The organism is Clostridioides sp. ES-S-0010-02, assembly GCA_020641055.1.
In the GTDB taxonomy this organism is placed as follows: Bacteria; Bacillota; Clostridia; order Peptostreptococcales; family Peptostreptococcaceae; genus Clostridioides.
On the sequence record CP067345.1, the window covers coordinates 255343 to 486028 of the forward strand.

Here is a 230686-nt window from a genome sequence, read left to right on the forward strand (position 1 = left end):
AACGATAAAGATGAGTTTATAGCAATAGCAAAAGATATGAAAGAGTTAGGATACACTTTTGTTGCTACAGAAGGTACAGCTAAGAGTCTAAGAGAAAATGGAATAGAAGCTGATATAGTAAATAGAGTGGAAGAATCTAGACCAAACATACTAGATGCTATAAGAAATAAACAAGTTGATATAGTAATAAATACACCTACTAAAGGTAATGACTCAACAAGAGACGGATTTAAAATGAGAAGAACAGCTATTGAATTTTCTACTGAAATAATGACATCTTTAGATACACTAAAAGCTCTAGTAGAGGTTAAGAAAAAACACCTAAACAAAGATAAGTTAAAAGTTTACAATATAGCTGAATAGAAATTAAGTTGATTGTATAGTTTAAGAATTTAATCATTAAATTAAAAAGAAGAAGTTATTTTTTCTATGAGTTTTTACTTTTGAGATAACTTCTTTTTTTTAAGAAATTTGTAGTATAATAGAAAAAGATAAAAAATAAATGTAAATAAGTATAAAACTAGAATGTAAAAGTGAAAAATAGATATAGATATTTAAAAGATTATATTTAGTTAATGTTCTTTAGTTTGCCTAAAGAGAATTATAGGAGGTACTGTAATATGAAAGCAAGGTTAATATTAGAAGATGGGACAGTTTTTATAGGAAAAGCATTTGGATATTTAGAAGAAAGTGTAGGAGAAGTAGTATTTAACACTTCGATGATAGGATATGGTGAAGTTTTAACAGACCCTTCTTACTATGGTCAAATAGTTACTATGACTTATCCTCTTATAGGAAATTATGGTATAAATTTATCATCAGCAGAATCTGAAAAAGTGCAAGTGAAAGGATTTATAGTAAGAGAAAAAAGTGATTCTCCAAGTAATTTTAGATGTGAGATTGATATAGACCAATATTTAAAGCAAAATAAAGTGATAGGACTAGAAGGAATAGATACAAGAGCTTTAACTAAGATACTTAGAAATAATGGGACAATGAAAGGTATAATTACATTAGAAGATAGCAAGTTAGAAGATGTTAAACATAAATTAGATAAGTTTTCAAATACAGAAGCAGTTAGAACGGTTACAAGAAAAGAAGTAGAGCATATAGAAGGAAATGGACCAAAAGTAGCTGTTATGGATTTTGGAGTTAAAAGAAATATCTTAAGATCATTTATAGCTCGTGGATGTGATATAACAATATTCCCAGCTACAACATCTCCAGAAGATGTATTAAGTATAAACCCTGATTTAATATTTTTATCAAATGGGCCTGGAGACCCAGAGGATTTAGAAGATGTTATAGAAAATATAAAAGCTCTAATTGGTAAAAAGCCTATAGTTGGAATATGCTTAGGGCATCAGCTTTTAGCCCTAGCTCTTGGAGGAAAAACTGCTAAACTTAAATTTGGACATAGAGGTGGAAATCATCCAGTTAAAGATTTAGAAGAGGGAAAAGTATTTATAACTTCTCAAAATCATGGATATTATGTTTCAGAAGTTCCTGAACAAATGAAAGTGACACATATAAATTTAAATGATAATACTGTTGAGGGAATGAGACATGAGAAGCTAGATGTATACAGTGTTCAATACCACCCTGAAGCTTGTCCAGGGCCAAAAGATAATGACTATATTTTCGATAAGTTTTTAGAGTTCGTAAAATAAATAATATCAATATATATAATATATAACTAAAAATAAGACTAACTTAAATCAAAAAAATATTGGTTTAATTAATATAGATATAATAAATAATCTCAAATTTAATATGGAATAAAATAATTAAAATTGATTGTATAGATTATGAAGATAGAAACTGTGAAAATTGTTTAGATAAGGAGAAAGAGTTATGCCTAAATTAGATAGTATAAAGAAAACTTTAGTATTAGGGTCAGGGCCAATAATAATAGGTCAAGCAGCAGAGTTTGACTACTCAGGAACACAGGCCTGCCAAGCATTAAAAGAAGAGGGAATAGAAGTTGTATTAGTAAATAGTAATCCAGCGACGATAATGACTGATAAAGAAATTGCAGATAAAATATATATAGAACCATTAACAATAGAATTTATAGAAAAAATAATAGAAAAAGAAAGACCAGATAGCTTACTTGCAGGTATGGGTGGTCAAACAGGACTAAACTTGGCTGTAGAATTACATGATGCTGGTATACTAGATAAATATAATGTAAAAGTTATAGGTACATCTATAGAGTCTATAAAAAAGGGTGAGGATAGAGATTTATTTAGAGAAGTAATGAAAGAAATAAATCAACCTGTAATAGTTAGTGATATAGTTACAAACCTAGAAGCAGGTCTTGAATTTGCAAGTAAAATAGGATATCCAGTGGTTGTAAGACCAGCATATACACTAGGTGGAACTGGCGGAGGTATAGCTGATACTGAGGAAGAATTAAGAGAGGTACTTTCACATGGATTGCAATTAAGTCCAGTAGGTCAAGTTCTTCTTGAAAAGAGTATAAAAGGTTGGAAAGAAATAGAATATGAAGTAATGAGAGATGGGAATGGAAACTGTATAACTGTATGTAACATGGAAAATGTAGACCCAGTTGGAGTTCATACAGGAGATAGTATAGTTGTTGCTCCAAGTCAAACTTTAAGTGATGAAGAATACCAACTACTTAGAAAAGCATCAATAGATATAATAAATGCAATAGAAGTTCAAGGTGGATGTAATGTTCAAATAGCTTTAAATCCACATAGTTTAGAATATGCAATAATAGAAATAAATCCAAGAGTTAGTAGATCATCAGCGCTAGCATCAAAAGCTACAGGATATCCAATAGCAAAAGTGGCAGCTAAGATAGCCTTAGGATATACTTTGGATGAAATAGAAAATGCAGTAACTAAAAAAACTTATGCTTGTTTTGAGCCAACTTTAGATTATGTAGTAGTAAAAATACCAAAATGGCCATTTGATAAATTTAAAAAGGCAAATAGAAAATTAGGAACTAAGATGATGGCAACTGGTGAAATAATGAGTATAGGAAGCAACTTTGAAGCTGCTATTCTTAAGGGAATAAGATCACTAGAAACAGGAAAATATTCATTAGTTCATGCTCCATCAGAAGGTAGAACGTTAGAAGAGCTAAAGAAAAGAGTTGTAGTACCTGATGATGAAAGATTGTTTGATTTAGCTGAAATGATAAGAAGAGGCTATAAAGTAGAAATGATAGAAGAAATCACTGGTGTTGATAAGTGGTTTATAAATAAATTTAAATGGATAGTTGAGCAAGAAGAAAAATTAAAAGGTCTTAAAATAGAAGATTTAGATAAGGAATACTTACATGAATTAAAGAAAAAAGGATTCTCTGATAAAGGTATATCTGACTTAATGAAGATAAGCCCAGAAAAATTATACGAATTAAGAAGTCTATATAATATACAACCAGTTTATAAAATGGTTGATACATGTGGAGGAGAATTTGAAGCTCTATCTCCATATTACTACTCAACTTATGAGCAATATGATGAAGTAGTTGTAAGTGATAAGAGAAAAGTTGTAGTATTAGGTTCTGGACCAATAAGAATAGGTCAAGGTATAGAATTTGACTATTGTTCAGTTCACTGTGTAAAATCTTTAAGAAAAATGGGTATAGAAACTATAATTGTAAACAATAACCCTGAAACAGTAAGTACAGATTTTGATACATCAGATAAACTATATTTTGAACCATTAACAGAAGAAGAAGTTTTAAACATAATTGAAAAAGAAAAACCAGAAGGTGTAATACTACAATTTGGAGGACAAACAGCTATAAAACTAGCTAAGTTCTTACATGAGAAAAAAATACCTATATTGGGAACTGATTTTGATGATATAGATGCAGCAGAAGATAGAGAAAAATTTGACGACTTATTAGAGAGATTAGATATAAATAGACCAAAAGGAAAAGGTGTGTGGACAACTAATGAAGGTATTGAAGTTGCTAATGAATTAGGTTATCCAGTATTAGTTAGACCATCTTATGTACTTGGTGGTCAAGGTATGGAAATAACTTATAACGAGGAAAAATTAACTCAGTATTTAGATGATGCTTTTGCCAGAGACCATAAGAATCCAGTACTTATAGATAAATATCTAACTGGTAGAGAAATAGAAGTAGATGCTATATGTGATAAAGAAGATATATTAATACCTGGAATAATGGAACATTTAGAAAGAGCTGGAGTTCACTCTGGAGATAGTACGACAATGTATCCAAGCCAAAATATATCTGATAAGATAAAAGAAAAGATAGTAGAATACACTAAAAAAATAGCTTTAGACCTTAATGTACTTGGTATGGTTAATATACAATTTATAGAATTCCAGAATGAATTATATATAATAGAGGTTAATCCTAGAGCCAGTAGAACAGTACCATATATAAGTAAAGTGAGTGGGGTACCAATAGTTGACTTAGCTACTAAATGTATGTTAGGAGCTAAATTAAAGGATTTAGGATATGGTACAGGAGTTTATAAAGAGCCTAAACTAGTATCAGTAAAAGTGCCAGTATTCTCAATGTCTAAATTAGCTAAAGTTGAAGTAAGTCTTGGACCTGAAATGAAATCTACAGGAGAAGTTTTAGGTGTAGGAGAAAACCTAGAAGAAGCTCTATATAAAGGATTCTTGGCTGCAGGTAGACATATGTCTGACGAAAGAGGAGTAGTACTTGCTACTGTTAATAATAACGATAAAGATGAGTTTATAGAAATAGCAAAAGATATGAAAGAGTTAGGATATACTTTTGTTGCTACAGAAGGTACAGCTAAGAGTCTAAGAGAGAATGGAATAGAAGCTGATATAGTAAATAGAGTTGAAGAGCCTAGACCAAACATACTAGATGCTATAAGAAATAAACAAGTTGATATAGTAATAAATACACCTACTAAAGGTAATGACTCAACAAGAGACGGATTTAAAATGAGAAGAACAGCTATTGAATTTTCTACTGAAATAATGACATCTTTAGATACATTAAAAGCTTTAGTAGAAGTTAAGAAAAAGCATATAAATAAAGATAAATTAAAAGTTTATAATATAGCAGAATAAAAAACAAACTGATATTTAGATTAATTAAAGGCGTTAGTTCCTAGGAGCTTTCGCCTTTAATTAATACTCTATAATTATTTTCTTATGTGAACTAAAATAAATATCAATCTTGATACTATCAGTTTTTTCTTTAATCATTAGATAGAGGATAAGAGTGGTAGTCATGAATTTCTTCATGTATAAGATTTTCATATTTATCATAATAGTATTTAATTGTAACAACTATTTTATCTCCTTTAGATACATTTCTATAGAGTTTTTTATTTTTAATAGAGTAGACCTCATCTTTATATATGGCATTAACTATAAAAATTTCTGACTCATAATCAAATGTTCCCATTACTGGATTATAGTGTTTTGAATCTTCTTTATAGCAGAAGCTTTCAACAGTCATTATATAAGTTCCAAATGAAATCCATTTGGTACCTTTAAATAAATTTACTTTCTCATTAATATATGAAACGCCTGGCGTATCAAGAATTTTTTCTAATAATATTTTTTTCTCCATATACAAAAACTCCTTTCATAGTACCTATTAATATCGTAGTACTTACTCGTATAAATAAAACAAAACTATATTTATTAATGTGACTACATAACATAATCATTTTCTATTTCTTTCTTTAATCTATTAATTATAATGCTTAAAATTATCAATATAACTACTACAATTATCAAAGCTATAATCAACCAAGGTGGAACTATGTGACCAAAACCTCTATTGGCTGTAAATGCAGCAGCTGCAACAAGCCATCCAAATAAATTTAAAAATAAGAGCCTTGAATTTGATAATCTTCGCAATAAAACTTTTTTAGGTTCTATTTTTTGTTTAAACATTGAGCGTAATTCTACTGACATCTCACCATCACCATCAAATCTTTCAATTGCCTTATTTTGTGCTTCATCTATTTTATATCCATTTTCAATAAATTCATTTGCAGATGTTGTTAGATGTTCTCTTAGCTCTTCTTTTAAATCTTGAATTTCTTTGTTATTTTCACTCTTATATAGTGTTTCTAAATACTCTTCTATTATTTTCATAAATCTAATCCCCCTTCTTTAGAAACTTGTTCATAATATCTTGTATAAAGTACCACTCTTGCATTTTTACTTCTAAGCTGTCCTTTCCATCATCTGTTATATTGTAATACTTTCTCCTGCTTCCTACGCCTTGGTCATTTCCCCAATAAGATTTTATCAAGCCCTTAGATTCTAATCTTTTAAGAGACACATAGAGTGTACTTTCTTTTAATTCAAATGTAGTTTCATCTCTAACTACTTTTGCTATTTCATATCCATATGAATCTCCTTTGCTTAGTATTGATAATATTAAAGTATCAATATGACCTTTAAGCACTTCTTTGTTTAAGTCCATAAATTCACCTACTTTATTTTATCATATACCTCGTAATATAAGGTATATAGATATATAATAAAACATTTCATATTATTTTCCAAGTCTAAACTATAAAATTTTAATTATTATTTAAAAAGGGCATTCCATTTATGATTTAAAAATCATTTGGAAACGCCCTTTTTATAATACCTGATTATACTAGACATCTTAAATCAATTTCTCTCTTTTTAACCTGTATCTGAATTTCGGTTAGAAGTTCATCTTCATTGTTTGTAGATAGAGGGTCTATTATAGGTATCTCATATATATAATTTTCAATAGGTATCCTTTTATAATCAACATAATCAACTAACTTTTTAAAAGCAGTATAATTTTCTCTGTAAGAGCCTTTATATGTCATACAAATAAAATCACCAGCTGAAATTTCAGATATATATTTTTGAGACTTAGCATCAAATAAATCTCTTTCAACATTTACAAAGCTATTTTCATAGATGACTTTATCTTCCTTTAAGAATTTATCTATAGATACAAGACCACTTACTCCACCATAAAACACAGAGATATTATCTTCTAGTATATTTGCTATTTGTCTTCTGGAAAGCTCCATAGTTTCTTCATTACTTAAACCTTCTTCATATTCTATGGATAAAATACTTCTTCTTGGAATATGTTTTCTTACTATTTTACCTACTTCATCTACTCTCATACCTTTTTCCATTGTTTCTTTTTTTGTACTTAATACTTTTTTTATAAGTTCTAATTCTTTAATTTTTTCATCTACGATATTAATCTTATTGGTTAATAATTTTAGAATTTCTTCATTGTTTTCATCTAATTTTTCTTTGATTTCTTTTAATGGCATACCTAGATACTTTAAGTATTTTATAATATCCAATTGTGAAAATTGGTCAATTGAGTAATATCTGTAATTGCTTTCTTGGTCAACATGAACAGGTTTAAATAAATCTATTTGGTCATAGTATCTTAGCGTTTGTATGCTTATTTTGTGAAGTTTTGACATTTCGCCTATTGAAAACTTTTTACTCATATAATCACCTCATTTGAGATTTAGAATATATTCCATGGATATTTATCAGGTGGAGTACATATAAATTCCATTTTTTCTTTTGTTGTTGGATGGCAAATTTCTATTTTATTAGACCAAAGAGAAATCTGTTGTCCAATTTTATTTACTTCTTGGCCATATCTTTGGTCACCATATAATGGGTGTTTTCTAGTTGCAAATTGAACTCTTATCTGATGAGAACGACCAGTTTTTAAGTTTACTTGAACTAAGCTTAGATTTTCTTTAAAACCCAAAACTTTGTAACTAAGTTCAGCTTCTTTAGCATCCTTATGGTTTTTTTTCACAACACTCACCATATTTGTTTTTTTATTTTTATATAAAAAATCTTTTAATATGTCTGAATCGGATTTCATTTTACCATGAACAACTGCCATATAGGTTTTTTTGAATGTCTTATTTCTTACTTGTTCAGACAATCTTGAGGCAGCTTTTGATGTTTTGGCAAAAACCATGACTCCACCCACTGGTCTATCCAGTCTATGTACCAAACCAATATATACATTTCCAGGTTTATTGTACTTTGTTTTGATATAGTCTTTTAAAAGATTTACCATGTCCTTATCATTGGTATCATCTCCTTGAGATAATACATTTACAGGTTTATCTACAACTAATAAATGGTTATCTTCATATATGACTTTTATCATTATTTTTTCTCCCATCTTCCAAATATACCACAAGGAAGTATTTTACCATCCCTAGAAGCTGGTATTCCTAATTCTCCACCATAGATTTCGCCATTGTTTGCCTTTTTACCTATTGTTGTAGACAGTACATTTTCTAGAACTATTGGAGAAAATCCTGTTGTATAAGAATTAATTAGAAAGAATAAAGGATTATCAGATAAAACACCCATACATAAATCCACAAAGCTATATAATTTTTCTTCTATTTGCCATACTTCTCCTTTAGGTCCTCTCCCATAAGAAGGAGGGTCCATTATTATTGCATCATATTTCTTACCTCTTCTTATTTCCCTTTCAACAAACTTTACAACATCATCTACTATAAATCTTACTGTTTGATTTTTAAGTCCTGATAACTCTATATTTTCTTTTGCCCAGTTGACCATACCTTTTGCAGCATCAACATGACATACTTCTGCACCAGCGGATGCACATGCTACTGTAGCTCCTCCTGTATATGCAAAAAGATTTAATACTTTTATAGGTCTGTCAGCTTTTTTGATTTTATCCATCATCCAGTCCCAATTGGCTGCTTGTTCTGGGAATAATCCAGTATGTTTAAATCCAGTTGGTTTAATGTGAAATTTTAAGTTTTTGTAATTTATAGTCCATTGTTCTGGATATCTTTTTTTGTGTTCCCACTGACCTCCACCTTTATTACTTCTATGATAATGTCCGTGAGGGTTTTTCCATAGAGCCCATTCAGACTCCATTGGCCATACAACCTGTGGGTCTGGTCTTCTAAGTACATACTTACCCCAACGCTCTAATTTTTCTCCATTTCCCATATCTATAAGTTCATAATCTTTCCATTTATCTGCTAATAATAACATATCTTTCCTCCTATAAAATAACTCTCAATCCTATGTATTATACCACAAAATCAGTCATTTTTTGCTGTTTTAGATACTTTCTATTCTTTACATTTATTGTTAACATTATTACTCTTTTAAACATATTATATAGTATCTGATTTTTTTAATAAGAGGAGGAGAGTTTTAATGGAAAATTATCAAGCTACAAATACTTGTACATATAACATATTATATGTGCAGTTTAACGAAGACTTTGGCAGAAGCAAATACTTTTCATATGATGTAAAATATCCTATTCTGTACAATATTAGAAATCAATCCACCTATGTAAATCCGCCTATTTTAAACAACATAAATTCTGCTGTAAAGATGACTGTAAATAATTTTAAGCTTGGGTTGCAAGAAGAAGAACAAGAATATAATAATGCAGCTTCTCAAAATTCACTTCCAAAACAAAGTTACTGGGTTTCTACTAATTATGCAGTTACTTTCAGTAAAAACTATGTACTAAGTATGATATTAAATCTTATGGGATTTGCTAGTAGTTCTGGACCTAAGTACAATACATTAAATAATTACAATATAGACTTAACAAATGGAAAAGAACTTTTACTAGGTGATATTTTTAGAGATGGAGTTGACTATATAAACATAATAACTGATTATATAAAAGCTGAAATTAATGAAAACAGAGAAATGTATTACTCTAATGTAGAGTTAGTTATACCTGAAGATCAGGCATTTTATATTACAGATGATGGGATTGTTATCTATTTTGGTGTAGATGAGATAGCACCTGAAAGCTTTGGAATCCCTAAATTCAAGATAAGATTTTCTGATTTTGGAAATTTTATAAATCAACGTTTCTATTGTATCTCTCCAGACATATATGTTCAATCAAGAGGAAGAACTAAGCATTTTATGGTATAAAAATATAGATAATTCTGAGCCCTATTTTAGTATATCAAGATTTATGCTGGAGTAGGGTTAAGATTTATCTATCTTAAAAACATAATTTAAACAGTACTATTTGTATATGTTAGTTATATAGACTCAGACCTACTGATAAACATTTATATAGTACAATTAATTTGTATTAAAAGTTTTAACTTTTGACTCAACAAGAAGATTATATTATTATATATATTTAAGTTGTTATTTTTTTTTATACATTTGCTGATAAGCAGAATTTTTATTGATTACTTCTACCTTTAAATTGGGATTACTTACTACTTCATACAAAAAAAGTTTTCCTAATTTTAACCTGATGTTCATCTCCAACCTGTTCCATTCATAGCCTTTGAACAATTCTTTTAATAAAAAAACTTCTCCGCAATGGATGTTTTTTAACTCATCTATTGCATCATTTAACAGACTATTCATATTATTTCCTCCAATTTGTATAATTTCATTAACTTCATTATATTGTTAATTTTTGACATAGTCAAACAAATTATAAAGGAATTATAATGGTGTCAAAAGTTAACAGTATTGACACTAAAAATTCGTTTTAGTAAAATGTATAAAGACAAGTAGATACAGATATCTACAAATTCCTGCATTAAATATTTACGTTAGGAAGTGATTATTATTATATATGGATATTGCCGTGTCAGTACAAAGAACCAGACAGATAACAATAGTTTGTATCAACAACAGCAAGAGATATTAAGCAAGTATAACAATGCTAAAATAATAAAAGAAACTTATACAGGGACTACCACAAATAGACCTAAATTTGAAAAAATTATATCTTCTTTAAAGAAGGGAGATTTACTTGTTGCGACTAAACTTGATAGGCTAGCTAGAAGTACATCAGATGGGATACAACTGATAGAGGGTTTATTTGCTAAAGAAGTTAGTGTCCATATTTTAAATATAGGTCTCCTAGAAAATACTTCAATGGGGAAATTCTTTTTAACTACATTACTTGCAGTTGCAGAACTTGAAAGAAATATGATAATAGAACGAACTCAGTTGGGAAAAGAATTTGCTAGAAAGAAAAAAGATTTTAAGGATGGTAGACCAAAGAAATATAGTAATCAGCAGATACAATACGCATTGGGATTATTAAATTCTAAGCCTTATAGAGAGGTTGTGAAGATGACTGGTATCTCTAAAAGCACACTTATTCGTGCGAAGAAATCAATTTAATGAGATTTTACTTATAAAAAATTAGAGGTATAAATAAATTGGATTATTTGAATATATTTATGCCTCTAATTAATTTTATTTACAGATGTTAAATTATAGTAATGTATAATTACTATAGACTTTTGATGAGAAAATGACAATAAAAGAATTTATACAGAGAACAAAAAATTGATGCTTTATGTATTGAATCAAATTTAATATAAAAAGAGATATGTCTTAAAACAAGCTTATTTTAAGACATATCTCTTTTTATGTTAAATTTTTTAAACATTGTAAAAAAAATATCAAAAACATATTGACTCTATAGTTACTATAGAGTTTATAATTAAAACTATAAAAAAGCAAAATAAGTGTCAGATTTTTAGAAATTATAACAAATATAAAAGTATACTTAAAAAGTTTGTATTAATTAAAGTTGAATTGGTGAAATTTGGTAGGGAAAACGTTGTATAAATAGGTCAAAATAGGAGGAATTAAAATGAGTAATAATATTAATCAAGATTTGGAGACAAAAATAATACATTGGGGACATAGTGCAGATCCAACAACAGGTGCATTAGCTACTCCAATATGTCAAACAGCAACATTTGCTGCAAAGACAGTAGAGCATTTTGAAGAGTTATGTATGACATGGGGGTATGTATATACAAGAGAGTGTAATCCGACACTTACAGAGCTAGAGGCTAAATTAGCTATGCTTGAAAATGCAGAAAGTGCTATTTCTAGTACATCAGGTATGGGAGCAATAACATCTACTATATTAGCATTAGTAAAAAGTGGAGACCATATAGTTAGTTCTGATGGAATATTCTCACATACTAAATTATTTATGTCTGAGTTGTTAGCCAAATTTGGAGTTGAAGTTACATTTGTAGATGCAGTAAACCCACAAAATGTAAAAGATGCAATGAAATCAAATACTAAGATAGTTTATATAGAAAGTCCATTAAATCCATCATTAGATTTAGTAGATATAAAAACAATAGCAGAAATTGCTCACGAAAATAAGAGTTTAGCTATTGTTGACAGCACTTTTGGTACTCCAATTATACAAAGGCCAATAGACTTAGGCGCAGACTTAGTAATACATAGTCTTACTAAGTTTATAAATGGACATGGAGATACTTTAGGGGGAGCAGTAGCAGGTTCAAAGGAATTAATAGATTTAGTTAGATGGCCAAGTTTATGTTGTTTTACAGGAGCATCTTTACCACCAATGAGTGCATGGATGATTTTAAGAGGTATGAAAACGTTAGACATGAGAATGAAAAAACACTGTGAAAATGGATTGGCAGTAGCAGAGTTTTTAGAGCAAGAAGAAAATGTAGAACTGGTAAAATATCCAGCACTAAAAACTCATCCTCAGTATGAACTTTGTAAAACTCAAATGAATGGTTTAGGTGGAGGAGTAGTTTCATTTAAACTTAAAGACGGAATAAATGGATTAACAAGAGACCAAGCTAGTAGAAAATTAATGAACTCTTTAGAACTTGCAACAATAGCAACAAGTTTAGGAGAAGAACATACATTAGTTCAAATGAATGGAGAAAATCTAATAAGAATAGCAGTAGGATTAGAGTCTGCAAATGATATAATAAATGACTTTAAACAAGCTATAGAAAAATTAAAATAAAGTTATATAAATAAAACTAGAAAATTATAAAATCTTAAGGAGACAAAATCATGGAAAACAAAAGTAATGTTAAGAGATTTTTGGTAATATTCATATTGGCATTTGGAACAACAGCTATGTATAGTTTACCATATATGAAGTCATCATTTTATGATCCAATGCAACAAGCATTAGCATTGAGTCATACGCAAATAGGGAACTTATTGAGTTTATATGGATTAGTAGGAATGGTATCTTATTTTATAGGTGGATGGTTTGCTGATAGATTTTCAGTTAGAAAACTGATAACTTTTTCTTTAATTGCTTCAGGAGCATTAGGGTTTTACTTCTCAACATTTCCATCATACAACATGATTCTTTTAATATTTGTATTATGGGGATTTACAACAATATTAACATTCTTCTCAGCTTCTGTTAAGGTTGTTAGAATGCAAGGTAGTGAATCAGAGCAAGGAAGAATATTTGGATTTTATGAAGGTTTATCAGGGGTATCAGGTACATTAATTTCTTTTATAGGTCTTTACTTCTTTGGAAAGTTTGCTGAAATAACTATTGGATTTAAGTATGTAGTATGGTTATATTCTGCAGCATCTATAATATGTGGTATACTTTTATTCTTCTTAGTAGAAGAAAAGAAAGATACTGGAGCATCAGATGAAGGATTAAGCATTAAATCATTACTAAAAGTAGTTACAATGCCAAAAGCTTGGCTGATTGGTCTTATAATATTTTCAACTTACTTAGTATTTTCAAGTTTAACTTATTTAAGCCCATACTTATCAGAAGTTTATGTAATGCCAATGACTTTAGTTTCAGCTTTATCAATAATTAGAACTTATGTTATAAAAATGGGAGCATCTCCTATTGCAGGTGTTATAACAGATAAAGTTGGTTCATCTATAAGAGTAATGTTTGTAGGATTTATATTAATGACAATAAGTACAGCAGCTTACTTAGTAATCCCTAAGAGTGCAGCACTTATATGGATAGCTGTAATAAATATGATAATACTAAGTGTAATCTTATTTGGATTTAGAGGTATATACTTTGCATCTGTTTCAGAGTCTAATATATCTTTAGAAACTACAGGAGCAGTAGTTGGATTCGCTTCATTTATAGGATTTTCTCCAGATGCATTTTACTATACAGTTGCAGGTAACTGGTTAGATAAATATGGACAAACAGGATATACGTATATATTTATTCTATCTGTAGTGTGTGCAGTTATAGGTATATTTGCCACTTATGCTTTAAATAAAATAAATAAAAAAGAAAATAAAAACTTGAATAATAAAATCGCTTAAATACTTATAATTATTTATATAACTCTACCTATTTTTTTAAAATGGGTAGAGTTGTTCATGTTTAAAATAATAATAGTTTTAGTTTAGAGATTTCATGATTGTAAAATAAATTTATAACATGTGGTATAAAGTAAGTTTAATTAAAAAATAACAGTAACTATTTAAATGTTAAAATAGAAAATTAAGACAATAATAAGAATATGGAGAGTAGATATGTTAGCATTATGGGAAAATGGAATTATAATTATATTTGCATTTCTATTGTTAGGGATAGGCTATTATTTTTCTAGAAATGTAAAAGATATGGAAAGTTATTACCTAGGAAATCGAAGTTTACCATGGTCTTTGATAGTAGGTACTTTGGTTGCCTCTTGGTATGGTGGAGTTGGTACAGTTGGCAGTGTAGAGTATGCAGCTATATATGGGATATCTGCATGGGCAGTATGGTCAATAGCTGCACATATTGGAAGAATGCCTTTAGCATTGTTGGTTGGACCAAGAATTCATATAAGAACTAATATAACAGTTCCTGATTTATTAGAAAGTTTTTATGGAAAGCAAGTTGCTATAATTGGAGCAGTTTTAATGTTTATATATTGTGCACAACTTGGAGAAATAACAGCTATGGGAACTATAGGTAATGTAGCTTGGGGAATTGATAAACAGCTAATAGGGTTTATAATGGTAGTGGTAGTAGTTATATTGACAGTTCTTGGTGGTCTTATGGGAGTTGCCATTACAGATATGGTATTGTTTTTCTGCATGGTATTTGGTCTAACTATGGTTATGCCAGGTCAATTTGACCAAATAGGTGGTTTTCAAGGTCTTACAGAAGCACTTAAAGATGCACCTCAGTTAATGCATCCTACAAAAGGTATGTCAGCAATGAAAGCATTGATGTTAATAGTATATTCATTTGGAGCTTATTCAGACCCAACGTTTTACCAAAGATTTTCAGCAGCAGATTCTCCAAAAGTTGGGAGAAGAGCTTTATTGACTTGTTTTTCTCTATGGATATGTTTTGACATGGTATTAACTATGACAGGTCTTATAGTTAGAGCCACTTATCCAGAAATGGCTCCAGCAGCTGGGTATATAACTTTAGTTTTAAATACATTGCCAGAAGGTATAAGAGTTATATTTATAATCGGAATTTTAGGTTCAATAATATCAACACTAGATAGTTATTATCTAGCAGCAGGAGCTACCTTAGCAAATGATATATATGGAAGAATTACTAAAAAAGAATTATCTCAAAAGCAATTAGTTAAATTTACTAGAATAGGTGTATGTTTAGCGGCAGTTATGGGACTTAGTGTGGCGTTTAGATTTGAAAATGTATATGATGCATGTATATTTGTAGGAAGTATTTGGATGGGTTCAGCATTTGTACCTATAGTAGGAGGTCTTCTTGGTAATGGAAGAAGAACATCTATGGGTGGTATTTTGGGAATGATTGTAGGCGGAGTAACTTTTGGTTATTTTAAAATGTTTCCAGTTCAAAGTTTTGAATTAGAACCTCTTGTTATAGCCATCCCTCTTTCATTTATTGCATGGACAATAGGAAATAGAATAGGTAAAAATTTAAATACACAAAATAATCTATAAAAAGGGAGTAGTTATTATGTCTAAATTGGTATCTAAAGTAAAAAAAGATTTGGAAATAAAATGGCTTGGTATAGATGGTTTTTTAGTACTATTATACTTTTTAATAACAGGATTTATATTTTATGGTATAGTAACTAGAAATGATATTATAGTTGGAAAGATAATCCCATATGGAGTCATGATAGCAGTAGTTATAATATTTTTTGATTATCTATATAGAGTATTTAAAATGACAGGAAAAAAAGAGGAAAGGGAATGATTTTATGGATATAAGAGCATTGCCTATAAAAATTACAAAAGATGAAGCTATAGATATAGCAAAAAGTGGAAATAATTCATTACTAAGTAGACTGATATTAAAAAATAAAGAAGTTCATGAAGTTAGACTTCATTATATAGAGTTTAAAGTCGTTACACTTAAAATTCATCAAAATAAATCTATTTTCATGAAAAAAAAACAAGCTGGTAATACAAATGAATTAAATATTTTAGTAAATGGTTCTACGGGTGCTGGCAGTATAGTACAAGAACTACCAGTGTCTGAAATTGTAAAAAATGTAGATAATGACATCATACAATATAGTGATAAGGATGAAAGGAGAGTAAAATCAAAGGCAAATAAAATGGCTATAAGATTAAGTCACAGGTTTATGGGGGGTATACCAGAGATAGAGATAGTTAAAATTAAAAGTATCTTTAGACCATACTGGGTAGTATTCTTTGGAAAAGTGGAATTAAATACAAGAGTAAGTTACTTGCCAATTGAAGCAGATGGTTTTGTTATAGGAATGTAGGATATTTTATATAAATATATTTTACACTTATTGTATAATACATATTGAGAGAAGATATAATAGCTAGTTATATACAAGTATCTTTTATACTAGATAACCTAATTTATGATAAGTGAGTTTAAGGTGTATAGGTTATAATTATGGAGGAAATTAATTCTTATGATAAACTATAAATATACAGGATTTTATATAGAAAAGCCAGTAGGAAATAATGTATTTTCATATGAAGAGAGAAAAAATAAGAGTATATATGTTCCAAAACTAATAAGTGGAACATTGGATGATGTGAAATTAGGAAACAAAGTCGTATTTAATGAAATTGATGAAAATAAAGAGATAAAAGCAACAGGATTGGAAAATATGGTCGAATATGTCCTGGGAAATAAAAGAATATATGTTTTTGATAATCATAACCATGCATTTTATTTTTGGATAAAATCTATGATGGCAAATGAATTCACAAGAGGATGTAAACTAGTACATGTAGATCAACATAAGGATACTAGAGAGCCTAAAAACTACAATGTAGATATAAATAATCTGGAGGACGTATTTAGGTATACAAATGAGGTTTTAAATGTAGGAAGTTTTATAAAACCAGCATTAAAACATAATATATTTTCAGAATTAATAATAATAGATAGCTCATATGGCTTTGATTTAGATATAGAGCCAGAGTTTGTTCTTGACATAGATTTAGATATATTTTCAGAGGATATGGACTATATACCATTTGATTTTAAACTAGAAAAGATAAAAAATCTAATTAAAAAGGCTAAAGTTGTAACAATTGCTACAAGTCCTTACTTTATAAACCAAGAGTATGCTATAAAAGTATTAAAAGAATTGTTTAATTATGATATAATGTAAGAGTTAACTTTAAATAGAATATGGTATAATCAAAAAGAAGAAACTTCCAATCTAACTAAAAGATTTTATACTATAAAAAAACTAAAAAAATATAGATATACTTAGGAGGAAAAAAGTATGAGTTTATATACTGAATGGAGAAATTTAAGTGATAACCACGAAAGTCAAGAAACAGAGGTAAAATTCTGGGAAGAATATTTAAAAGTTGAAGCTGGAATATACAATGAAATATTAAATAGTAAAATGGATGTTGTTGAAGGTAAAGTAAGTGAATTAGCTGAGAAATTTGGAACTACTAATGAATTTTTCATGGGATTCATAGATGGAATAAGTGAAAGTTTAAAAGAAGATATAGTTTTAGAAGATGTAGAAGCTGATAAAGAAGTTTCTATAAAAATAGATTGGGAAAAATTATATAACAATATGGTAACTGTTGAGGCTCATTGGCTATATAATTTACAAGGTTGGGAAGAAATATTACCAGCAGACCAAAGAAAAGAAATAATAAAAGCATACAAAAAATCTAAAACAGTAGTTAAAGAAGCAAAAATAGGAAGAAATGATTCATGCCCATGTGGAAGTGGTAAAAAATATAAGAAATGTTGTGGAAAGTAAGGTAATCTTATGTTTATTTTAAGATTTGCAGATGATGATGACAACTTATCAGTTAAAGATTTTACATCTTTAACTGATTTAAAAAAATATATTAGTGAAAATAGTATAGATAAAACATGGCATCAAATTGAAGAAGTTAAGAAAGTAATACCTAACCTAAAAGAGGAATAAAATTAAGTAACATTAAAAAGAATATTAAAAAATAGTTGTCAATAGTTGTCTATAAGGACAACTATTTCTATTTTTAGATATAAATATAAAATATACAGGGGGTATAAATATGAAATTTATTGATTTGCATTGTGATACTATAGCAAAATTAATGGAGAATGTAGAAACAAGTGAACTTAAAACTAACAAATATTCTGTTGATATAGACAGGCTGAAAAAAGGGGATTCATTGGCTCAAACATTTGCTCTTTTCGTTGATACTGAAGAAGTAAAACATCCTTTTGATTACTGTATGAGTATGGCAGATAAATTTCATAAAGAAATGAAAAAAAATAGTGATGTAATAGCTCTAGCTACTAACTATGAAGAAATTATGAAAAATCAATCAGAGAATAAGCTTACAGCGCTTTTATCTATAGAGGAAGGAGCAGTGCTTGAAGGTAGAATAGAAAACTTAAAGAAGTTTTATGATTTAGGCGTTAGAATGATGACAATAAGTTGGAATCATGTGAATGAGTTAAGCTTTCCTCATAATAATATAGAGTATAGAGAAAAAGGTCTTACAGATTTTGGTAGAGAAGTTGTACATAAGATGAATGAGCTAGGTATGCTAGTTGATGTTTCTCATATTTCAGATGGTGGATTTTATGAAATTGCAAAAATATCCTCTAAACCAATAATAGCTACACATTCAAATTCAAGAGCAATGATGAATCATACTAGAAACCTAACTGATGATATGATTAAAGTGTTGGCTAATAAAGGTGGGGTTACAGGAATTAACTTCTTCCACTTATTTTTAGGCGATAAAAGCGAAAGTAAGCTTGAAGATATGGTTAGACATATAAAACATATTGTAAATGTTGGAGGAATTGATGTTGTAGCTCTAGGCTCAGATTTCGATGGAATAGATTCAAAAGTTGAGATTGAGGATATATCTCAAATGGGTAAATTATACGAGCCTCTAAAAAAAGAAGGATTTAGTGAAGATGAAATAGAAAAAATATACTATAAAAACGCTTTAAGAGTAATAAAAGAAGTGTTATAAGAAATGTTTTTTTGACATTAGGAAACAAAGTTTTATATCGAACATAGTATAAACTAAGATAAAAATTTATTGGAGGTTTAACTATGAAGGTAGGAGACATTGTAGCTAGAAAGTCACATAACAAAGATATTGTATTTAAAATAGTCTCTTTTGGTGTAGATGAAAATAATGAAAAAATAGCTATACTAAAAGGAATTGCATTTAGAGTAATAGCAGATGCTTATATTGATGACCTTGAATTAGTAAAAGCACCTGATATAAAAGATATATTAATAGATAAAAATGTAGAAAATTTATTATATAAGTCAGTAAGAAAGGCTAAAGAGAGACAGAAAAAGATGACAAGGGCAGTTCCAAAACTTCAATTAAATTCTAACACATATGGAATGCCTGGAAAAGTATTACAAATAGATGGAGATAAAGAGTATTTAAAAATTTGTTTGGATGTATATGCTCAACTTGGAATACCTGCAGTAGGAGTAGCAGTTTCAGAGCAAAACCAGCATAAAGAAGTAAGAGCATTACTAGAAAAATATAATCCGGATATACTAGTAATTACAGGACATGATGCAATGACAGTAAAAAGAGGGGATATAGAAGATATGAATAACTATAGAAACTCTTTAAATTTTATGAAAACAGTTAGAGAAGCACGTAAATGGCAACCAAATTTGGATAATCTTGTAATATTTGCAGGAGCATGTCAGTCGAATTATGAAAAAATAATAAATGCAGGAGCGAATTATGCAAGTTCCCCTGGTAGAATAATGATACATGCTTTAGACCCTGTTTTTGTAGTAGAAAAAATTGCATGCTCAAGAATTGATGTAGTAGTACCTATTGATGAGGTTATAGAGCAGACTATCACAGGTGTTAAGGGTATTGGTGGCTCTGAAACAAGAGGGAAATTTAGATGGGCAATGCCAAAAACAATATTGCACTAACAAAAATTAACATAATTATACTGTATATATTCAAAAATAGTATTGACATTTTTGCAAAAAATATATAAAATAATTAGTTTAAACGTTTGACAAAAATGTTTATATGTGATATTATGTAAACATATAAACGTTAAAGAAGGTGATATTGTGGCTACTGTTCAAACTCTAGATAAGATAAGAGTAAGCTTAGAAAGACATATAGGAAAGAAAATATTGTTGAAAGCTAATAAAGGAAGAAAGCAGATTATTACAAAAGAGGGTATACTAGAAAAAGTTTATCCAAGCGTGTTTGTTATAAAATTAGATGATGAAAGTAATGGATATCCTAGGGTATCTTATAGTTACTCAGATTTATTAACATCTAATGTAAAGTTGCAAGTTTTTAGAGATCAAGATAAATTACAAATAAGTTAAAATTATACCTATTAAAAATAGGTGTAATTTTTTTTTTGTTCCTTAAATATAAATATAGTGTGATATTTTTATAATACTTAAGGAGGTAAACTATGGAATTAATTAAAGATGTAATTAAAATTGACAATAGAATAGACTTTGGGAAATTTCAAACATTTATTGAGGCGGAAGCAGTAGTGCCAGACAAGAAGCTAGATGTATATGAGATTGTAAAGACTGAGGGTTACATATCACTTAAAAAAATTGAGATAGCAGATGGAAAGATACTTTGTAGAGGAAGTTTTAATTACAACGTAATTTACATCGCAGACGATAAAAATACTGTTTCTAATGTAGATGGAAAAGTAGATATAAACGAAGTAATAGAAAAAGATAATGTTATGCAAGATATGGAATACATGTTATTTTCAGAGGTAGAGCATATGGACTGCACTATAATGAATGAGAGAAAGATTAAAGTAGGAGCTCTTATGAATATAAGAGGAAGTTTATTTGAAAAACAGAGATTAGATATTGTAAAGGATGTAGCGCAAGTAGAAGGCATACAAAAGCATAGAAAGGAAATTTGTTTTCAAGATATAGTGGGAATAGAAAAAGCAGAAAGTTCTATAAGAGACACTATAACTATAAATACAGAAGAAATTCAATCTATAATAAGCTTAAATCCTTGTGTTAAAGTAAAAGAAAGTAGAGTAACTGATAATAAGGTTATTATTGGTGGAGTATTAGAAATAAATCCATTGGCTTGTACATATGAGGGTGAACTTGTAGAGTTAGATAGAGTGGGTATAGAGTTCACTCAGTTTGTAGAAGTTCCTGGAGTGAGTGATGGTATGACAGAGGAAGTATTATTGTCCATGTCAGACTTTAATCATATTTTTAAACAAAATAGTGAAAGTAATACAGGTCTATTAGAAATAGATTGTATGGCTTGTTGCAAGGTAAAAGTTACAGATGAAGTAACAAGAGAGGTATTACAAGATGCATACTCTCCTCAAAAGATAATAAAATTTGACCATAAACCTATTCAATTAAATAAGACTTTAAGAAATAGTGAAGAAACATTTATGGTTAGAGAAGGAATAAGAAATGATAATGATGATATACAAATAAAAGATATTGTAAGCGTTTGTCCAACTATGTCTATAGAAAATAGCTACATTGAAGGAAATAAAAGTATTATACAAGGGATTATAAAAGTTGAAATTTTATTTATTCCAGTTGAAGGGCTAAAATTAGTTTATAAAATTAGTGAAGAAATTCCATTTGAACATGATATAGAGATGGATAACTTAACTGATACAGCATCAGTATTTAATACGGCATGTATTGATAAAATTGAGGTTGATTTGAATAGAGACCAAATAGATTTGGTTATAAAAATCAAAAGATTTACTGAAGCATTAGATAAAAAGGCAGAAAGCTTTATTGTTAAAGGTGAAGATCAAGGTGTGTATGATTTATCTAAAGCCCCAAGTATAATTGTATATATATGTAAAGAAGGAGATACTTTCTGGAATATTGCAAAAAAATACAATACAACAGAAAATGAAATTGCAGAACTCAATGATATAAAACTTGACGAAGCAATTAAGCCTGGCAAGTGTCTTATTTTAGAAAAAAAAGTCGTATTAGTAGATTAATATTAAAAAATTTAAAGTAATTAAGTATAATAGGGTATTATAATACCCTATTATTTTATTTTTTGTAGTATAATATTATTGTTAGTGATGCATTATTCTTTAAACAAGGAGGATAGAATGGATTTTATAAAACTAAAGAGCAGGGCAAAAATAAATTTATCCATTGATGTCTTAGGAAAAAGGCAAGACGGTTATCATTTTGTTGAAATGATAATGCAAACGATAGATTTATACGATATAGTAAAAATAAAGGGATTAGATAAAGATGAAATAGAGATAAAAAGCACTAGTTTAGATATCCCTTTAGATGAAGATAATATTGTTTATAAAGCTGCCAAAATACTTAAGAATAGATTTAATATAAAAAAAGGCGTAGAAGTATTCATAGAAAAAAATATTCCTGTAGCAGCAGGTATGGCTGGAGGAAGTTCCAATGCCGCCGCAGTATTAGTAGGATTAAATGAATTATGGAAACTTGAGTTATCTGAAGATGAATTAAAAGACATCGGATTTAACTTGGGAGCAGATGTTCCATTTTGTATATCAGGAAGGCCTGCTTTAGCTCAAGGTGTTGGAGAAAAACTAACAGATATTAAAGGTTTACCATGTGATATAAGTATTTTAATATGTAAACCAGAATTATTTGTTTCTACAAAAGAAGTTTATCAAGGGTTAGATTTGAATAATATTAAAAAAAGACCTAATAATAAATATTTGATGGAGTGTTTAAATTCAGAAGACATAAAAGCTGTATCAGAAAATATGGTAAATGTTCTTGAAAATGTTACTATAAGTAAATATGAAGAGATAAATAATATAAAGCAAGTTATGATGAAAAATAATGCTTTAGGTTCTATGATGAGTGGAAGTGGTCCTACAGTTTTTGGATTATTTGAAAGTAAAGAAGATGCTCTAATTGGAAAAAAAGAATTATTAAAAAAATATAAACAGGTATATGTTGTTAACAGCAGTCAAAAAGGGGTTGAAATTTGTGGAGAATTTAACTAAACTGAACTTGGATAATTACAAGCCATTAAGAGATGTAGTCTTCGAAAATTTAAGAGAGGCAATCTTAGAAGGGAAATTAAAGCCTGGTCAAAGGCTGATGGAAGTACAACTAGCAGAACAATTAGGAGTAAGTAGAACTCCAGTAAGAGAGGCAATAAGAAAGCTTGAATTAGAAGGTTTAGTTGTTATGTTGCCTAGAAAAGGTGCATATGTAGCAAATATGTCATTAAAGGATCTTCTAGATGTATTAGAGGTAAGAGCAAGCTTAGAAGGTCTAGCAGCGTCTCTTGCTGCTGAAAGAATTGGTGATGATGATATAAAAAAACTTAAGGATATATCAGAAGCGTTAAAAAAAAGCATTTTGGAATCAGATTTAGATGCACTATTGAAACAAGATGTAGAATTTCATGAATGTATATTTAAAGCAACAAACAATAAAAAGTTAATCCAATTGATAAACTCCTTATGGGAACAAGTGTATAGGTTTAGAGTTACTTATATGTCTGATTACGACTCATCGCTTAATATTGTTGAAGAACATAGATTTTTACTTGATGCCATAATAAAAGGTGATAGTGAGTTGTCTAAGAAATATGCTACAGAGCATATAGAAAAAGCAGAACAATTTATGATAGATAAGGCTATGATGAATAAAGACTTATAAAATTTAAAAAACTACTTTGAAATGTTTATAAACATTTCAAAGTAGTTTTTTTATTGATATTGAAAATATTATGAATAAATTAAATTTAAATGGACATAATTGATGATATAAATTTATCTTGAGGGGGATTTTTCAATGAGAAAAATTAAAGTTAGGTTGGGAATATTAATATTAAGTCTTATATCAGTCATATCAATAATGACGATAGTAATAAATGGTGAAGTAAAAAAAATTGATAATATATCAAAAGACTATAAAGATAAATTAATAAGATTTCATGTCATAGCAAATAGTAATACAGATGAAGATCAAGAACTTAAATTAAAAGTTAGGGATGAAGTAGTAAAATATTTACAACCAAAACTACAAAACTCAAAAAGTATAGAGGAAAGTGAAGCTATTATAAAAAAAGAATATAGTACTCTGGAAGAAATAAGTAAAAATATTATTCTTGAAAATGGATATAATTACAGTGTAAAGGTAGGTATACAATATAGTAACTTTCCTACAAAACAATATTCTAATATAGTTCTTCCAGCAGGTGAATATAAAGCATTAAAAATTATAATTGGAAAAGGTGAAGGAAAAAACTGGTGGTGTGTTATGTTTCCTCCATTATGTTTTGTTGATGAGTCTAATGGAGTTATAGACAAATCTACAGATGATAAGTTAAAAGAAGTTTTAACTGACAAGGAATATAAGCTAATAAAACAAGACACACCAAAGAAAACAAGCAGAGTAAAAATCAAGTTTAAAGTAATTGAAGTAGTAAAGGATTTAGAAGAAAAATTTTAAAAAAATAAAATTATAAGGAGTGGTTTTAATCATGGACAGGTGGAGTAAACTGATAGCTATATTACTAGCTTTAACCTATATATTTATGCCTATTAAAGAGGTATATGCAGATGAGCCAACAGAGACAGCTAAGAAAGTAAACAAACAAGAAAAAAATGTAGCAAAAAAGGAAGTAATAAATTTATCTGATAATGATTTAATGTTACTGTCTAAATTGGTTGCAGGTGAAGCTAGAGGAGAAAGCTATGAGGGACAGGTTGCTGTAGCAGCTGTAGTAATAAACAGAGTATTGGACCCTAGATTTCCAGATTCAATAGAGGAAGTTATATATCAGAAGAATGCTTTCTCAGTTGTGCTTGATGGTTCAATAAACAAGACACCAACAGATTCAGCATGTAAAGCAGCTAAAGAAGCTCTTTATGGAACTGACCCAACAAATAAAGCAGTATATTTCTGGAACCCAGAAATAGCCACTTGCAAATGGATAAATAGACTAAATCCATATCTGAGAATAGGGAATCATGTGTTTGCAAAATAAATTTAAATTTTTGAGTACTGAGAGGAGTTGTCTTTTTCTAGAAATTATTTTCTAATTTGAGATAGCTCCTTTATTTTTTGTTTAAAATAAACTATAATAATCATTTAGGTAATAATATATTAACTGTGAATATAAAAATAAATTTTAGCGATAAATAAGATGTTGTTAAACACAAAAATGTAAAGTAGGTGTTGTATAAAAATGAGCAATAGACCAATAGGAGTTTTTGATTCGGGATTAGGCGGATTGACGGTTTTGAAAGAAATAATGAAGATATTACCAAATGAGGATATAATATATTTTGGAGATACTGCTAGAATACCATATGGTTCGAGATCTAAGGAGACTATAATTAAATATACTTTTCAAGCTATAAATTTTCTAAAAACTAAGGATGTAAAAGCTATAGTTATAGCTTGTAATACTGCTACTGCGAGAAGTTTAAAAGAGGCTCAAGAAAAATATGATATACCAATAATAGGAGTTATAGAAGCCGGTGCTAGGACAGCTGTAAGTTCCACTAAAAACAAGACTGTAGGTATAATTGGAACAGAAGGAACTATAAGTTCAAAGGCATATAATTTAGAAATATCTAAAATAGATAAAAATATAGAAATTGTTAATAAAGCATGTCCTTTATTTGTACCAATTGTTGAAGAAGGATGGGCTAACACAGAAGTAGCTAAGTTAACAGCAAAGATATATCTACAAGAATTAAAAGATAAGAATATAGACTCTTTGGTATTAGGATGTACTCATTATCCTATTTTAAAGAGAACAATAGGTGAAGAGGTTGGAGAACACATAAAATTGGTTAATCCAGCTAAAGAGACAGCTAAAGATTTAAAAAAGATTTTAGAAGAAAGAAACATTATAAATAGCAAAGAAGCTCATGGAATTTATCAATATTATGTATCAGACATACATGAAAAATTTTCAGATATAGCGAAAGAATTTTTAAAGAAAAAAATTGATAAAATTCAAAAAGTGGAGATACAAAAATATTAGTTTATATGAAGAAGTCTATGGAGGAAAAATCGTTGAGTGTAAAAATAAGCATAAATACTAGACAATATGATGAAAAAGGTAATATGGACACCATAGAGATGACTACTTTTGGTAAAATTTTTTATAAAAATGATGGAATATATGTTATTTACAAGGAAAAAGAAGACAATATAGAAATAACTAATACTATAAAAATACTTAAAAATGAAGTTAGTATTAAAAAGTTTGGTTCTATTAATTCAACTATGATGTTTAAATGTGGAGAAAGCAGTACTACAAAATATGTAACCCCACAAGGTACCTTATTAATTGATATTGACACAAGAGAATTGGATATAAATATACAAGAAGGGGAACACATAAAATTGAAAATAGACTATAATATAAAGATACAAGATTTATTTTTAGGTAGAAACAAAATAGATATATACATAGATATTAAATAATAACTATAGCTATTTTCCAGAAATTTTATAAAGGTAGTGAAAAAACTACCTTTTATTTAATTTATTTGGTATTATTATATTTATATTAAACTTTAATTTCTTAAAATTGATACAAGGGTTTAGCGTTTTTTTATAGAAAGTATACTTAAAAGTGAATAAAACTAAGTGTAAGAGGGATAAATATGATATTTGATAAGGTACTAAGTACTATAAATAAACATAATTTAATACAAAAAGGCGATAAAATAGTTTTGGGTCTTTCTGGAGGACCTGATTCAGTTTGTTTATTGCATGTACTAAATAGATTAAAAAAAGATTTTAATATAGAAATATATGCAGCACATTTAAATCATCAAATAAGAGGAATAGAAGCTCAAAAAGATGCATTATATGTATCTAAGCTTTGTGAGGATATGGGAATTGTATTCTTTGTAAAGTCTATTAATGTACCAAAATATTGTGAAAATGAGGGGTTATCATTAGAAGAAGGAGCAAGGAAGCTAAGATATGAAATGTTTTATGAAATTAAGGATAAGATTAAAGCTAACAAAATAGCTATAGGCCATAATCTCAATGACCAAGCTGAGACTGTCATGATGCGTATTATGAGAGGAACAGGTCTTAAAGGGTTAAAAGGAATTGATTATATTAGAGATAACTGTATAATTAGACCAATCTTGGATGTAGAGAGAATAGATATAGAGGAATATTGTAAGGCTCATAATTTAAATCCTAGAATAGATAAAACAAATTTAGAAAACATATACACTAGAAATAAAATAAGGTTAGACCTTTTACCATATATGAAGGATAATTTTAATTCAAATGTAATAGAATCTATAGTGAGGATGAGCAATAGCTTAAAAAGTGACAACGATTATATTGAGAAAGAGGCAGAAGCTAAATTTAGAGAAGTTTCAAATATAAAAGAAAAGAGCTTTGTAGAGATAAATTTAGAAGATTTTATTTGCTTACATGATGCTATCAAAGTTAGGGTTCTTAGAAATTCTATAAAACATATACTAGGAGATACTAATTTTGTTGATCAAAAACATATAGAGGACATAATGTCTTTAGAAAGTGATTCAAAAGTAAATAAAATGATAACTCTTCCGAGAAATATATTTGTTTATAGAAAAAAAGACAGTATAATATTAACCAATGAGGAAATTGTTAGTGAGGAAATTGAATTTTATTACAATATACCTAGTAATGGGTTTATAAAAATAAAAGAATTAAAACAAATTATTGAGACCCAAGTAATGAGTATAGATAGGTATAAGAGTATGAAATTAGACAATTCATCTAAAGGGTTTGATTTTAATAAGGTAAAAGGGGGTATAGTAATAAGGAGCAGAAGGCAAGGTGATAAGATAAAACTTGCTATGGGAAGTAAAAAAGTGAAGGATTTATTCATAGATTTAAAAATCCCAAGAGAAGAAAGATGTAAAATTCCTATAATCACAGATAGTGAAGGAATAATATGTGTTGGAGATTATAAAATCAGTGAGAATTATAAAATTGATGAAAGCACAAAAGAAGTATTAAAAATTAATTTTAACAAATTATAGGGCAAAGCAATGTATGAAAGGAGGGCTTCTATATTGAATAAGTTGCTAAAAGGGGCAGGTTTTTATCTACTTGTTTTTATAATTATAGTAGGTATAGTTCAATTCTCAGGTAAGCCTACAGAAAAAATAAAAGATTTAAAATTTTCCCAAGTATATAGGGAATTAACAGATGAGAATATATCAAGATTGTACTTTGTAAATCAAACTTCTGTAGAAGGTACTATAAAAGATACAAATACAAAGTTTAAATCATATGTTCCAACAGAAATAATGGGAGATAAACTTGCAGATGAAGTGTTAGATCAAGCTAAGGCTGGAAAATTAACATTTGGTGGTGAAGCTAAACCATCTACACCTTGGTTTGTTGAGATGCTACCTACATTACTGTTAATATTCTTTATGGTAATTCTTTGGTTTGTATTTATGAATCAGTCTCAAGGTGGAGGCGGAAAGGTTATGAGCTTTGGTAAGTCAAAGGCTAAGGTTCATAAGGATGATGAAAAAACTAGAGTTACGTTTAAAGATGTAGCTGGATTGGATGAAGAAAAAGAAGATTTACAAGAAGTAGTAGACTTCTTGAAGAATCCTAAGAAATATATTGAATTAGGGGCAAGGATACCAAAAGGAATGCTTATGGTAGGACCTCCTGGAACTGGTAAAACATATCTATCAAGAGCAGTTGCTGGAGAAGCAGGAGTGCCATTTTTCAGTATAAGTGGTTCTGATTTCGTTGAGATGTTTGTTGGGGTTGGGGCTTCAAGAGTAAGAGATTTATTTGAGCAAGCTAAAAAAAGCGCTCCAGCTATAATATTTATAGATGAAATCGATGCAGTTGGTAGAAAGAGAGGAGCAGGTCTTGGTGGAGGTCATGATGAAAGAGAACAAACTCTTAATCAACTTCTAGTTGAGATGGATGGATTTGGAGTAAACCAAGGTATAATAATCATGGCAGCAACAAATAGACCAGATATACTTGACCCAGCTTTACTTAGACCAGGAAGATTTGACAGACAAGTAGTTGTTGGTACACCAGATGTAAAAGGTAGAGAAGCTATATTTAAAGTTCACTCAAGAAATAAACCGCTAAATGATGATGTTAAAATGGATGTATTAGCTAGAAGAACACCAGGATTTACTCCTGCTGATATAGAAAACTTAATGAATGAAGCTGCAATACTAACAGCTAGAAAAAGAGAAAAGAAAATTAAGATGGAAACTATAGAAGAAGCTATAACAAAGGTTATAGCAGGTGTAGCTAAGAAATCGAGAGTAATAAGTGAAAAAGAAAGAAGACTTACAGCATATCATGAAGGCGGGCATGCAGTTTGTGCTCATATACTTGAGGAAGTAAGTCCTGTTCATCAAGTTACAATAGTACCAAGAGGAAGAGCAGGAGGATTTACAATGCAGCTTCCTGTTGAAGATAAGTTCTATGCTACTAAAAATGAGATGAAAGAAAACATAGTAGTTTTACTTGGAGGTAGAGTAGCAGAAGAGTTAGTGCTAAAAGATGTGTCTACAGGAGCATCAAATGACTTAGAAAGAGTTACAGCTACTGCAAGAAGTATGGTAACAAAATATGGAATGAGTTCTAAACTTGGTCCAATGTCATTTGACAGTGATGATGAAGTATTTTTAGGTAATAGTTTTTCAAGTAAGAGAAACTATTCTGAAGAGGTTGCTTTTGAGATAGACCAAGAAACAAAACGTATAGTTGATGGTGCATATGATAAGACAAGAAGTATATTACAAGAAAACATGGATAGACTGGAGTATGTAGCACAAGCCTTACTTATCTATGAAACTTTAGATGCAGATCAATTTATAAAAGCATTTAATAAAGAATTACCATTAAATGATATTGAAAATGCAATTACAGAGGAAAATTCTCCTAAAGAAAATGAAGAGCAATTAACTATAAATCTAGAAAAAGATAGAGAAGAAAGAAACAATGTTGTTGATATAAATAAAAATCAAGAAAATAAATCTGATGAAGATAAATAATTTTAAAATATTGATTATTTTAAGAGTATTATCTATTAAGGATTAAATATTAAGACTGAAAGTATAATGTTAAATTGATAAACAAAGTATATTTGCATATATCAATCTAATTAATACTTTCAGTTTTTTTTGTGATTTTAGCAAAGATTAGGCAAAATATTAAGCTATGGGAATTAATGGTATGGGTATATAAGTTTACTTATGATAATATATTAAAAAGGAATTTTAAAATTAGTAGTATTAAAAATATATTAATAATGTATAATTACTTATTAGAAGAAAAGAAGTCATGAAATCATATCATATTAGAGGTGAAGTATGCGAGAGAAGATAATAGAAATTATATTAAATAATAAATCTGAGTTTATTTCGGGTGAAGAGTTGTCAAAGCAATTAGGTGTGTCACGTGCAGCTATATGGAAACATATGAAAGCTCTAAAAGAAGAGGGATATAATATAGAATCTGTAAATAAGAAAGGTTATAGATTAGCAGAAAATCCAACTGATTTATTAAGTCCACAGAATATCTACTATAAATTAAATACAGAGTTTATTGGTAAGAATATTGAGCATCTTGATACTATAGATTCAACCAATGAATACGCAAAAAGAGTGGCTGTGAATAGTATAGATGGAACTGTGATTTTAAGTGAACATCAAAATATGGGAAAAGGACGATTAGGAAGAACTTGGGATTCCAAACCCCATGAAGGAATTTGGATGAGTATTATTCTAAAACCAGATATGGAACCGTTTAAAGCACCATTTATAACTTTAATAGCAGGAGCAAGTGTAACACAAGCTTTAAATAATCTAGGGGCAAAGACTTTGATAAAATGGCCAAATGATGTTATTTTAAATGGGAAAAAAATATGTGGTATACTAACAGAATTGTCTGCTGAGATTGAAAGAACAAATTATGTTGTTCTTGGTATTGGAATAAATGTTAAAATAATGGACTTTGATTCAGAAATAGCTGAGAAAGCTACCTCATTGTATAAAGAAGGATACAAATTGTCTAGAGTAGATATTGTCAGAAATGTATTGGCTGAATTTGAAAAGTTATATTTAGATTATATTGCAAATAACTCAAAAGAAGAAACTTTAAAAATATGTAGAGATTATTCTGCTATTATAGATAAGAATATATATGTACTAAAAGGAAATGATAAAGAATTAGTTAAATGCTTAGATATAAATGAAGATGGTAACTTAGTAGTTCAGGGTAGTGATGGAAGTGTAAAAGAAATTGTTTCGGGTGAAGTTTCTATAAGAGGAGAAAATGGATATGTATGATAATATTTTAGATATAGAAGGTTTAAAGGTTGGGCAAGTTGAGGATAGAATAGGGCTGACTGGATGTACAGTAGTGATTTGTGAAGAAGGTGCAGTTTGTGGTGTTGATGTAAGAGGGTCGGCTCCAGGAACCAGAGAAACCGATTTATTAGACCCTGTAAATATGGTTCAAAAAGTTCATGCTATAGTTTTAGCAGGAGGTTCTGCATATGGTCTTGAATCTACTTGTGGAGTAAGTAGATACTTAGAAGAAAGAGGAATTGGTTTTGATGTTGGAGTTGGAAAAGTTCCTATAGTTGTTGGAGCAGTTTTATTTGATTTAGGAGTAGGAGATTTTAAGTGTAGACCAGATATACAAATGGGTTATAAAGCTTGTGAGGTGGCAAATACAACTGTTTTAAATCAAGGTAATTATGGAGCAGGATGTGGAGCTACTGTTGGAAAGATAAGAGGGCAAGAATATGCTATGAAAGGTGGAATAGGAAGTTATTCTATAAAACTAGATAATGGATTGATTGTATCTGCATTAATTGCTGTAAATGCTCTTGGAGATGTTTATGAGGATGGTAAGGTTATAGCAGGCGCCTTAAATGATAAAAAAACAGAAACAATTGATACATATAAATTGATGAAACAAGGTGCAAGTAAAGGTGGATTTAGTATAGATAATACTACAATTGGAGTTATAGCTACGAATGCTAAACTGACTAAAGCTGAATGTAAAAAAATATCTCAAATGGGTCATGATGGGTATGCAAAAGCTATTTTTCCTATCCATACACCTCATGATGGAGATACAATATTCACAATGTCAAAAGGTGAAATAGAAGCAGATATAACGTTATTAGGTTCATTGGCTGTAGAGGCTGTGGAAAAAAGTATAATAAATGCAGTAAAAAAAGCTGATAGTGTAGAAAATATAATAGCATATAAAGACATAGTAAAAAAATGAGAAATATGATGAAATTAGCATATTTTTCTTGTCAAATTGTTGACAATGACAACTCATCTTGATAAAATTATTCTTGTTAGAGCAGGCATCCTGAAAGTAGTAGCCTGACTCATAATGATAAGAAACAAGAGTAAGAAAAATCAAAAAATTAAGTAGTCCGGCATCGTTAGTGAGCTGGAACGGAGGTGTATTTTTTATGATGAACACAAGTGCATCAGTAAGAAAAGTAAATGTAAGAAAGATGACTATAATAGGGGTACTATCAGCTATTTCTATTATGCTATCTATGACTCCATTGGGATTTATTCCAGTTGGACCTACAAAAGCAACTATAATGCATATACCAGTTATTATTGGAGCTATTATGGAAGGACCAATAGTTGGGGCAGCAATAGGCTTTATATTTGGAGTATCAAGTCTTTTAAACGCTATAGTAAACCCAACGGTAACATCTTTTGTTTTTATAAATCCATTAGTTTCAATATTGCCAAGAGTTATGATAGGTATATTGGCCTATTATGTATATCAACTAATAATCAATGCTACAAGTAAGGTATACATATCTGGATTAATTACAGGAGCTGTAGGTTCTTTGTTAAATACAGCTGGTGTTTTAGGAATGATATATGTCTTATATGCTGACAAGTATCTTCAAGCAATGGGTCAAAATGGTTCAGCAGGAAAGGTTATAATGGCTCTTGCCGCAGCAAATGGAGTACCAGAAGCAATAGTAGGAGCTTTAGTAGTAGCTGCCGTTGCTGCTGTACTTAAGAAAAGCAAAAAATAGAAAGAAGGTTAATGACATATGCTTCTAGTATTTGATGTTGGAAATACTAATATGGTTTTAGGTATATATAAAGGTGACAAGTTAGTTAATTATTGGAGAATTAAAACAGATAAGGAAAAAACATCTGATGAATATGGAATTCTAATAAGTAGCTTATTTAAGTATGATGATGTGGATATAAATGCTATTGATGATGTAATAATATCATCTGTAGTTCCAAACGTTATGCATTCTCTTGAAAATTTTTGTATAAAATACTGTAAAAAGCATCCATTGATAGTAGGTCCAGGCATAAAAACAGGTCTAAATATAAAATATGATAATCCAAAACAAGTTGGAGCAGACAGGATAGTTAATGCTGTAGCAGGCATAGAAAAATATGGGGCACCAAGTATACTTGTAGATTTTGGAACAGCAACTACATTTTGTGCTATTTCTGAAAAAGGTGAATATCTAGGGGGTACAATAGCACCAGGAATAAAGATATCTAGTGAGGCATTATTCCAAAGTGCATCTAAATTGCCTAGAGTAGAATTAGCAAAACCAGGTATGACTATTTGTAAAAGTACTGTATCAGCTATGCAATCTGGCATAATTTATGGATATGTAGGTTTAGTTGATAAAATAATAAATATGATGAAAAAAGAATTAAATTGTGATGATGTTAAAGTTATAGCTACAGGTGGGCTAGCTAAACTAATTGCTTCAGAAACAAAAAGTATAGATTATGTAGATGGTTTTTTAACGCTAGAAGGATTAAGAATAATATATGAAAAAAACCAAGAATAATTAATACAGGGAATTGGATTATATATCCAGTTCCCTTTTTATGATAGTTTTTTAGTGTTATGTGGTATATTATAATGAGGAAATGCAGATTTAGAAATAAAATCACAAAAACAAAGGAAAAAAATAGGAGAAAAACGATGAAAATAGGAAATTTAGAATTAAAAAATAAAGTTTTTCTGTCACCTATGGCAGGGGTAACAGACCTTCCATTTAGATTAATTTGTAAAGAACAAGAATGTGGACTTTTATATACAGAAATGATAAATGGTAAGGCACTTTGCTATGATGATGAAAATACTAAAAAAATGCTTAAGATAGAAAAAGAAGAACATCCTGTAGCTGTTCAGATATTTGGTTCTGAGCCAGATTTTATGGGAAGAGCAGCAGAAATAATGAACGAATATCCAAATGAAATCCTTGATATAAATATGGGATGTCCAGCTCCAAAAGTAGTTAAAAATGGGGATGGTTCAGCACTTATGAAAAATCCTAAACTTGCAGAGCAGGTATTAAAGGCAGTAGTGAAGAATTCAAAGAAACCAGTTACTTTAAAAATAAGAAAAGGATGGGATGATAATAGTATAAATGCTGTTGAGATAGCAAAGATAGCAGAAGCTTGTGGAATAAGTGCTTTAGCAATACATGGAAGAACGAGAGAGCAATATTATACAGGTAAAGCAGACTGGAATATAATTGCAGATATTAAGAAAAATTTAAATATACCTGTTATAGGAAATGGTGATGTATTTACAATAGAAGATTCAATAAATATGTTAGACAAAACGGGTTGTGATGCTATAATGATAGGTAGGGGTGCTCAGGGTAACCCATGGATATTTAAAAGAATAAACCATTATATGAATACAGGCGAGATTTTGCCAGAGCCAACTCTTAACGAAAAGATAAGTACTGCCATTAAACATTTAAAGCTTGCAGTAGAAGAACATGGAGAGTATGTAGCTGTAAGGGAAATGAGAAAACACATCGCTTGGTATTTAAAAGGTCTTAGAAACTCTGCAAGATTAAGAGATGAAATTAATAAAATAGAAGACTATCAAGAAGTTGTGTCGAAATTGGAGTACTATATGGAAGACTCCTTGACATAAAAATAATAGTGACTTATAATATAGCGCATAAATTAAAAAAAGATTATAAAAATTTTAAAATATAATTAGGAAAATTCCTAAGAAATTTGTGAAGGAGTTGTATTTATAATGGAAGAGAATAAAGAGTTTTTATTGACACAAGAGGGATACGATAAATTAGAAGAAGAATTAGAGAATTTAAAGGTTGTAAAGAGAAAAGAAGTTGCAGAGAGAATAAAGGTTGCTATATCTTTTGGTGATTTATCTGAAAATGCTGAGTATGATGAAGCTAAAAAGGAACAGGCACAGGTTGAAGAAAGAATCTTAAAATTAGAAAATATGGTTAGAAAAGCTGTTATCATAGATGAAAGCAAAATAGACCTTAATGTTGTTACAATAGGTTCAATAGTTAAAGTTAAAGATTTAGAATTTGATGAAGATGTTGAATATACTATAGTTGGTTCAACAGAAGCAGACCCATATGATGGCAAAATATCAAACGAATCTCCTGTAGGAAAAGCGCTTTTAGGAAGAGCTGTTAAAGAGGTTGTAGAGGTGCAAGTTCCTGATGGAGTTGCTAAGTTTGAAATATTAGAAATAAGAAGATAATCTGGAGGAAAAAAATGAAAAATAATCAACAAAGCAATGAAGAAGCACAAATTCAAGAAGACCTTAGTGAAGTACTTCAAGTAAGAAGAGATAAACTAAAAAAATTACAAGAATCAGGTAGAGACCCTTTCAAAGAAAGTAGATATGATAGAACTCATTATTCTATGGAAATAAAAGATAACTTTGAAACTCTTGAAGGTCAAACTACAAAAATAGCAGGACGTATCATGAGCAAGAGAATACAAGGTAAAGCTGGTTTTATAGATATTCAAGACCAAGAAGGAAGAATTCAATCTTATGTAAGATTAGATGCTATAGGGGAAGAAGAATATAGTGTATTTTCAACATATGATATTGGAGACATAGTTGGTATTGAAGGGGAAATATTTAGAACTAAAAGGGGCGAAATATCTGTAAAGGCTAAATCTGTAGTATTATTATGCAAATCTTTACAAGTTTTACCAGAAAAATATCATGGATTAAAAGATCAAGAATTAAGATATAGACAAAGATATGTTGATTTAATAGTGAACCCAGAAGTAAAAAATGCTTTTTTAATTAGAACGAAAGCATTAAAGGCATTGAGAGCGTATTTAGATGACAGAGGATTTTTAGAAGTTGAGACTCCAATATTAAATACTATAGCTGGTGGAGCGAATGCTAGACCTTTTATAACTAACCATAACACTTTACATATACCAATGTATTTAAGAATAGCAAACGAATTATACTTAAAGAGACTTATTGTTGGTGGATTTGATAAAGTTTATGAAATGGGAAGAATGTTTAGAAATGAAGGTATGGATTTAAAACATAATCCTGAATATACTGCTATAGAATTATATCAAGCATATGCAGACTACACTGATATGATGGAGATAACAGAAAATGTTGTTGCACATATGGCTGAAGTTGCTACAGGAAGCATGATAATCAACTATCAAGGAACAGAAATAAACTTTACACCTCCTTGGAAGAGAATGACTATGGAAGATTGTGTGAAGGAATATTCTGGTGTAGATTTTTCTGCAATAAATACAGATGAAGAAGCATTAGAAGTTGCTAGAGAAAAAGGAATAGAAATAAAGCCTGGAATGAGAAGAGGGGAAGTAATAAATGCTTTCTTTGAAGAGTTTGGAGAAGATAAATTAATCCAACCAACATTTATAACACATCATCCAGTTGAAGTATCTCCATTATCTAAGAGAAATACTGAAGACCCAAGAAGAACTGATAGATTTGAAGCTTTTGCTAATAAATGGGAGTTAGCTAATGCATTTTCTGAGCTTAATGACCCAATTGACCAAAAAGGAAGATTTATGGACCAATTGAGAAAAAGAGAATTAGGTGATGATGAAGCTTTTGAGATGGATGATGATTTCTTAAAAGCATTAGAAGTAGGTTTACCTCCTACAGGTGGACTAGGAATAGGTATAGATAGAGTTATTATGCTATTAACTAATTCTCCATCTATAAGAGATGTATTATTATTCCCTACTATGAAACCTATTGATAATAATCAAAATAAAGAAGAAGAAGAAAAATAAAAAATACAAGCATTCTACTAAGTTTTAAATAAAATAGAGCTATTAAATTATCAATAAATAGCTTTATTTTATTTAAAATGTCAATGTAGAATGCTTTTTATATGTTCTAAAGAAGTTTTCATGTATTTAATTTATAAATTACCAACAAACGTTACAAATTGATATTAGTTTTTGTTGATTGGAACTTTATATTTAGAAAATATGATTGAAAGTAATTTATTATGAAAATATTTAAAGTAATTTTTGGGAAGGAAAAAGGAATAATTTTTGAGAATACTATATATAAAAAATTATTGGGGGAATGTGTGATGTTTCAAGTAATTGATTTTTTATGTTTAGTTTGTATTGGATTTTTAGTTCTTGATGTTATGGTATATTTTTGTAAGGATGCAATGGATATATTTGAAAGTACAACTAAGGTTAATAAAGTTAAGAGTATAAATGTTTGGGCAGATAGAGTCAGAGCCAACTCATATTCTTACGAAAATAAAATTGCAAAATAGGAAAAACTGTATATGCATGTGTTACTTGTAATATCAAGGGTTATATCTGTTAGTTTTAGTTAAAAGTATTAAAAAAAACAAAGAGTTATAACCTTTTTTAAAATAAAAAACAAAAAAAGTATTGACGAATTATTTTTAAGGTGATATAGTATTACTTGTCCCCAAGAAAAGGGCAAACATGAAAAATGAACTTTGAAAATTAAACAGTAGGTTAATTTATAAAAACAAGAAACAAACCATAAAGCCAGATATTTAGATAACAATAGTATCTGAGCCTGATAAACTTTTATTTGAGAGTTTGATCCTGGCTCAGGATGAACGCTGGCGGCGTGCCTAACACATGCAAGTTGAGCGATTTACTTCGGTAAAGAGCGGCGGACGGGTGAGTAACGCGTGGGTAACCTACCCTGTACACACGGATAACATACCGAAAGGTATGCTAATACGGGATAACATATTTGAGAGGCATCTCTTGAATATCAAAGGTGAGCCAGTACAGGATGGACCCGCGTCTGATTAGCTAGTTGGTAAGGTAACGGCTTACCAAGGCGACGATCAGTAGCCGACCTGAGAGGGTGATCGGCCACATTGGAACTGAGACACGGTCCAAACTCCTACGGGAGGCAGCAGTGGGGAATATTGCACAATGGGCGAAAGCCTGATGCAGCAACGCCGCGTGAGTGATGAAGGCCTTCGGGTCGTAAAACTCTGTCCTCAAGGAAGATAATGACGGTACTTGAGGAGGAAGCCCCGGCTAACTACGTGCCAGCAGCCGCGGTAATACGTAGGGGGCTAGCGTTATCCGGATTTACTGGGCGTAAAGGGTGCGTAGGCGGTCTTTCAAGTCAGGAGTGAAAGGCTACGGCTCAACCGTAGTAAGCTCTTGAAACTGGGAGACTTGAGTGCAGGAGAGGAGAGTGGAATTCCTAGTGTAGCGGTGAAATGCGTAGATATTAGGAGGAACACCAGTTGCGAAGGCGGCTCTCTGGACTGTAACTGACGCTGAGGCACGAAAGCGTGGGGAGCAAACAGGATTAGATACCCTGGTAGTCCACGCTGTAAACGATGAGTACTAGGTGTCGGGGGTTACCCCCCTCGGTGCCGCAGCTAACGCATTAAGTACTCCGCCTGGGAAGTACGCTCGCAAGAGTGAAACTCAAAGGAATTGACGGGGACCCGCACAAGTAGCGGAGCATGTGGTTTAATTCGAAGCAACGCGAAGAACCTTACCTAAGCTTGACATCCCAATGACATCTCCTTAATCGGAGAGTTCCCTTCGGGGACATTGGTGACAGGTGGTGCATGGTTGTCGTCAGCTCGTGTCGTGAGATGTTGGGTTAAGTCCCGCAACGAGCGCAACCCTTGTCTTTAGTTGCCATCATTAAGTTGGGCACTCTAGAGAGACTGCCAGGGATAACCTGGAGGAAGGTGGGGATGACGTCAAATCATCATGCCCCTTATGCTTAGGGCTACACACGTGCTACAATGGGTAGTACAGAGGGTTGCCAAGCCGTAAGGTGGAGCTAATCCCTTAAAGCTACTCTCAGTTCGGATTGTAGGCTGAAACTCGCCTACATGAAGCTGGAGTTACTAGTAATCGCAGATCAGAATGCTGCGGTGAATGCGTTCCCGGGTCTTGTACACACCGCCCGTCACACCACGGGAGTTGGAGACGCCCGAAGCCGATTATCTAACCTTTTGGAAGAAGTCGTCGAAGGTGGAATCAATAACTGGGGTGAAGTCGTAACAAGGTAGCCGTATCGGAAGGTGCGGCTGGATCACCTCCTTTCTAAGGAGAATTGCCTACTGTTTAATTTTGAGGGTTCGTTTTTACGAATACTCAATTAGCACTTTGAGCAACAGTATAAACTGAACGCATGTGAAGTTTGTTTGTTGGCCTTGTGTGTTAGCACTTTAAGCAACAGGATTTATCTGTTGGCGCTGTGCGTTAGCACTTTGAAAACTGCATATATATATTTAGTGATATGACATCTAATTTGTAATATATAAAGTTGATAACTTTTAAAAATTATCGAAGTTGATAGCTTCTAATCTATCAAACCTTTTTAACTGGTCAAGTTATTAAGGGTGCAGGGCGGATGCCTTGGCACTAGGAGCCGATGAAGGACGCGATAAGCTGCGATAAGCTTCGGGGAGTTGCACGTAAACTTTGATCCGAAGATTTCCGAATGAGGAAACTCACTTAGAGTAATGTCTAAGTATCATTAAGTGAATACATAGCTTAATGAGGGGAACTCAGGGAACTGAAACATCTAAGTACCTGAAGGAAGAGAAAGAAATTCGATTCCGTAAGTAGCGGCGAGCGAACGCGGAATAGCCCAAACCAATAAAGTTTTCTTTATTGGGGTTGCGGACATATCTTAAACGAAGAGGTATCGTAATTGAAGAGGTTTGGAAAGACCCACCACAGAAGGTAATAGTCCTGTATGTCAAACGAGAAAACTTCAGATATGATCCAGAGTACCACGGGACACGTGAAACCCTGTGGGAAGCAGGAGGGACCACCCTCCAAGGCTAAATACTACCTAGTGACCGATAGCGTATAGTACCGTGAGGGAAAGGTGAAAAGAACCCCGGGAGGGGAGTGAAATAGAACCTGAAACCCTGCACTTACAAGCTGTGGAAGCACATTTCTTGTGTGACCGCGTACTTTTTGTAGAACGGGCCAACGAGTTACGTTAAGTAGCAAGGTTAAGCACTTAAGGTGTGGAGCCGTAGCGAAAGCGAGTTTTAACTGAGCGTTCAGTTACTTGACGTAGACCCGAAACCGGGCGACCTACCCATGAGCAGGATGAAGCGAAAGTAAAATTTCGTGGAGGTCCGAACCCACGAGCGTTGAAAAGCTCGGGGATGACTTGTGGGTAGCGGTGAAATTCCAATCGAGCCCGGAGATAGCTGGTTCTCCCCGAAATAGCTTTAGGGCTAGCCTCAAGGTGAGAGATACGGAGGTAGAGCACTGAATGTCCTAGGGGGTATTGCACCTACCGAAGACTATCAAACTCCGAATGCCGTCATCTTATACTTGGGAGTCAGACTGTGGGTGATAAGATTCATAGTCGAAAGGGCAACAGCCCAGATCGTCAGCTAAGGTCCCTAAATGTAAGTTAAGTGGTAAAGGATGTGGGATTGCACAGACAACCAGGATGTTGGCTTAGAAGCAGCCACTCATTCAAAGAGTGCGTAATAGCTCACTGGTCGAGTGATCCTGCGCCGAAGATTTCCGGGGCTAAAACTTACTACCGAAGCTACGGCATCAGTAATGATGGGTAGGGAGCTTCCCATACGGGTTGAAGCATGACCGTAAGGACATGTGGACAGTATGGGAGTGAGAATGTTGGCATGAGTAGCGAGATGTGGGTGAGAATCCCACAGGCCGTAAACCCAAGGTTTCCAGGGGAAGGTTCGTCCGCCCTGGGTTAGTCGGGACCTAAGCTGAGGCCGAAAGGCGTAGGTGATGGACAACAGGTTGATATTCCTGTACTACCGATAACCGTTTGAGAGATGGGATGACACAGTAGGATAAGCTAAGCACACTGTTGGTTATGTGTGCCCAAGCATTGAGGCAGTCAGAGTAGGTAAATCCGCTTTGATAATGCTGGGATGTGATGGGGAGCGAAATTTAGTAGCGAAGTAGCTGATTTCACACTGTCAAGAAAAGTCTCTATCGAGGTTAAAGGTACCCGTACCGCAAACCGACACAGGTGGGTGAGGAGAGTATCCTAAGGCCCGCGAGAGAACTGTTGTTAAGGAACTCGGCAAAATGACCCCGTAACTTAGGGATAAGGGGTGCCACCATACGGTGGCCGCAGAGAATAGGCCCAAGCGACTGTTTACCAAAAACATAGGTTTCTGCTAAGTCGCAAGACGATGTATAGGAGCTGACGCCTGCCCGGTGCTGGAAGGTTAAGGGGATCTGTTAGAGTAATCGAAGCAGTGAACTTAAGCCCCAGTAAACGGCGGCCGTAACTATAACGGTCCTAAGGTAGCGAAATTCCTTGTCGGGTAAGTTCCGACCCGCACGAAAGGCGTAACGATTTGGGCACTGTCTCAACAACAGACTCGGTGAAATTGTAATTCCGGTGAAGATGCCGGATACCTGCGACAGGACGGAAAGACCCCATGGAGCTTTACTGTAGCTTGACATTGGGTCTTGGTACTACATGTACAGGATAGGTGGGAGGCTTTGAAACCAGGACGCCAGTTTTGGCGGAGCCATCCTTGGGATACCACCCTTGTAGTACTGGGACTCTAACCATAGGCCATGAATCTGGTCTTGGGACACTGTCAGGTGGGCAGTTTGACTGGGGCGGTCGCCTCCCAAAAGGTAACGGAGGCGCTCAAAGGTTCTCTCAGTACGGTCGGAAATCGTACGTAGAGTGTAAAGGCAAAAGAGAGCTTGATTGCAAGACATACAGGTCGAGCAAGGATGAAAATCGGACTTAGTGATCCGGTGGTTCTGCGTGGAAGGGCCATCGCTCAACGGATAAAAGCTACCCTGGGGATAACAGGCTTATCTCCCCAAGAGTCCACATCGACGGGGAGGTTTGGCACCTCGATGTCGGCTCATCACATCCTGGGGCTGTAGTAGGTCCCAAGGGTTGGGCTGTTCGCCCATTAAAGTGGTACGCGAGCTGGGTTCAGAACGTCGTGAGACAGTTCGGTCCCTATCCGTCGCAGGCGTAGGAAATTTGAGGAGACCTGTCCTTAGTACGAGAGGACCGGGATGGACGTACCTCTGGTGTACCAGTTGTTCTGCCAAGGGCATGGCTGGGTAGCTATGTACGGAATGGATAAGCGCTGAAAGCATCTAAGCGCGAAGCCAACTTCAAGATAAGATTTCCCACCGCAAGGGTAAGACCCCAGAAAGACTATCTGGTTGATAGGTCGAAGGTGTAAGTGCAGCAATGTATTTAGCTTATCGATACTAATAGGTCGAGGACTTGACCAATATTTATTTGATGTTCATTGATTAAAATATATATGTAGTTTTTAGAGTGCTAACTCTAAAGAATCTAGTTTACTAGCTTCAAAAACTTAATAGTAATATTAAGCATAAAGATTATGTGGTTACAATAGCAGAGAGGATACACCTGTTCCCATTCCGAACACAGAAGTTAAGCTCTCTAGCGCTGATGGTACTTGGTGGGAAACTGCCTGGGAGAGTAGGACGTAGCCACGTAATTTTTTTTATTTTTGTCAAAAAAAACAAAAAAATTACGTATTTCTTTTTTCATTTTGGGAAAACTAAACACAGGAATTATGGATTATCATAAAAATTTAATTCTTAAGGAGTGATATGAATGAAGAAAGTTGCTTTAGTTTTAGCTATAATTGGTGCACTTAACTGGGGAGCAATTGGTATTCTAGGAACAGATTTAATAGGTAGCATTTTCGGTGGAACATATGAAATGATAAGTAGAATAATATACTTTGTTGTGGGTCTAGCTGGATTGTATTTAATACCAAGTTTAATGTCTGATGACAGAGAATAATTCAATTTTTACTTTTTTATATTAAATACCTCATTCTAAATATTTAGAATGAGGTATTTTATTTTATAAAAATATTAATTTGTATCTTTTTTAATGGTAAAATAGATAGGAATCGAAGTTTTCAAACAAGTGGTAACAATAGGGAAAAAGGAGTAATATATGTTTATAATTAATGAACTGAGTGAAATTGTAAATAAAGAAGTGATATCTTTTCATATGCCTGGACATAAAAAGGGAAAAATATATGAAAAATTAGGATATATAAATGTATTAGAAAATTTGTATAAAATGGATACAACTGAGATAATAGGGACAGATAATTTACATTCCCCAGAAGGAATTATAAAAGTCTCTCAAGAAAATACTGCAATGGTATTTAAAAGTGATTATACATATTATTTAATAAATGGAAGCAGTTGTGGCATCCAATCTGCAATAATGTCAGTGTGTAATCCTAAAAGTAAAATAATTGTGAATAGAGACTGTCACCAATCTATTATAAACGGATGTATTTTGGGTGATGTAGATATAGAATATATTCCTTGCGAAATATGCAAAAATACTAATATTTTAAAAGGTGTGAATGTAATAAATGTAATTGATATAATAGATAAAAACTTAGATGCAAAAGCAATATTGCTTACATATCCTACATACTATGGAATGACATATGATTTGGAATATATCTGTAATTACGCACATAGCAAAAATATGGTAGTAATAGTAGATGAAGCACATGGTGCACATTTAGGACTTAGTGAGAAACTTCCTAAAACAGCTCTTGAGCAAGGTGCAGACGTGGTTATACAAAGTACTCATAAAACACTTCCATCTTTTACTCAATCATCAATGATACATGTACAGGAAGATAGAGTTGACTTAGATAAAATTTCAAACATGTTAAGAATTACTGAATCTTCAAGTCCTTCTTACTTATTATTATCTTCACTAGAATTAGCTGTAGATATATATGAAAATAAAGGCAAGGAATTAATGGAAGAACTTTTAGATAATATCCAAAATTTCAAAAATAATGTTAATAAAAATCTTGAAATATATAGTACAAATGATAAAACAAAAGTATTCATATCTGCTAAAAATATAGGATTAACAGGATATGAATTAGAAAATATCTTAAGAAAAAAATATAATATACAGGTAGAGTTGTCTAATTATTATGGCGTTCTATTAATCTGTACAATAGGAAATAGTACTCAAGATTTCATTAGTTTAGAAACGGCATTAGATGATATTGTAATAAAAGAATTTAAATCTACAAAACTAGATAACATAAAATATCCTGTTGATATTCCACAGAAAATATTAACACCTAGAGAAGCATTTTATAAAACTAAAAAAAGTGTTAAAATATATGACAGCATAGGTAAAGTATGTGGAGAATCTATAGTACCATATCCACCAGGGATAAATATAATATCCCCTGGCGAAATAATAAGTAAAGAAATAATAGATTATTTAAAGTTTTGTAGTTCTAAAGGTATGGTTATAAGTGGACTTAAAGATATGACTTTAAATTTTATAGAAATAATAGATTTAGAACATATATAAAGTAGGATTACTATGAAGAATCTATAGAATATTTATATATAAATTTATTTGAATAATATACTAAAATAGGCAAAATGTTTAGATGGAGGATATTAAAATGAGAGGTAAGTTAATAATTATAGAGAGTGGTTCAGATGCGAGTGGAAAGGCAACTCAAACAAAAAAATTATATGAAAGACTAAAAAAAGAAGGCTATATGATTAAGAAGGTAGAATATCCAAACTATGAGTCTCAATCATCTGCTTTGGTAAAAATGTATTTGAGAGGGGATTTTGGTAAAAATGCCTCAGATGTAGACCCATATATAGCATCAACTTTTTTTACAGCGGATAGATATGCATCATTTAAAACCGATTGGGAGGAATTTTATAATAAAGGTGGAATAATTATCGCTGATAGATATACAACCTCTAATATGGTGCACCAAGCTTCTAAAATGGACATTGCTGATAGAGAGGAATATCTTAACTGGCTGGCTGATTATGAATTTAATTTATTTAAAATACCTCAACCTGATTGTGTTGTATTTTTAGATGTTCCTATTGAGTTTAGTGAAAAACTTATGGAGAATAGAAAAAACAAAATTACAGGAGAAAAAGAGAAAGATATTCATGAAAGTGATATAGAGTATTTAAAGAAATCTTATAATAATGCTCTATATATAGCAGATAAATATGATTGGAAAAAAATAAATTGTGTTTCAAATAATAAATTAAGAAGTATTGAAAGTATACATAATGAAGTTTATGAAATAGTTCTTGATTCAATAAAATCTATGGAGAGATAAATATGTATTTTGAAAATATTATAGGACAAGATTTTGTAAAAAAATATTTAATAAATTCTATAAATAAAAATAAACTTAATAATGCGTATATGTTTGAAGGAATAGATGGAATAGGAAAAAAGAAATTTGCTGATGAGCTATCAAAATTGTTACTTGACTATGTAAATCTAGAAAATAGTCCAGACTATGTACTTATAAATCCAGATGGAAATAGTATAAAAATAGCTCAGATTAGAAACTTACAATCAGATATAGTAGTACGACCTCATAAAGACTATAAAATATATATAATAAATAATGCTGAAAAGATGACGGTAGAAGCTCAAAATGCCCTTTTAAAGACATTAGAGGAGCCTCCAAGTTACGCTATAATAATTTTAGTCACAAATAATAAAGAATCATTATTAGAAACGATAAAATCTAGATGTGACATAATAAAGTTTTCGCCTATACCAATAGCAGATTTAAAAACTTATTTAATAAATAAGGGCATAGAAGAAGAAAGAGCCCAAATATTGGCCACTTTTTCAAGAGGTAGTATTGAAAATGCTTTAGACTTATCTCAGTCGGCTGAGTTTTCAGTAATGAGGGACGATATACAACAATATATCCAAATAATGCTAGATAAAAATATAGTAGAGATTCTAAATATACCAAATAACATGGAGAAATATAGAAATCAGATTATAAGTTTATTGGATATTATGATAAACTATTTTAGAGACATTATTTTATTAAAAGAAAATGTAAATAGAGATATGTTAATAAATATAGATAAGCTAGTTTTTATCCAAAACATGAGTGGAAAAATTAGTTATTCTCAATTATCTAAAATTATTGATATAATAGAAGGTACAAAGACTAAAATTAAAAGTAATTGTAATTTCAATATAAGCATACAAGTTATGTCTTTAAATATATACGAGGTGATTAAATGATAAAAATAGTAGGAATTAGGTTTAAAAGTGCGGGGAAAATATATTATTTTGACCCTGTTGATTTTAATATAGAGCAAGATATGGATGTAGTTGTAGAAACTGCAAGAGGTTTAGAGTATGGTAAAGTAGTGGTTGGGCCAAAAGAAATGGACGAGAGCGAATTAGTTTCTCCTTTAAAGCCAATTATAAGAATAGCTACAGAAGAAGATAAGAAAATATATTTAGAAAATAAGGAAAAAGCAAAAGAGACTTTTGAATTATGTCAACAAAAGATAAAAGAACATGAGTTAACAATGTTTTTAATAGATTGCGAATATACATTTGATAGAAATAAATTGATTTTTTACTTTACAGCAGAAGGTAGAATAGATTTTAGAGAATTAGTAAAAGATTTAGCTGCCATATTTAAGACTAGAATAGAACTTAGACAAATCGGTGTTAGAGATGAGGCAAAGTCTATAGGAGGTCTAGGACCTTGTGGTAGAAAGCTTTGCTGTTCTTCTTGGTTAGGTGATTTTCAACCAGTTTCAATAAAAATGGCAAAAGACCAAAGCTTATCTTTAAATCCAACAAAGATATCTGGTATATGTGGAAGATTATTCTGTTGCTTAAAATATGAACATGATGTATATAGTGAAGCAATAGAAAAAATGCCTGTTGTGGGTGCATTGGTGCAATCAGATGATGGAAAAGGAAAAGTTGTAGAGGTAAATCCTTTGCTAGAACAAATCAAAGTGGAATTCCAAGACAAAACAGTAAAAATATATACAAGAGAAGATATAAAAATACTTAAAGAGCCTAAAAAGTGTGAGGGCTGTGGTGGTAAATGCAAGGGCAATGATGGATTAGATGAAGCTACACTAAAGGAGTTAAAGAAATTAGAAGATTAAATTTAAGGTAGGGCTTCTCCTACCTTTTTTAAAGCAATTAATGCTTAGAGCTACTAATATTTGAGGAGAGTTATATATGGGCATACAATTAAAAGATTCAGAGAGAATCGACGATTTACAATTAAAAGGTCTTAAAATTATACAAGATACTAATGGGTTTTGTTTTGGTATAGACGCTGTTTTATTAGCTAATTTTGCAAAAGTAAAAAAAGATGCTAAAGTTGTTGATTTAGGCACTGGTACAGGAATTATACCAGTTCTAATTGCAGGTAAAAGTGAAGCTAAGAAAATTATTGGTGTAGAAATACAAGATGATGTATATGAAATGGCAACTCGTTCTATAAAACTAAATAATTTGGAAGAAAGAGTTGAGATTATAAATGGAGATATAAAATCAATAGACAAAGTTTTGGAAGTTAATGGATATCATGTAGTTACATCAAATCCTCCATATATGCATATTGATGGTATAAAAAATCCAAATGATAAAAAAGCAATATCAAGGCATGAAGTAAAATGTAATCTAGAGGATGTAATAAAGACCGCATCTAGATTAGTTATGCCTAGAGGTAAATTTTTCATGATACATAGACCAACAAGATTGGTTGATATAATAACTTTAGGGAGAAAATACAGATTAGAGCCAAAAGTTATTCAGTTTGTTCATCCAAGACCTAAAAAAGCACCTAATTTGGTTTTGGTTCAATTTGTAAAAGATGGCAGACCAGAGCTTAAGATATTAGACCCACTATATGTCTATGGAGAAGATGGTAATTATACAGAAGAATTAAAATCAATATATAATAATGAAGATATAGGAGAGTTATAGATGAGTGGAAAATTGTACATATGTCCAACACCAATTGGAAATTTAGAGGATATAACGTATAGGACTTTAAGAATCTTAAAAGAAGTAGATTTAATTGCGGCAGAAGATACAAGACACAGTATAAAGCTTTTAAATCATTTTGAAATCTCAAAACCTTTGACTAGCTATCATGAGCACAATAAAGATTCAAAAGGCGATTATTTAATCAATAAATTAATTGATGGAGAAAACATAGCTTTAATAAGTGACGCAGGTATGCCTGGTATATCTGACCCAGGAGAAGAGATAATAAGACAGTCCATACAAAATAATATAGAGATAGAAGTATTACCAGGAGCAACAGCATTTGTAACAGCGTTGGTTGGCTCTGGTATGGATACACATAAATTTGTTTTTGAAGGTTTTTTGGATAGAGATAAAAAAGTTAGAAGACAACAGCTAGAAGAAATAAAAGAGGAAAGCAGAACTATAATTTTTTATGAATCACCACATAGATTGAAGGATACACTAAAAGATATGCTTAAAATTCTTGGAAATAGAAAAATTTCTGTAAATAGAGAGCTCACAAAAAAATATCAAGAGATAATAAGAGAAGATATAGAAACTGTTATAAAAATATTTGAAGAAAACGAAGTAAGAGGAGAGTTTGTATTAATAGTAGAAGGTTTCTATGGTGAAAAATCAGAAAAAAGAGATTATGATGCTCTTACAGATAGAGAATATGTTTTAAAGTTAATTGAAAGTGGTATGAACAAAAAAGATGCAATAAAAGTAGTTTGTAAAGATAGAAAATTAAAAAAGGATATTGTTTATAAACAAGTTCTGGATTTATAAAACCTGAATCTGAGGTGATTTTATGGAAATAGGAAAAATTATAATAGAGAGTTTAAAAAGGAAAGATACACATAAAACGTTTATAGAGTTGGATAAAAAGAATGAACTAGAAAAAGCAATCCCTAAAGTAAAAGCAATGAAATCTGTAGGAGAATGTAAATATCATATTGTTAACTGTTTTGAACATTCTATAAATGCATTAAAAGAATTAGAAGTAGTGCTAAATGACAAAGAATTTTTTCCAAATCATTTGAGAGAACATGTGTCAAATTATTTGAATTTATATATTGATGATGAAATAAATAAGTCACAAGCATTAAAGTTAGGAATCTTTTTACATGATATAGGAAAGCCAGATAGTGTAACTTTAGATGAAACAGGTAGAGTTCATTTTACAAATCATGAAAAAATAGGTGCACAAATAGTAAATAATATGGGTACAAATTTAGAGTTATCAATACAGACATATAAACTTATAAGTAAATATGTAAGATATCATATGACACTTTTATCTTTATATAAGAAAAATGATTTGAGTAAAAAAGAGTTAGCTAATGTATTTAATTTAGTAGATGAAGATACTATAGGTATAATATTACTTGGATATGCAGATATAGTATCTACTATAAAATTATTAGGCAAGGATGAAGAAGTAGGTGTATTAAAGACCTATATGGAATATATTCTAACAAATTACTTATATAAGAGTAATTATACAAATGTATAAAGTTAGTTAATATAATTTAAGACTTATACAATTGATTTAAATTTAAAATATACAAATTTTAAAAACCTAAAAGAAGTTGTCTTTAATAGAATTAAAAAAGACAACTTTTTTTACATCAAAACTTAAAATTTTATTAAAAATATTTAATGGTGTATTAGCGAATAAACCATTAATGTTCAATTTATCTTACAATATTGATTTTGCTTGTATCGGTGTTGATAATATAACAGATGTCTTGGTAGAACCTATTTTCTTTATAGTATCAATCACGTTTTCTAATTCATACATATCTTTTACAATAACTTTTAAAAGTAAGCAATCATCACCTGTTATGTGGTGACATTCTACAATTCTAGGGTCCTTTCCAGCAGACTCAATGAATTCTGTATATCCATTACTTGGAAGAGATATGTGAATAAACGCTTTTATAACTCTACCTAATGAATCTGGATTAACAATTGCTTTATATCCTTCTATAACACCAGATTCTTCTAATCTCTTGACTCTTTCTGAAACTGCAGGAGAAGTTAAACCAACTATTTTTCCTAAGTCCTTCATAGAAATTCTCCCATCATCCTGTAAAATTTCTATGATTCTGTAATCTGTAACATCCATAAATAAACAGTCCCCCTTAAATAAAAATAATTAATGCCTATAAAACTTTTTTAGAATCTATCATTTTTGTTTTTAAATACCAAAGATCTCTAGATAAATCAACCTTGTAAATGTGTGGATTCGAAAGTCTTTTGTATTGTTCCCAGATAGTACTTAATTCATATTGTACATGATTTCTTATTTCAAGAACAGGTTTTTTATTATATTTGCATATTCCTTTTATATACAATGGCTTAAGAAGCTCTTTAACTTTATAATTTGTAAACGTCTTCGTTTTCCATGTATATGTAGGATGGAAGATTTCTAAAGGTTTAGATTCATCTATAACTTCATCATGTAACATAATTAAATCTGCCTCTGCTTTATTGTCCTCGTTATATATTCTTATAACTTTCTTGTAACCAGGATTATTTATTTTTTCTGGATTTTCAGAAATCTTTATCTTAGGCTCAAGCGTTCCTTTTTCACAAGATGCAGCTAATTTGTAAACTCCTCCAAGAGAAGGTGAATCGAAAGATGTAATGAGTTTCGTACCTACTCCCCATGAATTTATAGTAGCTCCTTCTGCCTTAAGTGATGTTATAGTGTATTCATCAAGGTCATTAGATGCAGTTATACTAATATCTGAAAAACCAGCACTATCGAGTTGTTTCTTTGCTTCTTTAGATAGATAAGCTAAATCTCCAGAGTCTAGTCTTATACCCATAGGTTTGTATCCTTTTTCAGAAATATTTTTGAAGACTTTTATTGCGTTAGGTACACCACTATTTAATACATCATAAGTATCCACAAGTAGTAGGCATTTATCTGGATAAACATCAGCATATGCTTGGAATGCTTCAAGCTCAGTATCAAATTTTTGTACCCAACTATGAGCATGTGTACCAATTATAGGAACATCAAACATCTTTCCAGCTAATACGTTTGCAGTTCCAGAACAGCCACCAATTACAGCAGCTCTAGCTCCATATATACCTGCATCTGGACCTTGTGCACGACGTAATCCAAATTCAAGTACAGTATCTCCTTGAGCTGCAAAGCAAACTCTAGATGCTTTCGTAGCAATAAGAGATTGAAAATTGACTATTGTCAACAATGCTGTTTCAATAAGTTGAGCTTGATACAAGGGTGCTTTAACAGTAATCAATGGCTCATTAGGGAACATTATAGTCCCTTCTTCAACAGCATAAATATCTCCTGTAAACTTAAACTCTTTCAAAAATTTTAAAAACTTGTCAGAAAATAAATTTAAGCTTTTTAAGTACTCCAAATCTTCATCTGAAAAATGAAGGTTATCTATGTATTCAACAACCTGATCAATACCACAAACTATAGTATACCCTCCATCACAAGCGTTTTTTCTAAAAAACATATCGAATACAACAATGTCTTCGTGAATATTTTTTTCAAAATAGCCATTTAACATAGTAAGCTGATATAAATCAGTAAGAAGTGTTAGATTTCTCATTATTTCTCTCCTTAATTATTATTAAATATTAAAAATTATAAAAACTCCCACACTTATACTAAAACATAATATAGTACAACTTTCAAGTATAAAGTATTACCTAACTATCATAAAATTATTTAAAGAGGAGGTTGATTATAATAGGAAAAATATGGTTTTACATGGTATCAATAGGAATAATAGGAAGTTTGATTTCTAAAAATATGGGAGAATTAAATAAAGTTATATTGAGTGAAACATCAAAAGGTATAGAATTTGCAATAAGTCTAGCTGGTATTATGGCACTCTGGATGGGTATAATGAATATTGCAAAAGAGTCAGGCTTGATTGAAAAAATAGGTCAGAAATTAAATCCTATAATGAGAAGATTGTTTCCTTCTATTCCAAAAGGTCACAAAGCAATGTCTTATATAGTTATGAATATTGCCTTGAACATGTTGGGTGCTGGTAATGGTGCAACAGCATTTGGCTTAAAAGCAATGAGTGAGCTTCAGACTTTAAATAACAAAAAAGATACAGCTACCAATGATATGATTATGTTTATGGTAATAAACATATCATCTATACAGATAATTCCATTTACTATAATTAAATTAAGAATGGATATGGGAGCTCAAAACCCAAGTGAAATAATTTTTACAACTTTATTTGCAACCATAATATCTACAGCAATAGCAATAATAACATGTAAATTTTTTCAAAGAAGATATAGATAAAGGGGATGTAGATATATGGAAGTATTTTCAAACTTACTTATACCAGTAATAATTTTGTACATAGTAGTTTATGGTAAATATAAAAAAATAGATGTATATGATAGTTTTGTAAAAGGAGCAATTGATGGTTTAAAGGCTGCATGGGATATTTTACCTTATATAATAGGTATATTTTTAGCAATAGGAATATTTAAAACTGGTAAAGGCCTTGATATGTTAGAATGGTTATTTACACCAATAGCAAATATGATGAGTATACCAAAAGAATTAATAGGTTTAATAAGTGTAAAACCTTTATCTGGAAGTGGTGCCTTGGGAATGTATAGCGAACTTGCACATAGAGTTGGAATAGGCAGTTTAGTAGAAAAAATGGGTGCTACAATTGTAGGCTCTTCTGAGACTATTTTTTATACAATGGCAATCTATTATGGGAGTTTAAAGATAAAAAATACTAGACATACATTGTCATGCGCTATGATTAGTCATGTTGCAGGAGTTATAGCAGCAGTTTTTATTTGCTATGTAATATTTGTATAATTTGTTGACAATGTGGGAAAAATTTTATAATATAGTGATTATATAGAAATAAATTGTAATATGAATTATAAGCTATGAAAAGAAGAGTAGATAAGGATTTTTTCTATCAGAGAGCTAGGTTAGGTGAAAGCTAGTGTAAAAAGATTTATTGAAGATGGTCTTGGAGCTTTTTATCTGAGCATATATGCTAGGGTAAAACGGTTGGGCACGTTATAGTCTACTAAGGTATCTATAAAGTTAATTTCTACATTTCATGTGAAACATAATCGTTATAGATGAATTAGGGTGGTACCGTGAATAATCTCGCCCCTATGTTAAATCATAGGAGGCGATTTTTTATTATTTTAAATGAAATATATATAATTATGAACGATAAAAAATTAGGAGGTAAGTAATATGAGCAAACCGAGTTTTTATGTAACAACACCAATATACTATCCAAGTGGAGGATTACACATAGGTCATACTTACTCAACAGTAGCTGCAGATACAATAGCTAGATTTAAACGTTTCTGTGGATATGATGTAAAGTTTTTGACAGGAACAGATGAACATGGTGAAAAAATACAAAAGAAAGCAATAGAACAAGGAATGTCAGAAATAGAATACCTTGATGGAATGATAAAAGATATAAAAGCATTATGGAATACTATGGATATATCTTATGACGATTTTATAAGAACAACAGAAAAAAGACATACAGATATAATACAAAAAATATTTACTAAGTTATATGAACAAGGTGATATATACAAAGGAGAGTATGAAGGTAGATATTGTACTCCTTGTGAGAGTTTCTGGACAGAATCACAGCTATTAGAAGGAAACAAATGTCCTGATTGTGGAAGAGAAACATACTTAGTAAAAGAAGAATCTTATTTCTTTAGACTATCTAAATATGAAGATAGATTAAAAGAGTTATTTAAAGACGATAGTTTCTGTTTCCCAGCTGCTAGAAAAAATGAAATGGTGGCAAATTTCTTAGATAAAGGGCTAGAAGATTTAAGTGTAACAAGAACAACTTTTGACTGGGGAATAAAAGTTCCTTTTGATGAAAAGCATGTAATTTATGTATGGGTAGATGCTTTATGTAACTATATAACAGCATTAGGATATATGACAGATAATGATGAAGAATTTAAAAAATATTGGCCTGCAAATGTTCAAATAGTAGGTAAAGAGATAGTGAGATTCCATACAATAATATGGCCAGCACTTTTAATGGCTTTAGGTTTAGAAGTTCCAAAACAAGTATTTGGTCATGGATGGATATTGTTTGCTGATGATAAAATGAGTAAATCAAAGGGTAATGTTGTTTATCCAGAGCCAATAATAGAAAGATATGGAATAGATACTCTTAAATATTTCTTATTAAGAGAGTTTGCATTTGGTCAAGATGGAAGTTATACTCATAGAAATTTTGTAACAAGAATAAATTATGACCTAGCAAATGATTTAGGAAACTTAGTAAGTAGAACTGTAGCAATGGTTGAAAAATACAACGGTGGTATAATACCAACAGTAAAAACTTCAACTGATTTTGATGCTGATTTAAAAGAGCAAGCTGTATCAACTAGAGAAAATTTTGAGGCTGAAATGGATAAAATGCAATTCCATGAAGCATTAGAGAGTGTATGGAAACTAGTTAGAAGAACTAATAAATATATAGATGAGACTATGCCTTGGGTACTTGCTAAAGATGAAAGTAAAAAAGATGAATTAGATACAGTTTTATATAATTTATGTGAATCTATAAGAATAATTGCAACACTAATAAATCCTATAATGAATGAAACTGCTAATAAGATATATGCACATATAGGAATAAAAGGTAAAGATGATATAACTACATGGGAAAGCACAAAGACATTTGGTCTTATTGGAGAAAATGTAAAAGTGTTTAAAGGCGAACCTTTATTCCCAAGACTAGATGTAGAAAAAGAAATAGAAGAATTAACTAAAATGTTTTCTGGGAAACCTCCAGTAGAAGAAAAACCTTTAGAGCATAAAGAAGAAATTACTATTGATGATTTGGATAAAATAGAGCTTAGAGTAGGAAAAATAATAAGTTGTGAAAAGCATCCAAAAGCAAATAAATTATTAGTATCACAAGTTAAGATTGGACCAGAAACAAGACAAATAGTGTCTGGAATAGCTGAATACTATAAACCAGAAGATTTAGTTGGTAAAGAGGTTACAGTGGTATGTAACTTAAAACCAGTTAAGTTAAGAGGTGTAGAATCTCAAGGGATGATATTAGCAGCAGGATATGATGGTGACCCTTATGTTCTACCATTTACACAAGGTGCCAAGGATGGATGCGAGGTTCGCTAATAGGCAATTAAACAGTAAGGAGATAAAAAATGTTATTTGACTCACATGCACATTTAAATGATGAAAGTTTTGATGAAGATAGAGATGAACTTATTGGTTCATTAAAAGAAAAAGGTGTAGATCTGGTTGTAAATCCAGGAGCAGATATAGAAACTTCTATAACAGCAATTGAACTATCAAAAAAATATGACTTTATATATTCGGCAGTTGGGGTACATCCACATGATGTATCAAAACTAGATGATACAGCAATAGACACTCTAAGAAGACTTGCAACTGAAAATGAAAAGGTTGTGGCTATAGGAGAGATTGGGTTAGATTATTATTATGATTATTCTCCAAGAGAAGAGCAAAAAGAGTGGTTTAAGAAACAAATTGAACTAGCTAATGAGTTAAAGCTTCCAATAATAATACATGATAGAGATGCACATGCGGATACTTTTGAGATAATAAAAAACACTAAGAGTCCTGAAATAGGTTGTGTGCTTCATTGTTATAGTGGTAATGTGGAATTAGCTAGAGAATATGTTAAAATGGGATGCTATATATCAATTCCAGGAACAGTTACTTTTAAAAATAATAAAAAAACTAGAGAAGTTGTAAGAGAGATACCTCTAGAAAGACTGTTTATAGAAACTGATTCACCATATATGTCACCAGAACCACATAGAGGAAAGAGAAATAATCCTTCTCAAGTAGCTTTTGTTGCAGATAAAATAGCTCAAGAAAAAGGAATATCTTATGAGGAAGTGTGTAAAATTACTAAAGAAAATGCGAAGAAGTTCTTTAATATAAAATAAGTAAATTAAAAATAAAATTTACAATTATACAAAAATAATAGTTATAAATATAGAAAAAGCATACCATTCAGTTTGAATGGTATGCTTTTTTTATTTGTAATATTATAATTTTTTATTAGTTTTACAACATACTTCTTAACATTGTTAAAAAAGAATTTACAAGATATTCACTAGAATTAACTCAAACATAATATCCATTTAACTTAGATTGTATATTATATTCTTAGAAATAAGTAAATAAAGGAAAGATTAAGGAGGCAAAATTTTGCATACAGTTGATAGTACTAAGATATTGATAAATATGAACTATGAGAAATTAGAGCAAATATATTTAATGATAAAAAATACATCAAGCATTTCTATAATTAAAGCCCCTAGCTTAGCTACAGTGATGGTGAGAGCCAACGAAAGTGTAAAAAATACTACATTTAATTTAGGAGAAATACTAGTTACAGAGTGTAGTGTTAAGGTAGATGAAAGCTTAGGTTATGGTATAGTTGCAGAAAATAATGAAAAAAAAGTTATTTGCTTGGCAACTATAGATGCAGTTTTACATAGCAATAATAATAAATTTGATGAATTAAAGAACTACATAAATAAAAGTATCTGTGAAGAAAGTTTAAGATATGAGCAAGAACTTATTAATGAATTTAGTTTAATTAATAAAACAAAAGTCCAATTCAATACTATGGATTAAGTAGGAGGAGAATCATGGTAAGTTACACGCAAGAAATATATAGAAAGTTGCTAGATAGTGCTTCATTTCCTGGGAAATTAAATAACATCAATAATATAAATATAGAAAATAATACAAAATTATCAAATGGAGCAATTGGTATAGCAATTACTTTATTAGACCAAGAAGTTACCTTCTATATAGAAAACTGTACTAAAGAAGATATAAAAAATATAAGAGCGCTGACAATGTCAAACCAAGTAAATTACAATAAATCAGATTATCTGTTTTTAGATATTAATTCAGAATTAGATATACTACAAATTAAAATAGGTTCTTTTGAATATCCTGATGAAAGTACAACTATAATACACCAAGTAAATGAACTATCAACAGATTATAAAGATAAATTCATAAGACTTTATTTAAGTGGTCCTGGTATAAAATCTAAAAAGAATTTATATATAGATGGAGTTAAACAAGAATTCTTAGAAAGATTACTTATGATAAATAAAGACTATCCGACAGGGTCAGATTTGATTTTAATAGATAACAAAGGAGAACTTGCATTTATACCAAGGTCATCAAAATTAAGTTGGGAGGTATTATAATAATGGCTTATGTGGCAGTTAAAGGTGGAGAAGAAGCTATATTACAGGCTAAAAATATACTTGAATTTTATAGAATAAAAGGAGAAAGCCTACCAATAGATGTAAAACAAATTAAAGAGCAAATGTCTTATGCTGTGGACAAAGTGATTTCTGAAGGAAGTCTATACAATAAGGAATTATCTGCATTAGCTATAAAACAGGCTCAAGGTGATATATTAGAAGCATCTTTCTATATAAGAGCATTAAGGTCAACAATGCCTAGAGTAACCTATTCAGAACCTATAAATACAGAAGAAATGAGAATAGGTAGAAGAATATCAGCTACATTTAAAGATATACCAGGAGGGCAGTATCTTGGAGCAACTAGAGATTATGAAAATAGAATACTAAATGTAGAGTTGCTTAAAGAAGATGAAGAAAAAAATAGAGATTTTAAAGCTAACTATATAAATGACTTAGAAAAAGTGAATGAAATACCTAAATTCACAAAAGTATCTAATATATTTAGAAAAGAGAATTTGTTGGAAGAGGATACTTATGAAGATAAATTAGAAGAAGTAATAGATGATATTACAAGAAACAGCCTAAGATTTCCAGTTTCTAGGTCAGCTAAATTGCAGGCACTTACTAGAGGTGAAAGTGGAGCCGTATCAGGGTTTGCTTATTCTATTGTAAGAGGTTTTGGTGATGAACATCCATATATAAGTGAACTTAGGACAGGAGATGTATATATAAAAATAAAACATCCTATTTATGAAGATGAGCAAATAACAATCGGAGAAATGTTAGTTACTGAGTGTGAAATAGTATCAAAAGCATCACAAAGTAAGTCTGAAAATTCTAAAAATAAATCGGGAGATATAAATAAAATGTCTTTAGGATATGGTCTTTGTATGGGAAATAATGAAAATAAGGCTATATCTATGGCTATACTAGATAAATCTTTGGAACCAAATAGTGAAAAATTAGCCCAAGATGAAGAATTTGTATTACTTCATATAGATGGTATAGATTCATTAGGGTTTATATCTCACTTTAAGCTTCCTCACTATGTAGATTTTAAAGCAGATGTAGAAAGAATAAAATAGGATATGGAGGGAAATTAAGTGATATATAACTATGGTTTTTTAGATGAAAATACAAAAAAAGAAATCCGAAGAAAAATACTAAAAGCAGTTTCAATACCTGGTTATCAAGTACCTTTTGGTTCAAGAGAATTACCTATTGCTAAGGGATGGGGGACTGGAGGACTACAACTAACCCTATCATTGCTTGGTGAAAGTGATGTAGTAAAAGTGATTGACCAAGGAAGTGATGATTCTACAAATGCTTGTAATATAAGAAATTTTATTTCAAGTGTAAGTAATGTAGAAACTACAAAAGATACATTAAAATCTACATTGATTCAAACAAGACATAGAATACCAGAAGAAAAATTAATGTCTAATCAAATACTGATATTTCAAGTGCCAATACCAGAGACACTTAGAATAGTAGAGCCTAGTGAAGTAGAGACAAGAAGAATGCATTCAGAAGAAGATTATAGTAGGATGTGGGTATATCTGTATGAAGATATAGTTAAATTTGATGATATATCAATAGCAGCAGAGTATCCATGTAAAGTAAATGATAGATATTTAATGAATCCATCGCCAATACCAAGATTTGATATAAAGAAATTAAACATGTCAGATAACTTATTTTTATTTGGTGCAGGTAGAGAAAAGAGAATATACGCTATACCTCCATACACAAAGGTAGAACCTTTAGAATTTGATGACTATAAATTTGAAGAGGAAAAATTTGAAGGAAAACATTGTAGTTTATGTAAAAGTTCAAATACATTTCTAGATGAAGTATATGATGGTGATACTAATGAAAAGTACTATAGCTGTTCTGATACAAGTTATTGTGAAAAAGTTAGGTTAAGAAATGATGGCGTAGATGTGGCAATTGGAGGTGCTTGGAATGAGTAGTGCAAAACTAGGCGAAGACAAAAAAATAGAAAATATAGATAAACAAGTGTTAATAGGAAAAAATATTAATCTTATTTATGGAGATGGATGTGAAAATTGTTTTGAGAGTACAGGATATGAAAGTAATAATATATGTAAATATTGTGGTTCTATAGTTGCATGTAATAATGTAAATCTTGAACTTTATGAAGGAGAAGTTCTTGGTATTGTTGGAGAATCTGGTTCAGGAAAAAGTACATTGTTAAAGATTTTGTTTTTTCAAGAGAATGCAAATAGTGGAGAAGTGTACATGTCAAATTATGACAAGTGTACAAATATATTAGAACTCTCAGACCAAAAAAAGAGGTACATAAAGAATCATTTTATGGGTATTGTATATCAAAATCCCCACCTTGGTTTAAATTTGAATTTTAGTAGTGGTGGGAATATAGCAGAGAAATTATTAATGGCTAATATATATAATGTTGAGAAAATAAGAGATAGGGCTAAAGAGCTTCTAGTAAAGACTAATATACCTGTAGAAAGAATAGACCACAAACCGAAATATTTTAGTGGGGGAATGCAACAAAGAGTTCAAATAGCAAAAGCACTTTCTAATAATCCTCCAATACTTTTATTAGACGAAGTTACAACAGGACTGGATGTTTCTGTACAAGCTGAGGTATTAGATTTAATAAGGGAAATACAAAGAGAGCTTAAAATCTCTATGATAGTAGTATCTCATGACTTTGATGTTATAAAAATGCTTGCTGATAGGACAATTGTTATGAAAAATGGAAGTGTAATCGAATCTGGTTTAACAGACCAAATAATGGAAGACCCACAGCATCCATATACTCAGCAACTTATAAATTCACTACTATAAATAATATTTGTAAATAAGTAAAATGGGGGTTTTAAATAAAATGGAAGAAATTATACTTGAAGTAAATAATTTTAGCAAAGATTTTGAATTACATGCATTAAATAAAACTATAAAAGCGTGTAGTGAAATAAATTTTACAATTTCCAAAGGTGAATTTTTAGGAATAATAGGAAAATCTGGAGCGGGAAAGTCTACTATATTAAAAAGTATTTATAAAACATATATCCCAACGACTGGAGAAATAATATTTAACTCAGAAATATATGGAAAGATAGATTTATCTACAATTGGTGACAGAGAAATGATAAATCTTAGAAAAAAGGAAATAGGATATGTATCACAGTTTTTAAAAACACTTCCACGAATAACGGCTATTGAGCTAGTAGTACATTCTTTAATTGAGAGTGGATTTGAAAAAGATTGTGCATATGATATGGCAAAAGATATACTAACTCAGTTTGAAATAAAGGAAAACTTGTGGGATGCTTATCCGAATAATTTTTCTGGCGGAGAAAAATTAAGATTAAATCTAGCACAAGCTATGGTCAAAAAACCTAGGCTTTTGTTACTTGATGAACCAACTGCATCACTTGATAATCAATCTAAAATATACGTAAAAGAAAAAATGTTGGAACTTAAAAATCAAGGAACTACAATGATAGGGATATTTCATGATATAGAATTTATGGAGACTGTTATAGATAAAACATTTACTATGACAAAAGGCACTATAAGTGAAAGTGGGGTAGCTTAGATGGTAAAATTAATTCATAATGCAAATATTGTATTGGAAGATAAAATATTAGAAAATGGCCATTTAATTATAGAAGGAGATACAATAAAGAAAGTCTCAAATGATAAGATTGATTATTTACTAGATTTCAACGAGATAGATGAAATAATAGATGCAAAAAACTTATATGTTATACCTGGTATCATAGATATTCATAGTGATGCTATTGAAAAGGAAATAGAGCCAAGACCAAGTACATTATTACCATTTAATATGGCATTTTATGAACTAGATAAAAAACTACCTGCAAATGGAATAACAACAGTTTATCATTCTATATCTTTGGGTGATGGAGTAGGAGTTAGAAGTATTGATAATTCTTTGGAAATGATTGAAAATATCGATTCGTACAAAAATATAAATAGTAAGAATATAAATCATAAAGTTCACTTAAGGTATGAAGTGTTATACCATGAAGGTTTAGAGAATGTGTCAGAGTTGTTAGAAGAAGATAAAATAGACTATTTATCTATAATGGACCATTCTCCAGGACAAGGTCAGTATACAAATCCAAAGTTCTATAGAGAGTATGCTACTAAGGTATGGGGAGTAACAGAAAATTATGTAGATACATGGTTAGATGACTTAGTAGATTTACATGATAATTTAGATTGGAATAAAATAGCCAGTGTTATCGGAGTGGCAAAAACTAAAAATATAAATGTTGCATCACATGATGATGATACGTTAGAAAAAATGGATTTTATAAAAAATATAGGAGTTAATGTATCTGAATTTCCTATAACTCTTGAAGTTGCAAAATATTCAAAGAAATTGGGTGTTTTAACTTGTCTAGGTGCCCCAAATATTGTAAGAGGGAAATCTCATAATAACAACTTAAAGGCAATGGATGCTATATTGGAAGACTGTTGTGATATTGTTTGTTCAGACTATCTTCCATCAGCAATGATAAAGTCCATGTGCATAGTTGCACAAGAAACTAACAATCTAAATAAAGCAGTTAACCTATTTACTTCAAATCCAGCTAAAGCAGTTGGTATATATGGTGAAAGAGGTAGCATAAAAGAAAATAAAAAAGCGGATTTAGTTTTATTGGATATTGATAGTGAGTATCCAAGAGTTGTAAATACTATTGTAAATGGAAAAACAGTTTATAAAAGGGAGGTATAAAGATTGTTAACAGATTTACATTGTCATACAAGCATATCAGATAATAACTTCACTACAGAAGAAATAATTAAGAGAGCATCAGAAAATAATATAAGTGTTTTAGCAATAACAAATCATGATACATTGTCTGGATTAGATGAAGCTATCATATTGGGAGAAAATTATGGAATAACTATAATACCAGGTATAGAAATATCAGCATACGATTATAAAAACAGAAAAAGAGTTCATATCTTGGGCTATAACATAGATTTAAATAGTCAAGAAATAAAAAATTTATGTAATCCAATGGTTTGTGATAGACATAAAGCATCTGTTAAGATGGTAAATAAAATTATAGATTTAGGATATAAAATATCTCTAGAAGATGTAAAGAAATATTCATCAAAGACTGGAATATTTAAACAACATATAATGAAAGCACTTATAGATAAAGGATACACAGATAAAATATATTCAAGTTTATATAAAGAGTTGTTTCATAGAGGAAATGGTAAGGCGTATGTATCTTTAAAATATGTAGATTATAAAGATGCAATAAGAGCTATAAAAAGTTCTGGTGGAATTTGCGTACTAGCTCATCCTGGGCAAATGGACAATTTTAATGCTATTGAAGATATGGTGAATGTTGGATTAGATGGGATAGAAGTGTATCATCCATCTCACAATAAAGACTTAGAAAAAGAGTCACTTTCTTATGCTAAGAAATACAACTTAGTTGTTACAGGAGGCTCAGATTATCATGGGCTTTACTCTCAGCATGAGTGTGATCTAGGAAGTAAAAGCTTAAATAGAGAAGATTTATTTAAGTTTAGGTTAGCCTTAGGAGGGGTTTTATAAATGTCTTTTTTACAAGTTAAAGATGTAAGTAAAAGTTATGGACAAGCTAAAGTGCTAAAAGACATATCTATTGATATTGAAAAAGGAGAGTTTATTTGTTTATTGGGACCAAGTGGATGTGGGAAAAGTACATTGCTTAGGATAATTGCAGGGCTTGAAGACAAACATGATGGAAAAATAATAATAAATGATAAGGATATGACAAACTCACCACCTGAAAGTAGAAATTTTGGTATAGTTTTTCAGTCATATGCACTATTTCCAAATATGACTGTTTACAAAAACATAGCTTTTGGCTTAGAAAATAAAAATATAAATAAATCTAATATTGATAAGAAAGTTAATGAAGTTTTAGAGGTAGTAGAATTAAGTGGATATGAGAAAAAGTATCCCTCTCAATTATCAGGAGGGCAACAACAGAGAGTCGCACTAGCTCGTGCAATTGCTCTAGAGCCAGATTTTTTACTTCTTGATGAACCATTATCTGCATTGGATGCAAAAGTAAGATTGAAACTTAGGGAACAGATTAGAAGCTTACATAGAAAACTGGGTATTACTACTATAATGGTAACTCACGACCAAGAAGAGGCACTTTGCTTGGCGGATAAAATGGTTGTTATGAATAGTGGAGAAATAATACAGGTTGGGACTCCAAAAGAAATATATAAAAATCCAGAGACCCCTTTTGTAGCTGATTTTATAGGGACAATAAACTTTATAGATGATGGTATTAATAAGATAGCTATCAGACCAGAAGATATAAAAGTAGAATTTAATAGAGATTCTAAAGACAATGATATCAAAGTTGGAGAGATTTTAGATATTGAATTTAGAGGATTTAACTATAGAATTACAGTTGAGTATTGTTCTAAGAAAATAAAATTAGATATAGTTTCAAAAGTTGCAGAACAAATGAAACTATGTATAGGGTCTAAAATAAATTTTAAAATTCCCAAAGAAGGAATTGTAGAATATAAATCAGAGGGATGTGCTTAATAGCTAGGGGTGAATAAATGATAACAACAAAAAACAAAAGAAGGATAAGTGATAGTACAATACAAAAATGTTTTTTAATTTTTTCGCTAATTATACTAATAGTATTTATATTGTTTCCTTTAGTATCACTATTAAAAAATGCATTTTTAGATACAAGTGGAAACTTCATAGGTATTTCAAATTTTAGTAAATATGCTGAAAATCCAAGTCTTATAGCATCATTTAAAAATTCAATTTTTGTATCTACAGTTTCATCTTTAATATCACTATGTTTAGCATTTATCTATTCATATGCAATAACAAGAACAAATATAAAATTTAAGAATTTTTTTAAAACTATGGGAATGTTTCCCCTTTTTGCACCAACTATGTTATATGGTATTTCACTTATATACCTGTTTGGAAATAAAGGAATATTTACAACAATGGGATTTGAGATACCATTATATGGACCATTAGGAATAATTGTCTCTCAAATACTGTTTACATTTCCACAAGCTTTTTTAATACTATCCGTTGCTCTTTCAATGGCAGATTATAGACTTTATGAAGCCGCCGATAGTTTAGGGGCTAGTGATTTTAAAAAGTTTTTTAAAATTACAATTCCAGGCATAAAGTACTCACTAGTAAGCTCCTTCTTTGTATCCTTTATACTTGCATTTACAGACTTTGGAGCAGCAAAAGTAGTCGGAGGAAACTATAATGTGTTAGCTACAGATATATATAAGCAAGTAGTGGGGCAGTTTAACATACCAATGGGAGCAACTGTTTCTATGGTAATGTTGATTCCTGTACTAATAGCTTTTACATTAGACAAGGTGGCAAGTAAAAAACAAGGAATGACTATAACAGCAAAATCTATGCCTTATAAAATTAAAGAAAACAAATTTAGAGATAGCGTATTTTTAATAGCATGTAGTTTTATAACTTTATTAATCTTCATTTTGATATTTGTTTCAGTTATAGGTTCAGTCATAAAATTATGGCCATATAACCTAAGTTTTACAATGGAACATTATACATTTAAAGGTATTTTAGGAAGCGGATTAAAAACCTATTTAAGCAGTTTAAAAATATCAACATTAACAGCTATATTTGGAACTATATTTGTGTTTTTTAGTGCATACATGATAGAAAAAGTAGATAAGTTTCCACGATTAAGACAAACAGCTTACTTTTTATCTATGATACCAATGGCATTACCAGGTCTAGTGCTAGGAATATCATATATAACTTTTTTTAACTCAGCAAGTAATCCACTAAATTTCCTATATGGTGGTACAGCTATACTTGTCATAGTAAATATAGTACATTTTTACTCTGTTTGCTTTATAACTTCAAATTCGTCACTAAAAATGTTGGATAGAGAGTATGAGTTAGTTGCAAAATCTATAAATATTCCCTTTTATAAAGTGTTTTTCAACATCACAGTACCAATGTCTATAACATCAATACTTGAGATAGTAGTATATTATTTTGTAAATTCAATGGTTACTGTTTCAGCATTAATATTTTTATATACTCCTCAGACTCAGACTGCATCAATATCCATATTGAAGTTAGATGAGATAGGATATATAGGACCATCAGCAGCTATGGCAGTATTAGTGCTTTTAACAAATATAATAGTAAGACTTTGCTATGAATTCGTAACAAAAAAATTAAAAAATAATACACAAAAATGGCAACAAAAAGATGTTGCATAGGGGAGGTAAAGATGAAATTTAAGAAGCTAGTTTCTTTAGGAGTATTATCAACACTTTTATTGAGTGTAATAACAGGATGTAGTACTGCTTCATCAGGTGGAGATTCAAAGTCTGATAGTAAAACAAAAGGTGATTTAACAGTTTACACAGCAATCGAAGAAGACAGTATAGACCCATATTTAGCTACATTTAAAGAAAAATACCCAGATATTAAATTAAATGTTGTTAGAGCATCAACAGGAGATATAACAGCAAGACTATTAGCAGAAAAAGATAATCCTCAAGCAGATATTGTATGGGGGATTGCTGCCACAAGCTTGCTAGTTGCAGATGACCAAGGAATGTTAGAACCATACGCTCCAGAAGGGTCTGATAAGATAGACCCTGCATTTAAAGATGATAAAGAAGTACCTTCATGGGTTGGAATAGATGCTTGGATGACAGGTATAACAGTAAATACTAAAGAATTAAAAGATAAAAATATACCAGTTCCTAGTTCTTATGAAGATTTGATAAAGCCAGAATATAAAGGTCTTATATCTATGCCTAATCCATCTTCTTCTGGTACAGGATATTTAACGGTATCAGCGCTTATACAAATTATGGGAGAAGAAAAAGCATGGCAGTATATGGATAAGTTACATGAAAATATTGGTGTATATACTCAATCAGGTTCAGCTCCAGCTACATCAGCAGCTTCAGGAGAGTATCCTATAGGGATATCTTTTGGATACAGAGGCATAAAATTAAAAGAAGAAGGTTATCCAGTAGAAGTAGTATTTCCAAAAGAAGGTTCTGGATGGGATATAGAAGCAAATGCTCTTGTAAAAAAAGATAATATAAAAGAAGCTTCTAAGGTATTTTTAGATTGGGCAATAAGTAAAGATGCAATGAATGAGTATTCTAAGAACTATGCAGTTACTACAGTTGATACAGGAAATCCAATCCCAGAAGGATTCCCTAAAAAGCCATTAGAACAAATGATAGATAATGATTTAAAATCAGCAGCAAAAAATAGAGAAACTATATTAAATAAATGGATATCAAAATATGATGGAAAGACAGAAAAGGAAAGTTAAATTCATTAATAAAATCCAATAAAAAAGAGCCTAGAATATAAAATTTATATCTAGGCTCTTTTAATGTATATTTGTCCTGAGTTCTACATCTTTTTCTATAAATCATTAATATTAAAAAAGAAAATTGTATGGATGATATAATATTAATACAGGTAATGCTACATGGGACTTATTGTTGCTTATAGGTGATTCAATAGAATATAATAGTGAATATATTTATCTAGTAGGAATAAATTTTTCTTAAACTATAGATTTCTAAATAAAAATAAATAGGTTAGTGCCTTGATTAAATTAAATAAAAACCTTAAAATAAAGAGATGTAAACAAAAACTAAAAACAAATAAAAGGTGAATTTATATGATAAAAGAGATAATAGTAGTAGAGGGAAGAGATGATGTTACAGCTGTTAAGAGAGCAATAGATGCAGAACTTATAACCACAGGTGGATTTGGATTTCCAAAAGGAGTAATGGAGCGTATAAAATCAGCTAATGAAAGACGAGGAGTTATAATATTTACAGACCCAGATTTTGCAGGTGAAAAAATAAGAAAAAAAATAGCATCAGAAGTTCCAGGATGTAAACATGCGTTTTTACCAAGAGAAGAAGCTAAAAAGGATGGAGATATAGGTATAGAAAATGCTACTCCTAAAAGTATAATAGCAGCTTTAAATAAAGTTAGAACTGAAAGTACAGAGAAAAGAGATGAATTTAAACAAGTTGATTTGATTAGAAATGGTCTTATAGGAAATGAAGATGCATCATCTAGGAGAGATGCACTTGGTAAAATACTTGGGATTGGTTATGGAAATGCAAAGCAATTTTTAAATAGATTAAATAATTATGGTGTTGAAAGAGAAGAATTTATAAGTGCATTAAAACAAATTTAAATGTAAGCATGTATGATATGAAAAAAATATATAAAAAATAAATATAAAATTATGAAGTAATTTAAAATAAATTATCTTTAATAAATATTTTGCTTTAAACACATGTAAATAAGTATAATTAATAGGATAAAATCTTAAAATAAGTTAAAAAGGAGTAAACGATGGATAGACTATCTTCACACAGTGCAACGAAAGAAGTAGTACAAAAACATAATTTTAAATTTTCAAAGTCTTTAGGTCAGAATTTTTTAATAGATAGTAATATAATAGATAAAATATTGGATGGAGCTAGAGTTACAGAAGGAGATAACATAATAGAAGTAGGTCCTGGGATAGGTACACTTACTCGTGAAATGGGTAAGGTAGCAGAGAAAGTGGTAGCTATAGAAATTGATAGAAACTTAATTCCTATATTGAAAGATACCTTATCAGATTTAGAGAATATAGAAGTTATAAACCAAGATATATTAAAAGTAGATATACAAGAACTAGTAAAAGATAAATTAAATGGTGGACCAGTTAAGCTTGTAGCAAATCTTCCATATTATATAACTACACCAATAGTTATGAAATTTTTAGAAGAGGATATACCTGTAACGGATATAGTAGTTATGGTTCAAAAAGAAGTTGCAGATAGAATGAATGCTGTTCCAAGTACAAAGGATTATGGAGCATTGTCCATAGCTGTTCAGTACTATTGTGAAACAGAAATTGTAGCAAAGGCTCCAAGACATATGTTTATACCACAACCCAATGTAGATTCAACGGTTATAGGTTTACATGTCAGAGCTGAAAAGAAATATGATGTTCATAATGAAGAACTATTTTTCAAGACAGTAAAAGCATCTTTTGGACAAAGAAGGAAGACTTTACTTAATTCATTGGGAGGCCTTGGTTTTCTTAATAAGGACGAAATAAGAGAAATATTAAAAGAAGCTAATATAGATGAAAAAAGACGTGGTGAAACTCTTAGTATAGAAGAGTTTGCAGTTCTTTCAAATATAGTAAATACAAAAGTATCTTCTAAATAGGAGGTACTTTTTTTTATTTTATTAACATATATTGTTTAGAGAAACTGTGTTAAGGGGGGATTGCAGTGGGTTCTAAAAGAAAGTTTAAAAGAGACTATATAATACTAGAAGCTAAAGACATAAACTTTAGATACAAAGAACGAGTACTGCCAAAAGCTTTTGCAAAAGTCGAAGTAAATGATGAAAAATCAATCATTGCATTATATGTAGAAAATCTAAAATATGTTAAAGATGGGTATAAAGCAGTAGCAATAAAAGGTGACCATGGATTAATAGACTTAGGAAATATAATTTTAAATGAACAAGGAAGAGGTGAATTTGTTTTAGATTTAGAGGATTATGATGAAGAAATAAAAGGAATTGCCTTATTGTATGAAAGAAATATTCCTCTAGTTGGGTTTAAGGGAAATAAGATTGAAAATTATGAGGACATATTATTCCAAGATGTAGAAGATGAAGAGTTAGCTGAAAGTGAAGAAGAGTATTTAGAAGAAGATATAGAGGTTGAAAGAGAAGAAGAGTACTTAGAAGAAGATGCTGATAATGAAGAAAACAGTGATAGTGACGAAGAATATATTATAGAAGAATATGATGAAGATGAATATGAAGATTATTGGGAAGATGATGAAACCGAAGAGGGAGAATTAAAGATAAGAGCAGATGTAGAAGATTCTAGTGATGATGAAATTGAAGAATTTAATAACTATAAGGAAATAGAAAATTATAACAAGGCTAAAGAAAATGAATTCTATGACGATATAGAATATGAAGATGAATATGATGAGGATGAAGAAGATTTTGAAATAAGACATGAAGAAAAGGTAGTTGCTTCTCAAAAAACTACTAAGTCAAAGAAAACTCAAAAAGAACAAAATAATGTTGAAAAAGTAAAAAGAGCCAATGGAATAAATCAAATAGATAGTGGGAATAAGCAAGCTGGAACATTACTTATGCCTAGACAAATAAAGAAAGGGTTAAAGCTATTTAGAGAAGTTAAGCCTTTTACAGCAGATTATATAGACAATACAAGATGGTGGAAAATAGAGGTAAACCCTACAACATTGTGTGGATATTCAATGCCTTATTTAGGATATTTAAATGTATTGAATTATACAATGTATAGTGATGCAGTTTTACATTCATATAAATATAGACATTACTTATTCGGAGTACAATATGATGAATATAATAAGAGAAAGCATTATATTTATGCTATTCCAGGTAATAGAAATGAACAACCAGATAATGGAAGTACAGGATTTTTGAGATATCAAGCTTGTGACCACAGAACCAATAGTTTAGGCTACTGGTTATGCTTTATAGATTCTAGACAGAGAAGTATAGTTAGATAAAACAATAAGAATGAAAGAATTTAACTTTAACTTTCATTTTAGTAAAGAAACTTAACTAAAATGATATAAAAGTTTAAAAACTATTGATAATATTTAAATATTACACTACAATATATGTTGAAATACCTATTATATTATGGAGGAAGATTATGATAAACGAGCAAAGAATTTTAAATGAGTTCCTTGAATTAATACAGATAGACAGTTTATCTTTAAAAGAGGGGAACGTAGCCAAAGTATTAGTTGAAAAGTTAGAAGAAATAGGTTGTTCAGTTGTAGTAGATAATGCTGGTGAAAAAGCAAATGGAGAAACAGGCAATATAATAGCTACTTTAAAAGGAAATAAAGAAGGAAAGAAAATATTATTTAGTTCACATATGGATACAGTAACTCCAGGAATAGGGGTAAAACCTATAGTGGATGAAGTAAATGGAATAATAAAAAGTGATGGGACTACAATATTAGGATCTGATGATAAAGCAGGTATAGCAGCTATATTAGAGGGATTAAGACAAGTAAAAGAAAATAATATAGAACATACTGATATTCAAGTTGTATTCTCTATATGTGAAGAATGTGGATTAGTTGGAGCTAAAAATTTAGACTATGCAAAAATAGATTCTAAATATGCCTTTGTATTAGATAGTGGTGGTTCTCCAGGAGAGATAATAGTAAAAGCTCCTGCACAAGATGTAATAAATGTTAAGATATTAGGAAAGACAGCTCATGCAGGTCTTGAGCCTGAAGCTGGTATAAGTGCTATAATGGTAGCTGCTAGAGCAATAGATAATATGAATTTACTTAGAATAGATGAAGAAACAACTGCTAACATAGGAATTATAAATGGTGGAACAGCTACAAATATAGTAACAGGAGAAGTTAACATAGTTGCAGAAGCTAGAAGTCTAAAAGAAGATAAATTAGATGTTCAAACTAAACATATGGTAGAAACTTTTGAAAAAGCTGCTAAGGATTTTGGAGCTAAAATTGAAATAGATGTAAATAGAGCATATACTCCAATAGATGTTAATGAAGATTCAGAAATAATACAACTTGCAAAAAAAGCATTTTCAAATTTAGGAATAGAAGGTCATACTGAATCTACAGGAGGAGGTAGCGATACTAATATATTAAGTAAAAATGGTATTGAAGCTATAACTCTAGGAATAGGTATGAAAAATGCGCATACATTAGATGAACATATAGCTATAAAGGATTTATATGATTCTGCCAAAATGGTAATAGAGATAATAAAAGAAGCATAAATTTAAATAATAGTGTATAATATATATATCGCCTAGCTCAAGCTAGGTGATTTTTCATTTTATAGAAGATTGATAATCTCTATTGAAAGTAAAAGATATACATTTGAATATAATAATAAATTTAATTTATGTTTAAGTATATGTTTTTAATAATATTTAGATTTGGTTTGTTAGGAGGAATAACAATGGAAACAAGGTATGAGGAAGCAAATAAAATAACAATACAATCAATAATTTGGAATATAGTCTTAACAATAATTAAGGTGATAGCTGGTATTATTGGTAATTCGAGTGCTATGATTGCAGATGGATTACATTCAGCCTCAGATATTATAAGTTCTATAGGTGTACTGATAGGTAATTATGTATCTTCTAGACCAGGAGATAAGGAACATAATTATGGTCACGAAAAGGCAGAGACATTGGTATCATTCGTATTATCAATATTACTTATATTTGTTTCTATAACAATAGGTATAGGGGCTATTAAATCATTATTTAACTTAGATGCATTGAGTGTTCCATCAATACTTCCGTTAATAGTGTCAGTCATCTCAATTTTGATAAAAGAGTATCAATATAGAATAACAATCAAAGTTGCTAAAAAGATAAATTCACCAGCTTTAAAAGCAGATGCTTGGCATCATAGGTCAGATGCTCTATCTTCAGTGGCTGCATTTATAGGTATAGGAGGTTCTATTTTAGGATTTAAACCATTAGACCCAATTGCGTCAGTTGTAGTGGCAGTATTTGTGGCTAAGGTAGGAATCGATATACTTAGAAGTTCTGTAAATGAATTGATGGATGTTTCAGTTGATGAAGAAGAAAGAAGAGAATTAAAGTTTATTGTAGCAGATACAGAAGGTGTTAAAAATCTAGGAGATATAAAGACTAGAAAGCATGGAGCTATGGCATATGTGGACTTGACTATATGTGTTGATGAAAATCTCACAGTAAAACAGGGGCACGATATTGCTACTAAGTTGGAAAAACATATAATAAAACATATGGAATTTGTAAAAGGGATAACAGTTCATGTTGAACCATGCACTAATTGCCAAGGAAATAAGTGTATAAAATAATTATAGCTTAAAAAAAAGTGTAAAAAGTTATATAATTGTTTTATGACTATAAACTCTAGGGGTGGTTAAATGAGTAAGAAAAGAAAACTAAAGAAAAAAGCTGCAATATTAATAGGAGTAGTTGTTTTCTTTATAATATACTTTATATCCTTTAAAATAGGTCTAAACATGGAGAAGGATAAGAGTGAGGTTCCAAAGAAAGTAGAAACAGAGACAGAAGATAATAGGTCTTTAATGACTCAAATAAAAGAGAAAAAGAAAATTTATGTATCAGATAAAAATGTAGAAAACATAAAAATCGAAGAAGATATGTGGAACGAGATAAAGTTCTTTTTCTCAGAATTTAAGAAGGTAAGAAATACTACTTCTTATGAAGCAATTTATGAAGGGTATTCTGATGATGGAATTAAATTTTCTACAGACCTTAATTTTTTTAGAGTCTATACTGTAAATAAAGAGGAATATTATAAAGTTCCAATTGATTCCAAAAATTCTTTTAAGAAACTTTTAGATGAGAGTATATATACTTCATTTGACCTTTTGAGTCACTATAAAGACTGGAAAGAGGTTACTATAACTTATGGAAAAGAAACTAAGAAGGTTCATAAATGGAAGTTTGATGATTTAGCACATAAGATGATTTCAAAAAGAGTTGTAGGAAAGGTTCAGCCAGAAAAAAGCAAGGAAAGAAGTGATTATAATTTCAGTATAAATATAAAAGGTGAAAATTTTGCTGTGAAAGTAGATACAATGGGCAAGGATTATGTAAAAGTTACTTCTAAAAAAACTGTCTCTTACTACGAGGTTCATACAAGTTTATTTGATTATCTTAAAAATGAAATATTTGAGATTGGAAAGAAATAAAATATTAAGAAGGCTATCAAGCGATTATATCATTTGATAGCCTACATTAATTTTTATATGTTATTTTTAGTTACATACTATTTTTCAACTAGTAAGTCTGCAACCTTATATATTGGACCAGCACCAGCAGTTATTACTAAATCATTATCATTAACATTTTCACGTAAATATTTTACTATATCTTCAAATTCTTTTATGTAGATAGCATCTACGTTGTTTTGATATAATTTTTCAACTAAATCTTTAGAGTGTATATCTCCTGGATCATCTTCTCTTGCAGCATATATGTCTGTTATGATAACTTTATCAGCAGCATAGAAAGCTTCTGAAAATTCTCCTAAAAGAGATTTTGTTCTAGTGTAAGTATGTGGCTGGAAGATGCACCATAAAGTTGATTTTTTTAACTTTTTAGCAGCAGCTAAAGTAGCCTTTAATTCAGTTGGATGATGTGCATAATCATCTATTACTAAGGCATTTTTGTAGTATCCTTTAGATTCAAATCGTCTTCCTACACCTTTATATATTTTTAAATTTTTTCTTATAGTCTCTAAATCAATACCAGAAACAAGAGCTGCCATTATAGCAGAAGAAGCATTGTATATATTATGAAGACCATATACAGAAAGCTCGAATTCTCCCAAATCTTTTCCTTGATACTCTATTTTAAATATCCCATGACCACTATTATCAAAATGTATGTCTTTTATTACAGCATCATTGTCAGAATCTCTACCATATTTTATAATAGTAGCTTTGACATCATATAATATGTCATCTACATTTTCATCATCACCATTTATTATGAAATATCCATCTGGAGGTAAAAGTTTACCAAATTTATTAAAAGAAGCTTTGATTTCGTCTATACCTGAGAAATAATCAAGATGGTCTTCCTCAACATTTAAAACTATAGATATCTTAGGATTAAAATTAAGGAAACTATCTACATATTCACATGCTTCAGTTATAAAATGGTTAGAATTACCTATCTTAACATTACCACCTATCATGCTTAAGTTACCACCAACTAGTATAGTTGGGTCTAAGTCTGCATATTCAAAAATTGTAGACAACATAGATGTTGTAGAAGTCTTTCCATGTGTACCAGAAACTGCTATAGAGTTTTTATATTCTCTCATAATCTGGCCTAAAAAAGTAGCTCTGTTCATTATTAATTTATTCTTTTCTCGAGCAGCTATAAGTTCTTCATTATCTGGGTGAACTGCTGCAGTATAAACAACCATATTTACATCATCTGATATATTTTCTTTTTTTTGACCGATATAGATGTTTGCCCCTTGATCCCTAAGTTTGTCTAATAGATATGATTCGTTTGAATCCGAACCTGAAACCTGATAACCCTTATTGATACATATTTCGGCTAATGCACTCATGCTGATACCGCCAATTCCTATAAAGTGTATATTCATAATAAAACCACCTTTCTTTTTAATTAAGTCCTACAATATGAACTATTTTTGTGGTATAATAATATAATGTTCAATATTTTATAATTAATATGCATATAATATTATATGTATTTTATTTTTGAATATAATAAAACATAAGTAATATTATACCACAATACGAATTGTTATGCATTATTTAGTTTAACGTTATATAAAGGTATTTGTAGGAGGAAATAGTAATGAAATTTAAAAGAACAGAGAGAATTGGAGCAATAGTTAAAATACTATCTGATAATCCAAATAAAATATATACATTAAGTTATTTTACAAATCAATTTAATGCAGCAAAATCCACAATAAGTGAAGATTTATTAGTTGTAAAAAATGTATTTGAAAAACTACATTTAGGGAAAGTTATAACTATCTCAGGTGCAGCAGGAGGAGTAAAATATATACCTAAAACTTCTATAGCAGAAAATGCAGAGTTTTTAATGGAATTATGTGAGAAAATATGTGACACATCTAGAATACTATCTGGTGGTTTTTTATACTTAATTGATTTAATTTATGACCCTACAATAGCTGCTAAGATAGGAAAAATATTTGCTTCAAACATTGAATATGTAGATGCAGATTATGTTGTAACAATGGAAACAAAAGGTATACCTATGGCACTTATGACTGCAAAGGCTATGAATTTGCCTTTAGTTATAATAAGGAAAGACATAAAAGTATCAGAAGGTCCTACCCTTAGTATGACATATGTAAGTGGAAATAATTCGAAGGTTGAGAGTATGAGTTTACCAAGAAGGGCTCTTAAACCAGATAGTAAAGTTATAATTATAGATGATTTCATGAGGGGTGGAGGTACTATAAAAGGAATGGTAGACCTTATGAATGAATTTGGAGCAGAGGTTATAGGTACTGGAGTATTTATATCTACAACAAATCCTTCAGAAAAAATGGTAAAAGATTATATATCACTAATTCAGTTAGATGTTACTGGAGATAAAATAGTAGTTGAACCAAATTTAAAAACTTTTAAAGATGAATATAGAAATGAAGAATTAGATGAAGAAAATGATTCAGAATTTGAATTTGAAATAGATGAAGATTAATAAAAAAAATATTTAGAAAAATATGTAAAAATAAAAAGAGGATATCCCTAGTTGTCCATAGAATTACTTAAAAAACAGTTTATATTAATTTATTCCAACAATAATAATTTTAATATAAATTAATTTCTGTCAAAATCAAAGGGGGATATATTGGTATGAAGATAACTGACGTAAGAGTAAGAAAATTAACAGAAGAAGGCAAGATGAAATGTATAGTTTCAATAACTTTTGATAATTTGTTTGTAGTGCATGATATAAAAGTTATAGAAGGCCACAATGGGTTATTTATAGCAATGCCTAGCAGAAAAGTAGGCGAAGGAAATTTCAGAGACATAGCTCATCCAATAAATGCAGAAATGAGACAAGTTTTAGAAGATGCAGTTTTACAAGCGTATCATGAAGCATTAGTTCAATGGGAAGTAGCTGCTGAATAACAATAAATATAAAATGGAGAGAGCCCGAACATTTAGGCTCTTTTTAAATGTAGAATTTGCATTAAAATATGTACTTTTTAGTAAAAAAGTGCTATATTATTAGTGATAATGTATATGTTGTATACAAATTGTTAAATAAATGTATTATAATGTATATTGATTGAGATAATAATACGAATAAAATTAAATTAGATTGAATGGAGTGTATCAATGAACTTTAAAGCTATAATCCTTGCCGCTGGCAAAGGAACAAGAATGAAGTCTAAATACCCAAAAGTTATACATAAAGTATGCGGAAAAGAAATGGTCAACCATATTATAGATGTTTCAAAAAAATCAGGTGTAAAGGATACTGTTGTAATTTTGGGGCATGAAGCGGATGTAGTAAAAGAAAAACTTGCAGAAGAAACTATGATAGCTATGCAAACAGAACAGCTTGGAACAGGACATGCTGTAAAAATGGCTAAAGAATATATAAATGATGACGATATAATAGTTGTACTTTGTGGAGATACTCCACTTATAAAGGAAGAAACATTAAAGAAATTATTTGATTTCCATATAGAAAATAAATATCATGCCACAGTTCTTACAACAAAAGTTGGAAATCCAACAGGTTATGGTAGAATAATAAGAGATAAGAAGGGTGACCTTCTTAAAATAGTGGAACAAAAAGATGCAAATTCAGAAGAAAAAATGATAAGTGAGATAAATTCTGGGATATACTGTTTTAATGGAAAGAGTCTTAGAGAAGCATTAGATTTGTTAAATAATAACAATGCACAAGGTGAATATTATTTAACTGATACTGCTAAAATAATGAGAGACAAGGGCTTAAAAGTTGGTGCATTTGCAGGTTCAACTATTGAAGAACTTATGGGTGTTAACTCAAGAGTGGAATTATCAAAGGCAGAAGAAATTATGAGAAGAAGAATAAATGAATCTCATATGGTAAATGGAGTGACTATAATAAACACTAACTCTACCTACATAGAATCTGATGTTGAGATAGGTAATGATACTATAATATATCCAGGGGTTATGTTACAAGGAAAAACAAAGATAGGTTCAGATTGTATAATTGGAATGAACTCATCTATAACAAACTCAGAAATAGGAAATGGTACAGAAATAAAAAATTCAACGATACTTGATAGTAAAGTTGGAGATAATACTACTGTTGGACCATATGCATATTTAAGACCGAAAACTAACTTAGGAAACAATGTAAAAATAGGTGATTTTGTAGAGGTAAAAAATGCTGTTATAGAAGATGGTTCAAAAGCATCTCATCTTTCTTATATAGGAGATGCGCATGTTGGAAAAAATGTAAATATTGGATGTGGAGTAGTATTTGTAAACTATGATGGTAAAAATAAATTTAAGTCAATAGTTAAAGATGATGCGTTTATAGGTTCAAATTCTAATTTAGTTGCACCAGTAGTTGTAGAAGAAAAAGGATATATAGCAACAGGTTCAACAATAACACATGATGTCCCAGATGGAGCTTTAGCAATAGCAAGACAAAGACAAGTTGTTAAAGAAGGATGGGTAGAAAAGAAGAATCAAAAAGATAATCAAGGTAAGTAGTTATTTAGTTTATTATTTTGGCTAATAAAATTAGCTCGAAATTATTATAAATTATATTCATTAGGATTTTAAAATTTTCAGGAGGGTTACATAAATGAATACTAGCGGAAGCGAGATTAAAATTATTGCAGGTAATTCATCGAAAGAGTTAGCACAAAAAATAGCTGACTATATAGGTGTATCAGTGCTAGACTGTGAAGTAGGTACATTTAGTGATGGTGAAATATGTGTAAACATGAATGAGACAGTAAGAGGTTGTGATGTGTTTGTAGTACAATCTACTAATAGTCCAGTAAATGATAACTTAATGGAGTTATTAATCTTAATTGATGCATTAAAGAGAGCATCAGCAGGAAGAATAACAGCAGTTATTCCTTACTATGGATATGCAAGACAAGATAGAAAAGCTAAGGCAAGAGATCCAATCACTGCTAAATTAGTTGCAAACTTAATAACTGCTGCTGGGGCAGACAGAGTATTAACAATGGATTTACATGCAGCTCAAATACAAGGATACTTTGATATACCACTAGACCACTTATTAGGTGGAACAATATTAGCAGATTACTTCAATGAAAAGAAAATAGAAGATTTAGTAGTAGTATCTCCAGATTTAGGAAGTGTTACTAGATCAAGAAAGTTTGCTAATACTTTAAATGGAGAAGTTCCAATAGCGATAATAGATAAGAGAAGACCAAAAGCTAATGTATGTGAAGTTATGAACTTAATAGGTGATGTTAAAGGTAAAAATGTTATACTATTAGATGATATGATAGATACAGCTGGAACAATCGTTAATGCGGCAAATGCACTTAAAGAGTTTGGAGCAAAAGATGTTTATGCTTGTTGTACTCATGGTGTATTATCAGGACCAGCTATTGAAAGAATTTCTAATTCAGAAATAAGTGAGTTAATAGTTCTTGATACTATACAACTTCCTGAAGAAAAAAGAATAGATAAGATAAAAATAAAAACAGTAGCTCCTTTATTTGGAGATGCTATAAGAATGATATTCTCTAATGAATCAGTAAGTAAATTATTTTAATTAATTAGATTTATAAGAGTTGCTTAAAGTAAGTTTTTAAGCAACTCTTTTTTAATATCTAATTTATGTATTATTATAATTTATTGGAGTTGTATGTGTGTATATAAAAGTAAATGTTTCTTGTAAAACATGTGGATAAGTAATTAAAAACTAAATGCAATAAAAGATATAAAATTATGAATATTACGAATATAAAAAATATTTGCAAAAAAGTATTGAAAAAATTTGAATTATGTAGTATTATGTAAATATAAATTAAAGAAAGAGGTGTTTCCAATGGGAATGATTGAAGATGAACCCCTAATAATTAATTGATTCAGTCACAATCTAAAGTAAATATAAAAATCTATTGAAAGTTTATTTATAAGAATTGAAAATAGTATCTATTCTATATCTTTAGTGTTTGTGAGAGGGTTCTGGATTATATAAAGTTACTGTAAAGAAAGTAATTTTGTACGATAAGCATATATATAGATGAAGAGTTTCATTTATATAGTGATTGTGGCTGAATCATAACTGCAAGAATATAGAATGTTTATATATAGATGTTTTTAATAAAATACTATATTGTAATAGCTTTTAGCTTTCAAATAAATATTAGCAAAGGATGGAAATGACAATGATAAAACTAAATGATAATTTATAAATATCTCCTTACGATATATGGTAATTGTAGGGAGATGTTTCTTTTTTTGTATAGTATAATCACTTTCGGAAATTATGTTTGAATATGTTAAAGTTTGGTATATATAAATAATATAAACTGTATTGCTAAAATGTGGTAACTATTATATAATATAAGTGGATATGTATCTCTATTATGAGTTATATATCATTCTAAATTTAATAAAATAGAAACGTTGATGTATGTTCTGTGATGTGGGCACCTTGGAACATATTGAGTTAGTGGTGCAACCGGCTATGAAATTGTATTTATGATACTTTTATTTTCATAGTTTTTTTTGTTCAAAAAAATGGTTATATGCTAGAAATAAATCTGGTTAGTACGTGTAAATAATTTTACTTAGATTTTTAACCAGATATATTATAATTAAGTATTAATTAAAAAAATTGAGGGGGTATAAAAATGAAGTTAAGAAAAAATAAAAAAGGTTTCACTTTAGTGGAATTATTGGTAGTAATTGCAATTATAGGTATATTAGCAGTAGTGGCAGTTCCAGCTTTATTTAGTAATATAAACAAAGCTAAGGTAGCAAGTGTTGAGTCTGATTATAGTTCAGTTAAAAGTGCAGCATTGTCTTATTATGCAGATACTAACACATTACCTACAGATATAAAAACGCACTTAAAATCATACTTGGAATCTGATATAGAAAATTCTGATATTGGTGGAACTTATGATTTAGTTAAAGTTAGTAATAATAAAAAATTAGCATTATTGATAGATGGCGCAACAATAACAAAAGAACAAGCGAACAAACTAGTATCTGATATAGGGGAAGATAAGGTTTATACAGATGAAAATCTTTCTAGTAAGTTAACTAGTGCTTTAGATAAAGGTGATATATACATCATTCTTATAGATAATTTAGAGGATAATGGTAGTAGTGGTAATTAATAGTAAATAATATATTTATTATTTGATTATATTTAAGTTTAATTATAAATTTAATGAAAAAGGCAGGAAGAAAATCTTCCTGTCTTTTATACTATTTTCTTTAATGTCCAATCACAAATGATGATATAATTGAGATAGTAAAGGAGTGAAATCTGTGGCTAAAAAAGTTAGAATAGGAGACAAACTGGTCGAAAAAGGATACATAACAGAAGACCAGCTTAAATGGGCATTATCAGAGCAAAAAAACAGTGGAAAAAGACTAGGAGAATTTCTAGTACAAGAAGGTCTTATAGATAGTAACTTATTAATAAGTGTATTAAAAGAACTTTTAGATATAGAAAGTGTATTTTTAGAAGGAACAGAAATAGACACATTAGCTACAAAGATGGTTCCAGAAAATATATGCAAAAGATATGCTGTATTTCCATTCAAAATCGATGGAAATAAAATATGTCTAGCCATGTCAGACCCACAAGACAGAGAAGCAGTTCAAGATGTAAGACGTATGTCAGGTAAAGATGTCGAAATATTTATATCAAGTGCAGAAGATATAAACAAAGCAATAGGTCATGCTTATGCACATTCAGAAATAAATAAAGCAATGACTGAATACAACAAAAACAAGACTGGTGGAATTAGAGAAACAGTAATCCTTGAAGAGGATGTAAATGCTGCTCCAATAGTAAGACTAGTAAATAATATACTAGAAAATGCTGTTAGAATGGAGGCCAGTGATATACATATAGAACAAAGCGAAAATTACATGCGTGTTAGATTTAGAATAGATGGAATGTTAAGAGAATATATGAGAATGAACTCTGCTCCATACAAAGCGGTAATAAGTCGTATAAAAATAATGTCAGATATAAATATATCTGAAAAGCGGATTCCACAAGATGGTAGAATATATTTAAAAGTAGATAATAAACCTATAGATTTTAGGGTTTCTACAATGCCTACTAATAGGGATGAAAAAATAGCAATGAGAGTACTTGATAAGAGTAATTTTATGGTAAGTAAAGAAGTACTAGGAATAGATGAACATGGCTCTAAGATATATGATGAGTTAATAAATACCCCTTATGGGCTTATATTGGTAGTTGGACCTACTGGAAGTGGAAAAACTACTACATTATATTCAATGCTAAATCAATTGAATACGGAAAATAGAAATTTATTAACGATAGAAGACCCTATAGAGTATGAACTACCTGGTGTAAATCAATCTCAAATAAATGAGAAGGCAGGACTTACTTTTGCCAGTGGGCTTAGAGCCTTTATGCGTCAAGACCCAGATATAATAATGGTTGGAGAGATAAGAGATACAGAAACTGCTGAAATAGCAATTAGAGCTTCTCTTACAGGACATTTAGTTTTAAGTACATTACATGCAAATACAGCAGTCGGAGCGATTTCACGTCTTTTAGATATGGATGTGGAAAGTTTTTTGATAACTTCATCTCTTTTAGGGGTAATATCTCAAAGGCTGACACGAAAAATATGTGAACATTGCAGAATTTCATATGAGGCAGACACTGGAGAAAAAAAGGCTCTTGGAATTGATGTAAACGAATCAGTGACTATCTATAAAGGACAGGGATGTGAAAGATGTAATAATACTGGATATAAGGGACGTCTAGGTATATTTGAAATGCTTGAAATTACACCAGAAATAAAAGAGCTAATAGATTCATCTGCAAATCAAAGAGAAATTTTAAAGTTAGCTAAAAAACAAGGTATGGTTAGTCTAAAAGAGGATATAGTTAAAAAGGTTTTAGGTGGAAAGACAACAGTAGAAGAAATGATTAGAATAATTTTGATGACTGATTAAAGGATGATATTATGAAAAGTTTTAAGTATACAATAATAAAAGAGGATGGGAAAAAGCAAACTGATGTAATTGAAGCTAATGATTTTAATGAAGCTAAAAGTCTTCTTAGAAAAAGAAATCTTAGAGTTCTTGAAATCAAAGAAAGTAAAAGTAAAAATATAAATATATCTTCTAGAAAGAGAAAAAAAGACTTAGGGGCTGACCAAATAAGCCATTTTTGCAGACAGTTTGCTATTATAGTATCTTCTGGTATAAATAGTATTTCTGGATTAGAAACATTAGCAGGAAGGTCAACTAATGTTACATTAAGAGAAGAAATAAATCGTATAGTAGCAGAGATAAAAATAGGTTCTACTATTGCTGACTCAATGCTTGCACCAAAGTCTAAGTTTCCAAAGTTACTTGGTGCTATGGTGGCTACAGGTGAGGCTACAGGTAAACTAGATGAAGTATTAAAAAGTATGGCTTCATTTTATTCCAGTGAGCATAGAGTTAAGCAAAAGCTTAGAAATGCAGCTACATACCCATTAATAGTTTTGATTTCTTCATTTATAATGATTTTTATATTTACAGCATTTATGGTACCTAAGATGATTAATTCAATCACAACAGTAGGTGCCACTCTTCCACTTGTAACAAGGATTGTTATGGGATTTGGTACATTTATGAAGACATTTTGGCCAATAGTACTTTTAGTTATTATACTGTCTATTTACCAATTTAAGAAGTATCTAAAAACACCAGTGGGTAGAGCTCAAAAGGATAGAGTTATAAATAAAATTCCTGTATTGGGAAAAGGTATAAACTGTATGGTGGCTACACGATTTTCAAGAGCATTGTATCTATTTGTATCAACTGGGTATCCATTAGTTCAAGGGCTCGATTATATTATAGATAGTGTAAATAATACTATGGCAGAAAAGATTTTAACATCAGCAAAAGATGGAATAACAAGAGGTGAAAGTCTAGCAGAAAACTTAGAAAGATATACGTATTTTGATTCAGTTTTAGTGCAGATGATAGCTATAGGGGAACAGACAGGGGAATTAGAGAACATAAGTAGACAGATGGCTGAATTCTATGAATATGAATCCGAAATTTATCTAAATAGAATGGCATCAATGATAGAACCTGTTTTAATAATTGCAGTTGGTATTATAGTTGCGGTACTGGTTGTATCAATATTCATGCCAATGCTTAGTATATATGATGCTATGTAGGAGGGAAAACAACAAATGAATAAGGTTTATGTATCATATTATGGTGATTCTATATCCATAGTTGAAGGCAGATACAAACATGATAAAGATAAATTTTATATAAAAAACTTTAATGTATTTTCAATAGAGGATATTGCTCAAGATTTTTCTAAAGAAAAGTATGCTCTATTGAGATATGCATTAGAAAATGTAAAGTTAAAATCAAAACATATAGTGTTTTGTTTGAATACGAGAGATGTAATTCTAAAACCTCAAAAGTTGCCTAAGATGGATAAAAAAGATTTAGATGGATTTATGAAGCTAGAAATGGATGAAATGATGGCTCTGGAATCAGATGAGTATGTATTTTCATATGAAGTATCTAGTGAGATATCTGATAGGTCAGAAGGTGAAGAGGCTAGTTTAAATCTGATTATTGGGGCTATAAAGAAAGAAGAAGTAAATGCAATTGTAGATATAATACATGAATTTGATTTGGTATTGGATAGAATAGATACATTATCAACAGCTTATTTAAGAATTCTCAAGAATTTAGATTACAATGATATAATGGTGACAAATATAAGCGATAATAGCACAATTATAAACATATATAAAAAAGATACTTTATTTATTAGTGATAATATACCAATAAGAATAACTGCTAAAGATATGGAAATGCAATTATTAAATGTGGTCGAAGAGTCAAAAGGACTTATGAATTACTATTCGTCAAGAAACTTTGGTAAGGTAACAGACACTATATTGATATTGGGGAAAAGGTACTCTAATAAATTAATTTATGAGGCTTTTAGTTCTGCATTTTCAAACTATGTTTCTCAAGGTCTTACAGAGATAATGGATATAGCTGATATGGTATCTGGTGATATAGATGAAGATGATATAAATTCAATTGTAGAACTTTTAGGTTGTATGATAGAGCCTAAAGACAAAAAAGATTTTGAAAATATAAATTTTCTACCAATAGATATACTTAGAAAACAAATGAAAGCTAAACAAATAAAAAGTGTAATGAAAATGGCACCTGTGGTTATTTTAGTGATTTCTATTCCATATTTATGTTTAATTTTTTCAAACAGTTTAGCTAATAAAGAACTTGAAAATGTAAATGATGAAATAAGAAATATTGAGTCTGCTTACTATCAAATTGGAAATATAGAAAAAATGATACAAAGTAAAACAGAAGAAATAAAGGTATATGATATGTTAATTGGGAAAAAGGTAAAATGGGAAAATCTATTGGATGATATAGATAAAAATACTCCAAGTAGAGTTGAACTAATGAGTTTATCAACGACTTATCAAAATCTTGGAACTACTAATAAAACTGAGAACTCAAATAACAATAAAACTACCACAAATAAATCAAGTAGTAATGAAACAAAATCAAATACAAAAAGTAGTAGTGATGGAGATAAAGCCAGCAGTGATTTAAATGAAGATAAGACTACAAATGTGTCAGAAGCATTAACTGGAGATAGTGGAACTGATAGTGATGATACAGATAAAGATGATAAAACACCATTATATGATAAGATACCAAATGTTATAAACATAGAAGGAAATGCTAAAGATTCTTCTTATGTAGGTCAGTTTTTATATAAATTAAAGGGCTTGTATTATTTTGAAGATGTTAAACTGCATAGCATAAAAAGCAATGAAGAGAATTCCAACTATACATTTAATATGACATTATACCTGAAAGAAGGTGTATTAACTAATGAATAAGGACATATTTAAAAAAGATATAAAAGATATATTTAAAATGGAAGTTAGTCTAAAGGGAATCATTATAAAAGTCGTAATTTTACTTGCTATTTTATCCTATGGATATTTTGGACTTTATCCACAATACGAGAAATATGTTTCTACAAAAAATTCTGTAAAACAAGCTACACAAAAATTAAATACATACAAAGAGAAAACAGCTCTTATGCCAAAATATGAAAAACAACTTAAAAATATTGAAACTGAATTAAATGAAAAAAGTAAAAACCTATTATATGATATGCAAGATGGTCTGTTTCTAATTGGTTTAGACAAGAAAATGAAAACATATAATATTGACTTAACTAGCTATGATGTTGGAAATATTAGAGAATATGAACATTTTTATGGAATATCAACAACAATAAGTGTTAGAGGGGATTATAGAAATGTTAAAAAATTGATGGCTTATTTAGAAGAGCAAAAAAATGTTACTCAGATATTAGACTATACTATGACTTCATATATAGAGCCAGAAAAAGAAGAACAAGAGACAACAAGTAATAAAGACTTAATTAAAAATGTGAACATAAATAAAGATACAAAAATATATTGGGTAGAAGGCGAAGATAAATGGCATTTATATAATGACTGTCCATTGATAAAAGAAGGAGAAATTCTTAAGAATGACAAACTTTTAGATAGGTCAACAAGTTATCTATGTAACACTTGTGTACTTAGAGCTGCAACAGAAAAAGAAACAAAAAAAGAAGTAGTAACTCCACAAGCAGAAGGTGTAGTAGAGGCTACATTTAAATTTATAATGTATACTAAAGAAAATACTACAATGGTACTTGATACAGATAATCCATCTTCATGGAGACCAGGAAAATATAATCCATTTAAATCTAGTGCAAAATAAAACCAAATAGGTTTTAAAGATAGGTGATGAGCTTGTACAAAAACAATGAAAGAGGTCTTACTTTATTAGAAATAATAGTAGCTGTATTTATATTGACTATAGTTTTAAGTATTTCTTATAAAGTATTTAATGGTATAACATCAGCAGTAAAAAAACAACAAATCATTACAGATGCTCAAGTAAATATTAATTTAATTAATAAATATTTAAATAGAGACTTAGAAAACTGTAAGGATGTAACAAAGAACAGTTCAGGTAGTGGTTATGAATACAATATAGAAACTCCAGAGAATACAGTAAAGTATGAAGTATCTATAGATACAAAAAACAATACAGGAGTATACTCTGTAACAAGAATTCAAGAAAATACCACTAATACTGAAGATGCACTTAGAGAAGAAATAATTTCTAATCAACCATTAGTTCAAAACAATAAAGAAATGAAGGAAATGCCATTTAAAATAGAAAAACAAGCTGATAAATCTATTTATACAGTAAGTGTATATTATAATGAATCAGCTCAAGAAGGCCAGAAAAGCAGTGATTTAAATAATAAGACTTATACATTTGATGTTATGTCAAGAATTGGGTAAATGGGAATTTATTTAAAAAATAAGTAGGTTGATAAAATATGAGTAAAAAGAGTAATGAAAAAGGATTTTCTTTAATTGAAGTATTAGTAGCTATGGCGATTATGGGAATTATATTATTTGCATTTTTTAATATTATCAATACTAATGAAAAGGCCAACACTAAAAATGAAGCAGATATAAGTTCCTTAAATTATGTTCAAAGTGAAATAGAGAACTTAAGAGAGAAAATAAAAAGTGGAACATTTGATTTTGACAGTCTGGATAAGCGAGAAGATGGAACAGTGGAATATGAAAAATTAATAGATAAATCAAACAAAGTCGTATATGATAAAGTACTTAACAAGGATGATGTGAGTTTATATGATACTCCATATAAAGAGATTACAACAGTAGAAGATAAAGACGGAAATATAATTGACAAGGAAAGTATTACAAACAAAGTAAAGGTTATTGTAGATGATAAAAGTGGTCAAATATACAAAATAACTGCAACGGGGAAAAGCATGAATGACTATTCAAGTAAAAAAGAAGTTAAAATTGTAACTGAAATATTTAAAGATAAATAATTTTACTTGGGGGTGAGATTTTGAGGAAGTATAATAAGATAAAAAACGAAAGAGGGGCGGCGTTAGTTTTAGTTTTGGTTGTAGTAGCATTGCTTTCTATTGTTGGATTGACATTTTCAAATCAGATAGCTAATGGAATAAAATCTACAAAGACTACTAATGAGGGTATACAGGCCAAGTATCTAGCAGATACATGTGTGGAAAATAGTGTTGATAAAGCATATGAAAAATTGTATGATGAGCTTGAAAAAATAGATAATGAACTTAAAAGTGAAAATCAAGAAAAATCAATATCAAGGTCAGCATTAAGAAATATATCAAGTTTGGAACTTAATAATCAAGATGAGGAAAATCTTCCAGTGGAGAGACTTGGGTATATGAATAATATAAAGTTCTATTTAAATAAAGCTGCTCCAGATTTAGAAAAAGCTAGTATAGAGTTAAAAAAATTACAGGGTTTAAATATATTTGAGGATAGGGATATTGAAGATATAGCTGAAACTATTCTTTCACATAGAGATTCTACATTAAGAATTTGTAAGACTTATACTTCTGGAGATATCAGTAAAATAAATGAAAGTATTTTGGTTGGAGATATAGATTCAACTACATTACTTCAGGCAAAGTTAGTAAATAATGATATTCTTTTAAAAATGTTTTTAGAAGGAAATAAAGTTGAAAATGAACATTTAAATGGGACATTTTCATACACTTATAAAGCTTTAGATAGTATTTCTTTGGCAATGCAAAATATGATTGAATACAGACATACATTTCATATTGATGAACCAAAAGTAGAAATATCTGATGGAATTCCAGATTCTCAACAATATTATGACTTAATACAAAATCCTATAATAAATGGGAAGAGATATGGTTGGAATAGTAACTGGGATACATTAGAAAACTTGTTAAAACTCTTACCAAATCAAACTGAAGGATTTAATGCTTTGAGGGTTCACTTGAGAAATAATGTAAGGAAATTTGAAAAATTAAGTGAGAATATATATAGTGGAAATAAAAATACAGCAGAAGATTTTTTGGAATATAAAGAGTTACTATATGAGATATCAGACCAATGTAATCAGTTAAAAAGTATGTCTTATGAGAAAATACCTGTTAAATATGATAATATGACTTTGATAACAACTTTTGATTATATACAAAATGAGCTTTTAGCGGAGATAAAATGTAGACTGAAGGAATTAAAACCTCAAGAAGTTGATAAAACAGAAGACGCTACTATAAAAATACCTTTTTATAAAGCTGACTACGACATGACAAAAGAAAGCTGGCCAGAATTAAAAGAAAATGGCTCAGGGGCAGAGTTAAGTTTAGTAGTAACTGGTGATAAAGATGGAATAAAAGAGGTAGAAGTTAAAGATGGACAAAAAAATATTCTTGGATTAGGTGTTGAAGAAAATTCAAATTCAAAATATGAAGTTGAAGCTAAAGTTAAATTTAATATAAATGTAGATTCAAATATATTAGATAATTATGACATAAAAGATAAAATTTCAATTAGTCATGACATAAGTTCGTACAAAAAAGTAAACTAAACACAAAACTATAACTTAGTATAAACTAATAAGTAATAAAATGACTTTGTATGTTTATTACTAAAAAAGTAAGTAAATTAATAAAAGATATGGAGAATAAATATTATGTATATTTATGATTTATTAGAGCAAGCAATAAGTTTAAAGGCATCAGATATACACATAACAGTTGGTACAAATCCTGTAGCTAGAGTAAAAGGTGGATTTGTAAAGCTAAGTGAACAAATCTTGACACCAGAGATAACGATGCAAATGGCAAAAGACATAGCAGGGGAATCTATGTTTAAAGTAATAGAAGAACATGGAGAAGCTGATTTTTCAGCTTCTCTAAAAACTGGAGAAAGATTTAGGGTAAACTCCTATAGACAAAAAGGAAATTATGCAATAGCAATAAGAACTATAACAGCAGAAATACCAACTTTTGAGAAACTAGGACTTCCAGAAAACATAAAATCTTTTACTGAAAGACATAAAGGATTGGTTTTAGTTACAGGACCTACAGGAAGTGGTAAAAGTACAACACTTGCAAGTATGATAAATATAATAAATGAAACGCAACAAAAACATATAATTACACTAGAAGACCCAATAGAGTATGTCCATCACCATAAACAAAGTTTAGTAAACCAAAGAGAAGTAGGAACTGATACAGAAAGTTTTCACTCAGCTCTTAGAGCTATTTTACGTCAAGACCCAGATGTAATACTAATAGGGGAAATGAGAGACCCTGAGACTGTGTCAATAGCGTTAACAGCCGCAGAAACAGGACATCTAGTATTTTCAACACTACATACAGTTGGTGCTGCTAAGACAATAGACAGAATAGTGGACATGTTCCAGCCAGCCCAACAACAACAAATAAAAACTCAATTGTCTACAGTGTGTGAAGGGGTAGTATCACAACAATTACTTCCTACATCAGATGGGAAGGGTAGGATAGCTGCAATTGAATTGATGTTTGCAACACCAGCAATAAAAAACCTAATAAGAGAAGGAAAAACATATCAAATTCCAAATATGATACAAACTGGAGTTAAAGCAGGTATGAAAACTATGGATCAAGATTTAATGGAACTTTATAAAAATGGAAAGATTACAAAAGATATGGCACTTAGTAGATGTACTGACCAAGAATTTATGACTAGAATGATAGGTGGAGTAAGTTATAATGGAAATTATAGTCGTTAATTTATATGTATTTGTAGTTGGGCTAGTATTTGGAAGTTTCTTTAATGTTTGTATTTTTAGGATTCCAGAAGGTATATCTATCTCTAGTCCCCCATCTCATTGTATGAGTTGCAATACTAGATTAAAGACTATGGACTTAATACCAGTTTTTAGCTATTTAATGAGTGGGAGAAAATGCAGATATTGTGGTGAGAAAATTTCTAGTAGATATGCTATAGTAGAGTTAATTACAGGAATTTTATTTTTAACAGTATTTATGGTTTATGGAATATCCATATCGACTATTTATTATTTGGTTCTTGTATCTTTATTAATTGTAATAACATTTATAGATATTGACCACTTTATAATACCAGATAGGATACTAGTTTTTGGGGCTATATTTGCTATAATTTTTAATCTTCTACTAAAAGAAGTTTCAATTAAAGATTCTATTATAGGTGCTTTTGTATGTGGAGGAAGCGTTTGGCTTATAGTAGTTCTAATTGAATTCATAATAAAAAAAGAATGCATGGGTGGAGGAGATATTAAACTATTCGCAATGTTAGGCTTATATATGGGTGCTAAAAATGGTCTTTTAACAGCTTTACTGAGTGTTTATGTAGGGGCAGTATATGGAATTTGTGTGATAGTTTTGAGCAAGATAAAGGGAAAGAAATACAATTCTGTTATACCTTATGGGCCATTTATATCAATTGGAGCATTAATAACAATTTTATTTGGAAGACAATTACTTGAATTTTACTTTTCTATACTTATGTAGAGGATAGTTAAATTTAATGTAATTTTAATTTTTATAAAAGTGAATTAAAGTAATCAATAAGGACAATATTATTATTAACCCTACTACAGAGTACTGTAGACTATGGAGTATATAATAATAATTTCCTTATTTTTTGCATATTTGATAAATAAATCCTTATATATTTTTTGTGATGGATTAAAGAAAAGTTCGTATAATATGCTTTTTATTTACATAGTAACTGTAGTTTTATCTGTATTAATATATCTAAAATTTGGGATTAGTACAGAATGTGTACAATATATAGTATTGATTCCATTTTTAATAATTATATCTATTATAGACTACTACACAATATATGTATATGATATAACAATAGTTAGTGGTATAATAGTTCAAGGTGTAATTTTTTTAATCTTTTGCAATATAGTGCAAATTGACTATATAAGTCATATATTTGGACTGGCAATAGGTTTTATTATACCTTATATTATTGCTAAATTTACAAAAGGATTAGGCTATGGAGATGTAGGTCTCTATAGCTTATGTTGCTTTGCATTGGGAAATAACTATGGATTTTATGTGATAATTTTATCATTTGTTTTAGCATTTTTATTTTTTGTTATTTTATATGTAATTAAAATTTTTAAAAATATAAATATCAAAAAACAAATTCCTTTTACACCATTTATTTCTCTAGCGACAATTATAATAATATTTACAGAGTATAATATATTTGATTTTTATTATAGTTTGTTATATAAATTTCTATAACAGGAGGTAAAAAATGTACGTAGTAGTAGGGTTAGGAAATCCAGGAAAAAAATACGAAAAGACTAGACATAACGTTGGATTTGATGTCATAGATATTCTTGCAAAAGAATACAACATTAGTGTTACTAAAATAAAACACAAAGCTTTAATTGGCGAAGGTAGAGTAGGTACTGAAAAAGTATTACTAGTAAAACCACAAACTTATATGAATTTAAGTGGAGAAACATTAATAGATATATATAAATATTATAAGGTAGATTTAAATAATATAGTAGTAGTGTATGATGATATAGATTTAGATGTTGGAAAGATACGCATAAGAAAAAAAGGAAGTGGTGGTACTCATAATGGAATGAAATCTATAACGAAGTGTTTAGGTTCAAATGATTTCCCAAGAGTAAGAGTAGGTGTATCTAAGCCAGAAGTTGGCCAAGACTTAGCAGATTTTGTACTTTCTAGATTTAGAAAAGAAGAATCTGATAATATAAATGAAGCACTAGAAAAAGCGGCGTGTGCTGTTGACTCAATAATAAGAGAAAATATAGACATGTCTATGAACAAATACAATGGATAGTGAGAGGGAGATTTAAATGAATGATGTTTTTTTATATCCTTTGCAGAACTCAAAAGAGTATAAAGATATAATAAACTGCATAAAAAATACAAAAGGCTCATTATTGGTTAATGGACTTTTACCAGTACAAAAACCTCATATATCATATTCTATGTTTAATGATTTGTCACGACAAATGATTTTTATCACAAGTAGTGATTTAGAAGCAAAAAAAGTATATGAAGATTTAAATTTTTATGTTGGGGATAAGGTCGAATATTTAGGGTTTCAAGATATTTACTTTTATCATTTAGATGCAAAGGACAGAAACGAAGAAGCAAAAAAATTAAAGGTGTTGTTAAAACTAGCAAAGAAAGAAAAAATAATTTTAGTGACTTCTATTGAAGCCGTTTTAAGAAAATATATACCAAAACAAGTTTTACTTGATAGTGTGTCTCATTACAAAGTGGGGGATAGTTTAGATTTAGAAAAATTAACTGAGAAGTTAGTTTCCTTAGGATATGAAAGAGTTTCAAAAATAGAGGGGTTTGGTCAATTTAGTATAAGAGGTGGAATTATTGATGTGTTCTCGCTTGAGTATACAAATCCGATTCGTATGGAATTATTTGATGATGAGATAGATTCCATACGAACTTTTGACGTATTTTCTCAAAAATCAATTGATAAATTACAACAATTCTCTATAACCCCTTCAAGAGAATTTATTTATCCAGAAAAAACTACAGATGCATTAGTTAGATTAAAAAAAGAAACAACTAAAAATACTGATGAAGGAACCTTTCAAAATATAGAATATATATCAAGTAAGACCTATTTTGAAGGTGTAGAAAACTATATAGATTATATCTATCCAGAAGAAAACAAAAGTATATTTACTTATCTAGCAGATGATGCAATAGTATTTATCAATGATATAACAAGACTTAAGGAAAGGTGTGAAAATTACTTAAATGAGTTTAGAGAAAATTACAAATTAAACCTTGAAAGAGGTTTAGCTATCAAAAGTCAAGGAAAACTATTATACCACTATACAGATTTAGAGTACCTAGTAAAAGACAAGTCTGTAGTCTTAAATTCACTATTACCAAAGTCTATAAATAACTTTTCTGTAAAATCCATAATAAATTTTGAAAGTAGAGAAGTACCTACATTTAATGGAAAAGTAGACTTACTTGTAGAAGAATTAAATCGGCTGAAATACAATGGCTATAAAATAATTTTGGCTACAAATACATTGGAAAGAGCAAATAAATTAGGAAAAGATTTATTGGATAAAGGCTTAGAAACAACTGTTTCTAAAGATAGAGATATTGAAATTAAATCTTCTCAAATTGTAATTGTACCTGCACATATAAATAGTGGTTTTCAGTATAAATCCATAAAATTTGTTGTTATAACAGATAATGAAATGATAGGGGTCTATAAGAGAGCCTCTAAGACTAGTAATAAAAAAGCCAAAAAAGGAAAGAAGATAGAGTCATTTTTAGATTTAAGCGTTGGAGATTATGTAGTACATGAAAATAGTGGTGTAGGTAGATACACAGGAATTGAACAGATTACAGTTAACGCCATCAAAAAAGATTACATGAAAATAGTTTACCAAGGTGGAGATAATTTATATGTACCAATAGATCAGATGGATAAAGTACAAAAATATATTGGTGCAGAGGTAGAAAAAGTTAAGTTAAATAAGCTTGGAACAAATGAGTGGACAAAGGCAAAGGCAAAAGTCAAAAAAGAAATTGAAGATATGACAAAAGACTTAATTGAACTCTATGCAAAACGTGAAAAGATACAAGGGTATAAGTTTTCAAAAGATACACCTTGGCAGGCAGAGTTTGAATCCTTGTTTCCATATCAAGAAACAGAAGACCAATTAAAAGCAATAGAGGAAACTAAACATGATATGGAATCAAGTAAAGTAATGGATAGACTTGTTTGTGGAGATGTTGGCTATGGAAAAACAGAAGTAGCAATTAGAAGTATTTTTAAGGCATGTATGGACCAAAAGCAGGTTGCAGTATTAGTACCAACAACGATACTGGCTCAACAGCATTACAATACATTTAAAGAAAGGTTTGAAAATTATCCTTTGAGAGTGGAAGTTTTGAGTAGATTCAAGACTCCAAAGCAACAAAAGCAGATTATTGAAGATGCTAAAAAAGGGTTAGTAGATATTTTAATTGGTACTCATAGAATAATATCTAAAGATATAAATTTACCAAACTTGGGTCTTGTAGTTATTGATGAGGAACAAAGATTTGGTGTAAAACACAAAGAAGCTTTAAAGAAAATTAAATCTACAGTAGATGTTCTTACACTTTCAGCAACTCCTATACCAAGAACTCTACATATGTCTTTAAGTGGGATAAGAGATATGAGTGTTATAGAAGAACCCCCGCAAGAAAGACATCCTGTAATAACGTATGTTACTGAGAGTAAGGAAAGCGTAATTCAAGATGAAATAGAAAGAGAATTAAGCAGAGGTGGACAGGTATTCTTCGTATACAATCGAGTTGAACATATTGAAGAAATGGCAAGTATGATTCAAAAGCTTGTGCCAGATGCTAGAGTAGCTGTTGCACATGGAAGAATGACTTCTAAATCACTAGAAAATATAATCTTAGGATTTTTAAATAAAGACTATGATGTGCTAGTGTGTACTACAATAATAGAAACAGGTATGGATATATCCAATGCAAATACCATGATTATATACGATGCAGATAAAATGGGATTAGCTCAGTTATATCAGTTAAGAGGTAGGGTTGGAAGAAGTTCCAGACAAGGATATGCATATCTCATGTATGAAAAAGATAAGACTTTAAGTGAAATAGCAGAAAAAAGATTAAAGGCTATTAGGGAATTTACAGAATTTGGATCAGGCTTTAAAATAGCTATGAGAGACCTTGAAATCAGAGGGGCTGGAAATATTTTAGGTTCTCAACAACATGGTCATATGGCAGTCATAGGTTATGATTTATATGTCAAAATGCTTAATGATGCAATTAAAAAGGTTAAAGGTGAGCCTATTGTTGAGGAAATTGATGTTGAAATAGATTTAAGTGTAAATGCATATATTCCAGACAATTATATTAAGGATGAATTGATTAAGATTGAAATGTATAAGAAGATTGCTTCTATTGAAAATAGGGAAGATATGTTGGATATACAAGAAGAACTTGAAGATAGATTCTCTGATATACCTAAACCAGTACAAACACTACTTACAATAGCTTATATAAAATCATTGTGTAAGATATTAAAAATAGAAAAAATTAGACAAGTGAAAGATGAAATATTATTAGTTCCAATAACAAAGTATAGAACTAAACAAAAAATAGGTTATAATATAGTTACAGAATTAGAAGAACTGTTAGAAAAAATGTGCAAGGTAAAATAACTTGTAAATTTAAGAAGGGATGTTTTAAATTTGAAAAAAGTAATAACGTTAGTAATAGCTATGATAGTTGTAGTATCAATAACAGCTTGTAGCGCAAGCACAGATGGAACTGTAGCAACAGTAAATGGTACAAAAATATCATCAGATGAATTTAAAAAAACTATAGCTCTTTATAAAGATTCTATGGAACAAACTTATGGAAAAGACATTTGGGACAAAGAAGTTGAAAAAGGAGTAAAGTATAAGGACAAGTTTAAAGACTTAATTCTTGAACAACTTATAACTACAGAAGTCATATATTCACAAGCTAAAAAAGATAACTTACTTCCTAAAAAAGAAGATGTTGAAAAAAGTTTTAAAGATTTAAAAGACGCTATGAGTAAAGATGAAAATTATAAAAAACAACTTGAAAAATTAGGTATAGATGATACATTTTTAAAAGACCAACAAGAAAAAGATTTAGCTATGCAAAACTATCAAGCTAATTTTACTAAAGAAACCAAAATATCAGATGAAGAAATGAAAAAATACTATGATACACATAAAGATGAATTCAAAAAAGATGAAGTAGAAGCTTCTCATATTTTATTAAAAACAGTAGATGATAACAATAAGCCACTTTCAGAAGCGAAGAAGGCAGAAGCCAAGAAAAAAGCTGAAGAAGCCCTTAAAGAAGTTAAATCAGGTGAAGATTTTGCAAAGGTTGCAAAGAAATATTCACAAGATGCTTCAGCAAGTGATGGTGGTAAATTAGGATTCTTCTCAAGAGGTCAAATGGTAGCTGAATTTGAAGAAGCAGCGTTTTCTATGAAAAAGGGTGAAATATCTAACTTAGTTGAAACTCAATATGGATACCATATAATTAAAGTAACAGACAAAGTAAATGAACAAACACCATTTGAAGATTCTAAAGAAACTATAAAAGAACAATTATTAAAAAATAAATATCAAGAGAAAATAGAAAAATTAACTAAAGAAGCTAAAGTAGAAAAAGATGAAAAAGTAATAAATACAATCACAATATAAAAACTAAAAAAATAGTAATATGCTTAAAAAAGCTATATCTGGAGAAGATATAGCTTTTTTTGTATATTTTTCTTAACAATGGTAAAAATAAACTTAAAGTAATTTATGGAGGGATTAAAAAATATGAAAGCAACAGGTATAGTTAGAAGAATAGATGATCTTGGAAGGGTAGTTATCCCAAAGGAGATAAGAAAGACATTAAGAATTAGAGAAGGAGATCCTTTAGAGATATTCACAGCAAAAGATGGAGAAGTCATACTTAAAAAATACTCTCCAATAGGAGAATTAAATGAATTCTCTCAGGAATATGCTGAAACATTAGCAGAAGTACTAGGATATGGTGTATTAATAACAGATTTAGATTCTATAATAGCTGTATCTAAACTTCCTAAAAAAGATTATAAAGAAAAAAGTATAAGTGATGAGTTAGAAGCAATAATAAGTGAAAGAACAGTAAAATACTCAAAAGATAAAAATATTTTACCTTTATTTAAAGAAGACCAAAAGGAATATATTAGTCAAGTTATTATGCCTATAATTAGTGCATCTGGTGACTGTATAGGTTCGATTGTAGTTGTTTCAAAAGATAAAGATACAATTGCAGAAAGTGAAGAAAAATCTTTAAAAATAGCTGCTAACTTTTTAGGAAAACAAGTTCAATAATTTTATCATAAAGACCTTTTACGTGAAGGTCTTTTGAAGTTTTTGTTTAAAATATTGAATATAGCATTAAAAATATGGTATATTAAAGTTTGTTATATAAACAGTATGGAGGTTATGTTATGAACAATAACAAAAACAAAGACTCCTTTTTAAAAGGAGCCCTTATACTTGGGCTAGCAGGTGTAATTGTAAAAATAATGGGTGGATTTTTTAGAATTCCCCTTGGAAACATGATTGGTTCAGAAGGAATGGGATACTATCAGGCTGCTTATCCTGTGTACACTCTATTTTTAACATTAGCTACTGCTGGATTCCCAACAGCTGTGGCAAAGTTGGTTTCGGAAAAAGTTGCCATTGGAAATTATAAAGGTGCAAATAAGATATTTAAAGTATCACATACAGTTTTATTTATAACTGGTATAATATCATTTTGTATATTGTTTTTTGGAGCCGACTACATAGTAACAAACATAATGAAAAATCCTGGTGCATTGTACTCTATGAAAGCTATTGCTCCAGCTTTATTATTTGTTCCAGCAATGTCAGCATATAGAGGATATTTCCAAGGGAGACAAGACATGACTAAGATTGCTGTGTCTCAAGTTGCAGAGCAATTTTTTAGAGTTGTATTAGGTCTTACTTTGGCTTACCTACTTATGAAAAGCTTTGGGCAAACTTTAGGAGCAGCGGGTGCTATATCAGGAGCTACAATAGGTTCAGTAGCATCTATGGTTTATCTGATGTTTGCTTATATGTTAGGAAGAAGAGAACGTAGAGCTGAGATAGATGCGAGTCAAAGGTTTAAGGATGAACAAGTTTCTTATATCTTTAAAAAGCTTTTAACAGTTGCTATTCCGATAACAATAGGTGCATCAGTAATGCCACTTGTAAATATGATAGATAATGTTATTGTAATAAGAAGACTTATGGAAGCAGGCTTTACATATAAAGTAGCAAATTCAATGTTTGGTCAATTGACAGGTATGGCAATGGCAACAATAAATTTACCAGCCGTTATAACAACTGCAATGAGTATGAGCTTAGTTCCAGCTATTTCTAAAGCATATGCATTAGGTAATAAATCAAAGGCTAGAAAAGATACTAAAAGTGCTGTTAAGGTGACTTTACTTATAGTATTACCTTGTGCGTTTGGTATGGCATCATTAGCGATACCAATAATGGGTCTTTTATTTCCACATGAGCCATCATCTGTAGGAACTATCTTGTTTACTCTTACTCCATGTGTACTGTTCTTAGGATTAATACAAACATTGACTGGTATAATTCAAGGAATGGGAAAACCAATAGTTCCTGTAATTGCTTTATGTGTGGGTATGTTATGTAAGATTGTTATAAGTTATACATTGACAGGTATTCCAGATATTAATGTATTAGGTTCAGCTTTTGGAACAGTTACAGCATACTTTGTGGCAGCTATGATTAACTTATTATATGTTAAGAAATATATGAATGTAAAATTTCCTAAGAAGGAATTTATAATAAAACCATTTATAACAGTTATGACAATGTTTATAATGGTTAAATTGAGTTATGGTGCTTTAGTTGGATTATTGGGTAATAGTATATCTACAATAATCGCAATAGGTGTTGGTGGTATTGTATATGTAGTAGTTATACTTGGAATAGGCGGAATTAAAAAAGAAGAGATACTAACTATGCCAAAAGGTGATAAATTATATAAATTGTTAAAAAAAGTTAAACTTATAAGATAATATAGGAATATATATGCAAATAAAGGAAATACTATACAAATAGTAAAGCTCCTTATTTGTATAACAATACAAAAATAAAGTGAAATTTGCTAATGGGAGTGATGTTATGGGTAAGATAAGTATTGTAGGGCTTGGACCAGGAGACTATTCTCTTATAAGTCAAGGTGTACTGGAATCTTTAAAAAATAGCCCTAGAGTCTTTTTTAGAACAGAGAAACATCCGATAATTGATAAGCTTAAAGAAACTATACAATACACTTCTTTAGATTACTTTTATGAAAATGAGGAAAACTTTGAGAGTGTTTACTTAAAAATATCTGAATTTATTATAGAAGAATCTACAAAAGGTGACTTAGTATATGCGGTTCCTGGTCATCCAAGGGTCGCAGAAAAGACTGTAAGTATAATAGAGAGACTTGCCAATGAAAAGCACATAAAAGTGGAGATAGTACCTTCTATGAGCTTTGTAGACGCTATGTTTAACTATTTAGCTATAGACCCATCTGATGGATTTAAATTGATAGATGCTTTTGAGATAGAAAACTCATATATAGATTTAGATACAAGTATGATAATAACTCAAGTGTATGATAAATTTATAGCATCAAATGTAAAGTTAAAACTTATGGAATATTATGATTATAATCAAGAAATATGTATAGTAAATGGAGCAGGTGTCAAAGATTTAGAAAGTAAAAAGTTTATAAAATTATGTGAATTAGACAGAAATGAAAACTTTTTTGACTATTTAACTAGCTTATATATACCCAAAAGTTCTAAAAAGATGTATAATACAGTACATGACTTAGAAATAATAGTTAATACATTAAGAAGCCCATCTGGATGTGAATGGGATAAAAAACAAACACATCAATCATTAAAAAATTCTGTTATAGAGGAAGCATATGAACTTTGTAATGCAATTGATAATAATGATATAGATGAAATGGTAGAAGAGCTAGGAGACGTTCTTTTACAAGTTATATTCCATTGTCAGATAGGTAATGAGGAGGGCTACTTCGATTTAAAAGAAGTGGTAAATGGTATATGCAAAAAATTAATTCATAGACATCCTCATATATTTAATGGTGTAAAATTAGATATGTCTAAGTTTGAAAAAACTTGGGAAGAGTTAAAGAAAGAAGAAAAAGGCGAAAGCACTGTAACAGATGGCCTTAGAAGAATACCAAAACATTTACCAGCTCTTATGAAGGCTAGTAAAGTTCAACATAAAGCAGCTCTTGTTGGCTTTGATTGGGACAATGTAGAAGATGTATTTAAAAAAATTGAAGAAGAATATCAGGAATTACTTGACGAACACAGGGTCGGGAATATAAAATACATAAAGGAAGAACTAGGCGATTTATTATTTTCGATAGTAAATCTAGCTAGATTTTTAGACATAGACTCAGGAGAAGCCTTGAACTGTACTACAGATAAATTCATAAATAGATTTGAGTTTGTAGAAAAAAGTGCAATGAATTTAAATAGGAAATTAGAAGACATGACACTTGAAGAGATGGATGAATTTTGGAATCAGGCTAAAAAACAATAAAATTGTGGAAGGAAATTTGTCAAAAATCTAGAACTTTTATCAGAAAGATAGGAGTCTATATTATAAACATTTTTAGGAGGTAAATATCGTGAATAAAGCTGAATTAGTATCAAAGATGGCAGAAAAAAGTGGATTAACAAAGAAGGAAGCAGAGGCTGCGTTAAACGCATTTATGAGTTCTGTTCAAGATGCACTAGTAAATAATGAAAAAGTTCAATTAGTTGGATTTGGAACATTTGAGACAAGAGAAAGAGCTGCTAGACAAGGAAGAAATCCAAGAGATCCAGAGCAAATTATAGATATACCAGCTTCTAAAGCACCAGTTTTCAAAGCTGGAAAAGGATTAAAGGATACAATAAATGGATAATTAGAAATCTTGTGAAAAAGTGTGGATAAATTTACCACACTTTTTCTATAGAGCTAAGGAAGGTGATAATTATGAGATTAGATAAGTTTTTAAAAGTATCTAGGATTATAAAGAGAAGAACTGTTGCTAAAGATGCATGTGATAAAGGAATTGTCACTATAAATGGAAAAGTCGCTAAATCTTCTTCAGAAGTGAATATTGGAGATACATTAGAAATACAATTTGGAGAGAAGAAGATGAAGTTTAAGATAAATGAAGTAAGAGAGCATGTATTAAAAAATGATGCGAAAGAAATGTACGAAATTTTAGAATAAAATTAATAGTCCTCTAGTATATTAATAGTAGTATTAGTGAAATATTTACTGGGGGGATATTATGGAACAGAACATAACTTTGAAAGATAGATCAAAGCTGGTTATTTCAGGAGTTGAGCACATATATTCTTTTAATGATAAAAGAGTAGAGCTTAAAACTTCTGTTGGTGAGATGGTAATTGAAGGCGAAAACCTAGATATGAGCAAGCTAAGTATAGACGAAAATATAATTAGCATAGATGGAACTATAAATTCTATGGTATATGCAAAGCCTAAAAAGCCACAAGAAAGTTTTTTGAAAAAGGTATTTAGATAGATGATACCTTTTACTCAAGATGTAAGTATTTTCTACGCTACTATTTATGGTGGAATACTCATAGGAGTGTTGTTTGATTTTTATAGAAGCCTGAGAGGGAGTTTTAAATTCATCAATTATTTTGCAATAATTTTTGATGTATTATTTTGGTTTCTAGCAACCATTATAATATTTATAACAATAAACCTTACAGAGTTTTTTAATTTAAGATATTACCATTTTGTGGCTTTGTTTATTGGTTTTATTTTATACTATAACACCATAAGTAAAATTGTTTTATCAATTATCAATAAAATAATTCGTTTTGTGAGGAATTCTTTTAAAAAAGTTACATACTACATAGTCAGTTTTTTAAACAATTTGTATTACGTTATAATCTATTCACTACACCTACTATTTGATATTATATTTTATATACCAAATATATTTATAGCAACAAAAAAAAGTATAAAGAGAAAATCAAATAAAAAATCAAAAAACAAGAAAAAATCAAAATCTAAGAAAAAAACTAAAACTAAAAAAAGGGTGTAGGAAAAATGAACTTAAGAAAAAAATTTTCAGGACAAATTATTGTTATCAGTTTATTTTTAGGAATATCAATTTTTAGTATAATGACAGGATTTGTATTTGAGTACGAAAAAGCTAAAGAATATAAAACAGAAATAGCAAGTCTAAATAAACAATTAAAAAAGACTGAAATACAAATAAACAGCTTAAAGAAAGATGAAAAATCATATGAAGGAGACTTAGAAGAAATAGCTAGAAAAAGGTTAAACATGGTAAAGCCTAATGAAACCGTTTATGTAGATATAAATCGTTGATTAAAAGTTGCCAATAAGTCTACGAGTATTGATTTTAAAATTTAAGATTGAATAAAAAAGTCATTCAGTTTAAGGATGACTTTTTTATTTTGATTTAAGGAGGAATTTTATAATGAAAATAGGAGCTATTGATATTGGAACAAACTCAATGAGATTGTTGATAGTAGATTATGTGGATGGAAAACTTATAAATAGAAAAAAATTTGTTAACACAACTAGAATTGGGCAAGGTGTAGATAGCAAGGGATATATAAAGGAAGATGCGATTCAAAGAAATATAGAAGCATTAAAAGAATTCTCTGACAAGTGTAATGATGAAAAATGTGAAAATATTTATTGTATGGGGACATCTGCTCTTAGAGATAGTAAAAATGGAGATTATTTTGTTAAACTAGCAAAAGAAGAGGCTGGTATTGATGTTGACATAGTTACAGGTATAGAAGAATCAAATTTGGGCTTTAAAGGTGTTTTAGAAGGCATACAAGAAGAGAATGATATTATTGTTATAGATATTGGAGGAGGCTCAACAGAATTTATTATAGGTGATTCAGATGGAATTAAATTTAATAAAAGTAAAAATGTAGGAGCTCTTAGAATGACAGAAAAATTTTTAAAACACGATATCATTGAAAATGAAGAGTTTGAAGCTATGAGTTCATTTATATATAACGAAATCAGTGAGACTTTAAATTACATAAAAGAAAAGGGATTAAAAACTCTTATAGGTATAGGAGGTACAATCACATCATTGTCAGCAATTAATCAAGAATTAGAAATTTACTCTATGGAAAAAATACATAATAGTAAGATATGCAAAAAAGAAATAGAAGAAATTCTACAAAAATTAATAAAGATGACATTAAGTGATAAAAAGAACTTAAAAGGGCTACAAGAAAAACGTGCGGATATTATAACTGCTGGTGTAAAAATATTGAATATAATAATGGAAAAATTAGAAATAGAAGAAATAACCGTAAGTGAATACGATAATTTGGAAGGCTTAATATGTCAAAAGTCAAAAAAAATGTATTAATATTTTTTGATATTTGGAACCGATTATGACAAAAAAAATTACTCCTCTTTGTTACAATTCTTAATATAAACAAAAGAGGAGGTTTTTTTATGCAAAGAAGTGTAGCAGTTGTAAAGAACAAAACTGTAAAACCAAATGTCATAAAATTAATAAGCGGATATATTGATTTTACTACAGTGTCATTCGCTGTAATGGGATTTTTACTTAGTAGGTCTATCATAGTAGACTCTGTAGCTCCTTTAGGGATTGCCTTTTTTATATGTGCATCAAAGATTGATAAGTACAAGATACCTGTATTTATATCAGCATTAATAGGGATATTGTTATCATTCAATGATTTTGGAAATGTAGCAAAATATGCTGTGTGCCTTACAATATTTATGGCATTAAATAAGAAACTAAAACTATTAGATTCAATTGCCAAAGTGGCGTTTATAGGTGCAATGGTATTACTTCCAATTTCCATGGGACAAGCGTTCTTTTCTGATAGGTGTGTGTATAATCTGCTTGTTGCAGGTGTAGAAGCAATAATAATGTTTATATCTATATATGTATTTTCTTATGGTATAGGTTTAATGGCCAATGTAAACAATAGGATGTCTGTACGGACAGAAGAAGCCATATCAATAAGTTTACTGCTAACCTTTAGTATAATGGGGATAGGAGATATATCTTTATTTGGAATATCGATAAGGACCATTTTGTCAACAGTATTGATATTACTGACCTCAATAGTAGGTGGAGCTACCATGGGAGCATCTAGTGGTGTAATTATTGGAGTGGCATCTATTTTAAATAATATGACATCAGCTATTTATATGGGTATATATTCTTTTTCAGGATTAATAAGTGGTGCATTTAATAAAATAAATAAATATTTCTGTATATTAGGATATATTCTAAGTTGGACAATAATATACCTATATACTTCTGGTATTACTTCAAATATGATGCAACTAAGAGATATATTGTTAGGATGCTTGATAGTGATTGTGTTGCCTGAAAGGTTATTCAATAAGATTGAAAAATTAATAAAAAGTAATGTAGCTTCAAATGAAATTGTATACGATTATATTATGAGAAGCAAAAACTTAACGAATAGCCGATTAAACAGTATCTATAAAACCTATGATGACCTTGCAGATACATTTGACAAGATAAGGGAAAAGGATAAGGTGCTAGACCAAAGAGACATAGCTAATGTAATAGATATGATTCATAATGATGAATGTAAAAGTTGTAGTATGAGAAGAATGTGTTGGGAATCAAGATTTAATCATACATACACTATGATATATAATATTCTTGAAAAAATTGAAGAGAAAGGAGAATTAAGTGTAAACGATATACCTAAAAACTTTAGAAAGGAATGTATGAAGCCAGAGTCAATAGTGAAAATATCAAATCACTATTATAAAATGTTTGTATTAGATTATGATTGGAGTGTGAAGTTTTCAGAAAGTAGAAAATTAATAGCAAATCAGATAAGGAGTATTTCAAAATCAATTAAATCGCTGTCTCAGGATTTAGAGGGCGATATAATGTTAGATATAGAGAAAGAAAAAAATATATATGAACAATTAGAGAGATATGATATAACTGTTGATAAAGTAAGTTACTTAACAAAGAGTAACAGCGAGTTTGAAATATCAATAGAAAAGAAAACTTGCAATGATGGTTGCATGTGTGAAAATAAAATTGTAGATATAATTTCAGACCTAGTAGGAGAGAATATGTCTGTTAGAAAAATAGGATGTCACTGTTTAGGAGGTAAATGTAAAGCAACATTTGTTAAGTCTCAAAAATATAAGGCTGTTACAGAAGTTTCAGCAATGTCAAGGGATGGACATATCCTTTGTGGAGATAATTACACATATATGGAGATAAATGATGGCAAATATATGATGGCTATAAGCGATGGTATGGGAAAAGGTAAAAAAGCTTATGAAGAGTCTTCTGCTACTATTGATATACTAGAAAAAATGATAGATGCAAAGATTAAAGATGAAATAGTCATAGATACTATAAATAATATGTTGTTATTAAAGTCTTCAGAAGAAATGTTTTCAACTCTCGACTTAGGTATTTTAGATTTAAAACGAGGGTGTTTAGAAACTATAAAGATGGGAGCATGTTCTACCTATATAAAAAGAGAGGATGGAGAAGTTGATTTAATATCATCATCATCTTTACCTGTGGGTATATTGTCAGATGTAAAGATTGATAGAAAAAATGTAAAAGTTAAGGAAGGGGACTATGTTATAATGGTTTCTGATGGAATTGTAGATGCAGGAAGAAATAACAATTTAGGTGATAATTGGTTAATATATTTCTTAAAAAACATAGAAACTACTAATCCAAAAGAAATTTCAAATTTAATATTAGATAGAGCATTGGAGTTACAAGCGTTACAAATCGAAGATGACATGACTGTTCTAGTTACAAAAATATGTACAAAATAAACTTTATAAATTTCTGTGTATAATATGTGGATAACTTGTGTATAATGTGTTAATAGACTTTTGAAAAAAGTAAAGTTATTAACAAAAAAAACGTATAAATCAACAAAATTTGTTGATAAGTATGGCATAAATGTTAATAAAATGTAAAAAAAGAAAAAACAAAAGCTATTATCAAAAGAGATTCATGTTGAAATAACTAAATTTCTAAGCAAGTAAAGCCTGTGAATATGTTGATTATTATGTGGATAACTATTAATTCGATATTTATTTATATAGTATGAATAATTGAATAATATATCTAAAAAAAGCCATCCTATTATTAAGTAAACTTATTGAAAGGATGGCTTTTTATGAATAGGAAATTGTGCAAAGCAATAATACCTTTATTTATCTCTATTTTTTGCATGTTAATAATAAGTATAAAAGCTGACCAAGGATATCAAAAAAATAATGATAGAGCAATTACTGTCATGAATAATGATACTGAAGATGATGCTGAAAAAAAACAAGAAATAGATTATGAAAAAACATGTTGGAATTTACAGTCTCTATTTAAAAGTGATGACCAATGGAAAAAAGAACTTAAGAGTTTTAATAAAGATACAAAAGAACTTAAAAATTACATAGGTAAAGTTACAAAGTCACCAACGCATTTGTCTTTTGCGTTAGATATCAAAGAGAAACTTGATATAAGATTAAATAAACTTTCTGCTTATGTAAAATTAAAACAAGATACTAATAAAAATTCATATAAATATTTAGATATGAGTGATAGTATGGGTAAATCTTATGGAGACTATATGGGGATTTGCTCAGATTTAGAGTTAGAGATATTAAAATTATCAAATAGAGATTATAAGAAGATTATTTCAAATAAAAATATAAATAGAAAATATGGTGTGTATTTAAGAGATATAAGAAGAAATAAAGTACATTATTTGGACGATAAATCAGAAGATATTCTAAGTAAAGTGTCTTCAATAAGTAGTCTTCCAAGTCAAGTGTATGAGTTATTTAGAAATATGGATAGAAAAACTAATTTGACACCAGCTCAATATGCAAGTGAACTGGAATCGCCAGATAGAGAAAATAGAAAAAAAGCTTATCAAGATGAACTCATTACTTATAATGATAATATAAATACAATTGCGGGCTTGATTACTGGCCAAGTTAAAAAGAATATATTTTATTCTCAAGAAAGAGGTTATGAGTCGTCTTTAGAAATGTATTTAGAATCTGATAATGTAGATGAAAAAGTATACAATAATTTAATAAGAACTGTAAACAGTAATATGGATAGTTTACACAAATATATAGATTTAAGAAAAAAAGTCTTAAAGTTGGATAAGGTTCATTCATATGATATGTCTGTACCTATAGTTAAGGCTGTTGATAGTAATATTAACTATGAAAAAGCTCAGAGTATAGTATATTCAGCATTATCACCTTTGGGAAAAGAATACAATGATGTAGTATACAAAGCGTTTAATGAAAAATGGATAGATGTTTATTCACATGAAAATAAAGTGAGTGGTGGATATTGCCTATCTGTCTATGAAAATCATCCATATATACTTTTAAATTATAATAATTCGCTAGGCTCAGTTTCAACTTTATCACATGAGTTAGGTCATGCTGTATATGAATATCTAAGTTCTAAGAACCAAAATTATTTTAATTCAAGTCCATCTATATTTACTCATGAAGTTGCGTCTACTACTAATGAGGCATTACTTTATGAGATGCTTATAAGAGAATCTAAAAGTAATGGTGAGAAAGCTTATTATATAACACAATATCTAGATTTAATAAAGGATACTCTTTATACACAAACTATGTATGCTGAATTTGAAAAAACTATACATGAATTAGTAGAAAAAGGAAAAAGTGTAAATGCATTAGTGTTAAATGATGTTTGGGGACAACTTCTCAAGAAGTATTATGGGCAAAACTATGAATTAGACCAATTATCTAAGGTCGGATGGGCAAGAATCCCACATTTTTATAATAGTTTTTATGTCTATAAATATGCTACAGGCTGTAGTGCAGGAGTCAGTTTCGCCCAAGATATACTAAAAAATGGCTCAGATAATTATATAAATTTTCTTAAAAAAGGAAGCTCAGATTATCCAATAGACTTATTAAAAGGAAGTGGGATAAATTTAACTAATACAAAACCTATAGAAAATACAATCAAAAAATTTGACAGCTTAGTAGCAGAACTTGAAAAGCTATTATAAAAGATTTATTATAATCCACATGGAAAATATATCGAATTAATGTTAAAATATACTAAAAGTTTAAAGTCCTATTTATAAATAGGGCTTTTTATCTATTAATTAGTGGGAGATGATTCTATGCAAGTTAAAGTTAAGAAAGCTGTAATACCAGCAGCAGGTTTAGGCACTAGATTTTTGCCAGCTACAAAGGCACAGCCAAAAGAAATGTTACCAATAGTTGATAAGCCAACACTACAATACATAATAGAAGAGGCTGTAGCTTCAGGAATAGAGGAAATATTAATAATAACAGGTAGAAATAAAAAATCTATTGAAGACCATTTTGATAAATCTGTAGAATTAGAACTTGACTTAGAAAAAAAAGGTAAAAAAGAGTTATTAGAAATAGTACAAAACATATCTAATATGATTAATATACATTATATAAGACAGAAAGAACCAAAAGGACTGGGAGATGCGATTTATTGTGCTAGACATTTTATAGGTGATGAGCCTTTTGCTGTAATGTTAGGAGATGACATTGTAGACAATGATGTACCTTGTTTAAAACAATTAACAGACGCATATGAAGAGTATAGAACTACAATATTAGGTGTGCAAAAAGTGAATCCAGAAGATACTAATAAATATGGTATAATAGAAGCTAAAAATATAGAGGGTAGGGTTTATAAAGTAAAAGATATGGTGGAAAAACCAGAATCAGGGAAGGCACCTTCAAATATAGCTATTTTAGGTAGGTATATAATAACTCCTGAGATATTTGACATCCTCAAGGATTTACCACCAGGCAAAGGTGGAGAAGTACAACTTACAGATGCTTTAAAAGTATTATCTAAAAAGGAAGCCATGTATGCATATAACTTTGAGGGTAAGAGATATGATGTAGGTGATAAATTAGGATTTTTAGAAGCGACTGTCGATTTTGCTCTAAAGAAAGAAGACCTTAAGGAAGATTTTATTAAATATCTAAGACATGTCTGTAATGAATTTGATAAAGATGACAATGTGTTATACAATAGTACAAATGAAGGAATAGATTCAGATAAGATTTGCGAGATTAAAGAACTCGAAGTTCAAAAATAATTAGGAAAGGTGATGTAGTGTGGCAAAATCAAGTCAAAAAAAGATTAATAGAATAATAGCTGTTGGGATTGTAGGTGTTCTTGTATTAACAAGTATAACAGCTGTTTTAAGCATGATTGCAACTATGTTGTAGAAATAAATAACTACTGTAGTATACATAAATATAAAAACCATATATAACTTGATGTAGTTAAAAATTTACAGAATTCTAGTTATGTATGGTTTTTAGAATTTATAAAGATAAAAAATAATTTTTATAATAGTTGCATATTTTAAGGGAAAATATTATTATAAGATATAAATATAGTGATAAATTTATAAAAACGTGCTAAGATTGGACTTGAGATATAATAAATAAATGGATAATATGGATAATAATGTTTTAAATTTTATTTATTGACCATAATGTATAAATAGTGATATTATTAGACTTAACTGTTTGAATAAAACTTTTCTTTTTCATGCCTTCAATTTCCAAAAAAAAAGTATGTATATAAATGAATATATAGATGAGGAGGATTTTTTTGATTTTAGATGATAAAGTATTAGAAGGATTGGGTAGTAAAACATTAGTTGAACTACGAGAAATAGCAAAAGAATTAAAAATAAAATCAATTACTACATATAAGAAAAATGAGCTAATTGAGATTATAAATTCTAAGAGCAAGAACGAAGTAAAAACAAGTGATATTAAAGTGAGTGAAGAAATTAAAGATAAAAATGAAAATATAAAAGAAGACATAAAAAATAGAAAAGAAAATATAGAGAGCGAAAGCATAGAAAAAGAAGTTGAATATAAGAGCCCTGCCAAATCATATAACAAAAAAGATATGGATAATCAAAATATTTCCCAAAGCCAAGATAACAGAAACCAAAAAAATGATTATAATAAGACATCAAATACAAATGATTACAATAAGGCGTCAAATACATGTAATAGAATGGTCAGAAATAATAATAAAAACTATTATATGCCTAAACAAGTTGATGAATCTAAGATAGTAGATGAATTTAACACATCAAAGGAAGATGAAGTGGTCGGTGTACTTGAGATTTTACCAGATGGATTTGGTTTTTTAAGAGGCTCAAATTATTTATCTACTGAAGGCGATGTATATGTTTCGCCATCTCAAATAAGAAGATTTAATATGAAAACAGGAGATAAGATTAAGGGTATAACTAGACATCCAAAAAGTGGAGAAAAGTTTAGAGCACTTTTATATGTTCAAAAGATAAATGATGAAAATCCTGATACAGCTATACAAAGAAATGCATTTGAGACATTGACACCAATATTTCCAGAAGAACGACTTACACTGGAAACAAATAGAAATGAGATAGCCACAAGAATTATAGATTTAATTTCTCCTATAGGTAAAGGACAAAGAGGATTGATAGTCGCACCTCCAAAAGCTGGGAAAACAGTTCTTTTAAAAAGTGTCGCAAACAGTATAGCTAAAAACCATCCAAATGTTGAACTTATAGTACTTCTTATAGATGAAAGACCAGAGGAAGTTACTGATATGAAGGAATCTATTGAAGGAGATGTTATATATTCTACTTTTGACCAAGTATCAAGTCATCATGTTAAGGTTGCAGAAATGGTATTAAATAGAGCTCAAAGACTAGTTGAACACGGTAAAGATGTAGTAATATTACTAGACAGTATAACTAGACTTGCAAGAGCATATAACCTTACAATATCTCCTACAGGTAGAACTTTATCTGGAGGTATTGACCCTGGGGCACTTCATGGACCTAAAAAATTCTTTGGAGCTGCTAGAAATATAAGACAAGGTGGTTCCCTGACAATACTAGGAACAGCATTAGTTGAAACTGGTTCTAGAATGGATGATGTAATTTTCGAGGAATTTAAAGGTACAGGAAATATGGAATTACATTTAGATAGAAAATTAGCTGAAAAAAGGATATTCCCTGCAATTGATATTTATAAGTCTGGGACAAGAAGAGATGACCTATTGCTTGATGATGAAGAAAAAACAGCTCTTTGGAGATTAAGAAGAGAAATGAGTAATAATTCAGTGATGGAAATCACAGATAAAGTCATTGAACTTATAAAAAGAACCAAAGACAATAAAGAATTTGTAAAATCGATAAAGAGTTTGTAAAATCAAGGAATAATTGTAAAAATAGATTATATAAAGTAATAGAAAAATCACTTGAATGGCATAATAAGTTATGCTATAATAATGTAGTTGATAATGTAAAAAGAAAGTTAATATAATTAATTTTTTTAAATAAAGAGAAGAGGTGACTATAATGCAAAAGGAAATACAACCAAAATATAATCCAGTTGAAGTGCGTTGTGCTTGTGGGAACACATTTGTTGCTGGTTCAACTAAGGACGAAATAAAAGTTGAAATATGTTCAGAGTGCCATCCATTCTATACAGGAAAACAAAAGAACATAGAAAAAGGTGGAAGAATCGACAAATTCAAAAAAAGATTCAAAATGGACTAATTTTTATAAAAGTGGAGTTGGAGGAAGCCAACTCCTATTTTATTACAAAAAAAGGTTCATATTCTACTTTAAATTGTCTTTTTGTATTATAATAATAAATATGTTAAATTAAGTATTTAAAATGCAATTGAATGAGGTGAGTGGATGGGAAAGCAATCTGTAGGTGGTCAAGCTGTTATTGAAGGCGTAATGATGCAATCAAAAGATAAAAGAGCTGTAGCTGTTAGAAAAAGTGACGGAGAAATAGCCTTAAAAGAAGATAGAATAAAAAGTTGGGTAAGAGATAAGAATATAGACAAGATACCTTTTATTAGAGGTTCTTTTGTTATGATAGATACAATGATTCAAGGAATAAAGAGCTTGAACTTTTCTTCAGAGTTTTTTATGGAAGAAGCTGAAGAGGACAAATTTGACTTATTTATGAAGAAGATTTTTAAAGATAAGGCAAATGATATACTTATAGTATTTTCCTTGGTTATAGCCATGATACTTTCAGCTGGTTTATTTATTTTTATACCTACACTAGTAGGAGGGGCTTTTTCTAAGGTAATACCTAGTGATTTTATGCTCAATTTAATAGAAGGTATTATAAGGATAGTTATATTATTTGCATATATAGTATTGATTTCTAGAAGTAAGGATATAGAAAGAGTATTTCAATATCATGGCGCAGAGCATAAATCCATATATTGTTATGAAAATAATTTGGAACTTACAGTAGAAAACGCTAGAAAATTTAAAAGACTTCACCCTAGATGTGGTACAAATTTTTTGTTTATAGTTATGGCTGTATCAATAATACTATTTGCATTTTTTGGTTGGCCAAATCCAATACTTAGGATATTTATGAGAATCATATGCGTTCCTATAGTAGCAGGATTATCTTATGAAGTAATTAGAATTCTTGGAAAATACGACAATGGATTTACTAAGATTATTGCATATCCAGGTATGATGTTGCAATACTTTACGACTAAAGAGCCTGATGATGAGCAGTTAGAAGTAGCTTTAGAAGCATTAAAGGCAGTAGTAGATTAAAGAAAAGGGTATTTATTATGACGATAAAAGATATAATTATTAAATATTCAGAGGAATTTAAAGGTATAAGTGATACTCCAAGACTAGATACAGAATTATTGTTACAAAAAGCATTAGGTGACGTTGATAGATTGTATATTCACTTAAATCTAAGTAAAGAATTAACTGAAGAACAGAAAACAGAATTTATAGGTTTTGCAGAAGAAAGAATAAATGGAAGACCAATAGCATATATAGTTGAAAATAGGGAGTTTATGGGACTAGATTTCTTTGTTAAGGAAGGAGTATTAATCCCAAGACCAGATACAGAAACTTTGGTAGAAGAAATAATTGAAATATGTAAAGGTAGAAAGAATGTAAGCATACTAGATATAGGTACTGGTTCAGGTGCGATTACAGTTAGCTTAGCAAAATATATTGAAAATTCTAAATTGATGTCTTTTGATATATCAGAAACAGCCTTAGAAATAGGAAAGAAAAATGCTATTATAAATGAAGTTGATGAAAAAATAGAGTACATTAAATCAGATTTATTTACAGTATTGAATAATAGTGATATAAAATTTGATATTATAGTTTCAAATCCACCATATATAAAAAAACAAGACATAGAAACACTACACACACAAGTTAAAGATTATGAGCCATATAATGCACTTGAGGGTGGAGAAGATGGATTGGATTTTTATAGAAAAATAACAGAGCAAGGTAAGAAATATTTAAATCAATGTGGAATATTAGCATATGAAGTTGGTCACAATCAAGCTGAAGATGTAATTAATATTATGAAAAGTAATGGATATAAAAAAATATATACAAAGAAGGATATACAAGGCATTGATAGAGTTGTTATAGGATACAATATATGATATAATCAACAATTGATATGTTACATTTAATCGAGGTGAAAGTATGTTAAAAAAATTAGAGGTATTGGAAGATACATATAAAGACTTAAGTGAAAAAATAGGTGATCCTGATGTAATAAATGATCAAAAAGTTTGGCAAAAGTATATAAAAGAACATGCTGACTTAGAGCCTATTGTTATGAAATACAGAGAGTACAAAAGCGTTTTAGATAGCATAAAGGAATCAAAAGAAATTTTACAAGAAGAGTCAGATGAAGAGTTAAGAGAATTAGCTAAAATGGAACTATCTGAAATGGAAGAAAAAGTAGCTCCAATAGAAGAAGAAATAAAAATACTACTATTACCTAAAGACCCTAATGATGACAAGAACGTTATAGTTGAAATTAGAGGTGGAGCTGGAGGAGATGAAGCAGCTCTATTTGCAGGTGATTTATTTAGAATGTATTCGAGATATGCTGAGAGAAGAAGATGGAAAATAGAATTATTAAGTGCTAGTGATACTGGAGTGGGTGGATATAAAGAAGTATCTTTTATGATAAAAGGTAAAGGAGCTTACTCAAGATTAAAGTATGAATCTGGAGTTCATAGAGTTCAAAGGATACCATCAACTGAATCTGGTGGAAGAATACACACATCAACTTCTACTGTTGCAGTATTACCAGAGGTTGAAGATGTAGAAGTTGACATAAATCCAAATGATTTAAGAATAGACGTTTTCCGTTCTTCAGGTAATGGAGGGCAAAGTGTCAATACTACTGACTCTGCTGTTAGGGTAACACACATACCTACAGGTGAAGTAGTATCTTGTCAAGATGGAAAATCACAATTAAAAAATAAAGAGCAAGCTTTAAAAATATTAAAAGCGAGACTTTACGATAAAGCATTGGCAGAACAACACAAAGATATAGCAGCAGAAAGAAAAAGCCAAGTCGGAACTGGTGACAGATCAGAAAGAATAAGAACATATAATTTCCCTCAAGGTAGAATAAGTGACCATAGAATAAATTTAACTTTATATAAGCTAGATGCATTCTTAGATGGGGATATAGATGAAATGATAGACGCTTTAATTACTGTTGACCAAACAGAAAAAATGACTGCAATATAAGGAATGTTTTAAAAGAGCTGTTTCTTTCTAGAAATTATTTTCTATTTTGAAACAGCTATTTTGCATTTTAGGTCATGTTATCATATTCTACTGTATATAATTGTTATATACAAGTACAGGAGGGTTATATGATACTAAAAGTAACAATAATTGGACTTTTGGCAGGTGTTATAGGGACAGGATTAGGAGGAGTTATATCAGCTATCTTCAAAAGAGAAGTTGATAAATACCTAAATTTCTTTATGGGATTGTCTGGCGGAATAATGTTGGCTGTAGTAGTATTTGATTTGATGAAAGAATCCATGGATAAAATGGGAGTAATCAATACAGTTATATTTACATTTGTTGGAGCTCTCATAACTATGTACATAAAAACAAGATTGGATGTATCTGGAAGTATGGCATCTGGATATCTTATATTCATAAGTATATTACTACATAATTTACCAGAAGGATTGGCTATTGGTTCTTCTTTTATGTCAACAGAAAGCTTAGGTATCACTCTTGCTATAGTAATAGGTCTACATAACATACCAGAAGGATTAGCTATGGCATTGGGTCTGATATGTAATAAAATGAGGATGAGTAAAGTTATTTTATTTACAATAATAGCTGGATTGCCTATGGGTCTAGGAAGTTTTTTAGGTGTTTATTTTGGAGGAGTGTTTACTTCTCTTATAGGTGTATTTCTTGCTACAGCAGGAGGTACAATGATGTATGTTGTATTGGAAGAAATTTTTCCGCATTCAAAAAGTGTGTATTGTATAGTTGGTTTTTTGTTAGGTACAATAATTGTAAACTATATCTAAAATTAAAATGAAAGCAGGCATACGAAAGATGAAGACTATTATAAGTAATATTGATATAAATAATATTGATTATGAGGAAATAAAAATACAAGCAAAACTTCTTAGAGAAGGTAAGACGGTTATTTTTCCAACTGAGACAGTATATGGATTAGGTGCAAATGCATTAGATGAAAATGCAGTAAAGAAGATTTATGAAGCTAAAGGTAGACCTAGTGATAATCCACTTATAGTCCATATTTATGAAAAAGAAGAAGTTTATGATTTAGCTAAAGATATAAGTGATAAAGCTAAACTTGTTATGGAAAAACTTTGGCCAGGGCCTATAACCATAATACTAAATAAAAAAGATATAATTCCATATAGAACTAGTGGAGGACTTGATACAGTTGCAATAAGAATGCCTTCTCATATTATTGCCAGGGCAATAATAAAAGAAGCAGGCATACCTATTGCAGCTCCTTCTGCAAATATATCAGGGAGACCATCCCCAACAAAAGCGAAACATGTATATGAAGAAATGAATGGAAGAGTTGATGGAATAGTTTTAGGAGGAGATAGTAACTTTGGACTAGAATCAACTGTATTAGACCTTACAGAAGAGATTCCTATGATATTAAGACCTGGAAGTATAACTAAAGAAGTCTTAGAAGAAATTCTTGGTGAAGTAAGTCTTGACCCATCATTAAGTAAAAAGAAGATAATCAAAAAGCCAAGGCTCCAGGAATGAAATATAAACATTATTCACCAAATGCAGACGTATATATTATATCTGGCAAAAGGGAGAATGTAGCAACAAAGATTAATGATATGATAAAATCTAATAAAGAAAAAGGTCTAAAAACAGGTGTAATGTGCATTAGTAGAAATAAAGAGTTTTATAATGGAGAAGTAATAGATTTGGGGAGTACTCTTGAGGAAGTAGCAAGTAATTTGTTTGATGCTCTCATAGAAATGGATAAAAAAGGTATGGATGTTATATATTCTGAGGAATTTCCTAAGAGCGGTGTCGGACAAGCAATTATGAATAGATTACTTAAGTCAGCAGGATATAAAGTAATAAAAGCTTAAAAAGGAGTTGTGAAATATGAATATACTTATTGTATGTACAGGAAATACTTGTAGAAGTCCTATGGCTGAAGTTATATTAAAGAAAGCTATTGAGGAGTCTGGAAAAAATATTGAAGAATATTGCATATCCTCAGCAGGTATATCTACAGCAAATGGTATGGATGCTTCTAATAATTCTATAGAAGCTTTAAAAGAGCTTGGAATAGATTTATCAAATCATAAAAGTAGAGTAATTACTAAGGATTTATTAGATAAATCAGATATCATACTAACAATGACTAAATCTCATAAAGAAATTTTAGTCCAAGCAGTTCCAAAATGCAAAGAAAAAGTGTATACTTTTAAAGGGTTCGCAAATCAGGATGAGTCAGATATATCTGACCCATTTGGTGGAAGCTTGGATACTTATAGAGATACTATGAAAGAAATAATATATTCTGTCAACCAAATAGTAAAAAATATATAAAACGGAGGATAAAGAAATGAAAATAGGATTAGGCTGTGACCATGGAGGATATAATTTAAAAAAAGAAATAATAAACTATTTAGAAGGAAAAGGGATTGAATGTGTAGATTATGGAACTAAGAATGCTACAGATTCTGTTGATTATCCTGCGTATGGAGAAATAGTTGCAAATGCAGTTATAGATAAAGATGTAGATTATGGAATATTATGCTGTGGTACAGGGATAGGAATATCTTTAGCTGCCAATAAAGTTCCTGGAATAAGATGTGCAGTTGTATCAGATGTATTTTCTGCAAAAATGTCAAAAGCACACAATGATGCAAATATGTTGTCATTAGGTGAAAGAGTTTTAGGTAAAGGTTTAGCACTTGAAATAGTTGAGGCTTGGATTAGTACAGATTTTGAAGGTGATAGACATGCTAGAAGAGTAAATATGATTAAATCAATAGAAGAAAAACACAATAAATAATAAAAATTACAGTTTTATCAGGAGGAATTATCAAAATGAGCAAAGTGGTAGAGACAAACCATCCATTAATACAACATAAACTAACTTTAATGAGAGATAAAAATACTGGTTCTAAAGATTTCAGAGAACTTTTAACTGAAATTGCAATGCTAATGGGATACGAAATAACAAAAGATATACCATTAAAAGATGTAGAAATAGAGACTCCTATTCAAAAAACATCATCTAAAGTTGTTGCAGGTAAAAAACTAGCTATAATTCCAATTTTAAGAGCAGGGCTTGGAATGGTAGATGGTTTAGTAAGTTTAATGCCTGCAGCAAAAGTTGGTCATGTAGGATTATATAGAGACCCAGAAACATTAAAACCAGTTGAATATTATTGTAAACTTCCTCAAGACATAGGAGAAAGAGATATAATAGTAGTTGACCCTATGCTTGCTACAGGAGGTTCTGCTGTTGCAGCAATAGATTTACTTAAATCTAAAGGAGCTAAAAGTATAAAATTAGCTAATTTAGTAGCTGCACCTGAAGGAATACAAGAAGTACAAAAATATCATGATGATGTTGATATATATGTTGCATCAATTGATGAGAAATTAAATGAACATGGATATATAATTCCTGGTCTTGGTGATGCAGGAGACAGATTATTTGGAACTAAATAAAAATTAATAACTATAAATATTTATTGGGAACTTTCTTATATAGTAAAAATTATTTAATATAAGGAGGTTCCTTTTTATATGTATTTTCTCATAATAAGAATTCTTGAATTGATAAATTTCTCGAATTGAGAATAAAAAGCTTTTACCAATTAATAAAGAATGGCTATTTTACTTGAGTTTACAAATTATGAGCAATTTTAAATATGGCATGTTAGTTGCTTACGATTAAATTGATATATATTAATTGAGTTTAAATTAAAATATTAATGATATTATTGGGAGTGATAATACATGAAAAAATGTATAGTAGTAAGAGGAGCTGGAGATTTAGCAACAGCAGTTATACATAAGTTACACAATAGTGGTTTTAAAGTGGTTGCATTAGAAATAGAAGAGCCTTTAGCAATAAGAAGACAGGTCTCTTTTTGTGAGGCTGTATATGAAAAGGAAGTTACTATTGAAGGTATAAAGTGTAAACTTTGTAAAAATAAAGACGAAATCGAAAAAACGTTATCTCAAGATAAAGTAGCACTTATTGTAGACCCAAAAGGAGAAAAACTATCTGAGATAAATCCAGTTGTTTTGATTGATGGAATATTAGCCAAAAAAAATTTGGGTACAACTAAGGATATGGCTCCACTTACAATAGCTTTAGGACCTGGATTTTGTGCAGGAGAAGATGTTGATGTGGTCATAGAGACAATGAGAGGTCATAATCTAGGAAGAATAATAACCAGTGGTAGAGCTGAAAAAAATACAGGAATACCAGGTGCAATAAAAGGGATTTCTAAAGAAAGAGTAATACACTCAGAACATAGCGGAATAATGGAAAATGTATGTAAGATAGGCGATATAGTTGAAAAGGGTGATTTACTTTGTTATATTAATGATTATGGACAAAAATATGAAGTTAGAGCAACAATATCTGGAGTTCTTAGAGGATTACTAAAAGAGGGAGCAAAAGTAAATAAAAATTTAAAAATATTAGACATAGACCCTAGAAAAGAGGAAGTTAAGAATGCTTTTACCATATCAGATAAAGCTAGATGTATAGCTGGAGGGGTTTTAGAAGCCATATTAAAAAATGGAATCTATCCAATAAATTAATTTATGATAAATAAGACTATTAATATTTCATTAAGGTGATATAATAAATTTAATAGATTAAGGAGAGCATATAAAGGGTATTTAAAATTTAAATGGTAAAAATGCTCTTTTTTTATTGGACATTCAATTGACATGTGTATATAATATAAAAATAAGTATTTATTTAGGAAGAAATCTAATAAATATATATGAGACCAGTACATAAACAAAGAGGAGAAAAGTAAATTATGAGACCATCATGGGATGAATACTTTATGGAAATTGCAGAAGTGGTAAAAAAGCGTTCAACTTGTATTAGGAGACAAGTAGGAGCTGTTATTGTAAGAGATAAACAAATTCTAACAACTGGATATAATGGTTCCCCAAGAAATCTTGAACATTGTGAAAATATTGGGTGCAAAAGACAGGAACTAAATATTCCTTCAGGAGAAAGACATGAACTGTGTAGGGCATTGCATGCTGAGCAAAATGCTATAATACAGGCTGCCCATAATGGTATTAGTGTAGCTGGAGCAACTTTATATGTTACTACAAGACCTTGTGTTTTGTGTGCAAAAATGTGCATAAATGCAGGGATATTGAAAATTGTTTATGAAGGCGATTATCCAGATGATATGTCTACAGAATTGTTAGAAGAAGCAGGAATAGAACTTATAAAATTCTAGTAGATAAATTTTTAGTGAATAATTTTAGAATGACAATAAACGATAAAATTTGACACTGAAATACATGCTCATGAAATGATTAAAAGAAAGTGTTTGAAAAATAATCAGATTAGTAGTAAGATATATTTTATAATTAAATAAATTTATGATATAGATTAATTACATGTTATTTATTTTGTAATAATGAGGGATACTATTTATGAGTAAAAAAAATACACATATGGAAATTGCAAAGCTGTTTAGTTTAATAAGTCAAATAGGATTGATGATTGTAATATCAATATTAGGATGTACTTTCTTAGGAAAATTTTTAGATAGTAAATTAAATACAAGTCCAGTTCTAACAATAATATTTTTACTGTTAGGGGTTGGAGGTGCTTTTAGTGGTGTTTATAAAACTCTGATAGTATATACACGAAGGAAGTGATATATTGGATATAAAATTACTTAACCAAGTAAGGTCAGTAACAAAGGGTATAGTAATATTTGATGTAATTTTAATTGTGCTAATGTTGATAACATCAACATTAAGTAAGCCAGTATTTTTAGGACTTATATTTGGCTCTATAATAGCTATGTTAAATTTTAGATTATTAGCAATCTCACTAGAAAAAACAGTGTCATTGCCAGCTGGAAAAGCACAAGCTTATGCATCAGCACAATATACCATTAGGCTATTTATAATGGCAGTTGTTCTATTTGCTTCAGCTAAGGTTCCACATTTAAATATAATCGGAACAGCACTAGGATTATTGAGTACAAAGTTTGTCATATTATCAAAAAACTTTATAAATAAATTAAAGAGGAAGGAGGCGTAAGTATGAGTCAAGCGCATTATTATCTCATAGGAAACTTTAAAATTAGTGAAACAATACTAGTGAGTTGGGGAATAATGGCCTTTTTAGCGATAGCATCTTATTTTTTAACTAGAAATTTGAAAAAAGTTCCAACCAGTAAAGTTCAAATATTTTTGGAATTTGCAATAGGTGGTCTTGCTAAAATGGTTACAAATGTTATGGGTAAAAACACAGTAAAAAGAATGCCATATATGATACCATACATAGGAAGTTTGTTTTTATTTTTCGCGTGCTCAAATTTAAGCCCATTACTTGGATTAAGATCACCAACAACCGACCTAGATACAACTGCTGCATGGGCAATGATTACATTTTTTATGATTTATTTTGCAGGAGTTAAATTTAAAGGAGTATCATACTTTAAAGAATTGGCTCAACCACTTGCCATAATGTTACCAATTAACATTATAGGTGAGTTAGCTAGACCAATATCATTAAGTTTCCGTCCATTTGGAAATATCTTAGGTGGAACAATTATAATGGGTCTATTTTATCAACTTTTAGGTTTTATATCTAGTCTAATACCAGGATTATCAATACCAATTGGACAGATACTAATACCAGTACCATTACACTTGTACTTCGATTTATTTGCAGGATTGTTACAAGCATATATATTTATAATGTTAACAATGGTGTTTATATCAAGTGCAGGGGAATTAGATTAAGAAATCAACTTATATTAAGATAAAAAATAAAAAACAATTTAAATTTTTAAATTTTAAGGAGGAAATAATTATGGAAACAGCAATAGTAGCGGCAGCATCAGCAATAGGAGCAGGAATAGCAGTTGCAACAGGTATAGGTGCAGGAATTGGTCAAGGTGTAGCAGCAGGTAAGGCAGCAGAAGCAGTAGGAAATCAACCAGAAGCTAAAGGTGATATAACTTCAACTTTATTACTAGGTGTTGCTATAGCAGAGTCTTCAGCAATATATGGCTTGGTTGTATCAATAATACTTCTATTCGTAAATCCATTCTTCAAATACTTAGGAATGTAGATTTAGTCCTTAAATATTTTGAGATAGGTTTTATAGATAAATCATCTCAAACTTATAATCATGAGATGAATTTTATCATCTCGTGATTATAAGTAGTTATGATTTATGGAAAGGAGGATAATTATGGAGAAAGCACTAGTAGGTATAACATGGGAATTTGTATTCCAAATTGTTAATACTTTTATAATATTTTTACTTCTAAGAAAGCTTTTATTTAAGCCAGTTTTAAATATAATCCAATCAAGAGAAAATGATATTAAAAATGACTTAGCAGAAGGCGAAAAAGCAAAAAACGAAGGATTGGCACTAAAAAAAGAATATGAGTCAAAAATCAATTTTGCTAAAGACGAAGGTCAAGAAATCATAAAACAAGCAACTATAAGAGCAGAGAAAAAATCAGATGACATAATAAGTACTGCAAAACAAGATGCTCTTAATATAAAAGATAAAGCAAGCAAAGATATAGAACAAGAAAAACAAAAGGTTATGAATGAAATTAAGAGTGATATATCAAATATAGCACTACTTGCAGCATCTAAAGTTATTGAAAAAGATTTAGATAAATCTAAACATGAAGAATTGATAGAAAACTTTATAAAAGAGGTAGGGGAGGCTAAATGATAAACGTAGTAGCAAATAGATATGCCGAAGCCCTGTTTCAATTAGGAGAAGAAGAAAATTCAACTGATATATTATTTAAAGAATTAGAAAAAGTAGTAGATATGATGACTAAAGTTAGCAAAGATTTCTACAAAGTTTTAAAATCACCATTAGTTTCAAAATCAGAAAAGAAAAACTTGGTAGAAATCATTTTTGATAAGGAAGTAAGCTCTAACATAAAAAATTTCTTAAAAGTTTTGGTAGATAAAGATAGAATAGCGTTTTTGGAAGACATAGAGTTAGCTTATAAAGACTTATTAAATAAGAAAAATAATATAATTGATGGTGTCGCAATAAGTGCGATTCCAATGAGTGAAACAGATATTAAAGAACTTGAAGTTAAACTTTCAAACAAATACAACAAAAATGTTACTATAGAAAATGTAGTTGACAAGACTATACTAGGGGGAGTTCTAGTTAGACTTGGAAATGAGCAGATAGATGGCACTGTAAAAACTCGTCTAGATAAGATGAAAGAAAAGCTATCTGAAGTAATATCTTAAGAATGGCGGTGAACCCATGAACTTAAAACCTGAAGAAATAAGTTCTATAATTAAACAGCAAATAAAGAATTATGAGAATAAAGTTGAATTGACAGATACAGGTAGTGTTTTAACCGTTGGGGATGGTATAGCTAGTGTATATGGATTAGAAAAAGCTATGTCTGGTGAGTTACTAGAGTTCCCAGGTGAAGTATATGGTATGGCACTTAACTTAGAAGAAGAAGTAGTTGGAGCTGTTATACTTGGAGATGACAGTGGAATAAAAGAAGGCGATATAGTTAAGAGAACTGGAAGAATAGTTGAAGTTCCAGTTGGAGAAGCCTTAATAGGTAGAGTTGTAAATTCTCTAGGTCAGCCAATAGATGGAAAAGGACCTATAGCTTGTACAAAAACTAGACCAGTTGAATCTGAAGCACCTGGTATAATAGATAGAAGATCTGTTTATGAGCCATTACAAACAGGTATAAAATCAATAGATTCAATGATACCAATTGGTAGAGGTCAGAGAGAGTTAATAATAGGTGACAGACAAACTGGTAAAACATCTATAGTTGTCGACACTATATTAAATCAAAAAGGAAAAGATGTTATCTGTATATATGTAGCAATTGGGCAAAAACGTTCTACTATAGCTCAATTAGTTAGCTCATTAGAAAAAGGTGGAGCTTTAGACTATACAATAGTAGTTTCAGCAACAGCATCTGAATCAGCGCCACTTCAATATATAGCACCATACGCTGGAGCAGCTATGGGTGAAGAATTTATGTACAATGGAAAACATGTGCTTATAGTATATGATGATTTAAGTAAACAAGCCGTTGCATATAGAGAAATGTCATTATTACTTAGAAGACCACCAGGACGTGAGGCATATCCTGGAGATGTATTCTACTTACATTCAAGATTACTTGAAAGAGCAGCTAAGTTATCTGATGAATTAGGAGGAGGCTCAATGACTGCCTTACCTATAATAGAAACTCAAGCTGGAGACGTTTCTGCGTATATACCAACAAATGTTATATCTATAACAGACGGTCAAATATACTTACAACCAGAATTATTCTATTCAGGTGTAAGACCAGCAGTTGACCCTGGTATATCAGTATCGAGGGTTGGTGGTTCTGCGCAAATTAAGGCAATGAAAAAAGTTGCAGGTACATTGAAACTTGCATATTCACAATATAGAGAGCTTGCAGCATTCTCACAATTTGGTTCTGACTTAGATGAAGATACTAAAAAGAGACTTGCTCAAGGTGAAAGAATCGTTGAGATATTAAAACAAGGTGAGCATCAACCAATAAAAGTTGAAAATCAAGTTATGATAATATACGCTGTTATAAATAATCACTTGGAAGATATTCCAATAGATAATATAGCTAGATTTGAATCAGAATTGTATGCATTTGTAGATAATAATTATCCAGAAATATCAAGAAAAATATTAGATGGAGAAGACTTCACTCATGATTTAACAGATGCAATAAATGAATTTAAAGAAAAGTTTGTTGTTGAAGTATAATCCTTTTTAAAAAAGGAGGTAAATTAATTGGCAGGAGCTGGAATTAAAGCGATTAAAACACGTATGGGGAGTGTTGAAAGTACAAAACAAATAACTAAAGCAATGGAACTTGTTGCATCTTCTAAGCTTAGAAAAGCAAAAGAAAAAGCTGAAGATTCAAGAGAATACTTTAATACTTTGTACGATACAGTAAAAGATATTGCCCAAACAACACGTGGAGTTAGAAATGAATTTTTAAAAGTAAGAGAAGTAAAAAATAAATGCTATATAGTGGTAGCTGGAGATAGAGGTCTTGCAGGTGGATACAATTCCAATGTATTAAAGGAATCTGTATCTCACATGGAAGGAAAAAAAGAAACAGTTATCACAGTAGGAAAGAAGGCACACGAGTTTTTTTCTAAGAGAAATTACAATATAGCAAAAGATATAAATAGTGTTGAAGCTTGTGGATATGAAGAAGCGATAGAAATTTCACAAACTGTTATTGACCTGTATAAAAAAGGTGAAGTAGATGAAGTTTATATAGCTTATACAAAGTTTAAATCAGCGTTATTACAAGAAGTTGAAGTTTTAAAATTGCTTCCATTGGTGTTTGAAAAAGATACAGATGACCATGGAATTGTAATAAAAGAAGAAAAACAAAATAAATCGAAAGTACAATATATACCATCAGCAGAAGCAGTCTTAAGTTATATTGTGCCTCAGTTTGTATCAGGTACAATATATGGTGGGATTTTAGAATCTTTTGCATCAGAGCAAGGAGCTAGAAGAACTGCGATGGAATCAGCCACAGATAATGCGAATGAAATGCTATCTAATTTAGAGTTAAGTTATAACAGAGCAAGACAGTCAGCTGTAACTCAAGAAATAACAGAGATAGTTGGTGGAGTTGAAGCTCTAAAATAGGGAGGTTAGGAAATGGCAAATGTAGGTGAAATAGTACAGATTGTAGGAGCTGTACTAGATGTTAAGTTTGATAATGAACAAAGCCTACCTAACTTATTAAATGCGTTAGTAATAAAGTTAGGAGATAAAGAAATAGTTGCAGAAGTTGCTCAACATATAGGTGATGATACAGTAAGATGTATCTCTATGAGTGCAACAGATGGACTTGTAAGAGGTATGGAAGTTGTAGATACAGGAGGACCAATAAGTGTTCCTGTTGGAGATGAAACTTTAGGTAGAATATTCAATGTTCTTGGAAAACCAGTTGATGGAAAACCAGCTCCAAAGTCTGCGCCTAAGTTACCTATACATAGACCAGCACCAGCATATGACGAACTAGAAACTACAGCTGAAATACTAGAAACAGGTATTAAGGTAGTTGATTTGCTGGCACCATATCTGAAAGGTGGAAAAATAGGTCTATTTGGAGGAGCAGGAGTAGGAAAAACAGTTTTAATACAAGAACTTATAAACAATATTGCTAAGCAACATGGTGGTATTTCTGTATTCTCAGGAGTAGGAGAAAGAACAAGAGAAGGTAATGACCTTTATGGAGAAATGAGTGAGTCTGGAGTTATAAATAAGACAGCTCTAGTATTTGGTCAGATGAACGAGCCACCTGGAGCAAGAATGAGAGTTGCTTTAACTGGACTTACAATGGCAGAACATTTTAGAGATGAGCAAGGACAAGACGTCTTACTTTTCGTTGATAATATATTCCGTTTCACACAAGCTGGTTCAGAAGTTTCAGCACTTCTAGGACGTATGCCATCAGCTGTTGGTTACCAACCAACATTAGCTACTGAAATGGGTGCACTTCAAGAGAGGATAACGTCAACTAAGAAAGGTTCAATAACATCTGTTCAAGCAGTATATGTACCAGCAGATGACTTAACTGACCCAGCACCAGCTACAACATTCTCTCACTTAGATGCAAAAACAGTTTTATCTAGACAAATATCATCACTTGGTATATATCCAGCGGTTGACCCTCTTGAATCTACATCAAGAATTCTTGACCCTAGTATAGTAGGAAAAGAACATTATGAAGTAGCCAGAGGAGTTCAATCAATACTTCAAAGATATAAAGAACTACAAGATATAATTGCCATACTTGGTATGGATGAATTGTCTGATGAAGATAAGTTAATAGTTGCACGTGCTAGAAAAATACAAAGATTCTTATCTCAATCGTTTACAGTTGCAGAGCAATTTACAGGAAATCCAGGTCAATATGTTCCTGTTAAAGAAACTGTAAGAGGATTCAAAGAGATACTTGAAGGTAAACATGATGACTTACCAGAGTCAGCATTCCTGTTTGTAGGTACAATAGAAGATGCTGTTAAAAAAGCGAAGGGAAGTATGTAGTCATGGCTAGTGAATTTTCATTGAAAGTTGTAACTCCAAATGATACATTTTATGATGGAGAAGTTGAAATGATAGTAGTTAGAACTACAAAGGGAGACAAAGGGGTATTGAAAGGTCATATACCATTTGTTTCAGGCATACCTGTAGGGACTTTGAAGATAAAAAAAGATGGAAATTTTAAAGAAGCAAAAATATCAGAAGGATTTGTTAATGTAGATCAAAATAAAACCGTTATATTGACAGAATCTGCTGAATGGATTTAATAACTTAATATAAAACATGAAAAGTCATTTTTACTAAAAATATTTTTGGTCAAAGTGACTTTTTTATGTTTTGGTGTTAATAAAATAATAACAAATAGAGTGTAAAGTATGCAGAAAATGTACTGATAATAAATTCACAAAATGTTTGAATTTACTGCAAAATTATGTTGTAATTAATAAGATAAAGAAAGTTTAGATAGATTATATAGAAGTGAAAAAATATTCATATAAGGAATCTATATAAAATTTTTATAAAATTTAAAAAATTTGCTTAGTTGTGTAGTATAATAAATAATATAATAGATTTACATAGGTTATTTATTATAAATAATTTTAAAAGTTACAATTTTATTATAATGATTATTAAATTGGGATAAGTAACATAAACTAAACAATAATAGGTATTATCAATAGTAAATTTATAAATTCATTATTAAATGGAAAGAGCTATTATAAATTTTCTGGAGGAAAAATGGATATATTTGATATTGGAGTAGACATAGTTGAAATTGACAGAATAAAAAAAGCTGTAGAAAAAAATAATCGGTTTTTAGAGAAAATGTTTACAGATAAAGAAATTGAATATTTTAATTCTAAAAATTTTAAGGCAGAAAGTATAGCCGGTAATTTTGCGGCTAAGGAAGCTATAAGTAAATCTATGGGTACAGGAATCAGAATGTTTAACTTTAAAGATATAGAGGTTCTCAGAAATGAAATGGGAAAACCAATAGTAAAAACTTATAATAATCTGGCAAAAATGTGCATAGATTATAATGTTTTAGAAATAAAAGTTTCAATATCACATTCAAAAGATTATGCTATAGCAAATGCGATAACTATAATTAAGGACTAAGGAGTGATTACACTATGATGGATAAAACAGCAAAAGAAATAATGACAACAGATGTAATAGTAGCAAAACAAGATGATAGTATAGCAGATGTAGCTAATATGCTAATTGCAGAGAAAATAGGAGGATTGCCAGTTGTAGATTCAGAAAATAAAGTTGTTGGAATAATTTCTGAGACAGACATTCTTAAAAAGGAAAAATATATAGAAGCACCTCTCTATATAAATTTATTACAAGGGCTGATTTTTTTAGATGATTTAAAAAAGGTAGAAAAAGACATAAAGCAAGTAGCAGCGTATAAAGTCGGAGAACTGATGTCTAAAGACATAATAAAAGTTCATGAAGATGATAAGTTCGATGATGTGGCTAATATAATGATTAAAAAATCAATAAACAGAGTTCCTGTAGTAGATGATGACAATAAAATTAAAGGTATAATCTGTAGATATGATATAATAAAAGCTTTATATAATGAATAAACTGAAGTAGGAGGTGTGATGTGAGAAAAAAGTGGACTATAGTATGTATTATGTTCTTGGCACTGGTTATAATTGTAATAGGATGCCAAAAACGACAGTCCACAAAAGAAGAAGTATACAAAGACTTTCAAAAGCAGATTTCTGATATGAATTCTTACAGTTGTAAAGCTGAAGTAGAAGTAGTTGGAAATAAGAGCCCGCACAATTATGTTTTAATTCATACTTATAAAAAAACTGATAACTATAAATTAGAAGTAATTTCCCCAAAACACTTAAAGGGAAAAAGTATAGAGTATCAAGGTGATAAAATATTAGTTAAAAATCCAAATATCAGTGATATAGTGGAATTGCCTAATACAGGAAAAAATAATCAATATCTTTTTATAGGAGACTTTATAAAAAATTATCTTCAAAACGAAGAGATGAAAATAAAGTTATCCAAAGGAAATTTGGTTTTAGAGACTTTTATTCCTGGGGATAATAAATATTTTAATAAGCAAGTATTATATGTAAATACTGACACAAAGAACCCTGAAAAGATGGAAGTGTTGGATAATGAAGGAGTGCCAAGATTTACAGTAAAATACAGAGATTTTGAATACAGAAACTAAGGGGGACTAAAGAAATGCAAAAAATAACAGTGCCTACATGGGCAGAGATAAATCTAGATAACTTAAGATTTAACTTAAAAAATATTAAAAATTTATTAGAAGAAGATATTAAGGTTTGTGGAGTAATAAAAGCTGATGCATATGGACATGGTGCAGTAGAAGTTGCAAAATTATTACAAGAGGAAAAAGTAGATTATTTAGCAGTAGCAAGAACTGCTGAAGGAATTGAACTTAGACAAAATGGTATAACACTTCCTATTTTGAACTTAGGATATACTCCAGATGAAGCTTTTGAAGATTCTATAAAAAATAAAATAACTATGACAGTTTATTCTTTAGAAACAGCACAAAAGATAAACGAAATTGCAAAATCTTTAGGAGAAAAAGCCTGTGTTCACATTAAAATAGACTCAGGAATGACTAGAATAGGTTTCCAACCTAATGAAGAGTCAGTTCAGGATATAGTAAAATTAAATAAATTAGAATATATAAATTTAGAAGGTATGTTTACTCATTTTGCTACAGCTGATGAAGTAAGTAAAGAGTACACTTATAAACAAGCTAATAATTATAAATTTATGTCTGATAAGTTAGATGAAGCTGGTGTAGAAATAGCTATAAAGCATGTATCAAATAGTGCAGCTATTATGGATTGCCCTGATTTAAGATTAAATATGGTAAGAGCAGGAATAATATTATATGGTCATTATCCATCTGATGATGTATTTAAAGAAAGACTAGAACTAAAACCAGCCATGAAATTAAAATCAAAAATCGGACATATAAAACAAGTTGAACCAGGTATAGGAATAAGTTATGGACTAAAATATACAACTACTAGTATGGAAACAATAGCTACAATTCCAATAGGATATGCAGATGGATTTACTAGAATTCAAAAGAATCCAAAAGTTATTATTAAAGGAGAAGTATTTGATGTAGTTGGTAGAATTTGTATGGATCAAATAATGGTTAGAATTGACAAAGATGTAGACATAAAAGTTGGAGATGAGGTTATACTATTTGGAGAAGGTGAAGTTACAGCTGAACGTATAGCCAAAGACTTAGGAACTATAAACTATGAAGTGTTATGCATGATATCAAGAAGAGTTGACCGTGTTTATATGGAAAATAATGAGCTTGTACAAATAAACAGTTATTTGCTAAAATAAAACCATGATATTATAATCTGGGAGGCGATTTTGTGTACGATAAGAGTAAAGAAAAAATAGAAGTTACTTTACCAGACTCTCTGATTTCTGAAGTTGATAGTATTGTTCAGATGGAGAACAGTAACAGAGAAGATTTTGCAAAAGCTGCTTTTCAGTTCTATATAACTCAGAAAAAGAGAATTCATATTAAAGAATCTATGAAAACGGGTTATAGAGAAATGGGTCAAATTAATCTGTCATTAGCTGAACTAGGTATGACAGTTGACGAAGTATCTTCTGATGATAAAAATGAAGGGAAGATTGCCCAAGGTGAGTACTAATTGTGAAATAAAGCGTGGTGATTTATATTACGCTGATTTAAGTCCAGTTGTTGGTTCAGAACAGGGAGGAGTTAGGCCTGTTCTGATAATACAAAATGATGTAGGTAATAAATATAGTCCTACAGTTATAGTATCAGCTATAACATCTCAGATTAATAAAGCCAAATTACCTACTCATGTAGAGATAAGTTCCAATGAATATGGGCTTAATAAAGACTCAGTGATTCTTTTAGAACAAATCAGAACTATTGATAAAAAGAGGCTGAGGGAAAAAATTGGTTGTCTAGATGAAAATATGATGATAAAAGTAGATGATGGACTTCAAATAAGTTTAGGATTGTTTACTTTTTAAAGAGGGATTTGTCTTTTGTTAGACAATCCCTTTTTTCTTTAAAAATATTTCATAGAGTTTAATTTTAGTGCCTAAGCTAATAAAATCAAAAATAACGAAAAAAAATAGCATAAAAGTGATATAATAATATGGAATTGATATAAAAATTACAAACTCAAGGGAGGTAATTACATGAGAGACCATAAAGGATTAAATGAGATTGCGCGTATCATAAGAAGAGATATAGTTTCTATGATACATAGAGCCAAATCTGGACATCCAGGAGGGTCATTATCAGTAGTTGAAATACTTACTGCGTTATACTTTGATGAAATGAATGTGGATTCTTCAAATCCTAAAATGGAGGATAGAGATAGATTTGTATTATCAAAAGGACATGCTGCACCAGCATTATATGCAACATTGGCTGAAAAAGGTTATTTTGATAAGGAAGAATTAAATGGGCTGAGGAAAATAGGAAGAATGTTACAAGGCCATCCAGATATGAAAGGAACACCTGGTGTGGAGATATCTACAGGTTCCTTAGGTCAAGGTTTCTCGGCTGCATGTGGGATGGCTATGGCATCAAAATTAGATAATGCACCATGGAATGTGTACACTTTACTTGGTGATGGAGAAGTTCAAGAAGGTATTGTTTGGGAAGCTGCTATGAGTGCAGCACATTATAAACTTGATAATTTAATTGCTTTTTTAGACAATAATGGACTTCAGATAGATGGAAACATAGAAAGTGTAATGAACTTAGGTTCAATAGTTGATAAATTTAAGGCTTTTGGATGGAATGTAATTGAAATAGATGGTCATGATTTTGACCAAATATTTGCTGCTCTTGATATAGCTAAATCAACAGTTAAAAAGCCTACAATGATAGTTGCAAAGACTATAAAAGGTAAAGGAATATCTTTTATGGAAAATCAAGCAGGATGGCATGGGACAGCTCCAAATGATGCAGAACTAGAACAAGCCTTACTTGAATTAGGAGGTGCTGACAATGAATAAAATGGCAACAAGAGAAGCATATGGTAAAGCCTTGGTAAAATTAGGACAAATAAATGACAATGTTGTAGTATTAGATGCAGATTTATCAAAGTCTACAAAGACACATGATTTTTATGAAGCATTTCCAGATAGATTTTTTAATATGGGTATAGCCGAACAAAATCTAATAGGTGCTGCTTGTGGGTTATCAACTGCTGGAAAAATACCTTTTGCTAGTACTTTTGCTATGTTTGCTACAGGAAGAGCATTTGAGATTATAAGAAATTCAGTTTGTTATCCAAAATTAAATGTAAAAATTTGTGCTACTCATGCAGGACTTACTGTTGGAGAAGATGGAGCATCTCATGAAAGTGTAGAGGATATTGCAATAATGAGAGCTATACCAAATATGACAGTTCTTGTTCCAGCTGATGGAGTAGAGACGGAGAAGATGATTTTTGAAATAGCTAAATACAATGGACCTGTTTATGTTAGACTAGGAAGAAGTTCAGTTCCAGTTTTATTTGATGAGGATTATCACTTTGAAATAGGAAAAGGTGTAGTACTAAGAGATGGCAATGATGTCACGATTATAGCTTGTGGGATTATGGTGAATGATGCTATATTAGCACAAGAAAAATTGCAAGAAGAAGGTATTAGTGCTAGAGTCATAAATATGTCCACAATAAAACCTATAGATAAGGATTTAATATTAAAATCAGCAAAAGAAACTAATGCCATTGTAACTGTAGAAGAACATAGTATAATTGGAGGATTAGGTTCTGCTGTAAGTGAGACAGTTGGAGAATCTTATCCAACTATTGTAAAAAAAGTTGGGATTAAGGATTCTTTTGGAGAATCTGGTGCTCCAAACGAATTGTTAAAAAAATATGAATTAACTTGTGATGACATAGTAAAAGCTGTAAAAGAAGCTATTCTTGCAAAAAGAATGTAAGAAATATAAATTATGCATGTTTGTTAACAATATAATATGTGTAAAAGAGAGATATAAAGCATTATATGAATTTGTATCTCTCTTTTTTATACACTATATCAATTTATCAAAAACCTAACCGAATATTCAAATTTTTACAAAAATAGAGAAAATATTCAAATATATATTGACTATTCAGAAAAATATGACTAATATATAGTTTATAGGGAAATTAGTTTTATACATATAATAACTACTTAGATAAAAAGAATTTAAAGAATTGTATGAAGGGAGGTATACTGTATAAAAAATATGCTATAAGTTTTAAGTTATTATACAAAATACAAAAAGTTTTAAAACAGTTATCATGGATTTTATGTTAAAGGAAATTGTAAGTAGTTTATCGAAGTAATTAAGCAGATGAAAAAATTTCACGTGGGGAGGTAACTGAGATATGTCAGAAAAAGTAAATGTTAAAACGGTCATCAGTTTCGCAGGAGCTTATGTAGCAACAGTAATCGGTTCTGGATTTGCAACAGGACAAGAAATAATGCAATTCTTCACTTTTTATGGGTTTGCAGGTATTATTGGTGGGATAATTTCAATGGTATTATTCTCATGGATGGGTGCTTCAGTAATGTCAAAAGGTAAAGAACTTCAACTTAAGGAACCTATCAAAATTTATCGTGTTTATTGTGGTAAGTATTTAGGAATATTCTTTGAGTGGTTTGGACCTTTATTCTTATTTGGTGTTTTCGTAGTAATGATTTCAGGAGCAGGAGCAACTTTAACTGAATACTATGGATTAAATCCATTTGTAGGTAGAATAGGTATGGCAGTAGTAGCATTATTAACTGTTTCATTAGGTCTTGATAAATTATCAAAGATACTAGGTGGAATAGGACCTATAATAATAATCTTTACACTTTTAGTTGGAGCTATAAGTTTGAGCAGTAATATAGGTAACTTATCTCAAGCAGGAGAGATTCTTAGTACTGTAGAGGTAACTAAGCCAGTTCCAAACGCATACCTATCTGGTGTAATATATACTACTTATAATACAATCGTTGTCATGGCGTTCTTAACAGGATTAGGAGCAAGTGCTGCTAATAAAAAAGAAGCTGTTTGTGGTGGTATACTAGGTGGTGTAGCACTTATGGCAGCAGCTATAATGATGAACTTAGCAATGCTTTCTGATATAGGAAACTTATATTCAAAAGCAATACCTTCATTATTCTTAGCTGATAAGATTTCACCAATAGTTGGAGTTTTATTCTCAGTAGTTCTTATATTAGGAATATATACAACAGCTGTACCTTTATTATGGTCAGTAACTAATAGATTTGTAGATGATAATCATCCTAAATTCAAATTAATAACATTAATAACAGCTATATTAGGTCTTATAGGTGGATTCTTACCATTTGATAAGCTGGTTGGTATCTTATATCCATATACCGGATATATGGGCGTCATAATACTGGTTTGTGTTCTTTATAGACAGATTACAAAAACATCTGGCTATCAAGAAGGAGTTAATGGTAAATAAGTAATTTGGAATTGTAAAATAAAGAGTTATATAAAAACAATTTAATTGTTTTTATATAACTCTTTTTTATTTTATAATTTATTTGTCATAAAATCCCTTTTTTAATTGTTTTATACTTGAAGACAATTATTAATAAACATTTTATTATTGATGATTTAAAGTCTAAGACAAAATTATAAATCATATATTTAAATAGATGGGAGGAGTGATAAAATTGAATGTAAAGTTTAATATTAAAGGTATAATTTATGGAGTTATAGCTCTTATATTTGTAATAGGAGGATTTATATTCATACCAAGTATGTTTATAGAAAAAACTAAACCAATAGATTATACAGTATTGCAAAGGAATTCAATACCAGAAAAGATACTTGACGTTATGGACAAATACACGAATGAAGAAAGGGCATTAGCAGCTAAAATTGATAATAAAATATACATCATAGTAACTAGGGGAAATAATAAATATGGTATTGAGATGGATAACATAGAAAGTGTAAGTGAAGAAGGAAAAGAAGTTTTGAGAGTTAAGATAAAGTATAAGGATAAGGAGGATTCCCTTCCATACATAGTGGTTGAAACAAATATGAGTGAACTTCCAGATAGAATAGAATTAAATTCTACTAAATAAAAATATATTTGTAATTAGATAACTATTTATTTGTATAGTAAAATAAAGTCATGGTTTTTATTAATGTAAATAAATCATTTCGAGGCTTTATTGATGTAAAAGCCATGACTTAAAATATTCATTGAATGAGATAAAAATTAAATATTAAACAGAGTGTTATATTAATAGTATTGAGAGTGTTAATTATTTGGTGTAAGAATTCTAGTTTCAGTAACTATATAGTTTAATTGAGCATCATGAGTTTCTTTTGGAATAGAATCGAATACCTGAAAGTCAAATGCTATTCCTATAGTTATTGCGTCTTTTCTTAAGTTCTCTAAAAATCTATCATAAAATCCTCCGCCATATCCCAATCTATAGCAATGTATGTCATATGCAACAGCTGGAACAATTACAACATCTAAAGCTTTAATATCAATTTTAGGCGATTTTTCGTTAGGTTCTCTTATTCCATATGCACCAATTTTTAGTCCGTTATCTAAATCTGTTATTTGAGTAGGAATTAATGTATGATTTTCTTTTATTGTAATAGGACTTGAGACTATTTTCTTTAGAGATAAAAGTTTTTTGATTAAATTATCTGTGTTAACTTCGTTATTAAAATCTAGATAAAGCATTATGTTAGTTGCGTTTCTTATATCCTCCATTTGAAGTAATTTTTCTGTTATCAAATTTGAATTATTTAGTATAAAATCAGCACCTTTATTTTTTCTATGCTCAATAACTTTTTTCCTAAATTCTTTTTTCATAAAATATTCCTCCCTTAATATGTTATAATGTGAACAGAATTTATATTCTAATATAAATTTTAGTATAGTTTATTGTAATAAGGCAATATATTTGGGTAAATGTAATAAAAATAACAGCTAGTCATATAATATATAATAGTTTATGTAAAAGGAGATGTATCTTGTGATTTCAAAAAAGAAAGCTATTTTTTTAGGGGTGATTTTAGTAATTATAACAGCTATGGCCACATCGGCATTTCAGCTTACATTAGGGAACAAAGTTGTAATATCAAAAGAACTCTATGAAGGCTATAAAAAATATGATAAGTTGTTAGGATTAGAATCTATTATAAAACAAGATTTTTATAAAAAAGTCTCTGATAAAGATTTAGTGGATGGAGCATCAAAGGGGTTATTCCTAGGAACAAATGATAAATATTCTGGTTATTACACTGAAGATGAAATGAAAAAGCTAATAGAAGATAGTGAGGGCTCTTATGTTGGTGTAGGGATGTATATAGGAGCATCAAAAGATGGAGGTCTTGTAGTAGTTCCTATGAAAGATTCTCCAGCAGAAAAAGCAGGAGTAAAAGCAGGAGATAAATTAATAAAAGTCAATGGAAAATCTGTATCATATAAAAATTCAGATGAAGCTGTAAGTATGATGAAAGGTAAAAAAGGCAAAAAAGTAAAGCTAGTAGTATTGAGAGAAGATAAACAACTAAGCTTTGAGCTGAAAACAGAACAGATAGTTGAGAAAAGTATAGAAAGTAAAGTAATTGATAATGATTTAGGATATATAGAAATTACCCAGTTTATATCAAGTACATATACTGATTTTGACAAAGCTTTAAAAGGGTTGAAAGAAAAGAATATTAAGGGATTAGTAATAGACCTTAGAAACAATCCTGGAGGAATGTTGGATATATGTAAAGAAGTTGCTGATGAATTAATTGGTGAAGGAACTATAGTATATACTAAAGACAATAAAGGTAATACAGAATACTTAAAATCTGATAAAGAAAAATTGGGACTTCCAATAGTAGTTTTAACTAATGGAGAAAGCGCCTCTGCTGCTGAGATATTAACAGCTGCAATTGTTGATAATAAAGAAGGTATTTCTGTAGGTACTACGACTTATGGTAAAGGGCTGGTACAGTCAGTTGTAAGATTGAAAGATGGAACAGGATACAAGCTAACTACTGCTCAATACTTTACACCTAATGGAGATTATATCAATGAAAAAGGGATAAAACCTACCATTGAAGAAAAAGATGAGAAAAAGCAACTGGATGTAGCAACTGAATGGCTTAGAGAGCAGGTTAATAAATAGAATTTAAAGTTTGTAGATATAAAAATATTACTGGAAATTTATCATTCCAGTAATATTTTTTTGATTTAAGAAATATTAATATTAATAACACTATTTTCTAATACTATACATACTCTTATTTAAAAGTACTCTCATTTCAGTAATATAGAAACTTATTTGTTTTATACTGATTATAAGAATATTTAAGGTATTTTCTATTTTGAATTACATTAATATTTTGTAAAAACACATACATGTAAATTAAATTTTTTATCTAATGTATGTCTATACTATAAGAAGTTGTAAAAATTTTTCCTTTACCTAATTTGTTTATAAATTTCTTATCTTTATAAATTTTATTAGAATGTATACTATCAGCAAGACCATACCAAGGTTCTATACATAAAAATGGAGCAGTAGAATTAGACTCACTATAATAAGGAGTCCAAATACCAACTAGAGGGAAATCTAACATAGATAGAGTTATATATTTGCTACCATCATTATTACATATAGATACTTCATCTATATTGGTGTATATCAAGGCATCATTCTTGAACAGTTCCGGATTTAACTGTAAGTTTTTTAAATCACCAATAAATGTTATATCATCAGTAAAAGAACCATTTAAATTGATTTTTTCTACATCATTTCTTCTTTTAAATTCAAGGTGATATTTAGAAAAACCATTTTGTTCAAAAAAAGGAATATTAAATGCAGGATGTCCACCTATAGAAAAGAATATATCTTTAGAGTCAGTATTTTTTACAATCCATTCTATATTTGTGCTATTGTCATTTAATGTATAATTTATAAGCAGTTCAAAAGAGTAGGGATATTTTTTTAGAGTAGATTCGTTGGATTTTAAACTATAAGATATGAATGTATCACTTTTATTTGTAATTTCAAAATCCATATCTCTAGCAAATCCATGTTGAGTCATATTGTATAAATTTTCTTCTATTATGGTTTCATTATCAAGCAGTTTACCAACTATAGGGAATAATATAGGTGATTGTCTACCCCAATGCTTTTTATTACCATCCCAAAGAATATTTCTGTTATGTTTTTTAGAAAATATCCTAGTAAGCTCAGCACCAGAGCTACTTGATTCAATAATTAAGTTTTCATTTTGTAATATATTCATTTAAAATCTCCTTTATTATACTTTGTTAGTATATTATACTATAAAGTATAATGAGTTTTAAATTGTATTTGATATTATATTTGAAAGGTAGATTTTAGTATATTTTGAAAATTTTGTTTTGAAAATTTGGGATTATTTAAGAAATTTTGTATTATAAATAGAAGGAAATAGATAAATTGTATAGAATTAAATATATTAAGATAAGTTAATAATGTTAAATGGGAAGTGAGTTTATGGAAAAACCAAATACAAAAGTTGTTAACTTTCAAGAGTATAAAGACAGAAAAAAACAAAGAGAAGTAAACCGAGACGAACTTTTAAAGCTTATTAAAAAAATTGTGACTTCAAAATAGGGAGTTGTTAAACTCCCTATTTTAATGGGTTCCTAAAGAATTAAGACATTCTAAGTCCATCTATATAATCTTTAAATTGTGAAAAATCTGATTCACTACTTAACTCTACAGTTTCTGTACCTTCCGTATAAAAATTCTTAAGATAGATAGTATAATTATTATCAACACAATTATGATAAATACATCTATATCCATCTTCATATAAATTTTTTAATTTAGAAAAATCATCCACAATATCAACTCCTTAAAGTTCTTTTAATTATATTTTTACAAAAAGTATGTGATTGTATGCAAATTAGAAATGTAAAATAAAGGAAATTAAGATAAAATGTAGAATAATCTCTATATGTATGTAAAAATAAAAAGAAAAAGTTGAAATTTTTAGAAAATAAGAGTATCTTTTATCTAAAAAGATAATTAAAAAATAATATTGGGAGGATAGAAAATGAGTTTATTAGAAAGTATATCAAGGAATATATATTCTCTAGATAAGTCTTCTATTGAAAAAGCAAAACAGAGGTTGGACAGGCTTATACATCCAACTGGAAGTTTAGGAAAGATAGAAGATATTTGCATGCAATTAGCAGGGATATTTGGTAATGAAAATTTTGATACAACTAAAAAAGTTATAATTGCTTTTGCTGGAGACCATGGAGTATATGAAGAAGGAGTTGCACCTGACCCTCAAGACATAACAAAGTTACAATTTCCAAATTTCTCAAAAGGGCTATGTGGAGTTGGGGTAATAAGTAAATTTGTAGGAGCAGATGTTGTAGCTGTAGATGTAGGAATAAATTGTGATGAAAAATTAGATGGAGTATTAGATTATAAGATAAGAAAAGGTACTTCAAATATGGCAAAGGGACCAGCCATGAGTAAACAAGAGGCTATAAGATGCTTAGAAATAGGAATTGAAATAGCAGAGCAATGTATAGAAAGAGATTATAAAGTAATTGGTATTGGAGAGATGGGAATAGCAAATACTACTCCAAGTACTGCAATAATATCTGTAATCTCAGGATGTGACCCATCAGAAGTGACAGGAATAGGTGCAGGTCTTAAAAAAGAAAGATTAAAACATAAAGCTGATGTAATTAGAAAAGCTATTGAAATTAACAATCCAAATCCAACTGATGGTGTAGATATTTTATCTAAAGTAGGTGGATTTGAAATAGGTTCAATGGCAGGTGTTATATTAGGATGTAGTGCTAATAGAATCCCAGTTGTTATAGATGGGTTTATTTCTTATGCTGCTGCTTTAATTGCTTATAAAATAAATCCAAAAACTAGAGAATATATGATAGCATCACATTTATCAGCAGAATCAGGAACTAAAAGAGCATTAGATATATTGAAATTAGACCCTATACTAAATATGGATATGAGATTAGGTGAAGGAAGTGGAGCTGCTTTGGCATTCAATATAGTGGAAGCTTCAAATTATACTTACAAAAATATGGCGACTTTTGATGAGATAGATATGGGTCGATAAAAAATTTAATATATTTAGGAGTGTTTTGATGAGTCAAATTATTCTGGTAACAGGAGGAGCTAGGTCAGGAAAGAGTAATTTTGCAGAAAAATTGTGTTTAGATAGGAATAATAATACAGCCTACATAGCGACATCTATTCCATTTGATGATGAGATGAAAGATAGAGTAAGAAAGCATCAAGAGAGTAGACCTAAAAGTTGGAAGACATATGAAATATATGAAGATATATATTCTATAATTAAAAATATATGTGGAGAACATGAGACTGTTATACTAGACTGTGTCACACTATTAGTAAATAATTTAATGTTTTCACATAATTTAAACATAGAAGAATCTACTCAAGAAGAAATAAATAAATTGGAAGAGTACATAAAAGAGCAAATTAGTAAACTGATTAAAGAAATAGAAAAAACAAATCTATATTTTGTATTTGTGACAAATGAATTAGGTATGGGAATTGTTCCTGGAAATAAACTTAGTAGAATATATACTGATATTGTAGGTCGTATAAATCAATATATAGCATCAAAAAGCAATGAAGTTTATTTTGTAGTTAGTGGAATACCTATGAAAATAAAGGAGTAGTATGTGACTATGAAAAGATTTATTTTGATACTACAGTTTTTGACAAGGATACCTATAAAATTAGATGTAGGATTTGATGATGAATTTTACAAATCCATAGTATATTTCCCACTTGTAGGTCTTGTTATTGGTATATTAACTTATTTAATAGGATGGGTTTCTATACTTTTGTTTCAGCCATTTATATGTGCGATTATAATAACACTTGCTGGTGTTTTGATTACTGGGGGGCTTCATATAGATGGATTAGGGGATACATTTGATGCAATATACAGTTATAGAGACAAAGAGAAAATGCTTGAAATAATGAAAGACTCTCGATTAGGTACAAATTCGCTTTTAGCAATTATGTTTGTACTTTTATTAAAGATTGGATTTGTATATAGTATTATAAGCAATAATTCACTATGGGTTATAATATTCATGCCAATGATTGCAAGGTTAGGAGTAATGTTATTGACATATAAAACGGTAACACCAAGAGCAAAAGGAATGGGGAATTTATTTATAGGAAAATTGACTACAAGTATGTTAATAACAGCTATAATATATACATTATTGATAGTTAGTATTATTGCTAAATTAATATTTTTAGTGCCTAATATAGTATTGATTAAAGTATTATGCTCAGCTATAGCAGTTTTTATATTTATAACATTGTTTAAAAATCATATTTATAAAAAAATTGATGGAGTAACAGGAGATATATTAGGTTGTGGAATAGAACTTTCAGAACTTGTATATTTGATTTATATATATTTGTTAATTTTTATGTTTATTTAAAACTAAAAAGTGGTGATAATGTGATAAGATTAATATTAATAAGACATGCATTGACAATTGATAATGAAAAAGGAAGATTATCAGGTCATATAAATAGTTATATAAGTGAAGAAGGTAAATTGCAAATAAATAAAATTACAAAATATATGAGTAGTGAAAGTATAGATAAGATTTATACAACTCCATCTTCACGTACTAAAGATACAGTAGAGAAAATATCAAAGCTGAAATCAATAGAAATAGAAGAAAGAGAAAATCTAAGAGAAATTAGCTTTGGAGACTTTGAAGGAATAACTTTTGAAGAAATAAAAGTTAAGCATCCAAAAGAATTTGAAAAAATGATAGAAGAAGATAGCAATTATAGATACCCAAATGGAGAAAGTTTGATAGATTCATATGAAAGAGTAGCAAAAGATATTGACAATATAATTTTAGAAAATGATGATTATTTAAATAGAAAAGCAATACTTATATGTTCTCATGCAGGTACAATAAGAAACATAATAACACATTTGATTTCTGGTAGCTATAAATATCATTGGAACTTTAAAATTGATAATGCATCTATTACAATTTTGGAAGTTGATAATGGATTTACTGTAATAAATAAAATGAATTTTACTGATTTTATATAAATTAAACATTAAACGATATGTGCTTATAAAATTACTAACAAAAATAGAATATTAGATTAAAATTAGGTTCTCAATTAGATGTAAAAAGGGAAAAAGGTTAGATGCCTTTGCAGCCCCCGCTACTGTGAAACCAACGAAACTATAAATACCACTGTCAATTTGATGGGAAGGTTATAGGAGTAGGATGAAGTTAAGCCAGGATACCTGCCTAATTTAATTTAAAACATGAGGTCTTCGGGGTGAAAGATTTTTAATTGATATATATATAAAAGTCCTAGCTTTAGAAGCATTAGGACTTTTTTTATTTTATTTGTAGGTAAAATTTAACTTTAAGGAGGGGGAGAAAGTGGGTAAAAAAGTAATGTTACAGGGAACTGCATCAAATGTAGGTAAGAGCATTTTATCAGCAGGATTGTGTAGAATATTTAAACAAGATGGTCATACTGTTGCTCCTTTTAAGTCACAAAATATGGCTTTAAATTCTTTTATAACTAAAGAAGGATTGGAAATGGGGAGAGCACAAGTATTTCAAGCAGAAGCGTCAAAAATAGAGCCAATAGCAGATATGAATCCAGTCTTATTAAAACCTTCTGGAAATCATAAAAGTCAAGTGATTGTAAGGGGAAAAGTTGTAGGAGAAATGCATTCATCTGAATATCATGATTATAAGCTAGAATTGGTAGATGTATTAAAGGAAACCTTTAATAATTTAAGTTCAATGTATGACATTGTGGTTATGGAAGGTGCAGGGAGTACTGCAGAGATAAATTTAAAAGATAGAGATATATCTAATATGGGTATGGCAAAAATAGCAGATGCACCAGTAATAATAGTTGGGGATATTGATAGAGGAGGAGTATTTGCATCATTAGCAGGTACAATGCTTTTATTAGATGATGATGAGAGAAAAAGAGTCAAAGGAGTAATAATCAATAAATTTAGAGGGAAAAAGGAACTCCTACAAGATGGTTTAAAGATGCTTGAAGATATTATAAAAGTACCAGTTTTAGGTGTGGTTCCTTATATGGATATAAAAATAGAAGATGAAGATAGTGTAACAACTAGATTTAAGAAAAAAATGGATAAAAATGATATACATATAGAAATAATTAGAACTCCACATATGTCAAATTTTACAGATTTTAATATATTTGAAACACAAGAAGATGTAAGCCTTAGATATGTAGACTATGGAGAAGCTATAGGAAATCCAGATATATTGATAATACCTGGAACTAAAAGTACTATAGATGATTTAAAGTACATAAGAGAAAGTGGTCTTGAGTCACAAATTAAAAATTTACATAGTCAGGGTAAATTGATATTTGGAATATGTGGTGGGTATCAAATGCTAGGTAAAAAATTAAAAGACCCTTATCATGTTGAAAGTGAAATTGAAGAAGTAGATGGCATTGGTCTTTTAGATACAGAAACAATATTTGAAGAGGAAAAGACTACAACTCAAGTAGAAGCCACCATTATTGAATGTACTGGCGAATATATGAACAACCTTAAAGGTAAGAAAGTAAAAGGCTATGAAATACATATGGGAATTACAAATCGCAGTAATAAAGTAAGTAGCTTAGACTTAATAACAAAAAAACTAGATAAAGAAGTCAATTATACTGAAGGAAGTGTAAATAAAGAAGGTAATGTAATTGGTACTTATCTTCATGGAATATTTGATGAAATAGATTTTACAAGAGCAATTTTAAATAATATAAGAAAGAAAAAGGGATTAAAAGAATTAGAAAGTACTGTAAGTTCTTTTGATGAGTTTAAAGATAAAGAGTATGATAAATTGGCAGATTTCTTGAGAGAACATTTAGATATAGAGCAGATATATGAAATTATGAAATAAGAATGACTTTATATTTATACTTTAGGTAGGAGGTGTATTATGAAAAAGATTCTGATTGCAGGTACTAGCAGTGGAGTTGGGAAGACTACAATATCATTAGGCATAATGCAGGCTTTAGTTAAGAGAAATATGAAAGTACAGCCGTATAAAGTAGGGCCAGACTATATAGACCCTTCATATCACACATTTATAACTGGAAGACATTCTAGGAATTTGGATTCTTATATGTTAGATGATGAAAAGATAAAGCATATAGTAAATAAATCTTCAAAGGATGCAGATATTTCAGTAGTAGAAGGAGTTATGGGATTATATGATGGTTTTGGGATAGATTTAGATAATTGCACAAGTTCACATACTTCTAAGGTATTAAAAGCCCCAGTTATACTAGTTATAAATGGAAAATCTATGGCTGCATCTAGTGCTGCTATGGTACTAGGATATAAGGAACTAGATAAAGCTGTGGATATAAAAGGTGTTATAGTAAATAATGTAAAAACTAAGAGCCATTATCAAATAATTAAGAGTTCTATAGAGAAATATTGTAATATCGAAGTGTTGGGATACTTTCCTCCAAATAATAAATTTTCATTAGAATCCAGACATCTAGGTCTAGTTCCTAGTGTTGAGATGAAATCTTTAAGAGAAAAGTTTTATACTTTAGCTGATGAGATTGAAAACTACATAAATATTGATAGAATAATCGAAATCTCAGAAAGTGATGAATTTGAGAGTAGTTTTGATTTTCAAAATCTAATAGAAAATAATAAGATAAAAGAGCATGTTAAGGATAAATCAATAGCCATAGCATATGATAAAGCCTTCAATTTTTATTATAGGGAAAACATAGAACTTTTAGAAGAGCTTGGATTAGAAGTAAACTATTTTAGTCCTCTTGAAGATACATCAGTGCCAAATTCAGACTATATTTATATTGGAGGCGGTTTTCCAGAGATATTTGGGAAAGAACTAGAAGCAAATGAATCAATGAGAGCCTCTATACTAGAAGCACATAATAATAATATTCCTATTTATGCAGAATGTGGTGGATTAATGTACTTAGGTGAGAAGTTACTTAATCAAGAGGAACAAGAATTTAATATGGTTGGCATATTTAATGGAACTAGTAAGATGACACCTTCTCTAAAGAGGTTTGGATATTGCCTTGGTATAGCTAAAGAAAATACAATTTTATCTAAAACAGGTGAAATTATTAAAGGGCATGAGTTTCATCATTCAATATTTGAAAGTGATGAGAAATGTGCATATTCAATGAAAAAAGAAAGAGAAGGAAATTTAATAGAAGAATGGGATGGAGGTTATAGCAAAGGAAATACACTGGCAACATACCTTCATACACATTTTTATAATAACTTAAATTGCATAGAAAATTTTTTGGAAAAGGGAAATGAGTAAATGAATATTTTATCTATTTATATAGGGTATATAACAGATTTAATTGTAGGAGACCCATATTCTTTCCCTCATCCAGTAAGGTTTATTGGAAAACTTATAAATCTTATCCAAGGGATAATAAGGAAGGCCTCTAAAAATGAAAAACAGTTAAAAATTGGTGGCTTTATATTATGGTTTGTAACTGTTGGAATAACTTACTTAGCAACTTATGTTATAGTGAAGCTATGTAGTTTTAATGTATTATTAAGCACTGTAGTAAATGGGTTTATAATTTATACGACATTAGCAACAAAGTGTTTAAAAGATGAAGCTGTAAAAATTTATGATGTATTAAAGACTGGAGACATAGAGAAATCTAGAATTCAATTATCTTATATAGTGGGTAGAGATACAACTAATTTAAGTGAACCTGAAATAATAAGAGCAACTGTGGAAACTGTGGCAGAAAATACTGTAGATGGTATAATTGCACCTATGCTTTATGCATTTATTGGGGGAGCACCACTTGCTATGGCATATAAAGCCATAAACACTCTTGATTCAACTGTCGGATATAAGAATGAAAAATACAAAGATATTGGTTTTGCTTCTGCTAAAATTGATGATATAGCTAATTATATACCAGCAAGAATATCTGTTATTCTTATGACAGTAGGGAGCTTTTTTCTTGGTTATAGCTATAAGAATTGTTTTAAAATTTCTATTAGAGATAGAAAAAATCATAAAAGTCCAAATTGTGCTTTTTCAGAAGGTGCAGTATCAGGAGCCTTAGGAATTCAACTAGGAGGAACCAATGTTTATTTTGGGAAAAAAGTAGATAAGCCAACGATAGGAGATAAAATTAGAGAGATAGATATAGAAGATATAATTAAAACAAATAAAATTATGTATGCTTCTTCATTGACCTCTATATTAGTATTTACGCTGGTATCTGTGGTATGTAGGATGATTTTAATTATATAAATTAATTGTGTATTGATTTAAGGGGGATGTAGATGAAGGATTTGGGGCATGGTGCTAATGTAGACGAAATGGCAAAATTGTATGGGAAAGACCCAAAAGAAATAATAGACTTTAGTTCAAATATAAATCCAAAAGTTTTACCAAATTTAGAAAAATATATTTTAAGAGGGTTAGATGAATGTAGGAATTATCCAGATATAAATTATACAAACTTGAGAAAAAATATATCAAAATATATAAATATAAATTCAAACTTTATAATACCTGGAAATGGAGCAACAGAGATAATTTATTTGCTTATGAAGAGTATTAAAAAAAGATTGGCTATAATAAACCCCACTTTTTCAGAGTATAGAAGAAGTGCCAAACTAAATAATATAGATATTATAGATTTAGAATTAGATTCAAATAATAATTTTAAACTTGATATAGATATAGTAAAAAATAACATTGAAAAATTTGATTGTTTATTTATATGTAATCCAAATAATCCTAGTGGGAATGTTCAAGATTTAAAGGAACTTGTTTGTTTATTAAATGAAAACAATAAGATGCTAATAATTGATGAAACTTTTATGGAATTTATCGAAAATGAAAATAAATATAGTTTAGTTAAATATATAGAGTCAAATAAAAATATATTTATAATTAAAGCTGTGACTAAATTTTTTGGAATGCCTGGTTTAAGATTAGGGTATGGCCTTACAAGTAATAGCAACATTATGGATAAAATTTATGAGTATAAAGAACCATGGACTATAAATTCTTTTGCTGATATGCTATCCAATTTTGTTTTTGAAGATAAAGATTATATTAGAAATAGTAAAGAGTACTACATAAAAGAAAGAAAATACATGTTACAAGAGTTAAAAAACATAAGAAATATAAAAGTTTATGATACAGATGCTAATTTTATCCTAATAAAAGTTTATAAAAAGACAGCTGATGAGTTAAAAAAAGATTTGTTTAAGCACGGAAATATATTGGTTAGAGATGCATCTAACTTTATAGGATTGGACGACAGTTTTATAAGGATAGCTATAAAATCTCATGAAGATAATAAAATTCTTATAGAAAATATAAAAAATTTATTAGGTGATTAAAATGAAATCTTATGGAATATGCCCAGCATCATGTGGAGAGTTTGTTCAAGGGATAATAGATGATGAAGAATATCTATGTTCATATGCTATAAATATGTACTCTAAGGTATGTATTGAAGAGAAATTAAAAGATATAAATTTAGGTAGACATAAATCAAGAATAGCTATAGAAAAGGTATTTGAAAAATTTAATTTGCCTAAAAAAGATACCAAAAACATTTCTTTAAATATAAACAGCAAAATACCTGTTGGAAAAGGAATGGCAAGTTCGACAGCTGATATAGGGGCTACTATAAAAGCAACATTATCGTTAATAGATAAAGATTTAAATAGTGAAGAAATATCGAAATTGGCAGCAGAAATAGAACCAACAGACTCTATATTTATAAATAAAAATAGTATATTTAATCCATTAAATGGTACTGTTATAAAATACTTGGGAAATATAACTAATGCAAAAGTTATAATTCTTGAACCTAATAAAGTATTAGATACGATGAAAATTAGAATGAGGAAAGATTATAGTAAGCTAAAAATCGAAAATAAGGAAATTATAAAAAAGTCATTTACTCTTTTAGAAGAAGGTCTGAAGAAAGATGATTTATCCTTAGTTGGAGAGGCTTGTACATTAAGTAGTTTAGCAAACGAAAATATAGAAAAAAAAGAATACTTAAATGAAATAATAAAAATATCTAAGCTATATGGAGCCTATGGAGTAAATATTGCCCATAGTGGTACAGTAATAGGGATTTTAATTGATAAGCTTATGAATGATAAGAAATTAATAGATGTATTATGTGAGTCTAATATAAATTCTGTTTATAATAAAATCTATACCTTGGATATAATAGATGGTGGAATTAAGGGGGAAGTAGAATGGAATACATAAAGAATCCTATGAAAATAGAAGAAAGAAGTTTTGAATTAATACAAGGAATAATAGATGAAATCAGACCAGATTATAAATTTAAAAATGAGATTGAAGAAAAAATAATAAAAAGAGCTATACATACTACTGCTGATTTTGATTACTTGGATATATTAAAAATATCAGAAAAGGCAGTTGATAGTATAATAGATGCGCTAAAAAATAATGCAAGTATTTATACAGATACAAATATGGCTCTGAGTGGAATAAATAAGAAGAAGTTGGAAGCATTGGGATGCAAATATAAATGTTTAGTAGCGAATGATGAAACTGCAAAAGTAGCTAAAGAAAAAGGTATTACCCGCTCTATGGCAGCTGTAGAAATTGCATCAAAAGAAGAAGGAAGAAAGATATTTGTACTTGGGAATGCACCAACAGCTTTATATAAAGTTATGGAAATGAAATCAGAAGGGAAATTGGATGTAGATGCAGTTATAGGAGTTCCTGTAGGTTTTGTAGGAGCACAGGAGTCAAAAGATGAAGTTGAAAAGACAGATATACCATATATAATTTCTAAAGGTAGAAAAGGTGGTAGTAATTTAGCAGCAGCAATAGTGAATGCTATCTTATATGCCATGTAGGTATCTATATGGAAGAATATGTATATATAGATGGGAAAAAGTATCGAAGAGGATATACTACAGGTTCTTGTGCTACAGGTGCATCTAAGGCTGCTGTGTATATGATGATTACAAAAAATAAAATTGATACAATAAACATAGATACTCCTAAGGGAATACCACTATCATTAAATATTGATAATGTAAACATTTCTGATGATTTTGTGGAATGTTCTGTAAAAAAAGATGGTGGAGATGATATAGATGCAACACATACTATGGATATCTATGCAAGAGTTGAAATTATATCTAAAACTGATGATAGCAATAGTTATCTTACCTTAGAAAATATTGATAACATAAATATTAGTGAAGAATGTCAAAGTGAACTCTATAAATTTATTAGGGTCTATGGTGGAACTGGTATTGGAGTAGTAACTAAAAAAGGATTAAGTGTAGGTGTTGGTAAACCTGCCATAAATCCAACTCCATTAAGAATGATAAATCAAGAAATAATAAAGCTTATAGAAAGTGATTTTGAATCTATGCTTGGGCATGATAAAGTTTTAAAAATAACAATCTTTGCTCCACAAGGAGAAAAAATAGCAAAAAAAACATTTAATCCAAGGTTAGGGATAGTTGGAGGAATATCTATAATAGGAACAACTGGGATAGTTGAGCCAATGAGCGATGAGGGCTGGAAAAAATCTTTATCTATAGAACTCCAAATGAAAAAAGAACAAGGTTTAGACAAGATAATATTAGTTCCAGGAAATCATGGAGAACAATTTATAAGAGAGAAACTGAACTTAGATATTAAGTATGTAGTAAGAACCAGTAATTTTATTGGTTATATGATTAAAGAGGCTCAAAGAATAGGATATAAAAAAATATTGATGGCTGGGCATATAGGTAAATTTATAAAAGTATCAGCTGGGATTTTTAATACTCATAGTAAAGTAGCAGATGCTAGAAGTGAGATATTAGTGGCAAATCTAGCTTTAATGGGAGCTACACATGAATTTTTACATAAAATAAATCAGTGTTTAACTGCTGAAGAAGCTGTAGAGTTAATAAATAATAGCGAATATAAACAGGTTTATAATATATTGAGTAATAAATGTAGAGATAGAGTAAAGCAATATTTAAATGAAGATGTAGATGATATTGATGTAGAAGTAATAATTTTTTCAATGGATAAGTCTTTGTTAGGAAAATCAGATAATACAGATGATTTATTGGAGGTTTTTATATGATAAATATAATAGGTTTAGGGCCTGGTAACTTAGACTATATAACAAAAAAAGGTGAAAATTTAATTTCTACTTCAGATGTATTAATTGGTGGCAGAAGGAATTTAGAATCTGTAAAAAACTTTGAAGGAGAAAAAATAATATTAGATTCTAATTTAAGAGAAATTGTAGAGTATATAAATAACAATAGTGAAAAGCAAATATCAATAATAGCTTCAGGTGACCCACTGATATATGGTATAGGTAAGTATTTATCTAAAAATATTGATAATAAGATGTTAAATATGGTTTCTGGAATTAGTTCTTTACAATATATATTTTCAAGGATATATGTTGATATGAATGATTTATATATTACCAGTAGCCATGGTAAAATACCAGATTTCGATTATATACTATCACATAAAAAAGTATGTATGGTTACAGATTCTAAGATAGGACCAAAGCAAATAAGTAAAGAAATAATAGATAGGAATTTAAATAAAATTATTGTTGTAGGTGAGAATTTATCATATGACAATGAAAAAATAACAATAGCAAAGCCAGATGAAATAATAAGAATGGACAATTTCGGAATGAATGTTGTGGTGATTTTAGATGAGGAATAGTGAATTTATAACAGGTAAGGTTCCAATTACTAAAGAAGAAGTTAGAGCAATATCAATAAGCAAACTAGATTTAGTAAATGCTGAGAGTTTTATAGATATAGGTGCTGGTACAGGAAGTGTAAGCATTGAAGCTGCATATAACTATCCCAACCTAGAGGTTATATCTATAGAGAAAAATGATGCTGCTGTAGAACTTATAGAAAAAAATATTAAAAAGTTTAATTTGAAAAATGTAGAAGTAATAAAAGGCTATGCACCGATAAAGATAAGCTTAAATACTAAAGTTGATTCTATTTTTCTTGGGGGTACTGGAAATAACTTAGAAGAAATAATAGCATGGTCTAAAAAAACTTTAATTACAGGAGGAAGACTTGTAGCTAATTTTATAATCATAGAAACATTTAACCAAACTCTAAAGTTACTTAGAAAATATGGGTTTAAAGAAATAGATGTATGTGTTTTAAATGTTTCTAAACTAGAGAAACTGGGAAAAGGTGAATATTTTAAACCACTAAATCCTATATATATAATATCTTGTGAAAAAGGGGAAGATGATGATGAATAAAGTACATTTTGTAGGAGCAGGACCTGGAGACAAAGAGCTAATAACTTTGAAAGGGTATAAACTATTAAGTAATGCAGACGTAGTAATATATGCTGGGTCACTTGTCAATCCTGAACTTTTAGAATATTGTAAAGAAGATTGTCAAATACATAATAGTGCACATATGGATTTACAAGAAATAATAGATGTTATGAGAGACGGTATAGAAAATAACAAGTCTGTTGTGAGATTACAAACAGGAGATTTTTCTATATATGGTTCAATTAGAGAACAAGTGGAAGATTTAAATAAATTGAATATAGACTATGATTGTACACCAGGAGTGAGTTCTTTTTTAGGGGCAGCTTCATCTCTAGGAGTGGAATATACAGTTCCTGAAATTTCTCAAAGTGTTATTATAACGAGAATGGAAGGAAGGACTCCAGTTCCTGAAAAGGAATCAATACAATCTTATGCTAAGCATCAGACATCTATGGTAATATTTTTATCAGTTCAAGAGATTGAGAAGGTTGTATCTAAATTATTAGAAGGCGGTTATCCAAAGGACACTCCTATAGCGGTTATATATAAAGCTACATGGGCAGATGAAAAAATAGTTAAAGGAACTTTAAATGATATAGCTGTAAAAGTTAAAGAAAATAACATAAATAAAACTGCTTTAATAATGGTAGGTAGATTTTTAGGAGAAGAATATAATAACTCAAAGTTATATGATAAGGATTTTAAACATGAGTATAGAGGGTAATATCGCTATAATTTGTATTACTGAAAACGGAAAAAACTTAGCTAGAAAGATAGAATCTTTAGTGGACAATTGTGTTGTATATCAAATAAAAAATAAAAAAGGTACTTTAGATATTAGTCAGGAAGATTCTGTACAAATAATACAAAAAAAACTAAGTGATTTTGTAGGAGAGGTATTTAATAAATTTGAGTACATAATATTTATAATGGCGACAGGGATAGTTGTACGAAGTATAGCACCATATATAACAAGCAAGTTTAGTGACCCTGCAATTCTAGTGATAGATGAGAAAGGACAAAATGTAATAAGTTTATTGAGTGGACATATTGGAGGAGCAAATAGTTTAACGCATTATATAAGTAGTCTTATCAATGCGAATCCAGTAATAACAACAGCTACTGATGTAAACCAAAAAGCTTCTTTAGATATGATAGCAAAAAAATTAAATGCTTATATTGATAACTTTAGAGAAAATGTAAAAGAAGTAAATTCTATGTTAGTAAATGGTAAATGTGTTGGTTTGTATGTTGAGGAAGGTTATCAAGTTGACACTAGAGGATTTAAGCTTATAAAAAGTAGTAAAGGATTAAAAGATAGTTTTTTAAATAAAGATATAGAAAAGATAGTTATAGTAAGCAACAAGATAAATTTTACTAAAGATATAGAAAGTTTAGATGTGGATAATAACTTTACACATAATTATTACAGAGAAAAAATAATAAAAGTGATTCCAAAAGATATAGTTATAGGGATTGGGTGTAGAAGATACACAGATAGTAAGTTGATGTTTGATTCTTTACTAGAATTTTTTGAGGTACAAAATATAGATATTAAAGCTGTAAAAATCATTGGAAGTATAGACCTAAAAAAAGATGAAAAGGCAATCATTGATTTAGCAAAAAAGCTAAAAGCGCCATTTAAGACATTTTCAATAGATGAAATATCCAAAGTTGATGATATGTTTGATAAATCCGATTTTGTGAAAAAAAATGTAGGTGTATATTCAGTAGCAGAACCTGTAGCATATCTTTTAAGTAAAGGAAACTTAATAGTTGAAAAACACAAATATAAAGGAATAACTTTTTCGGTAGGGAGAATAAAAATATGATATATGTTGTAGGAATTGGACCAGGAAATAAAGATACTATGACTTTAGAGGCGATAAAAGCGATAGAGGACTCTGAGGCTATTGTTGGGTATAAGACTTATATAAATTTAATAGAAGAATTTATAAGTGATAAAGAAATAATTCAAAATGGTATGAGACAAGAAGTTGACAGATGTAAACAAGCAGTAGAAGAAGCGAAAAAAGGGAAAAAAGTAGCAGTTATAAGTAGTGGAGATGCTGGTATATACGGAATGGCAGGACTTATTTTAGAATTAATATCTAAGGAAAGTGAAGACATAAGAGTTAAAGTAATTCCAGGTGTTACTGCTAGTATTGGTGCAGCAGCTATACTTGGAGCACCTATTATGCATGATTTCTGTCATATAAGTTTAAGTGATTTAATGACTCCATGGGAAGTAATTGAAAAAAGATTAAAGTTAGCTGCAGAAGCTGATTTTGTAATATGCCTGTATAATCCAAGAAGTAAGGGAAGAAGTGAACATCTAAGTAAAGCATTTAAAATAATGGGAGAGTTTAAATATGGAAATACACCTGTTGGAGTGGTCAAAGATGTAGGTAGAGAAAAAGAAACTAAGTTTATATGTACTTTTGAGAATATGGATTTTGAAAAAGTTGATATGACTACTATGGTTATAATCGGAAATAAATCTACTTATATTGATGGTGAACTGATGATAACTCCAAGAGGTTATACAGTATGATTTTGATTCTAGGAGGAACTTCAGATAGTTTAGCTATATGTGATATGATAAATGAATTGGAAAATCAGTCCTATGTACTTTCAGTAACTACAGAATATGGAAAAGAACTTGCACAAAAACATACAAATAATATAGTTTTAGGTAAGCTTGGAAAAGAAGAAATGCTAAGGTTTATAAAGGATAATCATATAGCTAGAATAATAGATGCTACTCATCCTTATGCAGTTGAAGTATCTAAAAATGCTATTATTTGTGCAAAGTTATCAAACATAGAGTATATAAGATTTGAAAGAAAATCGTTAATAGAAGAAATAAATTATGACAATAAGTTTATAGTAGATACAATTGAAGAAGCTTGTAAAATTGCAAATAAAATAGGAAAAAATATATTTATAGGAACAGGAAGTAAAAACTTAAACAGATTTGTAGAAGGAATAAGTAATAAAAATTTAGTGGTTAGAGTTCTTCCGACAAGTGAAGTTATCTTAAGTTGTGAAAAATTAGGTTTAAATGCAGACAATATAGTAGCAATGAAAGGTCCGTTTAGCCAGTGTATAAACGAGGAAACATATAAACATTATGATGTAGATTTAGTTATAACAAAAGAAAGTGGGGTAGCAGGAGGTTTTTTAGAAAAAGTAAATGCATGTAAAAATCTCAATATACCAGTAGTAATTATTAAACGAGAATCGATTAACTACGAAAATGTAATTAATGACATAAATAAAATTAAAGACATAATTGTGTGATTTTTAGGAGGAGAAGATATGAAGAAAGCCTTATTAGTAGTAAGTTTTGGGACAAGCTACCATGAAACAAGAGAAAAGACAATAGATGTGTGTGAAAATAAAATAAAGAATTCGTTAAAAAACTATGATTTTTTTAGAGCGTATACATCAAATATGATAATAAATAAAATAAAAAAAAGAGATGGCATAGAAATAGACAACCCTATACAAGCTTTAGATAAAATATATGAGCAAGGGTATGACGAAGTAATAATTCAAACGCTTCATATTATATGTGGAGAAGAATTTAATAAGCTAAAAGAACAAGTAGAAAGCTATTCCTCTAAATTTAAAAAACTTATATTAGGTAGACCTTTACTTACTCACATAGAGGATTATCAAGAATCAGTAGAGGCAATTAAACATCAAATTCCTCATATGGAAAGTGATGAAGCAGTAGTATTTATGGGTCATGGAACAGTTCATGAGTCTCATTCAGCATATCCAGCCTTAGAATATATGCTTAGAGATAATGGAGTAAATGCTTATGTTGGTACGGTTGAAGGTTATCCAGAAATAGAACATGTAATGAGAAGATTAAAAGAAGGAAATATAAAAACTATAAATTTAATGCCATTTATGTTAGTTGCAGGTGACCATGCCATAAATGATATGGCAGGAGATGAAGAGGATTCTTGGAAGACAATACTTGAAGATAATGGATTTAATGTGAAAATTCATTTAAAAGGGCTAGGAGAAAATCCTTATATACAAGATAAATTTGTTCGTCATACTCTTAAATGTGCAGAAACTGCTAAGTTTTATGGTATAGGAACAGGACCAGGAGATAGTTCTTTACTTACAATAAAAGCAGTTAATACTCTAAAAAAACTAGATGTTTTATACACTCCAGAGTCAAAAAGGGGTGGAGAAAGCTTGGCATTATCAATAGTTAATGAATATTTACCAGAATCACTAGAGATAAAATCTAGACATTTCCCAATGAGTTTTGATGGAAACGAAAAAGAACTAGCTTGGGACAATGTAGCAGAGGAAATTATATCAGATGTTAATAATGGTAAAAATGTAGGATTTGTAACATTGGGTGACCCTATGCTTTATAGTACATATGTGTATATAATGAACAGAATAGTAGATGAGATAGAAGTAGAAACTATACCAGGAATTTCTTCGTTTTCTAATATAGCATCTAATCAAAATTTTCCATTAGTTATGGATAGAGAAGCATTAGTAGTAGTTCCTTGTACTATGGAAGATGATAAGATAGAGAATGCTCTACAAAATTATAATTCTATAGTGTTAATGAAAGTGTATAAGAATTTTAAAGAAATAATAAAAAAATTAGAAAAATATAATCTGATAGAACATGCTATTTTAGTTAGTAATTCGTCTCAAGATAGTGAAACTGTATTTAAGGATTTAAGAGAAGCACATCTTGAAGATAAGATATCTTATTTTTCTACGATACTAGTAAATAAAGAGAACAAAATAAAATAGACGAATGTAATATTTAAAGGAGATTTAATATGAATATCGTGGTTGGAACTAGGGGTAGTAATCTAGCACTTATACAAACTGAATGGGTAATAAATGAGCTAAAAAAGAAATATCCTTATATTAATTTTGAAATCAAAATTATAAAAACAAAAGGAGATATAATTCAAAATGTTTCATTAGATAAAATAGGTGATAAAGGATTATTTGTAAAAGAAATAGAGCAACAATTATTGGATGGACAGATAGATATAGCAGTACATAGTATGAAAGATATGCCTTCTTATTTGGCAGATGGACTAAAATTTGCTCATACACCTAAAAGAGAAGACCCAAGAGATGTGTTAATACTTAGAGATGAATATAAAAGCCTAGATGATTTACCTCATGGAGCAGTAATAGGAACAGGGAGTAAAAGGAGAAAATTTCAATTATTAAAGCAAAGACCTGATTTAAACATAGTTCAAGTTAGGGGAAATGTAGAGACTAGAATACGAAAAATCAAAGATGAAAATCTACATGGAATTGTATTAGCTGCATCAGGAATAATAAGGGCTAATTTACAAGATAAAATAAGTTCTTATTTACCTGTTGATGTTGTCATTCCAGCACCTGCTCAAGGGGCTTTAGCTATAGAGATAAGAAGTAATGATAGTGATGTTGAGGAGATAGTGAACTCACTAAAAGATAATGATACAGAAATCCAAATATTAGCTGAAAGAGGATTTTTAGATGGTGTGAATGGAAGTTGTCATATTCCAATGGCAGCTTATTGTGAAATAAATCAAGATAAAATACATCTTACTGGTTTATATGGAGATTCAGAAGGAGATAAAATAGTAATTAAGTCCATAGAAGGAGATATCTCTTCTCCTAGAGAGTTAGGTTTAAAGTTAGCTAAACTTGTATTGAAGGAGTATGAAAGTTATGAAGGGTAAGGTTTACTTAGTAGGTGCAGGACCAGGAGATTATAAACTCATGACTCTGAAAGGCTTAGAGTGTATAAGAAAATCGGATGTAATAGTATATGATAGATTAGCAAATAGTAGTTACTTAAGAGAAGCTAAAACAGATTGTGAATTTATATATGTAGGAAAGGCATCAAGCAATCATATTTTGCCACAAGAAGATATAAATAGAGTTATAGCAGAAAAAGCTAAAGAAGGAAAACTTGTGACTCGTTTAAAAGGTGGAGACCCTTATGTATTTGGTAGAGGTGGAGAGGAAGCAGAGACTCTAGTGGATGAAGGTATAGAGTTTGAAGTAGTTCCAGGGATAACTTCTGCAATAGGAGGTTTATGCTATGCGGGTATTCCTATAACACACAGAGACCATGCTTCATCATTTCATGTAATAACAGGTCATCTGAAAGGTGATGATAGTGGGGAATTAAATTGGAATGCTCTTGCAAACAATAAAGGCACTCTTGTGTTTTTGATGGGGATTTCTAACTTGAAGAAAATAAGTGGAAACTTGATGAAAGAGGGAAAGAGTAAAGATACACCAGTTGCTCTTATAAGTTGGGCAACTAGATATAATCAAAGGGTTGTTACATCTACACTTGAAAATGTCTATGAAGTTGCTATCAAAGAAGAAGTAAAACCACCAACTCTTATAGTAGTTGGAAGTGTTGTAGGACTTAGAGAAAAACTGAATTTCTTTGAGGGGAAACCTTTGTTTGGAAAAAGTATAGCTGTGACTAGGTCTAGAAATCAAAATAGTGTCTTAGTAGAAAAGATAATGGATTTAGGTGGGAATCCAATAGAGATACCTACTATTAAGATAGAAAAAATACAGAATAATACTAAATTGGAAAATGAAATAAAAAATATAAATGAATATAACTATCTAATACTAACCAGTAAAAATGCAGTAGAAATATTTTTTGAGAAGATTTATGAAGTGAATTTTGATTCAAGAATATTATCTAACCTAAAGATATGTGCAATAGGCTCAGCAACGTCAAGTGAATTGAAGAAAAGAGGAATTACAGCAGATATAGTACCAAAAAAATTTGTAGCAGAATCATTATATGAAGAGCTATCACCAATTTTAACTGAAAATGATAAGATACTTATACCTAGAGCAGAAAATGCTAGAGACTATTTAGTTGATAAGCTTAAGGAAATTTGTGAAGTAACAGAAATACATACATATAGAACCGTGATAGATGAAGATAAAAGAAATGAAATATTAGATATTTTAAATTCGAATGAGATAGATTATATAACATTCACAAGTTCATCAACAGTAAATAATCTTATTGAGATTATAGGAAAAGAAAATATTAAAATTTTAGATAAAATAAAAGTATTGTCTATAGGGCCTATAACTACAGAGGCAATAAATAATTTAGGAATAAATTTATATAAAGAGGCTACAACATCTACAATAAATGGATTAGTAGATTTAATTATAGAAAATTAATTTTGGAGGATTGAGATGTTAAGAAGACCAAGAAGACTAAGAGCAAGTAAAGCAATAAGAAATTTGGTAAGAGAAACTAAAGTAAATGTAGAAGATTTAATATATCCTTTATTTGTAGTAGAAGGGGAGAATGTAAAAGAAGAAATTAAATCTTTACCAGATGTTTATCACTTATCAATAGACATGTTAGAAGAAGAAATAAAAGAAATAAGAGATTTAGGAATTGAACATATAATGTTATTTGGTGTACCAGATGAAAAAGACGAATGTGCATCACAAGCATTTAATGAGAATGGAATAGTACAAAAAGCGATTAGAAAGATAAAGGAAATAGATTCAAATATAAATGTAATAACAGATGTCTGTATGTGTCAGTACACAAGTCATGGACATTGTGGAATTTTAACAGATACTGGTTATGTTGATAATGATAAATCATTAGAATATTTAGCTAAGATATCTGTAAGTCATGCTAAAGCAGGAGCAGATATGGTTGCTCCATCTGACATGATGGATGGAAGAATACAAGCAATAAGAGAAGCTTTAGATGAAAATGGTTTGGAAAATATCGGTATAATGGCTTACAGTGTCAAATACGCTTCAAATTTTTATGGACCTTTTAGAGAAGCAGCTCATTCAGCACCATCATTTGGAGATAGAAAGACATACCAGATGGACCCTGCAAATAGCAATGAAGCTATGATAGAAACAGAACTTGATGTATTAGAAGGTGCAGATATACTTATGGTTAAACCTGCATTATCATATTTAGATGTTATAAGAAGAGTTAAAGATAATTTTGATTTGCCTTTAGCTGCTTATAATGTAAGTGGAGAATACTCTATGCTTAAGTTAGCTGTTAAAGAAGGATTATTAAATGAAGATGTAATTCTTGAAGCAATCACATCTATAAAGAGAGCAGGAGCAGATATAATAATAACTTACTTTGCTAAAGATATTGCTAAATTATTAAGAAAATAAGCTATTAAAATATAAAGTATTATGAAAAGTATAGAAATTGTAATTTGTTATTTTAAAATATTTTCATCTACAAGTTTAGTAATCTATAATCTTAGTAAATGAAAATATAAGTGACTTTACAATTTCTATATTTGTTTATGTATTTAATAAAAATTTTGGAGGGTAAAAAATGCTATATCCTATTAACTTAAAATTAGATGACTTAGATGTAGTCATAATAGGAGGAGGAGAGGTTGCATATAGGAAATGTAAAAACTTTTTAGATTTTAATAAGAGTGTTACTGTAGTTTCTAAACATATTTTAAATAAGTTTCATGATTTAGAAGGTAACATAAATATAATAAAAGACGATTATAAAGAAGAATATATAGAAAGTAGCTCTGTGATAATTGCTGCTACAGATAATAGGGAGCTGAATTTAGAAATAGGATTATATTGTAGAAAAAATAAAAAACTAGTAAATGTTGTTGATAATGTAGAAATATCAAATTTTACTGTTCCATCATATGTAAAAAGAGGTGATTTGCTTATAAGTGTATCCACAGGGGGTAAAAGTCCATCTTTGTCTTCAAAAATAAAAAAGGAGCTAGAAGAAAAATATACTGAGGATTATGAGGAATATTTGAACGTGTTAGGCGAGATTAGAAAAGAAGTTATAAAAAAATATCAAGATAAAAATAAAAGAAAAAGTATACTTAATATGTTGATAGTACTTGATTTAGATGAATTAAAAAAGTTTAATGTATAAAGTTTTTTAAAAAAAATATAAAAAAGCTGTTGACGAATTATTTTTAAGGTGATATAGTATTACTTGTCCTTAAGAAAAGGGCAAACATGAAAAATGAACTTTGAAAATTAAACAGTAGGTTAATTTATAAAACAAGAAACAAACCATAAAGCCAGATATTTAGATAACAATAGTATCTGAGCCTGATAAACTTTTATTTGAGAGTTTGATCCTGGCTCAGGATGAACGCTGGCGGCGTGCCTAACACATGCAAGTTGAGCGATTTACTTCGGTAAAGAGCGGCGGACGGGTGAGTAACGCGTGGGTAACCTACCCTGTACACACGGATAACATACCGAAAGGTATGCTAATACGGGATAACATATTTGAGAGGCATCTCTTGAATATCAAAGGTGAGCCAGTACAGGATGGACCCGCGTCTGATTAGCTAGTTGGTAAGGTAACGGCTTACCAAGGCGACGATCAGTAGCCGACCTGAGAGGGTGATCGGCCACATTGGAACTGAGACACGGTCCAAACTCCTACGGGAGGCAGCAGTGGGGAATATTGCACAATGGGCGAAAGCCTGATGCAGCAACGCCGCGTGAGTGATGAAGGCCTTCGGGTCGTAAAACTCTGTCCTCAAGGAAGATAATGACGGTACTTGAGGAGGAAGCCCCGGCTAACTACGTGCCAGCAGCCGCGGTAATACGTAGGGGGCTAGCGTTATCCGGATTTACTGGGCGTAAAGGGTGCGTAGGCGGTCTTTCAAGTCAGGAGGAAAGGCTACGGCTCAACCGTAGTAAGCTCTTGAAACTGGGAGACTTGAGTGCAGGAGAGGAGAGTGGAATTCCTAGTGTAGCGGTGAAATGCGTAGATATTAGGAGGAACACCAGTTGCGAAGGCGGCTCTCTGGACTGTAACTGACGCTGAGGCACGAAAGCGTGGGGAGCAAACAGGATTAGATACCCTGGTAGTCCACGCTGTAAACGATGAGTACTAGGTGTCGGGGTTACCCCCTCGGTGCCGCAGCTAACGCATTAAGTACTCCGCCTGGGAAGTACGCTCGCAAGAGTGAAACTCAAAGGAATTGACGGGGACCCGCACAAGTAGCGGAGCATGTGGTTTAATTCGAAGCAACGCGAAGAACCTTACCTAAGCTTGACATCCTAATGACATCTCCTTAATCGGAGAGTTCCCTTCGGGGACATTGGTGACAGGTGGTGCATGGTTGTCGTCAGCTCGTGTCGTGAGATGTTGGGTTAAGTCCCGCAACGAGCGCAACCCTTGTCTTTAGTTGCCATCATTAAGTTGGGCACTCTAGAGAGACTGCCAGGGATAACCTGGAGGAAGGTGGGGATGACGTCAAATCATCATGCCCCTTATGCTTAGGGCTACACACGTGCTACAATGGGTAGTACAGAGGGTTGCCAAGCCGTAAGGTGGAGCTAATCCCTTAAAGCTACTCTCAGTTCGGATTGTAGGCTGAAACTCGCCTACATGAAGCTGGAGTTACTAGTAATCGCAGATCAGAATGCTGCGGTGAATGCGTTCCCGGGTCTTGTACACACCGCCCGTCACACCACGGGAGTTGGAGACGCCCGAAGCCGATTATCTAACCTTTTGGAAGAAGTCGTCGAAGGTGGAATCAATAACTGGGGTGAAGTCGTAACAAGGTAGCCGTATCGGAAGGTGCGGCTGGATCACCTCCTTTCTAAGGAGAATTGCCTACTGTTTAATTTTGAGGGTTCGTTTTTACGAATACTCAATTAGCACTTTGAGCAACAGAATAAACTGAACGCATGTGAAGTTTGTTTGTTGGCGCTGTGCGTTAGCACTTTAAGCAACGGAATTTATCTGTTGGTGCTGTGCGTTAGCACTTTGAAAACTGCATATATATTTAGTGATATGACATCTAATTTGTAATATATAAAGCTGATAACTTTTAAAAATTATCGAAGTTGATAGCTTCTAATCTATCAAACCTTTTTAACTGGTCAAGTTATTAAGGGTGCAGGGCGGATGCCTTGGCACTAGGAGCCGATGAAGGACGCGATAAGCTGCGATAAGCTTCGGGGAGTTGCACGTAAACTTTGATCCGAAGATTTCCGAATGAGGAAACTCACTTAGAGTAATGTCTAAGTATCATTAAGTGAATACATAGCTTAATGAGGGGAACTCAGGGAACTGAAACATCTAAGTACCTGAAGGAAGAGAAAGAAATTCGATTCCGTAAGTAGCGGCGAGCGAACGCGGAATAGCCCAAACCAATAAAGTTTTCTTTATTGGGGTTGCGGACATATCTTAAACGAAGAGGTATCGTAATTGAAGAGGTTTGGAAAGACCCACCACAGAAGGTAATAGTCCTGTATGTCAAACGAGAAAACTTCAGATATGATCCAGAGTACCACGGGACACGTGAAACCCTGTGGGAAGCAGGAGGGACCACCCTCCAAGGCTAAATACTACCTAGTGACCGATAGCGTATAGTACCGTGAGGGAAAGGTGAAAAGAACCCCGGGAGGGGAGTGAAATAGAACCTGAAACCCTGCACTTACAAGCTGTGGAAGCACATTTCTTGTGTGACCGCGTACTTTTTGTAGAACGGGCCAACGAGTTACGTTAAGTAGCAAGGTTAAGCACTTAAGGTGTGGAGCCGTAGCGAAAGCGAGTTTTAACTGAGCGTTCAGTTACTTGACGTAGACCCGAAACCGGGCGACCTACCCATGAGCAGGATGAAGCGAAAGTAAAATTTCGTGGAGGTCCGAACCCACGAGCGTTGAAAAGCTCGGGGATGACTTGTGGGTAGCGGTGAAATTCCAATCGAGCCCGGAGATAGCTGGTTCTCCCCGAAATAGCTTTAGGGCTAGCCTCAAGGTGAGAGATACGGAGGTAGAGCACTGAATGTCCTAGGGGGTATTGCACCTACCGAAGACTATCAAACTCCGAATGCCGTCATCTTATACTTGGGAGTCAGACTGTGGGTGATAAGATTCATAGTCGAAAGGGCAACAGCCCAGATCGTCAGCTAAGGTCCCTAAATGTAAGTTAAGTGGTAAAGGATGTGGGATTGCACAGACAACCAGGATGTTGGCTTAGAAGCAGCCACTCATTCAAAGAGTGCGTAATAGCTCACTGGTCGAGTGATCCTGCGCCGAAGATTTCCGGGGCTAAAACTTACTACCGAAGCTACGGCATCAGTAATGATGGGTAGGGGAGCTTCCCATACGGGTTGAAGCATGACCGTAAGGACATGTGGACAGTATGGGAGTGAGAATGTTGGCATGAGTAGCGAGATGTGGGTGAGAATCCCACAGGCCGTAAACCCAAGGTTTCCAGGGAAGGTTCGTCCGCCCTGGGTTAGTCGGGACCTAAGCTGAGGCCGAAAGGCGTAGGTGATGGACAACAGGTTGATATTCCTGTACTACCGATAACCGTTTGAGAGATGGGATGACACAGTAGGATAAGCTAAGCACACTGTTGGTTATGTGTGCCCAAGCATTGAGGCAGTCAGAGTAGGTAAATCCGCTTTGATAATGCTGGGATGTGATGGGGAGCGAAATTTAGTAGCGAAGTAGCTGATTTCACACTGTCAAGAAAAGTCTCTATCGAGGTTAAAGGTACCCGTACCGCAAACCGACACAGGTGGGTGAGGAGAGTATCCTAAGGCCCGCGAGAGAACTGTTGTTAAGGAACTCGGCAAAATGACCCCGTAACTTAGGGATAAGGGGTGCCACCATACGGTGGCCGCAGAGAATAGGCCCAAGCGACTGTTTACCAAAAACATAGGTTTCTGCTAAGTCGCAAGACGATGTATAGGAGCTGACGCCTGCCCGGTGCTGGAAGGTTAAGGGGATCTGTTAGAGTAATCGAAGCAGTGAACTTAAGCCCCAGTAAACGGCGGCCGTAACTATAACGGTCCTAAGGTAGCGAAATTCCTTGTCGGGTAAGTTCCGACCCGCACGAAAGGCGTAACGATTTGGGCACTGTCTCAACAACAGACTCGGTGAAATTGTAATTCCGGTGAAGATGCCGGATACCTGCGACAGGACGGAAAGACCCCATGGAGCTTTACTGTAGCTTGACATTGGGTCTTGGTACTACATGTACAGGATAGGTGGGAGGCTTTGAAACCAGGACGCCAGTTTTGGCGGAGCCATCCTTGGGATACCACCCTTGTAGTACTGGGACTCTAACCATAGGCCATGAATCTGGTCTTGGGACACTGTCAGGTGGGCAGTTTGACTGGGGCGGTCGCCTCCCAAAAGGTAACGGAGGCGCTCAAAGGTTCTCTCAGTACGGTCGGAAATCGTACGTAGAGTGTAAAGGCAAAAGAGAGCTTGATTGCAAGACATACAGGTCGAGCAAGGATGAAAATCGGACTTAGTGATCCGGTGGTTCTGCGTGGAAGGGCCATCGCTCAACGGATAAAAGCTACCCTGGGGATAACAGGCTTATCTCCCCAAGAGTCCACATCGACGGGGAGGTTTGGCACCTCGATGTCGGCTCATCACATCCTGGGGCTGTAGTAGGTCCCAAGGGTTGGGCTGTTCGCCCATTAAAGTGGTACGCGAGCTGGGTTCAGAACGTCGTGAGACAGTTCGGTCCCTATCCGTCGCAGGCGTAGGAAATTTGAGGAGACCTGTCCTTAGTACGAGAGGACCGGGATGGACGTACCTCTGGTGTACCAGTTGTTCTGCCAAGGGCATGGCTGGGTAGCTATGTACGGAATGGATAAGCGCTGAAAGCATCTAAGCGCGAAGCCAACTTCAAGATAAGATTTCCCACCGCAAGGGTAAGACCCCAGAAAGACTATCTGGTTGATAGGTCGAAGGTGTAAGTGCAGCAATGTATTTAGCTTATCGATACTAATAGGTCGAGGACTTGACCAATATTTATTTGATGTTCATTGATTAAAATATATATGTAGTTTTTAGAGTGCTAACTCTAAAGAATCTAGTTTTACTAGTCTCAATAACTTAATAGTAATATTAAGCATAAAGATTATGTGGTTACAATAGCAGAGAGGATACACCTGTTCCCATTCCGAACACAGAAGTTAAGCTCTCTAGCGCTGATGGTACTTGGTGGGAAACTGCCTGGGAGAGTAGGACGTAGCCACGTAATTTTTTTTGAGTAAATTTATAAAAAATAAAAAATTTTTATTTTTTGTGTTTAGACATGGCAAATTTGGGACATAATATAATTGTAAAACTTAATAGCAAAAATAAATTACTCAATCTCCCCCACTTAAAGGCCTCTATCCCCCATAGAGGTCTTTTTTATTATGTCTAATTTGCTATATCAGTTATTTTATTTATTTTAATTCTATCTTATTAGTCAGTATATTTATTTAAGTTTAGTATAATTTAACAGAAAATATATGTGATTTAACATCTATTTTAATAAATTTACTATATGTTCACTTTGTCTTAATATGTCCTTTACAAATAAAGAGTATTATTAATTTATAAGTAAATCGTATGACTAAACAAAGTATTTTGAGGAGGATAAAAAATGGCAGATATAAAACTAGAAAATGTCACAAAATCTTATGATAAAAAGAACACTGTTATAGAGAACTTGAACCTTACTATAGAAGATGGTTCTTTTACGGTATTGGTAGGCCCAAGTGGTTGTGGAAAATCTACTACACTAAGAATGATTGCTGGGCTTGAAGATATAACTTCAGGTAATTTAAAAATTGAAGAAAATGATGTAACAAGAACTGATGCAAGTAAGAGGGATATAGCTATGGTATTTCAGAATTATGCATTATATCCACATATGACTGTAAAAGAAAATATAGAATTTGGTTTAAAGAATAAAAAAGTTCCAAAAGAAAAAAGAGAAGAACTTATAACAGAGGTTATTGATATAGTTGGATTACAAGAATATTTAAATGTAAAGCCAGGAAATTTGTCTGGAGGACAAAGACAGAGAGTAGCATTAGCTAGAGCAATGGTTAAAAATCCAAAGGTATTTTTAATGGATGAACCATTATCAAATTTAGATGCAAAACTGAGAAATCAAATGAGGACAGAATTAATACAGTTACATCAAAAATTAAAATCTACATTTGTTTATGTAACTCATGACCAAGTCGAAGCAATGTCAATGGCGGATAAAATAGTTATAATGAACAAAGGAGAGATAATGCAAATAGGTTCTCCAAAAAAAATATATCAAGACCCTAAAAATTTGTTTGTGGCACAATTTATCGGAAATCCTTGTATGAACATATTAAATATGAAGGATAATATCAAACTTGGATTTAGGCCTGAAAAAGCTGTATTAGAAAGTATAAATATAGATATAAAAAATGATGATACTTTTAATTTACTTGGAAAGGTTATAACTAAAGAGGTATTAGGAAACGAAACTATATACTGTTTATCTGTTCTTGACAGTGAAGTAAGGGTTAAAACAGAAAACGATATATTTGATATAGGGAAAACTTTGAAAGTAAATGTATTAGAAAAGGATTTATATTATTTTAATAAAGATGGGCAAAGAATAAATGATATAAAAGAATGTAAGAATATGTATTCTAAAATCAAAGGAGATATTTATGAAAAAGCAATTTAATAAAGCATATTTGTACATAACACCTGCAATTATAGGAACTTTACTGTTTATAGTATATCCAATAATTAAGACAATATCGCTGAGTTTCAAATCAGGAAGTCTTCTTAGTTCAACTTTCGAAAATGTAGGATTAAATAATTACACAGAGCTTTTAAAAAATCCAGAGTTTATACAAACTATAACGAATACTGCAATTTATACTTTTTTTATGGTAATTATATCTATATCACTAGCTATAGTACTTGCTGTTTGGTTAAATAAAAACTCTATAATACACAATTTGACACAAAGTATAATCTTTACACCACATGTAATTTCACTAGTATCTGTAGCTGTATTGTGGCTTTGGATTATGGAGCCACAATATGGCTTTTTAAACTGGATACTGTCAACATTGCATTTACCAACATCAAAATGGCTTTCAAGTGAAAGTTCAGCTTTAATGTCATTGATTCTAATAGGAATATGGAAAACTCTTGGATACAATATTTTAATCGTGTTATCAGGTCTTAAATCGATACCAAACTATATATATGAGGCTTCTAAACTAGACAATGCAAACAAGATAACGAATTTCTTTAAGGTAACATTGCCATTATTATCGCCAACAATATTTTTTCTCATGATAACAACAACAACAGCATCATTTCAAGTATTTGACGAAATAAGCATAATGACACAAGGTGGTCCATTAGGTTCAACTAACATGTTATCTTATTATATATATGAGTCTGGATTTATATATTACGATATAGGGCAAGCAAGTGCAGCAAGTATGTTTTTATTAGCCATAGTTATGATTGCTACATATGCTAATTTCAGACTATTATCAAAAAAAGTTCATTATCAATAAATAAAAAATATATATTATAAGGCGTGTTAAAAAGGAGGACAAAATGGACATTATAAGACCTATTAAAAAAGATAAAGCTGATATAAAGAAAATAGTATCAAAATCAATAGAAGTATTAATTCTACTACTTTTATCTGCAATATTTATATTCCCTTTTATATGGATGCTGTCAACATCTTTTAAAAACCCACAAGAAATGATGCAACTACCACCTACAATAATACCAAACGATATAGTACTAGGAAATTATACTACAGCATGGAATTCAGGACCATTTTTTAGATATTTATTAAATAGTATCTTTGTGACAGGTAGTATTTTAATCGTACAGTTTTTAGTGATGGTTCCTGCAGCTTATGCATTTTCTAAGATTAAATTTAGAGGTGAGAAGGTATTGTTTGGACTATTACTCATAGGACTTATGATTCCTCCACAAGTAACTTTTTTACCTGTATATATGATGATGAGTAAATTTGGATTTATAAATACATATGTGCCACTTATAATTCCATTTATGACATCTTCATTTGGTATATTTCTGCTTAGACAAAATTTTATGCAGATATCAGATGAGATTATTGAAGCAGCTAAATTAGACAATACTTCGGACTTAAAAATAATGTTTAAAATAATGGTTCCTATGGCAAAACCAGCAGTAATAACATTTATATTATTTAATTTTATATATCATTGGAATAACTATTTCTGGCCTTTAGTAATGACAAATACAGATGCAATAAGGACTTTACCAATCGGAGTAGCTCTTCTTAAATCTTCAGAAGGAATTACTGCATGGAATGTAATAATGGCAGGAAATATAATTTTAATTTTACCAATAATTCTTGTTTATATATTTGCAAATAAAAAAGTAAAAGAAGCTTTTATGTATTCAGGAATAAAATAAAAAGTCAAAAACTAAATTTGGAGGATGGAAATGAAGCTTAAAAGAAAATTAGCAACAGGATTAGCAATAACATTATTATTAGGTTCTTTAGTTGGGTGTTCAAATTCTAATGACTCAAATACATCTAAAGGAGAAAAGACAGATAGCAATATTACAAAGATAGATTTCTGGGCACCTTTGGGTGGAACTAATGGTGAAACTGCACAAAAAATGGTTGACCAGTTTAATAGTGAACATAAAGACATACAAGTAAATATGCTAAAACAAAAAGATTACTATGAAAATGCAACAAAATTACAAGCTGCATTAACTTCTAAAGACCAACCAGATGTAACATTATTAGAAATAACTCAAACAGGTACATTTGCATCAGCAGGAGCTTTAGTAGATATGAGTAAATACTTTGATAAGGCATACCAAGAAAGATTTTTTTCTGGTCTTCTAACAAATTCATATTATGAAAATAAGTTTGTTGGTATGCCATTTAATAGAAGTACACCAATACTATACATAAATAAGGATATGGCAGTTAAAGCAGGCCTTGACCCTTCAGGACCAAAGTCATGGGAAGAACTTAAAACATATGCTAGTAAAATGACAAACAAATCAGAAGATACGTATGGATTTGAAACTCCAATAGATATTTGGTTCTATGAAGCTATGGTAATGCAAAGTGGAGGAGAAATAACTGATGGAAAAAAAGTAGCATTCAATAATGAAGCAGGTCAAGCACCAGTTAAATTCTGGCAAGATATGATGAAATCTGGAATAATGAAAATGCCACCTGGTGAAGATTATAATGCTTGGGATGTAGCAAAGCAAGATTTTGTAAATGGTAAAGTTGGTATGATATTTACATCAACAGCAGATTTAGCAGGTCTTATGCAACAAACAGACGGTAAGTTTGAAATATCAACAGCATTTTTACCAAAAAATCAAAAATATGCAACGCCTACAGGGGGAGCAAACTTAGTTATGCTTGAAGGTGGAACAGACAAAGAAAAAGATGCAAGTGCAGAATTTATGGAATGGATGACTCAAACAGATAAAATAGTTCAATTTAGTTCATCAACAGGATATCTGCCAACAACTGAAGATGCAACTAAATCAGAAAAATTACAAACATTGTATAAAGAAAAGCCACAATATAAAGTTGCAACTGACCAATTACAATATGCTGTTGCCCTTCCAATGTTAAATGGATATAAAGAAGCAACTGATAAGTTAATGGATGAAATTAAAAAAGGTCTTACTGATTTAAATGTGGCGCCAAAAGATGCAGTAAGCAAAGGAACTTCTGCAATGCAAGCAGTAATAGACAAGACTAATAAATAATTATAGACAGGTATGAAATGTTGATGAAATATCACCTGTAACATATATAGATTATAGATTGATTGAATGTATCCAATAATATATGAATGAAGAGGTAATGTAAATGACAAAAGTTATAGTATTATCAGTAGATTCTTTATTTGAAAAAGATTTAGAATTTGTAAAGAATCTACCAAATTTTAAATCTATCTTAGAAAATTGTTCTATGGTGAAAAATATAAATTGTGTATATCCAACTTTAACATATCCTTGTCATACAAGTATGGTTACAGGAGTATATCCTAAAAAACATGGAATATATCATAATGAAAAATTTGACCCCAATAAAGAAAATAAAGATTGGTATTGGTATTCAAAAGATATAAAAGTAAAGACAATTATAGATGTAGCAAAGGACAATAATCTGACTACTTCTAGTATCTTATGGCCTGTAATGGGTGCAAATCCAAATATAGATTATAATATTGCAGAGATATGGGCTCCTAATAGAGAAGATGACCCAAGAGAAATTTTTGAAAAAAGTTCAAGTAAGGTTATAATGGATAGTATTTATGATAGACATTGTCACTATATTGATTGGAAATTAGAGCCTAATATGGATTTGTTTGGAGTAAATTGTGCTATAGATGTAATAAAAGAATATAATCCAGATTTAATGTTAATACATCTAGCAACTTTGGACCATACACGACATAACCATGGTTTGTTTAATGAAAAAGTAAATGAAGCCTTGAAAATGAATGATAAATGGTTAGGAGATATAATTCAAGCTACAAAGGATGCAGGTACATATGAAGATACAAATTTTATAATACTTGGAGACCATGGTCATCTTAGAGTTGATAAAGTTGTAAATCCAAATGTTTTACTTAAATCACATGGATTTATAACAGTAGAAAATGGAGTAGTTAAGAATTTTGATGCCTATGTAAATTCGTCAGGTATATCAGCACAGATAATAGTAAATAACCAAAATAGATTAGAAGAGTTGAGAGTATTGCTTGAAGAGTTTAAAGAAGAATTATTTATAGAGAATATATTTACCAGAGAAGAAGCATCCAATCTTGGACTTGAAGGCGACTTTGAAATGGTAATTGAAGGAATTGAAGGAATTTCATTTGGAAATGATTTAGAAGGAAATATTATAAAGGATTCTGATATAAAAGATTACAAGTTTGCTGTTGCTACACATGGTCATTTACCTACTAAGGGGAATAGACCTCCGTTTATAGCTTTTGGACCTAAAATAAAAACAGGCGTAGTAGAGGAAGAAGGCGACTTAAGAGCTCATGCAGCAACTATATTAAGACTATTCGATTTGAAGCTAGACGGAGTTGAAAAAGAAGCATTTGATTTCATTATATAAACTGGATAAAGTATTTATTTTCCATTACTTATAGACTTCTATTATAAAGATAGAAGTCTTTTTTTATATTTTAGATTTAAGTAAAATTTAAATGGGTAAAATATTTAAAATAACTGAAACAATTCTAGAAAGGTATGATATAATAATACATGTTAGGAACTAATGTTCGAAAAGAAGGAGTGATACTATGGATTTTAAAATAAAGTCAGACTTCAAACCAACAGGTGACCAACCAGAAGCTATTAAATCAATAGTGGATTCTATAAATAGAAATGAAAAATTTTCGACATTGTTAGGTGTAACAGGTTCAGGAAAAACATTCACAATGGCAAATATAATACAACAAGTTAAAAAACCTACCCTAATAATGGCTCATAATAAAACACTAGCAGCACAACTTTATAGTGAGTTTAAAGAATTTTTCCCAGACAATGCAGTTGAATATTTTGTAAGTTACTATGATTACTATCAACCAGAGGCATATGTAGCTCACAGTGACACTTATATAGAAAAAGATGCAAGTATAAATGACGAAATAGATAAACTTCGACATTCTGCTACAGCATCTATTTTAGAAAGAAGAGATACTATAATAATATCTTCAGTATCTTGTATATATGGTTTGGGGGACCCAAAAGATTATAAAGAACTTATGTTATCTATAAGACCTGGTATGCAGAAGGATAGAGATGATGTAATAAAAAGGTTAATAGAGATACAATATGAAAGAAATGATATAAATTTTACAAGAGGGACTTTTAGAGTTAGAGGAGATATATTAGAAATATTTCCAGCTAGCAATGATGAAAAAGCAATAAGAATAGAGTTCTTTGGTGATGAAATAGATAGAATAACAGAAATTGATTATGTAACAGGAAAGATTGTTGGGACAAGAAATCATGTTGTTATCTTCCCCGCATCTCACTATGTAACAACACCAGAAAGAATTGAAAATGCAATTGTTCAAATTGAAGATGAACTTCAACAACAAATTGAGACTTTTAAAGAAAATGATAGGCTTTTAGAAGCACAACGGATTGAGCAAAGAACGAAGTATGACATAGAAATGTTAAAGGAGATAGGGTTTTGTCAGGGGATAGAAAACTACTCAAGGCATATTACTGGAAGAGACGAAGGAGAAAGACCATATACATTAATGGATTTCTTTCCAGATGATTATTTGATAATTGTAGATGAGGCACATGTTACTATTCCGCAAGTAAGAGGAATGTACGCAGGAGATAGATCAAGAAAAACATCTCTTATAGAAAATGGATTTAGATTACCTTCTGCACTTGATAATAGACCGTTAAATTTTCAAGAATTTGAAGGAAACATAAATCAAATATTGTTTGTAAGTGCTACACCAGGTCCTTATGAAATTCAACATTCTGAGACTATAGCTGAACAGATAATAAGACCAACAGGTCTTTTAGACCCAATTGTAGAAGTAAGACCTATAAATAATCAGATAGATAATTTAGTAGGGGAAATAACTAAAACAATAGAAAAAAATGAAAGAGTGCTTATAACCACTTTAACTAAAAAAATGAGTGAAGATTTAACTAATTACCTTAAAGAAATAGGCATAAAAGTTAAATATCTACATTCAGATATAGTTACATTAGAAAGAACAGAGATAATAAGAGACTTAAGACTGGGAAAATTTGATGTACTTGTAGGAATAAATTTACTTAGAGAAGGTCTAGATATACCAGAAGTTTCACTTATAGCAATTTTAGATGCAGACAAAGAAGGTTTCTTACGTTCCGAAACAGCATTAATACAAACTATTGGACGTGCAGCTAGAAATGAAAATGGAAGAGTTATTATGTATGCTGATAGGATAACTGATTCAATGCAAAATGCTATTGATGAGACAAAAAGAAGAAGAGCTATACAGAATTTATATAATGAAGAACACAACATAACTCCTAAGACTATACAAAAAAGTGTAAGAGATAGTATAGAAGCAACTAAGGTTGCAGAGGAAGAAGTTGTCTATGGAATAACTGATACAGATGATAAAGAAGAGATAAAAGATAATATAGAAAAATTAAAATCAGAGATGATGGAAGCTGCTCAAAACTTACAATTTGAGAGAGCGGCAGAATTAAGAGATAAGGTAAAACAGTTGGAAGAAAAATTGGAAAAATAGAAAGGTAAAAACAAGGTTATGGAAGATAAAATTATAATAAGAGGAGCAAAAGAGCATAATTTAAAAAATGTAGATTTAGAGTTACCAAGAGATAAGTTTATAGTTTTTACAGGATTGTCTGGTTCTGGAAAGTCATCTTTGGCATTTGATACGATATATGCAGAAGGCCAAAGAAGATATGTAGAGAGTTTGTCTGCTTATGCTAGACAGTTTTTAGGGCAAATGGAAAAGCCAAATGTAGAATATATTGAAGGTCTATCACCAGCTATTTCAATAGATCAGAAGACTACTTCAAAGAATCCACGTTCTACAGTTGGAACAGTAACAGAAATATATGACTATTTGAGATTGTTATTTGCAAGAGTAGGCGATGTATATTGTCCTACATGTGGTGAAAAAATAAGTCAAATGACTATTCAAGAAATAGTTGATAAAATGCTAGATTTTCCAGATAGAACTAAGTTGCAAATACTTTCGCCAATTGTTAGAGGTCAAAAAGGTACACATAAAAAGGTCTTAGATAATATTAAAAAAGAAGGATTTGTAAGAGTTAGAGTTGATGGGGAAAACTATGAAGTAAGTGATGATATTGTTTTAACTAAAAACCAAAAACACAGTATAGAAGTAGTAGTGGATAGAATAGTAGTCAAAGATGGAATAGAATCTAGACTTGCAGATTCAATTGAAACTGCGGTTAAACTATCAGATGGTCTTGTAATAGCTCAAATAATAGATGGAGAAGAGATTCTTTTCTCAACTAAATTTGCATGTCCAGAACATGGAATTGGGATAGAAGAATTATCTCCAAGAATGTTTTCATTTAATGCTCCTTTTGGAGCTTGTGATGTTTGTAATGGTCTTGGGGAAAGTAAAGAAGTTGACCCAGAACTAGTTGTACCAAATAAAGATTTATCAATAAAACAAGGTGCAGTGGCTGCTTGGGGTTCAACAGGTGTCAACGACGATACTTATTATAGCAAAATGATAAAAAGTTTAGCTGAGCATTTTAAGGTATCTTTGACAACTCCATTTAAAGATTTACCAGAAGATTTTGTTCAAGAGTTACTTTATGGTAAGGATAATATAATGGTAGAGTTTGTTTATGAATCAAAATTTGGAGGAACTAGAAATTATAAATCATATTTTGAAGGAGTAGTAGTAAACTTAGAGAGAAGATACAAAGAAACTAACTCAGAGTATATGAGAGACAAAATTGAAGAATATATGGCAGAAAGACCTTGTCCAAAATGTAAGGGATTGAGACTTAAAAAAGAGGTTTTATCTGTTTTAGTTGATGGAAAAAATATAATGGAAGTAACAAACTTATCTGTTAACGAATTGATAGATTTTATGGAAAATGTAACTCTTACAGAAAAGCAAAGATTTATAGCTCATGAGATTATAAAAGAGATAAAGGGAAGAGCTAAGTTTTTAAGAGATGTTGGTCTTGATTATTTGAATTTATCAAGAAAAGCTGGAACACTTTCAGGAGGAGAAGCGCAACGTATAAGATTAGCAACTCAAATCGGTTCAGCATTAGTTGGAGTGTTATATGTGCTTGATGAGCCAAGTATAGGTCTTCATCAAAGAGATAATGACAGACTTATAGGAACTCTTAGACATCTAACAGATTTAGGAAATACTTTAATTGTCGTAGAACATGATGAAGATACAATGAGAGAAGCTGATTATGTTATAGACATTGGACCTGGTGCAGGTATACATGGTGGTGAGATAGTTGCACAAGGAACTTTAGATGAAATAATAGAAAATGAAAACTCAATAACAGGTCAGTACTTAAGTGGAAAAAAACAAATATTAGTTCCTGAGACTACTAGAGAAGGAAATGGAAGTTTTATAGAAGTAATCAAAGCATCAGAAAATAACCTAAAAAATATTGATGTAAAATTGCCATTAGGTAAGTTTACATGTATAACAGGTGTTTCAGGTTCTGGGAAAAGTACACTAATAAATGACATACTTTATAAAGGTGTTGCAAGTAAAGTGAATAGACTAAAACAAAGAGCTGGTAAGCACAAAGAAATAAAAGGAATTGAAAATATAGATAAGGTTATAAATATTGACCAAAGTCCAATTGGAAGAACACCTCGTTCAAATCCAGCTACTTATACAGGGGTATTTGATTTTATAAGGGATATTTTTGCTGCTACTAATGAAGCTAAAGCAAGAGGATATAAAAAGGGAAGATTTAGTTTTAATGTAAAAGGTGGTAGATGTGAAGCTTGTAAAGGTGATGGAATAATAAAAATAGAGATGCACTTTCTACCAGATGTATATGTTCCTTGTGAGGTTTGTAAGGGTGAAAGATACAATAGGGAAACATTACAAGTAAAATACAAAGATAAAACTATATCTGATATACTAGATATGAATGTAGAAGAAGCTGTTGAGTTTTTTGAAAATATACCAAACATAAAAAGAAAGCTGGATACATTGATGGATGTAGGTCTTTCATACATTAAATTAGGACAGCCTTCAACTCAATTGTCTGGAGGAGAAGCACAACGTATAAAATTAGCATCAGAACTTAGTAAAAGACCAACAGGAAAGACTTTATATATATTAGATGAACCTACTACAGGACTTCATATGGCAGATGTAGATAAGTTAATTCACGTATTACAAAGATTAGCAGATACAGGAAATACAATTATAGTTATAGAACATAATCTAGATGTTATAAAGACTTGTGATTATGTAATAGACCTAGGCCCAGAGGGTGGAGATAAAGGTGGAACTATAGTTGCAACTGGAACACCAGAAGAAGTATCTAAAGTTGAAGGGTCTTATACAGGTCAATTCTTAAGTAAATATTTCTCTTAGGTTATATAAACTGTGTAAAATTTTAACTGTAAATATATAAAAATAAGTTGAAAATATTAGAAGTAAGTAAATTAAAAATAAATTGTAGATAATTACCAAACATAAAGTCCATATTGTTCTTCGTATTTGAGATTGCTTTTAAATCAATTATAGAAGATGATATGGACTTTAACTTGTGTACAATGCTGGAAATTGAATAACTTTTTAATTTTCACATTTTAGGGTATAATTTTAATATAAAACTTAATGTTTTGGAGGGCGATATGTTTGATATACAAGACCACTTAAAAAAATTACCTTCTGAGCCTGGTGTATATTTAATGAAGGATAAATACGACCATATAATATATGTGGGAAAAGCCATATCTCTAAAAAATAGAGTAAGGCAGTATTTTCAATCTTCAAAAAACCATACATCTAAAGTAAAATCTATGGTTAAGAATATATATAAATTTGAATACATTATAACAGATTCAGAGTTGGAAGCATTAATACTTGAATGTAATTTAATAAAAAGATATAGACCAAAGTATAATGTGTTACTTAGAGATGATAAAACTTACCCATATATTAAGGTGACTACAAATGAAGATTATCCAAGGATTTTAAAGGTTAGAAGGGTTCTTAAAGATAAAGCAAAGTATTTTGGACCATATACTAATATAACTGCGGTAAATGATACTTTAGACCTTATAAACAGTACCTATCCAATAAGAAGTTGTAAAATTGACATAGAAAAAGCGATAAAAAATAAAACAAGACCTTGTTTAAACTTACACATAAATAAGTGCTTAGGACCTTGTACAGGAAATGTATCCAAAGAAGAATATGGAAAGATGATAGAAGAAATTATAATGTGTCTATCGGGGAAAGAAGAAAAGTTGATGGAGCTCTTAAAAGAAAAGATGAATGAGAGTTCTATGAATTTTAGATTTGAAGAAGCAGCTATATATAGAGATAAAATAAAGAGTCTTGAAGAAATGATACAAAAACAAAAAATAGATGCTACTGTAACCGATTTAAATCAGGATGTAGTTGCGATGGCAAGAGCTCATAATGAAGCTTGTGTACAAGTATTTTTTATTAGAAATGGTAAGATTGTTGGGAGAGAACACTTTATACTAGAAGGGGTAATGGATAGCCCAAGAGCTTCTATATTGAGTTCATTTGTAAAACAATTTTACAATGAGCAAGAATATATACCTAAAGAACTAATTATAGAAGATGAGATAGAAGACAGTTGTATATTAGAAGAATGGCTATCGTCTAAAAAAGGGCAAAAAGTAACAATAAGAGTACCACAAAAAGGAGAGAAAAAAAGCCTAGTTGAAATGGTGAGAAAAAATGCAGTAGAGTACCTTGAAAAATTTTCTGATATGAACAAAAGGAAATATGAAAAAAGTATTGGAGCATTAGAAGAATTAAAACGATTGTTAAACTTAGAAAAATTGCCAATAAGAATAGAGTCTTTTGATATATCAAATATACAAGGAGTAGATTCAATTGGCTCTATGGTAGTCTATACAAATGCTAAAAAAGATAAAAAAGAGTATAGAAGATATAAAATAAAAACAGTCATTGGACCTAATGATTATGATTCCATGGCTGAAATTGTAGATAGAAGATTGAAACATGGAAATTTACCTGACCTTATATTGTTGGATGGAGGAAAGGGACAGGTTAGCGCTGTAAAAAAAGTATTAGAACTTAATGATGTAGACATACCACTTTGGGGAATGTACAAAGACGATAAGCATAGGACTAAAGGGTTAATATGTAAAGAAAAAGAAATCGAGTTGGATAAGACAACTAGTTTATATAGATTTATTGCTAGTATACAAGAAGAAGTTCATAATTATGCAATAACATATCATAGAAGTCTAAGAAATAAAGCTTTGACAAAATCTATCTTAGATGATATACAAGGGATAGGTGAAAAAAGAAAAAAAGCACTGATGAGTCATTTTAAAGATGTAGAAGCCATAAAAGAAGCTACTTTTGAAGAACTTTTAGAAGTAGAAGGAATGAATAAAAGCATTGCAGAGAATGTTTATAATTTTTTTAGGAAGGAAGAAAATTGATGGAAACTAGCAATAAAGTATCAATAAGAGAAATAATAAAAGATTTAAAACTTAAAGTAGTATACATGCCTGATGATGTAGATTATTATGTATACTCTCAAGATATAAATAGACCAGGTTTACAATTTGCAGGATATTTTGATTACTTTGCATATGAGAGAATACAAATAGTTGGAAAAACAGAATATAATTTCTTTGGATTGATGGATAATGAAATTCGAGAAGAGGTACTAAATAGATTTTTCTCATATGAAATACCAGCTTTAATAATTTCTAGAGATTTAGAAATAAAACCAGATGTGATTGAAAAGGCTAAAAAGTATAAGAGAATACTTTTAAGTACAAACAGAAACACAACTAGACTTATAAATAGATTATCAAACTACTTAGATAATAAGTTAGCACCACATACAACGATTCATGGAGTTTTAGTTGATATTTATGGTATAGGTGTTTTGATAAAGGGAGAGAGTAGTATAGGAAAGTCAGAAACAGCATTAGAACTAATTCAGAGAGGTAATAGATTAGTTGCAGATGATGCTGTAGAAATAAGAAAATTAGATGAAAGTATGTTGATGGGTCAGTCTCCTGAATTAATAAGACATTTCCTAGAGATAAGAGGAATAGGTATAATAGACGTCAGAAGTCTATATGGTGTAGGAGCTATCAAAAATTCTAAAATGATAGATTTAGTAGTACATTTAGAAGCTTGGGATGAAAATAAGTATTATGATAGACTTGGATTAGATAAAGAATATGAAGAAATACTTGGTGTTAATGTAGAGAAGTTAGTTGTTCCTGTAAAGCCTGGAAGAAATACTGCTATGATACTAGAAGTAGCAGCAATGAACTTTAGACAAAGAGGAATGGGGTATGATGCAGCTCAAGAATTTACTAAGAAACTATCAAAACTTATTGATACTAAGTAATAGAGAGTGCATATAAAATAAAATTGTATAGAATAGTTATAAAATATATATTATATAATTGGAGTTTAAATTAGCTTTTAAGGTTATTAGTTTAAATTTAATACTATATTTAAATTTATTATATGATAAGGAAGTTGGAGTCTTTATGGGAATGAACTATTTTAGTAAGCTTTTAGAAAGTACTACTGAAAAAGAACTGCTCTTAAATAAAAAATCAAATAATATAAGTACAGCTAGATTAATATCTTTTTTAATATTGATAGCGGGATTTGCTATTGGATTTTACAATAAAAATATAGTAGGTATTTTTGTTGGAATTGTAGCATTGATTCTATTTATTTCACTTTTAGTTATTCATAATAAAATAAAAGAGGAAGAATCGTATTTTAAGAGTAAGTGTGAAGTGCTGGATAAGTATGTTAAGAGATTTGGTGATGAGTGGAAAGAATTCAAAATAGATGGAAAAGAATATATACAAGAAGAAAATTCACAAGCAAAAGATTTAGACTTATTTGGAAGAGCATCACTATATCAGTATATTTGTATAGCTAATACATCCTATGGAAAGAAGTCTTTAGCTAAGTCCTTATGGAATGAAAATCCAAACGATAATATAATCCTAGAAAGACAAACAGCAGTAAAAGAGCTATTATCAAAACAGGATTTTTCTATCCATATTCAGACCTTGAGTAATATAATTGGTAAGGAACAAAAAACCAACTCTGATGGAAGTATAGAGTCATTTATAGAGTATGGAGAAGATAAAAAAGTATATATACCTAAGTGGATGCATGTTTTTACTTGGGGTTTGCCTACTGCAACAATACTATCTTTTATATTTTTTATATTAGGGTTTTTGCCTATGCTACCTGTTTTTTTACTTTTTGTACTTCAGCTAGGATTTGGTGGGTTTGGGAATACAAAGCTTATGCAGACTTTATCCCCATTATTCTCATTTAGTAGAAGTATACAAGTATATGAAAAGATGTTTGAAGTTTTAGAGAAAGAGACATTTGAAAGCCCATATTTAAAAGAATTACAAGCAAAACTTTCTAAAGGTAATGGTGTTTCAAAAGGTATTAAACAGCTGAACTCAATAGGTAATGCAGTAAACTTAAGATATAATCAAATAGTTTATATACTTGCTTGTGGTGTTCTTATGTGGAATTATCACTGTGCAGAATCTCTAGAAAGATGGAAAAGTGTATATGGAAATCAAATTAGAGGATGGCTTGAATCTATTGGAGAGTTTGAAGCTTTGATAAGTTTAACTATTATTGGTCAAGTAAAAGAAAATACATGTTTTCCAATAATAAAAAGCGAAAGTATTCCAAAGTTAGAAGTTGAAGAAGTATACCATCCATTAATAGCAGAGAAAAGTGTTGTAGCAAATTCAATAAAATTAAATTCTCAAACCTGTATCATTACAGGTTCAAATATGTCAGGTAAGACGACATTTTTAAGAAGTATTGGTGTAAATTTAGTATTGGCGTATGCAGGTGCTCCAGTATGTGCTAAAAATTTTGATGCCACATGTATGTATATATTTACATCTATGAGAATACAAGATGATGTAAGCCAAGGTATATCAACTTTTTATGCTGAAATTCTCAGAATAAAATCAATGATTCAATATAGTATAAAAGAATTACCGATGTTAGTTTTAGTTGATGAGATTTTTAAAGGAACTAACTCTGCTGATAGAATTATTGGAGCAAGTGAGGCAGTAAAGAAACTATCAAAGCCATGGATTATAAGTATGGTTACAACACATGATTTTGAGTTATGTGACCTTTCAAGTGGTGGAGATGTAGAGATTGTAAACTACCATTTTTCAGAGTACTATGTTGATGATAAAATCTATTTTGACTATGCCATAAAAGATGGAAGATGTAAGACTACAAATGCAAAACAGCTTATGAAAATGGCAGGGATACTTTAAGAAAGATAAGCGTAGAAATGTAGCTTATTATGATTAAAATAGAAAGGATTGTATAAAGTACTTAAAAGCACTTTATACAATCCTTTTATTTGAGAATATTTTAGTTTTTCAATTTGTTAAAATTTATTTAGCTTCTTCACAAGCACATTCTTTTGGACATTCTTCATAAATACAACTCTTATCAAAGTAATGAGTATGAAGGTATTTATGAGCTACATCGCTATTTGGATCTCCAAAGAAGTCTTTATAAATAGCTTGTAAGTCAGGATTTTCATGAGACTTACGAATAGCCTTATTTCTATCTATCTCATACAATGCATTAGCACGTCTATCAATTATATCAGTATTACCATGATGGTAAGGTTGACCAGCTCCTCCAACACATCCACCAGGGCATGCCATAACTTCTATGATATGGTATTTACATTCTCCACTTCTAACTTTATCCATCATTTTTCTAGCATTTTTAAGTGTATTTACAATACATACATTGACTGTAGTTCCATCAACATCTATACTTGCTTCTCTGATTCCCTTAAGCCCTCTAACATTAGTAAAGTTTACATTATCTAAAGTTTTGTTAGTTATCTTTTCATATGAAGTACGTAGAGCAGCTTCTAAAACTCCACCACTCGCTCCAAATATAGACGCAGCACCAGTAGATTTTCCTAATGGATTATCAAAATCCTGGTCTTGAAGATTAGGTAAATCAATAGCAGCTTCTTTTATCATCTTAGCTAACTCTCTAGTAGTTATAGAAAGGTCAACATCTAATATTCCAGATTCACTTAATTCTTCTCTTGAAGCTTCATACTTCTTAGCTACACAAGGCATTACAGATACAACATAAAGGTCATCTGGATTAATTCCTAGTATTTTAGGTGCATAGTAATTCTTAGCTATAGAACCAAACATACCTTGAGGAGATTTACAGCTAGATGCTAGATTTAATTGGTCTGGATAATTGTGTTCTAAGAAGTTTACCCATGCAGGGCAACAGCTTGTTAATATAGGTAGATTTTCACCTTTTTGAATTCTTTCTATAAATTCAGTAGCTTCTTCCATTATAGTGAAGTCTGCACCAAAGTTTGTATCGAATACATGCTCAAACCCAAGTGCTTTTAAAGCAGCAACCATTTTTCCTGTAGATATTGAACCTGGTTCTAATCCAAACTCTTCACCAATAGCAACTCTTACAGCAGGGGCAACTTGCACTACTATAGTTTTTTCTTTTTTATTTAAAACATCCCATAGTTTAGGAACATTATCTACTTCTGTTAACGCTCCAGTTGGACAGACAGAAATACATTGGCCACAGAATGTACACTCTGTTTCAACCATATCAGCATTAAAAAATGTACTAACTAAAGTATTAAATCCACGATTAACTCCAGATAATGCTCCAACTGTTTGGATATCATTACATACAGTTTCACATCTTCTGCATAATATACATTTAGAATGGTCTTTAACTAAAGATTTAGTAGAGGTATCTTTACCTGCAAAAGACTTAGAACCTTGATATCTTATCTTTCTTACTCCTAAATCAGCAGCTATAGTTTGTAATTCACAGTCTCCATTTTTTTCACATATAAAACAATCTTGTGGATGGTCTGATAATAGTAACTCAACAATAGTTCTACGAGCATTTAATGCTTTAGCACTATTAGTTTGAACTCTCATACCTTCCTTTATAACTGTTCCACAAGCTGGAACTAAACCTCTCTCTGTCTCAACCATACAAACACGACAAGAAGCACAAGTATCAAGCTTATCTATCTCATTCATATGTAAATGACAAAGGTTATGTATTTTTATATTTATTAGTTTTGCAGCATCTAAGATAGAAGTTCCACTAGGTGCTGAAACATGTTTGCCATTGATAGTTAAATTAACTAAACTCATTGTTATTCCTCCTCCAAATAAGTTATTTCTTGATTATAGCATTAAATGTACAATTATCTATACAAGCACCACATTTTAGACACTTAGAAGTATCTATTGTATGTTGTTCTTTAACAGAACCTGTTATACAACCAGCAGGACACACTCTAGAACATTTTGTACAACCCTTACAAGCATCTGTTATGAAGTAAGAAAGTAAGTTTTGACATTTGCCAGCAGGACATTTCTTATCTACAACATGTGCTATATACTCATCTTTGAAATATTGAAGAGTACTTAAAACAGGGTTTGGAGCAGCTTTACCAAGACCACATAATGAAGCAGTTTGTATAGTTTCAGCAAGGTTTTCTAGGTCGTCTAAATCTTGTAGAGTACCATTACCTTCTGTAATTTTAGTTAATATTTCTAATAATCTCGTAGTACCTATACGACAAGGTGTACATTTACCACAAGATTCTTCAACAGTAAACTCAAGGAAGAATTTGGCTATATCTACCATACAGTCAGATTCATCAAGAACAAGCATACCACCAGAACCCATCATTGAGCCTATAGAGCTTAATGAACCAAAATCTATAGGTATATCTAAATGTTCAGTTGGTATACATCCACCAGACGGTCCACCTGTTTGAACTGCCTTGAAGTTTTTGCCTTCAGGAATTCCTCCACCAATTTCAAATACAATATCTCTTAAAGTAGTACCCATTGCAACTTCAACAAGACCTACATTTTCTACTTTTCCACCAAGAGCAAAAACTTTAGTACCACTAGAATCATCAGTACCTAAGTTAGCAAACCAGTCTCCACCCTTAAGTATGATTGCTGGAATATTAGCAAAAGTTTCAACATTGTTTAAGCAAGTAGGAGATTTCCATAATCCACTTTTAGAAGAACTATAAGTCTTCATTCTAGGTTCACCACGTCTACCTTCAATTGAATGCATTAAAGCTGTACCTTCACCACAAACGAAAGCTCCTGCACCGTATTTTAATTCTAATTTGAAGTTAAATCCAGTACCTAAGATATTTTCACCAAGTAAGCCATGTGCTTCAGCTTGAGCTATAGCTACTTTTAGTCTTTCTATAGATTTTGGATATTCAGCTCTTATATATATGTACCCTGTATCAGAACCTATAGCATATCCACATATTGCCATAGCTTCTAGTACACTATGAGGGTCTCCTTCAAGTACAGATCTATCCATGAATGCACCAGGGTCTCCTTCATCAGCATTACAGACAACGAATTTTTTATCAGTTGGGCCAGCAGGATTCTTTGAAGCAGCTTCCCATTTAGAACCTGTAGGGAATCCAGCTCCTCCTCTACCACGAAGACCAGAAGTCTTTACTTCTGCAATAACTTCTTGAGGAGTAAGAGTCGTTAAACATTTACCTAGAGCTAAATAACCATCATTAGCAATATAATCCTCTAAACTATCTGGGTCTATAAGCCCACAATTCTTTAGAGCTATACGTAATTGTTTTTTGTAGAAAGACATTTCTTCTTGTGCTTCTACTTTTTTATTTAAAGATTCTTCTTCATATAATAATTCCTCAACAACTGTATTTCTAATTAAGTGATTTTGAACTATCTTTTCAGCATCAGATGGTTCAACTTTCACATAGAAAACGTTATCAGGATAAACTTTTACGATAGGACCTTGAGCACAGAAACCAAAACAACCTGTTAAACGAACATCAACCTTGTCTTGTATTCCTGATTTTTTTATTTCATTTTCTAACTCACTAACTATTTCCATACTGTTTGAAGATGTACATCCAGTATCACAACAAACAAGTAATTCTCTTCTTAATACATTTTCCTTAGAATAATTTTTTCTTAGGCTAAGACTAGGTTTTAGCTCATCAGCTAAAACTTTTAATTCATCAAATGAATTTACTTTACGCATTATTTATTCACCCCTCTTAACAATTCAATTCTAATTCTCTATAAGTATCCAATATTTCGCTTACTTGATCTGGTTTTACTTTACCATAAACTTTACCATTTACAGTAACAACTGGAGCTAAACCACATGCCCCCAAACATCTTAAACCTTCTAAAGAAAATTTAAAATCACTAGTAGTTTCTCCAACTTTTATACCAAGCTGTTTTTCAAAAGCACTTAATATCTTATCAGCACCTTTTACAAAACATACAGTACCTAGACAGACACTTATTTTATACTTACCTACAGGTTCTGTAGTGAAATAAGAATAGAATGTAACAACCCCATATACCTTTGCAGGAGCTACTCCAAGTCTTTTAGCAACATGAAGTTGTACTTCTTTTGGAAGATATCCAAATATACCTTGAGCTTCATGTAGAACTTGTATCAAAGCACCTTCCTTTGTTGCAAGAGAGTCAATAAATATATCTAATTCGTCAAATAACTGCTTGTTGTGTGAAATAAAATCGCACATAACAAATCCCCCTTTTCTTTTTAAAGTTATTATTTTTCATAAAATAATTAACCATGAGTTGACACCAATATTATGTTGGTGAACAAAACCAAAACAATAAAGAAAGAATAATATACAACAATTTCTTTATTCATAAAAACAATGCAAAAAAGTTACCTATTAAAAAAAAACTATACTAGTCTATTATAATATAAAATAATTCAGAATAGTTAAAAAAAATAAAAAAAATGGACTGAATCCAATAAAAAAAAAATAATATATATAAAAAACTTTAAAAAATAAACCAAAAGGTAAAATTTTTATAAAATAAAAGATTTATAAAACTGATGATAATAGTCTAGAAATTGATTCCTTGATTTTTATATAAGTAGACCTAGAATTATATACATCTAATGTTATTTCTTTTGAATCTAAAATATCATTTTCAAATATAACTCTTTGCTCTAGTGCTTTTTTTGAAGAGTACATAAATGCATTTACTTCAAAATTAAGCTCAAAGCTTCTTATATCCATATTAGCTGTTCCTATAGAACATATAGAGTCATCTATAACTATTGTCTTAGCATGTAAAAATGCATTTTCACCATAAGTGTAGATTTTAGCTCCAAATTTTAAAAGTTCTCCAGCATATGAATATGATGCCCAGTATACAAAAGGATGGTCAGGTTTAGAAGGAATCATAATTCTTACATCAACACCAGATAAACAAGCTATTTTTAAAGTATCTATAAATGTTGAGTCAAGTATTAAATAAGGACTCTGTATGTATATATACTTTCTAGCTTTCTGAATCATTTTAAGGTAACCATATTTAATTTCATCAAGTTCTAATATATCTGGACCACTTGATACTATCTGAATCCCAATATTTTCAGAAGGACAATCAGAAGGTGTTTCACTTTCTACGAAGTACTTTTCTAAATCTAAATCTTCTTTAGTTGTATATCTCCAATCAAGGATAAACCTCATATTTAGGTCAATTACACAATCACCAGTAAGTTTAGTATGTGTATCTCTCCATAGACCAAATTTTGGATTTCTACCTAGATATTCGTCTCCAACATTGTATCCACCTACAAATCCTACTTTTCCATCAATGACAACTATTTTTCGGTGGTTTCTGTAGTTTAAGTTAAAGTTTACAATTTTTAAGAATGATGGAAAGAAACTTCCAACTTTAACACCACTTTCTTTTAATCTAGAAAGTGTACTATTTTTTAGTGTTCTACCACCAACGGCGTCAAATAAAAGTCTTACTTCTACACCTTCTTTGGCTTTATCTACTAGAATGTCAATTATTTCAGTTCCGATTTTGTCATCTTTGAAAATGTAAAACTGTATGTTTATATATTTCTTTGCTTTCTTAAGTTCTTCAAGAAGAGTGTTAAAAAATTGACTAGACTCAGCGTAAATCCACACATCGTTATTATTGGTATAATGAGCATTATTTGAATTAGCTAATGCATAAATCATATCCTTATGTTGATGTATCTCTGAATTAATTTCAGATGTAGATTGTAATTTAACTTGAGTATCTAGTATATTGCTTTTGATTATCTTATCATCCTTTTCTTTTAATCTAAACATATTGTTTTTTGAAATATTTCTGCCAAAAGCTATATAAAGTATAAATCCAAGAGCTGGTATTAATACTAATATAAGAAGCCATGTTAGAGTTGTATTTATATTTCTCTTTTCTCTAAAAATGAGATTTAGTATAACCATGAAATTAATTATATATATTGTAGTAACTGCTATTTCATATATTGACATTTCGAAAAATGATATATCAAACATAAAATTTCCTCCTTTAAATATTTATTAAAATAAGTAATTATATATAATAACACAAACATATATCTATTATATATAATACCTCAACAATAAAAAAGTAAAATAAATATTCGAAAGGTAAATTTTTCAAATTCAATATAAATTATTTCGAAATTAACAAAGTTGGTATATAATAAATAATATAATTATATGAGACAAGTATATATAAACATATAGTATATTTTTTATATTAATAAAATTTATTATATATCATATTGTTATTATATAATTATTGCCATAAAAAGACAAGGAAAAGTATAATTTTTAAGGGGGAAGGATTTATGAGTAAAGGATTCTTGACACCTGGGGAAACTGCACAAGCAACTATAAGTGCAGGCATTAAAAAAGCGAATATTTCAACACAAAATGCAATTTTATTAGGTTTACTTGGAGGAGCATTTATAGGTTTTGGGGCATTGGGTAGTATAATAATTAGTCAGACTTTTGGTAAGATAGACCCAGGAATAGCTAGTTTTTTAAGTGCTATGGTCTTTCCAGTAGGTCTTATGCTTGTAGTGGTAGCAGGGGCAGAATTATTCACTGGAAATACCTTAATGTTTATTCCACTTATGGATAAAAAAATAACATTAGGGAAAATGCTAAGAAACTGGGGATTAGTTTATTTTGCAAATCTAGTAGGTTCACTACTTTTAGTGGCACTTTTATATTATTCTTCTACATTAACAGGGGATGTAGCTACAAAAGCCATAGCTGTAGCAGAAGCTAAAGTTAATTCAACGATAGTTTCAATGTTTTTAAAAGCAATACTTTGTAACATTTTAGTAGTTTTAGCTGTATGGATGGCTACAGCATCTCAAGACATAGTATCTAAGTTAGCCTCATGTTGGACAGTAATAATGTTATTTGTGTTATGTGGATTCCAACATAGTGTTGCAAATATGTTTTTTATACCAATGGGAATGGCATTAGGAGCAGATATTACTATGGTTCAATTAATAACTAATTTGGTATTTGTAACGCTTGGAAATGTAGTTGGAGGTTCTATAATAGTTGGGGGAATTTATTATCTTTGCTATGTGAAAAATAGTTAGATAAATAATACGAATTAAATAGCCTTTTAAAGCATTGATATCAGCGATATTGATGCTTTTTTTAAATTATTTATGTTCTTTTATATGTTGTTATTTTTTTTTTTTTACTTTATTATATATTTATTGAATATAGTTTGGAATTAAAAAACTTAAAAATATGAAATCTGTATGATAAGCAAAATCATATATTATTGAATATAGTTAATACTATATATTAATATAATTTAGATAATAATGACAACTGAAGTTTAGTATAATTTGGGAGGAAATACAATGAATAATCAAGATATACATGAAAATTTATTAAATATATTAAGCAAAGATGATATAAAAATAGATGAACCTATGAAAAAACATATCTCATTTAGAGTTGGAGGGCCAGCCGATATATTGGTTAGACCTAGAACTGAAGAGCAGTTAAAAAATGTACTTCAATTAGTGAAAAAAGAGTCTATTCCATATTTAATAATTGGAAATGGCTCAAATATTCTAATTAAAGATGGTGGAATAAGAGGCATAGTAATAGAACTTGCAGACAACTTTAATTCTTATGAGATAAAGGGCACTAAAATAATTGCTCAGTCAGGAGCTTTATTATCTGTTTTAGGTAAAGCTCTTCAAAAACAAGAATTAAAAGGATTTGAGTTTGCCTCAGGTATACCTGGAACATTGGGTGGAGCATTAGCCATGAATGCAGGAGCATATGGTGGTGAAATGAAAGATATAGTAAAATCGGTAAGATTAATAGATATGGAAGGAAATATCTTTGAACTGTCAAATGAACAGATGGAATTTGGGTATAGAAAAAGTATAATAACGAAAAATGGGTATATAGCTTTATCAGCAGAAATAGATTTACAAAAAGGAAATTATGATGAAATAAAAAGTTTAATGGATGATTTAACAACAAGAAGAACAACTAAGCAACCATTAAATTTTGCTAGTGCAGGAAGTACATTTAAAAGACCAACAGGATATTTTGCAGGGAAGTTAATAGAAGAAACTGGACTAAGAGGACTTACTTTAAGAGGTGCTCAAGTATCTGAGAAGCATTGTGGATTTGTGATTAATTTAGGAGAAGCAAGTGCTAAAGATATTTTAGATTTAATATATGTTATAAAAAGTGCTGTATATGCCAAGTTTGGGGTTATGTTGGAAGAAGAAGTCAAAATACTTGGAGAGGATTAACAAATGAAAATATTGGCTGATTATCATACACATACATTATATAGTCATGGTAAGGGAACTATTGAAGATAATGTAAAGGTGGCCATTGCTAAAGGGATAAAGACAATCGGAATATCAGACCATAGTTATAAACATATTGCATATGGTGTAAAGAGGAAAGATATTCATAAAATGAGAGAAGAAATAAATTCTTTGAATGATAAATATAGTGATATAAATATACTTTTGGGTATGGAGTGTAACATATTAGATGATAAAGGTAATATAGACATGGATGAAAAATTTATAAAAGAACTTGACTATATCATGGCTGGATACCATTTTGGTTCTACTCCTACATCATTTGGAAGTTTATTAAATCATTGTAATAACTATATTTTTAAAACTGAAAAAGCAAAAGAGTATAATACAAAAGCCGTAATAAATGCTATGAATAATAATGATATTTTTGTAATTACACATCCTGGTGATAAAGGTGATGTATATATAGAAGAAATAGCGAAGGTAGCAAAAAAGACAGATACAAGGCTTGAAATAAATAGTAGTCATTCTTTTTTAAATGTAAAACAAATAAACGAAATAAAAGAAATAGGAAATAAATTTATAATAGGGTCAGATGCACATTGCCCAGAAAGAGTGGGTGATTTTAAACGAGCTATGAAAGCTGTATATGATTCAAATATGGATATATCATTAGTAGAAAATATTATAGTGTGATAATCGAAAGATAAAAGTGTAATAAACAGAAGATAAAAAGGAGGAGTTAGCAATGAAATTTGTTATAGTTACAGGTCTTTCAGGGTCTGGAAAAAGTGAAACAATGAGAGCTTTAGAGGATATGGGATTTTATTGTGTAGATAATCTACCTCCTGCTTTAATAACTAAATTTGCAGAATTATGTTATCAACCAAATTCAAGTATTGATAAAGTTGCTCTAGGTATAGATATAAGAGGAAGAAAGTTTTTTGAAGCTCTTCATGAAAGTTTAAACTATCTAGAAAAAGAAAATTATGAATATGAAATGGTGTATCTAGATTGTAATGATGATGTATTGTTAAAGAGATATAAAATGACAAGAAGAAATCACCCATTGGCGAAAGACATGCAAATTCCAGAAGGTATAAAAATGGAAAGAAAAATAATGGAGCCTTTAAAGGGATTTTCTACATGCATAATTGACACAACTAATATGAAACCAAAAGACCTTAAAGAAGAAATAAAGAAAATATATTCTTCTGGTGAAGATAATCCTAATTTAACTATATCTGTAGTATCTTTTGGATTTAAACATGGTATACTTGCGGATGCAGATTTAGTATTTGATGTAAGATTTCTTCCTAATCCATATTATGTTGAAGAATTGAGATCTAAAACTGGTGACGATAAAGAAGTTAGAGATTATGTTATGAATTCTAAAATTAGTGAGGAATTTTATGTAAAACTTTTGGATATGATTCATTTCTTAGTACCTCAATATATAGAAGAAGGAAAACAACATCTAGTAATTGGTGTTGGATGTACAGGTGGAAGACATAGGTCAGTTACTATAACAAATCTTATAGCGGAGGATTTATCTAATAAAGGATATAGAGTTGTAAAAAAACACAGAGACTCTATGTTACGATAATGGAGGCAAACATGGCTAAATTACTTATTATTGTAGGAATTTTAGGTTGGATTGCATTAATTGTATCGTTATTTATATATAAGAAAGCAAAGAATGAAAAAGTAAGGTTATTTCAGAGGTCTGTTATTGAAAATAGAGACCCTAATGTAGTAGTAATAGGTGGAGGAACTGGTCAATCAGTGTTTCTGAGGGGGCTTAAACACTCTACGCAGAATATAACTGCGATTGTTACTGTTGCTGATGATGGTGGAGGTTCAGGAGTATTAAGAGAAGACTTAGGAATGCTTCCACCAGGAGATATAAGAAATTGCCTGTTAGCACTTGCAAATATAGAACCAACTATGAATGAAGTTATGCAATATAGGTTTACAGAGGGACTTTTAAAAGGTCAAAGTTTTGGGAATCTATTTTTAGCTGCTATGAATGGATTATATGGAAACTTTGAAAAAGCTGTGTATAAATTAAGTGAGATTTTTGCTATAACAGGTAGGGTTTTGCCAGTAACACTAGAAGATGTAAACTTAGTTGCCAAATTAAAAAATGGTGAAATAGTAAATGGCGAATCTAGTATACCTGAAGAATCAAAAAATCAAAAAAGTTCTATTGATGAGATTTTTTTAAATCCTAAAGATGTTAAACCATTAGGAGATGTTATTGCATCTATTTATGATGCTGATATTATAATTATGGGTCCTGGAAGTTTATATACTAGTATAATACCAAACTTACTTGTAGATGGTGTTGTAGACGCCATTAAAGCCTCTCTAGCGCCAAAAGTGTATATATCAAATATAATGACTCAACCAGGGGAAACAGAAGGATATAATGTATTAGAACATATTAATGCGATAATAAAGCATACTGACAATAATTTGATAGATTATGTGATAGCAAATAACGAAATATTGCCAGAAGGAATGCTTGATTTATATAAACAAGATGGAGCAGAACAGGTTTTACTAGATAAAAAACAAAAAGATAAGTTAAAAGAGATGGGTATAAAAACCGTAGAAAAAAATTTGATTGAAATAAAAAATAATTATATAAGACATGATGCAAAATATATATCTAACATAGTTATTGAGTTAGCCCTAAATCATAATTACAACAAAAGTTAGTAAAAAAGGATTTTAAAAAAAAGTGTAGAAATCCTTATCATTATGTTAGTTTTAAGGAGTGAACATCGATGAGAGAAGAGGTTAGTGCTGGTGGTGTAGTCCTGTTTGGCAATACGATTCTTTTACTAAGGAAGTTCAATGGAGATTGGGTGCTACCCAAAGGAAAAGTAGAAGAAGGGGAAAATAACCAAGAGGCAGCATTACGTGAAGTAAGCGAAGAAACTGGAGTAAAAGCAGATATATTGAAATATTTAGGTGAAATACACTATACATTCAAAGAAAACTGGGATGAAAATAGAGCAGTTCATAAAACAGTTTTTTGGTACTTAATGCAAGCAAAAAATATGGATACTATTCCACAAAAAGAGGAAGGCTTTATTGATGCTAAATTTATCCATCTAGATAGAGTGGTAGACCTAGCTAGGTATGATGATGAAAAGGAAATAATAAAGGTTGCCTTACAGGAAATAAAAAAAAGGTTAAAGAAAAATTAGTTAATGGGTGATATATATGTCTTTTTCAACTGAAACCAAAAATGAACTAGCGAGAATTGTATCTGAGAATGAATGTTGTAATATAGCTGAACTGTCAGCTCTAGTTAAATCAGGGGGAAGTATACAAATTGTTGGATATAAAAAACTAAATTTAAAAATAACAACAGAATTAAACTCAATAGCCCGTAAAGTCTTTAAGTTATTAAAAAAGAATTTCAGCATAAATACTACAATTTCTGTAAATAAAAATCAAATGTTAAAGAGAAATAATAGTTATGTATTAATGGTAACAAGTGAAATGGGTTCAGAAATGTTATTAAAAAAATTAGGTGTATTGGAAGAAAAAGAGGGATTTTTTACTATAAATAGAGTTCCAGAAAGTTTGGTTAAACATGAGGGATGTAAAAGAGCTTTTATAAGAGGAGCTTTTCTTGGTGGAGGTTCTATAAGTGATCCAGAAAAAAACTATCATATGGAATTTGTAACTAACAATGAGGATTTTGCAGATTCATTAAAAGAACTTATAAATTCTTTAGGCTTTAATAGTAAAATTGTGGCTAGAAAAAATAATTATGTTGTTTATCTTAAAGAGAGTGAACAAATATCCGATTTATTAAGTATTATAGGAGGACACCACGCTCTTTTAAGTCTCCAAAATACTAAAATAGTAAAAGAAATGAGAAATAATGTAAACAGAATAGTAAATTGCGAGACAGCTAACCTTTCTAAAACAGTAAATGCAGCCGTAAGACAAGTAGAAAATATTAGACTAATACAAGAAACTATAGGGATTAGTAGCTTACCAGAAAATTTACAAGAAATAGCCAAGATTAGAATTGAGTATGAAGATATGACTCTCAAGGAGCTTGGAGAGATGTTAGACCCGCCAATAGGAAAATCTGGTGTCAATCATAGACTTAGAAAAATAGAAGAAATCGCGACAGACTTGAAAAAAAAATCATTATAATAAATTTGAGGGGACAATCTCAAAATAAGAATTAATTTCAACATATAGGGTTATAGGTGGAAGTTAATTCCTATTTTGAGATAAAAGTCTCTGTTTTTGTTTTAAGACATGTATTTGTGGTAAAATTAAATTTATAAAACAGGAGGTGATTTAATGGAAAAAGATTTTGCTCATCTTCATGTACATACCGAGTATAGTTTACTTGATGGATTTTCGAGGGTGAAAAAACTTATAAAAAGAGCTAAAGAATTAAATATGAGTTCAATTGCTATTACTGACCATGGTTGTATGTTTGGTGTTATAGATTTTTATAAAACAGCTATAAAAGAAGGAATAAAACCAATTATAGGGTGTGAAGTTTATACAGCTGCACGTGGATTAAGAGATAAAGACCCTAATTATGATAAATATCAAGGACATTTAGTTTTGTTAGCTAAGAATATGGAAGGCTATAAAAATTTGATAAAAATAGTCTCAACTTCATATGTAGAAGGCTTCTACTATAAGCCTAGAGTCGATATGGAAGAACTTAGAAAGCATTGTGAAGGGATTGTAGCACTTTCTGCATGTCTTGCAGGAGATGTTGCACGTGCTTTGATGAATAGAAATTATGAAAAAGCAAAAAAGTTTGCCATTGATTACAAAGATATATTTGGTGAAGAAAATTTCTTTTTAGAAATTCAAGACCATAATTTACCAGAACAGAGAGAAGTGAATTCTGGATTAGTGAAATTATCAAAAGAGACTGGTATTCCACTAGTTGCTACTAATGATGTTCACTATGTAAATAAAGAAGATTCAAAAATACATGATGTTCTTATGTGTATTCAAATGGGTAAAACAGTAAATGACCCAAATAGAATGAGATTTGGAAGTGATGAGTTTTATCTGAAATCAAGAGAAGAAATGGAAGAGTTATTCCCATATGCACTAGAGGCTATTGATAATACTGTAAAAATAGCTGATATGTGTAATGTAGAGTTTGATTTTAACACTATACATCTTCCTAAATATGATGTTCCAGATGGATATACGCCAGAAACTTATTTAAGAGAATTGTGTTTTAATGGATTAAAAGAAAGATATGATAATCCTGATAGTGAGATACTAGATAGATTAAACTATGAATTAGATGTAATTGAAAAAATGGGTTATGTGGAATACTTTTTAATAGTTTGGGACTTTATAAATTTCTCTAAAGAAAATAATATTATAGTAGGACCAGGTAGAGGTAGTGCGGCAGGTTCAATAGTAGCATATACACTTAAGATAACTGATATAGACCCAATAAAATATTCTCTCCTATTTGAACGTTTTCTAAATCCAGAACGTATATCTATGCCAGATATAGATATAGATTTTTGCTATGAAAGAAGAGAAGAAGTTATAGACTATGTAAAGCGAAAATATGGTGATGACCATGTTGCACAAATAATAACTTTTGGAACAATGGGTGCAAAAGCCGCAATAAGAGATGTTGGAAGAGTATTAGATATAGGCTACAATAAGGTTGATAAGATAGCTAAAGAAATACCATTTGCTTTAGGAATGACTATAGATAAGGCATTAGATACAAATCCAAACCTTAAGGATTTATATGACCAAGACCCTGAAACAAAAGAGATAATCAATATATCAAAGCAAATAGAGGGAATGTTAAGACATGCTTCCACTCATGCAGCAGGAGTTGTTATATCCAAAAATCCTGTAGATGAGTATGTACCTCTGTACAAGCATCAAGATGCAATCACAACTCAATTTACTATGACAACACTTGAAGAACTTGGTCTTTTAAAGATGGACTTTCTTGGATTAAGAACACTTACAGTTATAAGAGATGCACTTGATTTAATAGAAAAGAATAGAACAATAAAAAATTACACTGAAAATATAGATTTTTCAAAGATGGACTATGATGATCCAAAGGTATATGAAATGCTTTCATCTGGAAATACTTTAGGAGTGTTTCAGTTGGAAAGTGCTGGTATGAGGAGTTTTATGAAACAACTGAAACCAGATAATTTTGAAGATATTGTAGCGGGAATATCCCTATTTAGACCAGGTCCAATGGACTCTATACCTGCGTATATAAAAAATAAAAGTAATCCAAAAGATGTAACATACTTACATGAGAAATTAAAACCAATAATGGAAGTTACATATGGATGTTTGGTATATCAAGAACAAGTTATGCAAGTTGTTAGAGATTTAGGTGGATATAGTTATGGTCGTAGTGACTTGGTTAGAAGAGCCATGAGTAAGAAAAAAATGGATGTAATGGAAGAAGAAAGACAATATTTTATTCATGGGAAATTTGATGAAGATGGCAACATAGAAATTGCAGGGTGTGTTAGAAATGGTGTAGAAGAGGAAATAGCCAATAAAATATTTGATGACATGATAGATTTTGCTCGTTATGCATTTAATAAATCACATGCAGCTGCATATGGAGTTTTAGCATATGAGACAGCTTATTTAAAAACATATTATCCTGTTGAGTTTATGGCAGCTTTAATAACTAGTGTTATGGGAAATACTGATAAGGTAGTTGAATATATAAGAGAATGTAAAGCATTAGATATAGATGTGTTGCCACCAGACATAAATAAAAGTTTTTCAAAATTCTCGGTTGAAGGTGACAACATAAGATTTGGTCTGGCTGCTGTAAAAAATGTTGGTGTAAATATAATAAATAATATAATTGATGAGAGAGAGTCTAAGGGATTATTTATAGACTTAGTTGATTTAGTTAAGAGATTAGACCAAAAAGATACAAATAAAAGAGTAATAGAAAGCTTAATAAAATGTGGAGCTTTTGATAATATAAGTGAAAATAGAGCTAGTCTGATGGCTGGTTATGAAACTTTATTAGAAAGTGTTTCTATGGACAGAAAGAAAAATGTTCAAGGTCAAATTTCATTATTTGATGCTTTTGGAGATAGTGAAGAAGATAGTGACTTTCAACAAATATATAATTTACCTAAAAGACCAGAATATGAAGAAAGAGAGAAACTTAATCTTGAAAAAGAAGTTCTGGGAATGTATGTAAGTGGGCATCCTTTATCGCAATTTGAAAAAGAATTACAAGAAAAAACATCTATAGATAATGGAAAGTTAAATTCATTAAAAGAGGATGAAGAGTCATATATACAAATGAATGAAACTGATGCAATAATGGGTGGAATGATTGTAAATAAAACGATAAAAACCACAAAAAGAAATGAAATTATGGCATTTATTGAGTTAGAAGATTTATATGGTGCTATAGAAATAATAGTTTTTCCTCAGTTATTACAAAAATATAATGTTATTTTAAACGAAGATAATATAATTTATGTAAAAGGAACATTAAGTATAAAAGAAGGCGAAAATGCAAAACTTATAGCTAGAGAAATAAAAGATATAAAAGACAATACTGACTTTGAAGCTAAAAAATATAATTCAGTAAGAACTAAAAATGTACAAAATGTGAAGTTAGAAAGTGGAAAAAAACTGTATTTAAAAATAGATAGTATGTCTGACACAGATACAACTTACAATATTATAGAAATAGCAAAGCAATATCCAGGCAATGACAGTATATACTTATATCCTATGGATGAAAATATAAATGGTAAGCGCAAAGCATATAAAATGACAGGAGTATCCACCTTTATATGTGATGAATTTATAAACAATTTAGAAAGATTACTTCCTAAGGATAACATAAAGATAAAAGCTTAATTTTTTGGATAAAAATCTAAATATATTATAATAATATGAAAAATATTGTCCGTTTTGTGATATAATATCACAAAATGGACATTTAAGGACATTTAATTTTTTTAGTCTTGATGGGATTGAAAAATGATATAGGGACGAAAAAAGTCCATTAAGATGTGATAAGAATGATTATAATAAAAATTTGACATAAAATCCAAGGAGGTAAAAAATGAAAACTATAGGATTACTAACAAGTGGAGGAGATGCTCCAGGAATGAATGCTGCAATTAGAGCGGTTGTAAGGTCAGCAATATATTATGGATGCAAAGTATATGGAATCAATAGAGGATATAAGGGATTGTTGGAAGAAGATTTAACTGAAATGAACTTATCTTCTGTTGGGGATATTATACACAGAGGAGGAACTATATTAAAATCTTCTAGATGTGAAGAATTCAAAACAGAAGAAGGTAGATTAAAGGCAGTAAAAATTCTTAAAAAGTATAAAATTGACTGCTTAGTAGTAATTGGAGGAGACGGTTCATTTACAGGAGCTCAAAAACTTAGTGACTTAGGATTTCCAGCTATAGGTATACCAGGAACTATAGATAATGACTTAGCATATACAGATTATACTATAGGATTTGACACTGCAATGAATACTATTATAGATGCTATAGGTAAAATAAGAGATACATCATCATCTCATGAAAGAGTTAATATAGTAGAAGTTATGGGAAGACACTGTGGAGATTTAGCCTTATATGCAGGTCTTGCAGGAGGAGCTGAAACTATAATAGTACCAGAAGTAGAGGTTAAAGTAGATGAAGTTGCTTTAAGATTAAAGACAACTCAAAAAAGAGGCAAGAGACATAGTATAATCGTGTTGGCAGAAGGAGTTGGAAGTGCTAGCGATTTAGAGAAGGAACTTAAAAAAGAATCAGGAGCAGATTTAAGAGTAACTGTATTAGGTCATGTTCAAAGAGGAGGAAGTCCAACTGTATTTGATAGAATACTAGCAAGCAGACTTGGTGTAAGAGCTGTAGAATTACTACTAGATGGAAAGTCAGCTAGAGTTGTCGGAATAAAAGAAAACAAAATAATTGACTTAGAAATAAGTGAAGCTTTATCTCAAAAGAAGGTTTTTGATAAAGAAGCTTATGAAATGGCAAAAATATTATCTATATAAATCTTAGTATTTAAAATAAATCTGTGAAATAATATTTCAGGAGGAGCAAATATGTTAAATAATGTAAAGAAAACAAAAATTGTTTGTACGCTAGGGCCAGCATCACAAAGTGAAGAAGTTTTAACTCAACTTATGCAAAATGGTCTAAATGTGTGCAGATTTAACTTTTCCCATGGTTCACATGAAGAACACAAGGAAAGAATAGATATGGCAAAAAAAGTTAGAGAAAAACTAAATAAACCAGTTGCTATATTATTAGACACTAAAGGTCCAGAAATTAGAACAGGTAATTTTGCAGACCCAGAGGTATCTTTAGAAGAAGGACAAAAATTTACTATAACTATGAAAGATGTTGTAGGAACTAAAGAAATATGTACAGTAAGTTATAAGGGTCTTGCTGAAGATGTTAAAGTAGGAGATTCTATACTAATAGATGATGGATTAGTTGGTTTAAGAGTAAAAGAAATAAATGGCGAAGATATAGTATGTATCGTTGAAAATTCTGGAATAGTAAAAAATCATAAAGGTGTAAATGTGCCTGGTGTAAAAATAAATTTACCAGCAATAACTCCTAAAGATATAAGCGACATAGAATTTGGAATAAGCCAAGGTATAGACTATATAGCTGCCTCATTTGTAAGGAAAGCATCTGATGTACTAGCAATAAGAGAAATTTTAGAAAATAACAATGCAACTGATATACAAATTATATCTAAGATAGAAAATCAAGAAGGTGTAGAAAACTTAGATGAAATATTAAAAGTTTCTGATGGTATAATGGTAGCTAGAGGTGATTTAGGTGTTGAAATACCTACTGAAGAAATGCCAATAGTTCAGAAAATGATGATAAAAAAATGCAATGAATTAGCAAAACCAGTTGTAACTGCTACACAAATGCTTGATTCTATGATAAGAAATCCAAGACCAACAAGAGCAGAAGTTACAGACGTAGCTAATGCTATATATGATGGAACAGATGCAATAATGTTATCTGGAGAAACTGCTGCTGGGAAATACCCTGTAGAAGCTGTAAAGATGATGGCTACAATAGCAAAAAGAACAGAAGAAACTTTGGATTATGATAGATTGTTAAAGGAAAATGGTACTAATAATGTTACAGTAACAGATGCAATAAGTCATGCTACTTGTACAACAGCTGTAGATTTAGATGCATCAGCTATAATAACATCTACTTCCTCAGGTTATACTGCTAGAATGGTGTCTAAATTTAGACCAAAATCTCCAATAATAGCTACTACAAATAATGAAAAAACTATGAATAAACTAGCTCTTACATGGGGAGTTTATCCAGTTAAATCTTCTGTTGCAGGAAATACAGATGAAGTTATAGAAAAAGCAATAGAAGCAGCTAGACAAGCAGATTATATAGATAATGGAGAACTAGTGGTTATAACTGCTGGAGTACCAGTAGGAGTAAGCGGAACTACTAACTTAATAAAGGTTCATGTAATAAGTGAAGAAATTGTTCAAGGTATAGGTGTAGGTAATCAAACAGTAGAAGGTAAAGTTCGTATAATAAAAAATGGAGATACTTGTGTAGACTTCAATAAAGGAGATATATTAGTTTCTACAACTACTGATGCTGAAATGAACAATTATATAGAGAAAGCAGGAGCTGTAGTAACTGAAAATGGTGGAATGACATCACATACAGCTATCGTAGGAATAAATTTAGATATACCAGTTATTGTGTCTGCAAATGATATAACTAATCTAGTAAAAGATGGAGAAGTTGTAACAGTGGATGCATCAAGAGGTGTAATATATAGAGGTTCAACTAGAGTTTTATAAGAAAATAATAAATTTATTTTGTCAAGGGGCTTTATAAGCTCCTTTTTTTTTGGTAAAATAAAATATTGTAGCTTAGTAAAAAATATAGTTTAGTTAATATCAAGATTTTAATATATATTTAAAGAAAAGAATTTGTAAGAATTTAAATTTAATATAGTGATTGGAGGGTGATTTATGCTTTCAAAAAACGAGATGTATATTGTAGATATAGTAGACATTGGACAGGCTGGAGTAGGCGTTGGAAAGTACAATGGTATTACAGTTTTTGTAGAGGGCGGATTAATACAAGATAAAGTTAAAGTTAAAATTAATAAGGTCAAGAAAAATTATGCTGTAGGAGACATTGTTGAAATAATAGAGAAGTCTCCATTTAGAGTAAAAAGAGTGTGTAGTGACAATCTTAAGGATTGTGGAGGGTGCCAAATACAAGATTTAGACTATAATAAACAACTTGAAATGAAAACAAATGAAGTTAAACAAGTGCTTACAAGAATAGGTAAGTTGGATGATGTGGTAGTTCATGATACTATAGGCATGGAGAAGCCATATAGATATAGAAATAAAGCTCAATTTCCAATACAAAAGAACAATGGAGTTCCTATTATTGGTTTTTACAAAAAGAAGACTCACGATGTAATATCGACAGAAAAATGTGTAATACAACATGAACTAAATGATAAAATTGTTAAGATAATAAAAACGTATATAAGAGCTTATAAGGTAAGCATATATGATGAAAAGGCTCAGACTGGAGTAATTAGACATTTGGTGACAAAAATTGGATTTACAACTAAAGAAGTAATGGTTGTATTAGTTGCTAATGGAAACAGACTTCCATATCTTAAAGAATTAGCTTCAGTATTAGAGGAAAATATACCTGGATTTAAGACTTTAGTTGTAAATATAAATGAAAAAAATACAAATGCCATTCTTGGAAAAGAGAATATAGTTGTGTATGGAGATGGTAAAATAAATGATTATATAGGAGATTTAGTATTTGAGATTTCTCCATTGTCATTTTTCCAAGTAAATCCTATACAAACTAAGGTATTATATAATAAAGCTCTTGAATATGCAGATTTAAAGGATACTGATACTGTTTTTGATATTTATTGTGGTATAGGTACAATATCTTTATTTTTAGCGCAAAAGGCTAAAAAAGTTTATGGAATAGAAATTATAGAAGATGCTATAAAAGATGCTAAGGTAAATGCTAGATTAAACAATATACATAATGCTGAATTCTATGTGGGTAAGGCAGAAGAGGTTGTTCCTAAGATGTATAGTGAGGGTAAGACTGCTAATGTTGTAGTTGTAGACCCACCTAGAAAGGGTTGTGACGAAAAGGTTTTAGAGACAATTGTTTCAATGAATCCTGAGAGAATTGTTTATGTTTCTTGTAATCCTTCTACTTTAGCAAGGGATTTAAATTATCTAAATATGCATGGATTTAAATGTATTGAGGCACAACCTGTAGATATGTTCCCTCATTCTACACATGTGGAGACTGTAGCGTTGCTACGTCGCAAGTAATGCTGGAAATTCTGAATTTTAGCCACTTTCACAAGCATGTAGTATTTGCATCAGATGGAAGTAAAATAAGGAATAAAGAATTAAAAAGGTATTTTGACGTGTCTGTAGTTATATATATGGAGTGTGGAAATACGAAAATATAATAAAAATAAAGGCAATAATGGATTATAATTTATATATCTATTATTGCTTTTTTATTTGAATAATAACTTAGCTACTACAAATTTATTTTATTAATTATTTTTATTAAATCTTAAAATAATATCATTAAAGTAATACTTGTTTAATAAGATCTAGTAAAAGTGTTATATATGCCAATAATATGTAATATTTAGTAAATGTATAGTATAATATCTGTATTATTATAAAGTGGGTGATGTTATATTATGGGTACTGCGGTAAATGATGCAACTTTAAAAAAAGCAGGGGACATTTTTCAATATTATATTGCATTAAGAAATTGTTTTAATATGAAAAGTGGAGATAAAGTGCAAATAGAAGTTAATGGAGATGTCAGTTTAATTTCAAGTGAATCTGACTCATCTTTTCAAATAGAGGTAAAACACCATTTTGGTGAGCATTCTCTTTCTGATAGAAATATAGATTTTTGGAAAACTTTAACTAATTGGTATGTTGAATATGATAGAATATCAGTATTTTCTAGTTTGGTATTGTATACTACTTCAGTAATTGGAGTAGATTCCCCATTTCATGATTGGAACAATAAAAATAAAAGTGAAAAATTATGTGTGTTATTAAATATTGGAGCTATTGAAAAAAAAGATGAAAACACTTTTAGAAAGTATTACAAAAAAATATTCGATGAAAATATTTATGATAAAGAAAAGCTAGAAGATATATTATCTAGATTTACTATAGAATATAATCAAAATAAAATTTCTGATATATCAAAAGAGTTTGATTGTTATGTTGGACATATCCCTCAAGAGAATAGAGATCATTATATCGGAGCATTACTGGGAAGACTACTTTCAATTGTAAAAGAGCCACCACATAGATGGGAAGTAAGTAGAGAAGATTTTGATAATATTTTACAGAAAGAGTCGGTAGCTTATTCTAATAAGAATGGAAAACCATTACCAGATATATTTAATGATGAAGATATATCAGAATATGAAAAGGGAACATTGATTAATAAAAATTTTGTTGAAGAAATAAAAAAAATAGAGTATGATGATGAGATTCAACTAGCTATATTAGATTATTGGAAAACAAATATGACTATTATTAACTTTTTCAATGAAGATTTTTTATATAATCAAAGTTTAGATAAATATAGAGATGATTTGTCATATAAATTAAAACATCAGAAAAAAATTAGTGTAATTAAGAGTAGAGGAAAAAGTAGAAAAGAGCAAATTGAAAGTTCACAAATATTGTATAGTGAAGTTATGTCATGGGATGTGAGGGATTTTGAATCAATAATTAAAAATCAATATTATTTTCAAAGGGGAATTATTCATACTATTGTGGATGACAGAAAATTTAGTTGGGATGTAGGTGAAAATAATTGAGTATAAAAAATATAAAAATATTATCTATGAATTCACATTTTTATGCATTATTATTTAGAGGATTTTTATCAGGATATAATAAACCATGTGAAATAAGAACACTATTTATGGCACTTCCTATTTTGTTATATTCAGATTCAAGGAAAAAACTTATTTCTGCAAATAAAACAAGCAGAATGGAAAGTCTATTTAATAAGCCTAAGGATCTGGAAAATAATAAAAAAATTTCAGGGAAATCTGATTTGGCAGGATATATAAAGCGTTTTGAGGATGTTAAGGGGTTATCTAAAAAAGCTATAATAATTCTATATTCACAAGAGAATATACGTTTAGAAGGAAATAGAATATTTTTAATTTCAGATCCTATAAGTCACTTAAATTATAAAGGAGAAATTAAAAGTTGGATTAGATCTGCGTATTATTTAGGTATTATTTTTGCAAAGACAAATGAGGATCATTTAAATTATTTTTTAGGGGTTGATAGAATATGAGAAGTTATATGAGGGCGATTATGATTTTTAATAAATCAGGAGAAGTTAGAAGTGTTAATATGAAACCAGGAGTGAATATTATTACTGGGGAATCAAAAACAGGTAAGAGTGCTCTTGTTGAAATAATGGACTACTGTTTATGTAGTTCAAGATGTACTATCCCAAAGGGGAAGATTACAGAATTTGCATATATTTATGTTATACCAATGGTAATAAATAAAAATACCTATATAATTGCTAGATATAATTGGGAGAATGGAGGGAAAATGCATATATCAAAAGAAGGTATTGATTTTCCAGTAGATAAAGTTGATTTAAATTATTTTAAAAATATGCCGATATTATCGATTAAGGATGCTCAGTATGAAATTGAGTCTGCATTAGGGTTACATGTAAGTAATCTTGTTTTCGAAAAAGATGAAAAAGGAAAGAAAGCATCTTTAAGAAATATGACATCCTATCTTTTTCAACATCAAAACTTAATTGCAAGTAAATTTGCATTGTTCTATAGATTTTCAGAATCATACAAGAGAAAGGATATAATTGAGCAATTTCCTATTTTTGCAGGAATGATAGGACAGGAATACTATAGTAGCTTAATAGAGTTAAATGATTTAAAGAATCAATTGAATCGTAAGTTAAAGAGTCAAAAATCAAATCAGAAAAGTAGTGAATATTTAAAAAGTATATTAAAACCATTATTAGAAGATTATTTTTCATTATTAAATACTCCTATTGACTTAAATATAACTTTAAATAAGATGAAAAAACTTGCGTCTAATTTGCCAGAATTTGATGAAGCTCAACTTTTAGAAGAAGAGGGAATAATTGAAAGATATAATTTGTTAAAAAAAGAATTAGAAGAGCTAGTAAGCGAAGAAAGAAGTATTCTAATGAAAATAAATAATTTAGATGATGCAAGTAACCGAGGTCGAGGTTTTACTGAATCACTAAAAGAATTAAAAGAAAAAACAAAGGTTTTTGAAATTGGTGAAAATAAATATTCTTGTCCACTTTGCGGAAATAATTGTGAAGTTATTTCAGAAGAAGATAGATTACTATTAGAAGCAGGCGAATGGTTAGATAAGGAGCTAGAGATTACTAGTAAATATACACATGATTTTTCAGAAGATATAAGGAAATTGAAAGGAATTGCTTTAGATATATCAGAAAAGATGAAAATAATATCAAATCAGATTAAAGAAATTGAGAAAAAATATATAAAATCAGATGCCTTAAATTCTAAGAAAGAAAAAGTAAATTATGCTAAAGTTAAAATTGAATTATATTCTAATATGATTGATGGAGGATTATTTGAAAATATTGATGAAGATATAGAAAATTTAAAGGAATTAATAACAAATTTAGAAGATAAGATTAAAGGATATGATTTAGAGGTAAAGAAGGCAAAGGCTCAGACGTTTTTATCTGATAATATGAATCGATTAGCTCTTACATTAGATTTTGAGGAAGAATATAGACCTATAAATCTTAATTTTAGTTTAGTAGATGGAACATTTGATTTATATCAATATCAAAATAAAAATGAAAAAATATTTTTAAATGAGATGGGGAGTGGAGCGAACTGGGTATCATGCCATATATCACTTTTCCTTAGCTTTCTTAGGTACTTTGCTAAACAGGAAAATTCACCTATGTCACTAATTATGTTTTTTGATCAACCAAGTCAAGTTTATTTTCCTGAAGGTGACATAGATAAAAATGAATTTTCACAGTCTGATTTAAAAGCAGTAAATCAGATGTATAAGACTATATTTGATGAAATTAAATCAATTGGAGAAGATACTGGTATACTTCCTCAAATTTTAATAGTTGATCACGTTGATGGAAAAAATTTGGAGGTTAAGGATGAATTTATATCTTATATAAGATGTAATTGGAGAAATGGAAAAGCATTAATATAATTAAATAAATATATATAAATAGACATTGAAATTTATAAATTCAGTGTCTATTTTTTATTGAAATAATATGATGGAAAGGATGATATTTATGGATAAATATAAATTATCTAAAAAATTTGTAAGTTTTATTATGGCTTTTATAATTATAATTACTACTATGTTTACATCACAAGTTTCAGTTTATGCAAGTGAGTTGGATATGAGTGAAAGTACAGGATTTAATTATGTAGGTATTAGTCCAATTACTAATAAAAAGGTTAATCATAAGATTTACCGTATGAAGGTAGATGGTAAAACCGTATTTTGTATAGAACCTGGAATTATAACGTCTAGTGGAGGTGGATATGTATCAGAAGAATATATAGATTCTAAGAAAGATATATTATCTAAAATTGCTTATTATGGATATACAGATACAAATCAATCAAAATATGACTATGCATTAACTCAAATAATTATATGGGAGGAATTAGGAGATAAATTTATATCTACAACACTTCCAAATTATCATAAAAGAAAAACTGAAATACTTGAAAAGGTAAATAGACATAATATATTACCTTCATGGAATAATGAAAAAGTTGCAGTTAAAAGTGGAGAAACAATTGAGTTAGAAGATAAGAATAGTATTATTAGACAAATGAATTTAAAATCAAATAATACTGGAACAGATATATTACTTGAAGAAAATACTTTGAAAATTACAGCAAATAAAAATTCTAATTCAAGAGTTATTAGTTATATAAAGATTCCTAAGAATGAGGTTGGAACATCAATAGTTTATCGTAAGCCTAACTATCAAAGTTTAGCAGAATTTCATATGGAAAGTTCGATGAGTTCAAATTTAAATATAAATGTAATCAAGTTAGGAAGTGTTAAAGTAAAAAAGATTGATGAAGACACAAGAAAGGAATTAGCAAATGCAAAACTTAGATTTGAGTATGATGGTGATAGTAAAGAAATTATAACCGATTCTAATGGAATTGCTAGTATAGAAGATTACCAGAAGGAAAAACTGTAACAATATCAGAAGTGATAGCACCAAACGGATATTTTAATAAAGGTGAAATTAAAAAAGTTATTATTGAAGCAAATAAAACAATAGAAGTTTCATTAGGAAATAAAGAACAGTTAGGTAATGTAGTACTTAGTAAGATGGGAAAAGACTTTGGAACAGAAATGCCTAATGATAGTTATAAATTAGAAGGAGCAATTTATGGAATTTATAATGAAAATGATGAAAAGATAACTACTATAACCACAGATAAATTTGGAAAGGCAACATCAGAAAAGATAAAGCTCGGAAAGTATTATGCCCTTGAAGAAAAGGCTCCAGAGGGATATTTAATAAATAAAGAAAAAATACCATTTGAATTAAAATATGTTGGACAAACTGTAGAAGTAACATCAACATCTATTACTCATAAAGATACAGAACAAAAAGGAAAAGCAATATTAACTAAAGAAGATGAAAAAATTGGGTCAATACCTCAAGGAAGTGCAAAACTTGATGGTGCGGTTTATGAATTAAGAAAATCAAATAATGATGAGTTAGTTGAAATAGTAACGATTAAAGGTGGAAAGGCAAAAGTAGAAAATTTATATCTTGGTGAGTATTATTGGATTGAAAAGAAAGTTCCAGAAGGATATTTATTAGATATTACTAAACATTATTTTGAAATAAGTTATGCAGGTGAAAATATAGAAACATCTGTAAAAGAAACAATAGTAAAAGAGAAAGTAATTACAGGTGGATTTGATTTAATAAAGTTTGGAGAATATGATTGGAAAGAAAAAATTAAAAATATTTTAAAAACAAAAAATAAAGAAATAAAACCTTTAAAGGATGTAGAGTTTTCTGTATTTAGTGACACAATAGTGAAGTTAGTTAAAACAGGATATACAGATGAAAAAGGATATTTAAAATTTGAAGGATTACCTTACGATACTTATACAGTCAAAGAAACTAAAACACCAGAAGGATATATTGCAGCAAAAGATTTTAAGGTAATAATTAAGGAACAAAATGAGGTGCATAACCTAAAAATTAAAAATGAATTAATTAAAGGAGGGGCTAAGTTAATAAAAACAGATGTAGTAACAGGTGAGCCCTTACCAAACGCAGGAATTAGGATACTTGATGAAGATAAAAATATTTTAATAGAAGGTAAAACAGATGATAAAGGTGTATTTTATTTTAATAAATTATCTAAGGGTATTTATTACTTCCAAGAATACGAAGCACCTAAAGGATATCAAATTGATGAAACACCAATGAAATTTGAAATAAAGGAAAATGGTGAGATTATAATTTTTAAGATGACAAACAAAAAAATAGAGAAAACAGAATTACCAAAAACAGGAGAGACAAATGAGTTAATATTCTATGGAATAGGAACTACATTATTAGGATTATTATTAATATCAATAAAAAGTAAAAAGAAAATAGAGAAATAGAAGGTTCAGATACAAAGTAGTATCTGTTTTTTTATACAAATTTTTAGGAGGTAATGAAATTATGGATTATAAATTTGTGTTTATTAGATCACCAACATTTAAAGCTATTTACTTTATTTTAAAAATATAAATTTAGAAAAGAGAGGTAATGATTGATGAAATTGAAACATATTATCCCCAATATGGATGATACATTTGGAAGTTTAGAATATGCAGGAGAAGGATATATTAAACAAAGAAAAATTAATGGGAAAATGACAGTAATGTCTAGAGAATATAGTCTCTATTCAGATATATAAAGAGCAGACGATATAGTTGTTATTTTACCAGCTAATGTAGGTGAAAAGTCTTTTGAAGTTGAGGAAAAGGTAAAATTAATAAATTAGCTGAAGGATATAAAATAGGAACTCGAGGTTTTACAAATTATATTTTATTAGCAGATGATATAGTAAAGGCTTAATGAGGATAAGATTATGAGATTAGCAAATGGAATAGTTATAGATAAAGAAAAAACATTTGGAGTATTAAAGTTTTCGGCACTCAGAAGAGAGGTACATGTTCAAAATGATGATGGAACAGTATCAAATGAAATTAAAGAACGTACTTATGATTTAAAGAGTAGAGGACAAGGAAGAATGATACAAGTCAGTATACCAGCATCAGTACAATTAAAAGAGTTTGATTATAATTCAGAAGTAGATATTATTAATCCAGTTGCAGATACAGTAGCGACAGCTAATTTTAATGGGACTGATGTAGATTGGTATATTAAAGCTGATGATATCACTTTGAAAATAGGACAAGGAAAATTAGCAGAAGATTTACAAGATAAGCAGGCAAGTAAAGATAATATTAAAAAGAAGTAGATTAATATGAGTAAGGATAAAGATAAGAGTATTCAAATAATTAGTAGAAGAAAATTAGATTTAAGAATAAAGAAAATACCAAAGAAAGCAGTAATTAATTTTATTAGGACGTATCACTATTCAAAAGTAATTCCTCGTCTTTGTCGTTATTTTTTAGGAGTTTATGAAGAAGACATATTGTTAGGTGTGATTGAATTAGGATGGGGAACACAGCCATTACAGACTATACGTAAAATATTTCCTTGTAATGAACTTTTTACAGAAAACTATTTGGAAATTGGCAAAATGTGTTTTCTTCCAGAAATGAATTATAATCAATATTTTGGAAGTCGAACTCTTTCACTACTAATAAGATGGTTAAGAAAAAACACAGGATATCTTTTTTTATATACACTTGCTGATGGAATAGAAGGAAAATGCGGATATGTTTATCAAGCTTCTAATTTTTATTATTGTGGTTATTTTAAGACTAGTGTATATCGAGATAAAGAAACAGGAGAAAAAATACATCCACGTAGTGCAAGAAAATTATTGGAAGAAAATGCACACTATGATGGAGTAAAAAAAAGATATTGGTTTACACATTGTTTTTGTGAGTACAAAGGTATAGAAAAAATTAATGGACTTATGTTCCGATATATATATCTGTTGACAAAAGAAGCTGATGTAATTTTGAAATACTACAAAAATTATGTAAGACATAGATATCCTAAAGATAAAAATCTATTGTTTGAAAGAAGGATTGATAATAGGAAATATGAAAAAATACAACAACCAAAATTTAATAGAAATGTAGATAGATATAATGCACAGGATTTTAATAAATATATGGAAAGGATAAAAAATGAAATTTTATAAATACAAAGGGAATAGGATAAGAGCCATTGATAAATTACTGGTTTTTCGTTTTTCAATAAGTATATTGTCAATTATATTTACGATATTATTGACAGTTCTTAATGTAAAACAGATTACAGAAATAAACTGGAAAAACATAAACTTGTTTTCTGGGAATGGGTTATCACTTTCAATATGATAGAGTTAAACAACTAATCCATCGTCAAAAATTAGCAAGAATGATATTAGAAAATAAATGGTATGAATCTGAATCTATTAAAGATAGTGGATTCTTTAAAGATTTAAATTCTAATAAGCAGAAAGAAAAAATAGTGTATTTTCCTAAAATGTACTATGAATTAAAGGATGGATTAATTTATATTAAAGTTGAAATAACTTTAGGTAAATATCAAGATCAATTATTAAATTTAGAAAAGAAATTAGAGTCAGGTTTATATTGTGAGTTAGTTTCTAAAGAGTTAAAAGACTCTTATATTGAATATGTTTTACTATATGATACTATTGCAAATAGAATATCTATTGATGAAGTTAAAGTTCGTAATGGAAGTTTAAAATTTATGAAGTCTGTGTATTGGGAGTTTGATAAGTTACCTCATATGCTAATTGCAGGAGGAACTGGCGGAGGAAAGACATATTTTATACTTACAATAATTGAAGCATTAATAAGAACTAAATCTACACTTTATATATTAGATCCTAAAAATGCAGATTCAGCAGATTTGAAAATGGTTATACCAAATGTATATTGTAAAAAAGACGATATGATTTTGTGCATAAATAACTTTTATGATGAAATGATGAAGCGTAGTGAATCTATGAAAACTATGAGTAATTATAAAATTGGAGAAAATTATGCATATCTTGGACTTCCAGCTAACTTTTTAATATTTGATGAGTATGTTGCTTTTATGGAAATGCTAGGAACTAAAGAAAATACTGCTGTTTTAAATAAACTAAAGCAAATTGTAATGCTTGGTAGACAGGCAGGTTTTTTTCTTATATTAGCTTGTCAACGTCCAGATGCTAAATATCTTGGAGATGGTATTAGAGATCAATTTAATTTTAGAGTAGCACTGGGGAGAATGTCTGATCTTGGATATAATATGATGTTTAGTGAAACTAACAAAGACTTTTTCTTAAAGCAAATTAAAGGAAGAGGCTATATAGATACTGGTACAAGTGTAATATCTGAATTTTATACTCCACTTGTTCCTAAAGGTCACAATTTTTTAGATGAAATAGATAAATTATTTGTAAAAACAGAAAAAACAGATTAAAGTTTGGAGGTGTTTAATTTCATTCAAGAAATGTATTCTATTGAAAATATTGAAGAAATTATAAGATATGATGAATACATTAAGGATTTTGAAGAACAGCCAATGGATTTTTGTAAATCATCTGGGGCTAGAATATTGCAAAGTGTTTTTTCTGAATTTACTGCTGATATGATTTGTAGTGTTTATTTAGATAGTGAGCAAACAAAGGTAGAATATCCTATAAGATTTGAGTTTAATATTAATGTAGAGGATGGACAAGTGTTAGTGTATTATTTTGGATTTAGTTAAAAAAATTTAAAACAATAAGAAGCAGGCAGTAAGCATAGGCGTCGTGCGAAGCGAAAGACGCAGATGCGGATTGACCTGCTATTGGTATGGCTTTGCCATACCAATATTTATTAGCCCCTGGTATCTAACAGGGGGGCACAAATCGACTAAAACCATTTAAGTAAAACTTATAAAAGCAAGGTAGAAACAAGGTTTCAAGAGATTAGGGGTATGTGAAAAAATCAAAGGTTATTTCACATACCTTTTTTATAGGAGGACAAATGATTGAGTACAGAAGAATGGATTGAAAATCTAAAAGATAAAAGGATTGAATATGGAGTTTCTCAAAATAAATTAGCATTATCAGTAGGGATTATGAGAGAATATTTAAATAAAATAGAAAGTGGGAAAATAATAATAAAAAATGGGATAAAAGAAAAATTAATTAAATCGTTAGGAAGATTTAATCCAGAATTACCACTTACGATGATGATTGACTATATAAGAATAAGATTTCCAACAACAGATGTAGAAAATGTTGTTAATAATATATTGAAATTAAAGCTTGAATATATGATTCATGAGGATTATGGATTTTACTCTTATTCAGAGCATTATGTTATAGGTAATATATTTGTTTTAGTATCTCAAGACATAGAAAAAGGAGTTTTAATAGAATTGAAAGGACAAGGTTGCAGGCAATTTGAGAATTTCTTATTAGCACAACATAGATCATGGTATGACTTTTTATTAGATGCATTATTAGCTGGCGGTGTTATGAAGAGAATGGATCTTGCTATTAATGATATGACAGGAATATTAGATATAAAAGAATTAGTTAATAAATGCAATAATGAAGAATGCATTTCAGTATTTCGTAGTTTCAAATCTTATAGGTCAGGTGAATTGGTTAGAAGAAATGAGAAAATTGGTATGGGGAATACCTTATATATTGCTTCATTAAAAAGTGAAGTCTACTTTTGTATCTATGAAAAAGACTATGAGCAATATATAAAATTAGATATACCTATTGATGAAGCAAAAATAAAAAATAGATTTGAAATAAGGTTAAAAAATGAAAGAGCATATCATGCAGCAGTTGATTTGTTAGCAAATAGAGATGAAGAAAAGACAGCATTTTCAATTATTAATCGTTATATACGTTTTGTTGATAAAGAGGATGAGAAAAATAGAAGTGAATGGAAAACTAATGATCAGTGGAGTTATTTTATTGGTGAAGGTAGAGCTAAGTTAAAACTAACAACAAATCCAGAACCGTATAATATTCATAAAACTTTAAACTGGCTATCAAGGCAGGTTGCACCAACTTTAAAAACGATTAAAAGATTAGATGTCTTGAATAATACAACATTAATTGAAGATTTAATAAAATATGCAAACTTAACAGATCGTCATAAAAAAATAATTGAACAAAATTCAGTGAACATTGAAGATATTATCTATGATGAGTAAAAGAAAGTGTAGTTGTTTCAATAGATAAAGCAATATAGATTTAATAAAAAAGAAGGGAGATTTGAGAAATGAATTTTGGTCAAAATTTATATAACTGGTTTTTATCAAATGCACAATCATTAGTATTAACGGCTATAGTTGTAATTGGTGTATATCTAGGATTCAAAAGAGAGTTTTCAAAACTTATCGGATTTTTAGTTGTTGCATTAATTGCAGTAGGTTTAGGATTTAATTCTAGTGGAGTTAAAAATATATTATTAGAGTTATTTAATAAAATAATGGGAGTATAATGTATTGTTATGTAATATTAAAAGATGGTATAATTTAAAAAATAAAGGAAATGGTAAAATAAGTATATAGATTTTTTAGTTAATAAATAACTTATTAGATATTAGACGTTCTTTTAAGTACAAACATTAACCAGTAAATTTTATTTATGTGAATGTAAATATAGTCTATAGCTTATTGTAATGTTATTTTGAAAGAGGAGAGTATTATGAAAGAACATGAAGAAATAAGATTTAAAAATTTACCGAAGTTATTAAATGATATGAGAAAGAAGCAATGGGTTATTGATTCATTTCAATTTAAGTATAAAGATAAAATTTATATTGTTATACTTACAAAATATAAAGAAGGAGAACATAAACCTAGTAAATATGCTGTGGCTAGAATAGAGTTTATTGAATTAGATAATATACATAATTCAATTACTGGCTATATAGATTTCTTTAATGTTTACTTTAGAAGCAATCAAGAATTTTGCGATTTTTTTGGAATAAAAGATAGATTTGCAAATAGAGATTTATTTAATGATTTTTCTGAAATATTTGCTAAGTATATTCCAGAGGAAAAAATTATAAATAAAAGCGATGTTGAAAGAAGAATAATTGGAAGTAAAGTAGAAGGTGGAAATCCTAATGCGATATATTGTTATGATGTAAGGAGAAATGGGAAAAGGGAAGATGGATCTCCTAACGTAAGAAGTATTGAAAATAGTAATAAAGCACAAGCATTACGACCTGAATTATATAAAAAGTATCAAAGAGATATGAATTTGAGTTTTTTCTTTTCAGATGATCCGAATAAAGAAAGAACAGATGATGAAATTTATAAATCTTTTTCTGAAAGATAAGAAAAAAGCAGTAGATAAAAATCTACTGCTTTTTTATATCCAAATTAAATAAAAGAATGTGAGATGATACTATGGAAGAAATGAGAGTATATATTGCAAACTTAGGAAAATACAATGAAGGTGAATTAGTTGGTGATTGGTTTACACCACCGATTGATTGGGATGATTTGAAGGAGCGTATAGGATTAAATAGTGAATATGAAGAATATGCAATACATGATTGGGAGTTACCATTTGAAATTAGTGAATATACATCTATAGAAGAAATTAATAGCTTATGTTCTATGGCAGAAGAATTAGCATCTACAGATATAGGAGAATCAATAAATGATATTCAAATAGCTTTTTTCTCTAGCTTTGAGGAATTATATGAACATAAAGATGACATTATTTATTATCCAGATTGTGATGATATGACAGATGTAGCTAGATATTTTATTGAAGAAACTGGGGCTTTAGGAGAAGTACCAGTTAGTTTACAAAATTATATTGATTATGAATCATATAGATGTGATTTAGAAATAAGCGGTAGTTTTGTAGTAACTAATCATGGGGTATTTGAGTGTTTAAATTAAAAATTAATAGTTTTGATTAAGTGTTGATTGGTGATATTTGTTATAATATAAGTATATTTAAAAGTCACATCTATTATTAGCATAAGCAAAGTCATTCTCAGAACAAGAGAAAGAAGAATCATTAACTTTCATGATTATTAAAAAATTAGGAGGAAGGATAATGAAAAAAATAATTACCACAGTAAGAGGTGTTGCTGCACTTTGTGGAATGTTTGCATTTTAACAGCAAAGTGGGATTTAATTTTATATTAATAATGCTTATAGCACAGACAATATCTGAGATTTATGAGTATAAGGAAACAAAGAAAAAAAGACATCTAATAATACCTGTATTAGCTGTAATTTCATGTGCTGTTTTTGTTTGTATAAAAATTTTAAGCTAAAAAAATAATTTATTGAAACTTTTTATTACGAGTATAATATGAGATAGACAAATTAGAATTTTATAGTTAACATATAAAGAATTTGCGTAATAGAAAAGGAGAAGAAAATGTATAGTATAGATAGTGATGTAAAATTTCCTGATATGAGTCATTATGATATGAACAATCCAGGAAGTATGGCATTATATTTAGCACATTGCGATTTTTATCCATTTAGAAATGTAATAGAGAATAATAAGATTGCTTTAGATGCTATATCAGAGGGGTATAGAGAAATTGTAAGAGAAGCTACTAAAATAAATGATTTTAAAACCGAATGTTGGGCGATGACAAGTGGTACATTGCATTCATGTAGAGTAGATTTACTAACACAGTACTCTTTATTATTAACAATGGTTTCATTGTTAGAAGAAGCAGTTAATACACTTTGTAGACTTTATCATAATGTATATAAAATCGAAAAGGAATTAAAAGATATAAAGGGGAGTGGTTTAGAGCGAGCTGCAAAATGTATAAAGGAAGGGATTAAGATAGAAGGATTCAAATCTGATAAATGGGAATATATAACAGAAATAAGAGATGCATATGATTGTTCATAATGGTGGAAGAGTAGTTAAAGAAAAAGACTTTAAAAAATTTGACAAGTTTTCTATAGGATATAGGGATGAAGATAAACAGATTTATTTGCAATATACAGATATTACTAAGATGTATGATGCAATTATGGAATTTATAGATAAATCATTTAGGCTAATTCCTAATATATAACATAAAAAATAATTTAAAATATATGGTAATAAAATTATTTGAGAAGTTATGTTTTTTTAGCTATACTTGATAAAATTCCAGTTTATCAGGCGGATTATGAGCATTAGTTTGATATGGATCTTTTATATTCTACTAAAGCTAATCTTGATCACAAGTTAGCTGTTAATTTTGACGTTCAGTGAGGGAATTTATATAATTCTACAAAGGGGGGGAATTATTATGAAAATGCCGAAAGAACCGATAGAGACGATTATGTTTGCTCCTTGTGGAATGAACTGTATGGTTTGCTATAAGCATTGCTATCATAAAAAACCATGTGCAGGTTGCTTGAACAGCGATATTGGAAAACCCGAACACTGTCATAAGTGCAAAATTAAAGACTGTGTTCATGAAAAAGGTATTTCATATTGTTATGAGTGTAACGAGTACCCATGTAAGCTGATTAAAAACTTTGAAAAAAGTTACAATACTAGATATCGTGCAAGTCTTGTAGCGAATAGCCTGTTTGTAAAAGAAAATGGTTTGAATGCCTTTATGGTGCAACAAAAAGAAACATTTATGTGTCCTATCTGTGATGGAATAATTTCTATTCATGACCTTGAATGTAGCGAATGCCAATGGGGAGTAAAATGAGTATAATCTTTATTTCAACAAATTCTAATTTAACGATTAGAATTTAAGGAATAATATTAATATTTGCGAGTTAAAAGTGGACAATTAACCTTGTCCATTTTTTGATGTCCAATATCAACCTTAATTTTAAAAAGAGACTAAATAAAAAGGAGGAGTATATTTGAAAAAAATTAAGTCATATACAGGTATTTGGAATGTAGAGAAAGTTATTTATGCAATAAATGATTTTCAACTGCCATTTCCAGTTACTTTTACACAAATGACATGGTTTGTATTAATACTTTTTATAATTATATTATTTGGTAATTTACCCCCATTAGCTATGATAGAAGGAGCATTTCTAAAATACTTTGGAATACCAGTTTTTATAACTTGGTTTATGTCTCAAAAGACTTTTGATGGAAAGAAACCTTATGGATTTTTAAAGTCAATAATCTTATATTCATTTAGAGCTAAAATAACATATGCAGGAAAAAGTATTAAATTTAAAAGTAAAATTATTGATGAAAATATAACTATAGTAAGGAGTGAGTTATATGTTCCCAATCAAATCTATAGAAAATAATCTTGTACTTAATAAGGAAGGAGAATGTTTTGCTTATTAAGAATTAATATCATATAACTATTCATTCTTATCAGCAGAACAAAAATTTATTGTACACGATAGTTTTAGGCAATTAATAGCACAAAATAGAAATGGCAAAATTCATGCACTTCAAATAGCAACTGAAAGTTCTATAAGATCTACACAAGAAAGGTCAAAGAAAAATATCACAGGAAAATTAAAAGAAATTGCTTACGAAAAAATAGACAAGCAAACAGAAGCACTTGTTTCTATGATTGGCGATAATCAAATTGATTATCGCTTTTTTATTGGATTTAAGCCTTTAGTTACAGAAGAAGAAATGAATATAAAGAATATAAAAAAGTCAGTATTAGCTAATCTATCAGATTTTATATATGATGTTAATAATAAATTGATGGGTGATTTTGTCAGTATAAACAATGATGAAATTATGAGATTTTCAAAAATGGAAAAGTTATTAGAAAATAAAATCTTAAGAAGATTCAAAGTTAGAAGGCTAGATAAAAATGATTTTGGCTATTTAATTGAACATAATTATGGAAAGAAAGGCACAGCTTTTGAAGATTATCAATACCATTTACCTACAAAGAAACTTAAAGGAGAAACATTAGTAAAGAAATACGATCTTATAAAGCAAACTAGATGTCTTATAGAAGAGAAGCAAAGATACTTAAAAATTATACATGAGGATTCAGAAAGTTTTGTAGCTTATTTTACTATTGAAAGTATTATTGTAGAAATGGATTTTCCATCTAGTGAGATATTTTATTATCAGCAACAACAGTTTACATTTCCTATTGATACTAGTATGAATGTTGAAATTGTAACAAATAAAAGGCTTTAACTACGGTTAGAAATAAAAAAAAAGAATTAAAAGATTTAGATAATCATGCTTGGCATGCAGGGAATGAAACAGGAACAAATGTAGTAGAAGCGTTAGATGCTATAAATGAGCTTGAAAATAATTTAGATCAAACAAAAGAATCGATGTATAAGTTAAGTTATGTAATTAGAGTATCAGCAGATAGCATTGATGAATTAAAACGTCGTTGTGATGAGGTTAAAGATTTCTATGATGATTTAAATGTAAAGTTAGTACGTCCAATGGGAGATATGATAGGATTTCACAATGAATTTATACCTTCAAGCAAAAGATATATAAATGATTATATACAATATGTAACTAGTAATTTTTTAGCAGGTTTAGGATTTGGAGCAACTCAACAGCTTGGAGAAAATGAAGGAATATATATTGGATATAGTTTAGATACAGGAAGAAATGTATATCTGAAACCAGCTCTTGCAAGCCAAGGAGTAAAAGGTTCTGTAACTAATGTATTGGCAGCAGCATTTTTAGGTTCATTGGGAGGTGGGAAATCATTTGCTAATTTATTATACAGATTTAATTAAAAAAATAATGAATGGAATTTTGTTGATATCTATGCTGATGAAGGAATAACAGGAACTCAAATTTCTAAGAGAACAAATTTTCAAAGATTAATTAATGATTGTATGAATGGTGAAATAGATGTGGTTATTACTAAATCAATATCATGTTTTGCTAGAAATACATTAGATACTTTAAAATATGTTCGTATGCTTAAAGAAAAAAATATAGCTGTTTATTTTGAAGATGAAAAAATAAACACTTTAACAATGGATGGTGAACTATTATTAGTAGTGTTAAGTTCTGTAGCACAACAAGAAGTTGAAAATATCTCTGCAAATGTAAAAAAAGGACTGAAGATGAAAATGAGTAGAGGCGAGCTTGTTGGTTTTCAGGGATGCTTAGAATATGATTATAATGTAGAGGACAAAAGCATAACTATTAATAAAGAAGAAGCAGAAATAGTTCGATATATATTTAATAGATATATCGAAGGTGCTGGAGGAAGGCTAATTGGTAATGAATTAGAACAATTATGGTATAAAACTAAACGAGGAAGTTCTACATGGCATGAATCTACTATACTAGGTATAATAAAAAATGAAAAGTATAAAGGGGATGTACTTTTAGGAAAAACATTTACTTTAGATCCTATATCAAAATGCAGGTTAGAAAATTATGGAGAAGAAGATCAATTTTATCTAAGAGAGCATCATGAGCCCATAGTGAGTGAAGAAGTTTTTGATAAAGCTCAGGCTATAAGATTAAAAAGAAGTATTCCAAGAGGGTCACATGAAACAGAAGGATTTAAACGTCAGAAGTATAGTAGAAAATATTCATTTAGTTGTATGATAGAGTGTGCATTTTGTGGAGGAACATTTACAAGAAGATGTTGGCATAGTGGAACTAATCATTCTAAAGTAGTATGGTAATGTGTTGTTTCAACTAAAAAGGGAAAGAAATATTGTGAACATAGTAAGGGGATTCTAGAAAAAGTATTTGAAGATGCTTTTATTGAAAGTTATAGACAATTATGTGGGGATAATAAACAAGTCCTTGAAGAATTTTTAGCTAGATTATCAGATACTTTAAATGAAAGTAATGTTGAAAAGAGATTTCTAGATTTAGAGAAACAAATAGATACATTAGATAAGAAAAGAAAAAAACTCATAGATATGAGATTAGAAGATATAATTGATAAGGAATCATATGAAGAAAAGTATGATGATTTAACAGTTGAAATAAAGAAACCTAGTAAAGAGAAATAAACTCTTAAAGCATCATTAATAAATGAAAAGAGTATAAAAGCAAGAATTAAGGAATTTAGAAAGACACTTGAAAGAAATGAAGTGTTAGAAAAATTTTATAGATATGTATTTGAAAGCATAGTAGATAAGGTTATAGTTAGAGCTATTAATGAAGATGGTATAGTTGATCCTTATAAAATAACTTTTGTTTATAAAACTGGCTTTGATGATAAACAAGATGGACATAAATTTATAAATAAGAGTCCGTTAGAAGCGTATTCAAAAGATAATAACGATAATAAAAAGGAGTGTTCATATACTAATAATGAGACATGTGGAAACTGTAGCTAAGATAATCAAGCAATAGTAATGTATATATTAAGATTTAAACAATAAAACAGGAAAGGCTCTTTAGGGAGTCTTTTTTCTATTTCATAATTCAATAATGAACAAAATTAAAATTCTGTTTTTTAATAATGAACATACATTGTAATTATTATTATCTGCAAGTATGATATTTCTAGGAGGATTACTAAAGATGCAAATAAAAAAAGAAGAAATAGAAAAGAAAATTGCAGAAGTTGCAACAAACGAATTTTTAAAAAAAGGTTATGAAAATTCTTCTATGAGAACTATAGCGAAAAAAGCTCATACGTCTATTGGAAATATGTATCATTATTATCCTAATAAGGAAGAACTTTTAAAATTTATAATAATGCCAACAATTAATGTAGTTGAGGAAAATCTATCAAAGCACGTTTGTTTAGAAGAAAATAAAGTGATAACAAAGGAATCGGCTTTACTATATCTAGATGATTTAGATAACTTTTTAGAAAAAAGTGGATTTAAATATTTTCTAAATAAAAATATGATTATTCTTCTTAAGCTAGAAAGTACTGATTTAGTAGTTTACAAAGAAAGAATTATTAATAATTTATGTAATCATCTAAAATGGCATTTAAATATAGCTGATTTTCATTACTCTAAAATGATAATTAATATGTTAATAGATTGTATTAAATATATACTTATTGAGTATGATGATTCATATGAAGTATACTCACAATTTTCTAAAATATTCCGAATACTTTGTACGGGATTAATTGGACAAATATAACGATATAATCTAAAAACAAAATATCATTAACTAAAATGAGAGGAGCTTCGTAAAATATGCAATATTATAAAAATCAAACAGAATGGAAATTAGTACAATCCTTTTTACCTTTAAATAATCAGTTAAGAGAAAAAAATTTACCTAATGAATATTTTATAAAATGGGAAGAAATAAATATTCACATTGACCATTATAAAGTTGATAATCACAAGGGTACTATCATTATGTTTCATGGGGTTGGTGGGAATGGACGATTACTTTCAAGTTTGTCTCTACCTTTAGTAGAAGCAGGATATGAAGTCATTTGCCCAGATTTGCCACTTTATGGGAATACAGAAATATTAAGTGTTTCTAAAATCACTTATGATACATGGGTTAACTGTGGAACTTTTTTGGTTAACTACTTTCAAGATAAAGGTAAAAAAATATCATTATTTGGACTAAGTGCAGGTGGATTTTTAGCATATCAAGTGGCATGTAATTGTAAAAATATCTATGCATTAATGGCTTCTTGTTTTTTAGACCAACGTATTCCAATAATAATTGAACAAACAGCTATTTCACCATTCATAGGAAAAGTAAGTAAAAAATACCTACCTATAGCAAATAAGTTATTTCCTAATTTCAAGATACCTATTAAACTAGTGGGAAATATGAAAAAAATTGTAAATAATAAGGATTTAGCAGAAATTCTTATTAAGGATAAAAAATCTTCTGGGAGCAAAGTAACAATATCTTTTTTATATGGGATGCTGAACCCTTCTGTTAATATAGAGCCAGAAAAATTTAATTATTGTCCAGTGTTATTAGTTCATCCTGAAAATGATTGTTGGACAGATGTATCATTAAGTAAACTGTTTTTTGACCGATTAATAGGTAATAAAAAGATTACGATGCTTGAAGGTGCAGGGCATTTTCCAATAGAAGAAAATGGATTGAATAAAATGAGTAGTACTTGTATTATGTTTTTGGAACAATGTTATGAAATAACAAATTTATAGAATTATATTTATGTATTGCCATAAGGAAAAATATAAAAAATACTTATTATAAAAAATTAATATTAAGTGAATATTAGATTTGAAAAGACTCCTAAATGCTATAGAATAAAGAAATGAGACAAACCTAAATATATGAGTATGTTAAACTACACTTGAATATAAAAATATTTTATAGTAAAGTATCAGTAATAATATTAGTGAATGAGTGTCTTGCTCAGCATTTATAGATAACTAACATATGACAACAAATAATAATATTATTACATATTACTTTGTTAAATTGTGGTGTAGTGGGCTTTAATTTGCTATACCTTTATTAATTTTACATAGAGTTATTTTGAATATAATTATGTTGAAATAGAAAAGATTAAATTTTCCAGTCTACAGGAGTTTTCTATTTTTGTGTAGGTAAATATGTATATCACATAAAAAGTTAGATATAAATACCTGTGGAATTTTTTTGTAGTAAACACAAGATATGGAGGATTCAAAAAGGAATTATCCAAATAGAAAGCGAACTTATTATCAGGATAACACCTGTCTAGATAATTTTATTTGCACGAAGTGTGCTTGCTTTGTAGTTTCAGAAGGCTCTGGGATACAACATAGAAATCACTGTACTCATTGCCTACACAGTTTCATGTGGATATTATTCCTAGTGATCGTGCCACAGATTGTGATGGTAATATGGAACACATTGGAGTATGGGTGAGAAAAAATGGTGAGTGGGCAACTATTTTGCAGAGAAGGAAAAGAAATTCAAAAACATTACAAAAACAAATAAAATCATTAAAAAACATTCTAAAAATAAATAAGATATTTCAAACCTGAGTGCAGTTGTTCTACCATATTTATTCATTTGTTGATGGATTGAAAGGCTACTTATTTATTGAAGTTCTAGTTATCAGATAGTCAGATGAACAGATACAGAGCCGATAAACTTGTTGGCGATAGCAGTATATCAGCTCTGTGTCTGTGTACTTTTTATGTTCCTTTAGCATTCATATTACAAATACATCAAATAATACTGCTTAAAACCAACTAAATTTTCCTTTGTTGTTTCTTTTTGTATAATATAGAGCATAATCAGATTGTTTATATAAAGATTGAAACGTATCTAAGTTGCTTTCTAGTTTTGATATGCCTATAGAGCAAGAATTGATATCAGAACATAACTTTGCAACTTTTTTTGCTTTATTTTCAACATCTTCCTTAGACTGATTGATATATTCAAATACAGCAAATTCATCTCCTCCAAGTCTTCCAATAATAGCATTATTGGTAAACACTTTAGTCAAAACATTAGCAAATTGTATTAATATTTCATCTCCTCTAATATGACCAAATATATCATTTATTTGTTTAAAATTATCTAAATCAAAAATATAAAAATACCCACATGAAGTAGTTTCTAGCATTTCTTTTATATGTACTTCAAAAAAATGACGATTATATAATCCAGTCATAAGGTCTTTTTCTGATTTCAACTTAAATTCATTAGCCATAGCTAGAGCTTCTTTTGCTTTTTCAGTTATTGTTTTAGGATAGTATTCATCTTTTACCTGATCAAAGTTTGGAATAGAATGGTGTATATGGAGCAGTGTGATTTTACCATCTATAACTTTATATACCATAGTAAATCGAGTATCCATTTCTACATAGATGTCTCTTTCTAAGTACTCTTCTTCTATTACCCATAGAGTTCCATATACTATAAAAGTTTCATTTGTAACTTTAGTACATGAGTACCACTCATCTATAATTTTAAAATTTATTTCTTCTGATTCTATTTGGTCTTTTTCAAGATTTATAATGAAGTTCTCTAATGATGTATAGAATTCATGTTTTCCTGTTCCAAACAATGTAAAATTATCATCTAATAAAGACATGATAAATTGTAAGCCATCCTCGTCTGGATTTAAAATATAAATGTGCCAGATTTTCTTTGATAAATCACATAATTGTTCTTGTATTGTATTATTTTCCATAGAGTAACCCCTTAAGATTTGTAGTTTATAATTCTTTTAGTTAGTACTATTTATTTGGATGCTTGTGACAATATTATAATATAGAATTAAAAAAATTGCATCTGATTTGTACAAGAGTGTACTTTATAAGAAGAAGCATAGGGTAATAATTTCTGATGTAAATAATGTATTTTTAAATTTTTCTTAAAGCAATTAATGAAATTTAATTTCAATTGTAAAGAAATAAAATAAATTTAAATATATGAGCATCTTAAATTATACTTGAATATAAAAAAATTTTATGGTAAAATATCAGCAATAATATTAGTAAAGGAGTGTCTTGCTTGATGTCGGAGTTATATATAATGGTAACCAACAAGTAAATAGTTGGAGACGCATAGGTATTCTGTTTAATCAGAATTTTTAAGTGTATTTTTGATACATTTAATTGTTGTGTCTTGTTCTGCCTTTATAGATAACTAACATATGACAACAAATAATAATATTATTATATATTACTTTGTTAAATTGTGGTGTAGTGGGCTTTAATCTGCTACACCTTTATTAATTTTACATAGTGTTATTTTGAATATAATTATGTTGAAATAGAAAAGATTAAATTTTCTAGTCCACAGGAGTTTTCTGTTTTTGTGTAGGTAAATATGTATACCACATAAAAAGGCAGATATGAATACCTGTGGACTTTTTTTGTAGAAAATACAAGATATGGAGGCAATAAAAATGAGTATTATTGAGCTTAATGAACTGACTAAATCTTATAGGAGATTTGAGAAAGAACCAGGATTTATGGGAAGCATAAAATCTTTATTTAATAGAAAATATACAGAAAAAACAGCTATATCATCCCTTAATTTAAAAATAGAGGAAGGAGAATTTGTTGGATTAATAGGTAAAAATGGAGCTGGAAAAACAACTCTTGTCAAAATAATGACTGGAATTATTGCTCCATCTTCTGGAAAAATTTCTGTCATGGGTTATTATCCAAATAAGTTAGAAAATAACTTTAAAAAACAATATGCTGTTGTTATGGGGCAAAAAAGTCAGCTATTTTTTGAATTGACGCCAGCAGATACATTTCTTTTATTTAAAGAGTTATATGATATATCTGATGAAGAGTATAAAAAGAATTTGGATTATTTTATAGAGTTGTTTGAAGTATCTGATTATCTAAATGTTCAAGTTAGAACACTTTCTTTAGGAGAAAGAATGAAAATGGAGCTTATTGTAGCACTTCTTCATAATCCTAAAATTTTATTTTTAGATGAACCAACAATAGGTCTAGATGCAGTGGCACAAAAACAAATTAGGTATTTTCTGAAAGAAGTAAATAAGAAAAAAGGTACTACAATAATGCTTACCTCTCATTATATGGAGGATATAAAGAGCCTTTGTAGTCGAAGTATTGTCATAGAAAATAGTCATAAAATATATGATGGCTCTACAGATGAATTATTTAATCATTTTCAAAAATATAAGAAAATAACAGTTAGCTTCACTGATGAAACTAAAATTTTATTTCCAAAAGACTATAAGATTATTGAGCAAACAAAACATAAAACATCAGTAATTGTACCAAAAGAAAACGGTAATGAAACTGTTAAATGGATTTTTGATAAGTATGATGTTGAGGATGTAACAATTGAAGAAGAAGATATAGGGAATGTTGTAGAACGAATATACAAAGAAGGATGTGAAGAGTATTATGAACAACTATAATGAAGCATATTCAAGACAATCATTGTTTTATAGATTTAAACAAAATATAAGAAAGTACTATGAAATAGCTAAAATTAATTTCAAAGTACAACTTATTTGGAGGTTTGATGTAGTAGTTAACATGATGTTTACTATTATAAAAATTTTATTTGCTTATATTTTGTGGAAGGCAATTTTTGGTGAAAATGACATAGTTTCTGGCTTTACATTTAATTCAATGTTGTCTTATTATATAATAAGTTCATTTTTATCAGGTATTGATATGTCAAGAAGTACAAGTGAGGAGATATGCAATCGTGTAAAGTTGGGTACATTTTCAAAATACATGATTATTCCGATTGGTGCACAAAATTATTTTTTTGCTAAAAATTTTGGAATGACCTTTTTTTACTTAGTATTTAATATGATTTCTGCTTTTGTATGGATTTTTATATTTAAAATAGATTTTGCTTTTACATCAAATCCAATACAAATTTTAATTTCAATTTTGATGATTTTCTTAGGGCTTATTTTTATGATGCAGCTTCATTTCTTTATTGGAATTTTATCATTTAAATTTCTAGAGATTGGTTTTTTTAGAATGATAATCGATAATATAACTGAATTTGTTACAGGAACAATGATACCGCTTGTTCTTTTGCCAGAAGTTGTAGTAAATGTTATGAAATTGTTTCCATTTTATTACACAACCTATTTACCATCTATGTTATTAATAGGTAGAAATAGTAATGATGCAGTACAAGGACTGATTATTATAGCATTATGGGTTTTATTCTTCTTTATAGTAAATAAAATTGTCTATAAGAAGATAAGAACACTATTTGATGGGGTGGGGATATAATGAAAAAAAAATTTAAAATAATATTTATGTTACTAAAAATGAAATTATCAAAAATGATGGTGTTTAGATTTGATTTTTTTGGAGCATTTTTTGTAGATAGTTCATTATTTATATTACAATTGTTAATGTTTAATGGCATTTACTCTCATGTAGATTCAATAGGAGGTTGGCAGCGTGGAGAGATGATAATATTTATAGGAACTTTTTCATTAATAAATGCTATAAATATGACCATTTTCTGTTTTGGAATTTATGATATTCCACGCAAAATTCAAGAAGGAGAATTAGATTATTATATTACAAAGCCAATAGACCCATTGTTTAGATTGACATTTGAGAATATTAATATCGGTTCATCACCTTTAATTTTGGCAAGTATACTTATAGTTGTATATGGAGTATCTGGATTAAATTCAGAAATAACTTTTGCTATGGTACTGGCATATACATGTATGGTGTTATTGATGACATTGCTTTTTTATGATGTGTGTATTATATTTCGGACAATTCCATTTTTTGTTATATCATCCTCTGCTATAATGAGATTGGAAGATAATTTACTACCAATGAATATGAAAATTCCAGGTGTAATTTATGAAGGTATTTTTAAGCTACTATTTTATTTGATTTTACCATATGGAATTATGTCAACAATCCCAACTCAAATTTTGTCTGGGACATTAACAATAAAAGGATTAATCTACTCAATTAGTATTGTATTTGTATTTACAGTATTTATGTGGAGGTTTTGGAAATTAGGACTGAAACATTATAAAAGTGCAAGTAGTTAATAAATTTTCAGTTTAGAGGTGACAAGGAATGAAAAATATAGCAAATATTATTACTATACTTAGAATCATTTTATCAATAGCTTTGCTCAAAATAGAGATGTTTTCTTCTTTATTTTTTACAGTCTATATTATGTGTGGAGTAAGTGATTTTCTTGATGGATATATAGCTAGAAAAATGAATATAGAAAGTAAGCTTGGCTCAAGGCTTGATAGTATGGCTGATATATGTTTAGTAATATCAATGTTTATTATTATGCTTCCAGTGATAAATATTTCAAAATATATAGTATTATGGATATTAACAATTGTCCTTGTTCGAATTACATCAATAATTATAGTGATTCGTAAATACAACACATTTGCTATATTACATACATATGGAAATAAATTATCTGGTTTTATGTTATTCTGTTTACCTTTAGTTTATAATATTATGAATACAAATTTACTTGCAAGTATAGTTTGTGTTGTAGCAAGTATCTCAGCCACTGAAGAAGTAATAATACATATATTATCTAAAGAGTTAAAAATAGATATTAGTAGTATTATAGAAGTACTTATTTCATAAACCTGTTTCATATGATACTAGACAATAGAAACTAAAATTTATGTAAGTATTGATTAAAAGATGAAAAATAATTAGATTAAAGATTAAGGTATTATACTTATCATATATGATATTATAATAGCAAGATATATTAAAACTCTATTTAAATAATTATATATGATTTTTATGGGATTATATACGATTGTAGATACAAATGCTTTATCTGCAATTAATCTTGTCTGTCCTATTATTAATATTATTGTTGGACTTGGAACCAGGCTTGCTACTGGAGGAAGTGCTATTGTAGCTTGCAAGATGGGGAATGGATATGGATGGAGCAAAGAAAATTTTTACTTTGACTATATTATCTGGAGCTATAATTGGAATACTAATTACCAGTATAGGTTTACATCATCTATGTTTACAGCATTATCTAATGGAAAGATATCTGCAATACTATCTTTTTTACGTACATTTGGTTTTATAACTATAGGTTTATTGACATTACCAAATATCTTGAATATAGATGGAATATGGTTAGCAGTGCCAATTGCTGAGCTTTTAACCTTATTTTTAACAGTTAGTTTTATATATAGATATAAGAATAAGTATAACTATATATAAATACAATAATAAATATAATTAACATATATCTTTTTCGATTGTACATCATTTAGCCCATAAGTAACGATTTTTCATTTATTTATGGGCTTTTATTGTATTCTTTCCTTTGGATTCATTCCTTAATTGACAAGTTTGTTCCTAACAACAGTACGATTTTAACGTTCTTTTAGCATTTTGTTATCCATATACTGAATAATCAAATCAGCACCAAATTCATTACCACCTGCATTTCTAATTTCCTTTTGCATAAGCAATATACTTTGAGCTATAGTCGAATCATTAAGAACAGCTAAGGTAGAATTTTTAAGAATGTCACTTGTAATGTGTTTGTGAGAAATCTTTTTCCCTAAGTTTAAGCGTTCAATTTGCTGTGCGTTAGTTGGTTGGTCACTTATAAACGGAATAACCACCATAGGAACGCCAAAATAAAGAGACTCCATAACACTATTTAAGCCACCATGAGTTATAAAAACACTTGCTTTTTCTAATATTTCAAGCTGTGGTACAAAAGGGAAAATATAAAAATTATTTGGTATCTTACCTAAATCTGATATATTTATTGAATTACCAACAGATATAATGACAGTTACATTTTCATCTTTAAAAGCATTGATACATTTTTTGTAAAATGACATTGCTTTATTTACAATTGTACCTAGAGAAATATAGACCAAATTATTTTTTGATTTTGGCAATATAAATTCATTTTTTTTATTACGTTGATAAATAGAGGTACCCAGAAACTTAAATTTATTTTCTGAAAAATCTTCTGCATATGGTTGGAATTTTTTTACAGTATATACAAGATTAAGTTCTGGAGGATTTTCAGTAATCTCTTTTAACCAAGAATCAGTCTTTAATTTAATTCCCTTTGACACTTTTTTAGTCCATCTACGACATACCCATTCAAAACGAAATACACTTAACACGCCACCCGAATTAATAAATTCTTTCATCAAAACTTTATTAGTAGCTGGTGCAGTAATAATCCTAATAACAGGTTTATTGAATCTCTCTGCTATATGTTTTCCTAGAAAGAAAAAATGCTCATAAATAATTAAATCGAATTCATGTGCTACCTTTATAGAGGCTTGATAGACATTTTTTATTTGAATAGAAAGTTTTTCGTTATCTTCATAATAAAGGAAATCAGCTCCCACTTCTAAGACTTTATCTTTCCATTCTTCAGTTAGTAAGTATGTTACAGAATTACCTCTATTCACTAATTTTTCCACTAACCCAAGGGTAGGGTATACGTGTCCAGAAAAAGGTAAATTTATAAATAAAATTTTCATAATCAAACCTCCTTAAAATGTTTTTATTATATATTCACTTTGTAAATATAAGAGGTGGAACTTTTAACGTTCTACCTAAAAATTCAGAAATAACTGTATGCTGTTTATTTTTATTGGACCTTATTATTAACTAATTTGTAAAATAGTGAAATGCTCTAATGATTTGTAAAATAGCTCTTGCTTAGAGCTAAAATAATGATAAAACATTCCAACTTCTCCATTAACCTTATTTAATATCATGCTAACAGAGATGATTTCATACCCATACTTTAAAAATAATTGAATAGCAGAATCTAGTATTTCTTCTCTTTTTCCTCCTTCTAAAGCAGATTTTCTTGCCATAAAATTAGCATCTTATTCAAATAAACAAAATATTGTTCTGTTTATATTTTATAATACGATTTAGATAAAGTCAATTATAAACAGAATATTGTTCTTATAATATAAAATATTAAAGCTTACACATGTGGAAGTATGATACAAATCTTTAATTATTTATCTTAAAATATTCTAGGTGTTATCATTAAGACTATTAATGTTTTCTTATTAAAGCTATAAAATCTATATAAAATTAATTTTCTAGAGTTCTTAAAAGATTATTACTGCGATTTTAAAGGTGTTACTTTGACTTTTTTAGTGATTGATTTTATCTATTAGAAATGTTACTATTAGTAATATAAAAGGAGAG

General features: G+C 29.8%; 207 protein-coding genes, 6 rRNA genes, 9 pseudogenes, 2 riboswitches and 1 other annotated feature (1 of these 225 cut by a window edge). Of the genes and pseudogenes, 202 read left to right on the forward strand and 20 right to left on the reverse strand.

Annotated elements, in window-relative coordinates:
• The 3 genes from carB (JJC01_01620) to carB (JJC01_01630) all read left to right on the forward strand — a co-directional run.
• On the forward strand, positions 1 to 363 hold the 3' end of the coding sequence (carB, locus tag JJC01_01620; GenBank protein ID UDN58594.1) for a carbamoyl-phosphate synthase large subunit. It extends 2844 nt beyond the left edge of the window; 363 of the gene's 3207 nt are visible here — the last part of the coding sequence; the start codon falls outside the window, past its left edge; it ends in the stop codon at positions 361 to 363.
• Positions 364 to 620: 257 nt separating this feature from the next.
• Positions 621 to 1670: a glutamine-hydrolyzing carbamoyl-phosphate synthase small subunit gene (gene carA / locus JJC01_01625; protein UDN58595.1), complete on the forward strand. Its 1050-nt coding sequence runs from the start codon at positions 621 to 623 to the stop codon at positions 1668 to 1670.
• A gap of 184 nt (positions 1671 to 1854) precedes the next feature.
• Entirely contained in the window at positions 1855 to 5061 is a 3207-nt protein-coding gene (gene carB, locus JJC01_01630; protein UDN58596.1) for a carbamoyl-phosphate synthase large subunit, read from the forward strand.
• Positions 5062 to 5191: 130 nt separating this feature from the next.
• On the opposite strand, the gene JJC01_01635 is transcribed toward carB (JJC01_01630), so the two are convergent.
• From JJC01_01635 to JJC01_01660, 6 genes are all read right to left on the reverse strand, one after another.
• Complete coding sequence (locus JJC01_01635; protein UDN58597.1) at positions 5192 to 5569, reverse strand: DNA polymerase III subunit delta; 378 nt, start codon at positions 5567 to 5569, stop codon at positions 5192 to 5194.
• Between the two features lie 83 nt (positions 5570 to 5652).
• Positions 5653 to 6102: a hypothetical protein gene (locus JJC01_01640; GenBank protein UDN58598.1), complete on the reverse strand. Its 450-nt coding sequence runs from the start codon at positions 6100 to 6102 to the stop codon at positions 5653 to 5655.
• Between the two features lie 4 nt (positions 6103 to 6106).
• Entirely contained in the window at positions 6107 to 6436 is a 330-nt protein-coding gene (locus JJC01_01645) for a PadR family transcriptional regulator (GenBank protein ID UDN58599.1), read from the reverse strand.
• 175 nt (positions 6437 to 6611) lie between these two features.
• Positions 6612 to 7469, reverse strand: coding sequence for a MerR family transcriptional regulator (locus tag JJC01_01650; protein UDN58600.1), 858 nt, complete (start codon positions 7467 to 7469; stop codon positions 6612 to 6614).
• A 20-nt stretch (positions 7470 to 7489) separates the two neighbouring features.
• Positions 7490 to 8155, reverse strand: coding sequence for an RluA family pseudouridine synthase (locus JJC01_01655; protein UDN58601.1), 666 nt, complete (start codon positions 8153 to 8155; stop codon positions 7490 to 7492).
• Positions 8155 to 9027, reverse strand: a complete 873-nt coding sequence (locus JJC01_01660) for a class I SAM-dependent methyltransferase (protein ID UDN58602.1) — start codon at positions 9025 to 9027, stop codon at positions 8155 to 8157. The genes JJC01_01655 and JJC01_01660 overlap by 1 nt, the downstream gene beginning before the upstream one ends.
• Before the next feature lie 168 nt (positions 9028 to 9195).
• Between JJC01_01660 and JJC01_01665 the strand changes: the two genes are divergently transcribed.
• Positions 9196 to 9939, forward strand: a complete 744-nt coding sequence (locus JJC01_01665) for a DUF3298 domain-containing protein (protein UDN58603.1) — start codon at positions 9196 to 9198, stop codon at positions 9937 to 9939.
• A 225-nt stretch (positions 9940 to 10164) separates the two neighbouring features.
• Here the strand turns inward: JJC01_01665 and JJC01_01670 are convergent, their stop codons facing one another.
• On the reverse strand, positions 10165 to 10392 hold the full coding sequence (locus tag JJC01_01670; protein ID UDN58604.1) for a single-stranded DNA-binding protein: 228 nt from the start codon (positions 10390 to 10392) through the stop codon (positions 10165 to 10167).
• A gap of 201 nt (positions 10393 to 10593) precedes the next feature.
• Between JJC01_01670 and JJC01_01675 the strand changes: the two genes are divergently transcribed.
• The 40 genes from JJC01_01675 to JJC01_01870 all read left to right on the forward strand — a co-directional run bounded on the left by JJC01_01675 (position 10594) and on the right by JJC01_01870 (position 49896).
• Positions 10594 to 11163, forward strand: a complete 570-nt coding sequence (locus tag JJC01_01675; GenBank protein ID UDN60108.1) for a recombinase family protein — start codon at positions 10594 to 10596, stop codon at positions 11161 to 11163.
• Between the two features lie 478 nt (positions 11164 to 11641).
• Complete coding sequence (locus JJC01_01680; protein ID UDN58605.1) at positions 11642 to 12796, forward strand: aminotransferase class I/II-fold pyridoxal phosphate-dependent enzyme; 1155 nt, start codon at positions 11642 to 11644, stop codon at positions 12794 to 12796.
• Between the two features lie 50 nt (positions 12797 to 12846).
• The gene (locus tag JJC01_01685) at positions 12847 to 14100 is read left to right on the forward strand and encodes an MFS transporter (GenBank protein ID UDN58606.1); all 1254 of its coding nucleotides are present in this window, start codon (positions 12847 to 12849) and stop codon (positions 14098 to 14100) included.
• 213 nt (positions 14101 to 14313) lie between these two features.
• Positions 14314 to 15708, forward strand: coding sequence for a sodium:solute symporter family protein (locus JJC01_01690; GenBank protein UDN58607.1), 1395 nt, complete (start codon positions 14314 to 14316; stop codon positions 15706 to 15708).
• Positions 15709 to 15724: 16 nt separating this feature from the next.
• Positions 15725 to 15967, forward strand: a complete 243-nt coding sequence (locus JJC01_01695; protein UDN58608.1) for a hypothetical protein — start codon at positions 15725 to 15727, stop codon at positions 15965 to 15967.
• A gap of 4 nt (positions 15968 to 15971) precedes the next feature.
• Positions 15972 to 16502, forward strand: coding sequence for a hypothetical protein (locus JJC01_01700; GenBank protein ID UDN58609.1), 531 nt, complete (start codon positions 15972 to 15974; stop codon positions 16500 to 16502).
• 159 nt (positions 16503 to 16661) lie between these two features.
• Positions 16662 to 17372: a UPF0489 family protein gene (locus tag JJC01_01705; GenBank protein ID UDN58610.1), complete on the forward strand. Its 711-nt coding sequence runs from the start codon at positions 16662 to 16664 to the stop codon at positions 17370 to 17372.
• A gap of 117 nt (positions 17373 to 17489) precedes the next feature.
• Positions 17490 to 17987 carry an SEC-C domain-containing protein gene (locus JJC01_01710; protein ID UDN58611.1) on the forward strand — a complete coding sequence of 166 codons (498 nt, stop codon included), beginning with the start codon at positions 17490 to 17492 and terminating at the stop codon, positions 17985 to 17987.
• Between the two features lie 9 nt (positions 17988 to 17996).
• Positions 17997 to 18158: a hypothetical protein gene (locus JJC01_01715; GenBank protein ID UDN58612.1), complete on the forward strand. Its 162-nt coding sequence runs from the start codon at positions 17997 to 17999 to the stop codon at positions 18156 to 18158.
• 109 nt (positions 18159 to 18267) lie between these two features.
• The gene (locus tag JJC01_01720) at positions 18268 to 19206 is read left to right on the forward strand and encodes a dipeptidase (GenBank protein ID UDN58613.1); all 939 of its coding nucleotides are present in this window, start codon (positions 18268 to 18270) and stop codon (positions 19204 to 19206) included.
• A gap of 83 nt (positions 19207 to 19289) precedes the next feature.
• The gene (yabG, locus tag JJC01_01725; protein UDN58614.1) at positions 19290 to 20150 is read left to right on the forward strand and encodes a sporulation peptidase YabG; all 861 of its coding nucleotides are present in this window, start codon (positions 19290 to 19292) and stop codon (positions 20148 to 20150) included.
• Between the two features lie 147 nt (positions 20151 to 20297).
• A complete protein-coding gene (locus tag JJC01_01730) occupies positions 20298 to 20564 on the forward strand; it encodes a Veg family protein (protein ID UDN58615.1) in 267 nt (88 codons plus the stop codon).
• A gap of 92 nt (positions 20565 to 20656) precedes the next feature.
• The gene (locus tag JJC01_01735; GenBank protein UDN58616.1) at positions 20657 to 22207 is read left to right on the forward strand and encodes a DUF3794 domain-containing protein; all 1551 of its coding nucleotides are present in this window, start codon (positions 20657 to 20659) and stop codon (positions 22205 to 22207) included.
• 117 nt (positions 22208 to 22324) lie between these two features.
• Positions 22325 to 23215 (forward strand): 4-(cytidine 5'-diphospho)-2-C-methyl-D-erythritol kinase, encoded by an 891-nt coding sequence (locus JJC01_01740; protein UDN58617.1) that lies wholly within the window; start codon positions 22325 to 22327, stop codon positions 23213 to 23215.
• Positions 23163 to 23879, forward strand: a complete 717-nt coding sequence (locus JJC01_01745; GenBank protein ID UDN58618.1) for a GntR family transcriptional regulator — start codon at positions 23163 to 23165, stop codon at positions 23877 to 23879. The genes JJC01_01740 and JJC01_01745 overlap by 53 nt, the downstream gene beginning before the upstream one ends.
• A 135-nt stretch (positions 23880 to 24014) precedes the next feature.
• Positions 24015 to 24674: a stage II sporulation protein R gene (spoIIR, locus tag JJC01_01750; GenBank protein ID UDN58619.1), complete on the forward strand. Its 660-nt coding sequence runs from the start codon at positions 24015 to 24017 to the stop codon at positions 24672 to 24674.
• A 31-nt stretch (positions 24675 to 24705) separates the two neighbouring features.
• On the forward strand, positions 24706 to 25212 hold the full coding sequence (locus tag JJC01_01755) for a cell wall hydrolase (GenBank protein UDN58620.1): 507 nt from the start codon (positions 24706 to 24708) through the stop codon (positions 25210 to 25212).
• 201 nt (positions 25213 to 25413) lie between these two features.
• Positions 25414 to 26220 carry a glutamate racemase gene (locus JJC01_01760; GenBank protein UDN58621.1) on the forward strand — a complete coding sequence of 269 codons (807 nt, stop codon included), beginning with the start codon at positions 25414 to 25416 and terminating at the stop codon, positions 26218 to 26220.
• Positions 26221 to 26237: 17 nt separating this feature from the next.
• On the forward strand, positions 26238 to 26666 hold the full coding sequence (locus JJC01_01765; GenBank protein ID UDN58622.1) for a DUF1934 domain-containing protein: 429 nt from the start codon (positions 26238 to 26240) through the stop codon (positions 26664 to 26666).
• Between the two features lie 182 nt (positions 26667 to 26848).
• A complete protein-coding gene (tilS, locus tag JJC01_01770; GenBank protein ID UDN58623.1) occupies positions 26849 to 28237 on the forward strand; it encodes a tRNA lysidine(34) synthetase TilS in 1389 nt (462 codons plus the stop codon).
• Between the two features lie 33 nt (positions 28238 to 28270).
• Entirely contained in the window at positions 28271 to 30241 is a 1971-nt protein-coding gene (gene ftsH / locus JJC01_01775) for an ATP-dependent zinc metalloprotease FtsH (GenBank protein UDN58624.1), read from the forward strand.
• A 318-nt stretch (positions 30242 to 30559) separates the two neighbouring features.
• Positions 30560 to 31537 carry a biotin--[acetyl-CoA-carboxylase] ligase gene (locus JJC01_01780; protein ID UDN58625.1) on the forward strand — a complete coding sequence of 326 codons (978 nt, stop codon included), beginning with the start codon at positions 30560 to 30562 and terminating at the stop codon, positions 31535 to 31537.
• The gene (locus tag JJC01_01785; protein ID UDN58626.1) at positions 31530 to 32489 is read left to right on the forward strand and encodes a P1 family peptidase; all 960 of its coding nucleotides are present in this window, start codon (positions 31530 to 31532) and stop codon (positions 32487 to 32489) included. Before JJC01_01780 ends, JJC01_01785 begins: the two co-directional genes overlap by 8 nt.
• A 196-nt stretch (positions 32490 to 32685) precedes the next feature.
• Entirely contained in the window at positions 32686 to 33276 is a 591-nt protein-coding gene (locus tag JJC01_01790; protein UDN58627.1) for an ECF transporter S component, read from the forward strand.
• An 18-nt stretch (positions 33277 to 33294) separates the two neighbouring features.
• On the forward strand, positions 33295 to 34065 hold the full coding sequence (locus JJC01_01795) for a type III pantothenate kinase (GenBank protein ID UDN58628.1): 771 nt from the start codon (positions 33295 to 33297) through the stop codon (positions 34063 to 34065).
• Between the two features lie 137 nt (positions 34066 to 34202).
• Positions 34203 to 35171, forward strand: coding sequence for a tRNA dihydrouridine synthase DusB (gene dusB, locus JJC01_01800; GenBank protein ID UDN58629.1), 969 nt, complete (start codon positions 34203 to 34205; stop codon positions 35169 to 35171).
• Positions 35172 to 35279: 108 nt separating this feature from the next.
• Positions 35280 to 35759, forward strand: coding sequence for a transcription elongation factor GreA (gene greA / locus JJC01_01805; GenBank protein UDN58630.1), 480 nt, complete (start codon positions 35280 to 35282; stop codon positions 35757 to 35759).
• A 14-nt stretch (positions 35760 to 35773) separates the two neighbouring features.
• Complete coding sequence (lysS, locus tag JJC01_01810; GenBank protein ID UDN58631.1) at positions 35774 to 37306, forward strand: lysine--tRNA ligase; 1533 nt, start codon at positions 35774 to 35776, stop codon at positions 37304 to 37306.
• Between the two features lie 308 nt (positions 37307 to 37614).
• Positions 37615 to 37809, forward strand: a complete 195-nt coding sequence (locus JJC01_01815; protein UDN58632.1) for a hypothetical protein — start codon at positions 37615 to 37617, stop codon at positions 37807 to 37809.
• A gap of 286 nt (positions 37810 to 38095) precedes the next feature.
• A 16S ribosomal RNA gene (locus JJC01_01820) occupies positions 38096 to 39598 on the forward strand.
• A 283-nt stretch (positions 39599 to 39881) separates the two neighbouring features.
• A 23S ribosomal RNA gene (locus JJC01_01825) occupies positions 39882 to 42778 on the forward strand.
• 114 nt (positions 42779 to 42892) lie between these two features.
• Positions 42893 to 43009 (forward strand): 5S ribosomal RNA (rrf, locus tag JJC01_01830).
• Together the 16S, 23S and 5S rRNA genes form the textbook arrangement of a ribosomal RNA operon.
• 121 nt (positions 43010 to 43130) lie before the next feature.
• Positions 43131 to 43322 carry a DUF378 domain-containing protein gene (locus JJC01_01835; GenBank protein ID UDN58633.1) on the forward strand — a complete coding sequence of 64 codons (192 nt, stop codon included), beginning with the start codon at positions 43131 to 43133 and terminating at the stop codon, positions 43320 to 43322.
• A 159-nt stretch (positions 43323 to 43481) separates the two neighbouring features.
• Entirely contained in the window at positions 43482 to 44891 is a 1410-nt protein-coding gene (locus JJC01_01840; GenBank protein UDN58634.1) for an aminotransferase class I/II-fold pyridoxal phosphate-dependent enzyme, read from the forward strand.
• Positions 44892 to 44988: 97 nt separating this feature from the next.
• Positions 44989 to 45678 carry a deoxynucleoside kinase gene (locus JJC01_01845; GenBank protein UDN58635.1) on the forward strand — a complete coding sequence of 230 codons (690 nt, stop codon included), beginning with the start codon at positions 44989 to 44991 and terminating at the stop codon, positions 45676 to 45678.
• A 2-nt stretch (positions 45679 to 45680) separates the two neighbouring features.
• Positions 45681 to 46616 (forward strand): DNA polymerase III subunit delta', encoded by a 936-nt coding sequence (locus tag JJC01_01850; GenBank protein ID UDN58636.1) that lies wholly within the window; start codon positions 45681 to 45683, stop codon positions 46614 to 46616.
• Positions 46613 to 47506 carry a stage 0 sporulation family protein gene (locus tag JJC01_01855; GenBank protein ID UDN58637.1) on the forward strand — a complete coding sequence of 298 codons (894 nt, stop codon included), beginning with the start codon at positions 46613 to 46615 and terminating at the stop codon, positions 47504 to 47506. Before JJC01_01850 ends, JJC01_01855 begins: the two co-directional genes overlap by 4 nt.
• Before the next feature lie 76 nt (positions 47507 to 47582).
• A complete protein-coding gene (locus JJC01_01860; GenBank protein ID UDN58638.1) occupies positions 47583 to 48335 on the forward strand; it encodes a tRNA1(Val) (adenine(37)-N6)-methyltransferase in 753 nt (250 codons plus the stop codon).
• Positions 48336 to 49169 (forward strand): 16S rRNA (cytidine(1402)-2'-O)-methyltransferase, encoded by an 834-nt coding sequence (gene rsmI, locus JJC01_01865; protein ID UDN58639.1) that lies wholly within the window; start codon positions 48336 to 48338, stop codon positions 49167 to 49169.
• Between the two features lie 22 nt (positions 49170 to 49191).
• Positions 49192 to 49896: an HD domain-containing protein gene (locus JJC01_01870; GenBank protein ID UDN58640.1), complete on the forward strand. Its 705-nt coding sequence runs from the start codon at positions 49192 to 49194 to the stop codon at positions 49894 to 49896.
• A gap of 186 nt (positions 49897 to 50082) precedes the next feature.
• Here the strand turns inward: JJC01_01870 and JJC01_01875 are convergent, their stop codons facing one another.
• A complete protein-coding gene (locus tag JJC01_01875) occupies positions 50083 to 50511 on the reverse strand; it encodes an Lrp/AsnC family transcriptional regulator (protein ID UDN58641.1) in 429 nt (142 codons plus the stop codon).
• A gap of 37 nt (positions 50512 to 50548) precedes the next feature.
• The gene (locus JJC01_01880; GenBank protein UDN58642.1) at positions 50549 to 51979 is read right to left on the reverse strand and encodes a nicotinate phosphoribosyltransferase; all 1431 of its coding nucleotides are present in this window, start codon (positions 51977 to 51979) and stop codon (positions 50549 to 50551) included.
• 131 nt (positions 51980 to 52110) lie between these two features.
• Between JJC01_01880 and JJC01_01885 the strand changes: the two genes are divergently transcribed.
• The 21 genes from JJC01_01885 (at position 52111) to JJC01_01985 (ending at position 73521) form a co-directional block, all read left to right on the forward strand.
• Positions 52111 to 52695, forward strand: coding sequence for a spore maturation protein (locus tag JJC01_01885; protein UDN58643.1), 585 nt, complete (start codon positions 52111 to 52113; stop codon positions 52693 to 52695).
• A gap of 15 nt (positions 52696 to 52710) precedes the next feature.
• Positions 52711 to 53232: a spore maturation protein gene (locus JJC01_01890; protein UDN58644.1), complete on the forward strand. Its 522-nt coding sequence runs from the start codon at positions 52711 to 52713 to the stop codon at positions 53230 to 53232.
• A gap of 65 nt (positions 53233 to 53297) precedes the next feature.
• Positions 53298 to 53546: a binding site (T-box leader), on the forward strand.
• Between the two features lie 82 nt (positions 53547 to 53628).
• On the forward strand, positions 53629 to 55566 hold the full coding sequence (metG, locus tag JJC01_01895; protein ID UDN58645.1) for a methionine--tRNA ligase: 1938 nt from the start codon (positions 53629 to 53631) through the stop codon (positions 55564 to 55566).
• Positions 55567 to 55595: 29 nt separating this feature from the next.
• Positions 55596 to 56366 (forward strand): TatD family hydrolase, encoded by a 771-nt coding sequence (locus tag JJC01_01900; GenBank protein ID UDN58646.1) that lies wholly within the window; start codon positions 55596 to 55598, stop codon positions 56364 to 56366.
• A 265-nt stretch (positions 56367 to 56631) separates the two neighbouring features.
• The gene (gene phnG, locus JJC01_01905; GenBank protein ID UDN58647.1) at positions 56632 to 57063 is read left to right on the forward strand and encodes a phosphonate C-P lyase system protein PhnG; all 432 of its coding nucleotides are present in this window, start codon (positions 56632 to 56634) and stop codon (positions 57061 to 57063) included.
• Between the two features lie 14 nt (positions 57064 to 57077).
• On the forward strand, positions 57078 to 57653 hold the full coding sequence (gene phnH, locus JJC01_01910; GenBank protein UDN58648.1) for a phosphonate C-P lyase system protein PhnH: 576 nt from the start codon (positions 57078 to 57080) through the stop codon (positions 57651 to 57653).
• A 2-nt stretch (positions 57654 to 57655) separates the two neighbouring features.
• A complete protein-coding gene (locus tag JJC01_01915; protein UDN58649.1) occupies positions 57656 to 58741 on the forward strand; it encodes a carbon-phosphorus lyase complex subunit PhnI in 1086 nt (361 codons plus the stop codon).
• 18 nt (positions 58742 to 58759) lie between these two features.
• Positions 58760 to 59629, forward strand: coding sequence for an alpha-D-ribose 1-methylphosphonate 5-phosphate C-P-lyase PhnJ (locus JJC01_01920; GenBank protein ID UDN58650.1), 870 nt, complete (start codon positions 58760 to 58762; stop codon positions 59627 to 59629).
• Positions 59622 to 60494, forward strand: a complete 873-nt coding sequence (locus JJC01_01925) for an ATP-binding cassette domain-containing protein (GenBank protein ID UDN58651.1) — start codon at positions 59622 to 59624, stop codon at positions 60492 to 60494. The genes JJC01_01920 and JJC01_01925 overlap by 8 nt, the downstream gene beginning before the upstream one ends.
• 40 nt (positions 60495 to 60534) lie before the next feature.
• On the forward strand, positions 60535 to 61248 hold the full coding sequence (locus JJC01_01930; GenBank protein ID UDN58652.1) for an ATP-binding cassette domain-containing protein: 714 nt from the start codon (positions 60535 to 60537) through the stop codon (positions 61246 to 61248).
• On the forward strand, positions 61249 to 62418 hold the full coding sequence (locus JJC01_01935) for an alpha-D-ribose 1-methylphosphonate 5-triphosphate diphosphatase (protein UDN58653.1): 1170 nt from the start codon (positions 61249 to 61251) through the stop codon (positions 62416 to 62418). It abuts the gene before it with no gap.
• 3 nt (positions 62419 to 62421) lie between these two features.
• A complete protein-coding gene (locus JJC01_01940) occupies positions 62422 to 63258 on the forward strand; it encodes a PHP domain-containing protein (GenBank protein UDN58654.1) in 837 nt (278 codons plus the stop codon).
• The gene (locus JJC01_01945; protein UDN58655.1) at positions 63259 to 64254 is read left to right on the forward strand and encodes an ATP-binding cassette domain-containing protein; all 996 of its coding nucleotides are present in this window, start codon (positions 63259 to 63261) and stop codon (positions 64252 to 64254) included.
• A 17-nt stretch (positions 64255 to 64271) separates the two neighbouring features.
• A complete protein-coding gene (locus tag JJC01_01950) occupies positions 64272 to 65960 on the forward strand; it encodes a putative 2-aminoethylphosphonate ABC transporter permease subunit (protein UDN58656.1) in 1689 nt (562 codons plus the stop codon).
• Positions 65961 to 65971: 11 nt separating this feature from the next.
• On the forward strand, positions 65972 to 67039 hold the full coding sequence (locus JJC01_01955) for a putative 2-aminoethylphosphonate ABC transporter substrate-binding protein (GenBank protein ID UDN58657.1): 1068 nt from the start codon (positions 65972 to 65974) through the stop codon (positions 67037 to 67039).
• A gap of 357 nt (positions 67040 to 67396) precedes the next feature.
• The gene (gene rnmV / locus JJC01_01960) at positions 67397 to 67927 is read left to right on the forward strand and encodes a ribonuclease M5 (GenBank protein UDN58658.1); all 531 of its coding nucleotides are present in this window, start codon (positions 67397 to 67399) and stop codon (positions 67925 to 67927) included.
• 161 nt (positions 67928 to 68088) lie between these two features.
• The gene (gene rsmA, locus JJC01_01965) at positions 68089 to 68958 is read left to right on the forward strand and encodes a 16S rRNA (adenine(1518)-N(6)/adenine(1519)-N(6))-dimethyltransferase RsmA (GenBank protein UDN58659.1); all 870 of its coding nucleotides are present in this window, start codon (positions 68089 to 68091) and stop codon (positions 68956 to 68958) included.
• A 65-nt stretch (positions 68959 to 69023) separates the two neighbouring features.
• On the forward strand, positions 69024 to 70310 hold the full coding sequence (locus JJC01_01970; GenBank protein ID UDN58660.1) for a hypothetical protein: 1287 nt from the start codon (positions 69024 to 69026) through the stop codon (positions 70308 to 70310).
• Between the two features lie 149 nt (positions 70311 to 70459).
• Positions 70460 to 71575 carry a M20/M25/M40 family metallo-hydrolase gene (locus JJC01_01975; GenBank protein ID UDN58661.1) on the forward strand — a complete coding sequence of 372 codons (1116 nt, stop codon included), beginning with the start codon at positions 70460 to 70462 and terminating at the stop codon, positions 71573 to 71575.
• Between the two features lie 185 nt (positions 71576 to 71760).
• Complete coding sequence (locus JJC01_01980; protein UDN58662.1) at positions 71761 to 72657, forward strand: cation transporter; 897 nt, start codon at positions 71761 to 71763, stop codon at positions 72655 to 72657.
• A gap of 69 nt (positions 72658 to 72726) precedes the next feature.
• Positions 72727 to 73521, forward strand: a complete 795-nt coding sequence (locus JJC01_01985; protein ID UDN58663.1) for a hypothetical protein — start codon at positions 72727 to 72729, stop codon at positions 73519 to 73521.
• Positions 73522 to 73598: 77 nt separating this feature from the next.
• Here the strand turns inward: JJC01_01985 and JJC01_01990 are convergent, their stop codons facing one another.
• Entirely contained in the window at positions 73599 to 74951 is a 1353-nt protein-coding gene (locus JJC01_01990; GenBank protein ID UDN58664.1) for a UDP-N-acetylmuramate--L-alanine ligase, read from the reverse strand.
• A 218-nt stretch (positions 74952 to 75169) separates the two neighbouring features.
• Here JJC01_01990 and purR point away from each other — a divergent pair, with 218 nt between their 5' ends.
• The 62 genes and pseudogenes from purR (at position 75170) to JJC01_02300 (ending at position 135123) form a co-directional block, all read left to right on the forward strand.
• Positions 75170 to 76048, forward strand: a complete 879-nt coding sequence (gene purR, locus JJC01_01995) for a pur operon repressor (protein ID UDN58665.1) — start codon at positions 75170 to 75172, stop codon at positions 76046 to 76048.
• 155 nt (positions 76049 to 76203) lie between these two features.
• Positions 76204 to 76482: a septation regulator SpoVG gene (spoVG, locus tag JJC01_02000; protein ID UDN58666.1), complete on the forward strand. Its 279-nt coding sequence runs from the start codon at positions 76204 to 76206 to the stop codon at positions 76480 to 76482.
• Positions 76483 to 76692: 210 nt separating this feature from the next.
• Positions 76693 to 78072 carry a bifunctional UDP-N-acetylglucosamine diphosphorylase/glucosamine-1-phosphate N-acetyltransferase GlmU gene (gene glmU, locus JJC01_02005; protein UDN58667.1) on the forward strand — a complete coding sequence of 460 codons (1380 nt, stop codon included), beginning with the start codon at positions 76693 to 76695 and terminating at the stop codon, positions 78070 to 78072.
• 94 nt (positions 78073 to 78166) lie between these two features.
• Positions 78167 to 79117: a ribose-phosphate pyrophosphokinase gene (locus tag JJC01_02010; protein ID UDN58668.1), complete on the forward strand. Its 951-nt coding sequence runs from the start codon at positions 78167 to 78169 to the stop codon at positions 79115 to 79117.
• Positions 79118 to 79961: 844 nt separating this feature from the next.
• A riboswitch (cyclic di-GMP riboswitch) is annotated at positions 79962 to 80047 on the forward strand.
• A gap of 157 nt (positions 80048 to 80204) precedes the next feature.
• On the forward strand, positions 80205 to 80696 hold the full coding sequence (locus JJC01_02015; protein UDN58669.1) for a prepilin-type N-terminal cleavage/methylation domain-containing protein: 492 nt from the start codon (positions 80205 to 80207) through the stop codon (positions 80694 to 80696).
• Between the two features lie 154 nt (positions 80697 to 80850).
• Positions 80851 to 82527 (forward strand): type II/IV secretion system protein, encoded by a 1677-nt coding sequence (locus tag JJC01_02020; protein UDN58670.1) that lies wholly within the window; start codon positions 80851 to 80853, stop codon positions 82525 to 82527.
• 11 nt (positions 82528 to 82538) lie between these two features.
• A complete protein-coding gene (locus JJC01_02025; GenBank protein UDN58671.1) occupies positions 82539 to 83747 on the forward strand; it encodes a type II secretion system F family protein in 1209 nt (402 codons plus the stop codon).
• Positions 83748 to 83762: 15 nt separating this feature from the next.
• The gene (locus tag JJC01_02030) at positions 83763 to 85475 is read left to right on the forward strand and encodes a hypothetical protein (protein ID UDN58672.1); all 1713 of its coding nucleotides are present in this window, start codon (positions 83763 to 83765) and stop codon (positions 85473 to 85475) included.
• Positions 85468 to 86376, forward strand: coding sequence for a type 4a pilus biogenesis protein PilO (gene pilO, locus JJC01_02035; GenBank protein UDN58673.1), 909 nt, complete (start codon positions 85468 to 85470; stop codon positions 86374 to 86376). The genes JJC01_02030 and pilO overlap by 8 nt, the downstream gene beginning before the upstream one ends.
• A gap of 26 nt (positions 86377 to 86402) precedes the next feature.
• Positions 86403 to 86969 (forward strand): prepilin-type N-terminal cleavage/methylation domain-containing protein, encoded by a 567-nt coding sequence (locus JJC01_02040; GenBank protein UDN58674.1) that lies wholly within the window; start codon positions 86403 to 86405, stop codon positions 86967 to 86969.
• 38 nt (positions 86970 to 87007) lie between these two features.
• Complete coding sequence (locus JJC01_02045) at positions 87008 to 87535, forward strand: prepilin-type N-terminal cleavage/methylation domain-containing protein (GenBank protein UDN58675.1); 528 nt, start codon at positions 87008 to 87010, stop codon at positions 87533 to 87535.
• Between the two features lie 20 nt (positions 87536 to 87555).
• Positions 87556 to 89094, forward strand: coding sequence for a hypothetical protein (locus JJC01_02050; protein UDN58676.1), 1539 nt, complete (start codon positions 87556 to 87558; stop codon positions 89092 to 89094).
• A 105-nt stretch (positions 89095 to 89199) separates the two neighbouring features.
• Positions 89200 to 90282, forward strand: a complete 1083-nt coding sequence (locus JJC01_02055) for a type IV pilus twitching motility protein PilT (GenBank protein UDN58677.1) — start codon at positions 89200 to 89202, stop codon at positions 90280 to 90282.
• On the forward strand, positions 90263 to 91045 hold the full coding sequence (locus JJC01_02060) for a prepilin peptidase (protein ID UDN58678.1): 783 nt from the start codon (positions 90263 to 90265) through the stop codon (positions 91043 to 91045). Before JJC01_02055 ends, JJC01_02060 begins: the two co-directional genes overlap by 20 nt.
• A 102-nt stretch (positions 91046 to 91147) precedes the next feature.
• Positions 91148 to 91798: a prepilin peptidase gene (locus JJC01_02065; protein ID UDN58679.1), complete on the forward strand. Its 651-nt coding sequence runs from the start codon at positions 91148 to 91150 to the stop codon at positions 91796 to 91798.
• 13 nt (positions 91799 to 91811) lie between these two features.
• Positions 91812 to 92372, forward strand: a complete 561-nt coding sequence (locus JJC01_02070) for an aminoacyl-tRNA hydrolase (GenBank protein UDN58680.1) — start codon at positions 91812 to 91814, stop codon at positions 92370 to 92372.
• A gap of 16 nt (positions 92373 to 92388) precedes the next feature.
• Positions 92389 to 95775 carry a transcription-repair coupling factor gene (mfd, locus tag JJC01_02075; protein ID UDN58681.1) on the forward strand — a complete coding sequence of 1129 codons (3387 nt, stop codon included), beginning with the start codon at positions 92389 to 92391 and terminating at the stop codon, positions 95773 to 95775.
• Between the two features lie 30 nt (positions 95776 to 95805).
• On the forward strand, positions 95806 to 96801 hold the full coding sequence (locus JJC01_02080) for a peptidylprolyl isomerase (protein UDN58682.1): 996 nt from the start codon (positions 95806 to 95808) through the stop codon (positions 96799 to 96801).
• A 123-nt stretch (positions 96802 to 96924) separates the two neighbouring features.
• A complete protein-coding gene (locus JJC01_02085; GenBank protein ID UDN58683.1) occupies positions 96925 to 97464 on the forward strand; it encodes an AbrB/MazE/SpoVT family DNA-binding domain-containing protein in 540 nt (179 codons plus the stop codon).
• Positions 97465 to 97583: 119 nt separating this feature from the next.
• Positions 97584 to 99197 carry a polysaccharide biosynthesis protein gene (locus tag JJC01_02090; GenBank protein ID UDN58684.1) on the forward strand — a complete coding sequence of 538 codons (1614 nt, stop codon included), beginning with the start codon at positions 97584 to 97586 and terminating at the stop codon, positions 99195 to 99197.
• 106 nt (positions 99198 to 99303) lie between these two features.
• Positions 99304 to 100752, forward strand: a complete 1449-nt coding sequence (gene mazG / locus JJC01_02095; protein UDN58685.1) for a nucleoside triphosphate pyrophosphohydrolase — start codon at positions 99304 to 99306, stop codon at positions 100750 to 100752.
• Between the two features lie 88 nt (positions 100753 to 100840).
• Positions 100841 to 101119, forward strand: a complete 279-nt coding sequence (locus JJC01_02100; protein UDN58686.1) for an HU family DNA-binding protein — start codon at positions 100841 to 100843, stop codon at positions 101117 to 101119.
• A 71-nt stretch (positions 101120 to 101190) separates the two neighbouring features.
• Positions 101191 to 101433: an RNA-binding S4 domain-containing protein gene (locus tag JJC01_02105; GenBank protein UDN58687.1), complete on the forward strand. Its 243-nt coding sequence runs from the start codon at positions 101191 to 101193 to the stop codon at positions 101431 to 101433.
• A gap of 61 nt (positions 101434 to 101494) precedes the next feature.
• Positions 101495 to 101749: a sporulation protein YabP gene (locus JJC01_02110; protein UDN58688.1), complete on the forward strand. Its 255-nt coding sequence runs from the start codon at positions 101495 to 101497 to the stop codon at positions 101747 to 101749.
• The gene (locus JJC01_02115; GenBank protein ID UDN58689.1) at positions 101750 to 102280 is read left to right on the forward strand and encodes a spore cortex biosynthesis protein YabQ; all 531 of its coding nucleotides are present in this window, start codon (positions 101750 to 101752) and stop codon (positions 102278 to 102280) included.
• A 5-nt stretch (positions 102281 to 102285) separates the two neighbouring features.
• Positions 102286 to 102570 carry a septum formation initiator family protein gene (locus JJC01_02120; GenBank protein UDN58690.1) on the forward strand — a complete coding sequence of 95 codons (285 nt, stop codon included), beginning with the start codon at positions 102286 to 102288 and terminating at the stop codon, positions 102568 to 102570.
• Positions 102571 to 102682: 112 nt separating this feature from the next.
• Positions 102683 to 103603: a Ppx/GppA family phosphatase gene (locus JJC01_02125; protein ID UDN58691.1), complete on the forward strand. Its 921-nt coding sequence runs from the start codon at positions 102683 to 102685 to the stop codon at positions 103601 to 103603.
• Between the two features lie 89 nt (positions 103604 to 103692).
• Positions 103693 to 106065 (forward strand): stage II sporulation protein E, encoded by a 2373-nt coding sequence (gene spoIIE / locus JJC01_02130; GenBank protein ID UDN58692.1) that lies wholly within the window; start codon positions 103693 to 103695, stop codon positions 106063 to 106065.
• A 350-nt stretch (positions 106066 to 106415) separates the two neighbouring features.
• Positions 106416 to 108305 (forward strand): oligoendopeptidase F, encoded by a 1890-nt coding sequence (gene pepF / locus JJC01_02135; GenBank protein UDN58693.1) that lies wholly within the window; start codon positions 106416 to 106418, stop codon positions 108303 to 108305.
• A 117-nt stretch (positions 108306 to 108422) separates the two neighbouring features.
• On the forward strand, positions 108423 to 109388 hold the full coding sequence (gene galU, locus JJC01_02140) for a UTP--glucose-1-phosphate uridylyltransferase GalU (GenBank protein UDN58694.1): 966 nt from the start codon (positions 108423 to 108425) through the stop codon (positions 109386 to 109388).
• Between the two features lie 509 nt (positions 109389 to 109897).
• On the forward strand, positions 109898 to 111517 hold the full coding sequence (gene rho / locus JJC01_02145; protein UDN58695.1) for a transcription termination factor Rho: 1620 nt from the start codon (positions 109898 to 109900) through the stop codon (positions 111515 to 111517).
• Between the two features lie 151 nt (positions 111518 to 111668).
• Complete coding sequence (rpmE, locus tag JJC01_02150) at positions 111669 to 111869, forward strand: 50S ribosomal protein L31 (GenBank protein UDN58696.1); 201 nt, start codon at positions 111669 to 111671, stop codon at positions 111867 to 111869.
• Positions 111870 to 112013: 144 nt separating this feature from the next.
• On the forward strand, positions 112014 to 112907 hold the full coding sequence (locus tag JJC01_02155; protein ID UDN58697.1) for a DUF1385 domain-containing protein: 894 nt from the start codon (positions 112014 to 112016) through the stop codon (positions 112905 to 112907).
• A gap of 17 nt (positions 112908 to 112924) precedes the next feature.
• Entirely contained in the window at positions 112925 to 113776 is an 852-nt protein-coding gene (gene prmC, locus JJC01_02160) for a peptide chain release factor N(5)-glutamine methyltransferase (GenBank protein UDN58698.1), read from the forward strand.
• 43 nt (positions 113777 to 113819) lie between these two features.
• The gene (gene prfA, locus JJC01_02165) at positions 113820 to 114884 is read left to right on the forward strand and encodes a peptide chain release factor 1 (protein UDN58699.1); all 1065 of its coding nucleotides are present in this window, start codon (positions 113820 to 113822) and stop codon (positions 114882 to 114884) included.
• A 128-nt stretch (positions 114885 to 115012) separates the two neighbouring features.
• Entirely contained in the window at positions 115013 to 115693 is a 681-nt protein-coding gene (locus tag JJC01_02170; GenBank protein UDN58700.1) for a ZIP family metal transporter, read from the forward strand.
• A 28-nt stretch (positions 115694 to 115721) separates the two neighbouring features.
• Positions 115722 to 116761 (forward strand): annotated as a pseudogene (locus tag JJC01_02175) (threonylcarbamoyl-AMP synthase).
• A gap of 16 nt (positions 116762 to 116777) precedes the next feature.
• The gene (locus tag JJC01_02180) at positions 116778 to 117227 is read left to right on the forward strand and encodes a low molecular weight protein arginine phosphatase (GenBank protein ID UDN58701.1); all 450 of its coding nucleotides are present in this window, start codon (positions 116778 to 116780) and stop codon (positions 117225 to 117227) included.
• Positions 117228 to 117243: 16 nt separating this feature from the next.
• Positions 117244 to 117696, forward strand: a complete 453-nt coding sequence (gene rpiB, locus JJC01_02185) for a ribose 5-phosphate isomerase B (protein UDN58702.1) — start codon at positions 117244 to 117246, stop codon at positions 117694 to 117696.
• A gap of 35 nt (positions 117697 to 117731) precedes the next feature.
• Positions 117732 to 118361, forward strand: a complete 630-nt coding sequence (gene upp, locus JJC01_02190; protein UDN58703.1) for a uracil phosphoribosyltransferase — start codon at positions 117732 to 117734, stop codon at positions 118359 to 118361.
• Between the two features lie 291 nt (positions 118362 to 118652).
• Positions 118653 to 119468 carry an EF2563 family selenium-dependent molybdenum hydroxylase system protein gene (locus JJC01_02195; protein UDN58704.1) on the forward strand — a complete coding sequence of 272 codons (816 nt, stop codon included), beginning with the start codon at positions 118653 to 118655 and terminating at the stop codon, positions 119466 to 119468.
• Between the two features lie 227 nt (positions 119469 to 119695).
• A complete protein-coding gene (locus tag JJC01_02200) occupies positions 119696 to 120133 on the forward strand; it encodes a cytidine/deoxycytidylate deaminase family protein (GenBank protein ID UDN58705.1) in 438 nt (145 codons plus the stop codon).
• Positions 120134 to 120332: 199 nt separating this feature from the next.
• Entirely contained in the window at positions 120333 to 120560 is a 228-nt protein-coding gene (locus JJC01_02205) for an AtpZ/AtpI family protein (GenBank protein ID UDN58706.1), read from the forward strand.
• A gap of 4 nt (positions 120561 to 120564) precedes the next feature.
• The gene (locus tag JJC01_02210; GenBank protein UDN58707.1) at positions 120565 to 120951 is read left to right on the forward strand and encodes an ATP synthase subunit I; all 387 of its coding nucleotides are present in this window, start codon (positions 120565 to 120567) and stop codon (positions 120949 to 120951) included.
• 2 nt (positions 120952 to 120953) lie between these two features.
• Positions 120954 to 121658, forward strand: coding sequence for a F0F1 ATP synthase subunit A (locus JJC01_02215; protein ID UDN58708.1), 705 nt, complete (start codon positions 120954 to 120956; stop codon positions 121656 to 121658).
• A gap of 70 nt (positions 121659 to 121728) precedes the next feature.
• Positions 121729 to 121989: an ATP synthase F0 subunit C gene (gene atpE / locus JJC01_02220; protein ID UDN58709.1), complete on the forward strand. Its 261-nt coding sequence runs from the start codon at positions 121729 to 121731 to the stop codon at positions 121987 to 121989.
• Between the two features lie 123 nt (positions 121990 to 122112).
• Positions 122113 to 122610, forward strand: coding sequence for a F0F1 ATP synthase subunit B (gene atpF, locus JJC01_02225; GenBank protein ID UDN58710.1), 498 nt, complete (start codon positions 122113 to 122115; stop codon positions 122608 to 122610).
• Positions 122607 to 123152 carry a F0F1 ATP synthase subunit delta gene (locus tag JJC01_02230; protein UDN58711.1) on the forward strand — a complete coding sequence of 182 codons (546 nt, stop codon included), beginning with the start codon at positions 122607 to 122609 and terminating at the stop codon, positions 123150 to 123152. Before atpF ends, JJC01_02230 begins: the two co-directional genes overlap by 4 nt.
• A gap of 16 nt (positions 123153 to 123168) precedes the next feature.
• Positions 123169 to 124671 (forward strand): F0F1 ATP synthase subunit alpha, encoded by a 1503-nt coding sequence (locus JJC01_02235; protein UDN58712.1) that lies wholly within the window; start codon positions 123169 to 123171, stop codon positions 124669 to 124671.
• Between the two features lie 27 nt (positions 124672 to 124698).
• Positions 124699 to 125577, forward strand: a complete 879-nt coding sequence (gene atpG, locus JJC01_02240; protein UDN58713.1) for an ATP synthase F1 subunit gamma — start codon at positions 124699 to 124701, stop codon at positions 125575 to 125577.
• 12 nt (positions 125578 to 125589) lie between these two features.
• On the forward strand, positions 125590 to 126984 hold the full coding sequence (atpD, locus tag JJC01_02245; protein ID UDN58714.1) for a F0F1 ATP synthase subunit beta: 1395 nt from the start codon (positions 125590 to 125592) through the stop codon (positions 126982 to 126984).
• 2 nt (positions 126985 to 126986) lie between these two features.
• Positions 126987 to 127247 (forward strand): ATP synthase F1 subunit epsilon, encoded by a 261-nt coding sequence (gene atpC / locus JJC01_02250; protein ID UDN58715.1) that lies wholly within the window; start codon positions 126987 to 126989, stop codon positions 127245 to 127247.
• Between the two features lie 472 nt (positions 127248 to 127719).
• Complete coding sequence (locus JJC01_02255) at positions 127720 to 128100, forward strand: holo-ACP synthase (protein ID UDN58716.1); 381 nt, start codon at positions 127720 to 127722, stop codon at positions 128098 to 128100.
• A gap of 14 nt (positions 128101 to 128114) precedes the next feature.
• Entirely contained in the window at positions 128115 to 128576 is a 462-nt protein-coding gene (locus JJC01_02260; protein ID UDN58717.1) for a CBS domain-containing protein, read from the forward strand.
• A gap of 20 nt (positions 128577 to 128596) precedes the next feature.
• A complete protein-coding gene (locus tag JJC01_02265; GenBank protein UDN58718.1) occupies positions 128597 to 129187 on the forward strand; it encodes a hypothetical protein in 591 nt (196 codons plus the stop codon).
• Positions 129188 to 129201: 14 nt separating this feature from the next.
• The gene (gene alr / locus JJC01_02270) at positions 129202 to 130359 is read left to right on the forward strand and encodes an alanine racemase (protein UDN58719.1); all 1158 of its coding nucleotides are present in this window, start codon (positions 129202 to 129204) and stop codon (positions 130357 to 130359) included.
• A gap of 32 nt (positions 130360 to 130391) precedes the next feature.
• Entirely contained in the window at positions 130392 to 130679 is a 288-nt protein-coding gene (locus JJC01_02275; GenBank protein ID UDN58720.1) for a ribbon-helix-helix protein, CopG family, read from the forward strand.
• Complete coding sequence (locus JJC01_02280; protein UDN60109.1) at positions 130648 to 131031, forward strand: type II toxin-antitoxin system PemK/MazF family toxin; 384 nt, start codon at positions 130648 to 130650, stop codon at positions 131029 to 131031. Before JJC01_02275 ends, JJC01_02280 begins: the two co-directional genes overlap by 32 nt.
• Positions 131032 to 131202: 171 nt before the next feature.
• Positions 131203 to 132030, forward strand: coding sequence for a transketolase (locus JJC01_02285; protein UDN58721.1), 828 nt, complete (start codon positions 131203 to 131205; stop codon positions 132028 to 132030).
• A complete protein-coding gene (locus tag JJC01_02290) occupies positions 132023 to 132964 on the forward strand; it encodes a transketolase family protein (protein UDN58722.1) in 942 nt (313 codons plus the stop codon). The genes JJC01_02285 and JJC01_02290 overlap by 8 nt, the downstream gene beginning before the upstream one ends.
• Positions 132965 to 133397: 433 nt before the next feature.
• Entirely contained in the window at positions 133398 to 134492 is a 1095-nt protein-coding gene (locus JJC01_02295; protein ID UDN58723.1) for a hypothetical protein, read from the forward strand.
• Between the two features lie 214 nt (positions 134493 to 134706).
• Positions 134707 to 135123 carry a hypothetical protein gene (locus tag JJC01_02300; GenBank protein UDN58724.1) on the forward strand — a complete coding sequence of 139 codons (417 nt, stop codon included), beginning with the start codon at positions 134707 to 134709 and terminating at the stop codon, positions 135121 to 135123.
• Positions 135124 to 135302: 179 nt separating this feature from the next.
• Here JJC01_02300 and JJC01_02305 read toward each other — a convergent pair whose 3' ends face one another.
• Positions 135303 to 135872, reverse strand: a complete 570-nt coding sequence (locus JJC01_02305) for a 5-formyltetrahydrofolate cyclo-ligase (protein ID UDN58725.1) — start codon at positions 135870 to 135872, stop codon at positions 135303 to 135305.
• Between the two features lie 154 nt (positions 135873 to 136026).
• Between JJC01_02305 and JJC01_02310 the strand changes: the two genes are divergently transcribed.
• Positions 136027 to 137184, forward strand: coding sequence for a S41 family peptidase (locus JJC01_02310; protein UDN58726.1), 1158 nt, complete (start codon positions 136027 to 136029; stop codon positions 137182 to 137184).
• Positions 137185 to 137437: 253 nt separating this feature from the next.
• On the opposite strand, the gene JJC01_02315 is transcribed toward JJC01_02310, so the two are convergent.
• Positions 137438 to 138310 carry an aldose 1-epimerase family protein gene (locus JJC01_02315; GenBank protein ID UDN58727.1) on the reverse strand — a complete coding sequence of 291 codons (873 nt, stop codon included), beginning with the start codon at positions 138308 to 138310 and terminating at the stop codon, positions 137438 to 137440.
• 393 nt (positions 138311 to 138703) lie between these two features.
• The gene (locus tag JJC01_02320) at positions 138704 to 138895 is read right to left on the reverse strand and encodes a hypothetical protein (protein ID UDN58728.1); all 192 of its coding nucleotides are present in this window, start codon (positions 138893 to 138895) and stop codon (positions 138704 to 138706) included.
• A gap of 213 nt (positions 138896 to 139108) precedes the next feature.
• Here JJC01_02320 and cobT point away from each other — a divergent pair, with 213 nt between their 5' ends.
• The 35 genes from cobT (at position 139109) to JJC01_02495 (ending at position 181372) form a co-directional block, all read left to right on the forward strand.
• Positions 139109 to 140155 (forward strand): nicotinate-nucleotide--dimethylbenzimidazole phosphoribosyltransferase, encoded by a 1047-nt coding sequence (cobT, locus tag JJC01_02325; protein ID UDN58729.1) that lies wholly within the window; start codon positions 139109 to 139111, stop codon positions 140153 to 140155.
• A gap of 28 nt (positions 140156 to 140183) precedes the next feature.
• On the forward strand, positions 140184 to 140744 hold the full coding sequence (gene cobU / locus JJC01_02330; GenBank protein UDN58730.1) for a bifunctional adenosylcobinamide kinase/adenosylcobinamide-phosphate guanylyltransferase: 561 nt from the start codon (positions 140184 to 140186) through the stop codon (positions 140742 to 140744).
• 9 nt (positions 140745 to 140753) lie between these two features.
• Entirely contained in the window at positions 140754 to 141527 is a 774-nt protein-coding gene (gene cobS, locus JJC01_02335; protein UDN58731.1) for an adenosylcobinamide-GDP ribazoletransferase, read from the forward strand.
• A 20-nt stretch (positions 141528 to 141547) separates the two neighbouring features.
• Complete coding sequence (locus JJC01_02340) at positions 141548 to 142162, forward strand: histidine phosphatase family protein (GenBank protein UDN58732.1); 615 nt, start codon at positions 141548 to 141550, stop codon at positions 142160 to 142162.
• 47 nt (positions 142163 to 142209) lie between these two features.
• Positions 142210 to 142389: riboswitch (cobalamin riboswitch) on the forward strand.
• A gap of 119 nt (positions 142390 to 142508) precedes the next feature.
• Positions 142509 to 144023: a cobyric acid synthase gene (locus tag JJC01_02345; GenBank protein UDN58733.1), complete on the forward strand. Its 1515-nt coding sequence runs from the start codon at positions 142509 to 142511 to the stop codon at positions 144021 to 144023.
• Between the two features lie 39 nt (positions 144024 to 144062).
• Positions 144063 to 145439, forward strand: a complete 1377-nt coding sequence (locus JJC01_02350; GenBank protein ID UDN58734.1) for a cobyrinate a,c-diamide synthase — start codon at positions 144063 to 144065, stop codon at positions 145437 to 145439.
• Positions 145440 to 146402: a cobalamin biosynthesis protein gene (locus tag JJC01_02355; protein ID UDN58735.1), complete on the forward strand. Its 963-nt coding sequence runs from the start codon at positions 145440 to 145442 to the stop codon at positions 146400 to 146402.
• 32 nt (positions 146403 to 146434) lie between these two features.
• Complete coding sequence (locus JJC01_02360) at positions 146435 to 147505, forward strand: aminotransferase class I/II-fold pyridoxal phosphate-dependent enzyme (protein ID UDN58736.1); 1071 nt, start codon at positions 146435 to 146437, stop codon at positions 147503 to 147505.
• Between the two features lies 1 nt (position 147506).
• Positions 147507 to 148394 (forward strand): cobalamin biosynthesis protein, encoded by an 888-nt coding sequence (locus tag JJC01_02365; GenBank protein ID UDN58737.1) that lies wholly within the window; start codon positions 147507 to 147509, stop codon positions 148392 to 148394.
• A complete protein-coding gene (locus JJC01_02370; GenBank protein ID UDN58738.1) occupies positions 148382 to 149014 on the forward strand; it encodes a cobalt-precorrin-8 methylmutase in 633 nt (210 codons plus the stop codon). Before JJC01_02365 ends, JJC01_02370 begins: the two co-directional genes overlap by 13 nt.
• A gap of 8 nt (positions 149015 to 149022) precedes the next feature.
• Positions 149023 to 150249, forward strand: a complete 1227-nt coding sequence (locus tag JJC01_02375) for a cobalt-precorrin-5B (C(1))-methyltransferase (GenBank protein ID UDN58739.1) — start codon at positions 149023 to 149025, stop codon at positions 150247 to 150249.
• Positions 150246 to 150854: a cobalt-precorrin-7 (C(5))-methyltransferase gene (locus tag JJC01_02380; protein UDN58740.1), complete on the forward strand. Its 609-nt coding sequence runs from the start codon at positions 150246 to 150248 to the stop codon at positions 150852 to 150854. Before JJC01_02375 ends, JJC01_02380 begins: the two co-directional genes overlap by 4 nt.
• The gene (locus tag JJC01_02385) at positions 150844 to 151419 is read left to right on the forward strand and encodes a decarboxylating cobalt-precorrin-6B (C(15))-methyltransferase (protein ID UDN58741.1); all 576 of its coding nucleotides are present in this window, start codon (positions 150844 to 150846) and stop codon (positions 151417 to 151419) included. The genes JJC01_02380 and JJC01_02385 overlap by 11 nt, the downstream gene beginning before the upstream one ends.
• The gene (locus JJC01_02390) at positions 151412 to 152164 is read left to right on the forward strand and encodes a cobalt-precorrin-4 methyltransferase (GenBank protein ID UDN58742.1); all 753 of its coding nucleotides are present in this window, start codon (positions 151412 to 151414) and stop codon (positions 152162 to 152164) included. Before JJC01_02385 ends, JJC01_02390 begins: the two co-directional genes overlap by 8 nt.
• A complete protein-coding gene (gene cbiG, locus JJC01_02395) occupies positions 152148 to 153272 on the forward strand; it encodes a cobalt-precorrin 5A hydrolase (GenBank protein ID UDN58743.1) in 1125 nt (374 codons plus the stop codon). The genes JJC01_02390 and cbiG overlap by 17 nt, the downstream gene beginning before the upstream one ends.
• Complete coding sequence (cobJ, locus tag JJC01_02400) at positions 153269 to 153994, forward strand: precorrin-3B C(17)-methyltransferase (protein UDN58744.1); 726 nt, start codon at positions 153269 to 153271, stop codon at positions 153992 to 153994. Before cbiG ends, cobJ begins: the two co-directional genes overlap by 4 nt.
• On the forward strand, positions 153991 to 154743 hold the full coding sequence (gene cobK / locus JJC01_02405) for a precorrin-6A reductase (protein UDN58745.1): 753 nt from the start codon (positions 153991 to 153993) through the stop codon (positions 154741 to 154743). Before cobJ ends, cobK begins: the two co-directional genes overlap by 4 nt.
• Positions 154744 to 154761: 18 nt before the next feature.
• Positions 154762 to 156240 carry a cobalt-factor II C(20)-methyltransferase gene (locus JJC01_02410; GenBank protein UDN58746.1) on the forward strand — a complete coding sequence of 493 codons (1479 nt, stop codon included), beginning with the start codon at positions 154762 to 154764 and terminating at the stop codon, positions 156238 to 156240.
• A 29-nt stretch (positions 156241 to 156269) separates the two neighbouring features.
• Entirely contained in the window at positions 156270 to 157175 is a 906-nt protein-coding gene (gene hemC / locus JJC01_02415) for a hydroxymethylbilane synthase (GenBank protein ID UDN58747.1), read from the forward strand.
• Complete coding sequence (gene cobA / locus JJC01_02420; protein UDN58748.1) at positions 157165 to 158664, forward strand: uroporphyrinogen-III C-methyltransferase; 1500 nt, start codon at positions 157165 to 157167, stop codon at positions 158662 to 158664. Before hemC ends, cobA begins: the two co-directional genes overlap by 11 nt.
• Positions 158665 to 158679: 15 nt before the next feature.
• Positions 158680 to 159645, forward strand: a complete 966-nt coding sequence (gene hemB, locus JJC01_02425) for a porphobilinogen synthase (protein UDN58749.1) — start codon at positions 158680 to 158682, stop codon at positions 159643 to 159645.
• Between the two features lie 169 nt (positions 159646 to 159814).
• A complete protein-coding gene (locus tag JJC01_02430) occupies positions 159815 to 160393 on the forward strand; it encodes a bifunctional precorrin-2 dehydrogenase/sirohydrochlorin ferrochelatase (GenBank protein ID UDN58750.1) in 579 nt (192 codons plus the stop codon).
• A gap of 193 nt (positions 160394 to 160586) precedes the next feature.
• Positions 160587 to 162086 (forward strand): 16S ribosomal RNA (locus JJC01_02435).
• 281 nt (positions 162087 to 162367) lie between these two features.
• A 23S ribosomal RNA gene (locus JJC01_02440) occupies positions 162368 to 165264 on the forward strand.
• A gap of 115 nt (positions 165265 to 165379) precedes the next feature.
• Positions 165380 to 165496, forward strand: a 5S ribosomal RNA gene (gene rrf, locus JJC01_02445).
• Between the two features lie 393 nt (positions 165497 to 165889).
• Positions 165890 to 166960, forward strand: coding sequence for an ABC transporter ATP-binding protein (locus JJC01_02450; GenBank protein ID UDN58751.1), 1071 nt, complete (start codon positions 165890 to 165892; stop codon positions 166958 to 166960).
• Positions 166944 to 167813, forward strand: coding sequence for a sugar ABC transporter permease (locus tag JJC01_02455; protein ID UDN58752.1), 870 nt, complete (start codon positions 166944 to 166946; stop codon positions 167811 to 167813). Before JJC01_02450 ends, JJC01_02455 begins: the two co-directional genes overlap by 17 nt.
• A 43-nt stretch (positions 167814 to 167856) precedes the next feature.
• Positions 167857 to 168717 carry a carbohydrate ABC transporter permease gene (locus JJC01_02460; GenBank protein ID UDN58753.1) on the forward strand — a complete coding sequence of 287 codons (861 nt, stop codon included), beginning with the start codon at positions 167857 to 167859 and terminating at the stop codon, positions 168715 to 168717.
• Between the two features lie 30 nt (positions 168718 to 168747).
• Positions 168748 to 170052 carry an ABC transporter substrate-binding protein gene (locus JJC01_02465; protein UDN58754.1) on the forward strand — a complete coding sequence of 435 codons (1305 nt, stop codon included), beginning with the start codon at positions 168748 to 168750 and terminating at the stop codon, positions 170050 to 170052.
• A gap of 103 nt (positions 170053 to 170155) precedes the next feature.
• Complete coding sequence (locus tag JJC01_02470) at positions 170156 to 171418, forward strand: alkaline phosphatase family protein (GenBank protein UDN58755.1); 1263 nt, start codon at positions 170156 to 170158, stop codon at positions 171416 to 171418.
• 187 nt (positions 171419 to 171605) lie between these two features.
• A complete protein-coding gene (gene uvrB, locus JJC01_02475) occupies positions 171606 to 173576 on the forward strand; it encodes an excinuclease ABC subunit UvrB (GenBank protein ID UDN58756.1) in 1971 nt (656 codons plus the stop codon).
• A gap of 18 nt (positions 173577 to 173594) precedes the next feature.
• Positions 173595 to 176420: an excinuclease ABC subunit UvrA gene (gene uvrA / locus JJC01_02480; GenBank protein UDN58757.1), complete on the forward strand. Its 2826-nt coding sequence runs from the start codon at positions 173595 to 173597 to the stop codon at positions 176418 to 176420.
• A gap of 263 nt (positions 176421 to 176683) precedes the next feature.
• Positions 176684 to 178501, forward strand: coding sequence for an excinuclease ABC subunit UvrC (gene uvrC / locus JJC01_02485; protein ID UDN58758.1), 1818 nt, complete (start codon positions 176684 to 176686; stop codon positions 178499 to 178501).
• Positions 178501 to 179430 carry an HPr kinase/phosphorylase gene (locus tag JJC01_02490; GenBank protein UDN58759.1) on the forward strand — a complete coding sequence of 310 codons (930 nt, stop codon included), beginning with the start codon at positions 178501 to 178503 and terminating at the stop codon, positions 179428 to 179430. The genes uvrC and JJC01_02490 overlap by 1 nt, the downstream gene beginning before the upstream one ends.
• A gap of 145 nt (positions 179431 to 179575) precedes the next feature.
• Positions 179576 to 181372, forward strand: coding sequence for a mannonate oxidoreductase (locus JJC01_02495; protein ID UDN58760.1), 1797 nt, complete (start codon positions 179576 to 179578; stop codon positions 181370 to 181372).
• 123 nt (positions 181373 to 181495) lie between these two features.
• On the opposite strand, the gene JJC01_02500 is transcribed toward JJC01_02495, so the two are convergent.
• From JJC01_02500 to cls, 4 genes are all read right to left on the reverse strand, one after another.
• Positions 181496 to 183277, reverse strand: a complete 1782-nt coding sequence (locus tag JJC01_02500; protein UDN58761.1) for an iron hydrogenase small subunit — start codon at positions 183275 to 183277, stop codon at positions 181496 to 181498.
• Between the two features lie 22 nt (positions 183278 to 183299).
• The gene (locus JJC01_02505) at positions 183300 to 185186 is read right to left on the reverse strand and encodes a 4Fe-4S binding protein (GenBank protein UDN58762.1); all 1887 of its coding nucleotides are present in this window, start codon (positions 185184 to 185186) and stop codon (positions 183300 to 183302) included.
• Positions 185187 to 185202: 16 nt separating this feature from the next.
• Positions 185203 to 185700: an NAD(P)H-dependent oxidoreductase subunit E gene (locus tag JJC01_02510; GenBank protein ID UDN58763.1), complete on the reverse strand. Its 498-nt coding sequence runs from the start codon at positions 185698 to 185700 to the stop codon at positions 185203 to 185205.
• A 315-nt stretch (positions 185701 to 186015) separates the two neighbouring features.
• Entirely contained in the window at positions 186016 to 187497 is a 1482-nt protein-coding gene (gene cls / locus JJC01_02515) for a cardiolipin synthase (GenBank protein UDN58764.1), read from the reverse strand.
• Between the two features lie 317 nt (positions 187498 to 187814).
• Between cls and JJC01_02520 the strand changes: the two genes are divergently transcribed.
• The 34 genes and pseudogenes from JJC01_02520 (at position 187815) to JJC01_02685 (ending at position 223027) form a co-directional block, all read left to right on the forward strand.
• The gene (locus tag JJC01_02520) at positions 187815 to 188585 is read left to right on the forward strand and encodes a formate/nitrite transporter family protein (protein ID UDN58765.1); all 771 of its coding nucleotides are present in this window, start codon (positions 187815 to 187817) and stop codon (positions 188583 to 188585) included.
• Between the two features lie 273 nt (positions 188586 to 188858).
• The gene (gene murB, locus JJC01_02525; GenBank protein UDN58766.1) at positions 188859 to 189773 is read left to right on the forward strand and encodes a UDP-N-acetylmuramate dehydrogenase; all 915 of its coding nucleotides are present in this window, start codon (positions 188859 to 188861) and stop codon (positions 189771 to 189773) included.
• A 3-nt stretch (positions 189774 to 189776) separates the two neighbouring features.
• Positions 189777 to 190490: a PHP domain-containing protein gene (locus JJC01_02530; GenBank protein ID UDN58767.1), complete on the forward strand. Its 714-nt coding sequence runs from the start codon at positions 189777 to 189779 to the stop codon at positions 190488 to 190490.
• Between the two features lie 52 nt (positions 190491 to 190542).
• The gene (gene rapZ / locus JJC01_02535) at positions 190543 to 191400 is read left to right on the forward strand and encodes an RNase adapter RapZ (protein UDN58768.1); all 858 of its coding nucleotides are present in this window, start codon (positions 190543 to 190545) and stop codon (positions 191398 to 191400) included.
• Between the two features lie 11 nt (positions 191401 to 191411).
• Positions 191412 to 192518, forward strand: a complete 1107-nt coding sequence (locus JJC01_02540) for a YvcK family protein (protein ID UDN58769.1) — start codon at positions 191412 to 191414, stop codon at positions 192516 to 192518.
• 68 nt (positions 192519 to 192586) lie between these two features.
• The gene (locus tag JJC01_02545) at positions 192587 to 193012 is read left to right on the forward strand and encodes an NUDIX hydrolase (protein ID UDN58770.1); all 426 of its coding nucleotides are present in this window, start codon (positions 192587 to 192589) and stop codon (positions 193010 to 193012) included.
• 16 nt (positions 193013 to 193028) lie between these two features.
• Positions 193029 to 193979 (forward strand): DNA-binding protein WhiA, encoded by a 951-nt coding sequence (whiA, locus tag JJC01_02550; protein ID UDN58771.1) that lies wholly within the window; start codon positions 193029 to 193031, stop codon positions 193977 to 193979.
• A 153-nt stretch (positions 193980 to 194132) separates the two neighbouring features.
• Positions 194133 to 197702: a DNA polymerase III subunit alpha gene (locus tag JJC01_02555; protein ID UDN58772.1), complete on the forward strand. Its 3570-nt coding sequence runs from the start codon at positions 194133 to 194135 to the stop codon at positions 197700 to 197702.
• 208 nt (positions 197703 to 197910) lie between these two features.
• On the forward strand, positions 197911 to 198870 hold the full coding sequence (gene pfkA / locus JJC01_02560) for a 6-phosphofructokinase (GenBank protein UDN58773.1): 960 nt from the start codon (positions 197911 to 197913) through the stop codon (positions 198868 to 198870).
• A 51-nt stretch (positions 198871 to 198921) separates the two neighbouring features.
• Positions 198922 to 200682 (forward strand): pyruvate kinase, encoded by a 1761-nt coding sequence (gene pyk / locus JJC01_02565; GenBank protein ID UDN58774.1) that lies wholly within the window; start codon positions 198922 to 198924, stop codon positions 200680 to 200682.
• A gap of 174 nt (positions 200683 to 200856) precedes the next feature.
• Positions 200857 to 202215: a 23S rRNA (uracil(1939)-C(5))-methyltransferase RlmD gene (gene rlmD / locus JJC01_02570; protein UDN58775.1), complete on the forward strand. Its 1359-nt coding sequence runs from the start codon at positions 200857 to 200859 to the stop codon at positions 202213 to 202215.
• A 386-nt stretch (positions 202216 to 202601) separates the two neighbouring features.
• Positions 202602 to 203750, forward strand: a complete 1149-nt coding sequence (locus JJC01_02575) for a hypothetical protein (protein ID UDN58776.1) — start codon at positions 202602 to 202604, stop codon at positions 203748 to 203750.
• Positions 203747 to 204241 (forward strand): hypothetical protein, encoded by a 495-nt coding sequence (locus tag JJC01_02580; protein UDN58777.1) that lies wholly within the window; start codon positions 203747 to 203749, stop codon positions 204239 to 204241. Before JJC01_02575 ends, JJC01_02580 begins: the two co-directional genes overlap by 4 nt.
• Complete coding sequence (locus JJC01_02585; GenBank protein ID UDN58778.1) at positions 204238 to 206166, forward strand: DUF3732 domain-containing protein; 1929 nt, start codon at positions 204238 to 204240, stop codon at positions 206164 to 206166. The genes JJC01_02580 and JJC01_02585 overlap by 4 nt, the downstream gene beginning before the upstream one ends.
• 130 nt (positions 206167 to 206296) lie before the next feature.
• Positions 206297 to 208500, forward strand: a pseudogene (locus JJC01_02590) (Cys-Gln thioester bond-forming surface protein).
• A gap of 278 nt (positions 208501 to 208778) precedes the next feature.
• Positions 208779 to 209083 (forward strand): annotated as a pseudogene (locus tag JJC01_02595) (YdcP family protein).
• Positions 209084 to 209096: 13 nt separating this feature from the next.
• Positions 209097 to 209489 (forward strand): YdcP family protein, encoded by a 393-nt coding sequence (locus tag JJC01_02600; protein UDN58779.1) that lies wholly within the window; start codon positions 209097 to 209099, stop codon positions 209487 to 209489.
• 6 nt (positions 209490 to 209495) lie between these two features.
• A complete protein-coding gene (locus JJC01_02605) occupies positions 209496 to 210347 on the forward strand; it encodes a hypothetical protein (GenBank protein ID UDN58780.1) in 852 nt (283 codons plus the stop codon).
• A pseudogene (locus JJC01_02610) lies at positions 210334 to 211624 on the forward strand (DNA translocase FtsK). The gene JJC01_02605 and the pseudogene JJC01_02610 overlap by 14 nt, the downstream one beginning before the upstream one ends.
• Positions 211625 to 211645: 21 nt before the next feature.
• Positions 211646 to 211912: a hypothetical protein gene (locus tag JJC01_02615; GenBank protein UDN60110.1), complete on the forward strand. Its 267-nt coding sequence runs from the start codon at positions 211646 to 211648 to the stop codon at positions 211910 to 211912.
• A gap of 264 nt (positions 211913 to 212176) precedes the next feature.
• Complete coding sequence (locus JJC01_02620) at positions 212177 to 213364, forward strand: XRE family transcriptional regulator (GenBank protein UDN58781.1); 1188 nt, start codon at positions 212177 to 212179, stop codon at positions 213362 to 213364.
• 68 nt (positions 213365 to 213432) lie between these two features.
• Positions 213433 to 213654 carry a hypothetical protein gene (locus tag JJC01_02625; protein UDN58782.1) on the forward strand — a complete coding sequence of 74 codons (222 nt, stop codon included), beginning with the start codon at positions 213433 to 213435 and terminating at the stop codon, positions 213652 to 213654.
• Between the two features lie 206 nt (positions 213655 to 213860).
• The gene (locus JJC01_02630) at positions 213861 to 214499 is read left to right on the forward strand and encodes a hypothetical protein (GenBank protein UDN58783.1); all 639 of its coding nucleotides are present in this window, start codon (positions 213861 to 213863) and stop codon (positions 214497 to 214499) included.
• A gap of 71 nt (positions 214500 to 214570) precedes the next feature.
• The gene (locus tag JJC01_02635; protein UDN58784.1) at positions 214571 to 215074 is read left to right on the forward strand and encodes an antirestriction protein ArdA; all 504 of its coding nucleotides are present in this window, start codon (positions 214571 to 214573) and stop codon (positions 215072 to 215074) included.
• Positions 215075 to 215277: 203 nt separating this feature from the next.
• Positions 215278 to 215457 (forward strand): hypothetical protein, encoded by a 180-nt coding sequence (locus JJC01_02640; protein UDN58785.1) that lies wholly within the window; start codon positions 215278 to 215280, stop codon positions 215455 to 215457.
• Between the two features lie 107 nt (positions 215458 to 215564).
• Positions 215565 to 216225: pseudogene (locus JJC01_02645) on the forward strand (hypothetical protein).
• Between the two features lie 219 nt (positions 216226 to 216444).
• Positions 216445 to 216858, forward strand: a complete 414-nt coding sequence (locus tag JJC01_02650; protein ID UDN58786.1) for a DUF3795 domain-containing protein — start codon at positions 216445 to 216447, stop codon at positions 216856 to 216858.
• Between the two features lie 160 nt (positions 216859 to 217018).
• A complete protein-coding gene (locus tag JJC01_02655) occupies positions 217019 to 217423 on the forward strand; it encodes a conjugal transfer protein (GenBank protein UDN58787.1) in 405 nt (134 codons plus the stop codon).
• Positions 217395 to 218992: pseudogene (locus tag JJC01_02660) on the forward strand (ATP-binding protein). The gene JJC01_02655 and the pseudogene JJC01_02660 overlap by 29 nt, the downstream one beginning before the upstream one ends.
• The gene (locus JJC01_02665) at positions 218975 to 219763 is read left to right on the forward strand and encodes a recombinase family protein (protein UDN60232.1); all 789 of its coding nucleotides are present in this window, start codon (positions 218975 to 218977) and stop codon (positions 219761 to 219763) included. The pseudogene JJC01_02660 and the gene JJC01_02665 overlap by 18 nt, the downstream one beginning before the upstream one ends.
• Before the next feature lie 243 nt (positions 219764 to 220006).
• Positions 220007 to 220429: pseudogene (locus tag JJC01_02670) on the forward strand (hypothetical protein).
• 187 nt (positions 220430 to 220616) lie between these two features.
• Complete coding sequence (locus JJC01_02675; GenBank protein ID UDN58788.1) at positions 220617 to 221195, forward strand: helix-turn-helix transcriptional regulator; 579 nt, start codon at positions 220617 to 220619, stop codon at positions 221193 to 221195.
• A gap of 56 nt (positions 221196 to 221251) precedes the next feature.
• The gene (locus tag JJC01_02680) at positions 221252 to 222196 is read left to right on the forward strand and encodes an alpha/beta fold hydrolase (protein UDN58789.1); all 945 of its coding nucleotides are present in this window, start codon (positions 221252 to 221254) and stop codon (positions 222194 to 222196) included.
• A 478-nt stretch (positions 222197 to 222674) separates the two neighbouring features.
• Positions 222675 to 223027: pseudogene (locus JJC01_02685) on the forward strand (RNHCP domain-containing protein).
• Between the two features lie 200 nt (positions 223028 to 223227).
• Here the strand turns inward: JJC01_02685 and JJC01_02690 are convergent.
• The gene (locus JJC01_02690; GenBank protein ID UDN58790.1) at positions 223228 to 224184 is read right to left on the reverse strand and encodes a diguanylate cyclase; all 957 of its coding nucleotides are present in this window, start codon (positions 224182 to 224184) and stop codon (positions 223228 to 223230) included.
• 720 nt (positions 224185 to 224904) lie between these two features.
• On the opposite strand from JJC01_02690, the gene JJC01_02695 reads away from it, so the two are divergent.
• From JJC01_02695 to JJC01_02715, 5 genes and pseudogenes are all read left to right on the forward strand, one after another.
• Positions 224905 to 225900 (forward strand): ATP-binding cassette domain-containing protein, encoded by a 996-nt coding sequence (locus JJC01_02695; protein ID UDN58791.1) that lies wholly within the window; start codon positions 224905 to 224907, stop codon positions 225898 to 225900.
• A complete protein-coding gene (locus JJC01_02700) occupies positions 225887 to 226741 on the forward strand; it encodes an ABC-2 family transporter protein (protein UDN58792.1) in 855 nt (284 codons plus the stop codon). The genes JJC01_02695 and JJC01_02700 overlap by 14 nt, the downstream gene beginning before the upstream one ends.
• Entirely contained in the window at positions 226741 to 227532 is a 792-nt protein-coding gene (locus tag JJC01_02705; GenBank protein ID UDN58793.1) for an ABC-2 family transporter protein, read from the forward strand. The genes JJC01_02700 and JJC01_02705 overlap by 1 nt, the downstream gene beginning before the upstream one ends.
• A gap of 28 nt (positions 227533 to 227560) precedes the next feature.
• Positions 227561 to 228100: a CDP-alcohol phosphatidyltransferase family protein gene (locus tag JJC01_02710; protein UDN58794.1), complete on the forward strand. Its 540-nt coding sequence runs from the start codon at positions 227561 to 227563 to the stop codon at positions 228098 to 228100.
• 384 nt (positions 228101 to 228484) lie between these two features.
• A pseudogene (locus JJC01_02715) lies at positions 228485 to 228703 on the forward strand (MATE family efflux transporter).
• Positions 228704 to 228858: 155 nt separating this feature from the next.
• Here the strand turns inward: JJC01_02715 and JJC01_02720 are convergent.
• Both JJC01_02720 and JJC01_02725 read right to left on the reverse strand, forming a co-directional pair.
• Positions 228859 to 229998 (reverse strand): hypothetical protein, encoded by a 1140-nt coding sequence (locus JJC01_02720; protein ID UDN58795.1) that lies wholly within the window; start codon positions 229996 to 229998, stop codon positions 228859 to 228861.
• Positions 229999 to 230124: 126 nt separating this feature from the next.
• Positions 230125 to 230340: a TetR/AcrR family transcriptional regulator gene (locus JJC01_02725; GenBank protein ID UDN58796.1), complete on the reverse strand. Its 216-nt coding sequence runs from the start codon at positions 230338 to 230340 to the stop codon at positions 230125 to 230127.
• Between the last annotated feature and the right edge of the window lie 346 nt (positions 230341 to 230686).

What these genes read in the sequence shown, in the direction of transcription:
- JJC01_01695 (UDN58608.1), top strand. Translation starts at nt 15,725, where the DNA reads ATGTCTAAATTGGTATCTAAAGTAAAAAAAGATTTGGAAATAAAATGG.
- JJC01_01780 (UDN58625.1), top strand. Translation starts at nt 30,560, where the DNA reads ATGCGAGAGAAGATAATAGAAATTATATTAAATAATAAATCTGAGTTT.
- JJC01_02710 (UDN58794.1), top strand. Translation starts at nt 227,561, where the DNA reads ATGAAAAATATAGCAAATATTATTACTATACTTAGAATCATTTTATCA.
- atpC (UDN58715.1), top strand. Translation starts at nt 126,987, where the DNA reads ATGGCTAGTGAATTTTCATTGAAAGTTGTAACTCCAAATGATACATTT.
- rpmE (UDN58696.1), top strand. Translation starts at nt 111,669, where the DNA reads ATGCAAAAGGAAATACAACCAAAATATAATCCAGTTGAAGTGCGTTGT.
- JJC01_02120 (UDN58690.1), top strand. Translation starts at nt 102,286, where the DNA reads ATGAACTTAAGAAAAAAATTTTCAGGACAAATTATTGTTATCAGTTTA.
- greA (UDN58630.1), top strand. Translation starts at nt 35,280, where the DNA reads ATGGAAGAGAATAAAGAGTTTTTATTGACACAAGAGGGATACGATAAA.
- JJC01_02355 (UDN58735.1), top strand. Translation starts at nt 145,440, where the DNA reads ATGAATATTTTATCTATTTATATAGGGTATATAACAGATTTAATTGTA.
- cobA (UDN58748.1), top strand. Translation starts at nt 157,165, where the DNA reads ATGAAGGGTAAGGTTTACTTAGTAGGTGCAGGACCAGGAGATTATAAA.
- cobU (UDN58730.1), top strand. Translation starts at nt 140,184, where the DNA reads ATGAGTCAAATTATTCTGGTAACAGGAGGAGCTAGGTCAGGAAAGAGT.
- dusB (UDN58629.1), top strand. Translation starts at nt 34,203, where the DNA reads ATGAAAATAGGAAATTTAGAATTAAAAAATAAAGTTTTTCTGTCACCT.
- JJC01_02235 (UDN58712.1), top strand. Translation starts at nt 123,169, where the DNA reads ATGAACTTAAAACCTGAAGAAATAAGTTCTATAATTAAACAGCAAATA.
- JJC01_02720 (UDN58795.1), bottom strand. Translation starts at nt 229,998, where the DNA reads ATGAAAATTTTATTTATAAATTTACCTTTTTCTGGACACGTATACCCT.
- JJC01_02195 (UDN58704.1), top strand. Translation starts at nt 118,653, where the DNA reads ATGAAAAAATGTATAGTAGTAAGAGGAGCTGGAGATTTAGCAACAGCA.
- JJC01_02290 (UDN58722.1), top strand. Translation starts at nt 132,023, where the DNA reads ATGAATAAAATGGCAACAAGAGAAGCATATGGTAAAGCCTTGGTAAAA.
- JJC01_01740 (UDN58617.1), top strand. Translation starts at nt 22,325, where the DNA reads ATGGATTTTATAAAACTAAAGAGCAGGGCAAAAATAAATTTATCCATT.
- JJC01_02365 (UDN58737.1), top strand. Translation starts at nt 147,507, where the DNA reads ATGAAATCTTATGGAATATGCCCAGCATCATGTGGAGAGTTTGTTCAA.
- whiA (UDN58771.1), top strand. Translation starts at nt 193,029, where the DNA reads ATGTCTTTTTCAACTGAAACCAAAAATGAACTAGCGAGAATTGTATCT.
- JJC01_01700 (UDN58609.1), top strand. Translation starts at nt 15,972, where the DNA reads ATGGATATAAGAGCATTGCCTATAAAAATTACAAAAGATGAAGCTATA.
- JJC01_02070 (UDN58680.1), top strand. Translation starts at nt 91,812, where the DNA reads ATGTACGTAGTAGTAGGGTTAGGAAATCCAGGAAAAAAATACGAAAAG.
- JJC01_01845 (UDN58635.1), top strand. Translation starts at nt 44,989, where the DNA reads ATGAGAGGTAAGTTAATAATTATAGAGAGTGGTTCAGATGCGAGTGGA.
- JJC01_01655 (UDN58601.1), bottom strand. Translation starts at nt 8,155, where the DNA reads ATGATAAAAGTCATATATGAAGATAACCATTTATTAGTTGTAGATAAA.
- JJC01_02725 (UDN58796.1), bottom strand. Translation starts at nt 230,340, where the DNA reads ATGGCAAGAAAATCTGCTTTAGAAGGAGGAAAAAGAGAAGAAATACTA.
- JJC01_01955 (UDN58657.1), top strand. Translation starts at nt 65,972, where the DNA reads ATGAAATTTAAGAAGCTAGTTTCTTTAGGAGTATTATCAACACTTTTA.
- JJC01_01720 (UDN58613.1), top strand. Translation starts at nt 18,268, where the DNA reads ATGAAATTTATTGATTTGCATTGTGATACTATAGCAAAATTAATGGAG.
- JJC01_02260 (UDN58717.1), top strand. Translation starts at nt 128,115, where the DNA reads ATGATGGATAAAACAGCAAAAGAAATAATGACAACAGATGTAATAGTA.
- rlmD (UDN58775.1), top strand. Translation starts at nt 200,857, where the DNA reads ATGCTTTCAAAAAACGAGATGTATATTGTAGATATAGTAGACATTGGA.
- JJC01_02155 (UDN58697.1), top strand. Translation starts at nt 112,014, where the DNA reads ATGGGAAAGCAATCTGTAGGTGGTCAAGCTGTTATTGAAGGCGTAATG.
- JJC01_01880 (UDN58642.1), bottom strand. Translation starts at nt 51,979, where the DNA reads ATGAGAAATCTAACACTTCTTACTGATTTATATCAGCTTACTATGTTA.
- JJC01_02695 (UDN58791.1), top strand. Translation starts at nt 224,905, where the DNA reads ATGAGTATTATTGAGCTTAATGAACTGACTAAATCTTATAGGAGATTT.
- JJC01_02635 (UDN58784.1), top strand. Translation starts at nt 214,571, where the DNA reads ATGGAAGAAATGAGAGTATATATTGCAAACTTAGGAAAATACAATGAA.
- JJC01_02350 (UDN58734.1), top strand. Translation starts at nt 144,063, where the DNA reads ATGAAAAAGATTCTGATTGCAGGTACTAGCAGTGGAGTTGGGAAGACT.
- JJC01_01685 (UDN58606.1), top strand. Translation starts at nt 12,847, where the DNA reads ATGGAAAACAAAAGTAATGTTAAGAGATTTTTGGTAATATTCATATTG.
- JJC01_01650 (UDN58600.1), bottom strand. Translation starts at nt 7,469, where the DNA reads ATGAGTAAAAAGTTTTCAATAGGCGAAATGTCAAAACTTCACAAAATA.
- JJC01_02410 (UDN58746.1), top strand. Translation starts at nt 154,762, where the DNA reads ATGAAGAAAGCCTTATTAGTAGTAAGTTTTGGGACAAGCTACCATGAA.
- mazG (UDN58685.1), top strand. Translation starts at nt 99,304, where the DNA reads ATGGGTAAGATAAGTATTGTAGGGCTTGGACCAGGAGACTATTCTCTT.
- JJC01_01850 (UDN58636.1), top strand. Translation starts at nt 45,681, where the DNA reads ATGTATTTTGAAAATATTATAGGACAAGATTTTGTAAAAAAATATTTA.
- JJC01_02060 (UDN58678.1), top strand. Translation starts at nt 90,263, where the DNA reads ATGGAAATTATAGTCGTTAATTTATATGTATTTGTAGTTGGGCTAGTA.
- JJC01_01640 (UDN58598.1), bottom strand. Translation starts at nt 6,102, where the DNA reads ATGAAAATAATAGAAGAGTATTTAGAAACACTATATAAGAGTGAAAAT.
- uvrC (UDN58758.1), top strand. Translation starts at nt 176,684, where the DNA reads ATGTTTGATATACAAGACCACTTAAAAAAATTACCTTCTGAGCCTGGT.
- pfkA (UDN58773.1), top strand. Translation starts at nt 197,911, where the DNA reads ATGAAAACTATAGGATTACTAACAAGTGGAGGAGATGCTCCAGGAATG.
- JJC01_01760 (UDN58621.1), top strand. Translation starts at nt 25,414, where the DNA reads ATGAGCAATAGACCAATAGGAGTTTTTGATTCGGGATTAGGCGGATTG.
- JJC01_02540 (UDN58769.1), top strand. Translation starts at nt 191,412, where the DNA reads ATGGCTAAATTACTTATTATTGTAGGAATTTTAGGTTGGATTGCATTA.
- prmC (UDN58698.1), top strand. Translation starts at nt 112,925, where the DNA reads ATGACGATAAAAGATATAATTATTAAATATTCAGAGGAATTTAAAGGT.
- pyk (UDN58774.1), top strand. Translation starts at nt 198,922, where the DNA reads ATGTTAAATAATGTAAAGAAAACAAAAATTGTTTGTACGCTAGGGCCA.
- pepF (UDN58693.1), top strand. Translation starts at nt 106,416, where the DNA reads ATGAATAGGAAATTGTGCAAAGCAATAATACCTTTATTTATCTCTATT.
- JJC01_01935 (UDN58653.1), top strand. Translation starts at nt 61,249, where the DNA reads ATGGTAAAATTAATTCATAATGCAAATATTGTATTGGAAGATAAAATA.
- JJC01_02505 (UDN58762.1), bottom strand. Translation starts at nt 185,186, where the DNA reads ATGCGTAAAGTAAATTCATTTGATGAATTAAAAGTTTTAGCTGATGAG.
- JJC01_01705 (UDN58610.1), top strand. Translation starts at nt 16,662, where the DNA reads ATGATAAACTATAAATATACAGGATTTTATATAGAAAAGCCAGTAGGA.
- JJC01_02025 (UDN58671.1), top strand. Translation starts at nt 82,539, where the DNA reads ATGAAAAGTTTTAAGTATACAATAATAAAAGAGGATGGGAAAAAGCAA.
- cls (UDN58764.1), bottom strand. Translation starts at nt 187,497, where the DNA reads ATGTTTGATATATCATTTTTCGAAATGTCAATATATGAAATAGCAGTT.
- hemB (UDN58749.1), top strand. Translation starts at nt 158,680, where the DNA reads ATGTTAAGAAGACCAAGAAGACTAAGAGCAAGTAAAGCAATAAGAAAT.
- alr (UDN58719.1), top strand. Translation starts at nt 129,202, where the DNA reads ATGCAAAAAATAACAGTGCCTACATGGGCAGAGATAAATCTAGATAAC.
- JJC01_02600 (UDN58779.1), top strand. Translation starts at nt 209,097, where the DNA reads ATGAGATTAGCAAATGGAATAGTTATAGATAAAGAAAAAACATTTGGA.
- JJC01_02690 (UDN58790.1), bottom strand. Translation starts at nt 224,184, where the DNA reads ATGGAAAATAATACAATACAAGAACAATTATGTGATTTATCAAAGAAA.
- JJC01_01860 (UDN58638.1), top strand. Translation starts at nt 47,583, where the DNA reads ATGGGCATACAATTAAAAGATTCAGAGAGAATCGACGATTTACAATTA.
- JJC01_01745 (UDN58618.1), top strand. Translation starts at nt 23,163, where the DNA reads ATGTTGTTAACAGCAGTCAAAAAGGGGTTGAAATTTGTGGAGAATTTA.
- upp (UDN58703.1), top strand. Translation starts at nt 117,732, where the DNA reads ATGAGCAAAGTGGTAGAGACAAACCATCCATTAATACAACATAAACTA.
- yabG (UDN58614.1), top strand. Translation starts at nt 19,290, where the DNA reads ATGAAGGTAGGAGACATTGTAGCTAGAAAGTCACATAACAAAGATATT.
- JJC01_02705 (UDN58793.1), top strand. Translation starts at nt 226,741, where the DNA reads ATGAAAAAAAAATTTAAAATAATATTTATGTTACTAAAAATGAAATTA.
- JJC01_02215 (UDN58708.1), top strand. Translation starts at nt 120,954, where the DNA reads ATGAGTCAAGCGCATTATTATCTCATAGGAAACTTTAAAATTAGTGAA.
- spoIIE (UDN58692.1), top strand. Translation starts at nt 103,693, where the DNA reads ATGCAAAGAAGTGTAGCAGTTGTAAAGAACAAAACTGTAAAACCAAAT.
- lysS (UDN58631.1), top strand. Translation starts at nt 35,774, where the DNA reads ATGAAAAATAATCAACAAAGCAATGAAGAAGCACAAATTCAAGAAGAC.
- atpD (UDN58714.1), top strand. Translation starts at nt 125,590, where the DNA reads ATGGCAAATGTAGGTGAAATAGTACAGATTGTAGGAGCTGTACTAGAT.
- JJC01_01680 (UDN58605.1), top strand. Translation starts at nt 11,642, where the DNA reads ATGAGTAATAATATTAATCAAGATTTGGAGACAAAAATAATACATTGG.
- JJC01_01665 (UDN58603.1), top strand. Translation starts at nt 9,196, where the DNA reads ATGGAAAATTATCAAGCTACAAATACTTGTACATATAACATATTATAT.
- spoVG (UDN58666.1), top strand. Translation starts at nt 76,204, where the DNA reads ATGAAGATAACTGACGTAAGAGTAAGAAAATTAACAGAAGAAGGCAAG.
- JJC01_02510 (UDN58763.1), bottom strand. Translation starts at nt 185,700, where the DNA reads ATGTGCGATTTTATTTCACACAACAAGCAGTTATTTGACGAATTAGAT.
- rho (UDN58695.1), top strand. Translation starts at nt 109,898, where the DNA reads ATGAGGAGGATTTTTTTGATTTTAGATGATAAAGTATTAGAAGGATTG.
- JJC01_01975 (UDN58661.1), top strand. Translation starts at nt 70,460, where the DNA reads ATGATAAACGAGCAAAGAATTTTAAATGAGTTCCTTGAATTAATACAG.
- JJC01_02555 (UDN58772.1), top strand. Translation starts at nt 194,133, where the DNA reads ATGGAAAAAGATTTTGCTCATCTTCATGTACATACCGAGTATAGTTTA.
- JJC01_01710 (UDN58611.1), top strand. Translation starts at nt 17,490, where the DNA reads ATGAGTTTATATACTGAATGGAGAAATTTAAGTGATAACCACGAAAGT.
- JJC01_02380 (UDN58740.1), top strand. Translation starts at nt 150,246, where the DNA reads ATGATAAATATAATAGGTTTAGGGCCTGGTAACTTAGACTATATAACA.
- JJC01_02490 (UDN58759.1), top strand. Translation starts at nt 178,501, where the DNA reads ATGGAAACTAGCAATAAAGTATCAATAAGAGAAATAATAAAAGATTTA.
- JJC01_01765 (UDN58622.1), top strand. Translation starts at nt 26,238, where the DNA reads ATGGAGGAAAAATCGTTGAGTGTAAAAATAAGCATAAATACTAGACAA.
- JJC01_02285 (UDN58721.1), top strand. Translation starts at nt 131,203, where the DNA reads ATGAGAGACCATAAAGGATTAAATGAGATTGCGCGTATCATAAGAAGA.
- JJC01_01785 (UDN58626.1), top strand. Translation starts at nt 31,530, where the DNA reads ATGTATGATAATATTTTAGATATAGAAGGTTTAAAGGTTGGGCAAGTT.
- spoIIR (UDN58619.1), top strand. Translation starts at nt 24,015, where the DNA reads ATGAGAAAAATTAAAGTTAGGTTGGGAATATTAATATTAAGTCTTATA.
- JJC01_02700 (UDN58792.1), top strand. Translation starts at nt 225,887, where the DNA reads ATGAACAACTATAATGAAGCATATTCAAGACAATCATTGTTTTATAGA.
- JJC01_02520 (UDN58765.1), top strand. Translation starts at nt 187,815, where the DNA reads ATGAGTAAAGGATTCTTGACACCTGGGGAAACTGCACAAGCAACTATA.
- JJC01_02280 (UDN60109.1), top strand. Translation starts at nt 130,648, where the DNA reads ATGAAGGGAAGATTGCCCAAGGTGAGTACTAATTGTGAAATAAAGCGT.
- JJC01_02315 (UDN58727.1), bottom strand. Translation starts at nt 138,310, where the DNA reads ATGAATATATTACAAAATGAAAACTTAATTATTGAATCAAGTAGCTCT.
- JJC01_01790 (UDN58627.1), top strand. Translation starts at nt 32,686, where the DNA reads ATGATGAACACAAGTGCATCAGTAAGAAAAGTAAATGTAAGAAAGATG.
- JJC01_02170 (UDN58700.1), top strand. Translation starts at nt 115,013, where the DNA reads ATGATACTAAAAGTAACAATAATTGGACTTTTGGCAGGTGTTATAGGG.
- rapZ (UDN58768.1), top strand. Translation starts at nt 190,543, where the DNA reads ATGAAATTTGTTATAGTTACAGGTCTTTCAGGGTCTGGAAAAAGTGAA.
- JJC01_02115 (UDN58689.1), top strand. Translation starts at nt 101,750, where the DNA reads ATGATACCTTTTACTCAAGATGTAAGTATTTTCTACGCTACTATTTAT.
- JJC01_01840 (UDN58634.1), top strand. Translation starts at nt 43,482, where the DNA reads ATGTTTATAATTAATGAACTGAGTGAAATTGTAAATAAAGAAGTGATA.
- cbiG (UDN58743.1), top strand. Translation starts at nt 152,148, where the DNA reads ATGAGTATAGAGGGTAATATCGCTATAATTTGTATTACTGAAAACGGA.
- JJC01_01735 (UDN58616.1), top strand. Translation starts at nt 20,657, where the DNA reads ATGGAATTAATTAAAGATGTAATTAAAATTGACAATAGAATAGACTTT.
- JJC01_02200 (UDN58705.1), top strand. Translation starts at nt 119,696, where the DNA reads ATGAGACCATCATGGGATGAATACTTTATGGAAATTGCAGAAGTGGTA.
- JJC01_02360 (UDN58736.1), top strand. Translation starts at nt 146,435, where the DNA reads ATGAAGGATTTGGGGCATGGTGCTAATGTAGACGAAATGGCAAAATTG.
- JJC01_02125 (UDN58691.1), top strand. Translation starts at nt 102,683, where the DNA reads ATGAAAATAGGAGCTATTGATATTGGAACAAACTCAATGAGATTGTTG.
- JJC01_01815 (UDN58632.1), top strand. Translation starts at nt 37,615, where the DNA reads ATGTTTCAAGTAATTGATTTTTTATGTTTAGTTTGTATTGGATTTTTA.
- JJC01_02385 (UDN58741.1), top strand. Translation starts at nt 150,844, where the DNA reads ATGAGGAATAGTGAATTTATAACAGGTAAGGTTCCAATTACTAAAGAA.
- JJC01_02585 (UDN58778.1), top strand. Translation starts at nt 204,238, where the DNA reads ATGAGAAGTTATATGAGGGCGATTATGATTTTTAATAAATCAGGAGAA.
- JJC01_02675 (UDN58788.1), top strand. Translation starts at nt 220,617, where the DNA reads ATGCAAATAAAAAAAGAAGAAATAGAAAAGAAAATTGCAGAAGTTGCA.
- JJC01_02040 (UDN58674.1), top strand. Translation starts at nt 86,403, where the DNA reads ATGAGCTTGTACAAAAACAATGAAAGAGGTCTTACTTTATTAGAAATA.
- JJC01_02430 (UDN58750.1), top strand. Translation starts at nt 159,815, where the DNA reads ATGCTATATCCTATTAACTTAAAATTAGATGACTTAGATGTAGTCATA.
- carB (UDN58596.1), top strand. Translation starts at nt 1,855, where the DNA reads ATGCCTAAATTAGATAGTATAAAGAAAACTTTAGTATTAGGGTCAGGG.
- JJC01_02575 (UDN58776.1), top strand. Translation starts at nt 202,602, where the DNA reads ATGGGTACTGCGGTAAATGATGCAACTTTAAAAAAAGCAGGGGACATT.
- JJC01_02545 (UDN58770.1), top strand. Translation starts at nt 192,587, where the DNA reads ATGAGAGAAGAGGTTAGTGCTGGTGGTGTAGTCCTGTTTGGCAATACG.
- JJC01_02045 (UDN58675.1), top strand. Translation starts at nt 87,008, where the DNA reads ATGAGTAAAAAGAGTAATGAAAAAGGATTTTCTTTAATTGAAGTATTA.
- phnH (UDN58648.1), top strand. Translation starts at nt 57,078, where the DNA reads ATGGTAAGTTACACGCAAGAAATATATAGAAAGTTGCTAGATAGTGCT.
- JJC01_01900 (UDN58646.1), top strand. Translation starts at nt 55,596, where the DNA reads ATGTTATTTGACTCACATGCACATTTAAATGATGAAAGTTTTGATGAA.
- rsmA (UDN58659.1), top strand. Translation starts at nt 68,089, where the DNA reads ATGGATAGACTATCTTCACACAGTGCAACGAAAGAAGTAGTACAAAAA.
- prfA (UDN58699.1), top strand. Translation starts at nt 113,820, where the DNA reads ATGTTAAAAAAATTAGAGGTATTGGAAGATACATATAAAGACTTAAGT.
- JJC01_01855 (UDN58637.1), top strand. Translation starts at nt 46,613, where the DNA reads ATGATAAAAATAGTAGGAATTAGGTTTAAAAGTGCGGGGAAAATATAT.
- metG (UDN58645.1), top strand. Translation starts at nt 53,629, where the DNA reads ATGAGCAAACCGAGTTTTTATGTAACAACACCAATATACTATCCAAGT.
- JJC01_01635 (UDN58597.1), bottom strand. Translation starts at nt 5,569, where the DNA reads ATGGAGAAAAAAATATTATTAGAAAAAATTCTTGATACGCCAGGCGTT.
- JJC01_01870 (UDN58640.1), top strand. Translation starts at nt 49,192, where the DNA reads ATGGAAATAGGAAAAATTATAATAGAGAGTTTAAAAAGGAAAGATACA.
- JJC01_02015 (UDN58669.1), top strand. Translation starts at nt 80,205, where the DNA reads ATGAAGTTAAGAAAAAATAAAAAAGGTTTCACTTTAGTGGAATTATTG.
- JJC01_02470 (UDN58755.1), top strand. Translation starts at nt 170,156, where the DNA reads ATGACAAAAGTTATAGTATTATCAGTAGATTCTTTATTTGAAAAAGAT.
- JJC01_01715 (UDN58612.1), top strand. Translation starts at nt 17,997, where the DNA reads ATGTTTATTTTAAGATTTGCAGATGATGATGACAACTTATCAGTTAAA.
- rsmI (UDN58639.1), top strand. Translation starts at nt 48,336, where the DNA reads ATGAGTGGAAAATTGTACATATGTCCAACACCAATTGGAAATTTAGAG.
- JJC01_01835 (UDN58633.1), top strand. Translation starts at nt 43,131, where the DNA reads ATGAAGAAAGTTGCTTTAGTTTTAGCTATAATTGGTGCACTTAACTGG.
- JJC01_02110 (UDN58688.1), top strand. Translation starts at nt 101,495, where the DNA reads ATGGAACAGAACATAACTTTGAAAGATAGATCAAAGCTGGTTATTTCA.
- JJC01_02465 (UDN58754.1), top strand. Translation starts at nt 168,748, where the DNA reads ATGAAGCTTAAAAGAAAATTAGCAACAGGATTAGCAATAACATTATTA.
- JJC01_01795 (UDN58628.1), top strand. Translation starts at nt 33,295, where the DNA reads ATGCTTCTAGTATTTGATGTTGGAAATACTAATATGGTTTTAGGTATA.
- JJC01_02310 (UDN58726.1), top strand. Translation starts at nt 136,027, where the DNA reads ATGTATCTTGTGATTTCAAAAAAGAAAGCTATTTTTTTAGGGGTGATT.
- pilO (UDN58673.1), top strand. Translation starts at nt 85,468, where the DNA reads ATGAATAAGGACATATTTAAAAAAGATATAAAAGATATATTTAAAATG.
- JJC01_01950 (UDN58656.1), top strand. Translation starts at nt 64,272, where the DNA reads ATGATAACAACAAAAAACAAAAGAAGGATAAGTGATAGTACAATACAA.
- JJC01_02375 (UDN58739.1), top strand. Translation starts at nt 149,023, where the DNA reads ATGGAAGAATATGTATATATAGATGGGAAAAAGTATCGAAGAGGATAT.
- JJC01_02650 (UDN58786.1), top strand. Translation starts at nt 216,445, where the DNA reads ATGAAAATGCCGAAAGAACCGATAGAGACGATTATGTTTGCTCCTTGT.
- JJC01_02390 (UDN58742.1), top strand. Translation starts at nt 151,412, where the DNA reads ATGAATAAAGTACATTTTGTAGGAGCAGGACCTGGAGACAAAGAGCTA.
- cobK (UDN58745.1), top strand. Translation starts at nt 153,991, where the DNA reads ATGATTTTGATTCTAGGAGGAACTTCAGATAGTTTAGCTATATGTGAT.
- JJC01_02460 (UDN58753.1), top strand. Translation starts at nt 167,857, where the DNA reads ATGGACATTATAAGACCTATTAAAAAAGATAAAGCTGATATAAAGAAA.
- JJC01_02055 (UDN58677.1), top strand. Translation starts at nt 89,200, where the DNA reads ATGTATATTTATGATTTATTAGAGCAAGCAATAAGTTTAAAGGCATCA.
- uvrB (UDN58756.1), top strand. Translation starts at nt 171,606, where the DNA reads ATGGATTTTAAAATAAAGTCAGACTTCAAACCAACAGGTGACCAACCA.
- galU (UDN58694.1), top strand. Translation starts at nt 108,423, where the DNA reads ATGCAAGTTAAAGTTAAGAAAGCTGTAATACCAGCAGCAGGTTTAGGC.
- JJC01_01890 (UDN58644.1), top strand. Translation starts at nt 52,711, where the DNA reads ATGGAAGTATTTTCAAACTTACTTATACCAGTAATAATTTTGTACATA.
- JJC01_02295 (UDN58723.1), top strand. Translation starts at nt 133,398, where the DNA reads ATGTCAGAAAAAGTAAATGTTAAAACGGTCATCAGTTTCGCAGGAGCT.
- purR (UDN58665.1), top strand. Translation starts at nt 75,170, where the DNA reads ATGAAATTTAAAAGAACAGAGAGAATTGGAGCAATAGTTAAAATACTA.
- cobT (UDN58729.1), top strand. Translation starts at nt 139,109, where the DNA reads ATGAGTTTATTAGAAAGTATATCAAGGAATATATATTCTCTAGATAAG.
- glmU (UDN58667.1), top strand. Translation starts at nt 76,693, where the DNA reads ATGAACTTTAAAGCTATAATCCTTGCCGCTGGCAAAGGAACAAGAATG.
- JJC01_02180 (UDN58701.1), top strand. Translation starts at nt 116,778, where the DNA reads ATGAATATACTTATTGTATGTACAGGAAATACTTGTAGAAGTCCTATG.
- JJC01_02010 (UDN58668.1), top strand. Translation starts at nt 78,167, where the DNA reads ATGAATACTAGCGGAAGCGAGATTAAAATTATTGCAGGTAATTCATCG.
- JJC01_02090 (UDN58684.1), top strand. Translation starts at nt 97,584, where the DNA reads ATGAACAATAACAAAAACAAAGACTCCTTTTTAAAAGGAGCCCTTATA.
- JJC01_01925 (UDN58651.1), top strand. Translation starts at nt 59,622, where the DNA reads ATGAGTAGTGCAAAACTAGGCGAAGACAAAAAAATAGAAAATATAGAT.
- JJC01_02455 (UDN58752.1), top strand. Translation starts at nt 166,944, where the DNA reads ATGAAAAAGCAATTTAATAAAGCATATTTGTACATAACACCTGCAATT.
- JJC01_02625 (UDN58782.1), top strand. Translation starts at nt 213,433, where the DNA reads ATGAATTTTGGTCAAAATTTATATAACTGGTTTTTATCAAATGCACAA.
- JJC01_01755 (UDN58620.1), top strand. Translation starts at nt 24,706, where the DNA reads ATGGACAGGTGGAGTAAACTGATAGCTATATTACTAGCTTTAACCTAT.
- JJC01_02205 (UDN58706.1), top strand. Translation starts at nt 120,333, where the DNA reads ATGAGTAAAAAAAATACACATATGGAAATTGCAAAGCTGTTTAGTTTA.
- JJC01_02255 (UDN58716.1), top strand. Translation starts at nt 127,720, where the DNA reads ATGGATATATTTGATATTGGAGTAGACATAGTTGAAATTGACAGAATA.
- JJC01_01990 (UDN58664.1), bottom strand. Translation starts at nt 74,951, where the DNA reads ATGAATATACACTTTATAGGAATTGGCGGTATCAGCATGAGTGCATTA.
- JJC01_02230 (UDN58711.1), top strand. Translation starts at nt 122,607, where the DNA reads ATGATAAACGTAGTAGCAAATAGATATGCCGAAGCCCTGTTTCAATTA.
- JJC01_01660 (UDN58602.1), bottom strand. Translation starts at nt 9,027, where the DNA reads ATGTTATTATTAGCAGATAAATGGAAAGATTATGAACTTATAGATATG.
- JJC01_02630 (UDN58783.1), top strand. Translation starts at nt 213,861, where the DNA reads ATGAAAGAACATGAAGAAATAAGATTTAAAAATTTACCGAAGTTATTA.
- JJC01_02370 (UDN58738.1), top strand. Translation starts at nt 148,382, where the DNA reads ATGGAATACATAAAGAATCCTATGAAAATAGAAGAAAGAAGTTTTGAA.
- cobJ (UDN58744.1), top strand. Translation starts at nt 153,269, where the DNA reads ATGATATATGTTGTAGGAATTGGACCAGGAAATAAAGATACTATGACT.
- JJC01_02105 (UDN58687.1), top strand. Translation starts at nt 101,191, where the DNA reads ATGAGATTAGATAAGTTTTTAAAAGTATCTAGGATTATAAAGAGAAGA.
- carA (UDN58595.1), top strand. Translation starts at nt 621, where the DNA reads ATGAAAGCAAGGTTAATATTAGAAGATGGGACAGTTTTTATAGGAAAA.
- JJC01_02530 (UDN58767.1), top strand. Translation starts at nt 189,777, where the DNA reads ATGAAAATATTGGCTGATTATCATACACATACATTATATAGTCATGGT.
- cobS (UDN58731.1), top strand. Translation starts at nt 140,754, where the DNA reads ATGAAAAGATTTATTTTGATACTACAGTTTTTGACAAGGATACCTATA.
- murB (UDN58766.1), top strand. Translation starts at nt 188,859, where the DNA reads ATGAATAATCAAGATATACATGAAAATTTATTAAATATATTAAGCAAA.
- atpF (UDN58710.1), top strand. Translation starts at nt 122,113, where the DNA reads ATGGAGAAAGCACTAGTAGGTATAACATGGGAATTTGTATTCCAAATT.
- uvrA (UDN58757.1), top strand. Translation starts at nt 173,595, where the DNA reads ATGGAAGATAAAATTATAATAAGAGGAGCAAAAGAGCATAATTTAAAA.
- JJC01_02065 (UDN58679.1), top strand. Translation starts at nt 91,148, where the DNA reads ATGGAGTATATAATAATAATTTCCTTATTTTTTGCATATTTGATAAAT.
- atpE (UDN58709.1), top strand. Translation starts at nt 121,729, where the DNA reads ATGGAAACAGCAATAGTAGCGGCAGCATCAGCAATAGGAGCAGGAATA.
- JJC01_01645 (UDN58599.1), bottom strand. Translation starts at nt 6,436, where the DNA reads ATGGACTTAAACAAAGAAGTGCTTAAAGGTCATATTGATACTTTAATA.
- JJC01_01930 (UDN58652.1), top strand. Translation starts at nt 60,535, where the DNA reads ATGGAAGAAATTATACTTGAAGTAAATAATTTTAGCAAAGATTTTGAA.
- JJC01_01875 (UDN58641.1), bottom strand. Translation starts at nt 50,511, where the DNA reads ATGGATGTTACAGATTACAGAATCATAGAAATTTTACAGGATGATGGG.
- tilS (UDN58623.1), top strand. Translation starts at nt 26,849, where the DNA reads ATGATATTTGATAAGGTACTAAGTACTATAAATAAACATAATTTAATA.
- JJC01_02605 (UDN58780.1), top strand. Translation starts at nt 209,496, where the DNA reads ATGAGTAAGGATAAAGATAAGAGTATTCAAATAATTAGTAGAAGAAAA.
- JJC01_02500 (UDN58761.1), bottom strand. Translation starts at nt 183,277, where the DNA reads ATGAGTTTAGTTAATTTAACTATCAATGGCAAACATGTTTCAGCACCT.
- rpiB (UDN58702.1), top strand. Translation starts at nt 117,244, where the DNA reads ATGAAAATAGGATTAGGCTGTGACCATGGAGGATATAATTTAAAAAAA.
- JJC01_02680 (UDN58789.1), top strand. Translation starts at nt 221,252, where the DNA reads ATGCAATATTATAAAAATCAAACAGAATGGAAATTAGTACAATCCTTT.
- JJC01_02085 (UDN58683.1), top strand. Translation starts at nt 96,925, where the DNA reads ATGAAAGCAACAGGTATAGTTAGAAGAATAGATGATCTTGGAAGGGTA.
- hemC (UDN58747.1), top strand. Translation starts at nt 156,270, where the DNA reads ATGAATATCGTGGTTGGAACTAGGGGTAGTAATCTAGCACTTATACAA.
- JJC01_02495 (UDN58760.1), top strand. Translation starts at nt 179,576, where the DNA reads ATGGGAATGAACTATTTTAGTAAGCTTTTAGAAAGTACTACTGAAAAA.
- mfd (UDN58681.1), top strand. Translation starts at nt 92,389, where the DNA reads ATGAATGATGTTTTTTTATATCCTTTGCAGAACTCAAAAGAGTATAAA.
- JJC01_01945 (UDN58655.1), top strand. Translation starts at nt 63,259, where the DNA reads ATGTCTTTTTTACAAGTTAAAGATGTAAGTAAAAGTTATGGACAAGCT.
- JJC01_02305 (UDN58725.1), bottom strand. Translation starts at nt 135,872, where the DNA reads ATGAAAAAAGAATTTAGGAAAAAAGTTATTGAGCATAGAAAAAATAAA.
- JJC01_01985 (UDN58663.1), top strand. Translation starts at nt 72,727, where the DNA reads ATGAGTAAGAAAAGAAAACTAAAGAAAAAAGCTGCAATATTAATAGGA.
- JJC01_01670 (UDN58604.1), bottom strand. Translation starts at nt 10,392, where the DNA reads ATGAATAGTCTGTTAAATGATGCAATAGATGAGTTAAAAAACATCCAT.
- rnmV (UDN58658.1), top strand. Translation starts at nt 67,397, where the DNA reads ATGATAAAAGAGATAATAGTAGTAGAGGGAAGAGATGATGTTACAGCT.
- JJC01_02030 (UDN58672.1), top strand. Translation starts at nt 83,763, where the DNA reads ATGAATAAGGTTTATGTATCATATTATGGTGATTCTATATCCATAGTT.
- JJC01_01980 (UDN58662.1), top strand. Translation starts at nt 71,761, where the DNA reads ATGGAAACAAGGTATGAGGAAGCAAATAAAATAACAATACAATCAATA.
- JJC01_02450 (UDN58751.1), top strand. Translation starts at nt 165,890, where the DNA reads ATGGCAGATATAAAACTAGAAAATGTCACAAAATCTTATGATAAAAAG.
- JJC01_01690 (UDN58607.1), top strand. Translation starts at nt 14,314, where the DNA reads ATGTTAGCATTATGGGAAAATGGAATTATAATTATATTTGCATTTCTA.
- JJC01_01915 (UDN58649.1), top strand. Translation starts at nt 57,656, where the DNA reads ATGGCTTATGTGGCAGTTAAAGGTGGAGAAGAAGCTATATTACAGGCT.